General features: G+C 72.4%; 216 protein-coding genes and 2 pseudogenes (2 of these 218 running past the window's edge). 89 read left to right on the forward strand and 129 right to left on the reverse strand.

Annotated elements, in window-relative coordinates; genetic code table 11:
- On the forward strand, positions 1–388 hold the final stretch of the coding sequence (gene rfbD, locus O7635_RS31460) for a dTDP-4-dehydrorhamnose reductase (RefSeq protein WP_278084123.1). 476 nt of this gene lie to the left of the window's left edge; the window shows 388 of its 864 coding nt (coding positions 477–864); its start codon lies beyond the left edge, outside the window; it ends in the stop codon at positions 386–388.
- Positions 378–1,019: a GNAT family protein gene (locus O7635_RS31465; protein WP_278084124.1), complete on the forward strand. Its 642-nt coding sequence runs from the start codon at positions 378–380 to the stop codon at positions 1,017–1,019. Before rfbD ends, O7635_RS31465 begins: the two co-directional genes overlap by 11 nt.
- Positions 1,020–1,057: 38 nt before the next feature.
- On the opposite strand, the gene O7635_RS31470 is transcribed toward O7635_RS31465, so the two are convergent.
- Positions 1,058–1,642, reverse strand: a complete 585-nt coding sequence (locus tag O7635_RS31470; RefSeq protein WP_278084125.1) for a redoxin domain-containing protein — start codon at positions 1,640–1,642, stop codon at positions 1,058–1,060.
- A gap of 75 nt (positions 1,643–1,717) precedes the next feature.
- Between O7635_RS31470 and O7635_RS31475 the strand changes: the two genes are divergently transcribed.
- Positions 1,718–3,046: an NAD(P)/FAD-dependent oxidoreductase gene (locus O7635_RS31475; RefSeq protein WP_278084126.1), complete on the forward strand. Its 1,329-nt coding sequence runs from the start codon at positions 1,718–1,720 to the stop codon at positions 3,044–3,046.
- 1,879 nt (positions 3,047–4,925) lie between these two features.
- Here O7635_RS31475 and prcA read toward each other — a convergent pair.
- The 6 genes from prcA to arc all read right to left on the reverse strand — a co-directional run bounded on the left by prcA (position 4,926) and on the right by arc (position 11,436).
- A complete protein-coding gene (gene prcA, locus O7635_RS31480; protein ID WP_278084127.1) occupies positions 4,926–5,762 on the reverse strand; it encodes a proteasome subunit alpha in 837 nt (278 codons plus the stop codon).
- Positions 5,763–5,814: 52 nt separating this feature from the next.
- Positions 5,815–6,654, reverse strand: coding sequence for a proteasome subunit beta (prcB, locus tag O7635_RS31485; RefSeq protein ID WP_278084128.1), 840 nt, complete (start codon positions 6,652–6,654; stop codon positions 5,815–5,817).
- 158 nt (positions 6,655–6,812) lie between these two features.
- Positions 6,813–7,028, reverse strand: coding sequence for a ubiquitin-like protein Pup (locus tag O7635_RS31490; protein WP_278084129.1), 216 nt, complete (start codon positions 7,026–7,028; stop codon positions 6,813–6,815).
- Positions 7,029–7,191: 163 nt separating this feature from the next.
- Positions 7,192–8,709 carry a depupylase/deamidase Dop gene (gene dop / locus O7635_RS31495; protein WP_347405312.1) on the reverse strand — a complete coding sequence of 506 codons (1,518 nt, stop codon included), beginning with the start codon at positions 8,707–8,709 and terminating at the stop codon, positions 7,192–7,194.
- Between the two features lie 93 nt (positions 8,710–8,802).
- Complete coding sequence (locus O7635_RS31500) at positions 8,803–9,597, reverse strand: hypothetical protein (protein ID WP_278084130.1); 795 nt, start codon at positions 9,595–9,597, stop codon at positions 8,803–8,805.
- 57 nt (positions 9,598–9,654) lie between these two features.
- Positions 9,655–11,436, reverse strand: coding sequence for a proteasome ATPase (gene arc, locus O7635_RS31505; RefSeq protein ID WP_278084131.1), 1,782 nt, complete (start codon positions 11,434–11,436; stop codon positions 9,655–9,657).
- Positions 11,437–11,626: 190 nt separating this feature from the next.
- On the opposite strand from arc, the gene O7635_RS31510 reads away from it, so the two are divergent.
- Positions 11,627–11,926: a ferredoxin gene (locus O7635_RS31510; RefSeq protein WP_278084132.1), complete on the forward strand. Its 300-nt coding sequence runs from the start codon at positions 11,627–11,629 to the stop codon at positions 11,924–11,926.
- 13 nt (positions 11,927–11,939) lie between these two features.
- On the opposite strand, the gene O7635_RS31515 is transcribed toward O7635_RS31510, so the two are convergent.
- Genes O7635_RS31515 through O7635_RS31525 form a run of 3 tightly spaced genes read right to left on the reverse strand, consistent with a single transcriptional unit; the run spans position 11,940 to position 14,613 of the window.
- Complete coding sequence (locus tag O7635_RS31515; protein WP_278084133.1) at positions 11,940–12,515, reverse strand: hypothetical protein; 576 nt, start codon at positions 12,513–12,515, stop codon at positions 11,940–11,942.
- Positions 12,512–13,462: a tRNA (adenine-N1)-methyltransferase gene (locus tag O7635_RS31520; RefSeq protein WP_278084134.1), complete on the reverse strand. Its 951-nt coding sequence runs from the start codon at positions 13,460–13,462 to the stop codon at positions 12,512–12,514. The genes O7635_RS31515 and O7635_RS31520 overlap by 4 nt, the downstream gene beginning before the upstream one ends.
- Positions 13,459–14,613, reverse strand: coding sequence for a M50 family metallopeptidase (locus O7635_RS31525; RefSeq protein WP_278084135.1), 1,155 nt, complete (start codon positions 14,611–14,613; stop codon positions 13,459–13,461). Before O7635_RS31525 ends, O7635_RS31520 begins: the two co-directional genes overlap by 4 nt.
- Positions 14,614–14,680: 67 nt before the next feature.
- Between O7635_RS31525 and O7635_RS31530 the strand changes: the two genes are divergently transcribed.
- The 3 genes from O7635_RS31530 to O7635_RS31540 all read left to right on the forward strand — a co-directional run bounded on the left by O7635_RS31530 (position 14,681) and on the right by O7635_RS31540 (position 17,442).
- Positions 14,681–15,640 (forward strand): PD-(D/E)XK nuclease family protein, encoded by a 960-nt coding sequence (locus O7635_RS31530; protein ID WP_278084136.1) that lies wholly within the window; start codon positions 14,681–14,683, stop codon positions 15,638–15,640.
- 54 nt (positions 15,641–15,694) lie between these two features.
- A complete protein-coding gene (locus O7635_RS31535; protein WP_278084137.1) occupies positions 15,695–16,723 on the forward strand; it encodes a hypothetical protein in 1,029 nt (342 codons plus the stop codon).
- Positions 16,724–16,827: 104 nt separating this feature from the next.
- Positions 16,828–17,442: a TMEM175 family protein gene (locus O7635_RS31540; RefSeq protein WP_278084138.1), complete on the forward strand. Its 615-nt coding sequence runs from the start codon at positions 16,828–16,830 to the stop codon at positions 17,440–17,442.
- On the opposite strand, the gene O7635_RS31545 is transcribed toward O7635_RS31540, so the two are convergent.
- The 3 genes from O7635_RS31545 to O7635_RS31555 form a co-directional block, all read right to left on the reverse strand.
- Positions 17,375–17,950, reverse strand: a complete 576-nt coding sequence (locus O7635_RS31545; protein ID WP_278084139.1) for a GNAT family N-acetyltransferase — start codon at positions 17,948–17,950, stop codon at positions 17,375–17,377. The two genes, O7635_RS31540 and O7635_RS31545, sit on opposite strands and share 68 nt — an antisense overlap.
- Before the next feature lie 40 nt (positions 17,951–17,990).
- Complete coding sequence (locus O7635_RS31550; RefSeq protein WP_278084140.1) at positions 17,991–18,656, reverse strand: hypothetical protein; 666 nt, start codon at positions 18,654–18,656, stop codon at positions 17,991–17,993.
- A gap of 105 nt (positions 18,657–18,761) precedes the next feature.
- Positions 18,762–19,682 carry an NAD(P)H-binding protein gene (locus O7635_RS31555; RefSeq protein ID WP_278084141.1) on the reverse strand — a complete coding sequence of 307 codons (921 nt, stop codon included), beginning with the start codon at positions 19,680–19,682 and terminating at the stop codon, positions 18,762–18,764.
- A 105-nt stretch (positions 19,683–19,787) separates the two neighbouring features.
- On the opposite strand from O7635_RS31555, the gene O7635_RS31560 reads away from it, so the two are divergent.
- Genes O7635_RS31560 through O7635_RS31580 form a run of 5 tightly spaced genes read left to right on the forward strand, consistent with a single transcriptional unit; the run spans position 19,788 to position 23,992 of the window.
- On the forward strand, positions 19,788–20,762 hold the full coding sequence (locus tag O7635_RS31560; RefSeq protein WP_278084142.1) for an ABC transporter ATP-binding protein: 975 nt from the start codon (positions 19,788–19,790) through the stop codon (positions 20,760–20,762).
- Complete coding sequence (locus O7635_RS31565) at positions 20,759–21,532, forward strand: ABC transporter permease (RefSeq protein WP_278084143.1); 774 nt, start codon at positions 20,759–20,761, stop codon at positions 21,530–21,532. Before O7635_RS31560 ends, O7635_RS31565 begins: the two co-directional genes overlap by 4 nt.
- The gene (locus tag O7635_RS31570; RefSeq protein WP_278084144.1) at positions 21,532–22,317 is read left to right on the forward strand and encodes an ABC transporter permease; all 786 of its coding nucleotides are present in this window, start codon (positions 21,532–21,534) and stop codon (positions 22,315–22,317) included. Before O7635_RS31565 ends, O7635_RS31570 begins: the two co-directional genes overlap by 1 nt.
- 1 nt (position 22,318) lies before the next feature.
- Positions 22,319–22,855 carry a GNAT family N-acetyltransferase gene (locus tag O7635_RS31575; protein ID WP_278084145.1) on the forward strand — a complete coding sequence of 179 codons (537 nt, stop codon included), beginning with the start codon at positions 22,319–22,321 and terminating at the stop codon, positions 22,853–22,855.
- Positions 22,856–22,885: 30 nt separating this feature from the next.
- The gene (locus tag O7635_RS31580; RefSeq protein ID WP_278084146.1) at positions 22,886–23,992 is read left to right on the forward strand and encodes a beta-eliminating lyase-related protein; all 1,107 of its coding nucleotides are present in this window, start codon (positions 22,886–22,888) and stop codon (positions 23,990–23,992) included.
- A gap of 157 nt (positions 23,993–24,149) precedes the next feature.
- Here the strand turns inward: O7635_RS31580 and O7635_RS31585 are convergent, their stop codons facing one another.
- Positions 24,150–24,881 (reverse strand): HEAT repeat domain-containing protein, encoded by a 732-nt coding sequence (locus tag O7635_RS31585; RefSeq protein ID WP_278084147.1) that lies wholly within the window; start codon positions 24,879–24,881, stop codon positions 24,150–24,152.
- Positions 24,882–24,963: 82 nt separating this feature from the next.
- Here O7635_RS31585 and O7635_RS31590 point away from each other — a divergent pair, with 82 nt between their 5' ends.
- Positions 24,964–25,302 carry an MTH938/NDUFAF3 family protein gene (locus O7635_RS31590; RefSeq protein WP_278084148.1) on the forward strand — a complete coding sequence of 113 codons (339 nt, stop codon included), beginning with the start codon at positions 24,964–24,966 and terminating at the stop codon, positions 25,300–25,302.
- Between the two features lie 8 nt (positions 25,303–25,310).
- Positions 25,311–26,129 (forward strand): sugar nucleotide-binding protein, encoded by an 819-nt coding sequence (locus O7635_RS31595; protein ID WP_278084149.1) that lies wholly within the window; start codon positions 25,311–25,313, stop codon positions 26,127–26,129.
- Here O7635_RS31595 and O7635_RS31600 read toward each other — a convergent pair.
- Positions 26,122–26,580, reverse strand: a complete 459-nt coding sequence (locus O7635_RS31600; RefSeq protein WP_278084150.1) for a DUF1801 domain-containing protein — start codon at positions 26,578–26,580, stop codon at positions 26,122–26,124. The genes O7635_RS31595 and O7635_RS31600 overlap by 8 nt on opposite strands.
- Before the next feature lie 94 nt (positions 26,581–26,674).
- Positions 26,675–27,358, reverse strand: coding sequence for a response regulator transcription factor (locus O7635_RS31605; protein ID WP_278085617.1), 684 nt, complete (start codon positions 27,356–27,358; stop codon positions 26,675–26,677).
- Between the two features lie 140 nt (positions 27,359–27,498).
- Here O7635_RS31605 and O7635_RS31610 point away from each other — a divergent pair.
- The 7 genes and pseudogenes from O7635_RS31610 to O7635_RS31640 form a co-directional block, all read left to right on the forward strand.
- Positions 27,499–28,236: pseudogene (locus tag O7635_RS31610) on the forward strand (ABC transporter ATP-binding protein); the annotation flags it as partial.
- Between the two features lie 1,269 nt (positions 28,237–29,505).
- Entirely contained in the window at positions 29,506–32,058 is a 2,553-nt protein-coding gene (locus tag O7635_RS31615) for an ABC transporter permease (protein WP_278084151.1), read from the forward strand.
- Between the two features lie 165 nt (positions 32,059–32,223).
- Positions 32,224–32,979, forward strand: coding sequence for an ABC transporter ATP-binding protein (locus O7635_RS31620; protein ID WP_278084152.1), 756 nt, complete (start codon positions 32,224–32,226; stop codon positions 32,977–32,979).
- Positions 32,979–35,519 carry an ABC transporter permease gene (locus tag O7635_RS31625; protein WP_278084153.1) on the forward strand — a complete coding sequence of 847 codons (2,541 nt, stop codon included), beginning with the start codon at positions 32,979–32,981 and terminating at the stop codon, positions 35,517–35,519. The genes O7635_RS31620 and O7635_RS31625 overlap by 1 nt, the downstream gene beginning before the upstream one ends.
- A gap of 249 nt (positions 35,520–35,768) precedes the next feature.
- On the forward strand, positions 35,769–36,878 hold the full coding sequence (locus O7635_RS31630) for a DDE-type integrase/transposase/recombinase (protein ID WP_278084154.1): 1,110 nt from the start codon (positions 35,769–35,771) through the stop codon (positions 36,876–36,878).
- A gap of 62 nt (positions 36,879–36,940) precedes the next feature.
- Positions 36,941–38,109, forward strand: a protein-coding gene (locus O7635_RS31635) for an IS3 family transposase (RefSeq protein WP_278079640.1) whose coding sequence is annotated in 2 segments (ribosomal slippage) — positions 36,941–37,190 and positions 37,190–38,109 — 1,170 coding nt in all. Because the reading frame shifts where the segments join, the coding sequence is not laid out codon by codon here.
- 39 nt (positions 38,110–38,148) lie between these two features.
- On the forward strand, positions 38,149–38,781 hold the full coding sequence (locus O7635_RS31640; protein ID WP_278085618.1) for an IS3 family transposase: 633 nt from the start codon (positions 38,149–38,151) through the stop codon (positions 38,779–38,781).
- Positions 38,782–39,477: 696 nt separating this feature from the next.
- On the opposite strand, the gene O7635_RS31645 is transcribed toward O7635_RS31640, so the two are convergent.
- The 3 genes from O7635_RS31645 to O7635_RS31655 form a co-directional block, all read right to left on the reverse strand.
- Positions 39,478–40,374: an IS5 family transposase gene (locus O7635_RS31645; protein WP_278085619.1), complete on the reverse strand. Its 897-nt coding sequence runs from the start codon at positions 40,372–40,374 to the stop codon at positions 39,478–39,480.
- Positions 40,375–40,500: 126 nt separating this feature from the next.
- Entirely contained in the window at positions 40,501–41,499 is a 999-nt protein-coding gene (locus O7635_RS31650; protein ID WP_278084155.1) for a diacylglycerol kinase family protein, read from the reverse strand.
- 52 nt (positions 41,500–41,551) lie between these two features.
- Positions 41,552–42,205 carry an HAD family phosphatase gene (locus O7635_RS31655; protein WP_278085620.1) on the reverse strand — a complete coding sequence of 218 codons (654 nt, stop codon included), beginning with the start codon at positions 42,203–42,205 and terminating at the stop codon, positions 41,552–41,554.
- Between the two features lie 193 nt (positions 42,206–42,398).
- Between O7635_RS31655 and O7635_RS31660 the strand changes: the two genes are divergently transcribed.
- Positions 42,399–43,127, forward strand: coding sequence for a neutral zinc metallopeptidase (locus O7635_RS31660; protein WP_278084156.1), 729 nt, complete (start codon positions 42,399–42,401; stop codon positions 43,125–43,127).
- On the opposite strand, the gene O7635_RS31665 is transcribed toward O7635_RS31660, so the two are convergent.
- The 4 genes from O7635_RS31665 to O7635_RS31680 form a co-directional block, all read right to left on the reverse strand.
- A complete protein-coding gene (locus O7635_RS31665; protein ID WP_278084157.1) occupies positions 43,120–43,518 on the reverse strand; it encodes a VOC family protein in 399 nt (132 codons plus the stop codon). The two genes, O7635_RS31660 and O7635_RS31665, sit on opposite strands and share 8 nt — an antisense overlap.
- Positions 43,515–44,246: a hypothetical protein gene (locus O7635_RS31670; RefSeq protein ID WP_278084158.1), complete on the reverse strand. Its 732-nt coding sequence runs from the start codon at positions 44,244–44,246 to the stop codon at positions 43,515–43,517. The genes O7635_RS31665 and O7635_RS31670 overlap by 4 nt, the downstream gene beginning before the upstream one ends.
- Before the next feature lie 71 nt (positions 44,247–44,317).
- Positions 44,318–44,752, reverse strand: coding sequence for a hypothetical protein (locus O7635_RS31675; RefSeq protein ID WP_278084159.1), 435 nt, complete (start codon positions 44,750–44,752; stop codon positions 44,318–44,320).
- Positions 44,753–44,776: 24 nt separating this feature from the next.
- Positions 44,777–45,241, reverse strand: a complete 465-nt coding sequence (locus O7635_RS31680; RefSeq protein ID WP_278084160.1) for a nuclear transport factor 2 family protein — start codon at positions 45,239–45,241, stop codon at positions 44,777–44,779.
- Positions 45,242–45,405: 164 nt separating this feature from the next.
- On the opposite strand from O7635_RS31680, the gene sigJ reads away from it, so the two are divergent.
- Together sigJ and O7635_RS31690 are read left to right on the forward strand one after the other, a co-directional pair.
- Positions 45,406–46,275, forward strand: coding sequence for an RNA polymerase sigma factor SigJ (gene sigJ / locus O7635_RS31685; RefSeq protein WP_278084161.1), 870 nt, complete (start codon positions 45,406–45,408; stop codon positions 46,273–46,275).
- A 60-nt stretch (positions 46,276–46,335) separates the two neighbouring features.
- On the forward strand, positions 46,336–46,851 hold the full coding sequence (locus tag O7635_RS31690; RefSeq protein WP_278084162.1) for a hypothetical protein: 516 nt from the start codon (positions 46,336–46,338) through the stop codon (positions 46,849–46,851).
- Here the strand turns inward: O7635_RS31690 and metH are convergent.
- Complete coding sequence (gene metH / locus O7635_RS31695) at positions 46,838–50,350, reverse strand: methionine synthase (protein WP_278084163.1); 3,513 nt, start codon at positions 50,348–50,350, stop codon at positions 46,838–46,840. The two genes, O7635_RS31690 and metH, sit on opposite strands and share 14 nt — an antisense overlap.
- Positions 50,351–50,547: 197 nt before the next feature.
- On the opposite strand from metH, the gene O7635_RS31700 reads away from it, so the two are divergent.
- Together O7635_RS31700 and O7635_RS31705 are read left to right on the forward strand one after the other, a co-directional pair.
- Positions 50,548–51,417, forward strand: a complete 870-nt coding sequence (locus tag O7635_RS31700; RefSeq protein ID WP_278084164.1) for a PAC2 family protein — start codon at positions 50,548–50,550, stop codon at positions 51,415–51,417.
- Between the two features lie 73 nt (positions 51,418–51,490).
- Positions 51,491–52,285 carry a GntR family transcriptional regulator gene (locus O7635_RS31705; RefSeq protein WP_278084165.1) on the forward strand — a complete coding sequence of 265 codons (795 nt, stop codon included), beginning with the start codon at positions 51,491–51,493 and terminating at the stop codon, positions 52,283–52,285.
- Between the two features lie 123 nt (positions 52,286–52,408).
- Here O7635_RS31705 and O7635_RS31710 read toward each other — a convergent pair whose 3' ends face one another.
- Complete coding sequence (locus tag O7635_RS31710) at positions 52,409–52,783, reverse strand: cupin (protein ID WP_278084166.1); 375 nt, start codon at positions 52,781–52,783, stop codon at positions 52,409–52,411.
- A 61-nt stretch (positions 52,784–52,844) separates the two neighbouring features.
- On the opposite strand from O7635_RS31710, the gene O7635_RS31715 reads away from it, so the two are divergent.
- A complete protein-coding gene (locus O7635_RS31715) occupies positions 52,845–53,309 on the forward strand; it encodes a MarR family transcriptional regulator (RefSeq protein WP_278084167.1) in 465 nt (154 codons plus the stop codon).
- A gap of 83 nt (positions 53,310–53,392) precedes the next feature.
- Here O7635_RS31715 and O7635_RS31720 read toward each other — a convergent pair whose 3' ends face one another.
- Positions 53,393–54,364 carry an aldo/keto reductase gene (locus tag O7635_RS31720; RefSeq protein WP_278084168.1) on the reverse strand — a complete coding sequence of 324 codons (972 nt, stop codon included), beginning with the start codon at positions 54,362–54,364 and terminating at the stop codon, positions 53,393–53,395.
- 143 nt (positions 54,365–54,507) lie between these two features.
- On the opposite strand from O7635_RS31720, the gene O7635_RS31725 reads away from it, so the two are divergent.
- From O7635_RS31725 to O7635_RS31745, 5 genes are all read left to right on the forward strand, one after another.
- Positions 54,508–55,560, forward strand: coding sequence for an LLM class F420-dependent oxidoreductase (locus tag O7635_RS31725; RefSeq protein WP_278084169.1), 1,053 nt, complete (start codon positions 54,508–54,510; stop codon positions 55,558–55,560).
- Positions 55,557–56,390: an undecaprenyl-diphosphate phosphatase gene (locus O7635_RS31730; RefSeq protein ID WP_278084170.1), complete on the forward strand. Its 834-nt coding sequence runs from the start codon at positions 55,557–55,559 to the stop codon at positions 56,388–56,390. Before O7635_RS31725 ends, O7635_RS31730 begins: the two co-directional genes overlap by 4 nt.
- A 10-nt stretch (positions 56,391–56,400) precedes the next feature.
- A complete protein-coding gene (locus O7635_RS31735) occupies positions 56,401–57,102 on the forward strand; it encodes a histidine phosphatase family protein (protein ID WP_278084171.1) in 702 nt (233 codons plus the stop codon).
- 91 nt (positions 57,103–57,193) lie between these two features.
- Complete coding sequence (locus O7635_RS31740; protein ID WP_278084172.1) at positions 57,194–57,787, forward strand: DUF3090 domain-containing protein; 594 nt, start codon at positions 57,194–57,196, stop codon at positions 57,785–57,787.
- A gap of 13 nt (positions 57,788–57,800) precedes the next feature.
- On the forward strand, positions 57,801–58,613 hold the full coding sequence (locus tag O7635_RS31745; RefSeq protein ID WP_278084173.1) for an SCO1664 family protein: 813 nt from the start codon (positions 57,801–57,803) through the stop codon (positions 58,611–58,613).
- Positions 58,614–58,620: 7 nt separating this feature from the next.
- Here the strand turns inward: O7635_RS31745 and mshC are convergent, their stop codons facing one another.
- Positions 58,621–59,880 (reverse strand): cysteine--1-D-myo-inosityl 2-amino-2-deoxy-alpha-D-glucopyranoside ligase, encoded by a 1,260-nt coding sequence (mshC, locus tag O7635_RS31750; RefSeq protein ID WP_278084174.1) that lies wholly within the window; start codon positions 59,878–59,880, stop codon positions 58,621–58,623.
- A 629-nt stretch (positions 59,881–60,509) separates the two neighbouring features.
- Between mshC and O7635_RS31755 the strand changes: the two genes are divergently transcribed.
- A complete protein-coding gene (locus O7635_RS31755) occupies positions 60,510–60,701 on the forward strand; it encodes a DUF5703 family protein (RefSeq protein WP_278084175.1) in 192 nt (63 codons plus the stop codon).
- A 236-nt stretch (positions 60,702–60,937) separates the two neighbouring features.
- On the opposite strand, the gene O7635_RS31760 is transcribed toward O7635_RS31755, so the two are convergent.
- The 5 genes from O7635_RS31760 to O7635_RS31780 form a co-directional block, all read right to left on the reverse strand.
- The gene (locus tag O7635_RS31760; RefSeq protein WP_278084176.1) at positions 60,938–61,651 is read right to left on the reverse strand and encodes a hypothetical protein; all 714 of its coding nucleotides are present in this window, start codon (positions 61,649–61,651) and stop codon (positions 60,938–60,940) included.
- Between the two features lie 24 nt (positions 61,652–61,675).
- The gene (locus O7635_RS31765; protein ID WP_278084177.1) at positions 61,676–63,001 is read right to left on the reverse strand and encodes a M20/M25/M40 family metallo-hydrolase; all 1,326 of its coding nucleotides are present in this window, start codon (positions 62,999–63,001) and stop codon (positions 61,676–61,678) included.
- A gap of 62 nt (positions 63,002–63,063) precedes the next feature.
- Positions 63,064–64,287, reverse strand: a complete 1,224-nt coding sequence (locus tag O7635_RS31770; protein ID WP_347405313.1) for a DUF6596 domain-containing protein — start codon at positions 64,285–64,287, stop codon at positions 63,064–63,066.
- Between the two features lie 51 nt (positions 64,288–64,338).
- Entirely contained in the window at positions 64,339–64,710 is a 372-nt protein-coding gene (locus tag O7635_RS31775; protein WP_278084179.1) for a YciI family protein, read from the reverse strand.
- Positions 64,711–64,722: 12 nt separating this feature from the next.
- Complete coding sequence (locus O7635_RS31780) at positions 64,723–65,340, reverse strand: DUF998 domain-containing protein (RefSeq protein ID WP_278084180.1); 618 nt, start codon at positions 65,338–65,340, stop codon at positions 64,723–64,725.
- Positions 65,341–65,483: 143 nt separating this feature from the next.
- On the opposite strand from O7635_RS31780, the gene O7635_RS31785 reads away from it, so the two are divergent.
- The 6 genes from O7635_RS31785 to O7635_RS31810 all read left to right on the forward strand — a co-directional run bounded on the left by O7635_RS31785 (position 65,484) and on the right by O7635_RS31810 (position 70,019).
- Positions 65,484–66,464 carry a LysR family transcriptional regulator gene (locus tag O7635_RS31785; RefSeq protein ID WP_278084181.1) on the forward strand — a complete coding sequence of 327 codons (981 nt, stop codon included), beginning with the start codon at positions 65,484–65,486 and terminating at the stop codon, positions 66,462–66,464.
- 80 nt (positions 66,465–66,544) lie between these two features.
- Positions 66,545–68,026, forward strand: a complete 1,482-nt coding sequence (locus O7635_RS31790) for a S1 family peptidase (RefSeq protein WP_347405314.1) — start codon at positions 66,545–66,547, stop codon at positions 68,024–68,026.
- 65 nt (positions 68,027–68,091) lie between these two features.
- Positions 68,092–68,307: a hypothetical protein gene (locus tag O7635_RS31795; RefSeq protein WP_278084182.1), complete on the forward strand. Its 216-nt coding sequence runs from the start codon at positions 68,092–68,094 to the stop codon at positions 68,305–68,307.
- Positions 68,308–68,316: 9 nt separating this feature from the next.
- The gene (locus O7635_RS31800) at positions 68,317–68,697 is read left to right on the forward strand and encodes a hypothetical protein (protein ID WP_278084183.1); all 381 of its coding nucleotides are present in this window, start codon (positions 68,317–68,319) and stop codon (positions 68,695–68,697) included.
- A 10-nt stretch (positions 68,698–68,707) separates the two neighbouring features.
- A complete protein-coding gene (locus tag O7635_RS31805; RefSeq protein WP_278084184.1) occupies positions 68,708–69,628 on the forward strand; it encodes a ketopantoate reductase family protein in 921 nt (306 codons plus the stop codon).
- Between the two features lie 10 nt (positions 69,629–69,638).
- Complete coding sequence (locus O7635_RS31810; protein WP_278084185.1) at positions 69,639–70,019, forward strand: PPOX class F420-dependent oxidoreductase; 381 nt, start codon at positions 69,639–69,641, stop codon at positions 70,017–70,019.
- On the opposite strand, the gene O7635_RS31815 is transcribed toward O7635_RS31810, so the two are convergent.
- A complete protein-coding gene (locus tag O7635_RS31815) occupies positions 70,016–71,986 on the reverse strand; it encodes an AarF/UbiB family protein (protein WP_278084186.1) in 1,971 nt (656 codons plus the stop codon). The genes O7635_RS31810 and O7635_RS31815 overlap by 4 nt on opposite strands.
- Positions 71,987–72,035: 49 nt before the next feature.
- On the opposite strand from O7635_RS31815, the gene O7635_RS31820 reads away from it, so the two are divergent.
- Positions 72,036–72,836: an endonuclease/exonuclease/phosphatase family protein gene (locus tag O7635_RS31820; RefSeq protein ID WP_278084187.1), complete on the forward strand. Its 801-nt coding sequence runs from the start codon at positions 72,036–72,038 to the stop codon at positions 72,834–72,836.
- Here the strand turns inward: O7635_RS31820 and O7635_RS31825 are convergent.
- The gene (locus tag O7635_RS31825) at positions 72,829–73,470 is read right to left on the reverse strand and encodes a hypothetical protein (protein WP_278084188.1); all 642 of its coding nucleotides are present in this window, start codon (positions 73,468–73,470) and stop codon (positions 72,829–72,831) included. The two genes, O7635_RS31820 and O7635_RS31825, sit on opposite strands and share 8 nt — an antisense overlap.
- A gap of 67 nt (positions 73,471–73,537) precedes the next feature.
- Here O7635_RS31825 and O7635_RS31830 point away from each other — a divergent pair, with 67 nt between their 5' ends.
- Positions 73,538–74,251 (forward strand): dienelactone hydrolase family protein, encoded by a 714-nt coding sequence (locus O7635_RS31830; RefSeq protein WP_278084189.1) that lies wholly within the window; start codon positions 73,538–73,540, stop codon positions 74,249–74,251.
- Positions 74,252–74,259: 8 nt separating this feature from the next.
- Complete coding sequence (locus O7635_RS31835) at positions 74,260–75,078, forward strand: NAD(P)H-binding protein (protein WP_278084190.1); 819 nt, start codon at positions 74,260–74,262, stop codon at positions 75,076–75,078.
- A gap of 21 nt (positions 75,079–75,099) precedes the next feature.
- Here O7635_RS31835 and O7635_RS31840 read toward each other — a convergent pair whose 3' ends face one another.
- Complete coding sequence (locus O7635_RS31840; RefSeq protein ID WP_278084191.1) at positions 75,100–77,073, reverse strand: hypothetical protein; 1,974 nt, start codon at positions 77,071–77,073, stop codon at positions 75,100–75,102.
- 137 nt (positions 77,074–77,210) lie between these two features.
- On the opposite strand from O7635_RS31840, the gene O7635_RS31845 reads away from it, so the two are divergent.
- Positions 77,211–78,341 (forward strand): sialidase family protein, encoded by a 1,131-nt coding sequence (locus O7635_RS31845; RefSeq protein ID WP_278084192.1) that lies wholly within the window; start codon positions 77,211–77,213, stop codon positions 78,339–78,341.
- A 53-nt stretch (positions 78,342–78,394) separates the two neighbouring features.
- Here O7635_RS31845 and O7635_RS31850 read toward each other — a convergent pair whose 3' ends face one another.
- Together O7635_RS31850 and O7635_RS31855 are read right to left on the reverse strand one after the other, a co-directional pair.
- Entirely contained in the window at positions 78,395–79,066 is a 672-nt protein-coding gene (locus O7635_RS31850) for a response regulator transcription factor (protein WP_278084193.1), read from the reverse strand.
- Between the two features lie 28 nt (positions 79,067–79,094).
- The gene (locus O7635_RS31855) at positions 79,095–80,243 is read right to left on the reverse strand and encodes a histidine kinase (protein WP_278084194.1); all 1,149 of its coding nucleotides are present in this window, start codon (positions 80,241–80,243) and stop codon (positions 79,095–79,097) included.
- Between the two features lie 132 nt (positions 80,244–80,375).
- Between O7635_RS31855 and O7635_RS31860 the strand changes: the two genes are divergently transcribed.
- On the forward strand, positions 80,376–81,782 hold the full coding sequence (locus O7635_RS31860) for an alpha/beta hydrolase (protein WP_278084195.1): 1,407 nt from the start codon (positions 80,376–80,378) through the stop codon (positions 81,780–81,782).
- A gap of 11 nt (positions 81,783–81,793) precedes the next feature.
- On the opposite strand, the gene O7635_RS31865 is transcribed toward O7635_RS31860, so the two are convergent.
- A complete protein-coding gene (locus tag O7635_RS31865; RefSeq protein WP_278084196.1) occupies positions 81,794–82,426 on the reverse strand; it encodes an alpha/beta hydrolase in 633 nt (210 codons plus the stop codon).
- A 1,193-nt stretch (positions 82,427–83,619) separates the two neighbouring features.
- Here O7635_RS31865 and O7635_RS31870 point away from each other — a divergent pair.
- Together O7635_RS31870 and O7635_RS31875 are read left to right on the forward strand one after the other, a co-directional pair.
- Positions 83,620–84,261 carry a hypothetical protein gene (locus O7635_RS31870; RefSeq protein ID WP_278084197.1) on the forward strand — a complete coding sequence of 214 codons (642 nt, stop codon included), beginning with the start codon at positions 83,620–83,622 and terminating at the stop codon, positions 84,259–84,261.
- Positions 84,262–84,272: 11 nt separating this feature from the next.
- A complete protein-coding gene (locus O7635_RS31875; RefSeq protein WP_278084198.1) occupies positions 84,273–85,244 on the forward strand; it encodes a serine/threonine-protein kinase in 972 nt (323 codons plus the stop codon).
- A 3-nt stretch (positions 85,245–85,247) separates the two neighbouring features.
- Here O7635_RS31875 and O7635_RS31880 read toward each other — a convergent pair whose 3' ends face one another.
- Positions 85,248–86,087: a patatin-like phospholipase family protein gene (locus O7635_RS31880; protein ID WP_278084199.1), complete on the reverse strand. Its 840-nt coding sequence runs from the start codon at positions 86,085–86,087 to the stop codon at positions 85,248–85,250.
- Between the two features lie 147 nt (positions 86,088–86,234).
- Between O7635_RS31880 and O7635_RS31885 the strand changes: the two genes are divergently transcribed.
- On the forward strand, positions 86,235–87,359 hold the full coding sequence (locus O7635_RS31885) for an epoxide hydrolase N-terminal domain-containing protein (RefSeq protein ID WP_278084200.1): 1,125 nt from the start codon (positions 86,235–86,237) through the stop codon (positions 87,357–87,359).
- On the opposite strand, the gene O7635_RS31890 is transcribed toward O7635_RS31885, so the two are convergent.
- Both O7635_RS31890 and O7635_RS31895 read right to left on the reverse strand, forming a co-directional pair.
- Positions 87,356–88,606: a cupin domain-containing protein gene (locus tag O7635_RS31890; RefSeq protein WP_278084201.1), complete on the reverse strand. Its 1,251-nt coding sequence runs from the start codon at positions 88,604–88,606 to the stop codon at positions 87,356–87,358. The two genes, O7635_RS31885 and O7635_RS31890, sit on opposite strands and share 4 nt — an antisense overlap.
- Positions 88,599–88,916, reverse strand: coding sequence for a hypothetical protein (locus O7635_RS31895; protein WP_278084202.1), 318 nt, complete (start codon positions 88,914–88,916; stop codon positions 88,599–88,601). The genes O7635_RS31890 and O7635_RS31895 overlap by 8 nt, the downstream gene beginning before the upstream one ends.
- A 140-nt stretch (positions 88,917–89,056) precedes the next feature.
- On the opposite strand from O7635_RS31895, the gene O7635_RS31900 reads away from it, so the two are divergent.
- On the forward strand, positions 89,057–89,806 hold the full coding sequence (locus O7635_RS31900; RefSeq protein WP_278084203.1) for a DUF72 domain-containing protein: 750 nt from the start codon (positions 89,057–89,059) through the stop codon (positions 89,804–89,806).
- Positions 89,803–90,609, forward strand: a complete 807-nt coding sequence (locus tag O7635_RS31905; RefSeq protein WP_278084204.1) for a 5'/3'-nucleotidase SurE — start codon at positions 89,803–89,805, stop codon at positions 90,607–90,609. The genes O7635_RS31900 and O7635_RS31905 overlap by 4 nt, the downstream gene beginning before the upstream one ends.
- Here the strand turns inward: O7635_RS31905 and O7635_RS31910 are convergent.
- The 3 genes from O7635_RS31910 to O7635_RS31920 all read right to left on the reverse strand — a co-directional run bounded on the left by O7635_RS31910 (position 90,602) and on the right by O7635_RS31920 (position 92,698).
- Positions 90,602–91,057, reverse strand: coding sequence for a hypothetical protein (locus tag O7635_RS31910; protein WP_278084205.1), 456 nt, complete (start codon positions 91,055–91,057; stop codon positions 90,602–90,604). The two genes, O7635_RS31905 and O7635_RS31910, sit on opposite strands and share 8 nt — an antisense overlap.
- 10 nt (positions 91,058–91,067) lie before the next feature.
- Positions 91,068–91,700: a DinB family protein gene (locus tag O7635_RS31915; RefSeq protein ID WP_278084206.1), complete on the reverse strand. Its 633-nt coding sequence runs from the start codon at positions 91,698–91,700 to the stop codon at positions 91,068–91,070.
- A gap of 80 nt (positions 91,701–91,780) precedes the next feature.
- Complete coding sequence (locus tag O7635_RS31920; RefSeq protein ID WP_278084207.1) at positions 91,781–92,698, reverse strand: AEC family transporter; 918 nt, start codon at positions 92,696–92,698, stop codon at positions 91,781–91,783.
- Positions 92,699–92,735: 37 nt separating this feature from the next.
- Here O7635_RS31920 and O7635_RS31925 point away from each other — a divergent pair, with 37 nt between their 5' ends.
- The 3 genes from O7635_RS31925 (at position 92,736) to O7635_RS31935 (ending at position 94,748) form a co-directional block, all read left to right on the forward strand.
- Positions 92,736–93,389 (forward strand): uridine kinase, encoded by a 654-nt coding sequence (locus tag O7635_RS31925; RefSeq protein WP_278084208.1) that lies wholly within the window; start codon positions 92,736–92,738, stop codon positions 93,387–93,389.
- Positions 93,390–93,476: 87 nt separating this feature from the next.
- The gene (locus O7635_RS31930) at positions 93,477–93,854 is read left to right on the forward strand and encodes a TraR/DksA C4-type zinc finger protein (RefSeq protein ID WP_278084209.1); all 378 of its coding nucleotides are present in this window, start codon (positions 93,477–93,479) and stop codon (positions 93,852–93,854) included.
- 9 nt (positions 93,855–93,863) lie between these two features.
- Positions 93,864–94,748 carry a DUF72 domain-containing protein gene (locus tag O7635_RS31935; protein ID WP_278084210.1) on the forward strand — a complete coding sequence of 295 codons (885 nt, stop codon included), beginning with the start codon at positions 93,864–93,866 and terminating at the stop codon, positions 94,746–94,748.
- On the opposite strand, the gene O7635_RS31940 is transcribed toward O7635_RS31935, so the two are convergent.
- From O7635_RS31940 to O7635_RS31960, 5 genes and pseudogenes are all read right to left on the reverse strand, one after another.
- Complete coding sequence (locus tag O7635_RS31940; protein ID WP_278084211.1) at positions 94,745–95,233, reverse strand: GNAT family N-acetyltransferase; 489 nt, start codon at positions 95,231–95,233, stop codon at positions 94,745–94,747. The two genes, O7635_RS31935 and O7635_RS31940, sit on opposite strands and share 4 nt — an antisense overlap.
- Before the next feature lie 175 nt (positions 95,234–95,408).
- A pseudogene (locus O7635_RS31945) lies at positions 95,409–95,681 on the reverse strand (winged helix-turn-helix domain-containing protein); the annotation flags it as partial.
- Positions 95,682–95,779: 98 nt separating this feature from the next.
- Entirely contained in the window at positions 95,780–96,229 is a 450-nt protein-coding gene (locus O7635_RS31950; protein WP_347405315.1) for a rhodanese-like domain-containing protein, read from the reverse strand.
- Positions 96,226–96,678: a cysteine dioxygenase family protein gene (locus tag O7635_RS31955; RefSeq protein WP_278084212.1), complete on the reverse strand. Its 453-nt coding sequence runs from the start codon at positions 96,676–96,678 to the stop codon at positions 96,226–96,228. Before O7635_RS31955 ends, O7635_RS31950 begins: the two co-directional genes overlap by 4 nt.
- Positions 96,679–96,742: 64 nt before the next feature.
- Positions 96,743–96,958, reverse strand: coding sequence for a winged helix-turn-helix domain-containing protein (locus O7635_RS31960; protein ID WP_278084213.1), 216 nt, complete (start codon positions 96,956–96,958; stop codon positions 96,743–96,745).
- Positions 96,959–97,293: 335 nt separating this feature from the next.
- Here O7635_RS31960 and O7635_RS31965 point away from each other — a divergent pair, with 335 nt between their 5' ends.
- The gene (locus O7635_RS31965) at positions 97,294–98,607 is read left to right on the forward strand and encodes an MFS transporter (RefSeq protein WP_278084214.1); all 1,314 of its coding nucleotides are present in this window, start codon (positions 97,294–97,296) and stop codon (positions 98,605–98,607) included.
- Here O7635_RS31965 and O7635_RS31970 read toward each other — a convergent pair.
- Positions 98,597–100,003, reverse strand: a complete 1,407-nt coding sequence (locus O7635_RS31970) for a serine/threonine-protein kinase (RefSeq protein ID WP_278084215.1) — start codon at positions 100,001–100,003, stop codon at positions 98,597–98,599. The genes O7635_RS31965 and O7635_RS31970 overlap by 11 nt on opposite strands.
- Before the next feature lie 138 nt (positions 100,004–100,141).
- Positions 100,142–101,356 carry a formaldehyde dehydrogenase, glutathione-independent gene (gene fdhA / locus O7635_RS31975; protein ID WP_278084216.1) on the reverse strand — a complete coding sequence of 405 codons (1,215 nt, stop codon included), beginning with the start codon at positions 101,354–101,356 and terminating at the stop codon, positions 100,142–100,144.
- A 109-nt stretch (positions 101,357–101,465) separates the two neighbouring features.
- On the opposite strand from fdhA, the gene O7635_RS31980 reads away from it, so the two are divergent.
- Positions 101,466–102,425 carry an SDR family NAD(P)-dependent oxidoreductase gene (locus O7635_RS31980; RefSeq protein ID WP_278084217.1) on the forward strand — a complete coding sequence of 320 codons (960 nt, stop codon included), beginning with the start codon at positions 101,466–101,468 and terminating at the stop codon, positions 102,423–102,425.
- Here O7635_RS31980 and O7635_RS31985 read toward each other — a convergent pair.
- From O7635_RS31985 to O7635_RS32025, 9 genes are all read right to left on the reverse strand, one after another.
- The gene (locus tag O7635_RS31985; protein WP_278084218.1) at positions 102,406–103,536 is read right to left on the reverse strand and encodes an ABC transporter substrate-binding protein; all 1,131 of its coding nucleotides are present in this window, start codon (positions 103,534–103,536) and stop codon (positions 102,406–102,408) included. The genes O7635_RS31980 and O7635_RS31985 overlap by 20 nt on opposite strands.
- 16 nt (positions 103,537–103,552) lie before the next feature.
- Positions 103,553–104,377 carry an ABC transporter permease subunit gene (locus O7635_RS31990; protein ID WP_278084219.1) on the reverse strand — a complete coding sequence of 275 codons (825 nt, stop codon included), beginning with the start codon at positions 104,375–104,377 and terminating at the stop codon, positions 103,553–103,555.
- Entirely contained in the window at positions 104,374–105,159 is a 786-nt protein-coding gene (locus O7635_RS31995) for an ABC transporter ATP-binding protein (protein ID WP_278084220.1), read from the reverse strand. The genes O7635_RS31990 and O7635_RS31995 overlap by 4 nt, the downstream gene beginning before the upstream one ends.
- On the reverse strand, positions 105,156–106,013 hold the full coding sequence (locus tag O7635_RS32000) for an ABC transporter permease subunit (protein ID WP_278084221.1): 858 nt from the start codon (positions 106,011–106,013) through the stop codon (positions 105,156–105,158). The genes O7635_RS31995 and O7635_RS32000 overlap by 4 nt, the downstream gene beginning before the upstream one ends.
- A complete protein-coding gene (locus tag O7635_RS32005) occupies positions 106,010–107,023 on the reverse strand; it encodes a TIGR03842 family LLM class F420-dependent oxidoreductase (RefSeq protein WP_278084222.1) in 1,014 nt (337 codons plus the stop codon). Before O7635_RS32005 ends, O7635_RS32000 begins: the two co-directional genes overlap by 4 nt.
- 11 nt (positions 107,024–107,034) lie before the next feature.
- Positions 107,035–108,516, reverse strand: a complete 1,482-nt coding sequence (locus O7635_RS32010) for a CoA-acylating methylmalonate-semialdehyde dehydrogenase (protein WP_278084223.1) — start codon at positions 108,514–108,516, stop codon at positions 107,035–107,037.
- 10 nt (positions 108,517–108,526) lie between these two features.
- On the reverse strand, positions 108,527–109,933 hold the full coding sequence (hydA, locus tag O7635_RS32015) for a dihydropyrimidinase (RefSeq protein WP_278084224.1): 1,407 nt from the start codon (positions 109,931–109,933) through the stop codon (positions 108,527–108,529).
- A 13-nt stretch (positions 109,934–109,946) separates the two neighbouring features.
- Positions 109,947–110,786 (reverse strand): nitrilase-related carbon-nitrogen hydrolase, encoded by an 840-nt coding sequence (locus tag O7635_RS32020; RefSeq protein WP_278084225.1) that lies wholly within the window; start codon positions 110,784–110,786, stop codon positions 109,947–109,949.
- Between the two features lie 98 nt (positions 110,787–110,884).
- Complete coding sequence (locus O7635_RS32025) at positions 110,885–111,565, reverse strand: N-acyl homoserine lactonase family protein (protein WP_278084226.1); 681 nt, start codon at positions 111,563–111,565, stop codon at positions 110,885–110,887.
- A gap of 51 nt (positions 111,566–111,616) precedes the next feature.
- On the opposite strand from O7635_RS32025, the gene O7635_RS32030 reads away from it, so the two are divergent.
- The 4 genes from O7635_RS32030 to O7635_RS32045 all read left to right on the forward strand — a co-directional run bounded on the left by O7635_RS32030 (position 111,617) and on the right by O7635_RS32045 (position 114,190).
- A complete protein-coding gene (locus O7635_RS32030; protein WP_278084227.1) occupies positions 111,617–112,012 on the forward strand; it encodes an ankyrin repeat domain-containing protein in 396 nt (131 codons plus the stop codon).
- A gap of 17 nt (positions 112,013–112,029) precedes the next feature.
- Entirely contained in the window at positions 112,030–112,947 is a 918-nt protein-coding gene (locus O7635_RS32035) for a DUF3500 domain-containing protein (protein ID WP_278085623.1), read from the forward strand.
- Between the two features lie 105 nt (positions 112,948–113,052).
- Positions 113,053–113,448 (forward strand): hypothetical protein, encoded by a 396-nt coding sequence (locus O7635_RS32040; protein ID WP_278084228.1) that lies wholly within the window; start codon positions 113,053–113,055, stop codon positions 113,446–113,448.
- A gap of 16 nt (positions 113,449–113,464) precedes the next feature.
- Complete coding sequence (locus O7635_RS32045) at positions 113,465–114,190, forward strand: TIGR03089 family protein (protein WP_278084229.1); 726 nt, start codon at positions 113,465–113,467, stop codon at positions 114,188–114,190.
- Between the two features lie 304 nt (positions 114,191–114,494).
- On the opposite strand, the gene O7635_RS32050 is transcribed toward O7635_RS32045, so the two are convergent.
- From O7635_RS32050 to O7635_RS32070, 5 genes are all read right to left on the reverse strand, one after another.
- Positions 114,495–115,130 carry a DUF2231 domain-containing protein gene (locus tag O7635_RS32050; RefSeq protein WP_278084230.1) on the reverse strand — a complete coding sequence of 212 codons (636 nt, stop codon included), beginning with the start codon at positions 115,128–115,130 and terminating at the stop codon, positions 114,495–114,497.
- Positions 115,131–115,369: 239 nt separating this feature from the next.
- Positions 115,370–116,113 (reverse strand): GAF and ANTAR domain-containing protein, encoded by a 744-nt coding sequence (locus O7635_RS32055; protein WP_278084231.1) that lies wholly within the window; start codon positions 116,111–116,113, stop codon positions 115,370–115,372.
- A gap of 711 nt (positions 116,114–116,824) precedes the next feature.
- Positions 116,825–119,134 carry an accessory Sec system translocase SecA2 gene (secA2, locus tag O7635_RS32060; RefSeq protein ID WP_278084232.1) on the reverse strand — a complete coding sequence of 770 codons (2,310 nt, stop codon included), beginning with the start codon at positions 119,132–119,134 and terminating at the stop codon, positions 116,825–116,827.
- A 101-nt stretch (positions 119,135–119,235) separates the two neighbouring features.
- Complete coding sequence (locus O7635_RS32065) at positions 119,236–120,330, reverse strand: zinc-binding alcohol dehydrogenase (protein ID WP_278084233.1); 1,095 nt, start codon at positions 120,328–120,330, stop codon at positions 119,236–119,238.
- On the reverse strand, positions 120,323–121,930 hold the full coding sequence (locus O7635_RS32070) for a Gfo/Idh/MocA family oxidoreductase (protein ID WP_278084234.1): 1,608 nt from the start codon (positions 121,928–121,930) through the stop codon (positions 120,323–120,325). The genes O7635_RS32065 and O7635_RS32070 overlap by 8 nt, the downstream gene beginning before the upstream one ends.
- Positions 121,931–122,199: 269 nt before the next feature.
- On the opposite strand from O7635_RS32070, the gene O7635_RS32075 reads away from it, so the two are divergent.
- The 3 genes from O7635_RS32075 (at position 122,200) to O7635_RS32085 (ending at position 125,355) form a co-directional block, all read left to right on the forward strand.
- Positions 122,200–123,225 (forward strand): glucosyl-3-phosphoglycerate synthase, encoded by a 1,026-nt coding sequence (locus tag O7635_RS32075; RefSeq protein ID WP_278084235.1) that lies wholly within the window; start codon positions 122,200–122,202, stop codon positions 123,223–123,225.
- Between the two features lie 367 nt (positions 123,226–123,592).
- Complete coding sequence (locus tag O7635_RS32080; RefSeq protein ID WP_278084236.1) at positions 123,593–124,738, forward strand: glycosyltransferase; 1,146 nt, start codon at positions 123,593–123,595, stop codon at positions 124,736–124,738.
- Positions 124,739–124,824: 86 nt separating this feature from the next.
- Positions 124,825–125,355 carry a hypothetical protein gene (locus O7635_RS32085; protein WP_278084237.1) on the forward strand — a complete coding sequence of 177 codons (531 nt, stop codon included), beginning with the start codon at positions 124,825–124,827 and terminating at the stop codon, positions 125,353–125,355.
- Between the two features lie 34 nt (positions 125,356–125,389).
- Here O7635_RS32085 and O7635_RS32090 read toward each other — a convergent pair whose 3' ends face one another.
- Entirely contained in the window at positions 125,390–126,868 is a 1,479-nt protein-coding gene (locus O7635_RS32090) for a glutamate--cysteine ligase (protein ID WP_278084238.1), read from the reverse strand.
- Between the two features lie 154 nt (positions 126,869–127,022).
- Here O7635_RS32090 and O7635_RS32095 point away from each other — a divergent pair, with 154 nt between their 5' ends.
- A complete protein-coding gene (locus tag O7635_RS32095; protein WP_278085624.1) occupies positions 127,023–128,402 on the forward strand; it encodes an AMP-binding protein in 1,380 nt (459 codons plus the stop codon).
- Between the two features lie 53 nt (positions 128,403–128,455).
- Here the strand turns inward: O7635_RS32095 and O7635_RS32100 are convergent, their stop codons facing one another.
- The 7 genes from O7635_RS32100 to O7635_RS32130 form a co-directional block, all read right to left on the reverse strand.
- A complete protein-coding gene (locus O7635_RS32100) occupies positions 128,456–131,047 on the reverse strand; it encodes a DUF4118 domain-containing protein (RefSeq protein ID WP_278084239.1) in 2,592 nt (863 codons plus the stop codon).
- Positions 131,048–131,070: 23 nt separating this feature from the next.
- A complete protein-coding gene (locus O7635_RS32105; protein ID WP_278084240.1) occupies positions 131,071–131,973 on the reverse strand; it encodes a potassium-transporting ATPase subunit C in 903 nt (300 codons plus the stop codon).
- Positions 131,973–134,099 carry a potassium-transporting ATPase subunit KdpB gene (gene kdpB, locus O7635_RS32110; RefSeq protein ID WP_278084241.1) on the reverse strand — a complete coding sequence of 709 codons (2,127 nt, stop codon included), beginning with the start codon at positions 134,097–134,099 and terminating at the stop codon, positions 131,973–131,975. The genes O7635_RS32105 and kdpB overlap by 1 nt, the downstream gene beginning before the upstream one ends.
- Positions 134,100–134,125: 26 nt before the next feature.
- The gene (kdpA, locus tag O7635_RS32115) at positions 134,126–135,781 is read right to left on the reverse strand and encodes a potassium-transporting ATPase subunit KdpA (protein WP_278084242.1); all 1,656 of its coding nucleotides are present in this window, start codon (positions 135,779–135,781) and stop codon (positions 134,126–134,128) included.
- Positions 135,781–135,870, reverse strand: a complete 90-nt coding sequence (gene kdpF / locus O7635_RS32120; RefSeq protein WP_144022757.1) for a K(+)-transporting ATPase subunit F — start codon at positions 135,868–135,870, stop codon at positions 135,781–135,783. Before kdpF ends, kdpA begins: the two co-directional genes overlap by 1 nt.
- 332 nt (positions 135,871–136,202) lie before the next feature.
- Positions 136,203–137,060 carry a hypothetical protein gene (locus O7635_RS32125; protein ID WP_278084243.1) on the reverse strand — a complete coding sequence of 286 codons (858 nt, stop codon included), beginning with the start codon at positions 137,058–137,060 and terminating at the stop codon, positions 136,203–136,205.
- 34 nt (positions 137,061–137,094) lie between these two features.
- Positions 137,095–137,490, reverse strand: a complete 396-nt coding sequence (locus O7635_RS32130; protein WP_278084244.1) for a GNAT family N-acetyltransferase — start codon at positions 137,488–137,490, stop codon at positions 137,095–137,097.
- A 441-nt stretch (positions 137,491–137,931) separates the two neighbouring features.
- On the opposite strand from O7635_RS32130, the gene O7635_RS32135 reads away from it, so the two are divergent.
- Positions 137,932–138,531, forward strand: coding sequence for a G5 domain-containing protein (locus tag O7635_RS32135; protein WP_278084245.1), 600 nt, complete (start codon positions 137,932–137,934; stop codon positions 138,529–138,531).
- Position 138,532: 1 nt separating this feature from the next.
- Here O7635_RS32135 and treZ read toward each other — a convergent pair whose 3' ends face one another.
- The 7 genes from treZ to O7635_RS32170 form a co-directional block, all read right to left on the reverse strand.
- Complete coding sequence (treZ, locus tag O7635_RS32140) at positions 138,533–140,278, reverse strand: malto-oligosyltrehalose trehalohydrolase (RefSeq protein WP_278084246.1); 1,746 nt, start codon at positions 140,276–140,278, stop codon at positions 138,533–138,535.
- On the reverse strand, positions 140,275–142,587 hold the full coding sequence (treY, locus tag O7635_RS32145; RefSeq protein WP_278084247.1) for a malto-oligosyltrehalose synthase: 2,313 nt from the start codon (positions 142,585–142,587) through the stop codon (positions 140,275–140,277). The genes treZ and treY overlap by 4 nt, the downstream gene beginning before the upstream one ends.
- Before the next feature lie 10 nt (positions 142,588–142,597).
- Complete coding sequence (gene glgX / locus O7635_RS32150; RefSeq protein WP_278084248.1) at positions 142,598–144,715, reverse strand: glycogen debranching protein GlgX; 2,118 nt, start codon at positions 144,713–144,715, stop codon at positions 142,598–142,600.
- A gap of 149 nt (positions 144,716–144,864) precedes the next feature.
- Positions 144,865–146,148 (reverse strand): citrate synthase, encoded by a 1,284-nt coding sequence (locus O7635_RS32155; protein ID WP_278084249.1) that lies wholly within the window; start codon positions 146,146–146,148, stop codon positions 144,865–144,867.
- Positions 146,149–146,285: 137 nt separating this feature from the next.
- A complete protein-coding gene (locus O7635_RS32160; protein ID WP_278084250.1) occupies positions 146,286–148,343 on the reverse strand; it encodes a sulfatase-like hydrolase/transferase in 2,058 nt (685 codons plus the stop codon).
- A complete protein-coding gene (locus O7635_RS32165; RefSeq protein ID WP_278084251.1) occupies positions 148,336–149,754 on the reverse strand; it encodes a methyltransferase in 1,419 nt (472 codons plus the stop codon). The genes O7635_RS32160 and O7635_RS32165 overlap by 8 nt, the downstream gene beginning before the upstream one ends.
- Positions 149,755–149,761: 7 nt before the next feature.
- Entirely contained in the window at positions 149,762–149,971 is a 210-nt protein-coding gene (locus O7635_RS32170; RefSeq protein WP_278085689.1) for a hypothetical protein, read from the reverse strand.
- Between the two features lie 277 nt (positions 149,972–150,248).
- On the opposite strand from O7635_RS32170, the gene O7635_RS32175 reads away from it, so the two are divergent.
- On the forward strand, positions 150,249–150,638 hold the full coding sequence (locus tag O7635_RS32175) for a VOC family protein (RefSeq protein WP_278084252.1): 390 nt from the start codon (positions 150,249–150,251) through the stop codon (positions 150,636–150,638).
- Here the strand turns inward: O7635_RS32175 and O7635_RS32180 are convergent.
- The 5 genes from O7635_RS32180 to O7635_RS32200 form a co-directional block, all read right to left on the reverse strand.
- Positions 150,635–151,321, reverse strand: coding sequence for a helix-turn-helix domain-containing protein (locus O7635_RS32180; RefSeq protein WP_278084253.1), 687 nt, complete (start codon positions 151,319–151,321; stop codon positions 150,635–150,637). The genes O7635_RS32175 and O7635_RS32180 overlap by 4 nt on opposite strands.
- 30 nt (positions 151,322–151,351) lie before the next feature.
- Positions 151,352–151,534, reverse strand: coding sequence for a hypothetical protein (locus tag O7635_RS32185; RefSeq protein ID WP_278084254.1), 183 nt, complete (start codon positions 151,532–151,534; stop codon positions 151,352–151,354).
- 42 nt (positions 151,535–151,576) lie between these two features.
- Entirely contained in the window at positions 151,577–153,226 is a 1,650-nt protein-coding gene (locus tag O7635_RS32190) for a HAMP domain-containing sensor histidine kinase (protein WP_278084255.1), read from the reverse strand.
- Entirely contained in the window at positions 153,204–153,944 is a 741-nt protein-coding gene (locus O7635_RS32195; RefSeq protein ID WP_278084256.1) for a response regulator transcription factor, read from the reverse strand. Before O7635_RS32195 ends, O7635_RS32190 begins: the two co-directional genes overlap by 23 nt.
- Before the next feature lie 225 nt (positions 153,945–154,169).
- A complete protein-coding gene (locus O7635_RS32200) occupies positions 154,170–154,769 on the reverse strand; it encodes a TetR/AcrR family transcriptional regulator (RefSeq protein ID WP_278084257.1) in 600 nt (199 codons plus the stop codon).
- Positions 154,770–154,811: 42 nt separating this feature from the next.
- Here O7635_RS32200 and O7635_RS32205 point away from each other — a divergent pair, with 42 nt between their 5' ends.
- From O7635_RS32205 to O7635_RS32225, 5 genes are all read left to right on the forward strand, one after another.
- A complete protein-coding gene (locus O7635_RS32205) occupies positions 154,812–156,290 on the forward strand; it encodes an NAD(P)/FAD-dependent oxidoreductase (protein ID WP_278084258.1) in 1,479 nt (492 codons plus the stop codon).
- Positions 156,291–156,395: 105 nt separating this feature from the next.
- Positions 156,396–157,259 carry an SDR family oxidoreductase gene (locus tag O7635_RS32210; RefSeq protein WP_278084259.1) on the forward strand — a complete coding sequence of 288 codons (864 nt, stop codon included), beginning with the start codon at positions 156,396–156,398 and terminating at the stop codon, positions 157,257–157,259.
- A complete protein-coding gene (locus O7635_RS32215; RefSeq protein ID WP_278084260.1) occupies positions 157,256–158,062 on the forward strand; it encodes an alpha/beta fold hydrolase in 807 nt (268 codons plus the stop codon). The genes O7635_RS32210 and O7635_RS32215 overlap by 4 nt, the downstream gene beginning before the upstream one ends.
- A gap of 454 nt (positions 158,063–158,516) precedes the next feature.
- Complete coding sequence (locus O7635_RS32220; protein ID WP_278084261.1) at positions 158,517–159,707, forward strand: low temperature requirement protein A; 1,191 nt, start codon at positions 158,517–158,519, stop codon at positions 159,705–159,707.
- Between the two features lie 24 nt (positions 159,708–159,731).
- Positions 159,732–161,066, forward strand: coding sequence for a pentapeptide repeat-containing protein (locus O7635_RS32225; protein ID WP_278084262.1), 1,335 nt, complete (start codon positions 159,732–159,734; stop codon positions 161,064–161,066).
- Between the two features lie 232 nt (positions 161,067–161,298).
- Here O7635_RS32225 and O7635_RS32230 read toward each other — a convergent pair whose 3' ends face one another.
- On the reverse strand, positions 161,299–161,838 hold the full coding sequence (locus O7635_RS32230; RefSeq protein WP_278084263.1) for a hypothetical protein: 540 nt from the start codon (positions 161,836–161,838) through the stop codon (positions 161,299–161,301).
- A gap of 804 nt (positions 161,839–162,642) precedes the next feature.
- Between O7635_RS32230 and O7635_RS32235 the strand changes: the two genes are divergently transcribed.
- A complete protein-coding gene (locus tag O7635_RS32235; protein ID WP_278084264.1) occupies positions 162,643–163,389 on the forward strand; it encodes a hypothetical protein in 747 nt (248 codons plus the stop codon).
- A 60-nt stretch (positions 163,390–163,449) separates the two neighbouring features.
- Here O7635_RS32235 and O7635_RS32240 read toward each other — a convergent pair whose 3' ends face one another.
- The 7 genes from O7635_RS32240 to O7635_RS32275 form a co-directional block, all read right to left on the reverse strand.
- Positions 163,450–165,705: a hypothetical protein gene (locus O7635_RS32240; protein ID WP_278084265.1), complete on the reverse strand. Its 2,256-nt coding sequence runs from the start codon at positions 165,703–165,705 to the stop codon at positions 163,450–163,452.
- A gap of 110 nt (positions 165,706–165,815) precedes the next feature.
- A complete protein-coding gene (locus O7635_RS32245) occupies positions 165,816–166,157 on the reverse strand; it encodes an STAS domain-containing protein (protein WP_278084266.1) in 342 nt (113 codons plus the stop codon).
- Between the two features lie 283 nt (positions 166,158–166,440).
- The gene (gene ppgK, locus O7635_RS38170; RefSeq protein ID WP_347405316.1) at positions 166,441–168,354 is read right to left on the reverse strand and encodes a polyphosphate--glucose phosphotransferase; all 1,914 of its coding nucleotides are present in this window, start codon (positions 168,352–168,354) and stop codon (positions 166,441–166,443) included.
- Between the two features lie 71 nt (positions 168,355–168,425).
- Complete coding sequence (locus tag O7635_RS32260) at positions 168,426–170,573, reverse strand: hypothetical protein (protein ID WP_278084267.1); 2,148 nt, start codon at positions 170,571–170,573, stop codon at positions 168,426–168,428.
- Positions 170,574–170,610: 37 nt separating this feature from the next.
- Positions 170,611–171,297, reverse strand: a complete 687-nt coding sequence (locus O7635_RS32265) for a CPBP family intramembrane glutamic endopeptidase (protein WP_278084268.1) — start codon at positions 171,295–171,297, stop codon at positions 170,611–170,613.
- An 81-nt stretch (positions 171,298–171,378) separates the two neighbouring features.
- Entirely contained in the window at positions 171,379–171,846 is a 468-nt protein-coding gene (locus O7635_RS32270) for a hypothetical protein (protein WP_278084269.1), read from the reverse strand.
- A 104-nt stretch (positions 171,847–171,950) separates the two neighbouring features.
- Complete coding sequence (locus tag O7635_RS32275; RefSeq protein ID WP_278084270.1) at positions 171,951–173,825, reverse strand: M6 family metalloprotease domain-containing protein; 1,875 nt, start codon at positions 173,823–173,825, stop codon at positions 171,951–171,953.
- 226 nt (positions 173,826–174,051) lie between these two features.
- Between O7635_RS32275 and O7635_RS32280 the strand changes: the two genes are divergently transcribed.
- On the forward strand, positions 174,052–175,512 hold the full coding sequence (locus tag O7635_RS32280) for a protein kinase (protein ID WP_278084271.1): 1,461 nt from the start codon (positions 174,052–174,054) through the stop codon (positions 175,510–175,512).
- 156 nt (positions 175,513–175,668) lie between these two features.
- On the forward strand, positions 175,669–175,983 hold the full coding sequence (locus tag O7635_RS32285; protein ID WP_278084272.1) for a zinc ribbon domain-containing protein: 315 nt from the start codon (positions 175,669–175,671) through the stop codon (positions 175,981–175,983).
- A 1-nt stretch (position 175,984) separates the two neighbouring features.
- Here the strand turns inward: O7635_RS32285 and O7635_RS32290 are convergent, their stop codons facing one another.
- The 5 genes from O7635_RS32290 to O7635_RS32310 form a co-directional block, all read right to left on the reverse strand.
- Positions 175,985–176,194: a hypothetical protein gene (locus O7635_RS32290; protein WP_278084273.1), complete on the reverse strand. Its 210-nt coding sequence runs from the start codon at positions 176,192–176,194 to the stop codon at positions 175,985–175,987.
- Between the two features lie 118 nt (positions 176,195–176,312).
- Complete coding sequence (gene aceB, locus O7635_RS32295) at positions 176,313–177,887, reverse strand: malate synthase A (RefSeq protein WP_278084274.1); 1,575 nt, start codon at positions 177,885–177,887, stop codon at positions 176,313–176,315.
- Positions 177,884–179,161, reverse strand: a complete 1,278-nt coding sequence (locus O7635_RS32300; RefSeq protein WP_278084275.1) for a (Fe-S)-binding protein — start codon at positions 179,159–179,161, stop codon at positions 177,884–177,886. The genes aceB and O7635_RS32300 overlap by 4 nt, the downstream gene beginning before the upstream one ends.
- Entirely contained in the window at positions 179,161–180,318 is a 1,158-nt protein-coding gene (locus O7635_RS32305; protein ID WP_278084276.1) for an FAD-binding oxidoreductase, read from the reverse strand. The genes O7635_RS32300 and O7635_RS32305 overlap by 1 nt, the downstream gene beginning before the upstream one ends.
- A gap of 1 nt (position 180,319) precedes the next feature.
- Complete coding sequence (locus O7635_RS32310) at positions 180,320–181,771, reverse strand: FAD-linked oxidase C-terminal domain-containing protein (protein WP_278084277.1); 1,452 nt, start codon at positions 181,769–181,771, stop codon at positions 180,320–180,322.
- Between the two features lie 109 nt (positions 181,772–181,880).
- On the opposite strand from O7635_RS32310, the gene O7635_RS32315 reads away from it, so the two are divergent.
- Positions 181,881–183,395 carry an Nramp family divalent metal transporter gene (locus O7635_RS32315; RefSeq protein ID WP_278084278.1) on the forward strand — a complete coding sequence of 505 codons (1,515 nt, stop codon included), beginning with the start codon at positions 181,881–181,883 and terminating at the stop codon, positions 183,393–183,395.
- 339 nt (positions 183,396–183,734) lie between these two features.
- Positions 183,735–184,595, forward strand: coding sequence for an alpha/beta hydrolase fold domain-containing protein (locus O7635_RS32320; RefSeq protein ID WP_278084279.1), 861 nt, complete (start codon positions 183,735–183,737; stop codon positions 184,593–184,595).
- Between the two features lie 162 nt (positions 184,596–184,757).
- Here the strand turns inward: O7635_RS32320 and selB are convergent, their stop codons facing one another.
- Complete coding sequence (selB, locus tag O7635_RS32325) at positions 184,758–186,680, reverse strand: selenocysteine-specific translation elongation factor (RefSeq protein WP_278084280.1); 1,923 nt, start codon at positions 186,678–186,680, stop codon at positions 184,758–184,760.
- 36 nt (positions 186,681–186,716) lie between these two features.
- On the opposite strand from selB, the gene selD reads away from it, so the two are divergent.
- Positions 186,717–187,715 carry a selenide, water dikinase SelD gene (gene selD, locus O7635_RS32330; RefSeq protein WP_278084281.1) on the forward strand — a complete coding sequence of 333 codons (999 nt, stop codon included), beginning with the start codon at positions 186,717–186,719 and terminating at the stop codon, positions 187,713–187,715.
- Between the two features lie 55 nt (positions 187,716–187,770).
- On the opposite strand, the gene O7635_RS32335 is transcribed toward selD, so the two are convergent.
- Positions 187,771–188,724: a serine/threonine dehydratase gene (locus O7635_RS32335; RefSeq protein WP_278084282.1), complete on the reverse strand. Its 954-nt coding sequence runs from the start codon at positions 188,722–188,724 to the stop codon at positions 187,771–187,773.
- A gap of 32 nt (positions 188,725–188,756) precedes the next feature.
- Here O7635_RS32335 and O7635_RS32340 point away from each other — a divergent pair, with 32 nt between their 5' ends.
- Both O7635_RS32340 and O7635_RS32345 read left to right on the forward strand, forming a co-directional pair.
- A complete protein-coding gene (locus O7635_RS32340) occupies positions 188,757–189,929 on the forward strand; it encodes an ankyrin repeat domain-containing protein (RefSeq protein WP_278084283.1) in 1,173 nt (390 codons plus the stop codon).
- A gap of 52 nt (positions 189,930–189,981) precedes the next feature.
- Positions 189,982–190,827: an SAM-dependent methyltransferase gene (locus tag O7635_RS32345; RefSeq protein WP_278084284.1), complete on the forward strand. Its 846-nt coding sequence runs from the start codon at positions 189,982–189,984 to the stop codon at positions 190,825–190,827.
- Here O7635_RS32345 and O7635_RS32350 read toward each other — a convergent pair.
- Complete coding sequence (locus O7635_RS32350) at positions 190,820–191,176, reverse strand: helix-turn-helix domain-containing protein (RefSeq protein WP_278084285.1); 357 nt, start codon at positions 191,174–191,176, stop codon at positions 190,820–190,822. The two genes, O7635_RS32345 and O7635_RS32350, sit on opposite strands and share 8 nt — an antisense overlap.
- Before the next feature lie 61 nt (positions 191,177–191,237).
- Between O7635_RS32350 and O7635_RS32355 the strand changes: the two genes are divergently transcribed.
- Positions 191,238–191,843, forward strand: a complete 606-nt coding sequence (locus O7635_RS32355; protein WP_278084286.1) for an NAD(P)H-binding protein — start codon at positions 191,238–191,240, stop codon at positions 191,841–191,843.
- 4 nt (positions 191,844–191,847) lie between these two features.
- Here O7635_RS32355 and O7635_RS32360 read toward each other — a convergent pair whose 3' ends face one another.
- The 12 genes from O7635_RS32360 to O7635_RS32415 all read right to left on the reverse strand — a co-directional run bounded on the left by O7635_RS32360 (position 191,848) and on the right by O7635_RS32415 (position 204,131).
- The gene (locus O7635_RS32360; RefSeq protein ID WP_278084287.1) at positions 191,848–192,321 is read right to left on the reverse strand and encodes a hypothetical protein; all 474 of its coding nucleotides are present in this window, start codon (positions 192,319–192,321) and stop codon (positions 191,848–191,850) included.
- Positions 192,322–192,327: 6 nt separating this feature from the next.
- Complete coding sequence (locus O7635_RS32365) at positions 192,328–192,657, reverse strand: hypothetical protein (protein ID WP_278084288.1); 330 nt, start codon at positions 192,655–192,657, stop codon at positions 192,328–192,330.
- Positions 192,654–194,864 carry a tetratricopeptide repeat protein gene (locus O7635_RS32370; RefSeq protein ID WP_278084289.1) on the reverse strand — a complete coding sequence of 737 codons (2,211 nt, stop codon included), beginning with the start codon at positions 194,862–194,864 and terminating at the stop codon, positions 192,654–192,656. Before O7635_RS32370 ends, O7635_RS32365 begins: the two co-directional genes overlap by 4 nt.
- Positions 194,865–194,882: 18 nt before the next feature.
- Positions 194,883–196,133, reverse strand: coding sequence for a YibE/F family protein (locus tag O7635_RS32375; protein WP_278084290.1), 1,251 nt, complete (start codon positions 196,131–196,133; stop codon positions 194,883–194,885).
- Positions 196,133–197,074, reverse strand: a complete 942-nt coding sequence (nrfD, locus tag O7635_RS32380) for an NrfD/PsrC family molybdoenzyme membrane anchor subunit (protein WP_278085625.1) — start codon at positions 197,072–197,074, stop codon at positions 196,133–196,135. Before nrfD ends, O7635_RS32375 begins: the two co-directional genes overlap by 1 nt.
- A 56-nt stretch (positions 197,075–197,130) precedes the next feature.
- Positions 197,131–198,060 (reverse strand): 4Fe-4S dicluster domain-containing protein, encoded by a 930-nt coding sequence (locus tag O7635_RS32385; protein WP_278084291.1) that lies wholly within the window; start codon positions 198,058–198,060, stop codon positions 197,131–197,133.
- The gene (fdh, locus tag O7635_RS32390) at positions 198,060–201,317 is read right to left on the reverse strand and encodes a formate dehydrogenase (protein ID WP_278084292.1); all 3,258 of its coding nucleotides are present in this window, start codon (positions 201,315–201,317) and stop codon (positions 198,060–198,062) included. The genes O7635_RS32385 and fdh overlap by 1 nt, the downstream gene beginning before the upstream one ends.
- A gap of 314 nt (positions 201,318–201,631) precedes the next feature.
- A complete protein-coding gene (locus tag O7635_RS32395) occupies positions 201,632–201,838 on the reverse strand; it encodes a hypothetical protein (protein WP_278084293.1) in 207 nt (68 codons plus the stop codon).
- Positions 201,804–202,343 carry an SDR family NAD(P)-dependent oxidoreductase gene (locus O7635_RS32400; RefSeq protein ID WP_278084294.1) on the reverse strand — a complete coding sequence of 180 codons (540 nt, stop codon included), beginning with the start codon at positions 202,341–202,343 and terminating at the stop codon, positions 201,804–201,806. Before O7635_RS32400 ends, O7635_RS32395 begins: the two co-directional genes overlap by 35 nt.
- The gene (locus O7635_RS32405) at positions 202,340–202,471 is read right to left on the reverse strand and encodes a hypothetical protein (RefSeq protein ID WP_278084295.1); all 132 of its coding nucleotides are present in this window, start codon (positions 202,469–202,471) and stop codon (positions 202,340–202,342) included. Before O7635_RS32405 ends, O7635_RS32400 begins: the two co-directional genes overlap by 4 nt.
- Positions 202,472–202,507: 36 nt before the next feature.
- Positions 202,508–203,542: an aldo/keto reductase gene (locus tag O7635_RS32410; RefSeq protein WP_278084296.1), complete on the reverse strand. Its 1,035-nt coding sequence runs from the start codon at positions 203,540–203,542 to the stop codon at positions 202,508–202,510.
- Complete coding sequence (locus tag O7635_RS32415; protein ID WP_278084297.1) at positions 203,532–204,131, reverse strand: TetR/AcrR family transcriptional regulator; 600 nt, start codon at positions 204,129–204,131, stop codon at positions 203,532–203,534. The genes O7635_RS32410 and O7635_RS32415 overlap by 11 nt, the downstream gene beginning before the upstream one ends.
- A 77-nt stretch (positions 204,132–204,208) precedes the next feature.
- Between O7635_RS32415 and O7635_RS32420 the strand changes: the two genes are divergently transcribed.
- Both O7635_RS32420 and O7635_RS32425 read left to right on the forward strand, forming a co-directional pair.
- Complete coding sequence (locus O7635_RS32420; protein ID WP_278084298.1) at positions 204,209–205,009, forward strand: SDR family oxidoreductase; 801 nt, start codon at positions 204,209–204,211, stop codon at positions 205,007–205,009.
- A gap of 130 nt (positions 205,010–205,139) precedes the next feature.
- The gene (locus tag O7635_RS32425) at positions 205,140–206,039 is read left to right on the forward strand and encodes a phosphatase PAP2 family protein (RefSeq protein ID WP_278084299.1); all 900 of its coding nucleotides are present in this window, start codon (positions 205,140–205,142) and stop codon (positions 206,037–206,039) included.
- Here the strand turns inward: O7635_RS32425 and O7635_RS32430 are convergent.
- The 5 genes from O7635_RS32430 to O7635_RS32450 all read right to left on the reverse strand — a co-directional run bounded on the left by O7635_RS32430 (position 206,020) and on the right by O7635_RS32450 (position 211,335).
- Complete coding sequence (locus tag O7635_RS32430; protein WP_278084300.1) at positions 206,020–206,856, reverse strand: helix-turn-helix domain-containing protein; 837 nt, start codon at positions 206,854–206,856, stop codon at positions 206,020–206,022. The two genes, O7635_RS32425 and O7635_RS32430, sit on opposite strands and share 20 nt — an antisense overlap.
- Positions 206,831–207,598, reverse strand: a complete 768-nt coding sequence (locus O7635_RS32435) for an alpha/beta hydrolase (protein ID WP_278084301.1) — start codon at positions 207,596–207,598, stop codon at positions 206,831–206,833. The genes O7635_RS32430 and O7635_RS32435 overlap by 26 nt, the downstream gene beginning before the upstream one ends.
- Before the next feature lie 103 nt (positions 207,599–207,701).
- Positions 207,702–210,020: an endopeptidase La gene (lon, locus tag O7635_RS32440; RefSeq protein WP_278084302.1), complete on the reverse strand. Its 2,319-nt coding sequence runs from the start codon at positions 210,018–210,020 to the stop codon at positions 207,702–207,704.
- A gap of 89 nt (positions 210,021–210,109) precedes the next feature.
- Positions 210,110–210,514: a TIGR03668 family PPOX class F420-dependent oxidoreductase gene (locus tag O7635_RS32445; RefSeq protein ID WP_278084303.1), complete on the reverse strand. Its 405-nt coding sequence runs from the start codon at positions 210,512–210,514 to the stop codon at positions 210,110–210,112.
- Entirely contained in the window at positions 210,511–211,335 is an 825-nt protein-coding gene (locus O7635_RS32450; protein ID WP_278084304.1) for a TIGR03619 family F420-dependent LLM class oxidoreductase, read from the reverse strand. Before O7635_RS32450 ends, O7635_RS32445 begins: the two co-directional genes overlap by 4 nt.
- A gap of 135 nt (positions 211,336–211,470) precedes the next feature.
- On the opposite strand from O7635_RS32450, the gene O7635_RS32455 reads away from it, so the two are divergent.
- From O7635_RS32455 to O7635_RS32465, 3 genes are read left to right on the forward strand one after another with little or no spacing between them, the layout of a single operon-like run.
- Complete coding sequence (locus O7635_RS32455; RefSeq protein WP_278084305.1) at positions 211,471–211,665, forward strand: hypothetical protein; 195 nt, start codon at positions 211,471–211,473, stop codon at positions 211,663–211,665.
- Positions 211,665–212,630 carry an N-acetylmuramoyl-L-alanine amidase gene (locus O7635_RS32460; protein WP_278084306.1) on the forward strand — a complete coding sequence of 322 codons (966 nt, stop codon included), beginning with the start codon at positions 211,665–211,667 and terminating at the stop codon, positions 212,628–212,630. The genes O7635_RS32455 and O7635_RS32460 overlap by 1 nt, the downstream gene beginning before the upstream one ends.
- 17 nt (positions 212,631–212,647) lie before the next feature.
- On the forward strand, positions 212,648–213,130 hold the full coding sequence (locus O7635_RS32465; RefSeq protein ID WP_278084307.1) for a DUF1992 domain-containing protein: 483 nt from the start codon (positions 212,648–212,650) through the stop codon (positions 213,128–213,130).
- On the opposite strand, the gene O7635_RS32470 is transcribed toward O7635_RS32465, so the two are convergent.
- Together O7635_RS32470 and O7635_RS32475 are read right to left on the reverse strand one after the other, a co-directional pair.
- The gene (locus tag O7635_RS32470) at positions 213,107–214,123 is read right to left on the reverse strand and encodes a hypothetical protein (RefSeq protein WP_278084308.1); all 1,017 of its coding nucleotides are present in this window, start codon (positions 214,121–214,123) and stop codon (positions 213,107–213,109) included. The genes O7635_RS32465 and O7635_RS32470 overlap by 24 nt on opposite strands.
- On the reverse strand, positions 214,065–214,925 hold the full coding sequence (locus tag O7635_RS32475) for a hypothetical protein (protein WP_278084309.1): 861 nt from the start codon (positions 214,923–214,925) through the stop codon (positions 214,065–214,067). The genes O7635_RS32470 and O7635_RS32475 overlap by 59 nt, the downstream gene beginning before the upstream one ends.
- A 94-nt stretch (positions 214,926–215,019) precedes the next feature.
- Between O7635_RS32475 and O7635_RS32480 the strand changes: the two genes are divergently transcribed.
- Positions 215,020–215,709: a DUF1345 domain-containing protein gene (locus O7635_RS32480; protein WP_278084310.1), complete on the forward strand. Its 690-nt coding sequence runs from the start codon at positions 215,020–215,022 to the stop codon at positions 215,707–215,709.
- Here O7635_RS32480 and O7635_RS32485 read toward each other — a convergent pair.
- From O7635_RS32485 to O7635_RS32505, 5 genes are all read right to left on the reverse strand, one after another.
- Complete coding sequence (locus O7635_RS32485; RefSeq protein ID WP_278084311.1) at positions 215,602–216,555, reverse strand: Gfo/Idh/MocA family oxidoreductase; 954 nt, start codon at positions 216,553–216,555, stop codon at positions 215,602–215,604. The two genes, O7635_RS32480 and O7635_RS32485, sit on opposite strands and share 108 nt — an antisense overlap.
- Before the next feature lie 50 nt (positions 216,556–216,605).
- Entirely contained in the window at positions 216,606–217,304 is a 699-nt protein-coding gene (locus O7635_RS32490) for a hypothetical protein (RefSeq protein WP_278084312.1), read from the reverse strand.
- A gap of 4 nt (positions 217,305–217,308) precedes the next feature.
- Positions 217,309–217,986, reverse strand: coding sequence for a hypothetical protein (locus O7635_RS32495; RefSeq protein WP_278084313.1), 678 nt, complete (start codon positions 217,984–217,986; stop codon positions 217,309–217,311).
- Positions 217,987–218,048: 62 nt separating this feature from the next.
- Positions 218,049–218,663 carry a helix-turn-helix transcriptional regulator gene (locus O7635_RS32500; protein WP_278084314.1) on the reverse strand — a complete coding sequence of 205 codons (615 nt, stop codon included), beginning with the start codon at positions 218,661–218,663 and terminating at the stop codon, positions 218,049–218,051.
- Positions 218,664–218,695: 32 nt separating this feature from the next.
- Positions 218,696–218,857: a hypothetical protein gene (locus tag O7635_RS32505; protein ID WP_278084315.1), complete on the reverse strand. Its 162-nt coding sequence runs from the start codon at positions 218,855–218,857 to the stop codon at positions 218,696–218,698.
- 61 nt (positions 218,858–218,918) lie between these two features.
- Between O7635_RS32505 and O7635_RS32510 the strand changes: the two genes are divergently transcribed.
- A complete protein-coding gene (locus O7635_RS32510) occupies positions 218,919–219,782 on the forward strand; it encodes a hypothetical protein (RefSeq protein ID WP_278084316.1) in 864 nt (287 codons plus the stop codon).
- Here the strand turns inward: O7635_RS32510 and O7635_RS32515 are convergent.
- The 4 genes from O7635_RS32515 to O7635_RS32530 are packed head-to-tail and all read right to left on the reverse strand — an operon-like array spanning position 219,763 to position 224,243.
- A complete protein-coding gene (locus O7635_RS32515) occupies positions 219,763–221,016 on the reverse strand; it encodes an ROK family protein (RefSeq protein ID WP_278084317.1) in 1,254 nt (417 codons plus the stop codon). The genes O7635_RS32510 and O7635_RS32515 overlap by 20 nt on opposite strands.
- Positions 221,000–221,866 (reverse strand): carbohydrate ABC transporter permease, encoded by an 867-nt coding sequence (locus O7635_RS32520; protein WP_278084318.1) that lies wholly within the window; start codon positions 221,864–221,866, stop codon positions 221,000–221,002. Before O7635_RS32520 ends, O7635_RS32515 begins: the two co-directional genes overlap by 17 nt.
- On the reverse strand, positions 221,866–222,852 hold the full coding sequence (locus O7635_RS32525) for a sugar ABC transporter permease (protein ID WP_278084319.1): 987 nt from the start codon (positions 222,850–222,852) through the stop codon (positions 221,866–221,868). The genes O7635_RS32520 and O7635_RS32525 overlap by 1 nt, the downstream gene beginning before the upstream one ends.
- A complete protein-coding gene (locus tag O7635_RS32530) occupies positions 222,852–224,243 on the reverse strand; it encodes an extracellular solute-binding protein (protein WP_278084320.1) in 1,392 nt (463 codons plus the stop codon). The genes O7635_RS32525 and O7635_RS32530 overlap by 1 nt, the downstream gene beginning before the upstream one ends.
- 362 nt (positions 224,244–224,605) lie before the next feature.
- Here O7635_RS32530 and O7635_RS32535 point away from each other — a divergent pair, with 362 nt between their 5' ends.
- The 4 genes in view from O7635_RS32535 to O7635_RS32550 are tightly spaced (at most 14 nt apart) and all read left to right on the forward strand, a layout consistent with a single transcriptional unit that may run on beyond the window.
- Complete coding sequence (locus O7635_RS32535) at positions 224,606–225,592, forward strand: zinc-binding alcohol dehydrogenase (protein ID WP_278084321.1); 987 nt, start codon at positions 224,606–224,608, stop codon at positions 225,590–225,592.
- Positions 225,589–226,386, forward strand: a complete 798-nt coding sequence (locus O7635_RS32540) for a sugar phosphate isomerase/epimerase family protein (RefSeq protein WP_278084322.1) — start codon at positions 225,589–225,591, stop codon at positions 226,384–226,386. The genes O7635_RS32535 and O7635_RS32540 overlap by 4 nt, the downstream gene beginning before the upstream one ends.
- Positions 226,383–227,708, forward strand: a complete 1,326-nt coding sequence (locus O7635_RS32545) for a trehalase family glycosidase (protein WP_278084323.1) — start codon at positions 226,383–226,385, stop codon at positions 227,706–227,708. The genes O7635_RS32540 and O7635_RS32545 overlap by 4 nt, the downstream gene beginning before the upstream one ends.
- A 14-nt stretch (positions 227,709–227,722) precedes the next feature.
- Positions 227,723–228,828 carry the 5' portion of a glycogen debranching N-terminal domain-containing protein gene (locus tag O7635_RS32550; RefSeq protein ID WP_278084324.1) on the forward strand. It continues 715 nt past the right edge of the window, so 1,106 of the gene's 1,821 nt are visible here — the first part of the coding sequence; the start codon lies at positions 227,723–227,725; the stop codon falls past the right edge of the window.

The raw sequence follows: 228,828 nt of genomic DNA on the forward strand, positions 1-228,828 counted from the left end.
CGCGGCGACGATGCTGCGGCTGGCGGCGTCCCGGGAGACGGTCAACGTGGTCGACGACCAGCGGGGGCAGCCGACGTGGTCGCTGGAGCTGGCCCGGCAGCTGGTGGCGCTGGCGTTGGCGCCGGACGCGCCGGCGGGCGTCTATCACGGGACCGCCTCGGGTGAGACCACCTGGCACGGGTTCGCCCAGGCGATCTTCGAGCTGAACGGGCTCGACCCCGCGCGGGTGCGGCCCATTCCCAGCTCGGAGTTCCCGACGCCGGCGGCCCGGCCCGCATACAGCGTGCTGGGTCACGACCGCTGGGCCGTGGCCGGGCTCGCACCGATGGCGGAGTGGCGCACGGCGCTGGCCGCGGCGGTGGCGGCGGGTGCGGTCCGTGCTGGCTGACTACTGGCCGCTGGTCGACCTGCGCCTGCGGGTCGGCGCGATGGAGCTGCGGCCGCCGTCGGACGCGGACCTGGCCGGGCTGGCCGCGGTGGCGTTCGAGGGCGTGCAGAAGCCGGGCGCGCGTACGTTCCTGACGCCGTGGACCGACCTGCCGCCGCTGGAGCGGGCGCGCCACGTGGTCAAGGGCGTCTGGATGGACCGCGGCGACTGGACCCCGGACGACTGGGCCCTGCACCTGGGCGTGTTCGTCGACGGCGTGCCGGTCGGCCTGCAGGGCATGGCGGCGGCGTCGTTCGGCCGGCTGCGCGAGGTGCGCACCTGGTCGTGGCTGGGCCTGCCCCACCAGGGACGCGGGTTCGGCACGACGATGCGGCAGGCCGTGCTGCACCTGGCGTTCGCCGGCCTGTCGGCGGAGTGCGCGACGACGGGCTCGTTCGTCGACAACGCGGCGGCGCTCGGGGTGTCGCGCAAGGTCGGCTACGAGGACGACGGCATCACCCGGGACCTGCTGCACGACGAGGTGGTCGTCTCGCAGCGGCTGCGGCTGACCCTTTCGCGGTGGGCGGCGCTGCCGCGACCGGCGGTGTCGGTCACCGGCCTGGAGCCGTGCCTGGCGTTGTTCGGGGCTTGAGTCCGTGGCCGCTTCGGGGGCCGAAACCGCGGCTGACCTCAGCCGGCCGCGGCCGGCTTCCGGTCGTAGCCGTGGAACTTCGACATGTCCCCCGCGTCCCAGGCCTCGCGTAGCCCCGGGGCGCTCAGGTCCCAGTCGGGCCTGATCTCGGCGGTGGCCGCGCGCAGGTCGCGCCAGAGGTCGTCGGTGGAGGGCCGCCCCCAGAACCAGTAGCCGTTGTAGACACTGTGGACGATCAGGCCCGGCTTCAGCACCAGGGTGTGCGGCACCATCGGATCGTGTTCCGGGTCGGTGTATTCGGCGATGTCGAGGTCGCGCTGGATGACCCGGTCCACATCGGACAGGAACGGCCAGTGCGCGCCGACGGAGGCCCGGAACTCCTGCAGGGTGTGGTGCTCGTCCGTCGCGATGGTCACGATCTTCGTGTACGCCACCGCGATCTTGGGCTGGAGCGCCGCCAGCTCCAGGTGCTGCTGGTGCTCCTTGGGGCAGTAGTGACCACGGGCCAGCGTGAGGATCATCGGGTCGTCGCCCTGCAGCTCGCTCAGCTTCCGCATGGTGCCGGTGTGGTCGGGCAGCGCGTAGTCGGGAAACACCCCGCCGGGAACGATGTCGCTACGCATGACTCCACCCTACGCAGGCGGCCGCCGCGCGTTGCTGACTTCGTTCGGGCCCGCGGCGGCCGAGAATGGGTGGTCATGGGGGACTTTGACTTCGACGTCATCGTGGTCGGCGGCGGGGCGCCCGGCGAGCACTGCGTGGGCGCCCTGGCGGACGGGGGCCTGCGGGTAGCGGTGGTCGAGCGGCACCTGGTCGGCGGCGAATGCTCGTACTACGCCTGCATCCCGTCGAAGACCCTGCTGCGCCCGGGCGAGGCGGTGCACGCGGCCCGGGACGCGGCGGCGACGGCGGACGTGGACGTCCCCGCGGCGTTGGCGTGGCGGGACTTCATGGTCTCCGGGTACGCGGACGACGGCCAGCAGCGGTGGCTGGCCGACAAGGGCGTCACCCTGCTACGCGGCACGGGCCGGCTGGCCGGCACCGGCGCGGTCTCCGTCGCCGGGCGGGTCCACACCGCTGCCGACGTCGTGCTGGCCAACGGGGCCGACGCGGTGATCCCGCCCGTACCCGGCCTCGCGGACCTCGACGGCGTCTGGACCAACCGCGAGGTCACCGGCATGACGTCGGTCCCGCGCCGGATGCTGGTGCTCGGCGGCGGCCCGGTCGGCATCGAGATGGCCCAGGCGGTCCGCCGCCTGGGCGGCGAGGTGGTGCTGGTCTCCGGCCACCTGCTGGGCCGCGAGGCGCCGGCGCTCGGCTCGGCGGCCGCCGAACTGCTGCGCCGCGACGGCGTGGAGGTCGTCCTGGGCGCACACGCGGCCGCCGCGACCCGCGAGGGCGACGATTTCGTGCTGAGCCTGTCGGACGGCCGCTCGCTCCGGGGCGACCGCCTGCTCGTCGCGGCCGGCCGGCGCCCTCGGGTGGCCGACATCGGCCTCGACACCGTCGGCGTGACGGCGACCCCGCATGGTGTGCCGGTCGACGCCCGCCTACGGGTGGCCGAGCGCCTGTGGGCCATCGGCGACGTCACGGGCCTGTGGATGCTCACCCACGTAGGCAAATACCAGGGCGACGTGGTCGCCGCGAACCTCCTGGGCGAGCCACGCGAGGCGGACTACACGGCGGTGCCGCGGGTGGTCTACACGGACCCGGCCGTGGGCGCGGTAGGCGCGACGACGGCCGCGTTCTCTGGCACGGCGGCGCTGTCGGCCCTGCCGAAAACGGAGACCTACACCCGGGCGTACGCGGACTCGATCGGCTTCCTCACGCTCCTCAGCGACGGGCGTTCCCTGACCGGCGCCTATGCGGTCGGCCCGGAGGCGGGCGAGTGGCTGCAACAGGCCACGGTCGCGATCCGGGCCCGTATCCCGCTCACGGTCCTCCGCGACATCATCCAGCCGTTCCCGACGTTCTCAGAGATTTACGCGGCGGCCCTGGAGGACCTCCGCAAGCACATCACCGCCTGACCCTGCGATGGACCGCCAGGCCTCACACACGCGGGCCTGACCACCCAGTGCCTATCGCAGCGGCTTCCTCCTTGCCGCCGCGGCGGCACACCCTCTAGAGCATCCTAGGATGAAGCGTTGAGCCGACTTGCGCGGCGATCGCCGCTTAGCGGGATGCTGTCCGGCACGCTCCTCGCCGCCCCGTCACCACCCGCCGCCTCCCGCGCCGCCGCCGGCCGGCACGCCCTTCGCCGCCCCTTCACCGTCCGCCGCCTCCCGCGCCGCCGCTGGCCGGCGGTCCCTCGCCGCCCCTGCACGACCCGTTGCCCGCCGCGCCGCCGCCCGCCGCGCCGCCGCCCGCCGCGCCGCCGCCCGCCGCGCCGCCGCCCGCCGCGCCGCCGCCCGCCGCGCCGCCGCTCGGCACGCCGCCTCGCCGCCATCACCGTCCGCCGCCCCTCGCCGCCGCCCCCACCCCTTCACCGCCCCCAGCGCGCGCCGCCGGCCACCCCCTCGCCGCCACTCACCGCCCGCTACCTCGCGCGCCGCCGGCCACGCCCTCGCCGCCGTCACCACCCGCCGCTCCTCGCCGCCGCCCGCCACCCCCGTCACCGCCGCCGCCCGCGCGGCGCCCGCCGCGCCGGTCGCCACCCCTTCACCGCCCCAGCGCGCGCCGCCGGCCACGCCCTCGCCGCTGGGGCCTGCACGCGCTGCTACAGATTCGATGAAGGCGATAAGCGATATCCGGACCGAGGGACGGGACGATTCTCTCCTTCGCAAATTGGCCTTGCGGACTTCGCCACGGGGACAGACAGGTCAGTAAATGGCCGGGATAATAGAAGCATGCGGCAGTTGCAGTTGTTCACGAGGCATGAGATCGCTGCCATGCGCGACCGAACAAAGTCACGCCGCTATTCGCCGGAAGGGGAGGATTTCCGTAGCCGACACGTGCGCCACCGCGCGTGGGGATTGGCGCAGCGCCATGCCGAGAAACACCGTCGCCTCCGCGAGCGTGCTGCGCCGCGATCCGACGACTGGCCAACAGCGGCCATCCCCGCTAGCCGCCCCGCCGAGACTGATGTCATCGAGGCGGCGAAATCAGCCCCTCATGGCGTGGACAGACCAGCCTGCCGGCCTCCGGGCGAGCCAATCAACCGCAATACGACGGATAATTCGCCGAGATCCAACAGCCGATCAGGAAAATTCGACGATCAACTCGACCAGAAACCGAGGCACGATTATCCAGAGCGCTTGGGGTCAAGCGATGATGAAATAAGTCCAAGACCGCTAAGACCGAAGGTGGAGACGGTCCTCCACCGATCACGGAACGCGTTCCGCACTTTCGCGCCAGCGCTTCGCACTCGAAGGCAGCAGGACGCGGAGGCATTCCCGCAGCAGCCCTGGCAACCTTTGAAAGAAATCAGTGCGCCTTGCCCCGACAGTGCGGCTTTCGAGGTTCGGTTGAGCAACCGGGCGATCCGCGACGACGGCATCCAGCTAGCGTCCGAGCAGCGCCCGCATCGCCCTGCGGCCACCGCAAGGTCAACTTCACCGCGAGCCGGCACACGCACAACCGACCGCGAGCCGGCACGCCGCCGGCTCACAACCAACCGCCACGCCACCGACCAACCAACCGCGAGCCGGCACGTCGCCAACCCACAACCAACCGCCACGCCACCGACCAACCAACCGCGAGCCGGCACGCCGCCAACCCACAACCAACCGCCACGCCACCAACCGCGAGCCGGCACCCCGCCAACCCACAACCAGCCGCCATGCCACCTACCAGCCGCGAGCCGGCACGCCATCAACCAGGATCCGTGGGATGTAACAACCTGTTGCGCAGCGCGAAAACGCGCCGCCCGCGGCGATGGCGGGCGGCGCGTCCGAATCCGAGATCGGCCTACTCCAGGTCGGCGGAGCCCGCTGACGAGGTCGGCTTGTCCGGGCCCGGCGCCGGCGGCTTGGCGCCTTCCGCGTTCTCGGCGGCGGCCTTCTCCTCGCCGTTGCCCGATGCGGCCGGCTTCGCGGCGCCGCCACCGTTGCCGTCCAGCAGGTTGGTCAGAACCGACCCGGTCAGACGCCGGAAGGTCCGACCACGGCGGGCCCGGTCGAGGATGGCGACCTCGAGTTGGTTCGCGGCGATCGTGCGGGCCGCGCCGCCCTCGCCGCCCACGCTGCTCAGGGCCTTGACCGCCAGTTTGACCGCGTCCGCCAGTGACATGTCGCTCTTGTGCGCGCCCTTGAGGACGTTGGCGATGGCCTCCGCCGAGCCGCCCATGGCCATGAAGCCCGGCTCGTCGTTGACCGAGCCGTCGTAGGCCAGTCGGTAGATCTGGTCATCCGCAGGCGTGGGACCGACCTCGGCGACGCAGATCTCGACCTCGAACGGCTTCTGCTGGTCGCTGAAGATGGCGCCGAGGGTCTGGGCGTACGCGTTGGCCAGGGCCAGGCCCGTGACGTCGCGGCGGTCGTAGGACAGGCCGTTGAGGTCGGCCATCCGGACGCCCGCGCGGCGCAGATTCTCGAACTCGTTGTAGCGGCCGACGGCGGCGAAGCCGATGCGGTCGTAGATCTCGCTGATCTTGTGTAGCGAGGTCGACAGGTTCTCGGCCACGAAGAGCACGCCGCCCGTGTAGGTCAGGGTCACCGCGCTGCGGCCGCGGGAGATGCCCTTGCGGGCCAGCTCCGAGCGGTCCCGCATGATCTGGTCGATGTTGGTGTAGAACTGCATCGCCACGGCGGCGCTCCCTAGCGGTGGTAATCGAGGTCGGACACGGAAGCCAGCATCGTCAGCCGCCCGGGTTCTCCATGCGGCCCGAGACGACCCCGTTGGCGATGTCCGACGTCTCCTCGTCGGTCAGCCGGTGGGTGCCCTCGGCGGTCGCCGTCATCACGACCGGGAAGATCCGCCGGGTGAGGTCGGGGCCGCCGGTGGCGGTGTCGTCGTCGGCCGCGTCGTAGAGGGCCTCGACCGCGAGCCGGGTCGCGTCCTCGATCGACAGGCCGGCGCGGAACCGCTTCTTCAGCGCCGCGTTGGCGAAGATCGAGCCGGAGCCGATGGCGTCGTAGCCGCGCTCCTCGTAGGGGCCGCCCGTCACGTCGTAGCTGAAGATGCGGCCGGCGCGGGCCGGGTCGTTGGCCGACAGGTCGAAGCCGGCGAAGATCGGCACGGCCGCGAGGCCCTGCAGCGCCGCGCCGAGGTTGCCGCGGATCATCGCGGCGAGCCGGTTGGCCTTGCCGTCGAGCGAGAGCATCGCGCCCTCGATCTTCTCGTAGTGCTCGAGCTCCACCTGGAACAGCCGGATCATCTCGATGCCGATGCCGGCGGTGCCCGCCATGCCGACCAGGGAGTATTCGTCGGCCGGGTGGACCTTCTCGATGTCGCGGCTGGCGATCAGGTTGCCCATCGTCGCGCGCCGGTCGCCGGCCATGACCACGCCGCCGACGGCCGTGATCGCCACGATCGTGGTGGCGTGGGGGCCGACATCGCTGGAGACGCCGGGCGGAAGGGGCCGGCGGCCGGGCAGGAGCTCAGGCGCCGCCTGGCTCAGGAACTGCGTGAACGACGAGGTGCCCGCGTTGGTGAACACGTCGGGCAGGCGCCCGGAAGGATCGAATCCCGCTGCCACGTGGTCCCTTTCAGATGTAGGCGCCGATGATCCGGCGCTGGAGCAGACTATCTTGGGCGCGGCGCAGACGCGACGATGCGCGCCCATACGCCCCGGACCGCAATGGGTACGGCGCCGCAGGCACATACCCGCCGCGCCGCACCAGAACGGACAAAAGCCTACTGGCCGCCCTTTTGGACGTACCCCCTCACGAACTCCTCGGCGTTCTCTTCCAGAACCGAGTCGATCTCGTCAAGCAGGTCGTCGACGTCTTCGGTGATCTCCTGATGCCGTTCGGCCACCTCGGGGTTGGCCTCGGTGGTGACGTCCTCAACCTCTTCGTCGCGACGGGCCTTGCCCGACTGCGACTGGCCGCCGCTGTCCCGAGTTGCCATGCGTGCCCTCCCTCAACAGGCCTCAGATGTGCCTGCGAAAAACCTACCTCGCCGATACGACAATCCGGCCCGCCGCACGCGATGTTTCGCGCACGGCGGACGGTTCAGGGACAATGCCAGACCCCGATGGCGTACGCCCGACGGCGCGCCGTGTTCTGGCGCATCAGCCCCCGGTGATGGCCTCGAGGAGGTCCTTGGCGCTCGGGCACCGGTCGAAGAGGGCGCCGACGTGCTTCCTGGTGCCCCGCTCGGGCTCCATCATGGGCACGCGCACGAGCGACTCGCGCCCGACGTCGAAGATGACCGAGTCCCAGGACGCGGCGACCACCTCGGACGGATATTGCGCGAGGCAGCGACCGCGGAAGTAGGCGCGCGTGTCCTCCGGCGGCTCCACCATGGCCGAGCGGGTCTCCTCGTCGGTCAGCAGCGTCTTCATCGCGCCGCGGGCGACCAGGCGGTGGTAGAGGCCCTTCTCGGGGCGCACGTCGCTGTATTGCAGGTCGATCAGCTGCAGCTTCGGGGACGCCCAGGCCAGGTTCTCCCGGTCGCGGTAGCCCTCGAGCAGGCGCAGCTTGGCCACCCAGTCGAGTTCGTCCTGAGCGGACATCGGGTCGCGGCCGAGCTTGTCGAGAATGCCCTCCCACCGGTCGAGCACCTGCACGGTGTCGGCGTCGGCGTCGGTGCCGTAGCGGTCGTCGACAAAGGCCTTGGCCCGCTCGAAGTAGGCCCACTGCAGGTCGAGCGCGGTCAGCCGGCGCCCGTCGCGCAGCCGCATGCGGTGCGTCAGCGTGGTGTCGTGGCTGACCGACTTGAGCTCGGCCACCGGGTCGGCGATGCCCAGGTCCGGCGTGAGGACCTTTTCCTCGATCATCGTGAGTACGAGCGACGTCGTGCCCACCTTGAGGAAGGTCGAGATCTCCGACAGGTTGGCGTCGCCGATGATGACGTGGAGCCGGCGGTATTTGTCGGCGTCGGAGTGGGGCTCGTCGCGCGTGTTGATGATCGGGCGCTTGAGCGTGGTCTCCAGCCCGACCTCGACCTCGAAGAAGTCGGCGCGCTGGGTCAGCTGGTAGCCCGGCTGCGAACCGTCCTGCCCGATCCCGACCCGGCCGGCGCCGGTGAACACCTGGCGGGTCACGAAGAACGGGGTCAGGTAGGCGACGATGTCGGCGAACGGCGTCTGCCGGCGCATGAGGTAGTTCTCGTGCGCGCCGTAGCTGGCGCCCTTGTTGTCGGTGTTGTGCTTGTAGAGATGGATCGGGTGGGTGCCCGGGATCGTCGCCGCCCGGCGGGACGCCTCGGCCATCACCCGCTCCCCCGCCTTGTCCCAGCGGACGAGGTCCATCGGGTTGGTGACCTCGGGCGTGGAGTATTCGGGGTGCGCGTGGTCGACGTAGAGCCGGGCGCCGTTGGTCAGGATGACGTTGGCCAGCCCGAGGTCCTCGTCGGCCAGCGCCTCGGCCGGGTCGTAGGCGGCGCCGGAGTAGGTGAAGCCCCGCGCGTCCCGCAGCGGCGACTCCTCCTCGTAGTCCCAGCGCGCCCGACCGCCCCGGGTCAACTCGGGCCGGGCCCCGTAGGCGTTGACGACCTGCGACGACGTCACCATCGGGTTGGCTCCGGCCTGGCCCGGCACCGAGATCCCGTATTCGACTTCGGTGCCCATGATTCGCCGTACCGTCACGTCGCCACCTCGTTCCGCTGCCCCATGACGTCAAAGCGTAGTCCGAGCGGACCCCCGTCGGCCCCCGGCCCGCACGCGAATCTCCGTGCCGGGTCAGAGAACGGCGTATTGTTCCGCGGTCGCGTCCTTGACCTGGTCGGGTTCCGGCCGCTGCAGGGGAGCGGCCGCGCCGCGGTTGTTCATGCGGATGAGCGTCCTGACCCCGCCCTGCGCGGTCTCGATCTCATAGGCCAGGCTCGTCAGCCGGCCTTCGTCGTCGGCGATGAGTCGGAACGGGACCGCTTCGGCGTCACGAGCGAGGCGTAGGGTGGCCTCCATCGATTTCCGGGACTCCGGCGGCGCCGCGGCCACCGCCTTGCGCAGGTCGGCCGTCCCCTCGTAGATGCGGGTGCCGATCTTCTCCTCGACCTTGCGGGCCGCCACCACGCCGCCCAGGATGCCGGAGTGCTGGGTGAGGTCGAACGAGCCGCCGAGCGGGCTGCCGGGCCGCAGCTTGCCGACCTCCACCCGCACGAAGACGTCCTCGTCGGCGTTCTTGATGAAGATCTCGTCGCCGATCTTGAGGAGCTGCTGGTACTCATCGGTCATCATGGTCATCCGCAGCGCGTCGGCCTCGAGGTCGAGGCTCGCATCGATCTTGGCGACGTGTGTGCCACCCGCCGAGATCTCGACCGACATGCCGAACTTCCTGGCGGCGAAACTGCGGTCGAACGCTTCCTTGACGACAGTCAGGTCGTCGCGCGTGTCCGGCGCCGGAGCGGTGGGCGACGGCGCGGCGGCGCTCGCCGAGGGAGAGGTGGCGCTCGGGGCGGCCGAGTCGGCGGTGTCCGAACAGGCGGCCAGCAGAAGGGCCCCGGTCAGGAGCGGGACGGCCAGGAATCGACGCATGCCGGAACGGTAAGCGGGGCGACGCCGTCGGCGCCGCCCCGCTTGATGTCGCTCTGGTTACAGGTACTGACCGGTGTTGCTGGCCGTCTCGATGGAGCGGCCGGCCTCCGTGCCCTTGCCGCCGGAGACGAGCGTGCGGATGTAGACGATCCGCTCGCCCTTCTTGCCGGAGATGCGGGCCCAGTCGTCGGGGTTGGTGGTGTTGGGCAGGTCCTCGTTCTCGCGGAACTCGTCGACGCACGCGTCGAGCAGGTGCTGCAGGCGCATGCCCTTGCGGCCCGAGGCGAGGAACTCCTTGATGGCCATCTTCTTGCCCCGGTCGACGATGTTCTGGATCATCGCGCCGGAGTTGAAGTCCTTGAAGTAGAGGACCTCCTTGTCACCGTTGGCGTAGGTGACCTCGAGGAACCGGTTCTCTTCGGACTCCGAGTACATCCGCAGGACTACGGCCTCGATCATCGCTTCGACCGTGGCCTGGGTGTCGCCGCCGTGCTCGGCCAGGTCGTCGCCGTGCAGCGGCAGGCCGGCCAGGATGTACTTGCTGAAGATGTCCTTGGCCGCCTCGGCGTCCGGACGCTCGATCTTGATCTTCACGTCGAGTCGGCCGGGGCGCAGGATGGCGGGGTCGATCATGTCCTCGCGGTTGGACGCGCCGATCACGATGACGTTCTCGAGCCCCTCGACGCCGTCGATCTCCGACAGCAGCTGCGGCACGATCGTGTTTTCCACGTCGGACGAGACGCCGGAGCCGCGGGTGCGGAACACGGAGTCCATCTCGTCGAAGAAGACGATCACCGGGGTGCCCTCGCCAGCCTTCTCACGGGCCCGCTGGAACACCAGTCGGATGTGCCGCTCGGTCTCGCCGACGTATTTGTTGAGCAGCTCCGGACCCTTGATGTTGAGGAAGTAGCTGGTGTGCTTCTCCTCGCCACGCCGCTCGGCGATCTTCTTCGCCAACGAGTTGGCGACCGCCTTGGCGATCAGGGTCTTGCCGCAGCCGGGCGGACCGTAGAGCAGGATGCCCTTCGGCGGCCGCAGCTGGTGCTCGCGGAACAGGTCGGCGTGCAGGAACGGCAGCTCCACCGCGTCGCGGATCGCCTCGATCTGCGTGTGCAGGCCACCGATGTCCTCGTAGCCGACGTCGGGGACCTCCTCGAGGACGAGCTCCTCGACCTCGCTCTTCGGGATCCGCTCGTAGGCGTACGCCGAGCGGGGCTCGATCATGAGCGAGTCGCCACTGCGCAGGGCCGCCCCGATGAGCGACTCGGCCAGGTGGACGATGCGTTCCTCGTCGGCGTGCGAGATGACCAGGGCACGGTCGCCCGGGCCACCCGTCGGGTTCTCGAGCACCTCCTTGAGCATCACGACCTCGCCGACGCGCTCGTAGCCGAAGGCGTCGACCACGTTGAGCGCGTCGTTGAGCAGGACCTCCTGGCCGCGCTTGAGCTCCTCGGTCTCGATCGAGGGCGACACGGCCACGCGCAGCTTGCGACCGCCGGTGAAGACATCCACCGTGCCGTCGTCGTGGCGGGTCAGGAAGACGCCATAACCGCTCGGCGGCTGCGCCAGGCGGTCGATCTCTTCCTTGAGTGTGACGATCTGGGCCCGAGCCTCTTTGAGGGTCGTGACGAGCCGCTCGTTGTTTTCGGACACTCGGGCCAGCTGCGCCTGCGTTGCCGCGAGCCGCTCCTCGAGCTGACGGACGTGTCGGGGGCTCTCTGTGAGCCTGCGCCGCACCAGAGCGAGTTCCTCTTGAAGGAACGCGACCTGGGTGGAGAGATCGTGGGTCTCCTTCTCCCACCGTGCGGCGCGCGCATCCGCGTCGTCGCTGCGTGCCACGTCCCACCTCCCCGGGGGGCTAAAAACGTTCTGTCATAACACTAACCGCTCCGACGACGATTTAGACCCAGGCAACACCCTCGTCACCGGTTCTTGATCTCGTCCGGTTGGCGTTCGTCACTCACCAACGGGCCGGAAAACCTTCGTCAGGTACGGTCGGAGCGTACGAACGTAGCTCGCGGGAGGCGATGTGACGACTCAGACCGACACTGATCAGTTGCGTGTCTGGGTGGACCAGGACCTGTGCACGGGCGATGGACTGTGCGTGCAGTACGCGCCGGACGTCTTCGAGTTCGACATCGACGGCCTGGCGTACGTCAAGGACGGGTCCGGAGAGCTCCAGGTGTCACCTGGTGTCCGGGTTGACGTGCCCGCTCACCTGCGGTTGGACGTGCTGGACTCCGCCAAGGACTGCCCGGGCGAGTGCATCCACGTCATGCGCGGCGACTCCGACGACGAGGTCGCCGGCCCCAACGCCCCGGTCGAATGATGGTGCCGCCGTCTCACAAAGTGGGACGGCCGACCAGCGAGGCGACCAGCCGGGCGAAGTCTTCCAGCCGGGCGATCTGACCCGCGCCCCCGTCGTCGAGGGTCTTGCCGAAGCGCAGCGCGTCGTGCCGCGGCAGGTGCACACCCTCGTCGGCCGCGCCGGCCTCGTCCATCGAGCTGAGCAGCAGGTAGACGTCGATCGAGTCGGTGCGGGCCTGGCCGCTGGGCGAGCGCGACAGCCGCCGCCGGCAGCCGACCTCGGTGACCGTGGACAGCGGCACGACCCGCAGCGACGAGGTCATCGACCCGGCCGGGCCGTCGGTGGGCGGGACGTCCTCGCCGTGCCAGAGCACCAGCCGGCTGCCGTCGCAGACCACGACCTCCTGCCAGACGCCGTTGACCTCGTTGACGAACCGCTCGAGAGTGAAGCAGACCACAGTCGCGCCGTTGAGCACCCCGCCGAGGGCCTCCAGCGCCACGTCGGGGTCGCGCAGGTAGGCCCGGGCCGCGGAGTCCAGGTCGGGGTAGGGCGACCAGTCCGGGAAGACGGCGGGCAGGTCGTTGCCGCCGCCGAAGGAGGGCCGGCTCATCTCGGCTCACCCGGCTCGGGGGCCGCCCCGTCGACCGGTGGGGGTTGGGCGGCGGCCTTGCGGATCGCGTACGCCTCGGCGCCCTTGGAGGGCTTGCGCCGGCGCGGCGGTGCGATGACGCCCGGCGCGAGCTTGCGGGCCGAGACCAGGAACGCGGTGTGCGCGATCATGCGGTGGTCGGGGCGGACGGCCAGCCCCTCGGCGTGCCAGTCGCGGACCAGCGACTCCCAGGCGCGCGGCTCGGTGAAGCCGCCCTTCTCGCGCAGCGCCTCGACCAGGTCGGAGAGCTGCGTGGTGGTGGCGACGTAGCCGATGAAGACACCGCCCGGCACCAGCGCGCGGGAGATCAGGTCGACCGCGTCCCACGGCGCGAGCAGGTCGAGGATGATCCGGTCGAAGCCGGTCTCGGTCGTGCTAAGGACGTCGCCGGTGCGCAGGGTCCAGGCCGGGTGCGGGCCGCCGAAGAAGGCCTCGACGTTGCGGCGGGCGATGGCGGCGAAGTCCTCGCGCAGCTCGTAGGAGATCAGGTCGCCGGACGGGCCCACCGCGCGGAGCAGCCAGGTGGCCAGGGCGCCCGAGCCGGCGCCGGCCTCGAGGACCCGCGCCCCGGGAAAGACGTCGCCCATCGTGACGATCTGCCCGGCGTCCTTGGGATAGATCACCTGGGCGCCGCGGGGCATGGAGAGCACGTAGTCGGAGAGCAGCGGCCGCAGCGCCAGGTATTCGGTGCCGCCGGTGGAGCGGACGACCGAGCCGTCGGGCCGGCCGATGATCTCGTCGTGCGCGAGCGCGCCGCGGTGCGTGTGGAACTCGCGTCCGGCTTCGAGGACGACGGTGTGCATGCGACCCTTGGGGTCGGTGAGCTGGACCCGGTCGCCGATCCGGAACGGCCCCCGGTTGCGGGGGGTCGTGTCGGGCTCGGGCTGTGCGGTGGTGGTCGGGTTCACGTCCTCGTCTTTCCGTTGGGCTCCAGCAGCTGCGCCAGGTCGGCGAGGCGCAGCACACCGACCACATCTTCGCCCGAGGTGACGAGGTATTGCGAGCCCGGGTTGCGCTGGACCGTGCTGATCACCTGATCGCCGCTCGTGCCGACCGGAATGGTGGGCACGCCGTCGATGCCCCGGGCGACGGTGTCGACGGAGACCCAGGGACGGCGCTCCAGGGGTACGGCCTCCACGGCGGCCTTCTCGACCAGCCCGACCAGGCGCCCGGAGGAGTCGGCAGTGGCCAGCGCGTAGTCCTGGGCGCCGGAGGCCAGGGCCAGTCGCTGCGCCTCGGCCAGCGGGGTGCCGCTGCGCACCGGGAACACCGGTCGGGCCAGCCGGCGCAGGTCGATCAGCGGAAAGCGGCGGCTGATCCGGGCGAACCGGATGCTCTGGCCGGCGCCCTGCCACAGCGTCAGCGCGATCAGCAGCATGAACACCAGGCCGAAGAGCGACAGGACGTCGAAGTACGCCAGCGCGGCCACCGTGATCGCCACGGCGACGGCCAGGCCGCGACCGGTCCAGCCGGCGACCTCGGTGCCGACGTGGCGGTCCTTGGTGCCCCACCAGACCAGGGCGCGCAGGGCCCGGCCACCGTCGAGCGGCAGGCCGGGCAGCACGTTGAAGATGGCGACGACGACGTTGCTGAACGCGACCTGGAAGCTCAGCTCGTTCCAGAGCGTGCCGTCGGGCAGGGCCAGCGTCAGCCCGACGGCGGCGCCGCCGAGGACCAGCGAGACGGCCGGACCCGCCAGCGAGACCAGCAGGTCGACCCGGGGGTTGGGGGCGTCGCGGTCCATCTCGGTGTAGCCGCCGAGCAGCTCCAGTGTGATGCCCTTCACCCCGATGCCGTAGCGGCGGGCGGTGATCGCGTGGCCGAGCTCGTGCAGGAGCACCGAGACCAGCAGGCAGACCACGAAGCCGAAGCCGACCAGGTAGCCGGCGCCGGGGTGCAGGTCGAGCTGCTGCCGGACGAAGTTGCCGTAGAGCAGGGTGATCAGCCCCGCGAGCAGGAGGACCGAGGGATTGAGGTAGAGCGGGACACCCCAGAGGCGGCCGACCACCAGCCCGGGCCGCCGCTCGGTCCGTTCTTCGCCGCTCGCGTTGTCTGCCATCGTATCGATGCTATCGACACGACCCGCCCACGCGGATTCGTCGTACCCCTCGTTTAGCGTTCTGGGCATGACGACGCAGGCTGTGTCCCTCGAGCCGGGCGACGACGCGCCGGTTTACCCGTCGCTGTCGCCGTCCCGGGCGGCCGACTTCAAGACCTGCCCGCTGCTCTACCGGTTCCGCACGATCGACCGCCTACCGGAGACCCCGAGCCCCGACCAGGCCCGCGGCACGCTGGTGCACGCGGTGCTGGAGCGACTGTTCGACCTGCCGGCGGCCGAGCGCACCGCCGCCGCGGCCAGCGACCTCGTGGCGCCGGAGTGGGCCCGCATGGTCGACGAGGTGCCCGAGCTGGCCGACCTGTTCGACACCGACCCGCCGACGCTGATCGACGTGCGCGAGGTCACGGTCGCGCCGGCGGGGGCGACCCTGGGTCCCGACGCGGTCGAGGTGCGGCGGCCGTGGACGACCGACGAGTTCCTGGCGTCGGCGCGGGGGCTGCTGTCGGGCTACTTCTCGGTGGAGGACCCGCGGCGCCTGGAGCCGGCCGAGCGGGAGACCCTGATCAGCGCCGTCGTCGACGACCAGCTGCTGATCCGGGGCTACATCGACCGCCTCGACGTGTCGCCCGACGGCGCGCTGCGGGTCGTCGACTACAAGACCGGCGGCGCGCCCCGCGAGGCCTTCGAGGCGCGGGCGCTGTTCCAGCTGAAGTTCTACGCGCTGGTGCTGTGGCGCACCCGGGGCGTGGTCCCGCGGGTCCTGCGGCTGCTCTACCTCAAGGACCAGGAGGTCTGCGACTACTCCCCCGACGCCGAGGAGCTGGCGCGCTTCGAGCGCACGCTGGTCGCGCTGTGGCAGGCCATCGAGCGGGCCAAGGAGGCCAAGGAGTTCCGCCCCAAGCCGAGCCGACTATGCGGTTGGTGCGCGCACCAGGCGGTGTGCCCGGCGTTCGGCGGCACCCCGCCACCGTTCCCGGCCCCGCGCGAGCCCGTGGCCGAGGTGCTCACGCCGGGCGCCGACGAATAGCAGCGGGTGACCGGCCTGGACGTCCGCTCGCCGGGTCCGGAAGGATCGGTGGACATGACCGTGGACCGCGCGACAGGCAGTCTCTGGGCTCGCCTGCGGGCGACCCGAGCCCAACCTCGCGGGGCCGCAGCCACCGACCGGCACCGCCGCGCCGTCTACACGGCGGCGCTGGAGCAGGCGGAACAACTCTTCCGCGCGGCGGCGACAGTAGGCCCGGCCACCCGGCCGCTACTCGCGTTCTACGGGCTGAGCCAGGCCGGTCGGAGCATCGCGGCGGCTGCCAGCGCCGCGCCCGCCCCGGACGGCTGGCGCTTGTCCGGTCACGGGATCAAGGGCATCGACTGGACCCGGCCACTCGACGAGATCGAGGTGCACGGTGATGGTTCGGCCAGGGGCAGCTTCATGCGGCTGTCGGCGATCCTCGACTCACCGGCCTGGGACCGGTCGGGAACCGTGCGGCTGGGCGCGCTCTGGGACACCCTGCCGGAGAACGTCCGCTGGCCGCTGCGCGACGGTCCGCACCGGCGGCTCCCACTCGAAGTCACCTATTTCGAGAGCCGCGGCGACGATGACGCGATCAGCGCGACGCTGCACGGCCTACCGGAGTGGGTAGTCCGCTCTACCAGCCCGCGCGCCGATCTGGACAGCTACCTCGCCGCCTATCCCGAGGCCGTCGATTACCAGTACACACCGATCAACCAGCATCCCGACGCCGGGCCGCTGTTCGTCGTCGACGAGGTCAGTGGGACCGGGAGCATCCACCTGCGGTGGACGATGCCATCCGGGGCAGGTACCTCTCCGGCCGACCGCACGCGGCGGTTGGAGACGATCGCCCGGACGTACGGCCGCACCAGGTTGCTGTTTCCCGCCGTCGGGACCAACGTGGCCAGTCTGCACCCGTTGATGGCCTGGTGGTCGGTGTTGTACGCGCTGTCGATGTTGGCGCGCTACCAGCCGGCGGAGTGGGCACGGCACATCGACGTCAACGAGAGCGGCTACGCGGTGCCGATCGAAAGGCTGCTCGACAAGGCGGTCGTCGCCGTGCCGAGCTTGGTCTACCAGACACTGGACGAGGTCTGCTGACAGTTTCACCCGGTCGTGGCGTTAGGCCGCGTCGCGGCCGTCCGACCGCTGTCGGCGGCTAGCGTGGGTGGATCATGCTTCCCAGGCGGCCACGGTCCACGCGCATGGCGCGGTTGGAGCGCGGTCCGGGGCGGCTCGTGGCGTTCAGCGACGGGGTCTTCGCCATCGCCGTGACGCTGCTGGTGCTGGAGATCCAGCCGCCGGAGGACTTCACCCATCTCGCGCGCGGGTTGGGTGAGCTGTGGCCGTCCTACCTGGGCTACGCGCTGAGCTTCCTGCTCATCGGCCAGGTCTGGGTCAACCACCACGTGATGTTCGACCACATCCGCCACGTCGACCGGGAGGTGCTGTTCCTCAACACGGTGCTGCTCATGGTGATCGCGTTCCTGCCGTTCTCGACGTCGCTGCTCGCGGGCGCGCTGCGGGCCGACGCCGGCCTGCGCACCGCGGTCGTCGTCTACGGCAGCACGCTGTGGACGGCCGCGCTGCTGTTCAACATCATCTGGGCGCACCTGCGGCGGGCCGGCCTGCTGGAGGCGAGCCTCGACGTGCGCGCCGTGCGGTCGATCGGCCACCGTTTCGCGCTGGCGCTGCTCTGGATCGGCTCCGGCATCGTCGTCGGCGCCTTCGTGCCGGTCGCCGGCGTGGTCATCATCGCGGCCTTCCTGCCGGCCTATTACCTGCCGATCCGCGGCGAGTACGGTAGCGATCCCGGCTGATCGCGTGGACGGCCACGGGCTGGTCGTGGCCGGGCACGACCGTCTCGAACTCGGGTGTCAGGCCGAGCTTTGTCATCACCCGTTCCGAGCGGGCGTTGTCGACGTGGCGGATGCTGATGACGCGGTCGAGGCCGCGGTCGTCGAAACCGAAGCGCAGGGCGGCGGTGGCGGCCTCGGTGGCGTATCCCTGGCCCCAGGCGTCGCGGGCCAGCCGCCAGCCGATCTCCACGGCGGGCAGGACCTCGGGGAGGAACTCGGGCACGGCCAGGCCCGCCCAGCCGATCAGCCTGCCCGTCGCCCGCACCTCGACCGCGAACAGGCCGAAGCCGCGCTGGTCCCAGCCGTCCCGGATTCTCCGCAGGTCGGCTTCGGTGCGGCCGCGGTCGCGCACCGAGCCGTCCAAGATGTAGCGCATCACCTCGGGATCGGCGTTGACGGCCGCGAGCGGGTCGAGGTCGTCGTCCCGCCAGCCGCGGAGGAGCAGCCGCTCGGTCTCGATCGTCGTCACGGCCTCATTCTGGGCGCGCCGTCCAGGCCTTTTCGGCGCCCTACCCGAAGCTGGCCGCGACGATCGCCTCGAGGACGGACCGGCGGGCTCGCGGGTCACCGCCGTGGACGACCAGGTACTCCTCGCCGCCGGTCGGCCGCCAGGCGTGCAGGTGCGCCCGGCCGCCGGCCGCGTCGTCGGTGGCGAGCATGAGGGAGCCGTCTTGGACGAGGCCGACCGGCAGGTCGACCACCACGCCCGGCAGGCCGGCCGTGCCGGCCGGGTTGTGCAGCACGACCAGGCCGTCGACCGGGGCGCCGGCGCCGCCCGTGTAGTAGACCGTGCTCTCCGCCGGCGACAGCTGCCGCGACAGATCTCGCGGAATCGTGGTCTGCCTCAGAAACGTCGGCACACCGCGGATCATGCCGCGCGTCGCCGGCCGTTCGGGCGGGAGCGTCGCGGTCGGCGTGAGGTCGGCGGTGGGCGGTGCGGTCCCGGGCGGGGCGACCGCGATGGTCGGTGACCGTGAGCCGATAGGCGTGACGTCGGCGGTCGACGGCCCGCGCCCGGAAGTGGCGACCGCGGCGTCCGGTGGCCCGGAGCCGGCCATGGTGACGGCGGTCGGCAGAGCCAGCGCGGCCACGGCGGCGGCGACCGTCCAGCCGACCGCCCGCGCCCGCCGGCGGGCCCGGACGTCGGCGGGTGGGGCTTCCTCGATGTCACGCACGGGGCCGCGTCCCTTCGTCAGGTCACCCGAGAACCGCTTCGAGCTTTCCTGGACGAGGCACGAACCGGCAGGACGGTTCCCACCGGGCCGCCCGCCGCCCGCGCCTTATCGACCGCGCGGGATCGGCTCGGCGAAGGTCTCGCGGAGGGCCGGCTCGAGCGGGCGTCCCGTGGTCGGCTCGACGAACAGGTCGGTCAGGAGGAGGTCCGCGAGGTAGGACGGGTTGACGCCCGGCTCCTTGCGGCTCGACGCCAACACCGCCCCGCCGGCCCGCAGTGCGGCGCGCGCGACCGATGCCGGCAGGCGGCGGACCGGGCGTGGCCGACCGACCGCCGCCGCGATCCGGGTCAGCATCGCGGTCCACGTCAGGTTCTCGTCGGCCACCGGGATGTCGGCGCCGCTGCCCTGCTCGAGCGCGTCGGCGGCGACCTCCGCCACGCTGCGCGCCGACGCGCCGGCGGTGCCGCCGACCGGCAGCAGCAGCGGCGACCGGGACCGCGCCCACCGGTCCAGCGCGCCGGCCCAGTTCGGCACGCGCTCGCCCGCCCGACCGAACACGAACGGCAGCTCCAGCACCGCCACCGGTAACCCCGCCGCCGACCGGCCCGCGGCCGCCTGCTCCACCCGGCACCGGATGTAGGTGTGCCGCTCCGCCAGCCGCCACGCCGGGTTCAGGCGGTGGAAGTGGGTGTAGTAGGAGCCCATCACCACGCCGCGGGACAGGCCCGCCGCCCGGGCCGCCGTGAACAAGCGCTCCACCGGGGCGACCAGCGTCGCGCGGAAGGCGGGGTAGACCGGCTTCGGCAGAGGCCGCTGCTCGTCCGTACGCGTGGCGTAGACCACACCGTCGTGCCCGGACAGCACCGCCGCCCACGAATCGACCGACGCCTGCTCGACGTCGAGCACGTGGTCGACGCCCGCGCGGGCGGTGCGGGCCGCCGTGGTCACCACATGTCCCCGGCCGCGCAGCACGTCCACCACATGAGCGCCGATCAGACCACTGCCACCGACCACGAGGATTCGCACGGCTGCATCGTCCACGTTGGACCCCGGTGGCTGTCAAGGGGAAACGGGGTGGCGCCGACGCCGGCCATGTAGCACCGTAGCCGGGATCGCGAGGAGATGGTGCGCATGGCTCAACCGGTGATCGAGGTCGACGGGCTCGCCCGGAGCTTCCGAAGTCGAAAGGGTCTGCTGCGCCGGCCCGGCAAGGAGATCCAGGCCGTCCGTGGCGTCAGCTTCGCGGTGGAGCGCGGCGAGCTGTTCGGCCTGCTCGGGCCCAACGGCGCCGGCAAGACGACGACCATCAAGATGCTCATCACGCTGCTGCTGCCCAGCGCCGGCCACGCCCGCGTGCTCGGCCACGACGTGGTGCGGGACGCGCGCGACGTACGCCGGAAGGTCGGTTATGTCTTCGGTGGCGACCGCGGCCTCTATGAGCGACTGTCGGGTCTCGACAACCTGCGCTACTTCGCGGAGCTCTACGGCGTGCCGGCGCGCGAGTCCGCCGGCCGCGTCGCCGAGCTGCTCGAACTGGTCGGGCTGACCGGCCGCGAGAAGGAGCGGGTCGAGGGCTACTCGCGCGGCATGCGGCAACGGCTGCACATCGCCCGCGGCCTGCTGCACCGGCCCGAGGTGCTTTTCCTCGACGAGCCCAGCATCGGCATCGACCCCGTCGGCGCCCGCGAGCTGCGCACGACGGTCAAGGCCCTGGTCGAGACGGGTACGACGGTGCTGCTCACCACGCACTACATGTTCGAGGCCGACGAGCTGTGCGACCGGATCGGCGTGATCGCGCAGGGCCGGATCGTGGCCCTGGACACCCCGGCCGGCCTCAAGCGGCAGGTGACCACCGGCACCGTGCTCGAGATCGACGTCTTCGGGTTGCCGGACGGGGTCGTGGAGAAGGTCCGGGCCGAGCCCGACGTGCAGTCGGTGCTGGTGGAGGAGCAGGACCAGGCGCAGGTGCTGACCGTGCACGCCCGACCGGGCGCCGACGTGACGAGCGCGGTGATGGGGCACCTCGAGGGCAGCCGCTTCGGCCGCGTGATCACCCGGCAGCCGACGCTCGAGGACGCGTACGTCGAGCTGGTGAACGCCGCATGAGGCTGGCCCGCCTGGTCGCGGTCGCGTGGTGGCTGCAGCTCAAGATGCGCAGCCGGTCGGCCTTCGACGGCCTGCTGTCGCTGCTCTACCCCGGTTTCTTCGCGACCACCATCTTCATGATGTTCCGGCAGGGCGACGCGGCCGGCCCGGCGCTGCTGTCGGCCGCCGTCGGGTCGAGCGCGATGGGAATCTGGTCGGCGGTGAGCACGACGGCCGCGTTCGCGCTGCAGATGGAGCGCCGCCAGGGCACCCTCGAGCTGCTGGTGCTCGCGCCGCAGCCGTTCGCCCTGCTGCTGGTGCCGCTGACGCTGTCGATGGCCACGATCGGCGCGTACAGCATGGTCGCTACCCTGCTCTGGGGCCGGTTCGCGTTCGGCATCGACATCGCGATCGCCGACCCGGCCGCGTTCGTGGTGGCGGTGGTCGTCACCGTGTTCGCGATCGCGATGCTGGGGATGCTGATCGCCATCTCGTCGATCCGCTACCGGTCGGCGTGGGCGCTCGGCTCGGCGATCGAGATGCCGGTCTGGCTCATCTGCGGCTTCCTGGTGGCGATCAGCGACCTGCCGGCCTGGGTGCGGCCGATCTCGGCGCTGCTGGCTCCGACCTGGGGCGTGGCGGCGATGCGGGCCGCGGCCAACGGCGGCACGCCATGGGTCGACCTGGGCTGGTGCCTGCTCACCGCGGCCGCGTACGGCGTGATCGCCGCCGTGGTCTCCCGCTGGATGGTGCACTCGGCCCGCGCCAACGCGACCCTGGCGCTGAGCTGATGAACAGCCTGCGCATCTTCTTCGTCGGCGGCCTGACCAGCTACCGGGCGCTGTTCAACTGGCTCACGCCGTGGATCCTGGTCCCCACCTTCCTGCTGACACCGCTGTTCCAGATCTTCCTGTTCGTCTACATCGGACGCACGGCGGGCGTGAGCGACGACCGCTTCTTCCTGATCGGGAACGCGGTGGTCAACGCGGCGGTGCCGTGCCTGTTCGCGATGGGCAACACCATCGGCGGCGAGCGTACGGCCGGGACGTTGCCGCTCCTGATCGCCTCGCCGGCCCGGCGGGTGCCGCTGTTCCTGGGGCGCGCGCTGCCGGTGATCGTCAACGGCTTCCTGGTCGCCGTGTTCGCCCTCGTCGTCGGCGCCCTGCTGCTGCGGGTCGACCTGCCCCCGGCCACCTGGGGCGGCATCGCGGTCGCGGTCGCCACCTGCTCGGTCTCGTGCACGGCGCTGGGCCTGCTGGCCGCCGCGGTCGCCCTGCGGGTCCGCGAGACGGCCGTCATGTCGAACATCGTGCTCGGCATCCTGATCGTCTTCGCCGGGGTCAACGTCCCGATCGGCGCGATGCCGGGCTGGATGCAGGGCGTCGCCGCCTGGCTGCCGATGACCCACGGCATCGCCGCGACCCATGCGCTGGCGGCGGGCCGCGGCCTCGGCGACGTGGCCGGGACGCTGGGCACGGAGCTCGCCCTGGGCGCGTTCTACGCGGTCCTCGGCCTGGGGCTGCTGCGCTGGCTGGAGTGGGAGAGCCGGCGCCGGGCGACGTTGGACACGGCCTAGCATGGCGGATCTCGGACCTGTCCCCTGGCCGCCCGCACCGATCCGGACGAAGCGGCTCCTGCTGCGCGCGGCCGAGGCGCGGGACCGTCCGGCGTTCGTCGACCTGTACGCGTCGCCGGAGGTGCACACCTACCTCGGCGGCCCGCGGACCCGGGCCGACCTCGAGCGGGAGATGCCTGCCGTACCCGCGTCATGGCCCGGCAGTTTCGTCGTCGACCTCGACGGGACGATGATCGGCCAGATCCTGCTCAGGCGGGCGACCGACCACCGCAGCCCGGCCGCGCGGGGAAAGGCCGACCTCGGCTACCTGTTGCTGCCGCGAGCCTGGGGGTCCGGCTACGCGACCGAGGCGTGCGCGGCGGCCCTCGACTGGTTCGACGCGGTCCTGCCCGGCGAGCCGGTGGTGCTCACCACCCAGAGCGCCAACGCCGCCTCGATGCGCCTCGCGGCGAAGCTGGGCTTCACCGAGGTGGAACGGTTCCACGCCTGGGACGCCGAGCAGTGGCTGGGCCGGCGGCCCCCGCACGGCCGGCGCTGATCACCACCCGGACGGTGCGAGGATCGGCGGATGAGCGACGACACGAGGCAGCGTCGGGTTGCCGCGATGCGCGGGTGCGACCGGATCCTCTCCGGCGAGCGACCGCTGACCATGCGCGAGCGGCTGGCCGACCTCGGTGACGCGCTCGACGGCCAGCCCGACTTCTACGGCGACGGCCCGGTGACAGCGCTGGAGGAACGGGTCGCGGCCCTGCTGGGCACGGAGGCCGCCGTCTTCTTCCCGACCGGCACGATGGCCCAGCAGGTGGCGCTGCGCCACGGCGCCGACCGCACCGGCTGTCGCACGGTCGCCCTGCACCCGCTGGGCCATCAGGAGATGCACGAGCAGCACGCGTACGCCCAACTGAGCGGCCTCCACGCCGTCTGGCCCACGACCGCGCCGCGCAACCCGTCCGCGGCCGAGATCTCCGCCCTGGCGGAGCCCGTCGGGACGGTCGTGATCGAGCTTCCGCTGCGTGACGCGGGCTTCGTGCTGCCGACGTGGGAGGAGCTGTCGGACGCCGCCACCGCGGCCCGGTCCGCCGGGATCCGGGTCCACCTCGACGGCGCCCGCATCTGGGAGTCCACGCCGTTCCTCGGCCGGTCGCTCGGCACCGTCGCCGGGCTGGCGGACAGCACCTACGTCTCGTTCTACAAAACCGTCGGCGGCATCAGCGGCGGGGCGCTGGCGGGCTCCGCCGAGCTGGCCGCCTATGCCCGGGTCTGGCGGCACCGCTACGGCGGGCAGGTGTTCCAGCAGTGGCCGGCGGCGCTGACCGCGCTGGCCGGGCTGGACCGGGAGCTGCCGCGCATCCCGGAGTACGTGCGGCACGCGGAGACGGTCGCGGCGGCCCTGGCCACCCTGCCCGGGGCGAAGGTCCATCCGGCGCCGCCGCACACCCACCGGTTCCGGCTGTGGCTGCCCCATTCGGCGGAGGCCCTCAACGACGCGGCGCTGGCGCTGGCCGAGGAGGAGCGGGTGTGGTTCGCGGCCGGCTGGCGGGACGCGGAGGTGCCGGGGGTGGCGCTGGCCGAGATCACCGTCGCCGCGCCGGCCCTCGACTGGACCGCGGACCAGGTGGTCGACGCCGCGACGCGCTTCCTCCGCCGTGTCCGGGACGCGGCTGGGGCGGGGTAAGCCGGCCAGTTCCTGAACCGACGCCGACACAGCGGGCCGCCGCGCTCGCGCGATGCCCGAGCTGGCGGCCATCGGCGACCAGCGGCCGGCCCTGGTCACCCGGAAGCACCTGCAGCAACGGCCTCCTCGCCCTCATCGACGGACCTTCTATCCGGTTTTAGTCGGCCAGGACGATGTGCGACTGGAGTCGTTTCGCGCCGGGCCCGCGATAGACGCGCAGGACGCTGTGCAGCGCGTCGCGTACGTCCGGGTCGGGATGGTCGACCAGGTAGGCCAGCTCCTCGGCGCCACCGCGCCGCCGCCGGCCGAGCTCCCAGAGAACGTCGACGATCTCGTCCGCGGTGGTCGCCGCCCGCAGCCGCGCCATCAGCTCGCCCTTCGGCGCGCTCGGCGACTCCGGCTCGTCGAACCGGCGCCGCAGCCTGGCCACCTTGAACGTGCCGGGTCGCAGGCACACCGGGCACGGACACGGGCGGCGGCCGTGCGCTCCCGGCTGGTAGCGCCAGCCCATTCCCTGCGGCACGTCGCGGACCCGGCGCACCTCGGCGGAGGCGATCGCGCGGGGCACGAACACCTCGTGGCCCCGCGGGTCGCTCAACCCACGGACGGTCGCGACCGCCTGCGCCGCCGTCATCTCCACGGGCTCGGCGCCGTAGTGCCCGACCGTGACGCGCTCGTCATCCGGCACGCGCAGGTGCACCGCGGCCAGCACGCCCGGGTGCCACCGCCGCAGCTCCCGGACCCACTGGTGGGTGAGGGTGAACGACGGCAGGACCGGCATGCAGTAGACGCCGCGCCCGCCGGCCCGCCCGTGGCTGCGTGCCGCGATCCCGGTCCGGCGCATGCGCCGCGCCGGCCCGGCCCCCGTGATGTGCACGAAATCCGCCATCGGCGGAGGATACCGGTGGCGATGGCCGCCAGCGGCATGCCAAGCTGCGCGGGTGTCAGCGACGTCGCCGAAGGTGTTGTCCGTGGAGTGGGGGCGGATGACCGTCGAAGGGCTGCCGGCCGGCAAGGACTTCGTGCTCTATCCGGGCGGCGGCCACGAGTGGGACTGGGCCACGACCGGCACCCGCCACGAGCCGGGCATCCAGCCCGCCGACGTCGAGGAGCTGCTGAGCCGCGGCGCCACTGAGGTCGTGCTGTCCCGCGGTATGGACCTGCGGCTCCAGGTCGACCCGCGCACCGCCGCGTTGCTCGCGGAGCGGGGCGTCCCCGTGCATGTCGCCGAGACGACCGAGGCGGTACGCGTCTACAACGCGCTCGTGGAGAGCCGGCCCGTGGGCGGCCTGTTCCACTCGACGTGCTGAGGCCGACCGTGGATCTGCTCGTGGTCGGCGGCACCGGTCTCCTCGGCCGGGAGGTGACCCAGCAGGCGCTGGCCAAGGGCCTCGACGTCGCCGCCACGTTCTACAGTGGAACGCCGACGACCGCCGCCGCGCGTTGGCGGCGGCTCGACATCCGCCGACGCGACGAGGTCATGGCGCTCGTCGACGAGCTACGGCCCCGGGCCGTCGTCAACGCCGCCTACCAGCAGGCCGACTGGGTGACCACGGCCGACGGTGGCACGCACGTCGCGCTCGCCGCCGCGGCCGCCGGCGCCCGGCTCGTGCACGTCTCCAGCGACGCCGTCTTCTCCGGCGACGCGGAACGCTACGACGAGCGGGCCACGCCCGATCCGACCACGCCCTACGGCGCCGCCAAGGCCGCGGCCGAGACGGCGGTCAAGGCGATCGTGCCCGGCGCGGTCATCGCCCGGACCTCGTTGATCATCGGGTACGGCGACTCCCAGCACGAGCGGCACGTCCATGCCCTGACGACCGGCGCGGCCACCGGCGCGCTCTTCACCGACGACATCCGTTGCCCGGTGCACGTCGCCGACCTGGCGGCCGCGCTGCTGGAGCTCAGCGACGCAGGAAGCCACGGGATCCAGCACGTCGGCGGCGCCGAAGCGGTCAGCCGGCACGAGCTCGGTGTGCTGATCGCCCGCCGGGACGGCCTCGACCCCGGCCGGCTGCCGGCGGCGCTGCGGGCGGCGGCCGGCATACCCGGGCCCGTGGCGGTGCGGCTCGACGGCGCCGCCACGCGGGCCCGGCTGGGCACCCGGCTGCGCGGGGCCCGCGAGTTCCTCAGCTGAAGGCCTGCTTGACCAGGGCGCCGAGGCGCTTCTCGTCGGCGGCGGTCAGCTTGCTCAGGGCGAACGCGGTCGCCCACACGTTGCCCTCGTCGAGGTTGGCGTCCTCGTTGAAGCCCAGCGTCGAATACCGCGCCTTGAACTTCAGCGCCGGCTGGAAGAAGCAGATGATCTTTCCGTTCTTCGTGTACGCCGGCATGCCGTACCACGTCCGGAAGCCCGCGTCCGGGGCGTTCTTCTTGACCAGGTCGTGCACCTTCTCGGCCAGCGGACGGTCGGCGTCCGACATCTCGGCGATCTTCGCGAAGATCTCGCCCTCGGCGTCGGCCGCACTACCCTTCTTCGCGGCCCTCTTCATGTCGGCCGCGTGCTCCTTCATCGCGGCCTTCTCGTCCTCGGTGAAGCCGTCGTAGCCGGAGCCGGTGCTCTTCGTCGTCTTCTTGGCCGTCGCCATGGTGGTCGCTCCCCTGCGATTCGTCGATCGGAACGAAGCTAAGCCTAGGAACGCGCGGGTCGCGGACGCTTCTCAGAAACTGATCGCTTAGGCCCTATCCGCCGGGACGGACGAGCCCGCTTTCGTACGCGAGCACCACCGCCTGCACGCGGTCGCGGAGGCCGAGCTTGGTCAGGACGTGGCCGACGTGGGTCTTGATCGTCGTCTCGCTGACGGAGAGCTTGCGGGCGATCTCGGCGTTGGACAGGCCGCGGGCGACCTGGACGAGGACCTCGCGTTCGCGCTCGGTGAGCGTGGCCAGCGCCGGCGGCGTGGTCTCCTGCGGGTCGGGCAGCGCGGCGGCGAACCGGTCCAGCAGGCGCTTGAGGATCCGCGGCGCGACGACCGCCTCGCCCGCGGCGACGGTGCGGATCGCGGTCACCAGGTCGTCGGCGGGCACGTCCTTGGCGAGGAAGCCGCTGGCGCCGGCGCGCAGGGCGCCCACCACGTACTCGTCGAGGTCGAAGGTCGTCAGCACGAGCACCCGCACCGGCAGGCGGGCCTCGACGATCGCGCGGGTGGCGGCGACGCCGTCGAGGCGGGGCATCCGGACGTCCATCAGCACCACGTCGGGCAGCAGCCGGCGGGCGAGGTTGACCGCCTCGGCGCCGTCGCCGGCCTCACCGACCACGTCGATGTCGCCCTGGGCGCCGAGCACCATGCGGAAGCCGGTGCGCAGCAGCGGCTGGTCGTCGGCGAGCAGCACCCGGACCGGCCTATCGGCGGGCTCCGCCGTCATCGCCACCCCCATCGCGTACGCGTACCCGGCCATCTTTCCGCATCCGGTGCCGGGCAGCGTCGCGGCCGTCCGCAGGTTGACGGAGTCGTTAGGGCGTTTCACGCGCAAATGTCTGCTTCGCTGAGGCAAGATCGGATGGCGTGACCACGACTGCCGTGACGGGACCGGCCGCGCGGGCCGTCCAGGTGTGGAAGGTGTACGGATCCGGCGAGACGCAGGTCGTCGCGCTGCGGGACGTGAGCGTCGACCTGGAACGCGGGAAGTTCACCGCGATCATGGGGCCGTCCGGCTCCGGGAAGTCGACGCTCATGCACTGCCTGGCGGGGCTCGACTCGGTCAGCCGGGGCGAGGTGTACGTCGGCGACACCAAGGTGACCGGCCTCGGCGACGCGGGCCTGACCCGCCTGCGCCGCGACAAGATCGGATTCATCTTCCAGCAGTTCAACCTGCTGCCGACGCTGACGGCCGAGGAGAACATCCTGCTGCCCCTCTCGATCGCGGGGCGCAAGCCGGACCCGGCGTGGTACCGCACGGTGATCGACACCGTCCGCCTCGGCGACCGGCTCGGACACCGCCCGTCGCAGCTCTCCGGCGGCCAGCAGCAGCGGGTGGCGTGCGCCCGCGCGCTGGTGTCCCGCCCCGAGGTCATCTTCGCCGACGAGCCGACGGGCAACCTCGACTCGCGCTCAGGCGCGGACGTGCTCACCTTCCTCCGCGACTCGGTGACGACGCACGGCCAGACCATCGTGATGGTGACCCACGACCCGGTGGCCGCCTCGTACGCGGACCGCGTCCTCTTCCTCGCCGACGGCGCCGTGGTCGACGAGATCCTCGACCCGACCGCCGACGCGGTGCTGGACCGGATGCGCAGCATCGACACGCTCGCCGAGGGGCCGGGTGGCGCGGCGGCGGTGGGCCCGCCGCGGGAGAGCCGCGGCACCACGGACCCGACCGGCTCGACACCCCATCCCGGCCCGCACAACGCTCCACACCGGATCGACCGGGCGCCCGGTTCCGGCGGCGGTTCCGGGCCGCAGGGACCGGGCGAGCCGACCGCACGCGCCGGCGGCGCACCTGGTCCCGGTCCGGGCGGACCGATCGGGCGGGCCGGGCTCGCGCACGAGCACCCCGTCTCAGCCTCCGAAACGACGGCGACGGCGACCCTGACCTCGGCTGTGTCCGCGTTGGTGTCGGCGATCGCCCAGCAGTCGCGCGCCACTCCTCCGCCGCAGACCGGCGCGGCGGACGAGAAGCCGGCGTCCGACCAGGACGAGGTGGCCGAGCGGTCGGTCGCGACCGACGCGCCTGGTCAGGTCGGGAAGGCCGCGGAGGCCGGGCGGGCCGGGTCCGGCGCCGAGGCCGGGCGGGCCGGGTCCGGCGCTGAGTCGGGTGGGCGGCGGGCGCCGAGCAACGCGGGAGGTCCGGCCGGCCAGCGGCCGGCGGCGGGCCGTACGCACAAGCGCAAGCCGCGCGGCGTGGCGCCGGCCGACGCGCGCACCACGGAGGTCGCTCCGAGCGAGGCGGGCGAGGTCGCGGCCGCGCAAGGAGTCGGGTTAGGCGCGGAAAGCAACCTGACCGCCGCCAGCGACAACGCCATTGCCACCGACCCGGCGGCTGTCGCCACCGGCCGAACCGCCACCGTCGACGAGACCACAGCAATCGGCCCAACCGCCACCGACCGGACCGCCGCCGCGGCCAAGGCCGCAGCCACAGATCCGGCCACTGCGGACAAGGCCGCCGCCGCAGGCAAGCCGGCCACGGACAAGGCGACCGCCGCAGGCAAGCCGGCCACCGACAAGGCAACCGCCGCAGGCAAGCCGGCCACCGACAAGGCAACCGCCGCGGACCCGGCCGCCGCAGACCTGGCCACCGCGAACCCGGCCACCGCAGACCCAGCCACCGCAGACCCAGCCACCGCGAACCCGGCCACCGCAGACCCAGCCACCGCAGACCCGGCCGCCGCAGACCCGGCCGCCGCGGACAAGGCGGCCGGCGCCGCAGACCCGGCCACCGCGGACAAGGCGGCCGGCGCCGCAGGCCCGGCGCGGAAGGTCGCCAAGAAGAGCGCGCCGCGCAGACGCCCGATCACCGCGCCCAAGACGGACGACGCCACCGACCCCAAGACCGACGCCTGAGGGAGCGCGACCATGTTTCGGTCGATGTTGCGTGGGCTGCTCACGCACAAGTTGCGGCTCGCGCTCTCGGCGCTGGCGGTCGTGCTCGGCACCATGTTCATGAGTGGCGCGTTCGTGGCCGGTGACACCTTCTCGCAAGGGTTCACCGCGCTCTTCTCGACCGTCAACGAGAGCATCGACGTCGAGGTCACCGCCCGGGACAACACGCCGGGCGGCCAGGACGCGCAGTTCGGCACGCCGACCGCCCTGCTCGACCAGCAGGACGTCGACACCGTCCGCCAGGTGGACGGGGTCGCGAAGGTCACGCCGGGCGTCTACTCCGCGGGGGCCAGGCTGATCGGCAGCGACGGCAAGGTCGTCGGCGGCGCCGGGCCGCCGCAGCAGGGCATCGCGTGGCAGGACGACGACCCGCTGATCCAGCTGCGGCAGGGGCGGGCGCCTCAGGCCGCCGACGAGATCGCGATCAACCAGGGGCTCAGCACCGACAGCGGGTTCGGGCTCGGGCAGACGGCGGATGTGATCACTCTGCAGCCGCGTACGCCGTACAAGATCGTGGGGATCTTCGGTTTTCCCGGCAACCGGCCCTCGCTGGCCGGCGAGACCACCGTCGCGTTCACGTTGGCGCAGGCGCAGCGGGTGCTGCTCAACGCGCCCGGCAAGTTCACCAGCATCGACGCCACGGCCGCGAGCGGGGTCAGTGACGCCACGCTGCGGGACCGGATCGCGGCGGCGCTGCCGGACGACGACGTGCGGACCGGGGCCCAGGTGGCCGAAGAGCAGCAGAGCCAGACCTCCAGCTTCGTCAACATCCTGAAGACCGGCCTGGTCGTCTTCGCGCTGATCGGCATGTTCACCGGCGCGTTCCTGATCTTCAACACGTTCTCGATGCTGGTGGCGCAGCGGACCCGGGAGCTGGCGCTCTACCGCTCGTTCGGCGCGAGCCGCGGCCAGGTCAACCGGTCGGTGCTGTTCGAGTCGCTGCTGCTCGGCCTGGCCGCCAGCATCGTCGGTCTCGCGCTCGGCATCCTGGTCGGCTTCATCCTCAACAAGGCGCTGCAGGCCTTCATCGACGCGAGCCTGCCGGTCGGCGGTGTGGTGGTCCGGGCGTACGCCGTGTTCGCCACCCTGGCCACCGGCGTCGTCTTCACGGTCGTGGCCGCCCTCATCCCCGCGCTGCGGGCCAGCCGCGTCCCGCCGATCGCGGCCATGCGCGACGCGGTCACCCCGGACAAGCCGCTGACCCGGCTCACCATCGCCGGCGCGGTCGTGCTGGCCGCCGGCGGGATCCTGCTCGGCCTCGGCGTCGCGGACGTCGGCGACCTGCCGACCTGGGCCACCCTCGGCATCGGCGCCGGGCTGTGCTTCCTGGGCATGGCGATGCTCGCGCCGATCATCAGCCGCCCGCTGACCACGGCCGCCGGCAAGGCGTTCGCGTGGTCGGTGCCGGGCCGGCTCGGCGCCCGCAACACCGGCCGCAACCCGCGCCGGACCGCGGTGACCGCCGCCGCGCTGATGATCGGCGTGGCGCTGGCCACCGGTGCCGGCGTGTTCGCCCAGTCGGCGAAGGCGGGCATCACCAACGCGTTCGAGCGCGACGTCAACGCCCAGCTCGCCGTGACCACGAGCTTCAGCCAGGGTCCCGGCGCCAACGCGGGCTTCCCGCCGCAGCTCGAGCAGACCATGGCCGCGCTGCCGGGTGTGACCTCGGCGGTCGCGTTGCGCACCGACACGGTCAACCTCAACGGCAGCGACCGGTTCGTGCTGGCCGGCGACGCGCAGGCCGCCTCGACGATCTTCAACCTGAAGCAGGTGGCCGGCAACGTCCGCGAGCTGAACCCCGGCGAGGTGCTGCTCGACCAGGACACGGCCAACGCGCTGCGGCTGGGGGTCGGCAACCAGGTCACCATGCGTACGGCCCGCGGCGAGCCGGTCACCCTCGACGTCGTCGGCATCTTCGAGCCCAACCAGGCGATCTCCAGCTCGCTGATCAGCAGCGCCGACGCGGGCGGGTTCCGGTCGCCGTTCGCGCAGCAGGGCTTCGTGCAGGTCGCGAACGACAGCCAGGTGCCGCAGGTGCGGGCCGAGCTCGACCGGCTGTTCGCCGACAACCCCGAGGTCACCGTCAACGACCAGTCGCAGCTGATCGACCAGGCCAACAACTTCGTCGACATCCTGCTCGGCATCGTCAACACGCTGTTGGCCCTGACGATCATCGTGGCCGTGCTGGGCGTGGTGAACACGCTGCTGCTGTCGGTCTTCGAGCGGACCCGGGAGCTCGGCCTGATCCGGGCGGTCGGGATGAGCCGCGCCCAGATCGGCCGCATGGTGACGGTCGAGTCCGTGCTGATCTCGGTCTTCGGCGCGCTGCTCGGCATCGTGATCGGCGTCGGCCTGGGCGTGGCGATCGTCGTCGCGCTGGGAGACGAGTTCCTGTCGCTGACCGTACCGTGGGGTTATCTGCTGATCACTCTCGGTCTTGCCATCGTGGCCGGCGCCATCGCGGCGGTGCTCCCGGCCATCCGCGCGGCCAGGCTCAACGTGCTCCAGGCCATCGCCTACGAGTGACCGGTCAGGGACAAACCCTGAGGCCGGGTACGGGTAACCCGCACCGGAAAATCCGCCCTCCCTCCGTCGCGGGGCGGACGAGAAGGGTTGCCCGGCTCCCGCAGCATGGATGATGCCGGCCGGACCGTCCTGGTCCGGCCGGACCATGACACGAGGGGGAACCAGGTGACGGCCAGCGATCCGGTGGCGGCCCGCGCGGACGACGTGTGGAAGGTCTACGGCAGCGGCGAGGCGGAGGTGATCGCGCTCCGGGGGGTGAGCGTCACGTTCGCCCGCGGCGTGTTCACGGCGATCATGGGGCCCTCCGGCTCCGGCAAGTCCACGCTCATGCACTGCCTCGCCGGCCTGGACGCGGTCACCCGCGGTGAGGTGCGGATCGGCGAGACGAAGGTGACCGGGCTGGGTGACGCCGGGCTGACCAGGCTGCGCCGCGACAAGGTTGGCTTCATCTTCCAGCAGTTCAACCTGCTGCCCACGCTCTCGGCCAAGGAGAACATCCTGCTGCCGCTGTCGATCGCGGGCCGCAAGCCCGACGACGCCTGGTTCGACACGGTGATCAAGACGGTGGGGCTGCAGGACCGGCTCGACCACCGGCCGGCCCAGCTCTCCGGCGGCCAGCAGCAGCGGGTGGCGTGCGCACGCGCCCTGGTGGCCCGGCCCGAGGTGATCTTCGCCGACGAGCCGACGGGCAACCTCGACTCCCGCTCGGGCGCCGACGTGCTCGGCTTCCTGCGGGACTCCGTGCGGACCCACGGGCAGACGATCGTCATGGTCACCCACGACCCGGTGGCCGCGTCGTACGCCGACCGGGTCATCTTCCTGGCCGACGGCGCCGTGGTCGACGAGCTGCACGCCCCGACGCCCGACATGGTGCTCGACCGCATGAAGAAGCTCGACGCGCCGGCCGAGGTGGAGCGCTGATGCTGCGCGCCACCCTCAAGAGCCTGCTGGCCCGCAAGGTCCGCCTGCTGTTGTCCGGCCTCGCGGTCGTACTCGGCGTGATGTTCGTGGCCGGCTCCTTCGTGCTCACCGACACCCTGTCCCGCTCCTTCGACTCGATCTTCTCGGACGCGTACTCGCAGACCGACGTGACCATCGCCGGCAAGCCCAAGGTGGCGGTCGACGAGATGGACGGCGAGCAGGTCCCGGCCAACATCCCGGCCTCGGCGGTGTCCGCGGTCACCTCGGTGCCCGGCGTCGCCTCGGCCCGTGGCGTCGTCGCCGCCGACGGCGCGACGCTGATCGGCAGCAACGGCAAGGCGGTGGGCTCGTTCGGGCCGCCGCAGCTCGGCGAGAACTGGCTCGGCGAGAACGAGCTCACCCAGCTCCGCGAGGGTCGTGGTCCGACCGCCGACGACGAGATCGCGGTCAACGTGGCGCTGGCCACCGCCGGCAAGGTCAAGGTGGGCGACCGGGTCGGCGTGCTGACCCTCGACGCCAAGCAGCGGACGTTCACGATCGTCGGCACGTTCGGCTACAGCGGCGACCGGGACAGCCTCGGCGGCGTCAACGAGATCGCGTTCACCGACCCGGTGGCGCAGCAGTTGATGCTCGGCGAGAAGGGCGTGTTCAGCAGCATCGACGTGCAGGCGGCGGACGGCACCAGCCCCGCCGCGTTGAAGGACCAGGTCGCGGCCGCGTTGGGGGCCGACTACACCGTGCGTACGGGCGAGGAGGCCGCCGCCGACGACGCACAGGGGCTCAAGGACGGGCTCGGCTTCTTCAACAACATCCTGCTCGGCTTCGCGGGCATCGCGCTCTTCGTCGGCATCTTCCTGATCGTCAACACCTTCTCGATCGTGGTGGCGCAGCGGACGCGCGAGCTGGCCCTGCTGCGGGCGGTCGGCGCGGGCCGCCGGCAGGTGATCGGCTCGGTGCTGATCGAGGCGGTGATCGTCGGCATGGTCGCGTCGGTGATCGGCCTGGCGGCGGGCATCGGTGTGGGCGCGCTCCTCGCCTACCTGGCCGGTAAGTTCGCCGGCGGCCTGACCCTGGCCGGGCTGGGCGTGCCCCCGGTCGCCATCATCGCGTCGTTCGCGGTGGGCCTGGTGGTCACTGTGATCGCCGCGGTGATGCCGGCGCTGCGGGCGTCGCGGATCCCGCCGATCGCCGCGATGCAGGACGTCGCGACGCCGGACCGGCCGCTCACGAAGATCACGACGGTCGGCGCGGTCGTCACGGCGGCAGCCGGCGCCCTGCTCGGCGTCGGCCTCTACGCGGACGGCGGCCTGCTCCTCGTCGCCGGTGGCGTGCTGCTGGCGTTCGTCGGCATCGCGTTGCTGACCCCGGTGCTCAGCCGGCCCGTCGTCGGCCTGCTCGGCCGGATCTTCTCCTGGTCGGTGCCGGGCAAGCTCGGCCGGCTCAACTCGGGCCGCAACCCGCGCCGCACCGCGATCACCGCGGCCGCGCTGATGGTCGGCATCGCGCTGGTCACCGGCGTCGGCGTGGTGGCCTCGTCGGCGAAGACCAGCATCGCGGGGGCGGTCGAGGCGGTCGACGCACAGCTGATCATCCAGGGCAGCCAGAGCGGGCCGCGGCTCCCGACGTTCGACCTCGGCGTGGTCGACCAGGCCAAGGCGATCCCGGGCGTACGCGACGTGGTCGCCGTCGGCAACGACCTCGCGACGGTCAACGGGAAGCGGGAGTTCGTCACGTCCGTGACCGACGCCGCGCCGATCCCGAGCATCTACGGCAGCACGGCCGTGGCGGGCGACATCTCGCGACAGGGTCCGGACCAGGTCATCGTCAACGACGACGCGGCCAAGGAGCAGGGCTGGACGGTCGGCTCAGTGCTGACGGTGCAGCTCAGCCGGGGCGAGGAGCATCGCTACACGGTCAGCGGCATCGCGCCGACCGACAAGTCGATCGGCGAGATCATGCTGCCGGCGGAGGCGATGAAGGACTTCGCCCAGCCGTCACCGTTCATGGGACTGATCCGGCTCGACGAAGGCACGCCCGTGTCATCGGTCCAGCCGCAACTGGAGGCGCTGGTCGCCGGCAACCCGCTGGTCTCGGTGATCGACCAGGACGCGTTCACCCAGCAGCAGACGGACATGCTCGACCAGGTGCTGGTCATGATCCAGATCCTGCTGGCGCTGGCGATCCTGATCGCGGTGCTGGGCATCATCAACACGCTGGCCCTGTCGGTCATGGAGCGCACCCGTGAGCTGGGCCTGCTCCGCGCGATCGGCCTGAGCCGCGCGGCCACGATGCGGATGATCACCGTGGAGGCCGTGGTGATCTCGGTCTTCGGCGCGCTGCTGGGCGTGGTGGTCGGGTCCGGGTTGGGAGCCGCGGTCGTGCGGGCCCTGCGCGACCAGGGCTTCACGGACCTGACGCTCCCGTGGACGACGATGGGCCTCTACCTGGGCGTGGCCGCCCTGGTGGGCGTGGTGGCGGCGATCCTGCCGTCGATCCGCGCGGCCCGGCTCAACGTGCTCGGCGCGATCGCGCACGAGTGACCGGGGGAACGGGCCGGGCCGTGGGGGCCCGACCCGTCTCCGACGTGAGGAACGGTCCGTTCCAATCGGATTCCGATTGGAACGGACCGTTCCTCACTCGCGGCAGCAAGGCGTTTGAGATCTAGGTAAGCAAATGCTGCTATGGGAGCTCTTCAGTCCCATGACATCTGTCGCACTTGATGTCCCGGTAGATGTGTCACACCGGGTTGACTGCCAGGGATGGCGATACGGCGTCAAATGCTGAACGCGATGGACGCGGTCCTGGCCGCTGGCGTGAAGATCGACAATGTGGCGCGGTGGTGCCGTGAGAACGGCGTCACGACGCGGACGTTCTACCGACACAAAGCCCGCGTCGCCGCCGAAGGGGCGTGGCGAGAACAGTCCCGCCGCCCACACCACAGCCCGGGCATGGCCGGCCCGGACCTCGACGCGTGGATCCGCAAGTTACGTGCCGACCTCGCCCCGGACAACGGCGCGGACTACATCCGCGACGCCCTGACCCGGATCGCGGCCGATATCAGAGCACCATGGTCGGTGCCGTCGCGGTCCACGATCAACCGGGTCCTGTCCCGCCACGGCCTGCTCGACGCGAACCCCGCCAAACGGCCTCGCAGCTCGTGGCGGCGATTCGCGTTCGCCCAACCCCGCGACCGCTACCAGATCGACGCGACCGTCGTCGCCCTGACCGGTGGCCGCAACGCGGTCGTCTTCGACGTCCTCGACGACTGCACCCGGATGCTGGTCGCCTGCACCGCCGCCACCGGCGAGACCGCCGCCGCCGCGATCACCGCGATCACCGCCGCCGCCAACCAGCACGGACCACCCGCGATCGTGCTCTGCGACAACGGCGCCGCGTTCACCAACACCTGGTCCTCCGCCACCACCGCAGCGTCACAGTTCGCGTCCACGCTCAACGGCTGGGGCACCCGATTGATCCACTCAAGCCCCTACCACCCACAAACCTGCGGGAAGGTCGAGCGCCACCACCAAACCCTCAAGAAATGGCTCACCCACCACCGCATCCCGACCACCATCGCGCAGCTCCAACGCCTACCCGACGACTACCGCGACTACTACAACACCCGACGGGCCCACTGCGCCCTCGCCCGCCGCACCACCCCACACCACGCCTGGACCTCCGCGACCCGCCACGGCGGACCCGCCGCCCTGCCCATCCAGACCGACGCCACCGTCCACCGCTGCCGCGTCACCGACTACGGAAAAATCAACGCCGGCTCCCACCGCATCGGCGTCGGCATAGCCCGTCTCGGCCAAACCCTGACCGTCATCCGCCACAACGGCCACGCCACCATCTACGACCCCGACGGCCACCCCATCGGCACCGCCACCCTGACCTGAGCTTGACCCGCTTTCCCGGACACCTGATCTGAGGCGAGACTGTCGCCGAGGGAGGAGTTCGGATGCCTGCACCACACCCGCCGGAGTTCCGTGAGCGTGCGGTCGAGTTGGCCCGGTTGAGGGAGCAGCCGATCGCGCAGGTCGCGAAAGGCTTGGGGATCTCCGAGTCGTGCCTGCGTAACTGGTTGGCCCAGGCTGACCGGGACGCCGGCAGGCGTGAGGGGTTGACCAGCGAGGAACGCAAGGAGCTGGCCGCGCTGCGTAAGGAGAAGCGGCGTCTGGAGGTGGAGAACGAGATCCTGCGCCGGGCCGCGGCCTATTTCGCGCGGGAGAACGTCCTCCCAAAATGATCTACCCGGTCGTCGTAGAGCTCACCGCCGACGGCATACCGGTGGCGGTGTGCTGCCGGGTGCTGGGCGTGTCGAGGGCCGGGTTCCACCACTGGCGCCGGCGTGGGCCCAGCCGGCGGGCGATGGCCGATGAGGCGCTCACCCGCACGATCCGCGAGATCCATCAGATGTCCCGCGGTAGCTACGGCGCGCCGCGGGTCCATGCCGAGCTGCGCCTGGCGGCCGGGGTCCGATGCGGCCGTAAACGGGTCGCTCGGCTGATGCGCGCCGACGGCCTCGAAGGGGTGTATCGGCGGCGGCGAAGGGGTTGCACCGTCAGGGATCCGGCCGCCACACCCTCAGCGGATCTGGTCAACCGCCGGTTCGTCGCCAACCGTCCAGACGCGCTGTGGGTCACCGACATCACCCAACACCGCACCGGGCAGGGCTGGGTCTACTGCGCGGTCGTCCTGGACGTGTTCGCCCGCCGGGTCGTGGGCTGGTCGATCGCCGACCACCTACGCACCGAACTGGTCGTCGACGCCCTGGACATGGCCCGCTGGCGCCGCCGACCGGTGGCCGGACAGACCGTGGTCCACTCCGACCACGGCACCCAATACACCAGTTGGGCGTTCGGGCACCGGCTACGCACGGCCGGGCTGCTCGGCTCGATGGGCTCGATCGGTGACTGCTACGACAACAGCCTGGTCGAATCGTTCTTCGGCTCCATGCAGCTCGAGCTCCTCGACCGCCAACCTTGGGGCAACCGTCAGGAGCTGGCCAACGCCATCTTCGAGTGGATCGAGGCCTGGTACAACCCACGCCGACGGCACTCGGCCCTTGGCAACCTGTCCCCGATCGACTACGAACGACACCACACCGATCTAGCCACCGCGGCGTGATCACCACACCAGAAGTGTCCGGGAAACCGGGTCAAGCTCATCGCTCGGCTGATGCGCGCCGACGGCCTCGAAGGGGTGTATCGGCGGCGGCGAAGGGGTTGCACCGTCAGGGATCCGGCCGCCACACCCTCAGCGGATCTGGTCAACCGCCGGTTCGTCGCCAACCGTCCAGACGCGCTGTGGGTCACCGACATCACCCAACACCGCACCGGGCAGGGCTGGGTCTACTGCGCGGTCGTCCTGGACGTGTTCGCCCGCCGGGTCGTGGGCTGGTCGATCGCCGACCACCTACGCACGGAGCTGGTCGTCGACGCCCTGGACATGGCCCGCTGGCGCCGCCGACCGGTGGCCGGACAGACCGTGGTCCACTCCGACCACGGCACCCAATACACCAGTTGGGCGTTCGGGCACCGGCTACGCACGGCCGGGCTGCTCGGCTCGATGGGCTCGATCGGTGACTGCTACGACAACAGCCTGGTCGAATCGTTCTTCGGCTCCATGCAGCTCGAGCTCCTCGACCGCCAACCTTGGGGCAACCGTCAGGAGCTGGCCAACGCCATCTTCGAGTGGATCGAGGCCTGGTACAACCCACGCCGACGGCACTCGGCCCTTGGCAACCTGTCCCCGATCGACTACGAACGACACCACACCGATCTAGCCACCGCGGCGTGATCACCACACCAGAAGTGTCCGGGAAACCGGGTCAAGCTCAGACCCCCGGCAAAACCTACGTCCCCCTACAACCAACCCAACCAAGATCAAAACCGTGACACATCAACCGGGACACACCCTTGACACATCTCCCGGGACATGACACTGCCATAGCAGCATTCCTTTACCAAGATCTCGAGCGTTCGCCCGCGCGGCGGCGTGTCGCGCGCGACGCGCCGCGGTGCGGGAGGCGCCGTTCCAGAACGACGAGCCGAGCGGATCTCGACGCCAACAGATCTCCACGGTCAATGCCAGGGACGCGGGACAGGGGTAACGCCGGCGCGGGGCACCGGTGGCTGCCAGCGGCCTTGATCAGGTGTGCGGGAACGGGAAGTTCCGATCTCGGATGCAAGATCGTGTGCACGAGGTCTGCACGACACGCCCTCGGGATTCGCGTTCGCATGCACATGATCTTGACCACACCCGCCTCGATCCCAGATCCGGCGCACATGATCTTGGAGCGGTCGGAGAGGCCATCCGCATCGCTGGCAGGGTGAGAGATCACGAGCCGAAGGTCCGGGCGACAACGCCATGCATTCCGGCCGCGCGTCCAGGCCCGACCGTCGGCTCGGCCGGGACACCGGGAGAGCCGCCCCCGTCCGACCCTGAACCCCGCATGACCACCAACCTGAAATTGATTGGCTACAGGTAGGGGCCCTAGGCCGTGTTTCGTAGGGCTCGGAGCCATTGGTTGATGGCCGCGATGGTCAGGGTGGCTTCGTAGCGCACGGCGAGTTTGTCGTACCTGGTGGCCATGGCGCGGTGGTGTTTGAGCTGGTTGATGCCGCACTCGACGGCGTGACGCGCCCGGTAGAGGTTGGGGTCGAAGGCGGGCGGACGCCCGCCTCGGGAGCCCTTGGCCTTACGGTGTTCGTCTTGGTCGGTCTTGCTCGGGATGCAGGCTCGGATGCCGCGGCGGCGCAGGTGGGCGCGGTTGGCTGCGGAGGTGTACGCCTTGTCTGCCAGGACCGTGTCCGGGCGGGTCCGGGGCCGGCCGCCATCGGCGCGCGTGACACGCACTTTGGCCAGCACGGGGATGAACTGAGGGCTGTCGCCGCGTTGGCCGGCGGTGACTATCGCGGCCATTAGTTTGCGGCCCTGCTCGCAGGCCAGATGGGTCTTGGTGGTCCAGCCGCCCCGGGACCGGCCGAGCGCGTGATCTGCCGGCTCGCTCTGCGTTCCGCCGGGCGGCTCCTTCTGCCCGTCACCGTCGCGGCGGGCGCCCGCGGCGTGCTGATGGGCGCGGCTGATGGTCGAGTCCACGCTCACCGTCCAGCCGATCAACCCGGCCGCGTCCGCCCGGGCCTGCAACACCGCCAGAATCTGCGCCCAGACCCCGTCGCGCTGCCAACGGCGGAACCATCGATACAGCGTCTGCCACGGCGGATACACCGCCGGAACGTCTCGCCACGGCGAGCCGGTCCGGACCCGCCACCGGATCCCGTCGATGATCATCCTCATGGTCCATTTGCGGGGCTGATCACGACCGGTTCCCGCCGGCAGCAGCGGTTCGAGCACCGCCCACTGCACGTCGGTCAGGTCATGTCGCCTCACTGCCGCTACGCTCGGCACGAGGTCTCCGGTGTGAAGTTCTAGCTTGGTCGCTGAACCAACTACCGGAGACCTCTTCAGTTATCGATCACCGACACGCCGCAGCATCGACGCCCTACGAAACACGACCTAGTCCACCAGGTGTGCGCCGCGGCGGGCCGCCGCGTCGGCGTCCTCGGCGAGGTCGGCGTCTTCGGCCGGCTCCGGGACGCAGAGCCACACGGCCTCCGGGCAGACCTCCACGAGGAGCCGGTCGCCCGGAGCGATGACGTCCCCGTCGAGTTGGCGCGGTTGGGGCCGGTCGCTGACGACCTCGACGCGCGCGCCGCGCAGGACCCGCATCGACGGCACGCGGCGACGGCGGCGCACCACGGCGAGGCCGAGCGCGGCCCAGTGCCGCAGGGTGCGCGGGGTGAGCACGGCGACGTCGAGGAGCCCGTCGTCGGGCGCCGCGTCGATCAACAGCGGCACGCCACCCTGCAGGCGGCCGACGTTGGCGATCAGGACCGACCGGGCGCGGTGCCGCGCCGGGGCGCCGTCGTCCACCCGGATCGTCACGCGCATCGGTCGGTCTCTGAGGTGCTTGAGGGCGCCGAGGAGGTACGCCGGCCAGCCGATGCGCGCCTTCGCCGTGTCCGAGGTGGCGTCGAGCATGCGGGCGTCGAAGCCCATCCCGGCCATCACCGCGAAAAAGCCGTCCTCCACGGCGCCGACGTCGATGCGGCGCTGGCCACCCTCCAGCGCGACTTCGATGCCGGCTGCCAGGTCGCTGGCGATGCCGAGGTTGGCGGCGAGCAGGTTGCCCGTGCCGGCCGGCAGGATCGCCATCGCCGCGTCCGTGCCGACCAGGGCACCGAGCACCGACATGACGGTTCCGTCGCCGCCGCAGGCGAACACCACCGTTGCCCCGGCCTCGACCGCGGCGCGGGCCTGCTCGTAGCCCGGCGCGTCAGGGGTCGTCTCCAGCCACTGCGGGGCCGGCCAACCCGCCTTGCTCAGCGCGCCGTCCACGGTCTCCCGCAGGTGGTCGAGGTCGTCCACCTTCACCGGGTTGACGACGACCGCGGACCTCGGCGACCGGTCGACGCGGCGCTGATGCGATCGCGAGTCCTGCTGTGCGGCTGGCATGGGCGTCCCAGTGCCCGCATCAACCCACGCGAAACCCTTGCCTGCCGGCGGGTCAGGGGGTCGGGACCGGACGGTCCGTCAGGGCCGCGAGCAGCGGCAGGTCGACGGCGGTGAGGCTGTCCACGATGTGCACGCCGCGGCGCGGGGCGACCGCCGCGTCGTGTGGTACGGCGATCACCGCCGCTCCCGCCGCGAGAGCGCTCGTGACGCCCACCGGAGAGTCTTCGATCGCGACGCAGCGCGCGGCCGGCACGCCGAGCAGGCGGGCGGCCATCAGGTAGGGCTCCGGGTCCGGTTTGCTCGCCGCCACCTCGTCGCCGCAGACCACCGCGTCGAACCAGTGCCGGCCGATCACCTCGAGGGCGATGTCGACCAGCTCGCGGCCGGTGTTGGTGACCAGCGCGGTCGGGATGCCGGCGGCCCGGGTGGCGGTCAGCAGCTCGCGTGCGCCGGGCCGCCAGCGCAGCTCGGTGCGGTAGAGCTCGGCCATCCGGGCGATCAGCCAGACCGCGGAGGCGTCGGCGTCGCGCCACGGCTGCTCGATGTCGGCGTGCAGGATCGCCATCGAGGTGTCCATGCTGCCGCCGACCATCGCGAGCCGGGCGGCGTCGGACAGCTCTCCGCCGTACTCCCGGGCCAGTTCCTTGAGTCCGATGTCCCAGACCCGCTCGCTGTCGAGCAGCGTGCCGTCCATGTCGAACAGCACGGCCGCGGGCCGGTGCGCGTTCTCCACCGCATCCGTCATCAGGACGAGTATCGCCCGGATGCGGCCACGGCCCCGCATCGCGCCGCGCCTCGGTGGCGAGCGTCACGGTTGTCCGTACCCGGGACAATGTTGAGCGTGTGCGCGGTGTGGTCCGCGGGTAAATCCTGAGCCGACCGTGAGAGAGGACGTCGCGATGACCAGACCCGTTCTGACCCGGGTGCTCGCCCTGCTGGTGGCCGGGCTGGTCGCGGTGGCCTGCGGCATCGACACCGGCGGCGGGACACCGGAGGAGAACCCGCCGGCCGCGAGCGGTGACCCGGGCGGCCCGAGCGGCGACGACGATGACGGCACGATGACCGCCGACGAGTTCAAGAACGACATCCAGGACGCGGCGGAGTCGGCGGAGGCCTACTGGTCGGCCACGTTCAAGCAGTCCGGCGAGCGGTTCCAGCCGGTACGCCGGATCATCTCCTACACCCGCGACGGCGAGGTCGACTGCGGCGGCGAGCCGGTGCCCCGCAACAACGCGGTCTACTGCCCGGACGGCGACTTCATCGCGTACGACGTGAACTTCGCGGTCGCCGCCTTCCAGCAGGTCGGCGACGCGTTCCTCTACTACCTGCTGGGCCACGAGTACGCGCACGCCATCCAGCAGCGACTCGGCGTCCAGCACCGGCTGACGATCGACCACGAGCTGCAGGCCGACTGCATGGCGGGCGCCTACCTGGGCGACTCGGTCCGCGGCAAGGCGCTCCAGCTGGCCGAGGGCGACCTCGACGAGTTCCAGCGCGGCCTGCTCGCGGTCGGCGACGACCCGAGCGTGCCGTGGTTCACCCCGGGCGCGCACGGCACCGCGGAGCAGCGCACGGAGTCGTTCTTCCTTGGGTACGAGCGGTCGTTGGACGCCTGCGACCTCAGCTAGCCACGAGCTCCGCCTCGAAGCCGTCCTCGTTGGCGAGGTAGGCGGCGTAGGTGTCCGGTCCGCCGGCGTGCGGATGGCGGTCCGGGAAGAGCAGTGTCCAGCCCTGCGCGGGCGCGTCGTCGACCAGGGCGTCGAGCTCCGCGCGGGTGGCGACGTGGAAGGCCAGGTGGTTGAGGCCAGGTCGATGGCGATCATGCGTCGGGGCGGACATGGCCGGGGACTGCTCGACCACCACGTAGGTGGCACCCGAGCGCCAGCTGCGGCCCGCCGGCCAGCGCTGGAACTCCGCGTAGCCGAGCGCGGTCAGCAGCCAGCCCCAGCTTCGCGTGGCGCGGTCGAGGTCGGGCACCCAGAGTTCGACGTGGTGGAGGGCGCCGGTCGTCTCCGTCATCCCCCGGCCTCGGTCTTCGGTGCGTGGGCGGCCGGGTCGGGGCAGATGACGTACGTCGGGTACGGCATGGCGTAGGCCGGGCCGGGCCACGGCGGCGTGGGCGGCCGCGGTACGAAGTAGCGGTGCGCCGGCGGGACCACGACGAGCACCACGACGGCGATCACCAGCACGGCCTCGATCATCGACGCGACGGCGACGCTGCCGAAGAGGAGGTCCTGGTAGGCGGCGCCGTCCGAATAGAGCGTCTCGATGAAACGGGACTCGCTCCAGTCGGTCGGGAACCCCTCTGTCGGCGGCCCGTCCGCGGGCCCTTCGGGCAGGAAGAAGAACGGCAGGAACGCGACGCCGCCGACGCACGGCGCGAGGCAGAGCACCAGGTGCGCGCCGGCGCCGATGAACACGAGGATCCGCGCGACGTTGCTGCCCCGCCGCAGCGGCGCGGCGGTGGCCAGGAGCCACGCGGCCATCAGGAGAAACAGCGAGCCCATGATGGCCGACATCACCAGGTTGGTGGTGCGCTCCGCGCTGACCTCGGCGGGATCGGCGTCCGGCACCGCGGCGACGGCCCGGTCCACCAGCCCGTCGAACTGGACCGCGGAGACCACCACCGACCCGACCACCGCGAGCAGCACCGCAGCGGCCGCGAGCTGAAGCCAGAAGGCGACGGTCACCGAGCCGGGCCGTGGCGGCCGCTCGACCGGGGCCGGGTCGGCCATGATCATGGTCATGGCTCGCCAAGCTACGGCCTCCGGCGCGGACCCGACTCCCCCATCTGGACAGTCGGCGCCCGGCTAACGGATCACGGTGTGAGGCGGTGGACCATCACGAACTCTCCCCCGCCGCTCAGGCAATCCGGCGCCACGGCGGGCAGGTCCAGCTCACTGGTGGTTGGGTTCGCGTACCCGCCGCTGCCGGTGACGCGGCCGCCGAGCGCGATGGGATCCCGGTCGGGCACGCGCACGCCGGCCACGGCCCCGCCGCGCAGCCACACGGTCGTTCCGGGCGGCCACACGGCGACGTTGCGGACGCCACCCCCGCCGACCGCCTCCAGTACGAAGCAGTCGGCGCCCTCGAGATAGCGGACATACCCGTCCACCGCGGCGTCGTCGCCCCGGCCCCGCACGTCATGGACAAGCAACGTGGGCGAGGTCTGCGCCGCGGAGACGCTCCCGTCAGCCCCGCAGCCCACGCACGACACCGCCACGAGGAAGAGAATCGTCGATTTCTTCCGCACGCCTCACGGTAGCGCCACGCGGCGTCAGACGGAGGGGCGGGACGTCAGGTAGGCCGGGCCGGGTGTGCCGGACAGTGGGGTGCTGTCGTGGTAGCGGATCTCGTAGGTGCGCTCCGCGAACCGCCAGCCCTCGGGCGTACGGGCGTAGCGGTCGTGGTAGATCGCGTAGTTGACGTGTGAGCCGCCGTCGCGCATGCGGCCCAGTTCGTGCATGTGGGCCCGGCCCGTGGCCGTGTCGCCGGTCACCGTCAGCGCGCCCGCGTGCGTGTGCTGCAGGAAGAACTCCCAGAACTCCTGCAGGCGCTCGATGCCCGCCCGGATCGCGGCCCGGCCGACGAGCTCCACGCCCGCGTCCGGGATCCGCATCACACCGTCCGATGTGAACAGTTCCGCGAAGCGGTCGTAGTCGCGCAGCAGGCCCGCGTCCGTGTACTCGGCGCGCAACGCGTCGATCTCGACCTGGTCGGCGATCGTCCGGAAATCGGTCATGACTGAACTCCTCAACTGGTGAACGACTGCGGACCGAAGCGACCCCAGGCCACGGCGCCACAGGGCGATGTTCATGCCGGGTACGACGAGGCGGCGCCGTGGAATGTCAGGCTCACATCTCGGCGGGCCGTCTCGTCGGGCAAGGTAGGGAGAGGGAGACGACGATGGCGGACCTGAACGAGATCATGAGCGAGCGCCGGCAGCTGATCAACGTGGCGTACCGGCTGCTCGGCTCCCTGGCCGACGCCGAGGACGTGGTGCAGGAGACCTATGCGCGGTGGTACGCCATGTCCCGTGCGCAACAGGAGGCCGTCGAGTCACCCGGCGCGTGGCTGACCACGGTGGCCAGCCGGATCTGCCTCGACCAGCTCCGGTCGGCCCGCGCGCGGCGCGAGCGCTACGTCGGCGAGTGGGTGCCCGAGCCGCTCCCCGAGAACGCGACGGGCGTCACCGACCCAGCCGACCGCGTGACGCTCGACGAGTCGGTCAGCATGGCGTTCCTGGTGGTGCTCGACTCGATGACCCCGGCCGAGCGGGTCGCGTTCGTGCTGCACGACGTCTTCCGCTACCCGTTCGGGGAGGTGGCCGAGATCGTCGGGCGTACGCCGGCCGCCTGTCGCCAGCTCGCCTCCTCCGCCCGCAAGCGAATCGGCGACGCCCGCCCGTCGACGGCCCCGGACGCCCAGCGGGCCGGCCTGGTCCGCGACTTCAAGCGGGCCTGGGAGGCACAGGACATCGAGGGCCTGGTGGGCCTGCTCGACCCAGACGCGACCGCGGTCGGCGACGGCGGCGGCGTGGTCAACGCCGCGCCGCACCCCATCGTCGGCGGCCCCGATGTGGCGCGTTACATGGCCAACCTGGCGGTACGCGCCTCGGGCGTGACCCTGGTCGAGCGCACCGTCAACGGCGACCCCGGCCTGGTGGGCGTGCTGGACGGCACCACGGTGGTGGTGATGGCGTTCGACGTCGCCGGCGACCGGATCAGCCGCATCTGGGCGGTGCTCAACCCGGAGAAGCTGCGCCCCTGGGGCTAGCGATGCAGGGCCGCCGGTTCGGGGCAGCGGCCGGCGGACGCACGGCCCATCATGGCGGCTATGACACGCTTCCGGCGCGGCTATGCCGCCGCGATCGTGGTCGCCGCGGTGGGGATGCTCGCCGGCGGCCTGCTCTGGTTCGGCCTGCCCGTCGGCGGCGACCTGGGGCAGCGCTTCGACGCCGGCCGGCCCGTCACCGTCCATCTCGACGACGCCCGGCTCGCCATGATCTGGACCAGCGACGCGGCGGCCCAGCCCCGCTGCGACGTGGAACGCGTCGACGGGACGGGGCCCTCCGGCGTGGAGCTGATCTCGCAGCCCGACCAGGCGGTCGACCTCGACGCCGACGGGCGGACGTGGCGCGGGACCACGCTGGTCCGGGCCCAACCCGCCGGCGCCCATCGGCTGACGTGCGACACCGCCGGCGCGGTCGGTGAGCCGCCGTGGGGCTACGGGGCCAAAGCCCGCGCCCTTACGGCGATCACTGCCTTCTCCCTCGCCGTCGCGGGCGCGCTGGCCGGCGGCATCATCGCGCTCCGCACCGCCGCCCGCCGCGGGACGGCTACTTCGCGTTGAAGTAGTTGGCTTCCGGGTGGTGGACGATGATGGCGTCCGTGGCCTGTTCGGGGACCAGTTGGAACTCCTCCGACAGCGTCACGCCGATCCGGCCCGCCTCCAGGAGGTCGACCACCTTCGCGCGGTCTTCCAGGTCGGGGCAGGCCGGGTAGCCGAAGGCGTAGCGGCACCCGCGGTATTCCGTGCGCAGCAGGCCCGCCAACGTCGGCGGGTCCTCCGACGCGACCGTCTCACCCGACGGCAGCACCAGCTCCGAGCGGACCCGCTGGTGCCAGTACTCCGCCAGCGCCTCCGTCAGCTGCACCGACAGGCCGTGCACCTCCAGGTAGTCCCGGTACTCGTTGCGGGCGAACAGCTTCGCCGTGTATTCGCTGATCGGCTGGCCGACCGTGACCAGCTGCAGGGCCACCACGTCCGGTGCGGACGACGAGAAGAAGTCGGCCAGGCACAGCCGGCGCTCCTGGCGTTGGCGCGGGAACGAGAAGCGGGTCAGCTCCGCCGAGCCGTCCGGCGAGAGCACGATCAGGTCGTTGCCCGACGACCGGGCCGGGAAATAGCCATAGACCACCGACGCCTCGAGTACGTGGTCGGCGGCCAGGCGGTCCAGCCAGTACCGCAGCCGCGGGCGGCCCTCCGTCTCCACCAGCTCCTCGTAGGACGGTCCCCCGCCTCGGGCGCCGCGCAGGCCCCACTGGCCCAGGAACAGCGCCCGCTCGTCCAGCAACGCCGCGTACGAGGCCAGCGGCACGCCCTTGACCACCCGCGTCCCGAGGAACGGCGCGGTCGGGATGTCGACCGAGGAGGCGACGTCCGACCGGACCGAGTCGTCCGCCAACGACGGCAGGTTGTCCGTGACCTTTGAGCGCTGCCGCTCCCGCCGGGCCCGCCGCTCCGCCAGGGCCGCCTCCCGCGCGGGGTCCACCACCGGACCGCCGCCCCGCCGCGCCGTCATCACGCGGTCCATCAAGGACAGACCCTCGAACGCGTCGCGCGCGTAGTGGACCTCGCCATCGGAGTAGAGCGACCGCAGGTCGTCCTCCACATAGGACCGGGTCAGCGCCGCGCCGCCCAACAGCACCGGCCACCGGGACGCGACCCCGCGGGAGAGCATCTCCTGGAGGTTCTCCTTCATCACCACCGTGCTCTTCACCAGCAGGCCCGACATGCCGATCGCGTCGGCGTCGTGGGACTCGGCGGCCTCCAGGATCGACGCGATGGGCTGCTTGATGCCGATGTTGACGACCTCGTACCCGTTGTTGGACAGGATGATGTCGACCAGGTTCTTGCCGATGTCGTGCACGTCGCCCTTGACGGTGGCCAGCACGATCCGGCCCTTGCCCTGGTCGTCGTCGGCCCGCTCGATGTGCGGCTCCAGCCAGGCGACGGCGCTCTTCATCACCTCGGCCGACTGCAGCACGAACGGCAGCTGCATCTGGCCCGAGCCGAACAGCTCGCCGACGACCTTCATCCCGTCGAGCAGCGTGTCGTTGATGATGTCGAGGGCCGACCGCGACTCCAACGCCGAGTCCAGGTCGGCCTCCAGCCCCGACCGCTCCCCGTCGATGATCCGTCGCTTCAGGCGCTCGTCCAGCGGCAGCGCCGCGAGCTCGGCCGACCGCGACGCCCGCGCCGAGGCCACGTCGACGCCCTCGAACAGCGCGATGAACTCCTGCACGGGGTCGTAGTCGGGCCGCCGCCGGTCGTACACCAGGTCGAGCGCGACCGAGCGCTGCTCGTCGGGGATCCGCGACATCGGCAGGATCTTGCTCGCGTGCACGATCGCGCTGGTCAGGCCGGCGGACACGCATTCGTGCAGGAACACCGAGTTGAGCACCTGCCGCGCCGCCGGGTTGAGCCCGAACGAGATGTTCGAGATGCCGAGCGTGAAGTTGACGCCGGGATAGAGCCGCGCGATCTCGCGGATCGCCTCGATGGTCTCGATGCCGTCGCGGCGCGTCTCCTCCTGCCCCGTGGCGATCGGAAAGGTGAGCGCGTCGATGAGAATGTCCGAACGCGACAGTCCCCATCGGCCGGTGAGGTCGTCGATCAGCCGGCGGGCGACCCGGACCTTCCATTCCGCCGTACGCGCCTGGCCTTCCTCGTCGATCAGCAGCGCGACCACCGCGGCGCCGTGCTCGCGCACGATCGGCATCACCCGCGCGTACCGTGAGGCCGGCCCGTCCCCGTCCTCGAAGTTGACCGAGTTGACCACGCACCGCCCGCCGAGCATCTCCAGCCCTGCCTCGACCACGGCCGGCTCGGTCGAGTCGAGCATGATCGGGAGTGTGGACGCGGTGGCGAACCGGCCGGCCAGCTCCTTCATGTCGACCGCGCCGTCCCGGCCGACGTAGTCGACGCACAGGTCGAGCAGGTGCGAGCCGTCGCGGGCCTGCGAGCGGGCCATCTCGACGCACGCCTGCCAGTCGCCGGCCAGCATCGCCTCGCGGAACGCCTTGGAGCCGTTGGCGTTGGTCCGCTCGCCGACCATCAGCACGCCGGCGTCCTGCACGAACGGCACGTGGTGGTAGATCGAGGACACGCCCGGCTCGACGACGGCCTCGCGGGCCGCCCGCGGCGCGCCGGCGCCCAACGCCTCGGCCACCCGTTCGATGTGTGCCGGTGTGGTGCCGCAACACCCGCCCACCAGCGCGGCGCCGTAGTCCGAGACGAACTCGCCCAACGCCGCGGCCAGCTCGTCCGGCGTCAACGGATAGTGCGCGCCGTCCGCGGTCAGCTGCGGCAGCCCGGCGTTCGGCATGACCGACAGGGGTACGCGGGCGTGCTGCGCCAGATAACGCAGGTGCTCGCTCATCTCGGCCGGCCCGGTCGCGCAGTTCAGGCCGATCAGGTCGACGCCGAGCGGCTCGACAGCGGTCAGGGCCGCGCCGATCTCGCTGCCGAGCAGCATCGTCCCGGTGGTCTCGACCGTCACGTGGGCGATCACCGGCACCTCGCGCCCCGCGTCGGCCATCGCCCGGCGCGCCCCGGTCACCGCCGACTTGAGCTGCAGCAGGTCCTGGCAGGTCTCGATGATCAACGCGTCGACGCCGCCGGCGATCAGACCAAGGGCGTTCTCCTGGTACGCGTCGCGCAGGGTCCGATAGGCCGCATGGCCAAGCGTCGGCAGCTTGGTGCCGGGGCCCATGGAGCCGAGCACGAACCGCGGCCGCTCGGTGGTGGCGAACCGGTCCGCCGACGCGCGGGCGATCCGGGCACCGGCCTCGGCGAGCTCGCGGATCCGGGACTCGATGCCGTACTCCCCCAGGTTGCCGAGGTTGGCCCCGAAGGTGTTGGTCTCGACGCAGTCGGCGCCGGCCGCGAAGTAGGCGTCGTGCACCCCGCCGACCACCTCGGGCCGGGTCACGTTGAGCACCTCGTTGCAGCCCTCGTGGCCCTCGAAGTCGTCGAGCGTCAGGTCGGCGGCCTGCAGCATCGTGCCCATGGCGCCGTCGGCGATCAGAACCCGGCTGGCGAGCGCGTCCAGGAATGAGTTCGACACCCTCATAGGCTACGGCGTAGTCCGATTCGCGTAGGAAGCGATGATCCAACCCGTTCCCTCCCTGTGACCGGGGTCGCTCCCGGGCACCCACCCGCGTCGCGCCGCCGAGCCCTCGCTGGCGCCGCCACGTAGGCTGGCTGGGTGAACCTGTGGACCAGCAACGCGACGGCGACGACACGGTGGACGGAGGTGGCCGCATGACCGAGTTCGACGGCCTGCCGGAGCTGCGGCGCCCGGTCGCGATCGCGGCGTTCGAAGGGTGGAACGACGCCGCCGACGCCTCGACCGCGGCCGTCGAGCATCTCGAGCAGGTGTGGGGCGCCACCGAGATCGCCGCGCTCGACCCCGAGGACTTCTACGACTTCCAGGTCAGCCGACCCACGATCACGATGGCCGACGGCGAGACCCGGCGCATCGAGTGGCCGACGACCCGGTTCCTGCGGGCCAGTCCGGCAGGCACCGACCGCGACGTGGTGCTTATCCGCGGCATCGAGCCGAGCATGCGCTGGCGCACGTTCTGCGAGCAGGTGCTCGAACTGTGCCACAGCCTCGAGATCGACCGCGTGGTGCTGCTGGGCGCGCTGCTCGCCGACGTCCCGTACACCCGGCCCCTGCCCATCAGCGGCAGCGCGTCCGACAAGGACGCCGCGGAGCGCTACCAGCTCACCCCGACGCGGTACGACGGCCCGACCGGCATCGTCGGCGTCCTCCACGACGCCTGCCAGCGCGCCGAGGTCGAGGCGCTGTCGTTCTGGGTGCACGTGCCGCACTACGCCAACAACCCGCCGTGCCCCAAGGCCACGCTCGCCCTGCTGCACCGCGTCGAAGAGGTGCTCGACCTGCCGGTGCCGATGGCCGACCTGGCCGAGGAGGCGGCGGAGTGGGAGCAGCGGGTCCGGTCGGCGGCCGAGCAGGACGCCGAGCTGGGTGAATACGTGCGCGAGCTGGAGGAGCGGGCGGGCGACGCCGGCATCCAGCCGCTGAGCGGTGACGAGATCGCCCAGGAGTTCGAGAAGTACCTGCGGCGCCGCGGTGGCTCGGCGGGTCCGACCGCTGGTTCCTGGTAGACGCGTGTCGCGTCGGCATGGCCGCCCGCGGAATGGTGCATCCTAGGATCATCGTGCCGCGGGAGGTCATGCCATGCAGAGCAACCCGGGTGCGGCCGAGGTGCCGCACCGCCAGATAGCCGAGCAGATCAAGGCCCAGATCCGGCGGGGCGACTGGGCCGCGGGCGAGCGGCTGCCGTCGATCCCGGCGCTGGCGGAGACGTTCGGCGTGGCCAAGCAGACGCTGCAGCGCAGCATCGACCAGCTCCGGGTCGAAGGCGTTCTGATCACCAAACCCGGCTCGGGTACGTACGTCCGCGGCACCAAACGCCGCCTCAACCGCCTGTCCCGGGGCCGCTATGGCGGGCACCGCGGCTACCACGCCGACCTGGCGGCCCGCTATCGGCAGCACCTGACCGAGGTGGGCCGGGCGCCGGCGCCGCCGGAGGTCGCCGACGCGTTCGGCGTGCCGGACGGCACCGCGCTGCTGGTGCGCCGCCACCTGGTCCGCACGGACGACGTCCCGGTGGAGATCGGCGCGGCGTGGTTCCGGGTCGAGGATGCGGCGGGCACGAGCCTGGAACGGTTCGAGGGCTTCGGCCGGCCGTTGTACCAGGAGGCCGAAGAAGCCCTCGGCCGCCGCTACGCCACCGCCAAGGACGTCATCACGGCCCGCCAACCGGACCGCGACGAGGCGGAGATCCTGCAGATCCGTGGCGACACGCCGGTCCTGCATCTGCTCCATGTGGCGTTCGACGACAAGCACCGGGCGATCGAGGTCAGCCAGGCGACCTGGCCGGGGCCGATGACGACGCTGACGGAGAACTACAAGATCCCGGGTCCGGCCGAGGAACTGCCGGACGACGAGCCCGGGTTGGCGCTGGGCTGACCCGCGGCCCGGTCCGGCGCCTCACCGCGGCGGGCCGCTCCGATGCGGCGTCGCATCGCCCGGCGCGGTCTCAGACGGTCCAGGGCGGTTGCCGCCCGCAGTGGCCGTGCTCCCGGCGCGGTCTCAGACGGTCCAGGGCGGTCGCACGCGGTTGACGCCCGCGGTCGCCGTGCTGTTGGCGGCGCTGGTGACGATCGCGGTCAGGCCCTTGGTGGCGTCTGCCGTGAGCTGGCGTTCCACGTCCGGCGCCAGGATCAGCGTGTCGCCCGTGGCGATCCCGACCGGGTCGGCGGCGCCGAGGCGGACCGCCGCGCCGCCGGACAGGACCGTCCAGATCTGCTCCGTGTCGATCGTGTGCACCGGGCCCGCGCTGCCGGCCGGCATCTCGACCCGCCAGACCGGCCGCGTGGCGCCGCCGAGCGTCGGCGAAGCCAGGGTGGTCATCACTCCGGCCGGCGTCTCGGCGCGACGGGTCTGGTCATGACGGATGACATTCATGATTGCGCTCCCGTAAGATAGTCAACGTGGTTGTCCAAAACGTAAACCAGGTTGTCTAATCGTGTCAACCGAGGCCGGCTACCTGCTGCCGTTGCGGCTCTTCGTGGGCTTCCGGCAGCTCATCGACGGCGTGCACGCCGAACTGGCCCGCGAGGGGCATCCGGACCTGCGGCCGCTGCACGGCTTCGTCTTCCAGGCGATCGGCCTCGAAGGCACGACGGCGGTCGAGCTCGGCCGCCGGCTCGGCGTGTCGAAGCAGGCGGCCGGCAAGACGCTCGACGGCCTGGAACGCCAGGGCTACGTGCGGCGCGACACCGACCCCACCGACGCCCGCCGCAAACTGGTTCGCCTCACCGACCGCGGCGTCGAGGTGCTGACCCGATCGGCGGAGATCTTCGACGAGCTACGCACCGAGTGGGCGGTCCGCATCGGCCCGGACCGCCTCCGCCAGCTGGAAGCCGACCTCGTCACCGTCACCGGCGCCGAGGCCTTCCGCCTCGACGTCCCGGGCTGGTTCGGCTCCTGAGCCGAAGGAACGGCCCGTTCCTAACGCTTTCCGCATAGGAACGGGCCGTTCCTAACTTCCGGTGAGGATTTCCGGCGGGCCGGTCAGGAGTCGCGTTCCGGGTAGCCGATCGGGATCGCGCTCACGTCGTCCAGGGCCGTTTCGATCTCGGCCGGGAGGCTCATCTCCTCGACCTTCAGGGCGCCCAACAGCTGGCCGACGGTGCGGGCCCCGAGGACCGGCGCCACGACCCCCGGACGGTCGCGGACCCAGGCCAGCGCCACCTCCAACGGCGACACGCCGAGGCCCCCGGCCGCGGTGGCCACGGCCTCCACGATCGCCGAGGATCGCGAATCGAGATAAGTCGCGACAAACGGCCCGAAGTGCGGCGACGCCGCCCGCGAGTCGGCCGGCCGACCGTGGCGGTACTTCCCCGTCAGCACCCCACGCCCCAGCGGCGACCAGGCCAGCACCCCGAGACCAAGGGCAGCACACGCGGGCAGGACCTCCCGCTCGATCCCCCGCTCCAGCAGCGAGTACTCCACCTGCGTCGCCACCACCGGCGTCCGCCCCGGCAGGGCCTGCTGCCAGGCCGCGGCGCGCGCCGTCTGCCAGCCCGCGAAGTTCGAGACCCCCGCATAGCGCACCCGGCCGCTCAGCACCGCATAGTCCAGAGCGGCCAGGGTTTCCTCGAGCGGCGTCGTCTCGTCGTACCCGTGGACCTGCCAAAGATCGACATGGTCCGTGCCGAGCCGGCGCAGCGAGGCGTCCAGCGAGTTCAGCAGGTGCCCGCGCGACCCGTCGCGACGCCGTCCCGGCCCGGGTCGCAGGCCGCCCTTGGTCGCGATGATCAGGTCGTCGCGGGAGATCAACGTGCCCAGCAGCGAGCCGATGACGGCCTCGGCCTCGCCGTCGCCGTAGACGTCAGCCGTGTCGACGAGGTTGCCGCCCGCGTCGACGAAGCCCTTGAGCTGGGCCGCCGCGTCGTCGGTGTCGGTGTCGGCACCCCACGTCATGGTGCCGAGCGCGAGCCGGGAGACCGCGAGCCCGCTACGGCCTAGCGGTCGCTGCTGCATGGGTGCACCTTATGCCGCCGCGCCGCGCCCGGATAGCCGGCCGGTCGGTGCATGATGCACCTAGGGTTCACGCGAGACCGGGCACGGGGGTTTCGTACCCTAATCGCGCGTCGCCCCTCACGGCGGCATTGGGGAGGGGCACGGTGAAACTCGGACTCAACCTCGGCTACCAGACTGCCTGGAGCTCGCCGGCGACCGATCTGGCGATGGCGCAGGAGGCGGAGCGGCTGGGCTACACGGTCGTGTGGGCGGCGGAGGCGTACGGCTCCGACTCGCCCTCGACCCTCGCCTGGCTCGCCGGCCAGACGTCGACCATCGACCTCGGCGCGGCGGTCATGCAGATCCCCGCCCGCACGCCGGCCGCCACCGCGATGACGGCGACCACGATCGACAACCTGTCCGGCGGCCGCTTCCGGCTGGGCCTGGGCGTGTCGGGTCCGCAGGTCTCCGAGGGCTGGCACGGCGTCCGGTTCGGCAAGCCACTGGCCCGCACCCGGGAGTACGTCGACATCGTCAAGCTGGCCGTCGGCCGCAAGCCGGTCGAGTACGCCGGCGAGCACTACACCCTCCCGCTCCCCGACGGCCCGGGCAAGACGCTGCGCCTCGGCTTCCACCCGCCGCGCGAGCACATCCCGATCTACCTCGCCGCCGTCGGCCCCAAGAACCTCGAGCTGGCCGGCGAGATCGCCGACGGCTGGCTGGCCGTCTTCTACTCCCCCGAGTTCGCCGCCGAGCAGCACGCCAGCGTCAAGGCCGGCCGCGAGAAGGCCGGCCTGACGCCCGACGGCTTCGACATCGTGCCCAGCGTCCCGGTGGTCATCGGCGAGGACGTGGCCAACGCCGCCGAGCTCGTCCGCTGGTACGCGGCCCTCTACGTCGGCGGCATGGGCAGCCGCAAGCAGAACTTCTACAACGACCTCGCGATCCGCATGGGGTACGCCGACGCGGCCAGGACGGTGCAGGACCTCTACCTCGACAAGCGCCAGCGGGACGCGGCGGCCGCCGTACCCCTGGAGTTCATCGACCGCACCTCGCTGCTCGGCACGAAGGACCGGATCGCCGAGCGGATGCGGGCGTACGCCGAATCGGGTGTCACCACCCTGTCGGTGAACCCGTTCGTGGCGGACGCGGAAACGGGCGTGCGGACGTTGCGTACGGTGGCTGAGGCGCTGGACAAGTCGGGGGTCGGGGAATGACGTGGACCGAGGCGATCGTGCTCGGCATCGTGCAGGGGCTCACCGAGTTCCTGCCGATCAGCTCGTCCGGGCACATGCGGATCACCTCGGCGCTGTTCTTCGGTCAGGACGCCGGCGCCTCGTTCACCGCGGTCACGCAGCTGGGCACCGAGGCCGCCGTGCTTCTCTACTTCGCCAAGGACATCTGGCGAATATCCAAGACCTGGGTCGTCGGCATCTGGGACAAGTCGGCGCGCAAGGAGTTCGACTACAAGATGGCGTGGTACGTCATCATCGGCTCGATCCCGATCGGCATCATCGGCTTCGCGTTCAAGGACCAGATCCGCACCGCCGCCCGCAACCTCTGGCTGGTGTCGATCGTCCTCATCGCCTTCTCGTTCGTCCTCGCGTTCGCTGAGTACTTCGGACGGCAGGCCCGCAACCTCGAACGCTTCAAGATGCCCGACGCGGTGACGATGGGCCTGGCCCAGGCGCTGGCGTTGATCCCCGGCGTGTCCCGTTCGGGCGGCACCGCGAGCGCGGGCCTGTTCCTCGGCCTGACCCGCGAGGCGGCGCTGAGATTCTCGTTCCTCCTGGCCATTCCCGCCGTGGTGATGTCGGGCGTGTTCAGCCTCCCCGACGTGTTCGACAAGAGCGGCGGCGGTCTCGTGCCCTCCGGCGCCCAGATGATCGTCGCCACCATCATCGCGTTCGGCCTCGGCTACGCCTCGATCGCCTGGCTGCTCAAGTACGTGTCGGCACACACGTTCTACCCGTTCGTGCTCTACCGGGTCGCGGTCGGGTCGATCGTCCTCGCGCTGCTGATCAACGGCACCATCTCCGCGACGTAGAGTCGTCGGCGTGGCGACCCTTCTGCTCCTGCGGCACGGCCGCACGACCGCCAACGCCGACGGTGGGCTCGCCGGCCGGCAGCCCGTCGAGCTCGACGACACCGGTCGCGCCCAGGCGGTCGCGGTCGGCGCGCGGCTGCGCGGCCTGCCGCTCGCGATGGTGGTGAGCAGCCCGCTGATCCGCTGCCGGCAGACGCTGGAGCTCGCGCTGCCCGACACGGTGCCCAGCGTGGAGGACGGCCTCATCGAGTGCGGCTACGGCGAGTGGGAGGGCCAGCCGCTCAAGAAGCTGGCCAAGGATCCGCTGTGGCCGGTCGTCCAGCTGCACCCGTCGGCCGCGGTGTTCCCCGGCGGCGAGGCGATGGCGGCGATGTCGGCCCGGGCGGTCGGTGCGGTGCGCCGCTGGGACCGGGTCGTCAACGAGACACAGGGGCCGGACGCGCTGTGGCTCGCCTGCACGCACGGCGACATCATCAAGGCCATCGTGGCCGACGCGCTCGGCCTGCACCTCGACCAGTTCCAGCGGATCGTCGCCGACCCGGCGTCGGTGACCGTGATCCGTTACACACCCACCCGCCCGTTCCTGATGCGCCTCAACGACACCGGCGGCGAGCTGGCCTCGCTGGTGCCGCCGAAACGCCGCCGCCGGCCGCGCAAGAGCGCCGCGACCTCGTCGGACGCGGTCGTCGGCGGAGGCGCCGGGGCGGCGTGAGATTCGCTCTGGGCGAACGCGGCTGATCCGCTCCCCACATTCGAGGCAGTGCGCTACGCAGGCGTACGCGTGGGCGGATAGGGTTCTTCTTATGACCCACCAGGTGCACGCGTTCGAGCCGCCGGAGCGGTTCGTGGCTGGAACCGTGGGACCACCCGGCGAGCGCAGCTTCTTCCTGCAGGCGCGCGGTGGCGGCCGCGTGGTCAGCGTCGCGCTCGAGAAGGTGCAGGTCGCCCTCCTGGCCGAGAAGCTCGAGGAACTGCTCACCGAGGCGGCCCGCCGGTTCGGCGTCGACCTCGAGCTGCCGCCCGAGGAGCCGACCACCTCCAGCGACAACGAGCCGCTGGAGAGCCCCGTCGACGAGGAGTTCCGGGTCGGCACGCTGGGCCTGGCGTTCGACGTCGACACCGCGACCGTGGTGATAGAGGCGATCGCGGCCGGCGAAGGCGAGCTTGACGTCGAGGACGCCGAGGCCGAGGCCGTCGAGGAAGACGAAGACGACGATGACGAGCCCGACGACGACCTCGACCGGCTCCGCGTGCGGCTGACGCCACAGGCCACCCGCGAGTTCATCAGCCGCGCCCGGCGTGTGGTGGCCGCCGGCCGCCCGCCCTGCCCGCTCTGTGGCCAGCCGCTCGACCCCCGCGGGCATCTCTGCCCGCGCCACAATGGCTATCACCGGTGACGGCGCCACGCCGGTGGACGCTCCGACCCGGCTTCCCGAGCCAGACGCACTGACCCTGCTGCGCTCGGGCGAGCTCGAGCTCGAGGGCCGGCTGGTCGACGCCTCCAACACCACGCTGCGGGCGTTCGTGTCGCTCGACGGGGTCACCGCGCGCTGCGTCTACAAGCCGATCAGCGGCGAGCGGCCGCTGTGGGACTTCCCCGACGGCACGCTGGCCGGCCGGGAGGTCAGCGCCTACCTGGTGTCGGCGGCCACCGGCTGGGACCTGGTCCCGCCGACGCTGCTGCGCGACGAGGGGCCGCTGGGGCCGGGCATGTGCCAGCTCTGGATCGACGAGCCCGAGGGCGCGCAGCCGCTGGTCGACTTCGTGCCGGCCCGGCAGCTGCCGACCGGCTGGAAGCGGATCGCCTCGGCCCGCGACGAGGACGGCAACCCCTACTCGCTGGCCCACGCCGACGACCCGCGCCTGGCCCGCCTGGCGGTCCTGGACATAGTGATCAACAACGCGGACCGCAAGGGCGGCCACGTGCTGATCGGCCCCGACGACCGCGTCTACGGCGTCGACCACGGCGTGACGTTCAACGTCGAGCCCAAGCTGCGTACGGTGCTCTGGGGCTGGACCGGCGCCGTGCTGCCCGACGAGGCGGTCGACGTGCTGGGGCGACTGACGTCCGAGCTGCGCGGCGCGCTCGGCACCGCGCTGCGGGCGCACCTGACGGGCCACGAGGTCGGCCGGCTGCGGGGCCGGGTGCGCCGGCTGCTCGAGAACGCGAGCTTCCCGGAGCCGGGCACCGACTGGCCGTCGGTGCCCTGGCCTCCGATGTGACCGGCGCCTAGAGCGCGGTCGGCTTGAGGGTGATGCCGAGGAGGGCGTCGACCGTCTTGGCCATGAGCTTCGGGGCGTCCGGGTCGTCGCCGGCACCGGCGAGGGTGGCGTCGGCCCAGGCGTCGACCAGGGCCAGCGCGCCCGGGGTGTCGAGGTCGTCGGCGACGCGGCTGCGTACCCCCGCGAGCAGGTCAGCCCCCGACGGCCCGGCGGTGGCGGCGGCGGCCGCACGCCAGCGGGCCAGCCGGTCCTCGGCGGTCTTGAGCAGGTCGTCGGTCCAGGTGCGGTCGCCGCGGTAGTGGTCGGCGATCAGACCGAGGCGCAGGGCCATCGGGTCGACATGGTCGGCGCGCAGGCGGGAGACGAAGACCAGGTTGCCCCGCGACTTCGACATCTTCTCGCCGTCGAGCCCGATCATGCCGGCGTGCACGTAGTGGGCCCCGAACGGCGCCTTGCCCGTCAGCCGCTCGGCGTGCGCGGCGGAGCACTCGTGGTGCGGGAAGAGCAGGTCGTTGCCGCCGCCCTGCACGTCGATCGTGTCGCCGAGCAGGCCGAGCGCGATCACCGCGCACTCGATGTGCCAGCCGGGGCGCCCCGGCCCGAGCGGCCCACCAGGCCAGGCGGGCTCGCCGTCGCGGGCGCCGCGCCAGAGCAGGGGGTCGAGCGGGTCGCGCTTGCCTTTGCGCTCGGGGTCGCCGCCGCGCTCGGCCGCGAGCACGAGCATCTCGTCGCGGCTGAGGTTGGACTCGTACCCGAAGTTCGGCGTGGTCGAGATGTCGAAGTAGACGTCGCCGGTGCCGTCGTCGAGCGTGTAGGCCGCGCCGTCGTTGAGCAGCTCGACGACCCGGTCGACGATGGCGGGAATCGACTCGACGGCGCCGACGTAATGCGCCGGAGGAATCATCCGGAGGGCTTCCATGTCCTCGCGGAAGAGGGCGGTCTCCCGCATCGCGAGCACGACCCAGTCCTCGCCGTCGCGCTCGGCCCGCTCGAGGAGCGGATCGTCGATGTCGGTCACGTTCTGGACATATCGGACAGGAACGCCGGCGTCGAGCCAGGCCCGCTGCACCAGATCGAAGGTGATCATGGTGGCGGCGTGACCGAGGTGGGTGGCGTCGTAGGGGGTGATGCCGCAGACGTACATCGTGGCCCCGGTCTCCCGGTCCGGGTCCGTGGGATGGGCGCCCTGCCGCGCCGAGTCGAACAACACGAGAGGCTGACCGACACCCGGTAGCCGCGGCACATCGTGCCCGGTCCAAGACTGCATCCCGCCAGCCTAACCAGCACCCGAACAAGATCAAGCGGAGCTGCGCCGGGCGGGGTCCCGGGTGGCGGAGGTCTCCTCCGGGGGATGGTCGTCCGGAGCGGACATGCTTCGGCACGTACCCACATGCGAAACCATGTACGGACCCGGAGACCCTGCCTCCCCCGCCCGGGTGGAGGATGGCGCGGCCTGCCGACGGGTCACGGCGCGCCCGGTGATGACGGTCCGGCCGGGGCCAGAGCGGACCCCGTTGTCGCTGCTCGCGGCGCCCAATCGAACCGGCGCACCTGGCTGACGCTCGAACCGTGCCCGGCACGAACCTGTCGCCCATCCTGGCGGCACCTGGTCGGCCCGCCTCACTCGGGCTGCCGGCCGCGCACCCGTTGTCGACTGCTCGCGGGACGTGGTCCATGCGGCTCCTGGCTGCAAAGCCGCCGGCCTCCCCGGCCCACGGCCGCGAAGGGCTCCGCGGTTGATCAAGACGGGTTTCGATCTTGCTCCAGGTTGGATTCGGCCGCTGAGGGGTGGTTGTCCGGTTTCGGCTGGCGGGTCGGGCTGGGCCGTTGGCGGGTGGCCAGCTGGTTGGGGGAAGGGCTGGTGCCGGCCCACGGAGAGTGGGCAGGATAGGTGCCATGGACTACGAATACGCGCCCCTGCGGTTACCACCGAATGTCGACCGGTCGACCGCGGAGGCGCAGCTCGCGATCCAGGCGGAGTTCTCCGGCTGGGAGCTGGCCCGGGTGCGTTTGTTCCGGGACGGCACGCGGCAGGTCATGCTGCGGCGCCGCCTCGTCAACAAGACGCAGCCGGGCCTTAGCTATTAGCGGACCGGTCCGCCGGCCCCACCCGGCCGGCCCTGGGTGCGCCTAGCGAGCCAGGAGCAAGACCCACCGGACGGCGGCGTCCACCAGCCGCCCGGCGATAACGCGCCGCCCGCCCATCGCGGATTGCGACCGCAGCACCGGAGAGCAGCGGCTGGCCAGGTGATCAGGCTTTCGGGCACGTGAAAGCAGCGACCCCCGCTCCGCAGGGAGCAGGGGTCGCAGCGACTTTCGAATCGTCAGGCGTTGCGCGGGCCGTCTTCGTCCTTGTCGTCGTCTTCCTCGGCGTCCTCCGGCAGGGTGCCGTCGAGGTCGAGGTCGCCCGGCAGGAACGGGTGTTCGTCGAGGCGGCCCACCAGACGGTCCTGGCCGCTGTGGCTGAACGGGCCCGCGGCGTCGTGTTCCTCGTAGACCTCCAGGTCAAGCGCCGCCGTCACCTCGCTGACCATGACGACCCCGTCCAGCGGCTCGAGCTCCGGCACGTCGAGCGCGCTCAACGAACCGTCACCCGCCTGGAGGAGCTCCAGGACCGCCTCGCCGACCGTTTCGACCGGGCCGCCGGCCTCTTCCGGCCCTACCTCCGAGCGGGCCTCCTCGGCCCGGCGGACCAGGGCCACCACGCTCGGCACGCGGTAGTCGCGGCGCTGGCGGACCGAGATCACGTGCGGGTGGGCGTCGCGGGCCTCGTCGCCCTCCGCCAGGGTGGCGGCGCCCAGCTGGCCCTCGATCTCGTCCGGGTCGATCGACTCGACGTCCCAGGGCGTGACCTCGCCGAAGGCGTCGAGCAGCAGCTCGTCGTAGTGGTAGGACGCGTTGTTGAGCGCCACATATGCCTGCCAGACGTCGTCGTCGTCGACGCGGCCCTCGGCGGCCTTCACCGCGGTCAGGTGGGCGCGCGCGGCGGCGATGACCTCCTCCAGGGCGGCGTCGAGCGAAGCGTGGTCGTCGGTCATGGTCAAACCATCCCTAGAGAGAAGTCAGCAGGTACGCAGGAAGCGGTCGAGCACCCGCGCGCCGAAGCGTAGGCCCTCGACCGGCACCCGCTCGTCGATGCCGTGGAAAAGGTTGGCGAAGTTCAGGTCCGGTGGGAGCCGCAGCGGCGCGAAGCCGAAGCACCGGATGCCCAGTCGCTGCCACGCCTTGGCGTCGGTGCCGCCGGAGAGCATGTAGGGCACGGCCCGAGCGCCCGGGTCGAAAGCCCGCAGCGCCGCGGACATCGCCTCGACCAGGGCGCCGTCGAAGGTGGTCTCGACGGCCGGCTGGCGCTGCACGTGGGCGATCTCGATGTCGGGGCCGAGGATCTCCCGCAGCTCGGCGAGGAACGACTCGGACTGGCCCGGCAGCGTACGACAGTCGATCGTGGCCGTGGCCCGGCTGGGCACCACGTTTTCCTTGTAGCCGGCGTCGAGCCGGGTCGGGTTGGCCGTGTTGCGCACCGTGGCGCCGACGAACCCGGCGATCGGCCCGAGCTTGGCGATCGTCGCCTCGGGATCGGCGGGGTCGAACTCGATCCCCAGCAGCGCCGACACCTCGGCCAGGAAGGTGCGCGCCGTGTCGGTGAGGACCAGCGGGAACCGGTGCCGCCCGACCCGGGCCACCGCCTCGGCCAGCGCCGTGATCGCGTTGTCGTCGTGGATCATCGAGCCGTGCCCGGGCCGGCCGTGCGCCGTGACCCGCAGCCACTGGATGCCTTTCTCGGCCGTCTCGATCAGGTAGAGCCGCAGGTCCTCGGAGACCGTGAACGAGAAACCGCCGACCTCGCCGATCGCCTCGGTGCAGCCCTCGAGCAGGTCGGCGTGGTTGTCGACGAGGAAGTGGGCGCCGTAGTCGCCGCCGGCCTCCTCGTCGGCGGTGAACGCGAGCACGAGGTCGCGCGGCGGGCGCACGCCGGTGCGCTGCCAGTCGCGGATCACCGCGAGCACCATCGCGTCGAAGTCCTTCATGTCGACCGCGCCGCGGCCCCACAGGTAGCCGTCGCGGATCTCACCCCCGAACGGGTCGACGGACCACTCCCCCGGGTCGGCCGGCACCACGTCGAGGTGGCCGTGGACCAGCAACGCACCGCGGGACGGGTCGGTGCCCGGGATGCGCGCGATCAGGCTCGCCCGGCCCGGCGCCGACTCGCGGATCTCGCTGTCGACACCCACCTCGGCCAGCTTCTCCGCGACGTATTCGGCGGCCACCCGCTCGCCGGCCGAGGTCGCGTTGTCGCCGGTGTTGGTCGTGTCGATCCGGATCAGGTCACGGCACAGGTCGACGACCTCGTCGGCGCTGGCGGGGCTGGAGGGGCCGGGGCTGGTCATGCGCTCTTTCTTACCAGCAGACCCGACACGGAGCCCGACCGGGCGCGCACCCCTGTGGATAACTACAGCGCGTCGGCCCGGGCGGTGAACAACGACCGTTCCGCGTCGTTCCGCGTCAGCGACGCCGCCCGCAGAAAGCACGAACGCGCCTCGGCGGCGCGGCCGAGGCGGGCCAGCAGGTCACCGCGGACCGCCGGCAACTGTGGATAGTCCCGCAGCGACTTCTCCCCCGCAACCGCGTCGACCACGGCCAGCCCCCGCAGAGGATCACCGGCCAGCCCGTACGCGACGGCCTGGTTGACCCGCAGCACCGGCGACGGTCGCAGGTGGAACAGCACCTCGTAGAGCGCCGCGACCCGTTCCCAGTCGGTGGAGTCGTGGGACCGCGCCCGCGCGTGACACGCCGCGATCTCCGCCTCGACCGTGTAGACACCGCCGCCCAGGGACCCCGCCAACGACAGCGCCGCCAGCCCGCGCCGGATCAACAACCGGTCCCACCGCCGGCGGTCCTGGTCGGGCAGCAGCACCGGCGAACCGTCGTCAGCCACCCGGGCGGGCAACCGCGACGCCTGCAGCTCCATCAGGGCGGCCAGCCCGTGCACCTCCGGCTCACGCGGCAGCAACCCCTGCAACAGCCGACCCAGCCGCAACGCCTCGGAGGCCAGCTCGGGCCGCGCCCAGGACGGTCCACCCGTCGCCGCGTACCCCTCGTTGAAGATCAAGTAGACCGTGGCCAGGACGGACGCGACCCGCGGGCCCAGCTCGGCAGCCGGCGGCAAGCCGAAGGAGACGCCGGCCAGGGACTTCTTCGCCCGGGTCAGCCGGGCCGCCATGGTGGCCTCGGAGACCAGGAAGCCCCGGGCGATCTCCGCGGTCGTCAACCCGCCCAGCAGGCGCAGGGTCAGCCCCACCCGCGACTCGGCCGGCAACGAGGGATGGCAGACCGTGAAGATCAGCCGCAGCAGGTCGTCGCCGATCCGGCCCTCGTCGAGCACCGCGTCGTACCCGCCGTCGTCGATCTCGGAAACGTCCGACGCGACCAGTCGCAGCTTCCCCGCGTAGTTCTGCCGGCGGCGGATCTGGTCGATCGCCCGGCGCCGCGCGACGGCGAGCAACCACGGACCCGGATCATCGGGTACGCCGTCCCGCGGCCACTGCTCCAGCGCCACCACCAGGGCGTCCTGGGCGATCTCCTCCGCGAGCGAGACATCGCCGGTGAGCCGGGCGACCACCGCCACGATCCGGGCGGCCTCGATCCGCCACACCGACTCGACGGTGCGGCGCACAACGGCAGGATCGACGGCCCCCATCACCGCCGATCCTGCCACGTCGGTCGATCACGCCGGCGGCGCGAAGTCCTCCGGACCCATCACCTTGAGCACGCGGGACTCGCCCTCCCAGCCGGGCCACAGGTCCCGGTGGGCCCGCATGAAGCGCGACGTCCACTCGACGGCCTCGGCCTTGTCGCGCACGTCGTACACGGCGTAGCTGATCACTTCCTTCGCCTCGGCGAACGGCCCGTCGGTGACGGCGAGCTCGCCGCCGGAGACCCCGACCCGGGCGCCGAACGCGCTCGGCGAGAGTCCGGCCTGGTCGACCAGGACACCGGCATTGGTGGCGTCCTCGCCGAGCTTCATGATCGCCTCCATCAGCTCCGGCGGCGGCGGGGTGTCGGGGTAGGTGGCGGTGAGCAGAACGATGTAGCGCATGGCGATGCCTCCTCAGGCGACGGAACGGTAGAGACGGACGGAGACGGCGGCCAGCCAGGCGGAGACGGCCAGCACACCGGCGGTGAAGGTCAAGATTCCCCAGGGCGCGCCGCCGCTGGCGTTCATGGCCAGGAACGACCCGACGAAGAACACCCCGACCAGGCGGGACAGCAGCGGCATGCCGACCGGGCGGGCGAGCAGGAAGCAGGCGATCGCGAGCCCGACGAACCCCACCCCGGCCGCGCCCAGGTGCACCAGGCCGTGCCAGCTCACCGTGTCGCCGGCCGAGCCGGCCGGGAAGCCGGCCCCAGGGTCGGCCCGGAACAGCCCGGCCACGATCATCCCCACACCGTAGATTCCCAGCGGCACGGCGCCGCGCCCGACGGCCCGCCGCACACCGACGGCCGCGGCCACCACCATCAGCCCGGAGAGGATCAGGTTCGTCGTCTGGATCCAGCCGAGCGAGCCGTTCTGCAGCATGCTCCACGCGTGCCGGGTCGGATCGAAACCGTCCCGGGTGTACGCCTGGGCCAGCGAGACGGTGACGTACAGCGGTCCGGCCAGCACGCCGTACCCCAGCAGGCTCCTGGTCACCCGGTCCTCGAGCGCGGGCGTAGCGCAAACAGTCATGTCGATCTCCTTAAGGTCCCGTTTCGGGTCTGTCACCCCTAGCTCGAACGGGGTCCGCCGGATTCGACACATGGTCGGAGATTTTCTGAAAGACAGATATCAAGGTCTTCCGATGAATCGCCCCGGAGTCCTACCGTCACGCTATGAACCTGGAGCTGCGGCACCTGAGGGTGGTCACCGCCATCGCGGAGACCGGCAGCGTGACCAAGGCCGCCTCCATGCTCGGGCTCGCCCAGCCGGCGCTCACGGCCCAGCTCCAACGGATCGAGCGCGCCCTCGGCGGCCCCTTGTTCGAGCGTGACCGGCGCGGCGCCCGGCCGACCGCGCTCGGTGAGTTGGTGCTCGACCGGGCCCGGGTGCTGCTGCCGGCGATGAAGGGCCTCCAGGACGAGGCGGCCCGGATGGCCGGCGGCGACGCGCTGAGCCGCTACCGCCTGGGCGGGGTCAACAGCCCGTTGCTCGGCCGGCTCGTGCTGCGACTGACCGCCGACCAGCCCACGGCGCAGATCAGCACGTACGCGAGCTGGTCCGTCGACGAGCTGGCCCGGATGGTGCTGTCCGGCCGTCTCGACTACGCGCTCTGCGGGGTCTGCGGCGACGCCGTGCCCAGCGCCGAGCTCGGGCTGGCCTGGCGGGTGGTGGCCAACGACCCGGTCTGGCTGCTGCTGCCCGAGGACCACCCGCAGGCGGCCCGCGACGAGATCGACATGGCCGACCTGGCCGAGGAGCGCTGGGTGGCCGCGCCCGGCGACGGCTGCTTCGCCGACTGCTTCGCCGCCACCTGCGCCCGCTCCGGGTTCACGCCGAAGAAGGTCTACGAGACCGACCTCAAGGGCAGCATCGACCTGGTCGAGGCCGGCGAGGCGATCGCGCTCTGCCAGGCCACGTTCCGCCCGGTGCCGGGGCTGGTCGCCCGGCCGATCAAGGGCGCGCCGCTGCGCTGGCGGCTGCTGCTCGGCTGGCACGCCGAGGCGCAGGCCGCCGCGTTCGCCGACGTGATGGTCAAGCACACCGCCGGGGCGTACGCGGACATCATCGACCGCAACGCCGCCTACAAGAGCTGGCTGCGCACCCACCCCGGCTTCGGCGCCCAGGTCAACACGGAGTTCGAGCCGGCGGTATGAGCCAGCTGGTATATACCAGCGTCGATAGTTCGTCGCTACGTTGACGGTGCTTTTCCTTTTAACCCCCAAAAGGAGCGCCCGTGAACCGTATCCTCGCCGGCCTCGCCGCAGTGACCCTGCTGCCGGCCGGCATCACCGTCGCCGTGGCGGCACCCGCCATGGCCGCGCCGGCGCCCGCGCCGGCACCCGCGACCGCCGAGGCCGCATCGCCGGAGATGCTCGCCGCGATGCAGCGTGACCTCGGCCTGACCGCCGTCCAGGCCAAGGCCCGGATCGCCAAGGACGACGCGGCCAGCCGCACCGAGCTGCGCCTGCGCAAGACGCTGGGTGGCGCGTTCGGTGGCGCGTACATCAGCAAGGACGGGTCCTTCGTCGTCAACGTGACGTCCGCCGCGCGGGCCGCCGAGGTGACCGCCGCCGGCGCCACCGCCAGGGTGGTCGCGCGCAGCGAGGCGGCGCTCGACGCGGTCAAGGCCCGCCTCGACAAGGCAGCGGCTTCGGCCCCGGCGGCCAGCGTCCCCGGCTGGTACGTCGACGTCACCACCAACCGCGTCGTCGTGCTGGCCAAGGGCGGCACGGCCGCCGCGCACCGGTTCATCGCCGCGAGCCGCGCCGACGCCGGCGCCGTCACCGTCGTGGCCACGTCCGAGACCCCGCGACCCCTCTACGACGTACGCGGCGGCGACGCCTACTACATGGGCGGCGGCCGGTGCTCGGTCGGCCTGTCGGTCAACGGCGGCTTCGTCACCGCCGGCCACTGTGGCACCCGCGGGACCGCGACGCAGGGCTACAACCAGGTGTCGCAGGGGACGTTCCAGGGTTCCTCGTTCCCCGGCAACGACTACGCGTGGGTGTCGGTCAACAGCAACTGGACGCCGCAGCCGTGGGTCAACAACTACAGCGGCGGCAACGTGACGGTGGCCGGCTCCACCGAGGCCGCGGTCGGCGCGTCGATCTGCCGCTCCGGCTCCACCACCGGATGGCACTGCGGCACGATCTCCGCGAAGAACCAGACGGTCAACTACTCGCAGGGTTCGGTCAGCGGCCTGACCCGCACCAACGTCTGCGCCGAACCCGGCGACTCCGGCGGCGGCTGGCTGAGCGGCCAGCAGGGCCAGGGCGTGACCTCCGGTGGTTCCGGCAACTGCAGCAGCGGCGGCACGACCTACTACCAGCCCGTCAACGAGATCCTCTCGGCGTACGGCCTGACGCTGCGCACCTCCGGCGGGGGCAACCCGAACCCGCCGACCGGCTGCACCGGCTACGAGTTCACCGCCAGCGGTTCCCTGTCCTCCGGCGGCAGCGCGTACCAGCCGAACGGCAGCTACTACTACTCGTCGCTGTCCGGCACGCACCGCGCCTGCCTCGACGGCCCGACCGGCACGGACTTCGACCTGTACCTGCAGAAGTACAGCGGCTCGACCTGGGTGACCGTGGCCCAGGGCATCACGGAGGCCGCGGACGAGACGGTCTCCTACAGCGGGACCGCCGGCTACTACCGCTACCGGGTGCACGCCTACAGCGGCTCCGGCAGCTACTCGCTCGGCTACTCCAACCCGTAAAAGATCCTTGCGCGACCCGCCCCGTCCGCCGTGTCAGCCACGGCGGGCGGGGTAGGTTGCGGTTCATGACCGATCGTGAGAACGCGCGCCGCGCCGCCGCCGCGCACACCGAGGCGTCCCGCGAGCTGGAGGCGTTCCTGCGCCGGGTGCCCGAGGTGCCGGAACCGCAGCACATCGCCGAGTTCGCGACGCTGCTGGCCCGCGAGGAAGAGGTCCGGGCGGAGCGCCAGGACGCCCTGGACGCCTTCGGCCTGAGCGCGCCCAGCATCGACGAGCCCTGAGGCCGTCCGGTGGCCACGCCGCTGGTGGTGGTCGACGTCGCCAACGTGATCGGCGCACGCCCGGACGGCTGGTGGCGCGACCGGGCGGGAGCGGCCGCGCGGCTGCGGGACGAACTGGCGGCCACGGTCGCCGCCGGCCGGCCAATCGGCGACCTGCCGCCACCGGTCACGCTGACCCTGGTCGTCGAGGGCCGCGCCAGCGGCGTCGAGTCGGTGCCGGGCGTACCGGTGGTGGCGGCCCGCGGCTCGGGCGACGACGCGATCGTCGACCTGGTCCGCGACCACGCGACCGACGGCCCGATCGTTGTCGTCACCGCGGACCGCGAACTCCGCGCCCGCGTCTCCGCCCTCGGCGCCACGGTCCACGGCCCCCGCTGGCTCCGCCGCTAACCTGGGGATCATGCGCATTCTGGTGGTCGGGGCCGGTGCTACCGGTGGTTACTACGGGGGTCGGCTGGCTCAGGCCGGGCGTGACGTGACGTTTCTGGTGCGGCCGCGCCGGGCCGAGGTGCTGGCCGAGCGTGGGCTGCGCATCCGCCAAGGCGTCGACGGGCCCGCGGAACGGGTCGACGTCAGGACGGTCGTGCGGGAGCGGCTCGACGGGCCGTACGACGTCGTGATCCTGGCGGTGAAGGCCTTCGCGCTCGACGACGCCGTCCGGGACTTCGCGCCGGCGGTCGGGCCCGACACCGCCGTCGTGCCGTTCCTCAACGGCATCGCGCACCTCGACACACTGCGGGCGAGCTTCGGCCAGGCCAATGTGTACGGTGGCGTCTGCTACCTCGTGTCCACCCTGGCCGATGACGGCGACATCGTGCAGCTGCCGGGGCCGGAGCAGCTGCGCTACGGGAACCTGCACGACACGCAGCACGCCGAGCGGGTGCACCAGGCCCTGGCCGGCGCCGGCTTCCCGGCCGAGCTGTCCGACTCGATCGAGCTGGACATGTGGGAGAAGTGGGTGTTCCTCGCCTCCGTCACCGCGGTGACGTGTCTGATGCGCGGCACCGTCGGCGACGTCAACGCGGTCCCGGGCGGCACCGACCTCGCGACCGCGGTCGCCGAGGAGGCCGGTCGGGTCGCCGCCGCGGCCGGGTTCGCGTCGCGGCCCGACGCGGCCCAGCGCCTCGTCGCCACCCTGACCCAGGCCGGCTCGCCGCTGACCTCGTCGGTCTACCGCGACCTGCGCCAGGGCCGGCGCCTGGAGAACGAGGCCGTCATCGGCGACCTGGTCCGCCGCGCCCGCGACCTCGGCGTCGCCACTCCCCTGCTCGCCGCCACCGACGTCAACCTGGCCGTCCACGAACGGGCGCGCACCGCCTAGGCTTCCGGGCGTGAGCGCCATCGACGAGATCCGCCGCAGCAAGCACGTGAGCCTGGTGACCTACCGCCGTGACGGCGCCGGTGTCGCCACGCCCGTCTGGCACGTCGTGGACGGCGACCAGCTCTACGTGGTCTCCGAGGCCAAGGCGTGGAAGGTCAAGCGGGTCCGTAACACCGGGCGCGCCCAGGTCACCGTCTGCGACATCCGCGGCCGGGTCAAACCGGGCGCGGCCACCGCCGAGGGGCCGGCCCGGCTTCTCGACGAAACGGAGACGGCGGCGGTGCGCGCGCAACTGGCCCGCAAGTACGTGACGTCGCGGCTCGGCAACTGGTTCGCCCGCGTCCTCCACCTGCGGCGGCCAGAGCTGATCGCGATCGCCGTCTCGCTCTAGGTCCGCCGGAAGACGACGACCAGGACGCGCAGCACGAGGACCACGGCGACGATCAGCAGGCCGTAGCCCAGCAGCGGGAACAGGCCGACCGTGGCACTGACGCGTGGGCCCTCGCCCGCGCCGAGCAGGAGCACCGCGATCACGCCGGCCGCCGCACCCAGGAAGGCCAGCAGTCCCTGGTGGACCAGGCCGGTGAGCAGCCGGCGGTCCTGGTCGTCGGCGAACAGGCGCACGTTGACCCGCAGCCGCCCGTGTTCCAGCGCGTCGCCGAGGCGGTCGACGCGGCGCGGCAGCCGGCGCAGCACCGGGATCAGCGCCATCAGCTCGTCCTCCAACGTGCCCCGCAACCGTTCCGGGCCGAGCGCCTCCGCCACCCGCCGGCCCGTCGCCGCGCGGGCGTGGGCGACCAGGTCGAAGCCGGGGCGGACGAGGCCGAGCGTGCCCTCCAGCGTGGCGAACGCCCGGAAGACCGCGGCGACCGGCGGCGGCACCCGCAGGCCGTACGACGTGAAGGTCCGCAACAGCGCTGCCACCGCCGCGGCGCCGGGCGTGCTGCCGGGGGCGGCGTACCGGACGATCAGCGCGCCGATCGAGCGCTGCAGCTCGCGTTCGTCGATCTCCTCCGGCCGGTCGACGACCTCGAGCAGCGCGTCGCTCACGGCGACCGAGTCGCGCCGGGCCAGCGCGCCGAGGAGCTGGCCGATGGCCTCGCGGGTGGCGACGTCGAGGCGGCCGACCGAGCCCAGGTCGAGCAGCCCGAGCCGGCCGTCGTCGGTGACCAGGATGTTGCCGGGGTGCAGGTCGACGTGGAAGATGCCGTGGACCAGCACCTGGTCGAGCATCGTGTCGACGAGGCCGGCCGCGACCCGCTCCCGCCGCTCGTCGCCGAGCCGGTCGAGCACGGCGGCGGCCGCGCCCAGTGGCGTGCCGGCCAGGCGGCCCATCACCAGCAGGCGTTCGGAGCTGAGCGCGGTGTGCGGCACGGGCACCGCGACGCCCCGGTCCGGCGAGCTGGCCAGCGCCGCCGCCATCGCCTGCAGGTTGTCGCGCTCCACCGTGAAGTCGAGCTCCTCGCGCAACGCCGCCGCGAAGCCCTCGGCCAGGGCGCGAACCCCCAACCGCCGGCCCCACGACGTGCGCTCCTCCAGGGTCGCCGCCAGCCGCAGCAGGATGTCGATGTCGCGCTCGACCACCGCGGCGATGCCGGGCCGGCGCACCTTGACCACGACCGCGGTCCCGTCGGTGAGGTGCGCGGCGTGCACCTGGGCCACCGACGCCGCGGCCAGGGGCTCCGGCGAGACGCTGGCGAACGCCTCGTCGACCGGCCGGCCGAGGTCCGCGGCCAGGGCGTCGGCCACCTGCGACCACGGGACCGGCGCGACCCGGTCCTGCAACGCGGTCAGCTCGTCGACGATCTCGGCCGGCAGCAGGTCGCGCCGGGTCGACAGCAGCTGGCCCAGCTTGACGAACGTGACGCCGCCCTCGTCGAGCGCCGCCCGCAGCGACCGGCCCAACTGCCGGCGCGCGGCGGCCGACGACGGGCCGGGACCGGGCCGGCCGCGCAGGAACCGGCCGAGCCCGTGCCGCATGGCGATGCGCACGATGGTCGCGTACCGCCGGGTCCGGGAGATCCGCCGCCGCGTCGCCCGCCAGAGCTCCACCGGCCCCGGCATCGACCCGGTCGGCACCAGCACCTCGAGGATCACCAGCGCCGCCATGGCGACCACCGCCGACAGCACGACGGCCAGGAAGCCGTAGAGAACGATGTCGCCGCCGCTGACGTCGCGCGGATCGGGCGGCGCGAGCGCCTGCAGGATCGGCGTGGCCGCGAACAGGGCCAGCACGCCGGCCAGCAGCGTGCGCACCGGCCCGACCCGCACGCCCAACAACCGCCGGATGACCGCCGCGAACAGCAGGACGGTCACGACCATCGTGGGCACGAACAACAGCACACCGATCGTCTCCACGACGACCGACGATAGGCGTTGACCGGGCCGCGGTGGGTACCCACGCGCCATGACGGCACGGTTACGGGTGGCGACCCAGAACGTTTTCGGCGCGTACACCGACTGGCCCGCGCGGCGGGAAGCGCTGCGCAAGAGCTTCGAAACGCTCGATCCGGACTTCGCGACGTTCCAGGAGGCCATCGCCGGCGAGGCGACCGATCAGGCGGCCGAGATCCTCGGCGCCGGCTACCACTTCGCGCGGCAGACCGAGCGGGAGGACGACGGGCGCGGGCTCGCCACCGCCAGCCGGTGGCCGATCCGGTCGGTCCACGAGGTCGACCTCGACGTGACGCCGCGGACCGCGGACTTCGCCTGCGGCGCGCTGGTGGTCGAGGTCGACACGCCGCTCGGTGACGTGCTGCTGGTCAACTACTGCCCCAACCACCAGCCGGCGTACGAGCGGGAGCGCGAGCTCCAGGCCGTGGCCCTGGCCCGCTACCTGGAGTCCCGCGTCGACGCGGTCGACCACGTGCTGATCCTCGGCGACTTCGACGCGGACCCGGTCGCGGCCAGCGTCCGTTTCCTGACCGGCCGGCAGTCACTGGCCGACCTGAGCGTGTGCTACCGCGACGCCTGGGACAGCGCGCACCCCGGCGAGCCCGGCGGCACGTTCGTCCCGGAGAACCCGATCGTCGCGGACTGGGACTGGCCGTCGCGGCGCATCGACTACATCCTGGTGCGCTGCCTGGAGCACGGCGGACCGTCGCTGGCCATCGACTCGTGCGAGCGGCTCCACGACCAGCCGGTGGACGGCGTCTGGGCCAGCGACCACTTCGGACTGACCGCCGACCTCGTCGCCCCGCCTAGGTGAGCGCCAGCGTCCACGAGCCGTAGGCGGAGATCTCGAGGATCTCGGTGTCCGGTGGCAGCGCGGCCGTGGTGAACGGAATGCTCGGGGTGTCCAGCTGCCGCCACACCCCGTCGGTCGCGACCGCCCGTACCGTCACCTGGTCGCAGCCGTCGCAGTCGAACACCACCTGCTGCTTCCGCCGGGCCGCGGCGCTGAGGGTGACCACCGTCTCCTGCGTGCCGGAGGCGGTGCCGTCGATCATCGGGGCTTCGCTCGCCTCCCGGAAGACGACCTCCCACGAGCCCTGTGCGCTGACGTCGAGCTCCGCGGGCGGGTCCTCCGCGACGCCGAACAGGACACTGCCGTGGTACGGGCCGAGGTGCGAGACCGCGCCCCAGACCAGCGCGACGCCGTCGCGGCGCGGTGTCATCGAGAAGCCGCCGCCGGAGTGGGACACAGTCGCCACGTACGCCTTGCCGGCGTCGAGCTCGACCGGCACCAGCCCTGCGCCGTCGCCGCTGACTTTCACCTCGCCCCAGCCCAGCGCGCGCGGCCCGCCGGCCGCGACGACGAAGCCGGCGGCCGCGAGCAGCACCACGACGACGCCGCCGGCGATCCATGGCCAGACGCGGCGACGAACAGGGGTTCGGGTCACGGCGCGCAACGTTACGGCAGCCGGGGACTCATTGATCATCCGCCGTTCGGCGCGGTTGGATGGGCGGATGGCCTTCTCCGTACGCGGCGCGGCGGGCACGGTGCCGGCCGTGCTGTGGCGGCCGGATGTGTCCACCCCCCGCCCGCTCGTCCTGCTCGGCCACGGCGGCAGCGGCCACAAGCGGTCCGACCGCATCGTCGCGCTGGGCCGGTGGTTCGCGGAGCACGCCGGGTGTGCGGCCGTCGCGATCGACGGCCCCTTCCACGGCGACCGGTCCGCACCCGACTACCAGGCCAGGGTCGCCGCCGAGGGCATCGACCACGTGCTGGACCGGATGCGGGACGACTGGCTCGCCGCCGTCGACGCGGTCGTGGCCGACGGCGCCGCCGACCCGGGCGCGATCGGCTACGTCGGCCTGTCCATGGGCACCCGCTACGGGCTCGCGGTCACCGCCGCCCTGGGCGACCGGCTGCGGTGCGCGGTGCTCGGCAAGTTCGGCCTCCGGCAGGGTCCGGCGCTGGCCCCGGCGCTGGCCGCGCCCGAGCGGGCGGAGTGCGACGCCGCACGGACCACCGCGCCGGTCCTCTTCCACCTCCAGTGGCACGACGAAATCTTCCCCCGCGACGGCCAGCTCGCCCTCTTCGACGCCTTCCCGTCGACGGACAAACAGCTCATCGCGTACGCCGGCCCGCACGCCGACACCCGGCCCGAGGCGGTCGCGGCGTGGCGGGAGTTCGTCGCGGCGCGGCTTACCCGGCGGGACCGGGGCGAGGCTGTTTGACTGGGTGCATGAGCGAACGACCGATCCTGGTGCTCGGGGCCACCGGTACGACCGGTCGGCGGGTGGCCCGTCTCCTGCTCGCCCGCGGCGCGGAGGTACGCGGCGCGTCCCGTGGCGGCGACGTCCGGTTCGACTGGTCCGACCGGGACACGTGGGCGCCGGCCCTGGCCGGTGTCGAGCGCATGTATCTCATGGCGCCCCATGAGACCCCGGTCGACGAGGCGTTCGTCGGCCAGGCGGTCGAGCAGGGCGTACGCCGGATCGTGTTGCTGTCGAGCCGCGGCATCGAGGAGATGGGCGACCAGCGGCTGCTCGACGCCGAGCGGATCGTGCGGGACTCCGGGGCCGGCTGGACGATCCTGCGGCCCGACTGGTTCGACCAGAACTTCGACGAGGGCTTCCTGCGCCCGGCCGTGCTCGCCGGGGCGCTCGCGCTGCCCGTCGGTGACGCCCGGCAGGGCTTCGTCGACGCCGACGACATCGCTGCCGTGGCCGCGGTCGCGCTGACCGAGGACGGGCACGAGGGGCAGACCTACGAGCTGACCGGTCCGGCGACGCTGTCGTTCGCGGAGGCGCTCGCGGCGATCAGCCACGCGTCCGGGCGCGGCGTCGAGTTCCGCGGCGGCGACGACGACTACCTGGCCCAGCAGACGGCGCTCGGCTTCCCCGAGGAGCAGACCCGCGCGGAGATCGCCGCCTTCGCCGCGCTGCGGGAGCAGGGCGACGCCACCACCACCGACGCCGTGCCGCGGGTCACCGGGCGGGCGGCCACATCCTTCGAGGAGTACGCGGCCGAGGCCGCCGCCGGCCCGGCCTGGCGCGAGTGACGCCAGGCCGGGCCGCGCGCGTCAGCGCACCCAGTACGCGTAGAGGTCGGTGTCGACCAGCGTGAACCGCAGCTTGACCGGCTGACCGGCCAGGTCGGCCAGCGACCGGCCACCCGTCCACCGCACCTGGGTGTCGAGGTGGTCGCCCTTGACCGGCAGGGACGTGAGGAGCGGCTGGCCGGCCGCGTCGAGCACCTCGACCGTCAGCGAGCCCTTCGGGCGCACGTCCGCGTTGACGCGCAGGGCCTTGCCGTCGGTGACCAGTGGCTTGGTCGTGAGAGTGCCCGGATCGCCGACCCCGGGCAGTGAGGCGTTGGTCATCGAGACGAAACCGTCGCGGCGCCAGGTCGCCATGCCGACCCCGCTGGTGTACGTCGGCGCGCCCTCCGTGGTCGGCTGCCCGCCGTGGCCGGCGTTGAACGCGCCGTAGTACATCGTGACGGACCTGTCGTCGACGAGCACATTGGACGCCGTGTAGAGCGCGCCGTCGTCCCACGCTCCGGGCCGCCCCGGCTCGATGATCGGATCGCGCACCGGCCGGCTCCAGTCGACCAGGTCGCGCGAGGCGGCGATCTGCGGCAGCACCGGCCCGTCACCGGCCGACGCCTGGGAGCCGTGCGTGAAGTTGGTGATGAGCAACATCCACGGCACACCGACGTACGTGCTCTCGTAGGGCAGCACCGGCATGCCGTAGACCTGGCCCTCGAGGCCGTTGCGCGCCTGGGCCGCGCCGTCGTCGGCGTAGTCGCCGCTGACGCCGAGCACCGGCGTGCTCCAGTTGAGGAAGTCGGTGCTGGTCGAGACGAACGCCGAACGGTCGTACACACCCGGCGTACGCGAGGTGAACATGCGCTTCTTGATCGTGGCGATGTAGCGGCCGGTGCGGGCGTCCCAGGTGACGTTGGAGACGTCGCCGTCGAGGAGCGCCGGCTTGTCGCTCGCCTGTGTCCAGTGGTAGCCGTCCGGCGAGAAGTAGACGTAGTAGCCCAGCGTCTCGTTGACCACGCCGGTGTGGAACTGCATCAGCGCGAAGCGGCGGTCGGCCGGCGCTGTCGGGTTGTAGGCGACCGTGCCGCCGCCGGCGATGACCAGGTTGGTCCGCGACGCCGGGATGTCCTTGTAGCCCAAATTGCCGCGGCCCAGCGGCTTCGTCCACCGCACGCCGTCCCTGCTCTCGGCGTAGCAGAGGTAGTAGCCGGGGGCGACGTCGTTGTTGCAGTCGTACCACATGCGGTAGACGTTGCCGATCTTGAAGACCGAGCCGTAGATGTAGGCGTTCTGCTCCCACGGATAGGTCGCCCGGATCAGCGGCTCGGGCGCCTTGCGGGCCGGATGCACCACGCGGCCCACGTCCTGGCTCGACTCGACGCGGTAGTCGTCGAGGAACAGCTCACGCTCCGCGCCGAGCTTCGGGTCGTACGCGACCGGCGCGCGGTTGAGGCTGATCTGGTCCCAGTAGGACCAGCCCGCGTAGCTGCCGGCGATGCGGATCGTCACCTGGGCCGTGCCGGCCGGCGCGGTGCCGTTGACGGTGACGGTCTGCCATTCGCCGCTGAACGCGGTGTCCGCCGCGCTCACGCCGACCTCGGTGCGGTTGAAGTCGGCGAAGGCCATCGAGAGCACGGCGGGCTTGCCGGCGCGGCCCTTCACCCGGGCGGTCAGGGTGTATGCGACCCCCGGCGCGGCGACGATCCGGTCGCTGGAGACGGTGACCGGGTCGCCCTCGGGCACGTTGAGCTCCAACGAGCCCGGCCCGGCGGTGCGGTAGGCGGACAGGTTGACGACGTTGGCGGCCGCCTCGTTGCCCTCGACGCTCCAGCTGATGGGATGGCCGGCGCGGTCGCCGACGTCGAAGCCGCCGTTGGCGACCAGGTTGCCGTCCTGCGGCGCGCCGGTGTCCGCGGGTGTCTGCCCGCTCGCCGCCGTCGGCACCACGAGCGACGCCAGCGCCACCAGCGGCACCAGCACGCGCCTCCCCACTCTTCTCTCGACCATGCGGCCAGTCCATCTGGAACGTCGTTCCATGTCAATGTCAAAGATTCATTGACATGGAATGACGTTCCGAATAGCTTCGGGCCGACCGCCGAACCCCCGCCGAATGCCTGATGGGAGTGGATTTCGTGCGTCGTCTTATGCGTCGCCTACTGGTGATCGCGTCCGCCGCGACTCTTGCCGCCACCTCGACCACCGCCGCCGCCGCGGCCGCGTCGCCGTCCGGAACGCCGACCGACCCGGTCATCGTCGCGCCGGCCGAGAGCGGCAAACGCGCCTTCTTCGGCGACATGATCAAGCTCAAGGACGGGCGCCTCCTGGTCGCCTACCGGGAGTCCGTCGCACACATCAACCAGGACGGCCGCATCATGGTCGTGCAGAGCCTGGACCAGGGCCACACCTGGAGCACGCCGCGGGTCGCCATCGACACCCCGATCGACGACCGCGACCCGAAGCTCATGCAGATGAGCGACGGCACGGTGCTGATGAACTTCTTCCGCACCGACTGGGCCGGCTATCCCGGCCGGACGGTGACGCTGGTGGGCACGTTCGTCACGCGATCGACCGACCAGGGCGGCTCGTGGAGCACGCCCATCGAGGTCGGCACCGCGATGGAGGGACCGTCCGATGTGGTCGTCGGCGCTTACTACGCCGGCCACGCCGCCACCCACGGCCCGATCCTCCAACTGCGCAACGGCGACCTGCTGGTGCCGCTCTACGGCCGGCTGCCCGAGGGCGGCACCGGTCCGGCGACGGTGGTCCGCTCGACCGACGGCGGCCGCACCTGGCCGCGCGAGAACGAGTCCGTGATCGGCCGGGCCGCGACGTTCGACTTCCAGGAGCCCAACCTGAGCCTGCTCAAGGACGGCTCGCTGCTCTCGGTCATCCGGACGTCGATCAACATCGCGTACGTGTCACGGTCGTACGACGACGGTCACACCTGGACGACGCCGGAGTCGACGGGCCTGCCCGCGTCGTCACACCACCAGCTGGTGCTGCACAACGGCGACATCCTGTTCACCTACGGCGACCTGTCCGGCACCTTCGGGCCCGGTCGGCCGACGGTCGGCCGGCTGCTCAAGCACCCGGAGCGCGACATCGAGGCGAAGCGCGACATCCTCATATATGACGCGGCGATCAACGGCCCGGCCACCACGGACCAGGCCAACCCGTCGAGCGTCGAGCTGCGCCCGAACCGCTACTTCACCATCACCAGCGACCCGCACCTGGCCGCGATCGTCGGCGTCTACACCGAGCGTCACGACTACTGAGCTCGTGGCCCCGTCGCGGTCGCGCGGCGGGGCCTAGAGCAGTGCGGCGGGGCCTAGAGCAGTTCGGCGTCGTGGACGAGCAGCGCGACCTGGACGCGGTTGTTCAGGTCCAGCTTGGTGAGCAGGCGCGAGACATGGCCCTTGACCGTCGGCACGCTCATCCGCAGCTCGGCGGCGATCTCGGCGTTGGACCAGCCGCGGCCCAGGGCGACCGCCACCTCGCGTTCCCGGTCGGTGAGCGCCGCGGCCAACCGGGCGCGGGCCGTGGCGCGGCGCGGGCCGGCGGCCGGGTCGGCGACGTGGTCGATCAGCTGGCGGATCACCGCGGGCGACAGGGTGGCCGAGCCGGCCGCGACCGTCCGGACGGCCGCGATGATCTCCAGTGGCGGGGTGTCCTTGAGGAGGAAGCCGCTCGCTCCGGCCCGCAGGGCGTCCAGGACGTACTCGTCGTGGTGGAAAGTAGTCAGCACGATCACGTGCGGCGGTGCCGGGCGCGACCGCAGCCGTCGCGTCGCCACCAGACCATCCACTTTGGGCATCCGGATGTCCATCAGGACGACGTCGGGCCAGTGGGCGTCGGCCAGCGCGTCGACCTCCGTGCCGTCCTTGGCCTCGGCGACGACCACGATGTCCGGCGAACCGCCCATCAGGATCCGCAACCCGGCCAGGACCAGCGGGTCGTCGTCGACGATCGCGAGCCGGATGGGCCGGTCGGCGCCGGTCAACGCGTGGTCCCGGTGCGCCGGCCGATCGTCAAGCCGGCCATGGGAGCCGCGCCTCGAGCCGGAAGCCGTCCGTGGCCGGGCCGTGCTCCACCCGGCCCCCGACCAGCGCCACCCGCTCGGCGATGCCGACCAGGCCCATGCCCGCGCCGGGGACGGTGGCGGGCGCGACGCCGAGCGGGTTGGTGATCCGCACCAGCAGGTCACCGCCCGGCGCGCCGTCGAGCACCACGCGGACCGCGGCGCCGGGGGCGTGCTTCCCGGCGTTGGTGAGTCCCTCCTGGACAACCCGGTAGGCCGTGCGGCCCAGCACCACCGACGGCCCGGGCTCGGGGACCCGGCAGGTGTAGGTCACGGCCATCCCGGTCGCCCGGGCCCCGTCGACCAGGTCCGGCACGTCGGCGAAACCGGGCTGAGGTGGCTCCGGCCGGCCGGCGGCGCCTTCGCGGAGGACGCCGATGACCGTACGCAGCTCCTGCAGCGCGTCGTGCACGCTGCCGCGGATGGCGCCGGCGGCGATCGCGATCTCCTCCGGCCGGGCGTCGGTGCGCACCTCCAGCGCGCCGGCGTGCAGGCTCACCAGCGACATCCGGTGGGCGAGCACGTCGTGCATCTCCCGGGCGATGCGGGCCCGCTCGGTCAGCCGGGCCTGCTCGACCCGCAGGTGCTGCTCGGCCGTCATCCGCGCGGCCCGCTCCCGGAGCGCGCCCACGAACAGGCCCCAACCGATCGCGGCCGCCGCGGGGCCGGCCCGGGCGACGATGTCCATCCACAGTGGAAAGCTAGGCGAACCGTGGAGGAGGTGGTAGGCCGGACCGGCCGCGACGTACCCCGCGCAGAGCAACAACGGCACGCGGGCCCGGCGGCGGACCGCGACCGTGAACAGCGCGACGAGCGCGGCACCCGTCGCCAGCACCGACACCGCCGTGACGGGGATCAGCGCCGCGGCCAACGCGACCGGCCGGCGCCGCCGGGCCAGCAGGGCGAGCGCGCAGCCGGCACCGATCGCGGCGTCCACCGGCCAGGGCACGAGCGCGCCGGGCCGGGTGGCGTCGCCGATCGCCAGCATCAGTCCGCCATAGGCACAGGCGCCGCCGACGGCGATGGCGTCGGCGAGCCGGTCGCGGGTCGGCGCGCCGGGCGGCTCCGGCACGAGCAGCGCGAACAGCAGACCCGACACGCACCGAGCGTACGGGTCGGCGCGCGCGGCCGGCAGGGTCCTTGGTCCGGGGTGGACCCCTACCAAAGTCGTGGGCGCGAGCGGATCCATCGCCCGATGTGCGGCCGCGGCGGCGTACCCATGCTCGGTCCCATGACTCGACGTTGGATGGCCGTGCTCGCGCCGGTCGCATGGGGGCTCGGCGCCGGACTCTGGACGCCGCGGGGGCCGCTGACCGCCGCCGAGGCGCTGTGGTCGCTCGTGATCAGCGCGCTGGTCGGCGGCCTCGCCGGCTGGGCGGCCCGGTCACGGTGGGCGATGGCGTACGCGCCGGCCCTGTTCGTCGCCGCGTTCGAGATCGTGCGGATCCCGGTCGCCGGACCGTCGGTGGACGGCCCGCACGCGAGCCCGTTCGGCCTGGTGGCGCTGCTGAGCGGCCGCGGCGTGCACGGTGTGCTGGCGGTGCTGCCGATGGTGGTCGGTGCGGCGTACGGCGCGGCCGTCGGCCGGCCGGCGACCAGCTGGTGGCGACGGATCGGGACGGGGGCCGTCGCCGCCGCGCTGGTGGTCGTCGCCGTGGCCGTGGCGCTGCCGGCCCGGACCCCGCCGATCCCGGGCGGCGTCGCCGCGCTGGTCGGCGTCGACGCCGGCGGCTACCGCCTCGGCGTGCTGCTGCGCGGCCGGGACGTCGCCCGCCCGGTGCTGCTCGTCGTGCCGGGCGCGCCGGGCGGCATGGAGATCGGCTCGATGCGCCGCCTGCTGGCACCGCTCGAACAGCACTTCGTGGTCGCGACCCTGGACCGGCGTGGCGGCGGCGGTTCGTCGGCGGCGCTGGACGCCGACCCGCCGGTCAGCCTGGCGAGTGGCGTGGCGGACATTCTGGCGGTGGCCAACTACCTGCGGAACCGGTTCGGCCAGGACCGGATCTACCTGGTGGCGGCCTCGGGCGGCTCGCTGCTCGGCGCGCTGGCGGCGGCCCGCCATCCGGAGCTGTTCCGGGCGTACGTCGGCGTCGGCCAGGCCGTCCACCTCCCGACGACGGACCGGATCCTCTACTCCGATGTGCTGGCCTGGGCCCGACGCACGGGCGACGCGGCAGTCGAACGGCAGCTCGTCGCCCAGGGCCCGCCCCCGTACCCGGACTTCTGGTCCTACGAACCGATCATGACGCATCAGGCATCGGCGTACGCGTACGACCGCACCAGAAACGCCGAAGGCGAAGCCGGCGCGGTAGGGAATGTCAACGTCCCGGAGTACACGCTGCTGGAGAAACTGCACACCCTGAACGCGCTGATGGACTCGTGGCAGGCCCAGTACCCGGACATGCAGCAGGTCGACCTGCGCACCGAGGTGCCGCGCCTGACGGTCCCGGCGTACTTCGTGCAGGGCGCCCACGAGATGCGCGGGCTGGCGGAACCGTTCGCGGAATGGCAGACACTCCTCGACGCACCCCGCAAGCGAACGTTCGTCTTCGACACGTCAGGCCACCGCCCGATGTTCGAACAACCGACCCGCTTCATCGAAACCATGACGCAAATCGCCGCCGAAACCGGCGCTTGACCGCGGACTGCTCAGAGCGGCGTGGCCGGCAGCCCGGTCGCGAACCGTGCGACCGCTTCGCAGAACGGCTCGAGGTAGGGCGGGAACTCCGGGCGGGGCGGCTCCGGGCAGCCGGGAAGCTCCACCGCGTGGGGCAGGATCCGGAGCAACGCGTCGACGGTGCGGCGCTGGTGGGTGGGATTGTCCGGCACCGCCGGCAGCAGTGCGACCGGCATCCTGATCGTGGCTAGCTCGTGGTTGGTCACCCCGCGCAGCGTGGCGCCGCCCAGCAGCGCGTCGACGACCTGCGGCGCCGCCCCGAGGTCGGCCAGGCCAGCCCTGATGCGCGTGTCGACGCCGGGGTCGCCGGCGGTAGCCGGCCAGGCGAGCACCAACCGCTCGACCACACCGGGATGATCCAGCGCCAGTCGCACGGCGGGCGAGCACCCATTGGATCCGGCGACGACGGTCACCGGTCGCGCATCGGGCAGCACCGCGGCTAGGTGGTCGGCCTCGGCGGACCAGGAAACCGCCCGGACCAGCCGATCCGGCGCGCACACCGCCACACCTCGGCGCTGCAGGCGGGCCACGATCCCGGTCGCACGCCAGAACTCATCGGCGCCGATGTCGTCCCAAAGCCCCCCGTGAATCAGCAACATCGCCATCGCCCAAAGCCTACGCCGGACGGGGTTGCTAAACGCGTTAGCGTCCAGTGTGGCCTGAGGTATCTGTCAGGCCCCCCTTATCGAGTCCCGCGATTGATCTCTTCGGAGATTGGCACAGATGATTCTCCGCGCGGGCCAACAATGTCGCTGGAGGGTTGGATAATAGGAGCATGCGGCAGCTACAGCTATTCACCAAAAGCGAAGTGGCTGCCATGCGCGACCCCACGAGATCCCGCAACTATTCTCCCGAGGGTCACCAATTCCGTCAGCAACATGCGCGCCACCGGGTGTGGGGTCTGGCTCAGCGGCACGCCCAGAAAGAGCGCCGCCTCCGCGATCGTGCGGCGATGCCGTTGCCGGAGAAGTCGACTCTGCAGCGCGCCTGTGCGGTTGACGTCGCCGCGAAGGAACCGCCGGCCCCGTCCGAGTCGTGCGCCACGCCTGCACAGAACAGCCGCGCGGCGGCCCGAACTCACCCGGAGGAAAATCCATCAGCGTCGGATCGTCGCGACCGGACAGAAAAGTCCCGGGCAGATTCGCCGCAGGCTTTCCGGATGAGCGTCGGCTGCTGTGAACGCAATTCATTGGGGCTGGCCGCCGTCTCCGTTACAAGCCGCGCTGCCGCGCCTTCACGTCCGCCCGATGGCGGGATTTTGTGCCGGCTTCGGGCGGAGCAATGGCACGCAGAACGACGACGACTCCGAACCGCCGCACTCCCACTGGGCAAGCGCCCACCTGGCGCCGCAAGCGGCACCAACGCGAGCGGGGCGTCGGCAGCACAAGGTGAAGAACGACGAACTCGGCACGAGCCTGGCCGGAAGATCACGCCCATCCCAACAGCGGAGCCGACCTCGTCTCGCGACACGCGCGTGGGCGTGCTCCTGAATACCCACCACCTCACCGCGTCGACCACACAAGGCCCTCTTGGCGTGTTGCATGCCGGTGGTCGGCCCGACCGGCCGGCGGACACCGCGACGGCGGGCACGTGGCGCATCCAAGAATCCGCCACAGGCCCCGAACGACCGCAGCCACGTGGCCCCCCACCACCCTGGCCGCCTACACGACTGCCGGCAGATCGTGGACCGCGGTCTAACGCGCGTCAGGCCGACGACCGAACCACCCGACCGAGAAGCCACCCACGCGACCGCAGGCGACGGGCGGCGAACCGCGGGCAACCCGGCGGCGATGTCCTCGTGCCGGTCACCCTGGGCGGTGCCGCCGCGATCGGGCGGCAAGGTGGCGCCGTGGTGGACGGGTACTGCGAGCGCTCGGGGCCCGGCCTCTGGGGTGAGCCGCTCAACGCCCTGTCCAATGTGGCCTTTCTCCTCGCCTCCGCCATCCTGGTCGGGCTGCTCGTGCGTCGGCCGACGGCGCCGCCGCGCATAGCGTGGGTGTTGGCCGGGCTGCTCGGCGTGGTCGGCCTGTGCAGCCTGGCGTTCCACACCTTCGCCACCTCGGCCACCGGCGCCCTTGACACGCTGTCGATCCTCGTCTACCTGCTCGTCGTCGTCGGGTTGTTGCTGCGGTTCGGATTCGGGGTGCGCGCCGGGCGCGCCTGGGTCGCGGCGCCCGCGTTCCTCGTCCTCGCCGTCGGGGTCGACGTTGCTAGCGGCGGTGGGAGCCAGCCTCGGCGGTCACCTGGCGGCGCTGCTCGGGCTCGCCGCCTTCGCCGTCGGGCTGCGTTCGCGGCTGCTTGGCCTCGCGACGGGCGTGTTCGCCGCCTCGCTCGCCCTGCGTCCCCCGTCGTGCTCGCCCTGGTCGCTGTGCGTGTGCGGCGTGACGCGGAGCGCGTCCGCACGGGTGAAGGTGGGTTTCCCGTTTCGCCGGCTGGGTAGCCCTAGCTGCGATGGAAGGCACCCAGCGGCTCGACGGCCGCTACCGGCTGGAGCGGCGCATCGCGGTCGGCGGCGCGTCCGAGGTGTGGCGTGGGCACGACGAGACGCTCGGTCGGCCCGTCGCCGTCAAGGTGATCGTGTGCGCCGACGACGAGTCGGAGGTGTCGACCGACGAGCTCGTGTTGGCCGAGGCCCGGTCGGTGGCCGCGCTGGCCCATCCGAACATCGCCGAGGTGTTCGACATCGGCGTCTGGCGTACGCCCGAGGGCACCGCCCTGCGCTACATCGTCATGGAGTTCGCCGAGGGTGCCACGCTCGCCCAGCACCTGCGGGCCGGGCCACTCGACTGGCGGATCGCCGTGCGTGTCTGCGCCGAGGTGAGCGCCGCGCTGGCCGCCGCGCACCTGGCCGGGCTCGTCCACCGCGACGTCAAACCGGGCAACGTCATCCTCACGCCGTACGGTGCCAAGGTCCTCGATTTCGGCATCTCCATCATGGTCGGCAGCCACGACCGGCTCAGCGACGGCACGATCGTGGGCACGCCGGCGTTCATGCCGCCCGAACGCTTCCGCGGCCTGCCCGCCGCACCGGCCACCGACATGTACGCCCTCGGCGTGCTCCTCTACCTCTGCCTCGCCGGCCGGCTCCCGTTCCCGCCGCAGCTCCTGCCCGGCCGCCGGATCGCGCCGCCCGTGGTCGGGCCGGCCCGGCTGCCGGCGATACCCGACCTGCCCGTCGAGGTCGCCGAGGTGTGCCTGTCCTGTCTCGACCCAGACCCCGACCAGCGGCCCAGCAGCTTCGCCGCCGCGCTCCTACTGGCCGAGGCCGTCGACGCCCGGGTGCAGCTCCCGCCGCTCGCGCCGCCGCCACCGGTCGACGACTCGGCGCAGCGGCTCTCGCCGTGGACCCAGGAGGCGGCGGAGGCCAACACGGAGGTCGCCGACGAGAGCGAGCACGACGTCGTGGGCCGCCACCGCGCCTGAGGCTCAGCGTTGCCAGACGGCGGCGACCTCGTCGGCCATCCGGCGGCCCTGGGTCGTCGCCGCCTGGATCGCCGGCTCCCAGCGCGCCGGGTCGAGCACGTTGGGGCCGATGGTCTCCAGCACCGCGGCGTCCGGGGCCACGAGGGCGACCGCGGAGCGGGACCGCAGGGCCTCGATCTCCTCGGCCGGCGCGCCGCGCATCCGGATCGGCGCCAGCGGTGCCAGCACCACCACCCGCGCGGCGCCGGTGGCCAGGTCGGCGTTGGTGCCCGACCGGACGCCGCCGTCCATGTAGGGCTGGCCGTCGATCGTCACGGTCGGAAAGACGCAGGGCACCGCGCAGCTCGCCGCGACCGCGAGGTCCAGGGGCACACCGGAGCCCGCGTCCCAGACGACCGGCTCGCCGGAGGCCGCCGACACCGCGGTGATCAGCAGGCGCCGCTCCGGCGGCCACCCGGCCAGCGGCAGCCGGCGGCGCAACGACTCCACGTAGGGCTGCTCGGCCACGACCGCGGCCGCCCGCGCGAGCGCGCCCACGCGGGCCCGCACCTCGGCGGGATCGCGGCTGGAGTCGGAGAGCAGCGCGAACACCTCACTGCCGCGGGCCCAGTCGGGCCGGATCGGCGGGTCGTCGGCACCGAACCGCGCCTCGATCTTGGCAGCGTCGACGGGATCCATCCCGGACGCGATCAGCGATCCGGTGACCGACCCGGCCGAGGTGCCGACGATCAGGCCGGCGTCGGTGAGATCGACGCCCGCCTCCTTGAGTCCGATGAGGAGCCCGAGCTGCCAGGCGATCCCGGTAATACCACCGGCACCGAGTACGAGAGCGGTTTCGACCACGGCACCATCCGTATCACGTCTCCGTGAACGGCGCGGCACGGTCACACGGGGCACACGGCGCGTGACGGCGGCGGTATCGTGCCCTTGCACGTCCGGCTCCACGGTTTTCGCGCCCAAGCTGACGGTCCCTCACCAAGGAGCAGCGCGATGAGCGAAGACATCCGGCCGTTCCGCATCGAGATCTCCGACGACGAGCTCCACCACCTGCACGCGCGACTCGCCGATGCCCGCTGGCCCGACCGCACGCCGGGCGAGGGTTGGAGTCGCGGGGTGCCCGCCGAGCACCTGCGGGCGCTGGCCGATCACTGGCGCACCGGCTTCGACTGGCGGGCGCAGGAGGCCCGCCTCAACCGCTACCCGCAGTTCACCACCGAGATCGACGGCCAGCGCATCCACTTCCTGCACGTCCGGTCGCCGCACCTCGACGCCAAGCCGCTGCTGATCACGCACGGCTACCCCAGCTCGGTCGCCGAATTCCTGCTGATGATCGACCCGCTCGTCGACCCGGCCGACGGTCAGGCGTTCCACCTCGTCGTGCCGTCGCTGCCCGGCTACGCGTTCTCGACGCCGCTGTCCGACGCCGGGTGGGCGATGGGCCGCACCGCCAACGCCTGGGCCGAGCTGATGCGCCGGCTCGGCTACGAGCGCTACGGGCTGCACGGCGGCGACGTCGGCGGCGGCGTCTCCGGCATGGTCGCCACCCACGACGAGGCGCACGTGATCGGCGTCCACGTGGTGACCGACCCGCTGACCGCAGCCGCCGTCGCGACGTTCATGCCGGGCCTGGCCGACCACCTCGACCCCGACGACCCGGTCGACAAGCTGATCCGGCAACGGATGGACGCGTTCACCAACGACGGCTCCGGCTACCTCGCGATCCAGAACACCCGGCCGCAGACGATCGGCTACGGGCTGGTCGACTCGCCGCTGCTCCAGCTCGCCTGGATCGCCGAGAAGGTCCACGAGTGGACCGACCTGCCCGTCGACGACGACCTGCTGCTGACCAACGTGTCGATCTGGTGGTTCACCCGGTCCGGCATCAGCGCCGCGCACACGCTGTGGGAGCAGGCCCACTCGATGGACTGGGGCGCTCCGGCGTCGGTCCCGCAGGGTCTCGCGATCTTCGGGGCCGACGAGACCATGGGCAAGCTCATGCCCGTGCCGGAGGGCAGCCACCGTTCGGAGTTCGCGCGCGGCGGCCACTTCCCCGCACTCGAGGCCCCGCGCGAGCTGGTCGCCGACCTCCGGGCCTTCTTCGGGCCGCTGACTTAGGCAGCGGGCACCGCGACGGCCTCGCGGAGCAGGCGGCGGGCCAGCACCAGGCGCGACGCGTCGTCGTCCAGCCCCGGCAGGTCGCCGACGCGGGTGACGTCGCCGTCGAGGAACGTGCGCAACGCGTCCGCGCAGCCCGCCGGGAAGGTCACCGCGCGGTCGAAGAGGCGCAACCGGATCTGGTCGGCGCCGTCCGGCTCCAGGCGCCAGCGCAGCAACGGACGCGGCATGATGCGGTCGTCGGCGGTCAGCGTGCGGATCGCCGCGGCCTGGGCCAGCGGGCGCAGCGGGGCCGGGCGGGCGGCCGGCCACGCGCGGCGGCGCAGCCGTTCCGCCACCGCGGCCGGGGACGCCGTGTCCAACCAGGACCGCAGCGCCTCGATGGTCTCGGTCAGCTCCGGCTCGATCTGGTCGGGGTCGCTGACGTCCAGGGCGTACGGCAGGGTGGCCCGCAGGCGCTGGTCCTCGGCGGCCTCGGCCAGCAGCGCCTCGACGAGGGCGTACCGCGTGAGGGCCTTGATCCCGATGGTCAGGTGCAGTGAGGAGTCGTCCTGGGCGGCGGCGCTGTGCAGCCAGCCGCGCGGCAGGTAGAGCGCGTCGCCCGGGGTGAGCACCACGTCCAGCGCGGGCTCGCCGGCGGCGGTGGCGGTGACCTCGTCGGCCCGGCCGCCCCAGGTCTGCCGCTCCAGCGGGTCCGGGAGGACGGGCGGGTGGATCCGCCAGCGCTTGCGCCCGTCGACCTGCAGCACGAACACGTCGTGGGTGTCGTAGTGGGTGGAGAAGCCCTGGTTGCCGGGCGGCGTCAGGTAGGCGTTGACCTGCAGCGGCTGGCCGAGGGCGGCGCCGAGCTCGCCGGCGAACGCGATCAGCGGCGGCCAGGTCCGGTGCAGGCCCTGGAGGACCAGGGTCGCGCCGTCGGCGTACTGCTGGAGGATCTTCTCGTCGAGCACCTGGTCGTCGATCTCGGCGCCGGTGCCGCCGCCACCGGTGTAGCGGCCCGGGGCCACCAGCTTGCCGTCCTTGGCGAGGCGGATGAACGGGGTGCGCAGACCCCGCCGGCTCAACAGCTCGTCCGCGTCGGCCGGCGAGAGCAGGTCGAGGAAGCCGCCCGGGCCGTCGAGCTCGTCGGCCAGCGAGAGCAGCGGCGCCCGGCCCCAGTACGCGGTCGCGAACTTGGCCGGGTCGACGCTCACACAACGGGTGAGCGCCGGGCGGCGCGGGCCGCCCGGCGTGGTCCCGTCAAGCACCGCCGTCTGCGCCACCGTCGTGGCCGGCCGGGTTGGTCCCGCCGTCCGCGGGGCCCTCGCCGGCGCTGCCGTCGGCACCGCCGTCGTGACCCTGCGGGTTGGTGCCACCGTCGGCGACACCCTCGCCACCGGCGCCGCCGTCAGCGCCGCCGTCCTGGCCGCCGGCGTTGGTCCCGCCGTCCGCGGGGCCCTCGCCCGCGCCGCCGTCGGCGCCGCCGTCGTGACCGCCGGGGTTCGTGCCGCCGTCCGCCGGGCCTTCTCCGCCGCCACCAGAACCGGTCGTGGTCATGTCGTCGTCGTCGAGTGTCATCGAGTAGCCCCCTCGCGCTTTGCGCGCCCCGGCTCGAGGGGCGCTCCAGCAGGCCCTGTACCCGCCGAACGATCACCTGTAACCCAGAATGACCCGGACCGGCGGGCCTGCGGGGCCGAATCCGGGGTAAGTCTGGATCCGTGATTCTCGTCGGCACCTCCGGCTGGCAGTACAAGGACTGGCGCGGCCGCTTCTACCCCGAGAAGCTGCCTCAGAAGGCCTGGCTGGAGCACTATGCGGAGCGGTTCGCCACCGTGGAGATCAACAACGCGTTCTACCGGCTGCCGGATCGGGCGACCTTCGTGCAGTGGCGCGAGCGCACTCCGGACGACTTCTGCGTGGGGGTCAAGATGAGCCGCTACCTCACCCACATCAAGCGCCTCAAGGATCCCGCCGAGCCCGTGCAGCGCTTCCTGGACCACGCCGACGGGCTCGGCGACCGGCTCGGCCCCGTGCTGGTGCAGCTGCCACCCACCCTCAAGGCCGACGCCGGCGCCCTCGACGAAGTGCTCGCCCGCTTCCCCGACCACGTGCGGGTCGCGGTCGAGCCACGCCACGACAGCTGGTGGACCGACGAGACAAGAGCGGTGCTGGAGAAGCGGCGCGCCGCGCTGTCGTGGGCCGACCGCAAGGGTCGCCCGACCACGCCGTTGTGGCGCACCGCCGACTGGGGTTACCTGCGGTTCCACGAAGGACGGGCGACACCCTGGCCGCGGTACGGGCGCACGTCGCTGCGCACCTGGGCGGGCCGGCTCAAGGATGCCTTCGGGGTCGGCGGCGACGCCTACGTCTACTTCAACAACGACCCGGGCGGAGCTGCCGTGGTCGACGCGGAGGCGTTCGCGCGCCAGGCGTCGGCACTCGGTCTCCGGCCCACGCGTACGCCATGAGCCCGCGGGTCCTGGTCACCAACGACGACGGCATCGACGCCGTCGGCATCCGCGTGCTCGCGGCGGCCCTCGCGGCGCGCGGGCTGGACACCGTGGTCGCCGCGCCCCGCGTCGACTCCAGCGGCACGAGCGCGGCGCTGACCGCCACCGAGGACGACGGCCGGGTGCTGATCGACCGGCGGGACCTCGACGGCCTGACCGCGTACGCGATCGCCGGCTCCCCCGCCTACATCACGCTGCTGGGCCTGCACGGCGCGTTCGGACCGGCGCCGGATCTCGTCGTGTCCGGCATCAACCGGGGCGCGAACGCCGGGCGGGCCGTGCTGCACTCCGGCACGGTGGGAGCGGCGCTGACCGCGTCGGCCGCCGGTTGCCGGGCGATGGCCGTGTCACTGGACATCCTGTCCGCCTCGGCCGCGACCACGGCCAGCGGCGGCGCGGTGATGCGGATGTCGGAGGCCGACGAGGCCGCCCGCAACTGGCGCACGGCCGCCCGGGCCGCGGTCGACCTGGTCGACGGGCTGCTGGCGCTGCCGGCCGGGGTGGTGCTCAACGTCAACGCGCCCGACGTGCCGCCGGACCGGCTCCGCGGCGTGCGCCAGGCCTCGCTGGCCGCGTTCGGCCAGGTGCAGATGACCGTGGTGGAGTCCGGTGAGGGTTTCGTCCGCACCGCGCTCGAGCAGAACGGCGAGCGGCTGGTGCCCGGCACCGACCTCGCGGCGCTGGCCGACGGCTTCGCGTCGGTGACCGCCCTGCGGGCGCTGGGCGAACTGTCCGATGTGGAGATCGCCGGCGTCAGCTAGCGGCGGCCGCGGCCTGGGCGTCCCACATGGCGATGACGACGGCCAGCACGAAGATCTGCACCGCGACCGGCACGCCGGGCAGGTCGACCTCGACGTCGCGGCGCCAGGCGCTGGGCCGGTTGACCGTGCCGACCGGGCCGGCGTCGGTGTAAAGCTCCTGCCGGTTGCCCCAGACCGAGGCCCGGCGGAACTGGTAGGTGCGGCCGGCCGACGTCACGGTCCACCGCTTGCGGCCGATCCGCTCCGCCGTCGCGACCTCGCCGCCCATCTCGTCGAGCAACGTCGAGCGGTTGCCCCAGAAGCTGCCGCGCACCTCGTAGTGGCGGCCGTCGAGAGCGAACGCGCCGCCGTTCTTCCAGAACGAACCGTCGAACGTGGTCACCGGCGCGCCGTCGAGGGCCACGTCGTAGCGGTTGCGCCACGCGCTGGCCGGGTGTGCCGTCAGCATGGCGTCGAGCCTAGCCGCGCAGCGCCAGGGGGCGGCCGTCCCAGCGCCACGACTCCCGGCGCGGGTGGTCCGGCAGGGCGGCGCGGCCGGTCGCCCAGAGCAGCCGCTCCCACGGGTCCGGGTGGTCGGGCAGCCCAGGGAACAGGCGCGCGATGGCCCGGGCGCACAGGTCGGCGGGCGGCGTGAAGTCCAGGCGCAGGGCGGTGGCGACGTCGTTGGTGTGCACGAGGGTCTCCACCACACCCATCGCCGCGAAGCCCTCCGGGTCGCTGGCGCCGTAGACGTGATGCGACAGCCGCTCGGCGGGCGCGGCGGCCACGACACCGGCGAGCATCGCGCCGCAGGCCTCGGTCACCCGCATGAGGCCGAGCGTGCCGGCGGCCCGCTCGACGAAGATGGTTCCGCCGGGGCCGCCGTCGCGCTCGTGCCGCCAGCGGGCCGGCACGTGCGTGTCGGTCGGCGGGTCCGACGGGCCGATCTGCAGCGCGTAGGCGAACAGGTCGTCGGCCGTGTGCTCGACGGTCTCCCAGCAGGTCCAGGTCAGGGTGCCGGCGGGCACGTCCCAGGCGTCGTCGGGCACGTCGCGCAGGGTGGCCCGGAGCAGCGCGACCGCGGTCGTCACGTCGGCAGGGGTAACCGTCACGGCCGGCACCGTAGCAAAGTCTTCCAAGGTCCTCAGCCGTCACGCTGCTGGCGCAGCGCGACGCCTTCCGGTCACGTCGTTCACGTGAGCAGCGCGGCGATCAACACGAGGGCGGGCACGGCCGCGAGGGTGGAGAGCACGATCGCGTCGCGGGCGAGGCCGGTGGCGCGGTCGTAGCGGGTGGCGTACACGAAGAGGTTCTGTGCGCTCGGCAGCGCGGCCAGCACGACCGCCGCGAGCAGGGCGTGGCCGTCGAGGTGGAAGACGAAGTGGCCGATCGCCCACGCCACCGCCGGCTGCACGGCGACCTTCAGCGCGACCGCGAGATAGCGCTGGGCGGCGTCGGGGCCGGGCGCGAACGGGCGGCTGCCGCGCAGCGCCAGGCCGAGCGCGAGCAGCGCCAACGGGACGGCCGCGCCGCCGACGAGCTCGAACGGGCGCAGCGCCTCCGGCGGCAGCCGCCAGCCGGCCGCGGCCACCACGAGGCCGCAGAGGCAGGCGACGCTGATCGGGTTGCGCAACGGGGCGGACAGCAGCCGCAGCGGCGCCGGTCGGTTGCCGGCCGCCGTCACGTCGAGCACGGCCAGGCCGGTCGGCGTCGCGATCAGGAGCTGGAAGAGCAGCACCGGTACGACCAGGGAGGCGTCGCCGAGCACGTACGCCGCGATGGGCAGGCCGAGGTTGCCGGCGTTGACGTAGGACGCGCAGAGGGCGCCGATGGTGACGTCCGCGGCCGGCCGGCGACGCAGCGTGACCGCCACGTAGAGGGCGGCGACCACCAGCGTGCTGAGCACGAACACCGCGAGCGCGGGCGTGAACACCTTGTCGAGGCTCGACGTGGCCAGCGTCGCGAACAGCAGCGCCGGCGCCGCCAGGTAGAAGACCAACCGGGCGAGCAGCGTGGTCGCGTCGGGCCCGAGGACGCCGAACCGGCCCGCCAGGTAGCCGGCCAGCGTCACCAGCCAGATCCCGGCGAACCCGGTGAGCACCGCCCGCATGCCGGACATCCTGCCGGTGCCGGGGCATCATGGGCGGGTGCGTGTGCGGCCGATCACTCCGGAACTGTTCGTCGAGGACCTCGCGGAGCGAATCGTCCGGGAGTCGCCGGAGACCCGGCTGCGGGTGGCGCTGGACGGGCCGCCCCCGGCCGACGGGGCCACCGGCCCGCTGGCCGGTCCCGACCTTCTCGCCGCCGCGCTGGTCGAGGAGCTGCGGTTGCGCGGGCGCCCGGCGCACGTCGTGCCCGCCGGCGGTTTCCTGCGCGCCGCGTCGCTGCGCTTCGAGCAGGGCCGGACCAACCCGGACGCGTTCTACACCGACTGGCTCGACGAGGCGGGGCTGCGCCGAGAGGTGCTCGATCCCGCCGGCCCGGACGGCAGTGGGCGCATCCTGCCGTCGCTCTGGGACCCGGCCACCGACCGCGCCAGCCGGGCCGCGTACCGGACGCTGGAGTCGACCGCCGCCGTGCTGGTCACCGGCGGTTTCCTGCTGGGCGGCGGGTTGGCCTTCGACCTCACCGTGCACCTCGCGGTGTCGCCGGCCGCGCTGGCCCGGCGGACCCCGGCGGAGTGGGCGTGGACACTGCCGGCCTGGGAGCGGTACGCCGACGAGGTCGACCCGGCCGGCTGGGCCGACGTGGTGGTGCGGACCGACGATCCGCGGCATCCGGCCCTCGTGCGGCGCGAGTGAACAGGAATGAAGTGAGGTGACCGGTTTGGTGACTGGGACGCTTGGGTAATCGCCCGCACCTCCGAACGTCCTGGAAAGGCGGCCGCCATGCTCCTCGAGGAACCGACCCGGACCGACCAGATCCGGCTCACCTTGCAGGCCCGCTACGACGAGCTGACCGCTGAATACGAGGCGGAGCGCGACCGCGGCCACCTGCTGCGGCTGGTGGAGGCGAGTGACACCGCCGGCGACGACCAGGCCGACAGCGGCACCAAGGCCGCCGAGCGCGACGCGTTCCGCTCGGTGCTGGGCGTCATCCTCGACCGCCGGGCCCAGTACGAGCACGCGCTGTCCCGCCTCGCCGCCGGCAGCTACGGCCACTGCGAGGGCTGCTCGGCCCCGATCCCGGTCGAGCGCCTCGAGATCTTCCCGGCCGCGACAAGCTGCGTCGCCTGCAAGCAGACGCGGGAGCGGAGAGCCGCCTAAGGTTTGCGTGTGGGCGACATCAAGGTCGGCACCGCGTCGTGGACCGACAAGACGCTGCTCGAGTCGGGGTGGTACCCGCCGGGTGAGGACACGCCGGAGAAGCGGCTGGCCTACTACGCCAGCCGCTTTCCGCTGGTCGAGGTCGACTCGACCTACTACGGGCCGCCGTCGGAGCAGACCGCGGCGTTGTGGGCGGCCCGCACGCCGCCGGGGTTCACGTTCAACATCAAGGCCTACAGCCTGCTGACCGGGCACCCGACCCGGGTCAGCTCGATCTACAAGGACCTGCGGCCCGAGACCGACAAGACCAACGTCTACCCCAAGGACCTCCCGGACCAGACCTACGAGGAGATCTGGACGCGGTTCCTCTCGGCCCTCGACCCGCTGGTGTCCGCCGGCAAACTGGGTGCGCTGCTGTTCCAGTTCCCGCCGTGGTTCGGCATCCGGCGGTCCAACAAGAGCTTCCTGCTCGAGGTGCGCGACCGGGTCAAGCCGCTGCGGCCGGTGTTCGAGTTCCGCAACGCGTCGTGGTTCGAGGGCGACAACCGGGTGGAGACGCTCGAGTTCCTGCGGCAGCACCACCTGCCGTACGTCGTGGTCGACATGCCCCAGGGCCACCGCTCGTCGATCCCGCCGATCCTGGAGGCCACCGCGGAGCTGTCGGTGGTGCGCTTCCACGGGCACAGTCTCAAGTGGACGAGCAAGAACATCTACGAGAAGTTCGGGTACGAGTACTCGCAGCGGGAGCTGGCCCAGTGGGCGCCGAAGCTGCGCAAGCTGTCGGACTCGGCGGACGAGACGCACGTACTCATGAACAACTGCTACTCCGACTACGCGCAGCGCAACGCGCAGGGCCTGCTGGACCTGTTCGGCGCGGACTCCGACGACGACTAGCTTCGGCGGACCATGCGGATCTCGCGTACGCCCTGGTCGATCTGGGTCGTGCCGTCGGGTTCGAAGCCGTGCCTGCGATAGAACGCCTGGGCGCGCGGGTTGGGGTCGGCCACCCACAACGCGGCTGACTGGTCGGGGGCCACGACCGCGTGCAGCAGGGCGGGGCCCGCGCCGGTGCCGTGGTGGGCGGCGAGCACGTAGAGCACGTAGAGCTGGCGGGACCAGGCGGGCTCGGCGTCCAGGGGCGGCCCGGACATGGCGACGCCGATCAGCGCGCCGTCGTGCTCGGCGACGGCGGTCACGTTGTCGCGGTAGCGGTCGTCGGTCAGCGCCGCGGTCCAGAACCGCTCGCGGGCGGGCACGAAACCCGGGTCGTCGAGGACCGCGTCCGGCATGAGCCCGCGGTAGGTCTCCTGCCAGCAGCGGACGATGACGCGCGCCAGCTGCGGCACGTCGTCGACGCGCGCGGGACGAACGGTGACCACCGTCGGATGCTAGGGGGTGTCTCGTGGATCAGGGTGGTGCCCCGGCGAGGTCCAGGCGGCGTCCGGGCGTGCGCGGAGGTGGGTCGGATACCGGTGTTGTATCCGGCCCGGCTCCGCGTGCGGTCGGACGTCGTCTGGGCCCGGCGGGGTGCCGGCATGATCCACGAGACACCCCCTAGTCCTCCAGGAGCGTGATGGCGGCCTCGTCGGCGAGGCGGTAGCCGACGCCGTAGACCGTGCGGATCACGGGCGCGTCGAGCTTGCCCCGCAACCGTCTGATGTGGACGTCCACGGTGCGCGGGCCGGCGATCGCGTAACCCCAGACGGTGCGGAGCAGGTGGTCGCGGGTGAAGACGCGGCGCGGGTGGCGGGCGAGGAAGAGCAGGAGGTCGAACTCGAGGCGGGTCAGCGGGACCTCGCGGCCGGCGCGGAGCACCTGGCGGGCGGCCACGTCGATCAGGACGTCGGTCGTCGTCCCTGTTGTCGGGAACGCGAGGAGGGTGGTGTGGGCGGGCTGGGCGGTGTGCCTTGGCTGGGCGGTGATCGTCACGGGTCCTCCCGGGGTGCGGGGTGTGCGCCGACGAGCTGGGACTCCAACCGGGCCGGTCCGGCCGGCTGGAGGACGGGCAGGCCGGCCGCGCGCCAGGCGACGAAACCGCCGGCGAGGTCGGTCGCCCGGTGCAGGCCGAGGTCCTGCAGCGAGGCGGCGGCCAGCGAGGACGAGTAGCCCTGCTGGCAGAAGAGGATGTAGTGCGTGTCGTAGGAGTCGGCGATCGGCAGCCGGGCCTCGCACCGCGGGTCGAGCCGCCACTCGAGGACGTTGCGGTCGATGATCAGCGCGCCCGGGATGGTGCCGGTGGCCTCGCGCTGGCCGACGGGCCGGGTGTCGACGAGCACGCTGCCGCTGGTGCGGGCCGCCACATGCGCGGCCTCGGGCTCGAGCCGGTTCAGGCGTACGCGTGCCGCTTCCAGGATCTCGTCGATCGAGCGAGTCACCAGGCCACCCCCGCGCGGGCCACGTCGGCGACCCGGAGGACGCCGTCGGTCAGGTCATATCGGGTCATGCTACGCAGTTCCGGCGCGTAGCAGTGGACGCTGATCGCCGGGTCGGGGCCGTGGTTGCTGACGCGGTGGACGTAACGCGGGCCGAACCGGCGACCGTCGCCGGGGTGCAGCGGGCGTGCCCGCAGCGCGCCCGCGCGGGAGACGGTCTCCTCGGTCAGCGTGCCGGAGACGACGGTGAAGCCGCCGCTGGCGCCGCCGTGGTCGTGCAGGTCGGTGTGCTGGCCGGGCAGCCAGGTGAGCAGCCAGACCTCGTGCTCGGGCGTGGCGGCGATCCGGTGGTACCACCGCTCGACCGGGTCGAACCGCGGTGCGACCGGCCAGCCGGCCGGGTCGCCGGCGAACCGCCGAGCGACGCTGAGCAGGTCATCAGGGAGGAACATGGGTCCGAGCATAGCCCACTATTCCTACTGAGTTAGTAGGTTGTCCCGCGTGTTGGGAACCGGCTCAGGACCGGACGTACCGCCCCTTCCCCGGCACGCCCCGGATCAGGCCGCGGTCCTCGAGCGTCGTGGTGACGCGGTGGATGGTCGAGACGCTGACGCCGTAGTCGGCCGCCAGCCGGACGGTCGAGGGCAGCTTCTCGCCTGGCTTGAGCTCACCGCCCTCGATCCGGCGAACGAGGTCGTCGAGCACACGGCGATATTCGGTGGTGGGTTCCACGATGGAGCTCGCTTTCGAGTTGGCCACCGCGAGTCCACCACAGACGTGCTTGTCATGTCACCTTGTTGGAACAAGTTGAGATTGCACATTGACCAGATGCAACCAGTTGGAATAGGTTGGGTCCCGGAACGCGACGGGTCACTTCCGGGTTGGCGCCTTCGGTGACACGCCGCGTCCGAGCGGGGGCCGGCTGGGCAGCGCGGCCCCCGCCTCCTGCCGGCCGGCGATCCCCCATCACCGGCCGGCAGGATCGCTTCCGGCCGCGGTAGAAATCCGGGGTCTGCCGTTCGTCGTCTGTGTGGCGCCCATCGTGGGTGGCCGGACGGAGGACGGGCATGGGTGGGCGAGCGCGGTGGGCGATCACGGCGGTGTTCGCGGTGAACGGGATGTTGATCGCGACCATGGCGGCCCGGGCGCCGTCGGTCAAGGTGGACCTCGGGTTGTCGACCGGCCAGCTCGGGCTGACCACCGCGGCGTTCGGGGTGGCCGCGGTGATGGCGATGCAGTGGGCCGGCGGGCTCGTCGCGCGGTACGGCAGCCGGTCGGTCGTGCGCCTCGCGGTAAGCGTGCTGCCGGCGCTGCTGGTCGCCACCGCGGCGCCGGACGGGCTGGTCGGGCTCGCGGCGGTGTTCCTCGTCTTCGGCGCCGTGCACGGCGTGCTCGACGTCGCGATGAACGCCCACGCGGTCGCGGTCGAGCGGGAGCTCGGCCGGCCGATCCTCAACGGCTGCCACGCCGCCTGGAGCATCGGCGCGGTCGGCGGGTCACTGCTCGCCTCCGGAGCGGCACAGCTCGGATTGAGCCGGGCCGTCCACTTCGGCGTGGTGGCCGCGGTGCTCACGCCGCTGATCGCGGTCTGGACCCGCGCCCTGCTGCCCGCCGCCGTCGACGCCGCAGCGCCCGCACGCCAGGCCGAGCCGGCCGCCCACCGGGCCTCGACCGCCGACCATCCCGCGACCGCCGGCCAACCGGCCGCCCCCGCCCACCCCGCAACCGCCGGCCAACCCGCGGCCCCCGCCCAACCCGCGACCGCCGGCCAGGCCGGCGGGGAGCCGGCGCCGCGCAGGCCGCGCGTGCCGTGGAGCAGGCCGCTGGTGGTGCTCGGCGCCATGGGCGCGACCGTGCTCACCGTCGAGGCCGCGGTGGCCAACTGGAGCGGGATCCTCCTGCACGACCGGCTGGCCGCGCCGCTGGGGATGGCGGCGCTCGGGTACGTCGCGTTCACCGCCTCCCAGACCGCCGGCCGGCTCGTCGGCGACCGCCTGCTCGCCCGCCGCGCGCCGCACGACCTGCTGCGGGTCGGCACCCTGACAGCGGCCGCCGGGCTGGCGCTCGTCCTGGTCAGCCCTTGGCCCGCGCTGGCCATAGCCGGGTTCGCCGTCGTCGGGATCGGGCTGGCCACTCCCCTTCCCGTGCTGTTCGGCGCCGCCGGTCATCTCGGCGCCGCGGCGGGCGGGGCGGCCGGGGCCGTCGCGCGGTTCACCACGATGACCTACAGCGGCATCCTGCTGGCTCCGGCGGTGATCGGCGCGGTGGCCGATCTGGTCGGGCTGACCTGGACGTTGGCCGCCCTCGTGCCAATGCTGGCCGCGGTCGCGGCCGTCGACCTGCGGGCGCTGACCACGACGCCGGCGCCCGTCACGCCCTAGCGGCGGCGAGGGCGTCGACCCCGCGGACCAGGTCGTTGGGGCCCGCCAGCGTCAGTTTGCCCTGGCCGTGCAGGTCGGCGAGCTTCGTCCGCAGCTCGCGGATCCGCTTGGCCACCCCCTCGTCGTCGCCCTCCTCCTGGTGGCGGGCGATGTCGTCCACGCGCTTGTGGAGGTCTTCGGCGGTCTTCGCCGGCAGCTCGGCCTGGGCGTCGATGGTCCGGTGCAGGTGGACGACCGGATCGACGGGCGGCCTGGGCGGCCGGGACGTGCCGGGCGTGGTGGACTCCGGCGCCGGCCTGGTCCGCGACGGCGACGGCGACCGCGTCGAAGGCGAAGGCGAAGGCGGTGCAGGGAGCGCGGGCGCGGTCGTGGCGGTCGCCGGTGACCTGGTGGCGACCGGCACCACGGCGGCCGGCGACGCCGAGCCCACCGCCGACGGCGCGGCGGCCACCGACCCGGGACCATCGTCCCGGGTGGCGGCCAGCAACGAGACCACGGCCGCGGCAGCAGTCGCGGCCGCGACGCCCCAGACCAACCTCCGCCGTCCACGCCGCGCCGGAACGTCCGGCGGCGCGGTGACCTCAAGAGCGGCCAGCCGGCCCACGACCGCCGCGGCGTCGGCCGGGCGGTCGGCCGGCGACTTGGCCAGCAGCTCCCGCACCAACCGGGCCAACGCCTCCGGCGCCTCGGGCCGTGCGTCCCGCACCTCCGGCGGCGCGGCCGTGACCTGCTGGTGCACGACGGACAGCGGCGTCGCGCCGACGAACGGCGGGCGGCCGGCGAGCATCGCGTAGAGGGCGCAACCGAGCCCGTAGAGATCCGTCCGCTCGTCGACCGGCTCGTCGTTGATCTGCTCCGGCGCCATGTAGCTGGTCGATCCCATCGCGATCGCGTCGCCGGTCAGCCGGGCCTCGCCGGCCGACTGCCGCAGGTGGGCGATCCCGAAGTCGCAGATCTTCACGACGCCGGCCGGGGTGCGGATCAGGTTGGCCGGCTTGACGTCGCGGTGCACGACGCCGGCCGCGTGCGCGGCGGTCAGGCCGGCGCACACCTGGGCGGCGACCGAGACGGCGTCGGCGACAGGCAGTGGGCCGTCGGCCAGGGCCGCCGCGATGCTGCGCCCCGAGACCAGCTCCATCACCAGGTACGAGTCGCCGCCGTCGGAGCCGAAGTCGTACACCGCGACGATGTTGGGGTGGTTGAGCCGGGCGACGGCGCGCGCCTCGCGGTCGAACCGGGCGGCGAGGGTCGGATCGTCGAGCGCGTCCCCGGCCACCAGCTTGACGGCCACGGGCCGGTCGAGGCGCAGGTCACGCCCCCGCCAGACGACGCCCATGCCGCCGCGGGCCAGGACGTCCTCGAGCTCGTACCGGTCGGCGAGCCGCCGCCCCGCCATGCGCCAACCTCCCGAGCCCGCCGCCGCGACTGATTGCAACCTCGCAACCATAGTTCACCGGCGTCGATGCCGCCCGGGGCCGGTCAGCAGCGCGCCCGCCGGGCGGCCGCGGCCACCGGCGAGCGCGATGTGGATCCGCTAGACGAGCATGCCGTGCGGGTCCAGGACGTACTTCCGGGCCGCGCCCTGGTCGAACTCCTGGTAGCCCTCCGGTCCCCGGTCGAGCGGGATGGGTGTCGCGTTGACGTTCTTGGCGATCGACACCCGGTCGTTGAGGATCGCCATCATCAGCTGGCGGTTGTAGCGCATCACCGGGCACTGTCCGGTGACGAACGACAGCGACTTGGCCCAGCCGAGCCCGAGCCGGATCGACAGCGAACCCTCCTTGGCCGCTTCGTCGCTGGCGCCCGGGTCGCCGGTCACGTAGAGGCCCGGGATGCCCAGCCCGCCGCCGGCCCGGGTGAGGTCCATCAGCGAGTTCAGCACCGTCGCTGGATGTTCGGTCTCCGCGTCGTCGCCGTGACCGCGGGCCTCGAAGCCGACCGCGTCGACACCGCAGTCGACCTCGGGCGTACCCAGGATCTGCTCGATCTGCTCCTTGGGCTCGCCCGCCGACACGTCGACGGTCTCGCAGCCGAAGCTGCGGGCCTGGGCCAGCCGGTCCTCCTGCAGGTCGCCGACGATCACCGTGGCCGCGCCCAGCAGCTGGGCCGAGGTCGCCGCCGCCAGACCCACGGGTCCCGCGCCGGCGACGTAGACGGTCGACCCGGTGGTGACACCGGCGCTGACGCACCCGTGGTAGCCGGTCGGGAAGATGTCCGACAGCATGGCCAGGTCGAGGATCTTCTCCATCGCCTGCTGCTTGTCGGGGAACACCAGCATGTTCCAGTCGGCGTACGGCACGAGCGCGTACTCGGCCTGCCCACCGACCCAACCACCCATGTCGACGTAGCCGTACGCGGAGCCCGGCCGGTCGGGGTTGACGTTGAGACACACGCCGGTCTTGCCGGCCTTGCAGTTGATGCACCGTCCACACGAGATGTTGAACGGCACCGAGACGAGATCACCGACCTGGACGTACTCGACGTCCGGGCCCTTGTCGACGACCTCGCCGGTGATCTCGTGGCCCAGGATCAGCCCGGGCGGCGCGGTCGTGCGGCCGCGGACCATGTGCTGGTCGCTGCCGCAGATGTTGGTGGCGACACACTTGACGATCGCCGCGTGCGGGAGTGGGCGGCCGACGTTGTCGGGATGGACGCCGGGCCCGTCCTGGAGTTCGAACGTCGGGTAGTCGATCTCGTGGACCTCGACCTGACCCGGCTTGACATAGGCGACGCCTTTGTTGCCTGGCATGACGTACTCCCGGTGGTTCCGATGCGCGGCCGCATCACCACCAGCGACGCCACCGCGCGCACCTCTTTCTGAGGAGTTACCCCCATTTCTCACGGGGTACCCGGCAGCCATGCTGGATCCTCGCGTGGTTGTCGTGACCGGTGCGTCCAGTGGGATCGGACGGGCCACCGCGCTCGCGTTCGCCCGCCGTGGCGACCGCCTGGTGCTGTCGTCCCGCTCTCCCGAGGCGCTGGGGCGGATCGCCGACGAGTGCCGGGCGCTCGGGGCCGTGGTGCGGGTCGAGCCGGTCGACATCAACGACGCGGCGGCCGTGCGGGCCCTGTCGGACACGGCGGCAACGGTGTTCGGCCGGGTCGACGTCTGGGTGAACACGGCGGCGGTCATGGCGTACGGCACGTTCGAGGAGCTGCCGGCGGAGGTGTTCGACCAGGTGGTGCGCACCGACCTGCTGGGCGGGGCGACCGTGGCCCGGGTGGCGTTGGCCCGCTTCCGCGCTCAGGGGGCGGGCGTGCTGGTGCTCGGCGGTTCCCTGCTGAGCGTGGCCACCGCGCCGTACATGAGCGCGTACATCACCAGCAAGTGGGGCCTGCGCGGGCTGGCCCGCACCCTGCAGCAGGAGACCCGCGACGCCCCCGACATCCACGTCTGCCTGGTCGACCCGGGCGGCGTGGACACGCCGATCTACCGCACGGCCGCCAACTACACGGGCCGGATCGGGCGGCCGCCACCGCCGGTCGACCGGCCGGAGAAGGTGGCGAACGCGATCGTCAAGTTGGCCGAACGACCGCGGCGGGCACGCTCGGTGGGCCTGGCCAACCGCTTCGTCCGGCTCGGCTTCGCCACCATGCCCCCGGTGTACGACGTGCTGGTGGGCCCACTGATGCGGCTGGGCGGGCTGTCCCGCGACCCGGTGGACGCCAACACGGGCAACGTCTTCGCGCCCCTGGCCGCGATCGAGGACACGGCCGCCCGCTGGGGCCGCCACTGGCTCCGCCCCGCCGGCGCCGCCGCCGCGATCCTGGCGGCGACGGCGGCCGCGGGCGTCGTCGCTAGGCGCCGCCCTCGTTGAGGGTCACCGTCTTGGGCGTGAAGCCGGCGCCGTTGACGTCGATGTTCTGCGACTTCAACGTGTCCAGGGCCCTGCGGACGTAGTCGTTGGTGTAGGCGAGGCCCTCCGGCGCCTTGCTCAGGACGGTCTGGCCGTCGGCGTTCTTCGTGGTCATCGACAGGTCGACGGTGGCCTTCCAGGCGGCCTCGTCGATCACGCCGGCACCGGCCGGGGCGGGCCAGACCAGCTTGTTGACCTCGTTGACCTGCCAGAGCTGGTGGCTCGCGCCGAGCTTCGAGCCGCGCTTGACGACCAGGTCGCGGCAGGCCTCGGCATTGTCCCGGCAGTACGCCCAGCCCTTGATCGAGGCGGCCAGGAACTTGACCGCGGTGTCCTGGTAGGCCTGGTCGGACTCCAGCTTGGCCGTGTTGGCCCAGACCGCGTCCTGCAGCATCGCCGTGCCGACCTGGTTCCAGTCGAGCACCGTGAACGCCGACGGCTCGTAGAGCTTGCCGGTGTCCGGGTCCTTGGCCTCCAGCAGCTGCGCGTACTCGTTGTAGCTCATCGCCTGGGCCGCGTCGATGTCCTTGCGCAGCAGGCCTTGCATGTCGAACTGCTGCTGCACCAGCGTCACGTCCTTGCCCGGGTCGAGCCCGGCCTTGGTCATCGCGGCGAACAGCTCGAACTCGTTGCCGAAGCCCCAGTTGCCGACCTTCTTGCCCTTGAGGTCAGCCGGCGACTTGATGTTGGCCGAGGCGAACGAGACCTGGTAGGTCCCGGACCGCTGGAAGATCTGGCCGATGTTGGTGATCCCCGCGCCCTGCTCGCGCGAGGCCAGCGCCTTGGGCACCCAGGCGATCGCGAAGTCGGCCTGGCCCTGGGCCAGCACGGTCTGCGGGACGATGTCGACGCCGCCTTCGAGGATCTCGACGTCGAGCCCCTGCTCCTGGTAGAAACCCTGGTCGGCGGCCGCGATGTAGCCGGCGAACTGGCCCTGCACGAACCACTGCAGCTGCAGCTTGACCTTCGTGGTGCCGCCGCTGCCGGTCGACGTCGACGGCTCGTCGGCGGTGCCGCAGGCGGCGAGCAGCACAGTGGACAGTGCGAGGACCGCGAGAATTCTCGTACGCATCATGGTGGTCCTTTCTTCAGACCCTCCGCCACGGCATGGCGAGCCGTTCGAGGAGGAGGGCCGCCAGATAGAAGACGAGACCGAGCACGCACGCGCCGACCACGAAGGCCCAGGCACGGGGGTACGCGGTGTTGGCCGCCGCCGAGGTGATCCGGGAGCCGAGGCCGTTCTGCAGACCGCCGAAGTACTCCGCGACCACCGCCGCGATCACCGCCAGGGAGGACGCCTGGCGCAGACCGGTGAAGACGAACGGCAGGGCGGCGGGGAGGCGGACCAGCCGGGTGAACGTCCAGCCGCGCGCCGCGTAGCTGGCCATCAGGTCCCGGTGGATCGGGTCGACCTCGCGCAGCCCGCGCAGCGCGTTGACGAACACGGGAAAGAAGACCACGATCGCGACGACCAGCCGGCGGGGGACGTTGCTGGTCGACTCGAACATGTTGTTGAGGATGGGGGCCAGCGCGATGATCGGCAGCGCGTTGAGCGCGGCCGCCACCGGGATCGAGACTTCGCCGAGGTACGCGAACCGGGCCGCGACCATCGCCCCGAGCAGCGCGACGACCGCGCCGAGGAGCAGCCCGATCAGCGCGTTGGTGCCGCTGGCCAGGCCGGTGCGCCAGACCACGTCGCGGTTCTGCCAGAGCTGCTCGCCGATGGCCGACGGGGCGGGCAGCACGTAGGGGGCGACCCGCCCGACCCGCACCGTGACCTCCCACAGCAGCAGGCCGGCGATGCCGACGACCAGCGGCGGGAGCAGCGCCAGCAACGGGCGGCCGCGGCGCCGGCGCGTGACGACGGGCGCCGTGGGGTCGGCCGCGACCACCGGGTCGACGGCCGTGGTCATGGCGTCGCCGCGGCGGGCACGGGGCCTTCGCGCAGGGCGCGCCGCACCTTGGTGATGCCGGCGAAGAAGCCGGCCGACTGGCGGGTGGCCTCGGTGCGCGGGCCGAGGTCGACGGTGACGATCTCGGTGATCCGGCCCGGCCGCGCGGACATCACGACCACGCGGTCCGACAGGTAGACGGCCTCCGGGATCGAGTGGGTGACGAAGATCGTGCTGGTGCCGGTGCTGGCGCAGATCCGCAGCAGCTCGTCCTGGAGCCGTTCGCGGGTCATCTCGTCGAGCGCCCCGAACGGCTCGTCCATCAGCAGCAGCGGCGGGTGCACGGCCAGCGCCCGGGCGATCGCGACCCGCTGCTGCATGCCGCCGGAGAGCTGGGCCGGGTAGTGCCCGGCGAACTCGGCCAGCCCGACCAGCTCGAGCATCTCGCGCGCCCGGTCCTGTCGCTCGCGTTTCGCGGTGCCGCGCAGCTCCAGGGGCAGCTCGACGTTGCGCTGCACCGTGCGCCAGTCGAAGAGGCCGGCCTGCTGGAACGCGATGCCGTACTCCTGGTCGTCGCGGGCCTGTCGCGCCGACTTGCCGGCCACGGTGACCGTCCCGGCCGTCGGCTTGATCAGGTCGCCGACCAGCCTGAGCAACGTGGACTTGCCGCACCCCGACGGGCCGATCAGCGAGACGAACTCGCCGCTGGCGACCGTCAGGTCGACGGCGGTCAGCGCGGTCACCTCGTCGGTCCGCCCCGCGTTGAACACCTTGGAGACTGCTTCGAGCACCACCGCGGTCATGACGGGACCCTTCGCCGGCGGACCAGGAACTCGCCGAGACCGACGACCGCGGCGACCGCCAGCCCCAGGACGGCCGCGCCGATCATCGCCGTGAACACCTTGGCGGGATCGGTGGTGGCCTCCCGCGAGTATTCGATCACCAATCGACCGACTCCACCACGGGTCCCGGTGGAAATCTCGCCGACGACCGCGCCGACCACGGCCGCGGCGGCCGCCAGCCGCAGGGCCGGGAACAGGTAGGGAGTTGACGCCGGGAGCCGGAGCTTGACCAGCGTCTTCCACCAGCCGGCGGCGTAGCTGCGCATCAGCTCCTCGGCGATGGGCGCCGGCGACTGGAGCCCGCGCAGCATGCCGACGGCGACCGGGAAGAACGCGAGGTACATCGCGATCACGGTGACGGACATCCAGGGCTGCCACGGGTACGCGCCGATGGACAGCCGCCCGCCCCAGCCCGCGATCACCGGGGCCAGCGCGATCAGCGGGACGGTCTGCGACAGGATCACGTAGGGCAGCAGGCCCCGCTCGACGATCCGCAGCCGCTGCATCAGCACCGCGAGCAGCAGCCCGACCAGGCCGCCGGCGACGAACCCGATGGCCACGCTGCGCAGCGTGAAGAGGCTGGCCTGGAGCACGACGAGCCAGATCGGGTCACCGCCGGCCAGCTCGGGCTCGCCCAGCCGGGACAGCACCGTCCACACGTGCGGCATCGCGGCGTCGTCGGTGCGCGGCAGCACCCGCGTGCCGAACAGCACCGTGCCGTCGGGGTCACCGACCGCCTTGTAGCCCTCCCAGAGCAGCACACCCACGACCACGGCGCCGAGCGCGCCGAGGACCAGCCGGCCGCGGCGGCTCATCGCGGTGGCGGTGCCGTGGCCAGGGCGGGGATGACCTTCTCCCCGTACGCCTGGAGGGTGTGCTCCTTGTCGTCGTGCTGCAGATAGAGGGCGAACTGGTCGACGCCCAGCTCACGCAGCTCACGCAGCCGCTCGATGTGCGCCTCGACCGGCCCCAGCACGCAGAACCGGTCGACGATCTCGTCGGGCACGAAGTCGGTGTGGGTGTTGCCCGCCCGGCCGTGCTCGGCGTAGTCGTAGCCGTGCCGGCCGTGGATGTAGTCGGTGAGCGCCTGCGGCACCGCGCCGGACTCGCCGTAGCGGGACACGATGTCGGCGACGTGGTTGCCGACCATGCCGCCGAACCAGCGGGTCTGCTCGCGCTGGTGGGCCAGGTCGTCGCCGACGTAGGCCGGCGCCGCGACGCAGAAGGTGATCGAGGCCGGGTCCCGTCCGGCGCGCTCGGCCGCCGCCCGCACCGACTTGATCATCCATGCGGCGATGTCGGGGTCGGCGAGCTGCAGGATGTAGCCGTCGCCCACCTCCCCCGCCAGCGCCAGCGCCTTGGGCCCGTAGGCGGCGATCCACATCTCGAGCTCGCCGTCACGTACCCAGGGGAAGTGCACTGGGCGGCCCTTGTAGTCGGCCTCCCGCCCGTGGGCCAGGTCGCGGATGACCGTGACGCACTGCTTCAGCTCGGCGATCGTCGTCGGCTTGTAGCCCAGCGTCCGCAGGGCCGAGTCACCGCGACCGATGCCGCAGACCGTCCGGTTGCCGAACATCTCGTTGAGCGTGGCGAACAGCGACGCCGTCACCGTCCAGTCGCGGGTCCCGGGATTCGTGACCATCGGCCCGACCTTCACCCGCGACGTCTGGGCGAGGATCTGGCTGTAGATGACGAACGGCTCCTCCCATAGCAGATGGGAGTCGAACGTCCACACGTGACTGAAGCCGAGCGTCTCCGCCTGCTGGGCGAGGCGGACGACCTCGCTGGCGGGCGGATCGCACTGGAAGACGACGCCGATGTCCATCCATGCTCCTTTCAGCGGACCTTGGGGAAGCCGAGGTCGACCTCACTGGTGGCCGGGTCGGGCCAGCGCGAGGTGACGACCTTGGTGCGGGTGTAGAAGCGCAGGCCGTCCGGCCCGTACATGTGCAGGTCGCCGAAGAGGGACGCCTTCCAGCCGCCGAAGCTGTAGTAGGCGACGGGGACGGGGATCGGCACGTTGACACCGACCATGCCGCAGTCGACGTCATATTGGAAGCGCCGGGCGGCGCCGCCGTCGCGGGTGAAGATGGCGGTGCCGTTGCCCCAGGGGTTGTCGTTGACGAGCTTGACGGCCTCGTCATAGGTGTCGACGCGGACCACCGACAGCACCGGGCCGAAGATCTCGTCGGTGTAGTAGGCGGAGTCGGTCTCGACCTTGTCCACAAGGGACGGGGCGAGGAAGAAGCCGGGGCTGTTGGAGATGTCGGCCGCGCGGCCGTCGACGACGACCTCGCCGCCGGCACCGTCCAGGTAGGACCGCACCTTGTCGCGGTGCGGCCCGCTGATCAGCGGCCCCATCTCGGCGTCGGGGTCGCTGGCCGCGCCGACCCGGATCCGGCCGATGCGGGTGGCGATCTCCTCGACCAGCGTGTCGCCGACGGCGCCGACCGCGACCACGACCGAGACGGCCATGCACCGCTCCCCCGCCGAGCCGAAGCCGGCCGAGACCGCGGCGTCCGCGGCGGCGGGCACGTCGGCGTCCGGCAGCACCACCATGTGGTTCTTGGCGCCGCCCAGGGCCTGCACGCGCTTGCCGTTGCGCGTGCCGGTCTCGTAGATCGACTGGGCCACCGGCGTCGAGCCGACGAAGCTGATCGCCTTGACGTCGGGGTCGACCAGCAGCGCGTCGACCGCCTCCTTGTCGCCCTGGATCACGTTGAACACGCCGTCGGGCAGGCCGGCCCGGCGCAACAGGTCGGCCAGGAGCAACGAGACCGAGGGGTCCTTCTCGCTGGGCTTGAGCACGAACCCGTTGCCGGCGACCAGCGCGTTGCAGAACATCCACATCGGCACCATGGCCGGGAAGTTGAACGGCGTGATGCCGGCGACGACGCCGAGCGGCTGCTGGATCGAGTAGACGTCGACGCCGCCGGCCGCCTGCTCGCTGTAGCCGCCCTTGAGCAGGTGCGGGGCGCCGGCCGCGAACTCCGCGTTTTCCAGGCCCCGGGCCACCTCGCCGGACGCGTCGGCGACCGTCTTGCCGTGCTCCGAGGACAGCAGGGAGGCGATCTCCTTGCGGTGCCCGTCGACCAGGTCGCGGAACCTAAACATCACCTCGGCGCGGCGGGACAGGCTGGCCGCCCGCCAGGCCGGTTGCGCGGCGAGCGCGGTCTGCACCGCCGTGCGTACCTCCTCGGCGGTGGCGGCGAGGACCTCGGCCTGGATCTCGCCGGTGGCCGGGTCGAACACCGGCAGCCGGCGCGTGCCCGTGCCGGCGACCTCGCGGCCGTTGATCCAGTGTGGAATCTGACGCATCCTGCTCACCTCAGCGTAGGTAGGAGGACAGGCCGCGCTTGAGGTAACGCCCGCGACCCTTCCGCCCGTGGTAGTTGCCGTCGCGGTCGACCAGGACCTCGCCGCGGGAGATGACGGTGTCGACCTTGCCGGCGATCTCCACGCCCTCCCACGCGGAGTAGTCCAGGTTCATGTGGTGGGTCGCGGCGCTGATCGTCGTGCGCCCGTCGGGGTCGTAGAGCACGATGTCGGCGTCGGAGCCCGGCGCGATCACGCCCTTGCGGGGGTAGAGGCCGAACATCCGCGCCGGCGTGGTCGCGATCGTCTCGACCCAGCGCTCGACCGACAGCTTGCCCTCGGCGACGCCCTGATAGACGAGGTCGACCCGGTGCTCGACGGTGCCGATGCCGTTGGGGATCTTGGAGAAGTCGCCGAGCCCGAGCTCCTTCTGGTCCTTCATGCAGAAGGGGCAGTGGTCGGTCGAGACGATCGCCAGGTCGTTGGTGCGCAGGCCGCGCCAGAGGTCGTCGCGGTGCGACTCGTTCCTCGGCCGCAGCGGCGGCGAGGCGACCCACTTGGCGCCCTCGAAGCCGGGCGCGCCGAGCTGGTCCTCCAGCGTGAGGTAGAGGTATTGCGGGCAGGTCTCGGCGAACACGTTGCGGCCGGCGTCACGGGCCGCGGCCACCTCGGCCAGGGCCTCGCTCGCGGACAGGTGCACGAAGTAGAGCGGCGTGTCCTGGGCGACCTGCGCGAGGGCGATGGCGCGGTGGGTGGCCTCGCCCTCCAGGATCGAGGGGCGGGTGATGCCGTGGTAGACCGGGTCGGTCTGGCCCTTGGCGAGCGCCTGGGCGACCAGCACGTCGATCGCGATGCCGTTCTCGGCGTGCATCATGATCGTCGCGCCGTTCTCCCGGGCAGTCTGCATCGCCCGCAGGATCTTGCCGTCGTCGGAGTAGAAGACGCCGGGATAGGCCATGAACAGCTTGAAGCTGGTCACGCCCTCGTCGGCGACGAGCTGATCCATGGCCTTGAGCGCGTCGTCGTCGACCCCACCGATGATCATGTGGAAGCCGTAGTCGATGTGCGCGTTGCCGTCGGCCAGCGCGTGCCAGGCGGCCAGGCCGTCCTGGACGACCTCGCCGGTGCGCTGCACGGCGAAGTCGACGATCGTGGTGGTGCCGCCGAAGGCGGCCGCCCTGGTGCCGGTGTCGAAGTCGTCGGAGGCGAACGTGCCGCCGAACGGCAGCTTCATGTGCGTGTGCACGTCGATGCCACCGGGGATGACCAGCTTGCCGGTCGCGTCGATGGTCTTCTCGGGCTGCCCCGTCCAGGTGCCCGGCGCGAGGAGTGCGCTGATCGTCTCGCCGTCGACCAGCACGTCGGCGGCGAAGCGGCCGGTCGGGCCGACCACCTCGCCACCGGTGATGAGGAGGGTCATGGGGGTGGCTCCCTTACGGCTTGACGAGCTGGTCGTAGGCGTCCGGGCGGCGGTCGCGGTAGAACTGCCAGCGGTCGCGGACCTCTTCGAGCAGCTCCATGTCGAGGTCGCGGACGATCAGCTCGGGCTCGTGCGCGTCGCCTGTCTCGCCGACGAACTTGCCTTCGGGGTCGACGAAGTAGGACGTGCCGTAGAAGTCGTTCTCGCCGAGCGGCTCGATGCCGGTGCGGTTGATCGCGCCGATGAAGTACTCGTTGGCGACGGCTGACGCCGGCTGCTCCAGCTTCCACAGGTAGCTGGACAGGCCGCGGTGGGTGGCGCTCGGGTTGAAGACGATGCGCGCGCCGGCCAGGCCCAGGGCCCGCCAACCCTCGGGGAAGTGCCGGTCGTAGCAGATGTAGACGCCGATGCGGCCGACCGCCGTGTCGAACGTCGGGTAGCCGAGGTTGCCGGGCCGGAAGTAGAACTTCTCCCAGAAGCCCTTCACCTGCGGGATGTGCGTCTTGCGGTACTTGCCCAGATAGGAGCCGTCGGCGTCGACCACGGCCGCCGTGTTGTAGAGGACGCCCGGCTGCTCCTGCTCGTACATCGGCAGGATCATGACCATGCCCAGCTCTTTCGCCAGGGCTTGGAAGCGCTCGGTGGTCGGGCCGGGGATGCTCTCGGCGTAGGAGTAGTACTGCTTGTCCTGCACCTGGCAGAAGTAGGGCCCGTAGAACAGCTCCTGGAAGCAGATGACCTTCGCGCCCTGTGCGGCGGCCTGGCGGGCGTACTCCTCGTGCGCCTTGATCATCGACTCTTTGTCGCCGGTCCAGCTCGTCTGCACCAGCGCCGCGCGGATGTTGTCCGCCATCGGAACCTCCTCGTCCCAGGCCAGCGTGAATCCGTTCAGCCTATGACCGAGGGCGGCCTTCCGACAGGTTCTCAGAGCCCCAGCGTGGCGGGGTCCGGCTAGTCTCTCCGTTCGCCGGGCATCCAGACCGCGGCGTCGTGGGCGAAGACGACGGCCCGGGGGTCGAGCTCTTTCAACCTGTCGATCCATCGCGGGTACGGAATGCCCGGCTCGGCGCCGGCCAGCACGTCCCGCCCGTAGGTGGTGGCGTCGTCGCGGGCCTGGCCGGCGAGGATGACCGTGCCGTCGGGGCCGCGGACGGCCACGGACTGGTGCCCGTCGGTGTGGCCCGGGGTCGGGATGATCCAGACGCCGGGCCACAGCTCGGTCTCGCCGCTGGTCTCGACGTAGTGGACGCCGGCGAAGTCGACCAGCTCCGGCAGCGTGTAGTCGGTGGTGCTCCGGGCCGTGGCCAGCTCGTCGCGCTGCACGACGATCGGGGTCCGCGGGAAGGTCGGGTTGCCGCCGCAGTGGTCGAAGTGCAGGTGGCAGTTGACGATCATGGTGATGTCGTCGTGGGTGACACCGGCGGTTCGCAGGGCGTCGGCGAGGGGCCGGCGCGTCGGGCGGTAGTGGGCGTCGGTGTCCGGATGCGCGCCCATGCCCGTGTCGAACAGGAGCAGACCCTCGGGACGGCGCACGAGGTACGCGTACAGCGGCTCGACCCTGGGGTGGGAGGCGCCGGCCTCGTCCGCGGGGCGGACGAAGTGACCGAGGTCGAGCCGGCGGACGTCTCCCACGTTCTTGATCCTTGCACGGTGTGTGTGGGCGCGGTGTGTTTGGCTTGTCGGGTGACGGACGGACTCGACGACGCGACGCTGGCGTTCGCCCACCGGATGTTCGACCTGGCGCGGGCCGGTTCGACCGACGAGCTCGTGGCGCAGGTCGACGCGGGGCTCCCGGTGGACCTGACCAACGACAAGGGCGACACGCTGCTGATCCTGGCGGCCTACCACAACCATCCTTCGACGGTGGCGGGGTTGCTGGCGCGGGGTGCCGACCCGGACCGGGCCAACGACCGTGGTCAGACGGCGCTGGCGGCCGCCGTGTTCCGGCAGAACGCGGTGTCGGTGCGGGCGCTGCTGTCGGCGGGGGCGTCACCGGCGGCGGGTGGTCCGTCGGCGCTGGACACGGCCGCGTTCTTCAAGCTGCCGGAGATGGCTTCGTTCCTGCGGGGTGAGTCGTGAGCGATCTCGCGACGTCGATGGTGGCGGCGGCTGCGGAGCTCGTGTCGCTGGTCGGCGCGCCGCTGCCGTACCCGTTCGACGACTCCGGGCGGCGGTGGATCGAGTACCGGCCGCGCACCCGGCCCGGGGTCGCGCTGGCGACGCTGGACGTGCCGGCCCGCAAGGCGGCCTACCGGCTGCTGGCGACGGGGTTGAGCCCGCACGCGTACGCCCAGGCGTTGGCGATCGTGTCGCTGGAGGAGGTGCTGGACCGGGCCGAGGGGTTCGTCCGGGGGCGGCATCTGGAGGACTACTGGGTGTCGGTGTTCGGGACGCCGTCCTCCTCGGCGCCCTGGTCGTGGCGGTTCGAGGGGCATCACCTGTCGGTGTCGATGACGGTGGTCGGGTCTGCGGTTTCGCCGGCGCCGGTGTTCTTCGGTGCCAACCCGGCGCGGGTCGGCTACGGCGCGCACACCGTGTCGCGGCCGCTGGCGCCGGAGGAGGACGTGGCGTTCGCGCTGCTGGCGGCGCTGTCGCCGACGGAGCGGTCGCTGGCCGTGGTGGCCGACGAGCCGCCGGCGGACATCGCGAGCGGCACGTCGCCCTCCGCCGGCTTCCTCGAGCCGGCCGGGGTTTCGGCGACGTCGCTGAACCCGGCGGCGGGGGCGCTGCTCGCGTCGCTGGTGGAGGTCTACCTCGACCGGTTGCCGTCGTCGCTGGCCGAGTCGTTGAGCCCGTCGCTGGAGTCGTTGCGGTTCGCGTGGGCGGGGCCGGAGCGGGTGGGGGTGCCGGTCTACTACCGGGTGCAGGCGTCGGACCTGTTGATCGAGTACGACAACACGGCCGGGGGCAACCACGCGCACACGGTGCTGCGGCGGCCGTCGGCCGACTTCGGCGCCGATCTGCTGGCCGAGCATCGGCGGGCGTACCACCTCGGGGTTAACCCGGGCGGCTGAGTCCGGGCGTCGATCGTGTGGTTATGTCGTCTCCGCGCCGCGTGGGCGCTTTGGTTGTGTTCAATGGCTTAGTCCCGCTGGTGTCGCGCGTGACGGAGCTGCCCCATGCCTACTACGCAGACCTCCCCTGTGCCCGAATGGCAGTTGACCCCGCGTGCCCGCACGACCTTCATCGGCGTGATCGTCGGCGCGGTGGTGGTGATCGTGCTGGGCAGCATCTGGATGGCGTACGACGTGCAGGTCCGGCAGGATCCCGGGCTGCGCGCCTGCGGGTCCTTCGCCCGGCGGGCGTCGGTCGAGCTGAGCGAACGCGAGTACCAGGAGCTGCGCTCGATGTTCGCGCGCTCGACGAAAACGGCACTGCGCGAACACGGCGTACGCGCGATCGAAGCCGGCGTCGTGACCCGCGGCCCGGTGCTGGTCGCGGTGGTCCACCCGACGGAGTCGGAGGCCGCGGCCCTGCGAGCGGCCTGCGTGCGCGAGGGGGCGCTGCCCCGCTGACGGTAGGGTGACCGCCGTGGACGTGGTGTCGTATGCGGATCCGCTGCTGAGCTTCTACGACGACGCGACCGGCGAGCATGTGGCGCTGTCGGCGGTCGAGCTGGGCTCGTGGGCGGCCCGCTCGGCGGCGCTGCTGACCTCGGGCTGCGGCCTGGGCCCGGGCAGCACGGCGGCGTTCGTCCTGCCGCCGCACTGGCAGACCGCCGCGGCCCTGTTGGGCGCCTGGTCGGCGGGCGTCTCGGTGTCGTTCCGCCTGGGCGCGACGGCCGGGTTGCCGGTGCTCGCCGTCGATTCCGGGGAGCCGCTGTCGGCGGTCTTCGTGTCGCGGGGGCAGCTGGACGACTGGCTCGTGGACGTGCCGGCGGCGACCCACCGCTTCCTGCTTGACGTGGGCGACGAACGGCGCCCGGTGGCGACGCCGCCGGACTACCGCGAGTTCCTGACGGCGCTGTCGACGCACACGTCGTCCCCGGACCCGGAGGTGTCACTGCGGGCGACGGATCCGGCGAGCGTGGACGGGACGACGTATGCGCAGTGGGGAGCTCTCGCGGCGGAGATCGCCTCGCGGGCGTCTCTGTCGCCCGGGGACCGTCTGCTGGTCGACGCGTCGGAACACGAGCATCCAGTGAAGTGGTTGCTGGCGCCGCTGTCAGCCGGCGCTTCGGTGGTGCTGTGTGCGAACCTGGACCGCTCGCGGCTGGACAGCCGCATGGCCGCAGAACGCGTCACCCACGTCCTGTAGGTCGCGGTCGGCGCGGTGGGGCTGTAGGTCGCGGTCGGCGCGGTGGGGCTGTAGGTCGCGGTCGGCGCGGTGCGGCTCTAGATCGCGGTCGGCGCGGTGCGGCTCTAGATCGCGATCGGCGCGGTGCGGCTCTAGATCGCGATCGGCGCGGTGCGACTCTAGATCACGATCGGCGCGGTGCGACTCTAGATCGCGATCGGCGCGGTGCGACTCTAGATCGCGATCGGCGCGGTGCGACTCTTGATCGCGGTCGGCGCGGCGGGGCTATAGGTCGCGGTCGGCGCGGTGCGGCTCTAGGTCGCGATCAGGCCCGGCTGGGGCCGTCGGCGCCCAGGCCGCCGAGGCCCGCGAGGCCCGGGCGGATTTCGGCGGTCAGGTCCATGTCGGCGGGCTCGGGCTGACGGAAGTTCATGCCGGCCCGCTGGGCGGCGCGGTTGGTCGCGTACACGGTGCCTGATCCGTCGGCCGCAGGTGTCGCGACCAGGCGGCGTCCGGCGGGGCCGGAGCGGTCGCCGGCCATCGTCCCGAAGCGGCGCATCAGGCCCGCGCCGAGGCGAATGCCGAGCACCCCGACACCGAGCGCCAGGATCTCCATGATCACCATCGGTACGCTGGCCAGCGGATGACCACTGCCCGCCCGCATCAGGCAGACAACCAGGAAGATGCCGGCCATCGCGGCGTTGACCGCGTTGAACGTGATCACGTCGCGACGCACCGGCCCGGCCGGCACGTCCCACAGGTCGATCATCCCGGCGACCATGGTCAGCGCGGTCGCCACCAGTCCGGCGACGGCCGTCCAGTAGCCAACCTCGCCGACGATCGACGGCGCGCCGACGAGCCGCCCGACGTCGAAGACGACGGCGCACACGAACAGTCCGACGGGAAAGGTCATCAGCACCGGCTGGATCGGATGGCCGGAGATCCGAAGGCGGGTATCCACGAGCTCCTCCACCCCATTTGGTCGAGGTCAGGGTGCCACGCGGCATTACCCGAAACGCCCGGACGAAAACCCACGTCGCCCGATTCACCCGATCGATACGGCTTGAGCAGTGTTAGCGCCATCCGTTCGGGCTCGCCACTTCAGCCAGCCGTGTCGTCCACTGCCGACGGTCGCCGTCCGCCGTCCGGCGCGGGCGGCGGTCAGCTGGCGCGAGCGGCGGTCAGCTGGCGCGAGCGGCGTCAGCTCGCGCGGGCGCGGTCCTCGGCCGAGCGGACCAGGCGGCGGGCGACGTCCTCGACCGGGATGGAGAGGGCCGTCGACGCGCCGCGCAGGACGTCGAGGGCCTCGGCCGGCGGGCAGCGGCGCTGCATCATGACGACGCCGATCGCCTGGCCGATCACCTCGCCGGAGGCGAGCGTGTCGGCGAGGTCGCTGGGCACGGAGTCACGCCGGTCCCGCTCGCGTACCGCCGCCAGCAACAACCCCGCGTGCTCGGCGAGGAGCATGGCGGTCAGCTGGGCGCCTTGGCCGAGGATGTCGGGCTGGCACGCGTACAAGCTGATCGACCCGAGCACCTGGTCGTCGACGTCGACCGGGGCGGCCAGCACGGCGCACGCGCCGTAGGTCACCGCCCGCGGCGTCCACTCGGCCCAGCGCGTCTCGGTGGTCAGATCGTCGGCGAGGATGACCTCACGCTGCCGGATGGCGCTCATGGCCGGCCCGTCCGCCGCGTACTGCAGTGAGTCCAACCGCCGCGCCCGCCGGTCCGAGGCGGCGACGCTGGCCGGCTCCCCCGCCCGCAGCAGGGTGACGCTCGACCACGACACGCCCGGCAGCGCGTGCCGGCTGGTCTTGGCGAGGTGGTCCAACGCCTCCTCGAGGTCGTTGCTGGCCAACAGCCCAGCGGTCAGTTCCCGGAGCAGGGCCGCGGTCTCCACGGCCACCAGACTGATCGGATCCCCGCCCGTACCCGGACCCGCCATATCGGTTGTCCTCCCCCCGCACCGCGAGCCCGAAGGGCCCCCGTTGCGCGTCGCGCGCGCCCGGCGAATACCCGGGTCACGCACCTCCACGCCATCCTGCCCGCCCCGAGATCCAGGCGGGCAGCTTCCAGGGCGCTCTGCGCCCAACATCACCAACTCACCCCGCAACGTAGTCCACGCCCGAACGTCCGAATCCGGTCTCACGCCCTCGCCCGCCGCGGCCCAGGCGCGCAGCGGCTGAAGGTCCGTTATCCATCGCGCGAGGCCGCGCGCGGCGGCAGCCTCGGGTCCATTGGGCATCGCCCTGCGGCGCATGCGGCGGCCTCGGCAACGCCGAGCACCGCCCCGCGGCACACGCGGCAGCCTCGGCAACGCCGAGCACCGCCCCGCGGCACACGCGGCAGCCTCGGCAACGCCGAGCACCGCCCCACGGCGCACCCGGCGGCCTCGGAAACGCCGAGCATCGCCCCGCGGCACACGCGGCAGCCTCGGGGCAACGCCGAGCATCGCCCCGCGGCACACGCGGCAGCACGGCGACGCTCAGCATCGCCGCGCGGCTCGCCTCAGCAAGCTGAGCCCCGCAACCAGACCTGGCGCCAGGCCGGCGGGCGGGAACGCACAGACCAACCAGCCATCGGCTTGTCCCGCGCCCCGCACCGCTCCAGCGGTCAGCGCGAACGAGCCTGTCGCCGGCGTCGTCGCTCCCCCGGCCTAGCCGCCGTTGGCGCCGGAGCTGAGGCGGCGGCCGACGGCGGCGATGAGGCGGTCGAGCTCCGAGCCGAACGGGTTGTCGTGCACCAGGTAGGTCCACGTCGCGCTCGGCCGCACCAGCGTCTTGTCGTCGGGCGCCCAGTCCTTGTCGAACTCGTTCTCCTCGAACGTCTCGACCGTGCGCTCCTCGATCCGCGGGATCAGGGCGTTGAACGCCGGCACCGCGGCCCGGTGGAACTCGTCGAGCGGGTCGAGGCGGCCGAGGGCGCGTAGGTGGACGCCCTCGCGTACCTCGGACAGCTCCGCCAGGTGCTCGGCCCACAACCGGTCGATGTGGTAGAGCGCGATCGACCGCGCCACCCGCGGCAGCAGCTCCTCGTCGAGCTCGACCAGCTCCTCGGCCTTCTCGGGGCTGCGCTTCTTGAGCATGTCGGCGGTCACGTCGGTGGTCAGCACCCGCTCGCGGCGCTCGGAGAGCGCCTTGCGCTGCTGCTCGATCACCACGCTGTATCGCCAGGTGTTGCGGTGGATCTCGTGCTGCACGCCCTCGGAGACCCGCTGCGCGTGCTCGACCGCGTAGTCGACCTGCTCGTCGGTGACGAGGCCGTCGAAGTTCATCCGCGGCGAGGCCGGGATCGCGTCGGGCGCGTTGCGCTGGATCAGGTCGTCTTCGAGGCTGACGAAGAAGGCCGAGGCGCCCGGGTCGCCCTGCCGGCCGGCGCGACCACGCAGCTGGTCGTCAACCCGCCGGCTGTGGTGCCGACCGCCGCCGAGCACGTAGAGGCCGCCCAGCTCGGCGACCCGCTCGCGGTCGGACTGGTCGCTGCCACCCAGCCGGATGTCGACACCGCGGCCGGCCATCTGGGTCGACACGGTCACGGCGCCGAACTTGCCGGCCTCCGCGATGATCGCGGCTTCCTCGTCGTCGTTCTTCGCGTTGAGCACGTTGCACGGGATGCCGGCCGCCTCGAGCGCCTTGGCCAGGCTCTCCGACTCCTTGACGTCGAGCGTACCGACCAGGACCGGACGGCCCTTCTCGTGGCTGAGCGCGATCTCGGCGACGAGGGCGTCTTCCTTCTCCTGCCGCGTCGCGTAGATCCGGTCGGACTCGTCGACCCGGATGCAGGGCGTGTTGGGCGGGATGACCGCGACCTCGAGCTCGAAGTATTCGCGGAGCTGCTCGCCCACCAGCACGGCCGTCGCGGTCATGCCGCAGACCGTCGGGTAGAGGGCGATGTAGGCCTGCACCGTGATCGTGCCGAGAACCTCGCCCTCGGCGGTGGCGTCGAGGCCTTCTTTGGCCTCCACCGCGGCCTGCAGGCCGTCGGGCCAGCGGCGGCGCTGCGCGACGCGACCGCGCATCTCGTCGACCAGCTCGACCGCGCCGTTGCGCACGATGTAGTCGACGTCGCGGTGCAGCAGCGCGTGCGCGTGCAGCGCGACGTTGACGGCCGAGAGCTGCTCGACGTGCTCGTCGTCGTAGAGGTCGATGCCGCCGAGCTTGCGCTCGACCACCGCCAGGCCGGTGCTCGTGAAGGCGACGCTGCGCCCGTCGTCGGCGATCTCGTAGTGGCGCCCGGCCCGCAGGCCCTTGACCACTCCGGCGGCGACGTGCACCGGGTCCTGCTCGCCCGGCACCGCGCCGGCGAGCACCATGGGCACCCGCGCCTCGTCGATCAGGATGGAGTCGGCCTCGTCGACGATGGCCGTCGCGAGCGCGGTCTGCACCCGGTCGTCGATGTCGACGACCAACTGGTCGCGTAGGTAGTCGAAGCCGGCCTCGCTCACCGACGCGTAGGTGACGTCGCTCGCGTAGGCGGCGCGTCGCTCCTCGGGCGTCGAGGACTCGGTGACCCAGCCGGCCGAGAGGCCGAGGAGCTTGTAGACGGGAGCCATCCACTCGGCGTCACGGCGGGCGAGGTAGTCGTTGACGGTGAGCACGTGGACCGGGCCGTTGTTGCTGCGCACATGCCCGTACGCCGCGATCGCCGCGGTCAGGGTCTTGCCCTCACCGGTGGCCATCTCGGCGACGCTGCCGCCGAGCATCGCCAGCACGCCGAGGAGCTGGACGTCGTAGGGCCGCTCGTCGAGGGCGCGACGCGCCGCCTCACGGCCGATCGCGCAGATCTCGGCGGGCTGGGTGGCCTCGCCGGCGCGCTCGGTCAGGGCCGCGTCGTCGAGCTCCTTGAGCTCGTCTTCGAGCGCCTCGATGTCGGGCAGCACCTTCTGCAGCGGCGCGAGGTCGACCGTCGTGCCGGGCCGCTGGAGGAACCGCTGCGCCCTGTTCTTCAACCGCTGCATGACTCCCATGGACGCAAACGGTACCCGGAGGATGCCTCGATGCGGAGCCCCGGCACGGGCCTGTGGACAACTGTTCGAAACTGCCTGTGGACAACCGACCTGATCTTGGTTCAGACGCGCAGAATCACCTGCAGCTCCTGGCGTCTGCGGTCGGCGAGATCGACGAGCAGGTCAGCCGCCGACTCGAAGGGCACGACCGCCGACACCAGGTGCTGACGGATCAGCGCGCCCCAGTCAGAACGGAGCAGGTCGATGGTTTCAGCGGAGAGGCGGTCCCGGTCCCAGGCATGGGCGAGGCCGCGCGGCACCCGTCCGATCTGCGCACAGCGCAACGAAAGTCCGTTGTGATGGAACTCCTCGCCGAGCCGCACCGCGTCCGCGCCCGCCTGGTAGAAGGCGAGGTCGACGACGGTGCCCTGCGGACGCAGCAGACGCAGCGCGAGCTGCAGCGCGAACGCCTGACCACGGCACTGGAAGACGACGTCGGCGCCACGGTCGGCGGCGGCGTGTCGCCAGCGGGTCTTCAGCACCACCGCGGGGTCCTCATCGCCGTCCGGGTCCAGCACGTCGAAGCCCAGCGCGGCCGCGACGGCCCGGCGCTCCGGGGTCGGGTCGATCACCACCACCGAGGCGGCGCCGTGATGACGGGCGAGGGCGGCGGTGAGCAGGGCGACCACGCCGGCACCGAGCACCGCGATCCGCCGGCCGCGCACCCCGTCGCCCAGGTCCCGCACGTCGCCGTTGGTCAGGTCGGCCGCCGCGTGCAACAGGCCGTTGGCGCAGATCGGCCCCATGTGGGCGGCATAGACGCCGAGCATCGGATCGAGGTCGTCCGGGAGCGGCACGACCCGATCGACGAGCGGATCACCGAGGTACGCCGTGCGGTGCCCATAGGTCATCGCCACCAGCGCGCCCTCGGCGACGGCCGGGGTCCGACTGGTCGCGACCCGCCCGACCTCCATGTAGCCGAGGCGCTCCACCGGGTACGGCGAGGCCGAGTCGCCCGGCTCGAACAGGCCCAGTTCGGCGTTCCAGGTTGATCCGAGATAGGGGTTGGTGCCTTTGACGTAGCTCAGCTCGGTGCCGGCCGACACACCGGTGAAGACGGTCTCGACGCGGAACGTGCCGGGTCGCACCGGCTCGGCCGCGACGTCCCGGACGTCCACCTTTCCCGGCCCGGTCACCACCACCACGCGGTCACTCATCGGCCGATCCACCGTCTCCGGTCGACGGGTTGGTGGCTGCCGCCGGCGCGCCCTGCGCGTCGCTGGCGGGACTCGCCTCCGTTCGAGTTGCCGGGATGGGCGGCGCCGGCGCGCTCTGGGCGTCGCTGGCGGGGCTCGCCGCTGTTCGGGGCGCCGGGATGGGCGGCGTCGCCGGCCGGCCCGGCTCCGGGGGCGCCGTTGATCCTGCCGGCGCTGGTGCCCAAGGTGCTGCCGGTGGGGCCTGCGGTGCCGGCGGCGCCGATGGCATCGGCGCGACCGGCGGCATGCTCGGCATCGGTGGCATGGCCGGCATGGGCGGCATCGCCGGCATCGGCGGCAGCGCGGATGCGGGCGAGGACGCTGGCGACGCTGCTGAGGCCGGCGACGCGATCGTTGCCGGCGAAGCACCTGAGGCCGGCTGGGTGAGCGTGGGCGTCGCGGGAGTCGCAGGTCTCCCGGCGTACACGGCGGGCGCGGCGGACCCGGCGGGCGCGGCGGACCCGGCGGGCACGGCGGCCGGCGAGGCGGCGGGCACGGCGGCCGGCGAGGCGGTGGGCGAGGCGGCGGGCGAGGCGGCCGGCGAGGCGGCGGGCGCGGCGAGGGTCACGACCTGGCCGGTGCGGGCCGACTCGGCGATGGCGCAGGTGACGCGGTGGGTCTCGAGGGCCTCGGCGTACGGGACGCGGATGTCATCGCCGATGCCGCGGACCGCATCGACGAAGGCGCGGTCGACCGCTACCCGGGCCGCGTCCGGATCGCCCGGGATGCGGCGTTCCTGTCCGGTGCTGTCCCGGACGACCAGCTCGTCCTCGCCCACGAAGAGGGCCAAGCCCTCGGCCAGGATCTCGAGACCGGCCCGCTGCTTCCAGCCGAGCACGCAGGTCGAGCTCACCGTGCCGACGGCGCCGCTGGCGAAGATCAACGTGGCGGCGGTGGCGGCGTCCACGTCGGCGTCGGGCACGGGGGGCGGCGTGCCGGTGCCGGCGGCGTACACGGCGCGCACGTCGCCGACCAGCGCGCGGGCCAGGTCGACCACGTGCGCCGCCTGCTCCACCACCGGCCCGCCGGACCGGTCGGACCGCACCCACCACGCGACGGGAGGCACCTTGTCCCACCAGACGCCGTTGACGAGCCGCACGGGGCGGTCGGCCAACAGCTCCGCGGCGCTGCGTACGACATCGAGGTATCGCCAGTGATGACCGACCGCGGTCAGCGTGCCACGTCGGGCGATGTCCGCAGCCAGGGCGGTCGGCACGGTGAGGTCGACCCCGATCGGCTTCTCGACGAACAGGGCCGCGCCGGAAGCCAGGACCGCCTCTTCGGCATGGCCGTGGGCGAATGGGGGAACACACACGTACACGGCATCGGGTTCGAGCGAGAGGAGACCTGCGGCATCGGGGAACGCCGGCGCACCGAGCGTCGTGGCCAGGGCTTCGGCCGCGGGCGCCACGACATCGGTCACACCGACGATCTCCACATCGGCGAAACCGGACAAGACGCGCGCATGCCGCTGAGCCACATTGCCCGCACCGATCATCCCGATCCGGCACTTTTCGCTGAACGCCATAAACCGACCTTTCATCTCGAATGTCTGCGCCACACCGGTTACTTTTGCCACTGGCGTATGCGGATCAAACATCTGATATGTGGCGGACATCGGGAACCATCGACACTTCCTGCGTCATCAAACGTTCACACAGATGAGTGGGCAAGGCGCAATTCGATGATCAGTATGTGTAAAAGCGGGCGTGGTTTGGTTCGGGCAAACCGGGGAAATGGAACGCGCTTGCCGCGGCGCAACGAAGCACGACGGAGCGCAAGGGCACAGCAGAACTGAAGGCACAGCGGATCGCGTCTGGGGGTGTGCCTGTGTGGCACTCGCGAACAACCGTCTCACCAGTGGTCGAGGCCTGGTCGACCTATCGCACCGGCTCGGCGGGGCAATGGACGCCGCGCCAACTCGTGGCCGCCAAACGCGGCACGACAGTCAGCGTGGTCATTCCCGCGCGTAACGAAGAAGCGACAATCGGTGCGATTGTCGCCACCATCCGACAGCAGCTGGTCGAACGGGTGCATCTGGTCGACGAGCTCATCGTGGTCGACTCCCGGTCGTCCGACGCGACCGCCCGGGTGGCGGCCGCGGCCGGCGCCCACGTGGTCAGCCAGGACCAGATGACCCGCGGCCTGCCGCGGCTCGAGGGCAAGGGCGACGCGCTCTTCGCCGGTCTGGTGGCGGCCAGCGGCGACGTCGTCGCGTTCGTCGACGGTGACCTCGAGGACTTCGACGCCCGGTTCGTCACCGGGCTGGTCGGGCCACTGCTGACCGACCAGAGCGTCGGCTACGTCAAGGGCTTCTACCACCGCGGCCTGCACCACTCGGCCGGCGTGGTCGAGGCCGACGGCGGCGGCCGGGTCACCGAGCTGACCGCGCGGCCGCTGCTCAACCTGTTCTGGCCGGAGCTGTCCGGGTTCGTGCAGCCGCTCGCGGGCGAGTACGCGGGCCGCCGCAAGCTGCTGGAGCAGCTGCCGTTCGTCTCGGGCTACGGCGTCGAGATCGCGATGCTGATCGACCTGCTCGAGCTGGTCGGCCTCGACGCGCTCGCCCAGGTCGACCTCGGCGAGCGGCGCCACCGGCACCAGAGCACCGAGGCGCTCGGCCGGATGTCGGCGCAGATCATGCACACCGTCTGGGTACGCCTCCAGCGCCAGGGCTGGGTCACCGCCGACACGCAGCCCTCGCCACTGCTCACGCAGTTCCGCCGCGGCGGCACCGACGCGCTCCCCAACCTCGACCGGGAGATCGTCGTCAACGACGTCTCGGTCCAGGAGCGCCCGCCGCTACGCGAGATGGCCGACCTGGCCTCCCGCCGACGGCGCAGCCGGGTGGCGGCATGAGCGGGACAGCCGCACACCGCGGCCGCCACGCCACGCCGCATGGCGGCACTAGCCGGCTCCGCCGCGCCCGCGCCCCACGCGGCGCCAGCGGGATAGCCGGACCGCACGGCCGCCACACCATGCCGCACGGCGGCACGAGCCAACTCCGCCGCGCCCGACGCGGCGCCAGCGGTAGAGCCGCACAGGCCGGCCGCCACACCATGCCGCACGGCGGCACGAGCCAACTCCGCCGCGCCCGACGCGGCGCCAGCGGTAGAGCCGCACAGGCCGGCCGCCACACCATGCCGCATGGCGGCACGAGCCGGCTCCGCCGAGCCAGCGGGATAGCCGGCCGGCCGCAAGCCGTCAGCCTCAGCGGGGTGCCGGCATGACCTTCACCGTGCTGGTCAACGCCGGCCCATGGCTCCCCGTCCCACCGAAGGGCTACGGCGGCATCGAGAACATCGTGGCGACGCTCGTGCCGGAGCTGCGCCGGCTCGGCGTCACCGTCGTGCTCGCCTCGGTCGGCAGCAGCACCGAGCCGGTCGACGAGCTGCTGGCGCCGTACCCGGACGGGCAGTTCGGTTGGCTTCAACGCCCCTACAACCAGGCCAACGGAGTGGCCACCGCGCATCAGGCGGCGGTCGTCCGGACCGTGCGGGAGCGGGACGACATCGACCTGGTGCACGACCATGTCGAGGCGATCGGGCTGGCGATGCTGGCCGCGATGGAACCGACCGCCACGCCCGTCCTGCACACGCTCCACTGGGACCTGGGCAAGCATCCCGAGCTCTACGGCGAGTTCGACGGCGGCGGCCGGGTCAGTGTCAACGGCGTCAGCGCCGCACAGCTGAGGAGGGCGCCGCGCGCACTTCGCGCGCACGCCATAGGCCACGTCCACCTGGCCACTCCCCTCGCCGTCGACGCCGAGAAACGACCTCTCCCCGACCGCGCCGAGCACGTCGTGATGCTCGGCCGCATCACCCCCGGAAAAGGCCAGGACCTGGGCGTACGCCTCGCGCACGAAGCCGGTTTCGACCTCGTGCTGGCCGGCCCGGTCGGCCCGCACAAGCAACCCGACGACCTCGCCGAGGCCCTGCGCGACCCCGCCGCGGCGAGCAACCCCGACGTCCGGTTCTGGTGCGAGCAGGTGGCGCCGTACGTCGACGGCAGCCGGGTCCGTTGGGTCGGCACGCTGTCCGGCGCCGACCGCGACAACCTGGTCGCCGAGGCCCGCGCCATGCTCGCCCCGCTGCGGTGGGAGGAGCCCGGCGGCACGTTCGTGGTCGAGTCGCTGGCCCTCGGCACCCCAGTGGTCGCCACGGCCCGCGGCTGCCTGCCCGAGCTGATCGAGCACGGCCGCACCGGCCTGCTCACCAACTCCGAAGAGGAACTGGCCGACCTCGTGCTCGCCGCCGGCAAGCTCGACCCGGCCGAATGCCGCCAGGAAGCCGCGCGCCGCTTCACGCCGCGGGTGATGGCGGAGCGCTACGTCGAGCTCTACGAGGAGGTGGCCGGTCGCCCGGTCGGGTGATCTTCACGGCGATTCATTCACGGGCGATCATCAGCGCTGATCAATACACTGGGTGAACACGGCCTGACGCAAAGTGGTGGTCAGCGATGAGCGACACGGTCTTCTATCACTCCGGACCAATCGTGACGGGCCGCGTCGTGCGGCTGATGCCGGGGTACGCCCGCGAGATGAAGGTAGGCCAGCCGGCCCTCGTCGTGGTCCTCGCGGCCGCGACCGTGGGCCGGCTCATCGGCCGCGCGATCCTCTCGGTCCTCCAGGCCGGCACCCGCGGGGGCGCGCCCCGGCGCTGGCGAGAGCTGCGCAAGGCCCCCGAGTTCCTGGTGACCCCGCTGCGCCTGCGCGACGGCGCCGGCCGCCTCTGCGAGGTCGAGATCCACGGCCATCTGCCGCAGAGCGCCCTGGAACCGTCCGACCACATCCAGATCACGGTCACGCGCCAGAAGGACCGCACGATGCCGCCCAAGGTGGAACGCATCGTCAACATCACGACGGGCCAGCTGCTGCGCCCCCGCATCCCCACCCTGTGGTCCCACATCGGCCCGGCCCTGCTCCTGCAGGCGTTCCTCGGCCTGTCCCTGTTCGGCGTGGTGGCCGCCGCCTACGCCACCACCCGCTGACCGCCACGAACGCCGCCGAGCGCGATGCCGAGGGCTACGGGAGCGGCCACTCGTGGACCGGCTCGTTGCTGTGCATCAGGGGGACGTAGCGCCGCACCACCTCGCGGAGGGCCTCGCGGCGGTCCAGGTTGCCTTCGACCTCGAGGTGGTGGAGGGTGTCGACCTGCCAGCTCGCGCCGTTGCGGCCCAGCAGGCACCGCTGCTCGATGATGCCCAGCAGGCGGTCGCGCTCCTCGGACGCCAGGCCCCAGCGGTCCAGCCCCTCGGACGCCAGCGGCAGCAGGCGGCGCAGGACGAGCTCGGTCACCGGCAGGTAGCCGAGCCCCGGCCAGAAGACCTGGGCGGCGATCCCGTTGCGGGCGCAGTTGTGGAAGTTCTCCTCCGCCGCGCTGAAGGACATCTGCGACCACAAAGGACGGTCGGACTCGGCCAGCGTGCGTACGACTCCGAAGTAGAACGCCGCGTTGGCGATCGTGTCGATGACCGTCGGGCCCGCCGGCAGGACCCGGTTCTCGACGCGCAGGTGGGGGCGGTTGCGCACCACGTCGTAGATCGGGCGGTTCCACCGGTAGATGGTGCCGTTGTGCAGGCGCAGCTCGGCCAGCGTGGGCGTGTCGCCGTTGGCCAGCGCCTCCGCCGGATCCTCCGGGTCGCAGATCGGCAGCAGCGCCGGGAAGTAGCGGACGTTCTCCTCGAACAGGTCGAACACCGAGGTGATCCAGCGTTCGCCGAACCAGACCCGCGGGCGTACGCCCTGCGCCTTGATCTCTTCCGAACGGGTGTCGGTGGCCTGCTCGAACAGCGGGATCCGGGTCTCGCGCCACAGCTCCTTGCCGTAGAGGAACGGCGAGTTCGCGCCCAGCGCGACCTGGACGCCGGCGATGGTCTGTGCGGCATTCCAGTAGGACGCGAACTGCGCGGGCGACACCTGCAGGTGGAACTGGGTCGACGTGCAGGCCGCCTCGGGCGCGACCGTGTCGGCGGTCGTGTTGAGCCGCTCCACGCCGTCGATCCGGATCGTCAGGTCCTCGCCGCGGGCCGCGAAGATCTGCTCGTTGATCAGCGCGTAGCGCGGGTTCGCCGACAACGACTCGACCGTCAGGTGGCTCTGCCGCAGCGTCGGCAGGATGCCGACCATGACCATGTGCGCGCCGACCGCGCGCGCCTTGTCCTCCGCGGCGTTCAGCGAAGCCCGGATGTCGGTCTCGAACTCGGCCGAGCCGCGCGCCCCGAGCCGCCGCGGCGACACGTTGATCTCCACGTTGAACTGGCCGAGCTCCGTCTGGAACGCCGGGTCGGCGACGGCGGCGAGCACGTCGGCGTTGCGCATCGCCGGGTCCGCCGAGTCGTCGATGAGGTTGAGCTCGATCTCCATGCCGGTCAGCGGCCGCTCGAAATCGAAGCGTGCCTCGCGCAGCATCTCCGCGAACACGTCGAGACAGCGGCGCACCTTCTGCCGGTAGCGCGCCCGGTCTTCGCGGGTGAACTCCCGCTGGTCGACCTCTTCGCCCATCAGTCACCGCCCGTAGGAGAGGGATCACCCCCATGTACCCACAAAGCTCCCACGACACGCGGTCCACTGGAAGGGTTACGGGCGGTTGTCCTCGAACTACGGCCCGGCGCGGACGGCCCGGCGCCCGTGTGGCAGCGTTGACCGGGTGTCCCTCCTGCCCGCCCTGACCGGCACCGGAGCCGCCGGAACCGACCGACCCGACGCGGTCCGGTTCGGTGACGAGGCCGTCTCCTTCGCCGACCTGGCCGGCCGCGCCGGCGCCGTCGCCCGCCGCGTCGCCGGCGCCCGGGCCGCCGCCGTCCTCGCCACCTCCACCGTGGACACCGTCGCCGCGGTCCTCGGCGGCCTCGCGGCGGGCGTGCCCATCGTCCCCGTCCCACCCGACGCCGGGCCGGGCGAGCGCGACCACATCCTCCGCGACTCCGGCGCCGACCTCCTCCTCAACGCCGACGCCGCGCCGCCGGGCATCGAGGCGGTCCCGGCCCCGCGGGACAGCGCGCCCTGGCCCGACCCCGAGGCGACCGACCGCACCGCGCTCGTCCTCTACACCAGCGGCACGACGGGCAAGCCCAAGGGCGTCCCGATCACCGGCACCGCGATCGCCGCCTGCCTCGACGGCCTGGCCGACGCCTGGGACTGGACGCCGGACGACCGTCTGGTGCACGCGCTGCCGCTCTACCACGTACACGGCCTGGTCCTCGGCGTCCTGGGCCCGCTGCGCACGGGCAGCCGCCTGCACCACACCGGCCGGCCCCGCCCGGACCTGCTCGCCGCGGCCGGCGGCAGCCTCTACTTCGCCGTGCCCACGATCTGGCACCGCGTGGTCGCCGACCCGGACGCCGCGCGCGCCTTGCGGGGCGCGCGCCTCCTGGTCTCCGGCAGCGCCGCCCTCCCCGCCGGCGTCTTCGCGAAGCTGCGTGAACTGACCGGCCAGGCCCCGGTCGAGCGCTACGGCATGACGGAAACGCTCATCACGGTCGCCACCCGCGCCGACGGTCGCCGAGCGCCGGGCGCGGTCGGCATCCCGGTCAAGGGAGTCGAGACCCGCCTGGTCGACGAGGCCGGCCACCCGATCGCGCACGACGGCACGACGCCGGGCGCGCTGGAGATCCGCGGGAGCACGGTCTTCGCCGGCTACCTGGACCGGCCGGACGCGAACCGGGCCGCGTTCACGGCCGACGGCTGGTTCCGCACCGGCGACGTCGCCACGATCGACGGCGAGGGCGTCCACCGCATCGTCGGCCGCGCCTCGACGGATCTCATCAAGACGGGCGGCTACCGGGTCGGCGCCGGCGAGATCGAGGACGCCCTGCTCACCCACCCGGCCGTGCGCGAGGCCGCGGTGGTCGGCCGGCCCGACGACGACCTGGGCCAGCGCGTCGTCGCGTACGTAGTGGCCGACGCCGTGGCCCCGGACGTGCTGGTCCAGCATGTGGCCGCCACGCTGTCGGCACACAAGCGCCCCCGCGAGGTGGTCTTCGTCGACGCCCTCCCCCGCAACGCCCTCGGCAAGGTCCAGAAGCACCGCCTCTGACCCCGCAGGCAACACCCGTCAGCCCCCCGGCCGGTCACGGCTCCGGCGGCGCATCATCGCCGGTGTCGGCGTTCCCGGACGGCCCGCTCGACCGCCTCGGTGGCGGCGCCGTCGCCGGGTGACACCGCGGCGGGGAGCGCGAGCACCATGGTCAGGCCGCCGCCGTTGGTGGTCTCCGGCACGAGCGTGCCGCCCATCGCCTCCGCGAGGCCGCGGGACAGCGCCAGCCCGAGGCCGACGCCGTTGTGGTTGTCGCGATCGCCCATCCGCTGGAAGGGGACGAACACCTTGTCGCGGTCCGGCTCCGGGATGCCCGGGCCGTGGTCGACCACCCGCAGCTCGACCCGGTCGTCCTGGTAGCGGGCCGTGACCTGGGGCGGCCGGCCGGGCGGGCTGAACCGCAGCGCGTTGGCGATCAGGTTGACCAGGATCCGCTCGAGCAGGCCCGGGTCCGCGGCGACGGCCGGCAGGTCGGCGGTGAGGTCGGACCGCACCACCAGGCCGTTCGGGCCGAGCTCGTCCAGCGCCCGGGGCACCGCGTCCTCCAGGCCGATCTCCGCGAGGGTCACGCCGAGCGCGCCCGCCTGGAGCCGGCTCAGGTCGAGCAGGTTGTCGACGAGGCGGCCGAGCCGCACGAGCGACTCGTTGGCGGCGGCGAGCAGTTCGTCGCGGTCCTCGTCGGAGAACGCCACCTCCTCGCCGAGCAGGCTGTCGACGGCGGCCTTGGCGGAGGCCAGGGGTGTACGCAGGTCGTGGCTGACCGCCGCCAGCAGGGCGGTCCGCATCCGGTCGGCCTCGGCCAGCGGGCGTGCCTGGGCCGCCTGCTCGGCGAGCCGCTCGTGCCGCAGGGCGACGGCGGCCTGCGCCGCGAACGCCTCGATCAGCCGGCGGTCGGCGGCCGCCGGGGTCCGCCCGCGCAGCGCGAGCACGAGGCTGTCGTCGACGGCGACCTCGGTCTGCGCTTCGCCGGGCGCGCAGCACGGCGGTCCGCCGACGCTGGCGGCGACGTCCCAGGACTGCGGGCTGCGTTGCCGGTCCGGGCGCTCGCCGGCGCCGGTGCGGCGCTCCAGCAGCGTCACCGTCTCGAGCCCGAACGTCTCCCGCAACCGCTCCAGCAGTGCGGTGAGCGGCCCGGTGCCGCGCAGCACGCTGCCGGCCACCGTGGAAAGGGTCTGCGCCTCGGCGCTGGCCTGCGCGGCCTCGCGGGTGCGGCGGGCCGCCACGTCGACGATCCACGACACGGCGGCCGCGATGGCCACGAAGACGGCCAGCGCCAGGATGTTCTCGCGCTCGGCGATCGTCCACTGGTTGGTCGGCGGGGTGAAGAAGTAGTTGAGCAGGAGGGACGCCCCCACCGCGGCGAGCAGCGCGGGCCAGATGCCGCCGACGAGGGCGATGCCGACGACCGCGGCCAGGAACAGCAGCATCTCGCTCGGCAGCGAGAGGTCGGGACGCAGCGGGAGCAGCGCGCCGGCGAGCGCGGGCAGGCCGGCGAGCACGAGCGCGAAGCCGATCAGGCGGCGCCGGGGCGAGAGCGCGGGTGCCGGCACCGCGAGGCGGCCGCGGCCGACCTCGGGGTGCGGCACCAGGTGCACGTCGATCGCGTCCGAGCGGGCCGACGTGGTGACGCCGACGCCCGCGGTGACCAGCTGGGCGAACCGCCCGCGCCGGCTGACGCCTAGGACGAGCTGGGTGGCGTTGACGCCGCGGGCGAAATCGAGCAGGGCGCGCGGGATGTCGCCGCCGACCACCTGGTGGAAGCTGCCGCCCAGGCTCTCCACGAGGAGGCGCTGCTTGGCCAGCAGGGCGGGGTCGGCGCCGGTCAGCCCGTCGGAGTTGGCGACGTGCACCGCCATCAGGTCCGTGCCCTTGCCGCGGGCCGCGATCCGGGCGGCGCGCCGGATCAGCGTGTCGCCCTCGGGACCGCCGGTCACGGCGACGACGACGCGTTCCCTGGTCTCCCAGGTCTTGCCGATCCCGTGCGCGTCCCGGTAACGCTCGAGCTGCTGGTCGACCTTGTCGGCGAGCCAGAGCAGGGCCAGCTCGCGCAGCGCGGTCAGGTTGCCGACCCGGAAGTAGTTGCCGAGCGCGGCGTCGATCTTGTCCTTGTGGTAGATGTTCCCGTGCGCCATCCGCCGGCGCAGCGCCTCCGGTGTCATGTCGACCAGCTCGACCTGGTCGGCGGCGCGCACGACGCTGTCGGGCACGGTCTCCCGTTGGACGATCCCGGTGATCTGCTCGACCACGTCGTTGAGCGACTCGAGGTGCTGGACGTTCACCGTGGACAGCACGGTGATGCCCGCGTCGAGCAGCTCCTGGACGTCCTGCCAGCGCTTCTCGTTGCGCGATCCGGGCACGTTGGTGTGCGCGAGCTCGTCGACGAGCGCGACCTCCGGCCGCCGGGCCAGGACGGCGTCGACGTCGAGCTCGGTGAAGGAGGCGCCGCGGTACTCCGCCGTGCGGCGCGGCACCACCTCCAGGTCACCGATCATCCGGGCGGTGAAGGCCCGGCCGTGCGTCTCGACGAGGCCGACGACCACGTCGGTGCCACGCTCGATCCGGCGTCGCGCCTCGTCGAGCATGGCCACCGTCTTGCCGACTCCCGGGGCGGCCCCGAGATAGATGCGCAGTTCTCCGCGTGCCATGTCCCGGAACCGCCCCGCCTCCGTCAGCGACCCGAAAGCTCGCGGTCGAGTGCCATGTTGAGTCGGAGCACGTTCACCGCGGGCTCACCCATGAAGCCCAGCGCCCGGCCCGTGGTGTTCTCCTCGACCAGCTCGCGCACCGCCGCCGGGTCCACGCCGCGCTCACGCGCGACCCGGGCCACCTGGAGCTGCGCGTACTCCTCGCTGATCTGCGGGTCGAGACCGGAGGCGCTCGCGGTCACCGCGTCCGCGGGCACGGCCGGCTTCGCCGGAGCGTCGCCGCGGATCGGGACGAGCACGCCACCCGAGTAGTCCTCGCCGGGCTTGGCGGCCTCGACCGTGACGCCCTGGTAGGTGGCGATGAACGGCGTCGCGGGTGCGGCCTGGTTGACGCTGACGGCCCGGGTCACGGTGCCGGTCAGGCCCTCCGAGTAGTAGACGCGCAGGACCGCGCCGACGCCGTCCGCGGTGCAGAACGGGCGGGCGCCGGAGACGCCCTCGCGCTCGCCGACCTCGACGCTGCGCGCGCAGACCTGCGTGAGCAGGCTCTGCGAGCCCTCGTCCGGGTTGCCCTCCTCGTCCACCGCGCCGGGGACCGGCAGGGTGTCCTCGATGCTCTCCGGACCCAGGTTCGACGCGGACGTCGAGGTCGGGTCGTAGCCGTCACCCGCGGCGGACGGACGTGACTGGAAGTACGTCAGGACCGCGTTGCCGTCGGCGTCGGTGAACGACTGGCCGATCAGCGAGCTGCCGACGTCCTTGCCGTCGGCACCCTGCACGATCGAGCCGTTCGCGTTGTCGCGCAGGCCGGGGAGCTGGGCGACGCCGAACACCACGAAGGGGTACGCGAGGCCCAGGATGACGGTGAACACCAGGACGGCGCGCAACGCCGCCAGATGCTGTGAGATCCAGGAAGGAAGGCGCATCAGAAGATCCCTTGGACGATCAGGTCGATGATCTTGATGCCCACGAACGGGACGACGATCCCGCCGAGGCCGTAGATCCATAGGTTGCGGGTCAGCAGCTTGGACGCGCTGCTGGGCCGGTAGCGCACACCGCGCAGGGCCAGCGGGATCAGCGCGATGATGACCAGCGCGTTGAAGACCACCGCCGACAGGATCGCCGACTCCGGACTGCTCAGCTTCATGATGTTGAGCGCGTCCAGGCTCGGGTAGATTCCCGCGAACATGGCCGGGATGATCGCGAAGTACTTCGCGATGTCGTTGGCGATCGAGAACGTCGTCAGCGCGCCCCGGGTGATCAACAGCTGCTTGCCGATCTCGACGATCTCGATCAGCTTCGTCGGGTCCGAGTCGAGGTCGACCATGTTGCCGGCCTCCTTCGCGGCCGACGTGCCGGTGTTCATCGCGACGCCGACGTCGGCCTGCGCGAGCGCGGGCGCGTCGTTGGTGCCGTCACCGGTCATGGCGACCAGGCGGCCGCCCTCCTGCTCCTTCTTGATCAGCGCCATCTTGTCTTCGGGCTTGGCCTCGGCGAGGAAGTCGTCGACGCCGGCCTCGTCCGCGATGGCCTTCGCGGTGCGCGGGTTGTCACCCGTGATCATGACGGTACGGATGCCCATGCGGCGCATCTCGTCGAACCGCTCCCGCATGCCGGCCTTGACGACGTCCTTGAGGTGGACGACGCCCAGGGCGCGGGCCGCCTGGCCCTCGACGTGTTCGGCCACGACCAGCGGGGTGCCACCGGAGCCGGAGATCGCGTCCACGGTGTCGCCGACCTGCTCGGTCGGGTGGCCGCCGTTCTCGCGTACCCACTTCATCACCGCGGACGCGGCGCCCTTGCGAATCCGCCGGTCCGTGAGGTCCACACCGGACATCCGCGTCTCGGCGCTGAACGGCACGAACTGGGCGTGCGGCACCAGGCCTTCCTCGCGGGCCCGCAGGCCGTAGTCCTGCTTGGCCAGCACGACGATCGAGCGGCCCTCGGGCGTCTCGTCGGCGAGGCTGGACAGCTGGGCCGCGTCCGCGAGGGTCTCCGGTGTGACGCCCGCGACGGGCAGGAACTCCGACGCCTGCCGGTTGCCGAGGGTGATCGTTCCGGTCTTGTCGAGCAGCAGCGTGTTGACGTCGCCCGCGGCCTCGACGGCACGGCCCGACATGGCCAGCACGTTGCGCTGGACGAGGCGGTCCATGCCGGCGATGCCGATCGCGGACAGCAGGGCCCCGATCGTGGTCGGGATCAGGCAGACCAGCAGCGAGACGAGCACGATGCCGGAGATGCCGTTCGCGTTCAGCGCCAGCGTGTCCGGCGCCGCGCCCTGGAAGGCCTTGGCGAAGATCGCCATCGGCTGGAGCGTGACCGTCGCGAACAGGAAGATGACGGTCAGCGCGGCCAGCAGGATGTTGAGCGCGATCTCGTTGGGGGTCTTCTGGCGGGAGGCACCTTCGACCAGGGCGATCATGCGGTCGATGAAGCTCTCGCCCGGCTTCTGGGTGATCTTGACGACGATCCGGTCGGACAGCACCTTGGTGCCGCCGGTGACCGCGCTGCGGTCGCCGCCCGACTCCCGGATGACCGGTGCCGACTCACCGGTGATCGCCGACTCGTCGACGCTGGCGATGCCCTCGACGACGTCACCGTCGCCGGGGATCGTCTGGCCGGCTTCGACGTAGACGATGTCGCCCAGCCGGAGCGCGGAGGCCGCGACGGACTCCTCGCGGTAGCGGGTGCGGTCCTGACCCGGCGTCCATTCGACGAGCCGCAGCGCGATGGTGTCGCGCTTGGCCGCCCGCAGCGTGGCCGCCTGGGCCTTTCCGCGGCCTTCGGCGACCGCCTCCGCGAGGTTCGCGAAGACCACGGTGAGCCAGAGCCAGACGGTGATCAGCCAGGCGAACAGCGACGGGTCGCCGATGGCCAGCACGGTCGTGAACACCGCGCCGATCTCGACGATGAACATGACGGGGTTGCGCCACAGGGTGCGCGGATCGAGCTTGGCAAGCGCGTCGGGCAACGACTTCCAGAGCTGTTGGGGGTCGAGCAGGCCGCCGCCGATCCGGCGCGGCGCGCCGGCCGGTGTGGTCGTGACAGTCATCTCCATTATCCTTTGTGGACGGCGGCTCAGAGGCCTTCGGCCAGCGGGCCGAGAGCGAGGGCGGGCAGGAAGGTCAGCGCGACCAGGATCACGGTGACGCCGACGAGCATCGCGACGAACAGCGGCTTGTGCGTCGGCAACGTGCCCTTGGACTCCGGCACCGGCTGCTGGCTGGCCAGGGATCCGGCCAGGCCGAGCACCATGATGATCGGCAGGAACCGGCCGAACAGCATCGCGAGACCGAGCGCGGTGTCCCACCAGCCCGTGTTGACGGTGATGCCGGCGAACGCGGAGCCGTTGTTGTTGGCCGCCGACGTGAACGCGTACAACACCTCGGAGAAACCGTGTGGCCCGACGTTCAGCATCGTCATGTGGTTGTCCGTCGCCATCGCCGCGGCCACGCCGGACAGCACCAGCAGCGGCGTGATCAGGAAGTAGATCGACGCGAACTTGATCTCGCGAGCACCGATCTTCTTGCCCAGGTACTCCGGAGTCCGGCCGACCATCAGGCCGGCGACGAAGACGGTGATCACGGCGAGCACGAGCATGCCGTAGAGACCCGCGCCGACACCGCCCGGCGCCACCTCACCGAGCATCATGTTGAACATCGGCATCATGCCGCCGAGCGCGGTGTAGGAGTCGTGGAACGAGTTGACCGCACCGGTCGACGTCAGTGTGGTTATCGAGGCGAAGGTCGCGGAGTTCGAGACGCCGAACCGCATGTCCTTGCCCTCGAGCGCGGCGCCGACCGCGTGCGGGACCGTCCCGGCGCCACCGATCTCGAACACGTTGGTCAGGGCGATGCTGGCGATGGCCAGGATGCCCATCACGGCGATGATGGCGTAGCCCTGCCGGTTCTGGCCGACCATCCGCCCGAACACCCGGGGCAGCGACACCGGGATCAGCAGGATGAGGAACAGCTCGATCCAGTTGGTCCAGCTCGTCGGGTTCTCGAACGGGTGCGCGCTGTTGACGTTCATGTAGCCGCCACCGTTGGTGCCGAGCTCCTTGATGACCTCCTGGCTGGCCACCGGCCCGCCGGTGATCGTCTGGGTGCCGCCGGTCAACGTGGTCACGTCGTGGCCGCCGGAGAAGTTCTGCACCGCTCCGCCGATGATCAGCACGATCGCGCCGAGGACGGCGACCGGCAGCAGGACGCGCAGCGTGATCCGGGTCAGGTCGACCCAGAAGTTGCCGAGCTCGTTGGTCCGACGGCGGGCGAAACCGCGGACGAAGGCCACGGCCACCGCGATGCCCACGCCGGCGGAGACGAAGTTCTGCACCGCCAGGCCGGCCATCTGCGACAGGTGGGTCATGGTCGACTCACCCGAGTACGCCTGCCAGTTCGTGTTGGTCACGAAGGAGACGGCGGTGTTCCAGGCGATGTGGTTGGTGACGCCGGGGAAGTCCGGGTTCGGCCACAGCACGTTCTGGAGGCGGAGCAGCCCGTAGAGGAACAGGAGCGAGATCGCGGAGAAGGCGAGCAGGCTGCCCGCGTACGCCTTCCAGCTCTGCTCGCCCTCGGGGTTGACGCGGAGCACTTTGTAGATGCCCCGCTCGGCCACCGAGTGACGGCTGCCGACGACCACGCGGTACATGTAGTCGCCGAAGTACCTGTAGGCGACCGCCAGAACAGCGACCAGCGAGAGGATGAACACCACGCCCGCGGCAGTCATGCTCATCAGAAGCGCTCCGGGAACAGCAGGGCGGCGAACAGGAAGACCGCCAGCGCGGCCGAAACGATCAGGCCGATCAGGTTGACGGCGCTCACAGCTTCGACACCCCCCGCACGACCAGTCCGAGGATGGCGAAGCACGCCACCGTCACGAGTACCAGCAGCACGTCAATCACGTGCGTAACTCCTATTCATCGAATCGAGGGCAGCCTGGACGTCGGACAGGCGCCAGAAGGATGAAATCCGCTCTGATTCGGTCGCGGAACGGGTCGCGACGACTTCCATACGCGGCCCGACGCTTTCTTGACGCGTTCGCTACGCGGCGGTGACCGGCACCACGCGCGGAGCGAGCACGCCGGGCGGCTGGCGTACGGGTTCCGGCGCGCGGATGAAGTCCGGCACGGTGATGGGTTGCGGCCGGCGGGACGTCAGACCTCGGCGAGCCCGCGGGCGCCGAAGGTCTCGATCCGCTCGCGGACGAGCTCGCCGCGGGTGTTCAGGTCGCGGACATAACGCACCACGCACTCGAATCCCGAGGGAAACCTGCGGTGGTACGCCGCCATCTCCTCGAGGTTGTCGAACGCGGCTCGGGCCGTGGCCAGCGTGCCGAGCCCGTGGGCGCCGGCAAACACGAGGAACGAGATCAGTTGCCCGGTCGGCTGTCGCCGGTCGGCCCGGACGACGATGCCGTGCTCGACGGTCGTCGAGCCACTCGGCACCTCGGGCCGGAGGTCGCGGATGCCGTGGTACTCGTCGAGACGCGAGTCCCACACGGTGTTGCGGCCGCCGCGCGTCACGTGGCGGTAGCTGCAGCCCAGCCGCTCGGTGAGCGCCCGGGTACGCGGGTTGACGTCGTCGCCGCCGATCAGCACGAGGTTGCGCCCTTCGGCTGCGCCGCTGCCGGCATCGATGACCGAGAGGACGTGCGGCATGCCGGCCTCGTCCAGCCGGCGGTTGATGTACATCAACGCCTGCAGGTCGCCCAGCCCGATCAGACCGGAATTCTCCTGTGCGTCGAGGTGGTTCGTCAGGCGTTCGCCCAGTTTCCGACGGTCGTCCGGGCTGAGGACGTCACGGAAGAGCTCGTCAACGGCTTCCGCATCGAGCAGCACATCGGCCTGGAGGCGGCCGACCGCGAAGGAGCATCGGTCGCCCGAGAAGGGCTGCCAGAAACGGCGCGGGCCGCGGAACCGGTAGCGCCGGGCCGCCGCCTGCCACGCCAGGCCGACGAGAAAGCCGATGAACGCGGCGACCAGGTTGATCGCCACGTCGAACCACGCGTCCACTCGGCGCTCCTCCCCAGCGTCGGATGGGTCCTGGCTACGTCAGTCGGTGTGCGAACTCCTGCTCGTGCCGGCCGTCGGGAAGCGGACCCTCCCGCCCCGTCGGCGCGTAGCCGTGCGACTCGTAGAGGCGCAGCGCGGCGTCGTTGCCGCGGACGACCCAGAGGCCGAGGGTGGTCTCGCCGCAGCCGCGGGCATAGGCCTCGGCGTAAGCCAGCAGGTCCTTGCCGATGCCCTGCTTGCGACTGGGCGGGTCCACCCACATCGCCTCCAGATGGAGGCGGGGAGACTCGTCCGGGTAGTTCGCGACCCGTCCCAGCCCGACCGCGACGTCGCCGGTCCAGGCGATGAACCAGTGTGACCGCTCGCAGGCCGCCATCCAGTGCGCCCGCGACCAGGACGCTGGCTCGCCGGGCTCGGAGAGAAACGCCATGGGCGACTCGTTGAGCGCGCGGATCCGAATGTCCCGCAGGTCGCGCCAACTCTGCGGGGGCACCGGTGTGACGGCGGGTCGCGCTGGTGTGCTGCTCAAACCTCGTCTCCGCTCAGTAGGGCTGCCAAACAAACGCCGCCCAGGACCGCCGGATACGGCTCGGCCGGCGAATGCACACGGACTGTGCACACCACCCCACTGAGAGCGATCGATTCATGGCCACCATTAGAAACCTTGGAGCGCTCTCCGTCCAGACCCGCCGTCGCACACCGTGTGCGGTCCGCGCAAGGCCGCGACGCCTCAACCGGATGGGTTGTCAGCCGGTCGCTCTTCGAATGACCGCCTTCGCGTCGATCGGGTGGGGTGGAGACGCTTGTCGGGGGTCACGGTCCGTACGAGAGTGCGTGGTGGCCGGCATCGGTCCGGCGACAGACTGCGACGATGACGAATCGAGGCGTGGTGGCGCGGATGGTGGCCGTCGGCGCGGCGGTGGTGCTGGTCGCCGGGTGTGGCAGCGCGACACCGACCAGGCCCGTCGACGCCGCCCTGCCCGTGCCGACCGGGATCGCGGCCGTCGAGCAGACGCCGGAGGCGGTCGAGCCGAGCGCGACCGAAGCGGCGCCGGCCGCGCCCGTTGTCGAGACGAAGATGGTCAAGGAGACCAAGCGGATCGCGTACGCGACCCGGACCGTCAAGGACGCGACGCTGGCGTCCGGCACGAAGAAGGTGCGCACCAAGGGTGTCGCCGGGCAGCGGACGCTGACCTACGAGGTGACGCTGACCGACGGGAGGCAGACCGCCAAGAAGCTGGTGAGCGACGTCGTCACCCGCAAGCCCGTCACCCAGGTGGTCGCCGTCGGGACGAGGACCGCGACCCGCGAGTGCGACCCCAACTACAGCGGCTGCGTGCCGATCGCGTCCGATGTGGACTGTGCCGGCGGGAGCGGCAACGGGCCCGCCTACGTCAGCGGGCCGGTCAAGGTCATCGGCGACGACATCTACGGCCTGGACAACGACGACGACGGCTACGGCTGCGACTGACTCAGGCGAGAGCGACGATCACCGCGGACTCGGCCGGGAGCTGCACCCCGTCGCGCATGACCGTCGCGCCCGTTTCCGTGGCCAGCAGGACCGAGCGGATGAAGCCCGGCAGGGTGATGCGTTGCGGCTTTCCGGCCAGGTTGGCCGCGACCGCCACCCCGCCGCGGTGCATGACCAGCCACTGGTCGCCGTGCGTTACCTCGATCTTGTCGAGGCGCGGGTCGGACAGGTCCGGGTGCGACTTCCGCAGCGCGATCAGGCGGGTGTAGAAGGCCAGCAGCTCCGCGTGCTCCGGCTTGTCGATCTCGGCCCAGTCCAGGCGCGACCGCAGGTAGGTGGCCGGGTCCTGCGGGTCCGGCACGTCGCCCTCAGGCCAGCCGTGCGCGGCGAACTCGCGGCGCCGGCCCGTGACGACCGCGGCCGCGAGCTCCGGCTCCGGGTGGCTGGTGAAGAACTGCCACGGCGTCGTGGCGCCCCACTCCTCGCCCATGAACAGCATCGGGGTGAACGGCGCCGTGAACAGCAGCACCGCGCCCACGCGGAGCAGGCCCGGCGACAGCGACGCCGTCAGCCGGTCGCCGACCGCGCGGTTGCCGATCTGGTCGTGGTTCTGGAGGTACGCGACGAAGCGGTGACCCGGCACGCGGGAGCGGTCGACCGGCCGCCCGTGCACCCGCTGGCGGAACGACGACCACGTGCCCGCGTGGAAGAACGCCCCGGTCAGCACGTCCGACAGCGTCTGCAGCGACCCGAAGTCGGCGTAGTAGCCCTGCCGCTCCCCCGTCAGCAGCGTGTGCAGCGCGTGGTGGGCGTCGTCGTTCCACTGCCCGGTCAGGCCGTAGCCGCCACCCTCGCGCGCGGTGATCAGCTTCGGGTCGTTGAGGTCGGACTCGGCGACCAGCGACAGCGGCCGGCCCAGGTGGGTCGAGAGCGTGTCGACGGCGACCGCCAACTCCTCCAGCAGGTGGGTGGCGCCGCGGTCGACCAGCGCGTGCACGGCGTCGAGCCGCAGCCCGTCGACGTGATAGTCGCGCAGCCAGGACACCACGCTGTCGACGATGTAGGAGCGGACCTCGCCCGACAGCGGCCCGTCGAGGTTGACGGAGGCGCCCCAACTGTTGCCGGGGCCCTCGGACAGGTAGGGGCCGAACATCGGCGCGTAGGCCCCCGAAGGGCCGAAATGGTTGTAGACGACGTCGAGGACCACCCCCAGCCCACGCTGGTGGCAGGCGTCGACGAAACGCTTGAGGCCGTCGGGCCCGCCGTAGGACTCCTGCGGCGCGAACCAGCAGACCCCGTCGTAGCCCCAGTTGTGGTCGCCGTTGAACGCGCCGACCGGCAGCAGCTCGACCAGGTCGACGCCGAGGCGGACCAGGTGATCGAGGCGCTCGATCGCCGCGTCGAACGTGCCCTCGGGCGTGAACGTGCCGACGTGCAGCTCGTAGAGCACGCTGCCGGGCAGTTGCCGACCGGTCCAGCCGCCGTCCGACCAGGCGTAGGCCGACTGGTCGTAGACCCGGCTGAAACCGTGCACGCCGGCCGGCTGCCACGCCGACCGCGGGTCGGGCAGCGCCTGCTCGTTGTCGTCCAGCACGAACGCGTAGTCGGTGCCGGGCCCGGCGGACGGCACGTCGAGCGTCCACCAACCGGCCCGCGCCGGGTCCCGCGAGAGATCGAGGTCATCGCCGGCCGAGAGGCGCAGCCGCACCCGGGACACGTCCGGGGCCCACACGGAGAACACAGTCACGGCGCCACCACGGGTTCGGCGGGGGTCAGCAGGGCGACCGGATAGCGGCCCAGCAGGTCCGCCATTGGCACCCGACGACCACTGTAGACCTCTCCCGTGAACGAATCAGTAAAACGCCGCGAAGACGCGGAGTCATCGGGAACGGACGGAAGGCTCAGGTACGTGTCGCCCCAGCCGCCCCGCAGCGACAGCCCGACCGGCAGCCGGGTGGCCACCGCGATCGCGCCGCCCCGGTCGAACGCGACGACGTGGTCCGCCGCCGGCCCGAACGCCGGCACCTGCCGGTACGACGAGAACAGCGACGGCTGGTCGCGGCGCAGCCGCAGCGTCCGCGAGACCACCAGCAGTTTGGCCGCCCCGGTCTCGTCGATCGGCGGCAGCCACCCCTCGTCGAGCCGGCCCAGCAGCGCCGCCCGCTCGCCGAAGTCCACCGGCCGCCGGTTGTCGGGGTCGACCAGCGAGTTGTCCCACAGCTCCGTGCCCTGGTAGACGTCGGGCGCCCCCGGCATGGTCAGCTGCACCAGCTTCTGGCCGAGCGCGTTGGACCAGCCCGCCGGCGTGATCTCACCGGCGAAGGTCGACACCGACGACGCCAGCGCCGGGTCGTCGTAGATCGCGTCGACCACCGCGTGCAGGGCCGTTTCGAACGAGGCGGACGGCGACGCCCAGCTCGTCGACACCGACGCCTCCCGGGCCGCCTTCTCCACGTACGCGTGGAGCCGTTCCCTGGAAATCGGCCAGGCGCCGGCGACCGTCTGCCAGAGCAGGTGCGCGAAGGCCGGGTCCGGCAGCGGCGCCGCGGCCATCCACTGGCTCAGCGCCCGTTCCCACCGGTCCGGCACCTCGGAGAGCACCGCCAGCCGGGCCCGCACGTCCTCGCCGCGCTTGGTGTCGTGCGTCGACAGCGACGTCATCCCGCGCGGCCAGGAGCGCTGACGGCGCGCGGCGGCCCCGTGGAACTCGCCCAGCCCGACCCCGAACCGTTCCGGCGCCCCGCCGACCTCGTTGAGGGCGACGAACCGGGTCCACCGGTAGTAGGCCGTGTCCTCCACGCCCTTGGCCATCACCGCACCGGTCAGCTGGCTGAACCGCTGGCCCAGCTCGTCGGCCGGGTCGCGCAGCCGGGCGGTGAGCGCGTCCAGCGTCGGGATCAGGTCGGGTCGCCGCCGACCGGCCTCGGAGCGGGCGCGGGCGAGGTGGCGCAGCCCGTCGGACCCGTAGGACCGGTAGACCGGGAAGTTGGCCGCCAGCTCGGCGAGCCCGGCCGCGGCGTCCGGCAGCTCCGGGGTCAGCGCTGAGAGCCGGCGCAGCTCGGCCGGGAAGAGCCGGTGCGCGGCCTCGAGCTTGCAGGCGTGGGTGAGCTCGGGCCACGACACGGTGACCCCGGTCAGCGACGTGTCCAGGGCGGTGAAGGCCCGTTCGCCGGCCGGGTCGACGAACAGGCCGCAGACCTCGCGCAGGGCGTCGTACCCCGTGGTCCCGTCGACCGGCCAGGCCGGGGGCAGCTCCTCGCCATATTCGAGGATCTTCTCGACGACCAGCCACGCGTCCGGGGCGGCGGAGCGCAGCCGGGCGAGGTAGCCCACCGGGTCGCGGAGCCCGTCGGGGTGGTCGACCCGGAGGCCGTCGACGTCGCCGGCCGTGACCCAGCGCAGCACCTCGGCGTGCGTCGCGTCGAACACCGCCGGGTCCTCGACCCGCAGGCCGGCCAGGTCGCTGATCGCGAAGAACCGGCGGTAGTTGAGCTCGCTGTCGCCGCGCCGCCAGCCGACCAGCTCGTAGTGCTGCCGGGCGTGCACCTCCCGCGCGGTCCCGGCGCCGGTGCCGGGCGCGATCGGGTAGCGGTGCTCGTAGTAGTGCAGCTCCCCGTCCTCGACCTTGAGCGCGTCGAGGTCGCCGTCGTGGCCGAGCACCGGGACCAGGATCCGGTCGCGGGACCAGTCGATGTCGAACCAGTCGGCGTACGCGGAGTCCCGCCCGTGCTCGAGCACGTCCCACCAGGCCGGGTTGGCCGCGGGCACCGCGATACCGGCGTGGTTGGGCACGATGTCGACGACGAAGCCGAGCCGGGCCAGGCGCAGCGCGGCCACCAGCCGTCGCCGGCCCGCCTCGCCGCCGAGCTGCGGATTGGCCTCCCGGTGGTCGACCACGTCGTAGTTGTGCGCCGAGCCGGGCGCCGCCGTCAGCAGCGGCGCGCTGTAGAGGTGGCTGGCGCCCAGGTCGGCGAGGTAGCCGGCGATGGCCGCCGTGTCGTCGAAGGTGAAGTCGGGGCGGATCTGGACGCGGTAGGTCGCGGTCGGCGTCGCCATCCCCGGCTCCCTAGATCGTGCGGTCGAGGACGACGAGGGACCGGTCGGGCACCACGATCGACGCGCCGGCCTCCACCACCTGCTGTCCCTCCTGCGGATACTCCGCCGTGCTGATCACGGACTCCCATTTCTGTCCGTACTCGTGGCTCGGCACGGTGAACCGCAGGTCACCGTCGTGGGCGTTGAAGCACAGCAGGAACGAGTCGTCGAGGTGCCGCTGCCCGAACTGGCCGCGCTCGCGGATGCCCTCGCCGTTGACGAAGAGCATCACCGCCCGGCCGAAGTGGTTGCCCCAGTCCTCGTTGGTCATCTCCCGACCTTCGGGGGTGAACCAGGCGAGGTCCGGCAGCGGCGCGCCGGCGCTGCGGGTCTGCACCGGCAAGCCGCTGAAGAACCGCCGCCGGCGGAACACCCGGTGCCGGGCCCGGAACGCGGTCAGCTTGCGGACGAACGCCAGCAGGTTCTCGTCGACGTGCTCCCAGTCGACCCAGCTGAGGTCGTTGTCCTGGCAGTACGCGTTGTTGTTGCCGCGCTGGGTGCGGCCGAGCTCGTCGCCGTGGCCGATCATCGGCACGCCCTGCGAGAGCAGCAGCGTCGCGAGGAAGTTGCGCCGCTGCCGGGCCCGCAGCGCGAGCACGCCCGGGTTGTCGGTCGGGCCCTCCACGCCGCAGTTCCAGGACCGGTTGTGGCCCTCGCCGTCACGGTTGTCCTCGCCGTTGGCCTCGTTGTGCTTGTCGTTGTAGGACACGAGGTCGTTGAGCGTGAACCCGTCGTGGCAGGTGACGAAGTTGATGCTGTGGAACGGCCGGCGGCCGTCGTCCTGGTAGAGGTCGGCCGAGCCGGAGATCCGCGACGCGAACTCGGCCAGTGTCGCGGGCTCGCCGCGCCAGAAGTCGCGTACGGTGTCGCGGTATTTGCCGTTCCACTCGGTCCACACCGGCGGGAAGTTGCCGACCTGGTAGCCGCCGGGCCCGATGTCCCACGGCTCGGCGATCAGCTTGACCTGGCTCACCACCGGGTCCTGCTGGACGACCTCGAAGAACGTCGAGAGCCGGTCGACCTCGTAGAACTCGCGGGCCAGCGTGGCCGCGAGGTCGAAGCGGAAGCCGTCGACGTGCATCTCCTGCACCCAGTAGCGCAGCGAATCCATGATCAGCTGGAGGGAGTGCGGGCTGCGCATGTTGAGGCTGTTGCCGGTGCCGGTGTAGTCGACGTAGTACTTCCGGTCCTGCTCGGAGAGCCGGTAGTAGCTGGGGTTGTCGATGCCCTTGAAGCCCAGCGTCGGGCCCAGGTGGTTGCCCTCGGCGGTGTGGTTGTAGACGACGTCGAGGATCACCTCGATGCCGGCCGCGTGCAGGGTCTTCACCATGCCGCGGAACTCCTGGACCTGCTGGCCGAGCCGGCCCATCGCCGAGTAGCCGTGGTAGGGCGCGAAGAAGCCGATGGTGTTGTAGCCCCAGTAGTTGCGCATGCCGAGGTCGACCAGCCGGTTGTCGTGCACGAACTGGTGCACCGGCATGAGCTCGATCGCCGTCACGCCCATCGTCTTGAGGTGCTCGACGATCGCCGGATGACCGATCCCGGCGTACGTGCCGCGCAGCTCCTCCGGGACGCCGGGGTGCCGGCGGGTCAGGCCCCGGACGTGCGCCTCGTAGATGACCGACTCGTGGTAGGGAATCCGCGGCGGGCGGTCGTTGCCCCAGTCGAAGTAGGGGTTGACCACCACGGCCTTCGGCACGAACGGCGCCGAGTCGGTGGTCGACATCCGGTCGGGATCGTCGAAGTCGTAGTCGTAGACCGCCGGGTCCCAGCGGACGTCGTCGTCGATCGCCTTCGCGTAGGGGTCGAGCAGGAGCTTGTTGGGGTTGCAACGGAGGCCGGCGCTCGGGTCGAACCGGCCGTGCACCCGGTAGCCGTAACGCTGGCCGGGCTCGACGCCGGGCAGGTAGGCGTGCCAGACGTAGGCGTCGACCTCCTGCATGGTGACCCGGCGTTCGTTGCCCAGCCCCCACTCGTCGAACAGGCACAGCTCGACACCCTCCGCGACCTCCGAGAAGAGGGCGAAGTTGGTGCCGGTGCCGTCGTAGGTGGCCCCGAGGGGATAACGCTGGCCGGGCCAGACCTGCATGTGACGCGAGCCTCCTGTGGTGTACGAGCGGCACCGGCCGGGTCCCGGCCGGTGCCGCCTATTGCCCCACCGACGGTAGCGTCAATCCTGCGAAGGCGTCCGGTGACGACCTTCACCGCGCAATTTGCCGGATCTTGTGCAGATTACCGTCAGCGCTGCTCGATGTTGACGTAGTCGCGCTTCGGAGCGCCGGTGTAGAGCTGGCGCGGGCGACCGATCTTGGTGGCCGGATCGGTGATCATCTCCCGCCACTGCGCGATCCACCCGGGCAGGCGGCCCAGGGCGAACAGCACGGTGAACATCCGGGTCGGGAAGCCCATCGCCTTGTAGATCAGGCCGGTGTAGAAGTCGACGTTCGGGTAGAGCTTGCGGGACACGAAGAAGTCGTCGCCGAGCGCGATCTCCTCGAGCTGCATGGCCAGGTCGAGCAGCGGGTCCGGCTTGCTCATCCGGGACAGCACGTCCTGCGCCGACTTCTTGACGATCGCGGCGCGCGGGTCGTAGTTCTTGTAGACCCGGTGCCCGAAGCCCATCAGCTTGACGCCGGCCTCGCGGTTCTTGACCTTGTTGACGAACGCCTTGACGTCGCCGCCGTCGGCCTGGATCTGGCCGAGCATCTCCAGCACGGCCTGGTTGGCGCCACCGTGCAGCGGACCCATCAGCGCGTTGACGCCGGCCGCGACCGACACGAACATGTTGGCGTTGGCCGAGCCGACCAGCCGCACGGTCGAGGTGGAGCAGTTCTGCTCGTGGTCGGCGTGCAGGATGAACAGCATGTCGAGGGCCTTGGCCATGACCGGGTCGACCTCGTATTTGGTCGCCGGCACGCCGAAGGTCATCCGCAGGAAGTCCTCGACGTAGCCGAGGGAGTTGTCCGGGTAGAGCAGCGGCTGGCCGATCGACTTCTTGTAGGCGTACGACGCGATCGTCGGCACCTTGGCCAGCATGCGGATCGTGGAGATCTCGACCTGGTCGCGGTCGAACGGGTCGAGGCTGTCCTGGTAGAAGGTCGACAGCGCGCTGACCGCGGAGGAGAGCACCGGCATCGGGTGCGCGTCGCGGGGGAAGCCGTCGAAGAAGCCGCGGAAGTCCTCGTGCAGGAGGGTGTGCATGCGGATCTTGTCGGTGAACTCGGCCAGCTGGTCCGAGGTCGGCAGCTCGCCGTAGATCAGCAGGTAGGTCACCTCGAGGAAGCTCGAACGCTCGGCCAGCTGCTCGATCGGGTATCCGCGGTAGCGGAGGATCCCCTCGTCACCGTCGATGTAGGTGATCTCGGACGAGGTCGCGGCGGTGTTGACGAAACCGGGGTCGTAGGTGACGTAGCCGGTCTCCTTCAGCAGCGCGCCGACGTCGAGGCCCGCGGGGCCCTCTACGGCCGGGCGTACCGCCATCGAGAGCTGTCCGGCCGGGTGGTCTAGCTTGACATCGGTCATCAGGTCCTCGCTTTTGACGGGTGGGGGGATGTCGCATCGTTGTTACGCCTCAGTACAACGGTAATCGTTTAGCATGATCGGCCGGAATCACGCCCTGGTCCCCGTTGGCGAGGGATTTACCACACCCTGGAACGCCATTATGCGTTCGGCAGTCGCCGCAACCCGTCGCCGGTGACCTCGTAGACTGCCACGTCGTTGCTCCCGGGCCGGAAGAGACCCTCGTCGGGGACCAGCGCCGCGAACCGCCGGCCCTGCTTGTCGGCCCAGGTCGCCTGGGTGACGGCGCCGATCCGGCCGTTGATCGCGATCGCCAGGGGCGTGCCGTCGCGCACCGCGCCGGGCAGCTCACCGTAGACCAGCGCGGGGAGCACGCCGGTGTCCGGCGCGACGTCGGCGAACGCGGAGGCATTGTCGATTTTCACCCGCGGGCCGGTGGTTTCGCTGACCCTGTGCGCGTCGACGGGCTGTCCGATCAGTTCCGGGTGGATCCGGGGCGCCATGTGCGGACCGGCCCGGCCGGTGATGATCTTCTGGAATGTTCCGGTATCGGAGACGTTAACCGGTTTGCCGGGGACGTCGCTGTAGGTGTGGTCCGGGGTGTTCCGCGGCGAGGCGGACGCCGGGCGCCCGTCGACCTCCCACGGCACCGAGACGCCGGCGAGCTCGGCCACCGTCGGCAGCAGGTCGACGTGCTGCCAGTTGCGGTCGTCGACCGCGCCGGCCGCCTGCGCCGGGGTCCGGACGAACAGCGGCACCCAGAGCACCTCCTCGGGCGAGGCGTCGACGGCGCCCATCCCCCGGCCCTGGTGGTTCATCGTGAACGAGACGCCGTGGTCGGCCGTCACGATCAGCGCGGCCCGGTCCCACAGCCCGGTCTGCTTCATCCGGTCGATCATCTTGCCGACCAGCCGGTCCGTGTAGCCGACCTGGGCCAGGTGGCGGTCGCGGGCCGTCTCGACCCAGCCGGGCCCGTCGAGCGGGAAGTCCTCCGGCGCCTCGTACCGCGTGCCGGACGGCAGGTAGTTCCACGGCGTGTGCGGCATCAGCAGGTGCAGGAAGTGCAGCTTCGGGCGCGGCGTCGGGGTCAGCCCGTCGAGGAACGAGGTGAACCGGGACGGCTGGTTGTCGTCGAGGCTGTCCCAGCGGAACTTGGGGTCGCCGGGCGCCACGCCGGAGCGCGCCTCGGCGAGGGTGTCCTCGCGGTAGGACGCCTCGGGATCGCTGGCCGGCTCGTCGCGCGGCGAGGCGATCTGGCGGAACAGGCCGGCCACCTCGCGCAGCAGCGCCGGCAGCCCGCCGGGCCGGTCCCGCCGCTCTTGGGCGTCACACTCGGCCGGCGGGCACAGCTCGGTGATCGTCTCCTGCACGTCGGTGTCGTAGGTTCCGCCGAGCAGGGTGAACAGGTTGTCGGGGTAGGCCGCGTAGTGCGGCGCGACCTCCTTGGCCGGGTGGCGGCCGGTGAGCATGGCCGGCATCGCGTAGGGGGTCCAGCCGCTGACACCGGTCGCGTTGCGGTACCAGGTGGAGCTGTCGGCCAGCGCCGCGATGTTCGGGTACTTCGCCTTGTCGATCCGCCCGTCCGGGCCCAGCAGGCTGACCAGCGGGAACTCGTCGAGCATCAGCATGACGACCGGCGGGTGGCTGTCCCTGGTCTGCGTGACGTCGGCCCGGGCCTTGAGCGCGGCCGAGGGCAGCACGACGGCCGAGGTCGGCGACGCGAACGCGAACAGGGCCACGAACACCAGCGGGCCGATCGCCGCGATCCGCATCAGCTGGCCCGGGACGCGCCAACGCCAATAGGCGTACGCGATGCCGGCGCCGACCGCGACGCCGAGCGCGGCCAGCGGTAGGCCGCGCATGGGCAGGAGCTGCTTGCCGAACTGCACGGCGATCGCGGCCACCAGCAGGCCGACCGTGGTCGCGTGGGTGATCCGGCGGGTGCGCGCGCCGACCAGCCCGGTGAGCGCACCGAGTGCCCAGAGCGCCAGCGGCGGCACGACCGTGACCAGGGCGACGAGCAGCAGGATCTCGCCCCGGCCGGCGCCGTAGAACAGGAAGAAGTCGGGACTCTGGCCGGTGACGTCGAGCAGGGGCTGGGCGATGGCCAGGCCGCACAGGGCCAGGATCTCCAGCAGCGGGGCGATCTCGCTCTTGGCCCAGGTCCGTACCCGTTTGCGGGGCTTCTCGTCAGTCACGCCGGACGCCCGCGATCAGGGTGCGGCTGCCACCGGGCAGCGTCTCCCTTTGCGCGATGTCGAAGCGCTCGCCGAGCAGCCGGACGAACGTGTCCACGTGGTAGTCGGGGAAGAGCCCGTCGGGCTTGTTGGCCAGCAGGCGCCGGGCCATCGGGTCCTCGGCGTGCACGAACTCGACGACGACCGTGCGGCCCATGCCGGTCAGCCAGTCGACGATGCCCGGCAGCGGCACGTTGCGGCCGATCGCCAGGTGGTGCACGAGGGCCAGGGCGAGCGTGACGTCGGCCCGGGCCGCCCGGGCCGCGAAGCCGGCCCGCTCGACGCCGCCCCAGCCGCCGCCCGGCGACGGGTCGGCGAGGTCCATCACGATCGGCAGGATCCGCTTGTCGCCCTCGGCGCGCAGCTGGCGGTAGAGCGTGTCGACCACGGCGGGGTCGGCCTCGACGGCGACCACGTGCTCCGCCTTGGCCGCGGCCTGGCGGGAGAAGATGCCGTCGTTGGCGCCGAGGTCGAGCACCAGGCGCGTCGTCGCCGCGGCGGACAGGGCCTGGTCGACGAACCGCTGCTTGGCCGCCCGGTCGTCGTCGGAGTAGCTGCAGGTCTCGCGGTAGCCGCCCCAGTGCGTGGCCGGCGGGGCCCAGTCGAGCTTGTCGACGAGCTTGGTCATCGCGCGGACGGCGGCCAGCACCAGCTCGCTGTTGAAGCCGGCGTCGCGCAGCTGCTCGCGGACGGCCCCCGTGCTCCGGTCGGCGTTGCGCGACTGGACGCTGTCGTGCAGGTGGACGTGCTTGAGCACGCCGGCCGCCAGCCGCTTGGTGCCACCGAGCAGGCGGCGCATCTGGGCGGGCTCGATGCCGTCGATCTGGGCCCGCAGCAGCGGCCGCGGGTCGAGGTCGAGGTGGGCCTGCAGCATCAGCGGGTAGAGCAGCGTCTGGCAGAACTGGCGGTAGCCGGCCCACGGCTCGCCGGGCTTCGCGGGCTCGAACGAGCCGACGTCGATGAACTCCGGCGCGGCGCCCCGCCACTGCAGGTTGTAGGCCGAGCCGTCCTTCATCGTGAAGCCGGCCTTGAGCGCTTCCTGGAGGAGCTCGAGGTGGAGCCGGGCGGCGTCCTGCCGCATCGCGTGCGACCACTCGTAGGGATAGCTCACGAACGGCAGCGGCGCGTGCCGCAGCGTGGCGCTCCAGGTGCCGGGCGCGCCGGGCAGCTCGCGGTCGACCTCGTCGGTCGCGGTGACCGTGCCGTCGGCCTGGGTGCGGGCGAAGAAGTCGCTGGCACGCAGCGCCTTCCAGTCCTGGGCGGCCTGCGCCCCCAGCCCGCGCAGCACCTCGCCGTCGGCGTGGAACACACGGGTCTGGGGGTCGCGGAAGGAACCCGGCTCCGCGTGCGGCCGGGTGTGTTCTGGTGTCACCGAACGCTCAGTCCTTGTCGGCCGTCGCCGGCGTGGTGGTCTCCGCCGCCGGCGCGCTCGTGGCACTGGACTCAGCTGGCGTCTTGCGGCGGAAAACGCTGGTCAGCCGCCGCCAGTAGAGCTTCGCGGCGACCACGACGCCGGCCGTGCCGGCCACCACCGCCTGCACGATCAAGCTGCCCGACCCAGCGTCCAGGTAGGCCAGATGAGGCTCCATCCGCCCGTCTCCTCCCTCGTCGCACCCACGCGTCATCAACCGCCCCCGCGGTCGCGCGCGGTGTTTGTCTGCCCCGGTCCTCCCCGGCACCGCGTCATCGCGAAGACCACGCCTGTTTCCCACCGTGACAGGAGTTAGTCATGTGCCGTGCCCCGACCCTACGCTTGAGATCGGATTAGCGCAGCGTCCGCAGCGTACCGTCTGATGTGTTTTGTCCGGCATGTGCGGGTCCGATTCGTTCAAGACCTGAGGCCGCGGCCGGGCCTACGGTGCGGTCATGACATTGCGAATCGATCTTTTCGGGCTGGTCGTGGCCGATATGGCGCGGTCGTTGGCGTTCTACCGTGCCCTCGGGTTGGCGATTCCGGCGTCCGCCGACAAAGAGCCGCACGCCGAGGTCGCGCTGCCCGGCGGGCTGCGGCTCGCCTTCGACACGGTGGAGACGATCCGGTCGTTCGACCCGAAATGGCAGGCGCCGACCGGCTCGGCGCGGACCGCGATCGCGTTCCGGTGCGACTCACCGGCCGAGGTCGACGAGGTCTACGCGCGGATGACGGCGGACGGCTGGGACGGCGGCGTCGAGCCCTTCGACGCGTTCTGGGGTCAGCGCTACGCGACGCTGCACGACCCGGACGGCAACGGCGTCGACCTGTTCGCGGCGCCCTAGTCGACGAGGTCGCTCAGTGTGACACCGGCCAGGGCGCGCACGTCGCGGGACAGGTGCGGCTGGTCGGCGTAGCCGGCGTCGGCGGCCGCCGTGGCCTTCGGCGCACCGGCGCGGAGCAGGGCCAGCGCCCGGCGCAGCCGCAGGATGCGGGCCAGGGTCTTGGGGCCGTAGCCGAACAGGTCGCGGCTGGCCCGGTGCAGGTGGCGCTCGGTGAGACCGAGGCCGGCGGCGGTCTCCCCCACGGTGCGGCCGGCGGCCAGCGCCGCCGTGATCGCCCCGGCTCGCCGGTCGGGACCGCCGACGGCGGCCAGGCGCGCGGCCGCGACCCGGTCGAGCAGGTCACCGGGGTCGTCGCCGCCCATCCGCTCCTCGATCTCGCGCACGGTCGCCGCCGGCCAGACGGCGTCGAGCCGGACCCGCTGGTCGGTGAGCGCGGCGGCCGGGACGCCGTAGACCGCGGGGCCGGTGCCGGGTGGGAAGCGCAGGCCGACGATGCGCTCGCCGGCGGTCAGGGTGGCCAGCGCGGCGGTGGTGTCGGGGCCGGCGATGACCAGGCCGGTGCGGCTCGACCAGATCAGGTCGGTGCAGCCGTCGGGCAGGATGCGGGCCTGGCGCGCGGCGGGCACGGTGCGCCGCCAGATGACTCCGCCGGTGCGCGGGGCGCGGGACTCGTGCGGGCTCATGGTGGGGATGCTCGCATCCGGGTACGACAGTCAGTCGTCCTCGCGGGCGCGGTTGTCCCCGTTGTTCCTGCCGGCGCCGAGAGCGATGCCGATCGCCAGGCCGATGCCGATTCCCGCGCCGATGCCGATGGCGATGTTGTCGAACACCGTCAGGCCGAGCACGATGCCGATGGCCAGGCCGATCGCGATGCCGGATCCCATGGTGCGGGCCATGTCTGTTTCGTACCCGGTGGACCCGTTTCACAAACGCGGCCATCAATCAGGGCGGGCAGCGTCCGGATTAGCGGCATCCGCGAACAGCGGCAGGCGTACGGTGAAGGCCGTCCGGCCCGGCTCGCTGGCGACCGTGACCTCGCCGCGGTGGGCGCCCACGACGGCGGACACGATGGCCAGGCCGAGGCCGGTGCTGCCGGCGCCCGCCCGCGACCGGGACGAGTCCCCGCGGGCGAACCGGTCGAAGACCTCCCCCTGCAGCTCCGGCGGGATGCCCGGACCGTCGTCGGTGACCGTCAGCAGGGCGCTTCCGTCGTCGGTGGTCAGTCCGGTGACGACGGTGGTGCCGGGCGGAGTGTGCACACGGGCGTTGGCGAGCAGGTTGGCGAGCACCTGGTGCAGGCGTGGGCCGTCGCCGCGGACGAGGATCTCCTCGGTCGGCAGATCCAGGCGCCAGTGGTGGGCGGGACCGGCCACGTGGGCGTCGCCGACGACGTCGAGGACGGTGGCGGTCAGGTCGACGGCGTCGGCCTCCAGCGGGCGGCCGGCGTCAAGTCGCGCGAGCAGCAGCAGGTCGTCGACGAGGCTGGTCATCCGGGCGCTCTCCGACTCGACGCGGCGGATGGCGTGGGCGACGTCGGCGGGCACGGGGCCGGGGTTGCGGCGGGTCAGCTCGGCGTACCCGCGGATGGCGGCCAGCGGGGTGCGCAGCTCGTGGCTGGCGTCGGCGACGAACTGGCGTACGCGGGTCTCGCTGGCCTGGCGCGCCTCGAGCGCGTCGCCGACGTGGGTGAGCATCCGGTTGAGGGCGGCGCCGACCCGGCCGACCTCGGTGTCGGGGTCGGTGTCCTGCTCGGGCACCCGCATCGGGAGCGCGACCTCGCCCCGGTCCAGCGGCAGGGCGGTGACCTGGGCGGCGGTGGCCGCGACGCGTTCCAGCGGGCGCAGCTCACGGCGGACGACGAGGGCACCGGCGCCGCCCGCGAGCAGCAGGGCAGCGAGGGCGATGGCGGCCTCGATCAGGACGAGGTCGCGGACCGTGTCGTCGACGGCGTCGAGCGGGAGTCCGATCACGACGGTGCGGCCGCTGTCGTCGCGCGCGGCCAGCCGGTACTCGCCGAGGGTAGCCAGGTCGCGGGTGTGGGCGCGACCGTCGGCGGGGACGCTGGCCAGGGCGGCGTGGGCCGCTGCGGGCACGGCGAGGATCTCGGTGGTGGAGTCGGGGTCGCGGCGGCCGGACAGCGCGACGGCGCCGTCGTTGACGACGGCGGCGAGGGTGTCCGGGGGTTGGCCGTTGATGGCGGGGCCGACATCGACCCAGTCGTACGGCGGGGGTGGCGGGTCCGGCGGTCCGCCGCGGCGGGGCGGGGGTGGGCCGTTGCCTTGGCCGTCCGGTGGCCGGTCGCCGTCGGGGGGCGGTCGGTCGCCGTCGGGTGGCCGGTCCGGGCGCACGCCGGCCGGGGGCAGGCCGGCCCGCTGCGCAGTGGCGGTGAGCTGGCGGTCGACCTGGCCGATCAGGGATTCGCGCAGGGCGATCGTGGTGATCGTGCCGGCGGTGAGCAGGACGATCGCCAGCAGGGCGATCAGGACGACGAGCAGCCGGGCGCGCAGGGTGCGCCGGCGTCTGCCACGAGGCGCCGGAGGCGCCGGGGAGGGCGCCTCCGGCGGCTCAGTCGGCGGGCTTGAGGACATACCCGGCGCCGCGCAACGTGTGGATCATCGGTGCGCGCCCGGCGTCGATCTTCTTCCGCAGGTACGAGATGTAGAGCTCCACGACGTTTGCCTGCCCGCCGAAGTCGTAGTTCCACACCCGGTCGAGGATCTGGGCCTTGCTGAGCACCCGCCGCGGGTTGCGCATCAGGAACCTCAGCAGCTCGAACTCCGTGGCGGTCAGTGCGACCAGGCTACCGGCGCGGCGCACCTCGTGGGAGTCCTCGTCGAGGGTGAGGTCCCCGACGGTGAGCACGGCCTCCTCGCGCGCGCTGACCCCGACGCCGGCGCGCCGCAGCAACGCCCGCAGCCGCGCCACCACCTCCTCGAGGCTGAACGGCTTGGTCACGTAGTCGTCCCCTCCGGCGGTCAACCCGGCGACCCGGTCCTCGACGGCGTCCCGCGCGGTCAGGAAGAGCACCGGAACGTTGGGCGCGTGCACCCGCAGCCGCCGCATCACCTCGAGCCCGTCGAAGTCGGGCAGCATCACGTCGAGCACCACGACGTCGGGCGTGAACGCCTTGGCGGCGTTGACGGCCTCGGTGCCCGAGCCGGCGGCCCGCACCTCCCAGCCCTCGTAGCGGAGCGCCAGCTGCAGGAGGTCGGTCAAGGTCGGCTCGTCGTCGACGACGAGCACCCTGATGGGCGCGCCGTCGAGCCGCCGAAAGTCCGCCAGCCGCCCATCCCCGATCGTGACCATGCGCCCCATCGTCCCGACCTTCCCTGTGCCTCCCTTAGCCGTTCCCTGTGTACCACCTGTGCGCCCGCTAAGCGCACCCACCAATGGGGACAGTTGGTCGCCCGCACGCCGCCACCCCCGCCGAGCCGCCGAGCGTTGGGCTTGTCGCGCGGGCATGGCTTGATGCGTCAGCGAATTTGTCCGGCGGGAGCGACGGTCCGGACCACCGCGGGCCCGGGCCCTGGTTCATGGGTGTTCCGGGACGACGGCGGTGAAGAGGGCGACGACGGAGTCGCGGAGGCCGGCGAAGGAGCCGCCGGGTTCGCCGCTGGGGCCGACCACGTCGAGCATGAGCTCGTTGATGCCGCCGACGAGGGCGAGCGCCATCGGTGGGGTGAGGGGCGCGATCCGGGGGTTGGTGGTGCGGGCGGTGTCGACCAGGTCGACGAGGGTCTGGGCGAACTCGCGTTGCATGCGCTGGCGCATCCGGTAGGCACGGACGCCGGCGGCCTGCATCTCGACGACCACGGCGCGGTTGACGGGGAGCAGCGCGTCGAGGGTGCCGAGGTAGGCGTCGGTGAGGGCGCGGACGCGGTCGGGCCAGGGCTGGTCGACGGCGCCGGCGCTGCGGAGGGTGGCCATGATCCGTGTGCAGGCGTCGCCGTAGAGGGCCATCAGGCACTCCTCCTTGTCGGCGAAGTGCTCGTAGAAGGTGCGTTTCGAGACGCGCGCGTTGGCGACGATGTCCGCGATGGTGGTCGCGGCGTAGCCTTTCTCGGCGACGGCGTTGGCGAGGGCGAGCTCGAGGCTCGCGCGGATGTCGGCTGCGGTGCGCGGGGCGGTCATGGGTGTCGCCTCCGTCGGAGTGCTCGTGGAGGTGAGCCGATCATGGACGCCGACGCTGACGCCGCGCCCGCATCGTCCCGGCACACCCGGATCGCCGTCGTCGGCGCGGGCTTCGGCGGGATCGCGGCAGGCCTGCGGTTGCGCCGGGCCGGGCACACCGACTTCCTGATCTTCGATCGCGGGGCGGAGGTGGGCGGCACGTGGCGCGACAACACGTACCCGGGTTGTGCCTGCGACGTGCCGTCCCACATGTATTCATTGTCGTTCATGCCGAACCCCGGGTGGAGCCGCAGTTTCTCGGGGCAGGCGGAGATCTGGGCGTACCTGCGGGGCTGCGCGGCCGAGCTGCGCCCCCGGTTGCGGCTGCGGCACGAGGTCCGGGGCGCAGCGTGGGTCGGCGATCGGTGGGTCATCGACACCTCTTCGGGTCAGTACACGGCGGAGTTCCTGGTCGCCGCCGGCGGGCCGCTGTCGGAGCCGGTGGTGCCCGCCCTTCCTGGTTTGAGCGCGTTCGCGGGCACGACGTTCCATTCGGCCCGCTGGCGCCACGATCTGGACCTGCGCGGCCGGCAGGTGGCGGTGATCGGCACGGGCGCGTCGGCGGTGCAGTTCGTGCCCCGGATCGCGCCGTCCGTGGGCGGCCTGGCGTTGTTCCAGCGCACCGCGCCGTGGGTGATGCCCCGCCGCGACCGTGACCTCACCGCGCGCGAACGCCTGGCCTTCGCCCGCGTGCCGGCGCTGCGGCGCCTCGCCCGGGCGGGCGTCTACTGGGGACGCGAGCTGGCGGCGTTGGGTTTCCTGCATCCGCCGCTGGTCGGCCTGGCCGAGCGGGCGGCCCGGCGCCACCTCGCGGCGTCGATCACCGACCCGGCGCTGCGGCGGGCGCTGACGCCGTCGTACCGGTTGGGCTGCAAACGCGTGCTCCTCTCGGACGACTTCTATCCCGCGCTCAACCGGCCGAATGTCACGCTGGTCACCTCGCCGATCACCGGCGTGACCCGCGACGCGCTCGTCACCGCGGACGGTGTCGCTCATGCCGCTGACACGATCATCTTCGGGACCGGGTTCCAGGTGACCGATCCGCCGTTGGCTTCCGTTATCCGCGGTGTTGACGGCCGCACGCTGGCTCAGGCGTGGGACGGGAGCATGCGCGCGTACCTCGGGTCGTCGGTCACCGGCTTTCCCAACCTGTTCCTGTTGCTCGGCCCGAACACCGGCCTGGGCCATACGTCGGTCGTGTTCATGATCGAGTGCCAGCTCGACCACCTGTTGGGCTTGCTGCGGCATGTTGGGCGCTCGGGTGGCGGGGCGTGGGAGCCGACGCCGGCGGCCCAGGCCCGCTATGTCGACTTCGTCGACCGCCGGATGGCGGGGACGGTGTGGCAGTCGGGCGGGTGCCACAGCTGGTACCAGGACCGCACCGGCCGTGTTTCCGCCCTCTGGCCTGGGCACACGTGGTCGTACTGGCTCCGGACTCGGCGCTTCGACGTTGACGCCTATCGCCGGGTCGCGGTTTCGTGAGCGCTGATCGCGGCGGGCGCGTCGCGGCTTCGGCTGGCGAGGCCGTCTGTCGCGGCGGCGGAGGCCGGGCATGCGTCGTAGGCTCCCCCTCACCGAGGTGATCGCATGAAAGACAGCGTCCTGTTCATCACCGGCGCCGCCCGCGGCATCGGCGCGCACACCGCGCGGCTGGCCGTGGCGCGCGGCGCCCGCGTGGCCCTGGTCGGCCTCGAGCCAGACCTGCTCGCCGACCTGGCCGCGTCGTTGGGCGACGCCGCGCGCTGGTTCGAAGCCGACGTGACCGACCAGGCGGCGCTCGACGCCGCGGTCCGCGGCACGGTCGAGGCGTTCGGCGGCATCGACACCGTCGTCGCGAACGCCGGCATCGCCAACCGCGGCACGATCGCGGTCGGCGACCTCGAGGCGCTCGTCCGCACCATCGACGTCAACCTGATCGGCACCGTCCGCACGGTCGGCGCCACGGTCGCGGCGGTGTCCGCCCGCCGCGGGTACTACCTCCTCGTCTCCTCCGCCGCCGCCTTCGCGGCGTTGCCTGGCATGTCCGGTTACTGCGCGGCCAAGGCCGGCGTCGAGCACTTCGGCAACGCCATCCGCCTCGAGCTCGCCCACCGCGGCGTCGCGGTCGGCACCGCCCACATGACCTGGGTCGACACCGACATGGTCCGGGACGTCAAGGACGACCTGCCCTCCTTCCGCGCCGCCCTCGACCGCATGCCGGGCCCGTTCGGCCGCAGCGTGCCGGTCGAACGCTGCGCGGCCGCGTTCGTCGATGCGATCGCCCGCCGCCGGCGCCGCGTCTACGTGCCGCGCTCGATCGTCCTGGCCGCCGCCGCCCGTACGGTCGCCAACGGCCCCCTCGGTGGCTGGGTCAGCCGCCGCGCGGCCGCCACGTCGGTGCCGGAGCTGGAGGAGCAGCTGCACGCCCTCGGCCGCGGCTACGGCCGCAACACGGCGCCCCAGACGAGATGACCGCGGTCGACCTCGTCCACGAACGCCGCGGCTCGGGGCCGCCCCTGGTGCTCCTGCACGGCATCGGGCACCACTGGCGCGCCTGGGAGCCCGTGCTCGACCTCCTGGCCGCACACCACGACGTGATCGCCGTGGACCTCCCCGGCTTCGGCCGCTCCCCCGTGCCCGCGGCCGGCGTCACCGGCATGCCAGGTCTGGTGAATGCCTTGGCATCGTTCATCACCTCCCTCGGTCTGGCCCGCGAAACCCTGCCGCACGTGGCCGGCAACAGCCTGGGCGGCGCGATCGCGCTCGAGCTCGCCGCCGCCGGCCACGTCGCCTCCGCCACCGCGCTGTCCCCGGCCGGCTTCGCCAGCGCCGGCCAGCTCCGCTACGCGGTGGCCGTGCTCACCGCCCACCGTCTGGTCTCCCGCCTACCCACCCCTCTCGTACGCGCCGTGCTCCGCTCCCCTCGCCTACGCGCCGCCGCGTTCGGCATGCTCCTGTCGCGCCCGGGCCAGATCACGGTCGAGCGCGCCGTCGCCGACTCGCTGGCCCTGCGGCACGGGCCGGCGTTCCGGTCGGTCGCCCGCGCCAGCCGCGGCTACGCCTTCACCGGCGCGCCGACGGTGCCGGTCACCATCGCGTGGGGCACGCGGGACCTGATCCTGCGGCCCCGCCAGGCCGCCGTCGCCCGGCGCGGACTGCCCAACGCCACCCACGTCGACCTGCCCGGTTGCGGCCACGTCCCGATGAGCGACGACCCAGACCTCGTGGCCGACCTGATCCTCACCACCACCGGCGCCAAACAACCCCCTTCCTGAAACCTCACGTCCGCCGGACCCGCGACCCCGGTCGTGGGCCCGCACCGGCGACGCTGCCGCCCCGACGCAGGTCGGGCCGACCCGACGCGGCCGAGCGACCCCGACGCGGCCGAGCGACCCCGACGCGGCCGAGCGACCCGACGCGGCCGAGCGACCCGACGCGGCCGAGCGACCCGACGCGGCCAGGCGACCGGGCGCGGCCGAGCGACCGGGCGCGGCCAGGCGACCGGGCGCGGCCGAGCGACCGGGCGCGGCCAGCTCGGGCGGGCGCGGCCAGCTCGGGCGGGCGCGGCCAGCTCGGGCGGGCGCGGCCAGCTCGGGCGGGCGCGGCCAGCTCGGGCGGGCGCGGCCAGCTCGGGCGGGCGCGGCCAGCTCGGGCCGGCGTGGCCGACACACGGCGTGACCCGCCGCGTGCGCGTACCCTCGCCGCTTCCGCCTGTGAAAAGGTGCCTGCGTGACGACTGCCTCAGGCCGCCGCTGGTACCGGCCCATGCGAGCCAGGTCTTCGACCGAGGCGCATCGTGCCTCGACGCCGTTGGAGCTGTTCTTCGACCTGTGTTTCGTGGTGGCGGTCGCGCAGGCGGCGGTGTTGATCGAGCACGCGGTCGAGGAGCACCACTTCGGCCATGGGATCCGCTCCTACGCCATGGTGTTCTTCGCCATCTGGTGGGCCTGGATGAACTTCACCTGGTTCTCCTCGGCCTATGACTCCGACGACGACGTCTTCCGCCTCACGGTGCTGGTGGCGATCGTCGGCGCGCTGATCATCGCGGCCGGCATCCCGCGGGCCTTCGACAACGACGACTTCCTGATCGTCGCGATCGGATATTCGGTGATGCGGTTCGCCAACGTCGGCCAATGGATCCGGGCTGCGGTCTCGGATCCGCAGCACCGCCGCACCGCCACGCGCTATGCCATCGGGATCGTCGTCGTCCAGGTCGGCTGGTGGCTGCTCCTGTTGGTGCACGGGAGCGGCTTCTACTGGCTGTTCCTCGGCCTGGTCGTGGCGGAGCTGCTGATCCCCGTGTGGGCCGAGCGAACGGGCATGACCGAATGGCACCCGGGTCACATCGCCGAACGCTACGGCCTGTTCACCCTGATCGTGCTCGGCGAGGCGGTGCTGGCCGCGTCGCTCGCCTTCGAGAGCGGACTCGGATCGGGCGCCGACGCCGAGCTGATCTGGCTCGCGGCGGCCGGGATCATCATCGTCTTCGCGATGTGGTGGCTTTACTTCGACCGCGAGAGCATGCCGAAGCCACGGTGGAGCTTTCTGTGGGGGTACGGCCACTACCTGATCTTCAGCTCGGCCGCGGCGGTCGGCGCCGGCGTCGCTGTCAACGTCGTTCACCGGACCGGCGAGGCGCACATCTCCGACCTGGCGGCGGGCTACGCGATCGCGATCCCGGTCGCGGTCTACACCGTGTGCGTGTGGGGCCTGCACTTCCTGCCGCATGAGCGTGGCCTCCTTCTCCTGACGCCGCCGGTGGGGGTGGTGCTGATCCTGTTGGCGCCGCTCGTGCCCGCCACACCGCAGGTGATCGCGGTGCTGCTGGCACTCGTGGTGGCGGTAACCGTAGTCCTCACAAGACGCGCCCTCGCGTTATCCACAGATGAGAGTTATCCACAGGCCGAAAGCTCCGATTGACCGATCGATGGGATGCTGTCCGCCGTGGCAGATCCCAAGCGCACCGACGACCTTCGTGTGATGCCGTGGTGGTACGTGCTCGTCGGCGTGCTCCTCGCCATCGCCCTCGGCTGGCTGGTCATCGACTGGCTGCTCGGCGAGGCCAACCGCGCGAGCGGCGTCGACGCCCGCGCCACGCTGCGCGTCGACGCCATCCGCACCGGCCTCACCGTCGTCGCCGGCACCGGCGGCGGCCTGGCCCTGCTGCTCGCCGCGCGCCGCCAGTGGCTGAGCGAGCGGGCGCAACGCCACCAGGAGTTCACCGGCGCCCGCGACCACACCCACCGCGAGCGCGTCCAGGCCCACACCGAGAAAGCGCAGGAGGAGCAGACCCGCCTCACGGAGTACGACGCGACGGAGCGCCGGGTCACCGACCTGTTCACCAAGGCGGTCGAGCTGTTGGGCAGCGACAAGCCGGCGGTCCGGCTCGGCGGCCTCTACGCGCTGGAGCGCCTCGCCCAGGACAACACCGGCCAACGGCAGACGGTGGTCGCGGTGGTCTGCGCCTACCTACGCATGGGCCATGACGGCGACCACGAGGACGAGGTACGCCGCAGCGCTCAGCGTCTGCTCACCCGCCACCTGCACGCCGACGTCCCGGACAGCCACTGGCCGGAGGTACGGCTCGACCTGGCGGAGACGCGGCTGGTCGACTTCGACGCGAGCGGCTGCACCCTCGTCGAAGCCGACTTCACCGGTGCCCGCCTCACCGGCACCACCCGCTTCGTCGACGCCAAGGCCCAGGGCCGGTTGACGTTCGCCCGCGCCACGTTCGACACGGTCACGTTCCAGGGCCTGCACGCGTCGGGCGACCTGATCCTCGACGACGTGACCGTCGAGGGCGAGGCGACCTTCGACCGCGCCGAGTTCGGTGGTGAGGTCTCCGCCCGGCGGGCTCGTTTCGGGTCCGCGTCGTTCGTGGAGGCGGTGTTCGACAAGACGGTGAACCTCGACCACGCCGGGTTCGAAGAGGCGACGTCGTTCCGGTCCGCGACGTTCCACAGTGGCCTCTCGATCGAGCGGGGCACGTTCGAGGCTGACGCCAGCTTCCGGTCCACGACCTTCGAGGACATGGCGTTCTTCCGCTGGACCGCCTTCCACGGCGACGCCTACTTCGACAACGCCGACTTCCAGGGCGCTGTCAACCTCGCCCGGTCCGAGTTCCACGGACGCGCCCGCTTCGACAACACGGCGATGCGGCGCCGTCCCAACATCGACCACGTCCGGGCCGCCGCCGACCAGAACCACATCTGGCCGACGGGCACGGAAACCGAGAAGGAGAGCGACAACTGGATAGTGCTGATCGATCGACGCGCCTAGGCGCAACCGCGGAATGCCCGCATCAGATGATGCGCCGCGCGGCGGACACACCGCGGCGCGCGCGACCGGCCGGTGAGCAGCGCCCGGCCACTACGGGCGAGCCGGCCCCAGCGCGGGTTGCCGACCAGCACCGGGTCGGCGACCGCACGCTGAGACCACAGACGCGGATCGCGCGGTCCGCGCACGCCGAACCGCACGCCGTGCGCCCCCGCCGCACGCCGCGACAGCGGCGTCAGGTTCGGAGGCGGGAACGCGGCCCGAACCGTCGTGCGAGGGCGAAGCCTCCACCGGCGACAGCGGTCACGATGCCCAGCGCCGACAGCAGCGCGAGCGCCGTGCGACCGCCTCCGGACTCCGCAGGCTGTGCCGCGGCGGCAACACCGACCACCAGCGTCGCGTCACCGGCCCGCCCGTCGTCACACTCGGCCACCACGTCGTAGCTGCCGGGCGCAGCGTCGGCCGGGATCTGATAGGCGACACGGAAGGCACCCGGTCCCCCAGCCGGATGCGGCGCCAGCGGGAGCTCGGGCGGCCCACCGAACGGCGTGACGTTGACACTGGCCGACGTCGCGCGGGCCCCGCACCAGACGTCGATCGTCGTCTTCCGACCGGGCACCGACTTCGGCGCGAACACGGTGGCGTCGGCCGGCGCCTCGCGAGCGGCAGCCCGGTCCGCCGCCGCGGCCGGCACGGCCCGCCCGACCAGGCCGGAAGCCGCCAGCGCCGCGCTGGCCAGCATGACGAGAGACGCCAGCGGCACACCGACACGCACGCGGTCGAGCCTCCCACCCGAGCCACCCCGGCCGCCCAGACTTCGCCGCATGACGCCATCCACCCCCAGCGCGTACCCGCTAGCCCCAGGAGATCAGAAATTCCGCATCAGCCGCCCTTTTCGGGCATTCCGGCGCCTCGCCGAGACGCTCCAGTTAGGATCATCAGCCCGTGACCACGCCAGCACCGAGAGCGGACGCCGACGATCGGCAAATGCGGCACAAGCTATATACCCGGCTCATCGTCCAGACGGGACGATATGGCCGCACCAGCGCCATGAACGCCAGGCCACCAACAGGCGACCGATAGACGCCAGGCCCACCCCCGCCTCGTACACCCGGCGACCGCTACTCCCCCATTCGACCGACCCAGCGGCATGGGCCCCGATTGAGGGTGGACGCTTCCGAACTGCCAGGCTTGTCCGCGTGTGCATGGATTAAACGGACAAGCCGGTATGGCACCTTGCCGGCCCGAGCCCTCCCACGGTCGTCCCGCCTGCCCACCTGACCGACGACCAGATGTGGCGCAGACCACAAAAGTGGCAGGTCAAAGTGGTGCGAGCCCTGTCTAACCTCTTCGGGTGCCGCGCAAGGAAATAGGAAAACATCGACATGACGGAAATCGCCCCACTACCCGTTCGGTTGAGGTCACCCCAGGCGGACAGCCGATCGGACGTCACAGGAGAGAGCTCGAGTCGAGTGAGCTGAGCAAGCTCCGTACCCGGCTCCAACCGATATTCGCGACCCCCACCGCGCGTATCGGTCTCGTCGCAGGACTCGCGTGCTGCCTCGGCCTCGCGGCCGCGGTGGAGACCCGCGACGCGAACGAGCCGGCCCGGGCCGTCACCTCGGTGGCGGCGGCGGAGCAGGCGGCGGCGCGAGCCGCGGCCGAACGGTCACTGGCCGAGACGCAGCAACGCGCGTCCCGGTCCAACGCCCGCGAAGCCCTCACCCCCGCACAGTCCCCCACGTCCACCCCCACCCCGACGCCGACGGCCACTACCCCCAAGGCCCCGGCGCCCACCAAGACCAAGACCCCCACCCGCAAGCCAACCCCCCGCACCACCACGACGAAGAAGGCCAGCACCGCGACGGCCACCAAGGCGAAGGCCGCCGTCGTCGCGCCGGTCGCCGGCCTGACGCAAGCCCAGATGAACAACGCGGCGACGATCGTCAAGACCGGCGTCAGCATGGGCATCCCGGAGCGCGGCCTGATCGTCGCGATCGCCACCGCGATGCAGGAGAGCACGCTGCGCAACCTGGCCAACACCGGGCTGCCGGAGTCGCTCAACTACGCCAACGAGGGCACGGGCTACGACCACGACTCGGTCGGGCTCTTCCAGCAGCGCACCAGCACCGGCTGGGGCACGGTCCAGGAGCTCATGACGCCCTCGATCGCGGCGTCGAAGTTCTTCGCCGCACTGCAGCAGGTGTACGGCTGGCAGAACATGTCCATCGCCGGCGCCGCCCAGGCGGTGCAGGTGTCCGCGTTCCCGGACGCGTACGCCCAGCACGAGTCGGCCGCCACCACGGTGGTCGAGGCGTTGATCTGACCCGAGCACGCATGACGACCCGGGCGGCCCACTGGTCGCCCGGGTCGTTCCGTCGCAGGGTCAGCGAATCACCGAGGTGCGCCGCCCCCGAAGCCGCGGCCACTTGCCCTTGCCCTGCTTGCCGTCGTCCGCCGCTTCCTCATCACCGGGTACGGCCGACCGGGGCGCCTTCGGATCCACCGGCGCCGCGGGCGGGGCCTCCCGCCCGTCGCCACCGTCGGGCGCGCCGGGCCGCAGCGACGGCAACCCCCCGGTCCCCGCCGTCTCGCCGACCGCGGAGCTCAGCCCGTTGTCGCCCACATCGGCCTTGGCCGACAACCCACTCGGACCCGGCGGTACGCCCTGCGCGTCACCGTCACCGGCCGCGCCCCCGCTCGACCCGCTTCCGCGCCGCTTCCCGCCCTTCGCCGCCCCTGGGGCGCCGGTATGACCAGATGGGCTGCTGTCGGCGTTCTCAGCCGCCTTGCCGTCGCCGGACCGCTTCCCGCGGCCGCCCTCGGCCGAACCGCTGTCGCCGGCCGCCTGGCCGCCGCCCTGCCGCGCGCCGTTGTCACCGGGACGCCCACCACCGGGAGAACGCCCGGCCGCGTTACCCGACCGCCCAGCCGGCGCAGCCTTGGGCGCCGGCCCGTTGCCACCGTTGGTCGTCGGCGCCGGCGCCCGCCCGGTGATCGGCACCCCGGTACGTCCGCTCTGCCCCGCCCGCGCAGCGCTCCCGTTGCCGGGCGTGGCCACCCGACCCGCGGCCGGTCCGGCCCCGTTCCTGTCGGCCGCCGCCCCGCCTGGCTGAGCGCCTGTCCCATCGCCGCGCTGGCCGGAAGCCGCGCCGCCTGGCTGACCGCCGGTCCCATCGCAGCTCTGGCCCGCACCGTTCGCGGACTTCCCCACGAAGCCGTTCGAACCCGCCTGCCCGCTGGAGGTGGCCGCGGCCGACCCGGCCGCCGGCGCCTTGCCCGCACCCGGCTCGTTCGCCTGGCCATTGCCACGGCTCGAATCGGCCTGGCCCTTGCCCGCACCACCGGCGGCCGGGCCTGATGCCGATGAGCCCGCAGCGCGCGGCTTGCCGCCGTCGCCCTGGGTGCGCCCAGGAGCCGCACCCGCCGAGGCGGGACCAGCCGCAGGAGACTTCGCCGCGCCGGGAGCGCCCGCCGCCGAGGACTGACTACCGTTGGCACCCGCCGAGCCAGCAGGACCCTGCCCACCCGAGGCCCCCGTCGAACCACCAGCCGGCGACTTCGCCGCGCCAGAAGCGCCCGCCGCTGAAGGCTGGCTGCCATTGGGGCCCGCTGGACCCCGCGCACCCGACGTACCAGCGGCCGACTTCGCCGCGCCGGGCGCGCCCGAGCCCCGCGGGCCGGCGCCGTTGCCGGCGTCCGACCCTGCCGGCGACTTCGCGGCCGGCTTGCCTCCGGTCGCGGTGGGTGGCTTGCTGGTGCTGCCGGGCACGCCGGCGCGCCCCGTCGCCTTCTGCGCGGCACCGCCGCCGCCGGACGCCGGGCCGGCGTGGCTGCCCTTCGCAGGAGAGACGTCCTTGGCCGACCCGCCCTTGCCGCGCCCCTTGCCCAGCAACCCGCCCTTGCCGAACAGGCCGCCGGCCTTGCCCTCCTTCGAGTGCGACGACTCCGGCGCCGCAGCGCTCGGAGCCGACCCGCTGATCGGCGCGGCGTTGTGCACCGGTGCCACCTCGCCGTTGACGGGGGTGGGCGCCGGGCGACCGGCCGCAGCAGCGTCGTGCCGTGCCGCCGCCGCGTTGCCCTGCACTGCGGGCTTGCTCGCGTCGTGGTGGCCGCCGCCGTCGTTGCGCTGGGTGCCCGCACCCGCGCGAGACCCCGCCGCGGAGGAGGCTCCGGCATTCGAGGGGGCTTTGGCCGGGGAAGCGGGGGCCGCGGCGGGCTCGAACGTGATCGTGGAGAGGACCTGGTCCGCGTTCTCCTCGCGGCGGCGACGGGCGGCCAGGGCGAGCTCGAAGTCGCGGCGGGCGTTCACCGCGTCGTGGTAGGCCTCCGCGCGGATCCGCTGGGCGTCCTCGCGGGCCTTGGCCACCACCTCCCGCGCCTCGGCGATGATCTCGGCCGCCTCTTCCTCGGCCAGCATGACCATCTGCTGTACGCGGGCCGTGTTCCGGTATACCGCGGGGCGCGAGCGCAGCATCTCGTGCAGGCGTTCGGCTTCGGCGCGGACCATGCCCAGTTCGACCCGCATCGTGGCGGCGCTCTCAGCCTGCGCGGTGGCGCTCGCGAGCTGCTCGCCCAGGTCCAGAAGGCAACTGTCGACCTCGTCGCGGTCGTAGCCGGATTCGACGATGGAGAAGTCCATTAGCTCGCCCCCAGGTAGCCAGTCGTATCCCCTCCCGGCCATCCTCCCGAGGCATTACCCCGTTTCGGGCCGTTTCGCGGAATTAAATCCACATTGGCCCGCGGGGGCGGCTACGTGTCGATGTCGTCGCTCAACAGCGTGTCCAGCCCACTGATCTTGAGTACGCGCGCCACGACTCCCCGCGCGCCGGTCAGCCGCAGGGAGCCCCCGGCAGCCGAGCTGAGGTGATGACCGCGGATGAAGGCCGACATTCCGGTTGAGTCACAGAACGTCACAGCCCGAAGATCGATAACGATCAGGGTACGGCCGTCGCCGAGCACCTCGTCGATGCGCTCACCAAGGTACGGCGCGGTGCTCAGGTCGAGCTCGCCGGCCAACCGCAGCACCACCACATCGGGCCGGTCGTCCCGGCTGACCGTCAATGTGACGGGGGCGTCGTCAATCGTTGCCACCTAGCAAGGATATAGCTCAGCAGGCCGCGCCGCGCCCCGGGTACGACCACCAGATTACGCACCCACCGAGGACCGGACCCCGGTAACCGACCAACCACTTCGGACCAGGCACGAAACCCGCCGCCCACACCCCGATAGCGGACGCGAGGCGACCGGATTCCCCGTCTCGCGGCACCCAAACGTCCAACCAAGACGCGGTCCCCACGGCCAGCCACAGAGAGCGACCATCAGCGACGGGCGACGGACAAAGCCTCGACGTGCGACACCGCGGCATCGAGATCAATCAGGTGGACCGCTTCGCGGCCTTGCGCGTCGCCGTCTTGCGCACCGGGCTCGTCGCCCTGGCCGACGACGGCGTCCGGCGCGCCGCGCTGGTCGTCTTGCGCGCGGCGCTCGTGGACTTGCGGCCCGAGGTGGACTTGCGCGCGCCTGCGGACTTGCGCCCCGCGCCGCCGCGGGCGGTGCTGGCCTTGCGGGCCGTGCCGGACCGGCGGGCCGGCCCGGTGGACGCCTTGCGCGGCGCGGTCGACTTCCGGGCGGTCGTCGACGTGCGGGTCGCCGGCGCCTTGCGAGCCGCCGACTTGCGTGGCGTCGACGCCTTACGGCCGCTCGACTTCCGCGCCGACGTCGACTTGCTCGCCGTCGACTTCCGAGGCGCGGCCGACGCGCCGGCCGTCGACTTCCGGGCCGAGGTGGACCTGCTCGCCGTCGACTTCCGAGCCGACGTCGACTTACTCGCCGCCGACTTCCGAGCCGACGTCGACCTGCCCACCGTCGACTTACTCGGCGTGCCAGCCTTACTCGCCGTCGACTTGCGCGGCGCGGCCGCCTCGCTCGCCGTCGACTTCCGCGGTATACCGGCCCTACTCGCCGTCGACTTCTGCGGTGTACTGGCCCTGCTCGCCGTCGACTTGCGCTGCGTGCCAGCCCTACTCGCCGCCGACTTCCGCGCGGACGTCGACTTGCGCACCGTCGACTTACTCGGCGTGCCAGCCTTACTCACCGCCGATTTGCGCGCCGACGTGGACCTGCTTCCCGCCGACTTGCGTGGCGTGGCCGCCTTGGTCGCCGTCGACCTGCTCGCCGACGCGGACTTGCTCGCGGACGTGGACTTCCGCGCCCCAGTCGACTTCCGCGCCCCAGTCGACTTCCGCGCCCCGGCCGACTTGCTCGCGCCAGCCGACCTGCTCGCGCCACCCGACTTGCTCGCCGTCGAAGCCTTGCTCGCCGACGAAGCCCTGCGCGGCGACGTCGACTTCCCCGCCGAAGCCTTGCTCGGCGATGTCGACTTCCCGGCCGCCGTGGCCTTGCGACCACTCGAAGCCTTCCGCGGCGTCATCGACGTGGCCGCCGCGCGGCCGGGGCCCGAAGCCGCCTTGCGGGCCGTGGAAGCCTTGCGCGGCGCCGACTTGCGGGCCTCCCCACCGCCCGCCGCCCCGTCGCCGACCATGCGCCCGTCGCGCGCCTGCGGCGTCGCCAGCGCCGCGCCGATGATCCCGGCGTTGTTGAGCAGCATCGCCGGCACGACGGGGGTCTCGATGTCGAGGCGGGACAGGAAGTTGTCGGACTTGCGGCTCACGCCACCACCCACGATGAACAGGTCAGGGCTGAGCAGCTGCTCGAGGTGCTGCAGATACTTGCGTACCCGCTTGGACCAGGCGCCCCAGCCGAGGTCCTCCTCCTGGCGCACGCGGGCGGCCGCACGCTTCTCGGCGTCGACGCCGTGCATCTTGATGTGACCGAACTCGGTGTTGGGCACGAGCTTGCCGTCGATGAAGACGGCGCTGCCGATGCCGGTGCCGAACGTCAGCATCACCACCTTGCCCTGGTGGCCCTTGCCGGCGCCGAACGCCATCTCGGCCAGGCCGGCCGCGTCGGCATCGTTGATCAGCGCGACCGGGCTGCCGATCTCCTGCGAGAAGAGTTTGGCGCCCTCGGTGTTCATCCACGACTTGTCGACGTTGGCCGCGGTGCGCACAACGCCGTTCTGGATCACGCCAGGGAACGTGATCCCGACCCGCTCGGGGCTGGAGCCGAAGTGGCGGACCACCTCACCGACGGCCGATACGACGCTCTTCACGTTGGAAGGCTGCGGCGTGTCCACCCGGAAGCGTTCGCCGACGAGCTCGCCGCGCTTGATGTCGACCAGCGCGCCCTTGATGCCCGAGCCGCCGATGTCGATGCCGATAAACGCCATGAATTCACGTTACGCCCGGTACGGGCGTTGCGCAGGGATTCCTCACGGACCACTCAGCGCTCCGGTCCAGCTCAGGACAGGGGTGGCGGCGTCAGTTTGCGCTTATCCACAGTGGATTCGGAAGTGCGGCTGTAGCGCCGCTCGCCGGCATTCGCCCGCCGGCTGCCGACCCAGGTCGCGGCCGGTGGCTGCCCGCCGACGTCCCGCGGCGCCCGGGTGCCCGCGTCGGCCGAGGGAGGCGGGACCGACGCATCGTCGTGCGGCGGCACCGTGTCATGGTCCCCGGCGCGCGACTCGTCGAGCACCTCGCCGACGATCTCGGTGGCATCCTCGCCGGAGGACTCGGTCGTCGCGACCTCCGCACCGTGCGCCGCCGCGCTCTGCGTCGACACCCCTGCCACCAGCCCACCGGCCACGGCGCCGCACCCGACCGCGGTGGCGCCGCCGATCACGCCGGCATGCGAGTGGCATCCACCGGTAAAGGCAGCACGGACCCGAGCCCCCAACCCCGGCGCACCCGCTCCAGCCGCACCCGCGCCAACGGCACCTGCACCAGCGGCACCCGCGCCGACCGCCCCGGCACCAGCCGCACCCGCTCCAGCCGCACCCCCGCCTGCCGCACCCGCGGCCGGCCGAGGCCCGGCGCCGAGCAGATGACCGTAAGCCCCGACCGGCAGGCTCGCGAAGGTAGGCGCCACGCCGTCCCCGGACCCATGCCCGGCGCCAAGTAGGTGGCCATAAGCCCCGACCGGCAAGCTCGCGAAGTAGGGAGCAGGACCGCCACCCGTCTCCGGCAGCACCACCGGCGCCGACCCGGGCCCGCCCAGCGGAGGCGGCCCCGCCGACAGCGGCCGACCGCCGGGCGCCGGCTCCATCAGCCGCCGCGACGGCGGACCCAACGGCGGCGACGGCGTCGCGAACTCCGGCGCCGCCCCGGCCGCCGTGATCGGTCCGGGATACCCACCGGGCCCGACATCCGCCGCACCCGACGGCACAGCCACCCCACCGTCCATCGAAGCCATCGCCGGCGACGCACCTCGCCGCGGCAAAGACGGAGCGGCCGAGCTGCCAGCGGACCCCGAGGACAGCGCCGGGACCGCCACACCAAGGCCAGGACCAACACCAACACCCACCGGCGACCGACGCCCGGCCTCCTCCGCCTCGGCCGAGCCCTCGTCCGCCGCCGCCTCCTCACGCACGGCGTTGCGGATCGCGAACTCCAGCGCCGCCAACAGCAGCAGGTCGATCAGCAGCGCCGGGATGGCGGCGAACTGGTACACCGCGAACTCGAACACGCGGGTCAGCAGCAGGTCGATCAGCACGGCCCGCTGCAGCCACCGGTACCCCGTCACCCGTCGCTTCTGCCGCAGCCGCACCAGGCCCCAGACCACGCACGCGGCCGAGACCAGCGCGGACGCGCCGCCGACCGCGGTCGGCACGGGGTCGGTGAACCGGAGCACGACGTCGGCCCCGGCCTCCCGGGCCAGCAGCGCCGCGACGATCAGCAGGGAGATCGCCAGCGTCACCACCGTCTGGATCAGCAGCACCACGATCGTCGCGATCATCGCCGGCCGGGTACGCAGCGCCCGCGCGATCCGGGCGGCCACGCGCGTGCCCATCTGGCTCACGTCGTACTTCTCGGCCCGGCCCTTCGGGATCTGGTGCACGAGGGCGGTCGCCGCGTCGGTGCCCGGCAGGCCGCCGGCCGCGTGCAACCGGCGCAGCGCCATCTCCCGCGAGTGGTCGGTCATGCCGTTGGTGACGCCGGCGGCGGCCGTGGTCAGCGCGGCCGCGTAGAGCTCACGGTCGCTGAGCGGGCGCCGCCCGTGCAGGGCGTGGATCCCGAGGACCAGCAGGACGATCACCACGTACATGATCGCGATGCTGGGGGTGAAGAAGTAGTCGTTGTCGGTGGTCAGGAACTTGCCGACCTCGTCGATGAACAGGCCGAACCCGACGCCGGCCAGGAACGACCCCAGGGGTCTGATCACCCGCCCGTTGAACGACAGCAGTCCCATCACGCCGACGGCCATCAGCAGGCCACCCCAGAGGACGTGCGCGATGTGCAGCCCGTCGCCGCCGAGGCGCGGATAGCCGGTGATGAACAGGGCGAACCGGATGGCCAGCACCGTCGCCACGGCGACGACGATGAACTCCATCAGCAGGGGCACGGCATTGGCGGCTCGCGGGAGCCCCCAGCGCACCAGGCGATCGCCCACGATTTCTTCGTACCAAATGCGAGTGAGATTCGCGGCATTAACCCGAAATGGTCCAGAGCACCGCACCCAGCACGTACGCGAGGCCGTTCGTCGCCCAGTGCAGCCCGATCGGCGCGAGCAGACTCCCCGACCGCCACCGCAGCACCGCCAGCACCAGCCCCGCCAGCACGGTGACCACCACCGCCGAGACGGTCACCGCGAACGCCGCCGAACCGTAGACCTCGCCGACCACCCGGTTGTTGCCGCCGAGCCCGAGCGACGGCAGCACGTGCCACAACCCGAACAGCACGGACGAGACCCAACAGGCCCACCACGGCCCGCGCAGCCGGGCGACCATGCCCCAGACCACGCCGCGGAAGGCGACCTCTTCCAGCAGCACGGTCCCGACCGGCACGCCGACCAGCGCGGCGAACAACGCGCCGCCCACGCCCAACCGGGCCCGCTGGTCGAGAAAGGCGTCGCGTCCGGCAGGCACCGCCAGGGCCAGCAGGTAGACCACCAGCACGAGCACCGCGGCGACCAGCGCCCACCGCGCTCCACGCCGCCACGAAGCCCGCGCCAGACCAAGATCAGCAAGCGACAGTCCGGCCGCCCGGGCCAGCCCGAGGAGCACCAGGACCTCCACCACCGAGATCCACGGGTACGCCCACGCGAGCGCGACATTGTTGAGGTAGTTCGCGACGCCGAGCACCGCGACCACCGCCACCAACCACCGAACCCGCACGCAGACCAGTGTCGGGGGGTTGGCACAGGTCGCGCGCGGGTTCGGCGTCCCTGAAGTCAGGGTGTCAGCGCGGCAGGACGGTCACTTCCAGTCGTGGCCACCACGAGGGCCGTGACCGCCGCCCCAGCCGGCGCCACCGCCCGGGAACACGCCCTTCTCGGCGGCGGCGATGATCGCGTCGGCCTGGGCCTGGGTCAGCTTGCCGTCCTTGACCGCCTCGGCGAGCCTATCCTTCAGCTGGTCGGCCCGCTGCGTCTTCGCGTCGGCCGCGACCTCCTTCTGGGCCTTGGCCAGCGCGTCGGCGACCTTGTCCTGGTCGATGCCGAGCTCCTTGGCCAACGCGGCCGCCAGCTTCTCCTGGCGGTCCTCGCGCGCCTGCTTCGCCTTCTCCTGCCAGTCCTTGCCCTGGTCGGCGGAGGCGGACGACGACGAGGACGGCGCCGGTGACGGGCTGTCGTCGCCGGCCGCGAAGGCCGGCACGCTGATCCCGATCGCCAGAACGCCGGCGGCGCCGGCACCCACCAGCGCGATCTTCCTGGGTACTCGCATGAATCCAACTCCAGATCGTTGAGGGGACCCGGAGCACTCTGCGTCACGTCGCTGGGGGAAACATTGGTCCTAGCTAGCAGTTTCCTGACAATCTCGACAGCGACCTATGTGCCGACGGTGATCTCGATCCGCCAGCGGTCCAGCGTCCCGGCGTCGTCCTGTGACGCGTCGGTGACCCGGAGCAGCCAGGTGCCCGCGACCGGCTGCCCGACCATGGGTGCGAGCGCCGACGGCGGCTCGGTGTCGAGCTCGAGGTGCAGGTTCCGGCCGGTACGCACCCGGTCGTGCAGCACGGCCCGCCGGCCCGTCGGCGAGAGCAGCACGATCCGCAGGTCACCGGCGAACGGATGGGTGATGTCGGCCTCGAAGGTCATCGACCGGACCGTGCCCGGCGAGTCGAACGTGATCGTGTCGGCCACGCCGCCGGAGCCGCCGTCGGGGATCGACACCCGGGGCTCGGACTTGCCGACCACCGTGGCGCCGGCGTCGCCGACCTCGCCCACGTTGAAGCCGATCACCGTGCCGGGCGCGCTCACGTCGGAGATGGTCAGCCCCGACTCCGTGCCGTCCCAGCGGCGGGTCGCCGGCCGGGTGCCGTGCGAGGCCGCGGTGCCCTCGACCCGGCCGAACAGGTCGCCGCCGTCGCCCTGGTTGACGTTGGCCTCGAGGTCGAGGTGCCCGTCGGCCTGCAGCAACGCGCACTGGTAGTGCTGCTCCCGGGTGCCCTGCTGGAACTCGTTGGAGCCGCGGGTGTCGCAGTGGTAGACGGCCAGCCCGCTCGACGGCAGGTGCTGGTCGAACCCGGCGCGGGACCGGTTCTCCACCAGGAAGTACTCGTTGTCGAGCCCCGTCGACCACTTCAGCACGGTGTCGTAGTCGCCCTGCTTCGCCTCGAACCGGCCTCCGACGTTGAGGTCGACCTCGGTGCCGGCCCAACCCACGAGCTGCCGCAGGTACGCGCTGACGGGCGCGGGCGTCTTGCCCCGGTCGAGGTGGTTGCCGGCGCCCATCACGCAGTACATGCCGACCCCGGCGCTCTTGAAGTCGTCGCCCTCCCGCTCCGCCAGCCCGTAGTCGTAGAGGTCCGGGAAGCGGCAGAGCATGTGGCCGGCCTCGTGGCAGAACGTGCCGATGCTGAGGTCCTCGGCCCGCCGGCCCGCGCTGGTGACGATGTAGAGCTCGGTGCGGACACCGTTGTATTCCTTGCGGTGCACGAAGTTGTGCGGCCAGAGGTCGCCTTTGTATTCGGTCTGGCCCGCGTACATGATGCACAGCGAGTCGACGATGCCCTCGTCACACGAGTCGAAGCGGGACAGGTCGACGCCGGCGTCGAGGGCGAGCTGGATCGCCTCGGGCACCAGCAGCCCGTCGGTGTTGGCGTAGGCCAGCCGGGGCCGGCTCATCCGGAACGGCCCGACGACGACGTTGCTGAAGTCGAGGCGCCCGGTCGACATGGTGCGGAAGTAGCCACGGACCGAACCGGCATTGCCCCCACCGGCGTACGCGTCGGCGTTGAGCAGCCCGTCGACCTCGGCGGCGCCCACCGCGGCCGGGGTGTCCGGGAAGTCGACGAGGATGGTCAGCCCGGTGACGGCGCCCGAGCTGAGCCGCCGCCCGGGCAGCAGGCCGCCGCTCGGGCCGAAGGTCAGGAACTTCTCGCGCCCGCCGGCCGCCTCGCCCGGCGGCACCATCGCCTCGTGCCGGGCCTTGACCCGGTTGTTGCGGACCTCCGTGGCCTCGTGCAGGTGCCGCTGGACCCCGGCGGGCGGCGGGCCGGCGTCGATCCGCCGCCCGGTCGAGGCGAACGAGCCCCCGTCGACGTCGGCGTAGCAGTAGGCCCCGGCCTCGTGGTCGTAGACGGCGGTGTAGCCGTCCGGCGTCTCGTACCGCGCGTACATCTCGTCGCCGAGCACCACCAGGGCGACGTCGTCGCCGTCCCGCTGCTGGAACCGTAGGGTCTCGCCGAAGATCGCGCTCACCGGACACCGCCTTCACCTGTGGACGGCCCGACGCTAGACCGGCGGGAGCGTGACGGCAGTCACGGATCGGACATCGACGGTGACACCACCCCGGCGGACGGCGCTGACCGTTTCGAGCGACCCCGCGCCACAGTGCGGTTCGGACCGGGCCGCTAAGGTTGCCCGGGGGGAGGGCACGGTCTTGCCCTGGCGGGGCGTACCACCTCGCAACACGGGGTACGGAGGCATGATGCTCAATCCGGGCGACGCGCTTGGCGGGCGCTACCGGCTCGAGGAGCCCATCGCCAGCGGCGGCATGGGCGAGGTCTGGCGCGCCATCGACGAGATCCTCGGTCGGACCGTCGCCGCCAAGGTGCTCCACCCCCGAGCGGTCGGCGACCCGGGCTTCAGCGCGCGCTTCCGCGGCGAGGCCCGCACCATGGCGACCCTGCGCCACCCCGGCGTGGTCGACGTCTACGACTTCGGCGAGGACACCGACGGCGACGGCAAGCCCGTCGTCTACCTGGTCATGGCGTTCGTCGACGGCGAGCCCCTGTCGCAGCGGATCAAGACGGCCGAGCGGCTCAGCGCGGGCGAGACGATGGCGATCGTGGCCCAGACCGCCCACGCGCTGCAGGCCGCCCACGAGGCCGGCGTGGTGCACCGCGACGTCAAGCCCGGCAACCTGATCGTCCGCCCCGACGGCCAGGTCGTCCTGGTCGACTTCGGCGTCGCCCGCTCCGCCGAGGCGGCCAGCCTGACCGGCGTCAACGAGCTCGTCGGCACGGCGCTCTACATGGCGCCCGAGCAGGTGGCCAAGCGGCAGATCACGCCGGCCACCGACATCTACGCGCTCGGCGCGGTCGCGTACCACTGCCTGGCCGGTCATCCGCCTTTCATGGGCGACAACGCGCTGACCATCGCGCTCTCGCACCTCGACGAGGAGCCGCCTCCGCTGCCGGAGGAGGTGCCGCCGGCGGTCCGCACGGTGGTCGCGACCGCGATGGCCAAGGAGCCCGCCGATCGCTTCAAGAACGCCGCGGCCATGGCGCAGATCGCCGAGGCCGCGATCGGGCCGCGGAACTCCGACACCGCGACGGCGCTGACCCGCGCGGGCACGACGGCGCTGCTCGCCGGCGGGCCCGTGGCGACCCGACCGCGACCGGGGTACGCGCCCGGCGCGGCCGCCGTCGGCCGGGGCCCCGGTGACACCTTCGCCGGCAGCGACCCCCGGTTGACCGGCACGGGCACGGTTCCGGTCGGCGCGCCCGGGCGGGTCGGCCCGCCCACTCCCCCGCCGCCCGGGCGGCGCAAGGGGCTCAACCCGACCAAGAAGGCGGGCATCATCGCGGCGGCCCTGATCGGCGTCGCGGCGGTGGTGATGGCGATCGCGCTGAACACCCTCGGCGGCAACAACTCGAACGGCGACACCCCCGTGCCGTCGCAGCCGGCCGAGGCGAGCGTCGAGTCGGCCGACACGGCGCCCACCGCGTCCACCGGGCCGACGCCGAACTCGCCCACGCCGCGCCGCAACACCAACTCGCCGCGCAACAACCCGCCGCCGCCGACGCGCGGACCGACCGGGCAGCCGACGCCGACGAAGAACAACGAGCCGACGCAGAACCCGACGCAGGCGCCGACGACGCCCCCGGCCACGCAGGAGCCGACGGTCGATCCGACGGACCCGCCCGCGGGCGGGCAGAACTAGCGGCAATCCCAATCTGCAAGTTGCCTGGTCAGCACCCGTTCGGGATCGTTTGATCGGCGTTTTCGGCCGGCCGTGCGTACGCGATGGGACGACGGACTGGCATCCGTGCGGTGACCTACTGTGATGGTGAACGCCGGATGAATAGCCTGGTGTCCGATGGGAACCGAATCAGCGCAGGAGCCCGCGGTCGCCCGCGGGCTCCTGAATGGCCTTGTCCATTGCGGCACCTGCGGCGCCGACATGACCGTCGAGACGATCCGGGGGATCCGGCGGTACATCTGCCGGTGCAGCCGGGTCGTGCCCGCCGACGAGTTGGACGTGCTGGTGCTGGGCCGGCTCTACGACCGGAGACGGTCGACGGGCCGGGCCGATCCGGTGCGCCTCTGCGACGAGGCGCACCTGGTCGACACCTACCTGGCCGGCGTCACGATCGGCGCGGACTGGACGCGCCCCTCGATCCGCTGGGCCTGACTCAGCTCGACGGCTGCGGAACCTCGGGGCAGTCGACCTTCGGGTTGACGCCGAAGTAGTTGAGCGGGCCCGCGATGATCGTGACGATGGTGCTGCTGGCCTCGGCGCAGTTCGTGTCGTCGTTGCTGAAGTAGCCGCGCTGTCCCGCCGCGATCGCGCCGATGATCAGCCAGATCACGACTATCAAGCCACCGATCCCTGTGGTGCGCACAGTTCCTCCCAGGTCCACTGTTCCCGCGTTGCGCGGGTGTGGCCTGATACCCGATCTATGCCCCTCGGCAAACCCGAAGGGGTGTCGCACGGGTCAGGGTGGTGCGCGGGCGACTCCCCTACAGAAGCTCGTATGCCTTCAGGGTGAGGAAGGTAGGCATCTCGTCGCCGAGGGTGACCTCGGTGAAGACCGCTTTCGTGTCGTCCGGGCGGCCCTTGTGCCAGACGTCCTCGCCGACCTCGGCGCGGATCTTCGCCATCTCCTCGTCGAGCACCTGGGCGACGAGGTCGCGGGTCACGGTGCGGCCGTCGTCGAGGGTCGCGCCGTGCCGGATCCACTGCCACAGCTGGGCGCGGGCGATCTCGGCGGTGGCCGCGTCCTCCATCATGTTGTTGATGCCGGCCGCGCCCCGCCCGGAGAGCCAGAACGAGATGTAGCGGAAGCCGACGTTGACGTCGTTGCGCAGCCCGGCTTCGGTGATCGCGCCCGGTGTCGCGCCCGCGTCGAGCAGCTCGCCGGCCTTGACCGCGACGTCGTCGCGCCGGCGGTCGATCTGGTTGGGGCGGTCGCCGAGCACGGCGTCGAACTCGGCGGTCGCGACCGGCACGAGGTCGGGGTGGGCGACCCAGGTGCCGTCGAAGCCGGCGCCGGCCTCCCGCCGCTTGTCGGCCCGAACCGCGTCGATCGCCCGCTCGTTGGCCGCCGCGTCGGTGCGCGAGGGGATCAGGGCGGCCATGCCACCCATCGCGAACGCGCCGCGCCGGTGGCAGGTGGCCACGAGCAGCTCGGTGTACGCGCGCATGAACGGCGCCGTCATCGTCACCGAGGTGCGGTCGGGCAGGACGAACGCCGGGTTGTCGCGATAGGACTTGATCATCGAGAAGATGTAGTCCCAGCGGCCGGCGTTCAGGCCGTACGAGTGGTCGCGCAGCTCGAAGAGGATCTCCTCCATCTGGAACGCGGCGGGCAGCGTCTCGATCAGCACGGTGGCGCGGAACGTGCCGTGCGGCAGGCCCAGCGCCTCCTGCGTGAACACGAACACGTCGTTCCACAGCCGGGCCTCGAGACGGTGCTCCATCTTGGGCAGGTAGAGGTAGGGCGCCTTGCCGCGGTCGAGCAGCGCCTGCGCGTTGTGGAAGGCGAACAGGCCGAAGTCGACGAGCGACCCGGAGGCCGGTGCGCCGTCGTCGCCGACCAGGTGCTTCTCGGGCAGGTGCCAGCCGCGCGGGCGGACCAGCAGCGTCGCCGTCTCGTCACGCAGGGCGTAGTGGCGGCCGTCGGAGGCGTCGTAGGAGATCGTTCCGCGGACGGCGTCGACCAGGTTGGCCTGCCCGTCGACCTGGTTGCTCCAGGTCGGGCTGTTGGCGTCCTCGAAGTCGGCCATGAACCCCTTGGCGCCCGAGTTGAGCGCGTTGATCACCAGCTTGCGGTCGGTCGGCCCGGTGATCTCCACCCGTCGGTCGGCGTAGTCGGGCCGCGGCGGCGCCACCCGCCAGTCCCCGCCGCGCACGTCGCCCGTCTCCGGCAGGAAGTCGGCCGGCGCCGACCGCTCCCGACGGGCCGCGACCAGCTCCCGGCGGCGCGCGTCGAACCGGTCGTGCAGCTCGCCGAGGTAGGCCAGCGCCTCCGGCGAGAGGATCTCGGCGCGACCGCGCTCGCTCAGGTCGGGGTGGTCGACGGGGCGGAGTGTCACGGCGCGACTCCTCGTATCGAAGCGTCCAGCAGGGTCATCGGATGGTAGATCGGGACGGCCCGGTCGGGGCCGAGGTGGGCGGTGATCTGCAGCGCGCAGCCGGGGTTGGCGGCGGCGATCGCGTCGGCGCCGGTGGCGGCGAGGTTGTCGGCCTTGCGCTGCCCGAGCTTGGTCGCCGCCTCCGGCTGGAGCAGGTTGTAGATGCCGGCCGAGCCGCAGCACAGCTCCCACTCCCGCGGCTCGACCAGCGTGACGCCGGGAATGCCGCGCAGCAGCGCCCGCGGCGGGATCCGGACGCCCTGGGCGTGGGCGAGGTGGCAGGCGTCGTGGTAGGCCAGCTTCAGCTCCAGCGGGTGCCGGGTGGCCTGCGCCGGATGCGCGTCGAGCAGCTCGTGCACGTCGCGCACCTTGGCCGAGAACGCGGCCGCGCGGTCGGCCCAGTCGGCGTCGTCGGCCAGCAGATGCCCGTAGTCCTTCATCGCCGAGCCGCAGCCGGCCACGTTGACGGCGATCGCGTCGAAGCCCTCGTAGGCGGCGATGGTCTTCCGCGCCAGTCGCAGCGCCTCGGGCTCGAGCCCGGAGTGCAGCTGGAGCGCGCCACAGCAGCGGGGCTGACGGGGGGCGTGCACCTCCCAGCCCTCGGCAGCGAGCACCCGGACGGTCGCCGCGTTGACGTCGCCGTAGAAGACCCGCTGCACGCAGCCCTGCATGAACGCGACCCGGCCGCGCGGCTCGACGCCCTCGGCCGCCGGCGTTCTAATCGGGAGCTGGCGGGTGGCCGCGGCCAGCGGCACCTCGGGGGCGAGGGAGAGCATGGCCCCGATCCGGGTACGCAGGGCGCGGTCCCCGAACAGCCTCGACAGCCGCAGCCGGCCCTGGGCCGCGATCGCCGGCACCATCGCCCGCAGCCGGGCCGGGTGGGTGAACAGGGCGAAGATGGCGGCCCGCTGGAGCCGCTCGCGTCGCGTGCGCAAAGGGCTGCGTTCGAGCTGCGGCCGCACCTGTTCGATCAGCTTGTCATATTGGACGCCGGACGGGCACGCGGTGACGCAGGCCATGCAGCCCAGGCAGCGGTCGAAGTGCTCCACCATGGACGATGACAGCGGGTCCTCGTGGCCCACCCGCATGAGCAGGATCCGGCCGCGCGGCGAGTCCATCTCGTTCTCGAACACCGCGTAGCTCGGGCAGGTGGGCAGGCAGAACCCACAGTGGACACAGTCCTTGATGAGTTCCGGGTCCGGTGGCCGGCGGGCGTCCCAGGCCGTGTCGGTCATCAGAGGCCTCCCACGTAGGTGCCGGGGCGGAACGTGCCGGTCGGGTCGAAGCGGGCCTTGACCCGGCCCATCAGCGCGCGCAGGCCCGGGTCGGGCGCCGGCCAGGGCGCGACGACGAGGCGGGCGCCATCGAGGACGGTGGCCGGACGGGGGCGCAGGGCGGTGCGGGCCGCCTCGACGCGGGTGGCCAGGTCGTCGCCGTCGGGGAAGGAGAGCCAGGAGACGCCGAGGGCAGCCCGGGTGGTCACCGTGGCGCCGCCGGCCGCGGCGAGCACCGCGGGCAGGTCGGTCGGCAGGTGGGAGACCTTGACCACCGCGGGGCCGCGCTGGGCGGCCCGTTGCGCCGCCCAGATCGACTCGTCGTCGAGGACCACGTCGACGTCGACGGCGGGCAGCAGCTTCGCGGTGGCGTCGGCGCGTTCGGGGGCGGTGACACCGCCGAAGCGGATCAGGAGGCGGCCGCTGCCGTCGCGCCAGGCGGTGTCGAGGGCCATCGCCTCCAGGGGGCGGCGGGACATGGCGAGCACGGCGGCGGTGAGCGCGGCCGGGTCGTCGGTGGCGGCCACGACCGTGGCGGTGCGGGCCGGGAGCGGGTGGAGCCGGACGGCGACCTGGGTGACGAGGCCCAGCGTGCCGTAGGAGCCGGCGAACAGCTTGCCGAGGTCGTACCCGGCGACGTTCTTGATGACCGTGCCGCCGGAGCGGGCGACCGAGCCGTCGGCCAGCACGACGGTGATGCCGATGACGAGGTCGCGGACCCCGCCGTAGCGGTGCCGGGCCGGGCCCGAGTCGGCGGTCGCGACCAGGCCGCCGACGGTGCCGCCGCGGTCGGGCGGGTCGAGGGCCAGCCACTGTCCTTCGCGGGCCAGGTGCCGTTGCAGCTCGGCCAGCGGGACGCCCGCCTCGACGATCGCGGTGAAGTCGCCGGCGTTGTGGGCGACGATCCGGTCCAACCCTCCGGTGTGGACGGTCACGGTGTCGGCCCCGTCGCCGCCACCCCACTCGGCGCGACTGCCGGCGCCGACCGGTCGTACCGCTGCGCCCTGGTGTGACAGCTCGGCGAGCGCGGCCGCCGCCTCGTCGCTCGAGGTCGGCCGCACCGCGGACGCCGTCGTCGTTGCCTGCTCCGCAGGCGTCGGAACGCGAGGCTGCGTCATCTCAGAATCGCTCCGCGATTCCAGCGGCTTCCAGCGGGTGCTGCCGGTAGACCCCAGGGACCTCGCCGCAGAGTCGGGGCGTCGGCATCACCTTGCCCGGGTTGGCCCGCCCGTCGGGGTCGAACGCGCAGCGCAGGCGCTGGAACGCCGCGAGGTCGTCCTCGGCGAACATCTTGGCCATGTGCTTGCGCTTGTCGACGCCGACGCCGTGCTCGCCGGTGATCGAGCCGCCCGCTTCGAGGCAGACGTCGAGGATTCGGCCGGCCAGCTCCTCGGCCCGGGCGGCCTGGCCCTCGACGGCGGCGTCGAAGCAGACCAGCGGGTGCAGGTTGCCGTCGCCGGCGTGGAAGACGTTGGCCACGACCAGCCCGTATTCCGCGGCGAGCTCGTCGATGCGGACCAGCACGTCGGGCAGCGTGGTGCGGGGCACGACGCCGTCCTGCACGAAGTAGTTGGGCGAGATCCGGCCCATCGCCGGGAACGCCGCCTTGCGGGTCTTCCAGAACAGCGCGCGCTCCGCCTCGTCGCGGCTGACCCGCACGTCGTCCGAACCCTGCTCGGCGCAGATCGCGGTCACCTGGGCGAACTGGGCCTCGCACTCGGCCTCGGCCCCGTCGAGCTCGACGAGCAGGGCGGCGCCGCGACCGACCGGGTAGCCGGCGTGCGCCATCTCCTCGGTCGCCCGGATCGTGGTCGCGTCCATCATCTCGATCGCGCCGGGCACGATGCCCGCCTGCACGATCTCCGAGACCGCCTCGCCGGCCTGTCGGGTGGAGTCGAAGAACGCGACGAGGGTACGGGTGGCCTCCGGCACGGGCACCACGCGCAGCCAGATCTTCGTGGCGACCCCGAGCGTGCCCTCGGAGCCGACGAACGCGCCGAGCAGGTCGTACCCCGGGGTGTCCAGCTCCTTGCCCCCGATCGTCACCAGCTCGCCGTCGGGCAGCACCACCTCGAGCCCGGTCACGTAGTTGGTGGTGAAGCCGTATTTGAAGCAGTGCGCGCCGCCCGAGTTCTCCGCGACGTTGCCGCCGATCGTGCAGACGATCTGGCTGGACGGGTCGGGCGGGTAGAAGAAGTCCGGCGCGACGGCGGCGGAGACGGCCGCGTTGGTGACGCCCGGCTCGACGCAGACCCGGCCGTTGTCGAGGTCGATCTCGAGGATGCGGTTGAGCCGGGACAGCACGATCAGCACGCCGTCCTTGATCGGCAGGGCGCCACCGGAGAGGCCGGAGCCGGCGCCGCGGGCGACCCAGGGAACGCCGGCCCCGGCGCAGGCGGCGACGCACTCGCGGACCTCGTCGCCGGTGCCGGGCAGCACGGCCAGGCGCGGCACCTGGCGGTACTGGAGGAGCCCGTCGGACTCGTAGGTCCGCAGATCGTGCTCGTCGCGCAGCAGCCAACGCTCGCCGACCACCCGGCGGAGCCGCTCGACCAACTCGTGCCCGTCCATCCCCACTGACCTTACGCCCGCACGCCGGTGATCGCGCCTGTTGCCATGACCACCTTCCATGCACGACTATGGATCTCTGCCCGGGGGCTCTTCCACGCGAGGAGGCGCCATGGATCAAACGTTCGACGTCCGTTCCGATTCACCCGGATCCACCCAGCTCGGCGTCAGCCGGCCACCGCTCGCCGTCGCCGACCTGCCCGAGCCCGAGGAGGTGTTCGGGGTCCGCAAGATCGGGCCCAAGGAGCTGTTCCAGTACGCGGTAGGGCCCAGCCTGATCGCGCTCGGCATCTCGATCGGCAGCGGCGAGTGGCTGCTCGGGCCGCAGGCGGTCGGCCAGTTCGGCTTCGTCGGTGTCGGCTGGGTCATCCTCGTCTCGGCCGTGCTGCAGACCTTCTACAACGTCGAGTGCTCGCGCTACGTGCTGGCGACCGGCGAGGCGCCGGTGGTCGGCTGGGGCCGCGTACCGCCCGGGTTCAAGCTCTGGGTGCCGCTGTCCGTGTTCGTCGTCATCTTCGCGTTCATCGCCGGCGGTTGGGCGGCCTCGGCCGGCCAGGGCGTCTACGCGCTGGTGCACGGCGCCGTGCCGCCCGCGGGGGCCGAGGAGCCACGGATCTGGGCCATCGCCCTGCTGCTGCTCGTCTTCCTCATCACGGTGGCGGCCAAGCGGATCAGCCGCGCGCTGGAGCTGGCCAACTGGGTCATGGTCAGCTCGATCCTCCTCGGTCTGCTGCTGATCGACCTGTTCGTCGTGCCGTTCGACCTCTGGTGGGAGGGCATCCGCGGCTTCTTCACGCCGGCCGCCCCGCCCGAGGGCATCACCGCGACGCAACTCGGCGGCCTGGCCGGCTTCACGGCGCTGGCCTCCGGCCTCAACTGGTACGTGATGGGACACTACCGCGACAAGGGCTACGGAATGGGTTTCCGCACGGGCTACATCTCCGGCCTGCGCGGTGACCGCAAGGAGATGCTGGCCAGCGGCGTCACGTTCCCTGACGACGCGGCCAACACTGCCCGCTGGAAGCGCTGGTACCGGCTGCTGCTCACGGACATGTGGGGCGTCTTCTTCATCGGCGCGATGCTCGGCATGCTGCTGCCGACCATCCTGATGGCGCACGCGGTGAACATCTCCGGCGAGAGGCCCACGGCGTCGACCGTCCCGACGTTCGTGGCGTCGGCCCTGGACGCCGAGTACGGCCGGTGGATGTTCTATCTCGCGCTGGTCCTCGGCGTGCTGGTGCTGTTCAGCACGCAGCTCGGCATCTTCGAGGGCATGGTCCGGGTGACGACCGACGCGGCGCACGCGACGAGCCCGCGCCTGCGCCGCCTGCTGGAGGGCGACCCGCGCCGGTTCTACTACCCGTTCATGCTGCTGCTCCTGGTCATCATCGGGGTGGTCCTGCACCTGGCGGTGCCGGTCAACCTGGTGCAGTGGTCGGCCAACATGTCGAACCTGGGCGCGCTCATCTACCCGTTCATGCTCATGTACCTCAACGCCCGGCTACCCAGGGCCGCCCGACCCCGGCCCTGGCACTACGTGCTGCTGGGCATCAACGTCCTCTTCTTCGGCTTCTTCTTCATCAACTTCATCGCCGACTTCTTCGGCGATCCGCTCGTGGTCTTCTGACCCGTCTCCACCCCCGGCAGAGTCCGCCGGCCACCCGGCCGGCGGACGGCCGGAAGGCGGCCGGCCCGGAACGCGGGCGCCCCAGAAGGCACGCGGCCCGGAAGGCAGGCGGCCCGCAAGGCAGGCGGCCCGCAAGGCAGGCGGCCCGGAAGGCGGCTGGCCCGGAAGGCGGCTGGCCGGGAGGCGGACGGGCCCGGAAGGCGGCTGGCCGGGAGGCGGAGGTTGCGGGTTCGGCACACGAGGCCGCGTTGACCCGTCGGCTTCGGAGGCAGACGGCCGCGGAGACCGGCGTTGCCGGTTCGGCTGCGAGCGGCGCGTCGGCCGACCGACGATGGGACCGTGCCGGTATCCCCGCAGGCCCTCGCCTTCTGGGCGGCGATGCGCGCCGCTGATCGTCAGGTCGACCTGCCGGTCGCCGCCCGCCGGGCGGCCGGCGAGCATGCTGAGGACGCCACGTCGGTCGCCGCCGGGGTGCGGGAGACGCCCTGGCCCGCGGGCGACGGCCTGCGCGTGACGGCGGCCTCACCCCGATCACGGGTCCTGTACTTGTTCGGCGGCGGCTATGTCCTCGGGTCGCCCGCCTCCCGGCGCCGCACCGCCGGGCATCTCGCGGTCGCCGCGGACGCGGAGGTGTTCCTATCGGGCTACCGGCTGGCGCCGGAACATCCCCATCCGGCCGCTTTGGAGGACGTGCTGACCGCCTATGCCCGGCTCGATCCGCCGGCGTTCGTGGCCGGCGACTCCTCGGGCGGCGGCCTCGCGCTCGCGCTGGCCCTCGCGGCGCCGTCCGCCGGTCTCCCACCGCCCACCGGAGTGGTGTGCCTCTCGCCCTGGGCGGACCTGACCTGCTCGGGAAGCACCATGGACAGTCACGTGGACCGCGACATCGAGTGCACGCGGGCGAGCCTGCTGGAGATGGCCGGCTGGTACGGCGGCGACCACGACCCCCGCGACCCCCTCGTCTCCCCTGCCTTCGCCGACTTCGCGGGCTTCCCGCCCGTGCTGGTGCTTGTCGGCAGCGAGGAGGTCCTGCTGTCCGACGCCCTGGCCGTGGCGGGTGGCGTCGGCGCGGCCGGCGGCGACGCGACGCTGCGGATCGCGGCGGGAATGCAACACACCTACCCGATCTGGTGCGGCGCCTTCCCGGAGGCCGACGCCGCGATGCGCGAGGCGGGCGACTGGATCAGGGCGCGGTCCTGATCAACCCGCCGGTCCGGCGGGCAGATGAACGCGAACCGCACGAGACGAAGGCTTGATGCCTGCCGGTCCGGCGGGCTGAGGAACGCGAACCGCACTGGAGCGAGTGTGATGAGCCTGCCGGTCCGGCGGGCCGCGCTCCTGATTGGCGAGGGGTGCGGGCCCTCAACCGACTCGGCGGCGATCGTCGGGTTCGCGGGTCGTCGCGCCGCGGCGGTCTAGTAGTTCCAGCAGCGGTACGGCCACCCGCCGCGTGGTGTCGAGGGCCTGCCGGGCCTGGCTGAGGGTGAACGGCTGCGGGATCTGCCGCAGCACCTCGACCGCTCGATCGACCGAAGCGGGCGGCAGCACGATGCCGTCGGCGATCTTGACCAGGGCGCCGGCCCGGACGGCGGCGGCCAGCTCGCGGGGGCCGAGACCGAGCGTGCGCAGCCGGTCGGCGTCAGGTGCGTGGAACGGCCGCTCGCGTAGGTCCCCGTCGAGGTGATCCAGCGCCTGCTGGATGGCCGCCGGCACCTGCGGGCCCCCGGGCCGGCTCACCCGGCCGTCGCGAGCGATCAACGGCGGGGTGACTAGCGCCTCGACCAGCGCGCGATCGGGCAACCCCAGCGCGCGGCGCAGCGCTTCGACCGGCATGCCCGGCTCGAGCGGATGGGCCGCCGCGTGGCGGTCGACCGCTTCCACGAGCCCTTCGCGGAGCCGAGCCCAGAGGGCCGGGTCCGCGAACCAGTCACCAGCAACCGGCTGCGCACCGGCGGAGGCGGCACCCGGCATGCCCGGATCGCCACCCGTGCCACCGCGAGAGGTAGCAGCACCCCGCTCGCCCGTCGTGCCGCCGCCGGAAGGCGCCGCACCAGCCATACCCCGCTCGCCGACCGCACGGCCCGCGGATGGCGCCGCACCGCCCACGCCTCGCTCGCCGCCCGCGGGAGGTGCCGCGCCCAGCATGCGCAGTTGGGCGCCGGTCATCAGGCCGCGGCGGCGTAGTTCGTCGGCGGCGTCCGGGTGGCCGTCCATGGTGGTCAGTTCGGTCGCCCGGGCCGCCGCGGCGCCGCGGCGGCGGAGTGGCGGTGGTAGCGGGTCCAGCACGGTGACGCCGCCCGCTACGTGGTGGCGGCCCGGGTCGCGGAGCAGTGCGCGGTCGCCGATGCGCAGCGGCAGCGGCGTCCGCAGGCGTAGCCGCGCTGTGTCCTTGCCGAGCGGGCGCACACCCACCGCGACCGCGGCCGACCCCACGTGGAGCACCAGCGTCGCCGGCAGGTCGCTCGTGGGGTCGCCGTGGACCCGCACGTCGACCAGCTCCGTCAGGCGGAACGCGCCCGGTGTCAGCAGCGCGTCGCCGCGGCCCACCGCGTCTTTGGGCACGTGGCGCAGGTTGACCGCGACCCGGGCCACCGCCTCGACGGAGGCGGCCGGGCGGCCGAGTGACTGCAACCCCTTGACCCGCACGCGGCGGTCGCCGAGCGCGAGCTCGTCACCCGCCCGCAGCGTGCCCGCGCCGAGCGTGCCGGTGACCACCGTGCCGCTGCCCTGGATCGTGAACGCCCGGTCGACCCACAGCCGGACCGGTGCGGCCGGGTCGGCCGGCGGCAGGCCGGCGACCAGCCGGTCGAGCGCCGACCGCAGGTCGGCGAGGCCCGCGCCGGTCGCGCCGCTGACGGCGACCGCCTCGACGGCGCCCAGGGAGGTCGCCGCGATCTCGTCGAGCGCCCGCCGGGTGGCCGGGCCCGGGTCGGCGAGGTCGGCGCGGGTGACCACCAGCAGGCCGTGGGTGACGCCGAGCGCGTCGAGGGCCGCCAGGTGTTCGGCGGACTGGGGCATCCAGCCCTCGTCGGCGCCCACGACCAGCATGGCGGCCGGGACCGGGCCGACGCCGGCCAGCATGTTGGGCACGAAGCGCTCGTGGCCGGGCACGTCGACGAACGCGAGCGTGGCGCCCGACGGCAGGTCGGTCCACGCGTAGCCGAGGTCGATGGTCATGCCGCGGCGCCGCTCCTCGGCCCAACGGTCGGGCTCCATGCCGGTGAGCGCGCGGACCAGCGTCGACTTGCCGTGGTCGACGTGACCCGCCGTGGCGACGACGTGCACCCCGCAACTCTGCCACCGCGAGGCAGGATTGTCGGCATGACCTACCGGCTGACCCAGTACGCGCACGGCGGTGGCTGTGCCTGCAAGATCCCGCCCGGTGAGCTCGAGAGCGTCGTCGCGGGCCTGGTCGGTGCCACTCCCCCGGTCGGGCCGGGCGAGCTGCTGGTCGGGCTCGACGACGGTGACGACGCGGCGGTGGTGCGGATCGCCGGTGAGACCGCGGTGGTCGCCACGGCCGACTTCTTCACGCCCGTGCTCGACGACCCCTATGACTGGGGTCGGGTCGCGGCCGCCAACGCCCTCTCCGACGTCTATGCGATGGGCGGCACGCCGGTGGTCGCGGTCAACCTGCTCGGCTGGCCGCGGGACGTGCTGCCGATGGAGCTGGCCGCGCGGGCGCTGGCCGGCGGTCTGGACGTGGCCCGCGAGGCCGGCTGCCACGTCGCCGGTGGGCACAGCGTCGACGACCCGGAGCCGAAATATGGCATGGCGGTGACCGGCATCGCCGACCCGGCCAAGCTTCTGCGCAACGACGCCGGCAGCGAAGGTGTGCCGCTGACGCTGACCAAGCCGCTCGGCATCGGGGTGCTCAACAGCCGGCACAAGCAGACCGGGGAAGTCTTTCCGGAAGCGGTGGCGGCGATGACCACGCTCAACCGGGCCGCCTCGGAGGCGGCGCTCAAGGCCGGCGCCGTCTGCGCGACCGACGTGACCGGCTTCGGCCTGCTAGGCCACCTGCACAAGCTGGCCCGCGCCAGCGGCGTCACCGCCCGCCTGTCGGCGGCGGCCGTGCCCTATCTGGACGGCGCCCGGGACGCGCTGGCCGCCGGCTATGTCAGCGGCGGCAGCAAGCGCAACCTCGACTGGGTCCGCCCGCACCTCGACCCCGGCGCCGCCGCCGAGGACGAGCTCCTCCTGCTCGCCGACGCCCAGACCTCGGGCGGCCTGCTGGTGGCCGGCGAGCTGCCGGGCTATCCGGTGGTCGGCGAGCTGGTCCCGGCCAGAACGGACGGCGTGACGCTGGAGGTCCGCTGAACCGGATGTCGGTTGGCTGCTCACGACGATGAGTACCGCGCGGGCGGCCGAAGGTTCACGGCGAAGAGCTGAAATCGACCGCCGTGGTGTTGGCGCCGCTCAGCACGAACACCGGGACCTCGTCCGGCGCCGGCGCGTAACGGCCGCTGAGCAGCGAGGCGAACGCCGTCGCGCCGCCGGGCTCGACCACCACCCGCAGCGTCTCCCACAGCGCCCGCTGGGCCGCGCGGATCTCGTCGTCCGAGACCAGCAGCACGTCGTGCACACCCGCGGCGATCACCGGGTACGTGTTGACGCCCACCCGCAACGGCGCCAGCGAGTCGATCGCCACGCTGCCGACGGCGGCGTCCACGGGCGAGCCGGCGTCCAGCGCCCGCCGCACCGTCGGCGCCCCCGTCGGCTCGACGCCGATCACCGGACCGGGGTGCCCGGCCACCAGGCCGCCCAGCAGCCCACCGCCACCGACCGCCGCCAGCAGGGTCGTCGGCCCGGGAACCTGGCGGGCCACCTCGACCGCGATCGACCCCGTGCCCAGCATCGTCTCGATCTCGTCGAACGCGTGCAGGCGCAGCGCGCCCGACGTCGCCCGGAACGCCTCGCTGGCCGCCAGCGCGTCGTTGTAGCTGTCCCCGACGACGACGAGCGAGGCCCCGTACCCCCGGATCCGTTGGATCTTGGCCGGTGACGACACGGTCGGCACGAACACGTGCGCCGGCACGCCCATGGCCCGCGCCGCGTAGGCCGCCGCCGCGCCGTGGTTGCCGCCCGACGCCGCCACGACCCCGGCCGCCGGCACCGGGCGCAACAGCAGGTTGGCGAACGCCCCGCGGGCCTTGAACGACCCCGAATGCTGCAGGAACTCGAGCTTGAAGGCGAGCGGCCCGGGCGCCAGACCGAAGTCGGCCCGGTCGGCAAGAAGCACCGGGGTCGCGCGGACGTACGGCTTGATCAGGTCGGCGACCCGGGCGATCTCCGCACCGGTCACCAACTCAGGGGCTGTGCTGGTCACGCTGCCGACCCTAGACCGACTACGGTGGTGGTGTGCGGGCGCCCGTGGTTGCCTATCTCGAACTGGCCTGCCTCTCGTACGCCGAGGACGACGACGAGGCACCCAGGCGAGCCGCGGCGGCCGCCCAGCTGCTGGCGGAACATCCGGTCATCGCCCGCACCGACCCACACGTCGCGGCGGCGGCGTCCGATGTGGACTCATTGGCCCGGCAGCTGGCCGACGATCCCGAGGCGGTCAACCGCGCGGGCGGCCCCCACGACTGGCCGCCGCTGCTCTACCTCTGCTATGCCCGCCACGACCGGTCCCTCGACGAGGCCGCCGTGCTCGCGACGGCGCGCCTGCTGCTGGAGTCCGGCGCCGACCCCGACGCCCGGTTCCACTGGCAGGGCCTCGACCCGCCGTTCACGGCCCTGACCGGCGCGTTCGGCGGTGGCGAGCGCGGTCAGCCGCCACACCCGCACGCGATCGCGCTGGCCCGGGTGCTGCTCGACGCGGGCGCCGACCCCAACGACGGCCAGACGCTCTACAACCGCCAGTTCACGCCGGACGACAGCCATCTCGAGCTGCTCTTCGCCTACGGACTGGGCCGCGGCGAGGCCGGCGCCGCGCTGCTCCGCGACCAGCTGCGCTGGGCGATCACGCACGGCATGACCGATCGCGCGCGCCTGCTCGCCGCCCACGGGGTCGACGTCGAGACGCCGTTCCCGTCGGGGCCGACCCCGGCGGCGCTGGCCCTCACCTCCGGCTATCCGGAAATGGTGGCCGCCCTCGGCGTCCCGGCGCCGACCCTGACCCCGCCGGACGCGTTGACAGCGGCCGCGCTGACCGCCGACCGGGCGACCTGGGACGCGCTCCGCGCCGAGCATCCCGACGAGATCGAGTCGCTCCGGGCGCAGCGGCCCGGCCTGACGGTGTGGGCCGCTTCCCACGGCCGCCCCGGCGCGGTCGGGATCCTGCTCGACGCCGGCTGGCCGGTCGACGCGATGGGCCGCACCGACGTCCCGCGCGACGACCCGTGGCAGACCGCGCTGCACGCGGCCGCGCAGGCCGGCGACGTCGCGCTGGCCCGCGACCTGCTCGCCCGCGGGGCCGACCCGACGATCCGCGACGCCCAGTTCGGCGGTACGCCCGGCGACTGGGCGCGCTTCTTCCAGCACCCCGAGGTGGCCGCCCTGCTGACCCCGACCGACCCGGACGGGCCTTGAAATAGATTCCGTTTTATGCTATGATGTCCGGGTTGGTGGTTAGCCTCGGAGCGTGCAGACCTCCGTTCCCAGCCAGACCGCCTTCCTCGCCGCCGCCGCCCGGGCCGCCCACCGGCTCGTCGACGGCCAGCCGCGCATCCTCGACGACCACCTGGCCGAGCCCCTGCTCGGCGACCGGGCCGACGAGCTGCTCGCCTATCACCGCCAGCACGGGGACCACCCGATCCTGGCCGGCGCCCGGGCGCAGACCGTGCTCCGCAGCGCCTACACCGAGCGCGCCCTGCGTACGTTCGTCCACCGTGGACCGAGCCAGTACGTCCTCCTCGGCGCCGGCCTGGACACCTCCCCGTACCGGCTGGACCTGGCCGGCACGCCGGTCTTCGAGCTCGACCACCCGACGACGTCGGCGGCCAAGCGGGCTGCGCTGACCGCGGCGCAGGTGCCCACCGACGGTGTCACCTTCGTCCCGGTCGACCTGGCCGGCGCCTCCCTGACCGAGGCGCTCGAAACCCTCGACCCGACGAGGCCGACCTTCGTCGCCTGGCTCGGCGTGGTGATGTACCTGTCCCCCGACGAGGTGGCCCGCACGACCGCCGCCCTGGCGGCGGCCCTCGCCCCCGGGTCGGAGCTGATCTTCGACCACCTGCTCCCGCCGGAGCTGCGCGACGCGGCCGGCGACGACTACGCGCGACAGGTCAGCGCGGTCGCGGCAGCGGACGGCGAACCCTGGCGTTCCAGCTTCGTCCCGGCTGCCGTCGCCGGCCTCCTGACGACGACCGGCTGGACGACGCTGGCCCAACCCGAGGCCCGCGCCGCCGTGCCACCATCCACATGGGACCGACACGACGCCCTGCGCCCGATGGGCATCTCCGCCCTGGCCCACGCGCACCTCAGCTGACCGCGGCGCGGGCCTCGTTCAGCGCCGGCTGGTGGGCCGCGCTCCAGGCGCAGATGGCGGCGAGCGGCTCGAGGAGGGTGCGGCCGAGCGGCGTCAGCGCGTATTCGACCCGGGGCGGATTCTCCGCGTACGCCGTGCGGGTGATCAACCCGTCGCGTTCCATCGCCCGCAGCGACTCGGTCAGGACCTTGGGGGTGATGCCGCGCAGCGGCCGCAGCAGCTCGCCGAACCGGCGCGGACCGTCGCGGAGGCAGACGACCAGCTTCGTCGTCCACTTGTCGCCGATGCGGATGAGCGGCCGGGTGTCGGCGCAGGCGGCGAACAGGTCCGGGTCGAGTGGTCGCGTCACGCCACCCACCGTAGCCAGTTTCGTTGCGGTAACCGGCCCACCGGGGGCTACCGTCCGCCGCATGCCGCACATCATCGTCTTCGGCGCCGGCGGCCGGGCCGGTCGGCGCATCGTCGCCGAGGCCCGCCGCCGGCGCCACGCCGTCACCGCCGTGGTCCGCGACCCGGCCCGCCACCCCGACCTCGACGCGACCGCCGGCGACGTCACCGACCCCGCCCGCGTCGCCACCCTCGCCAAGGGGCACGACGCGGCGGTCAACGCGGCCGCCGGTTTCGACGCCGGCTTCTTCCCCGCCGCCGCCCACGCCCTGATCGCCGCCGACGTGCCACGCCTGGTCGCGATCGGCATCGGGACCACGCTGGAGGTGGCGCCCGGCGTGCCGATCCACGACACGCCCGACTTCCCGGCCGAGCACCGCGCCTTCTCGCTCGGCCACGCGGCGCAGATCGACGTGCTGCGCGGGGCCGACCTCGACTGGGTGCTGCTCGTGCCACCGCCGACCCTGCTGGACGACACGACGGACGGCACGGGCCACTACACCACGGGCGCCACGACGGTGCTGCCGACGCGGCAGACCCTCTTCCCGTACGCCGACCTCGCCCGCGCCGTCGTCGACGAGATCGACCACCCGCGCCACCACCGGGCGGTGGTCGCCGTCGGCCCGTGACCTCTCAGAAGTCCTCGGGGAGGCGGAACATCTCGGTGGTGACCGGATGGTCGGGGGCGGTCACCACGACGGCCCAGATGGTGGTCTCGCGGCGGAGCTTGCGGCCCGCCTCGTCGTTCCAACCGGTCGAGTGCAGGCAGCCCGCGACATCGAAGCTCTCGTCGCTCCACGACTCGGGCTGGCAGAGCATCGAACTGTCCACAGTGGCGCAGTCGATCGGGCCGGTGCTCAGGTTCCCGAAGGCGATCGAGCGGAACTCGACCGCGGCGCTGCTGACGGCGTCGATCTCCATGTAGGCGGACCGACGCGCGCCGCAGAAACCGATCAGACCCGACACCGAGGCGTCCGTCTCCGCCTCGAACTCGGCGATCGTCTTCCCGATCGCGGCGGGCCAGCGAGCTAGCGGCCCCGGCCGGAACCGCGCGTCGCGCGCGATGACCGCGATCGCGTCGGTGTCGCCGCGGCGGTCGACGAACACGTGCAACTATTCCCACTCGCGGGCGAACTGCGCGACGAACCCCGCCCTGGTCTCGACCGTCCGGTCGGGCTCGGCGCCGCCCAGCTGCTGCCTGATCCGGTCGTAGCGCGTCCCGGGATCCAGGCTTCCGACGAGTCGCTCCTCCGCTTCCCGGCGCGCGTTGGGGTCGGAGGTCGTCTGGGTGACCGCGACAACGGCCGCGACGGCCGTCACGGCCCCGATGGCCACCACCGCCCGCCGCGTGGTCAGCCATCTCGGGTGGCGCAACGCGTTGACCATCCAGCTCACGACGGCCGCGCAGGCGCCGGCCACGAGGGCGAGCACCAGGGCCGTCACGTGGCGCGCAGGTCGTCGCGCAGGGACGCTTCGAGCACAGCGTCGCCGAGACCGTCCACCACCGCCGCCGCGCGGGTCAGCCGGTCGACCGCCGCCGCCCGGTCGCCGCGGGCCAGCGCGCAGCGGGCCAGACCCTGCAGCGCGCGGGCCTGGCCGCGGCGGTCGCCGATCCGCTCGGTCAGCGCCAGACTGCGGCCGTACGCGTCGGCGGCCGCGGCCAGATCGCCGCTCCCGCGGTGCACGTCGCCGAGGTTGCGCCAGGTGTAGGCCTCGGCGCGCAGGTCGCCCAGCTCGCGGAAGGCGTCGCCGGCGTGGGCCAGCCGGTCCAGTGCCTCCGCCACCCGGCCCTGCTCGCACAGCACGATGCCGAGCGAGCGGGCCGCCTGCGCGGCCAGGCGGCGGTCGCCCGCCGCGGTCAGCAGGTCGGCGGCCCGGACCAGTCGGCGCTCGGCCTGGTGCCAGCGCGCCTCGTTGCGATAGACCATGCCGAGGCCGAGCAGCGCGCTGCCCTCGCCGTGCCGGGACCGCGCCGCGCGGTAGAGGTCCAGCGACCGCCGGTAGTGCCGCAGCGCGCCGGCCGCGTCGCCGCGGTCGCGGTGCAGGGCGGCCAGGTCGAAGAGGATCGCCGCCTCGCCGAGCGTGGAGCGGGCCGCCCGGGCGGCGACCAGGGCCCGGTCGTCGACGGCCCGCCAGTCGTCCCAGTGGGCCCGCAGCTCCAGGAAGCCCTGCAGCGTGTGCGCGAGCTCCCAGGTCGACGACCACAGGCTCTCCGCGTACGCCGCTTCGACCATCGCGACCAGTGACGGCTGCTCGGCGGCGTACCAGGCGACGGGGTCGGTCACCTCTGCCGCCGCGAAGTCGGCGCCGCCCCAGCGCGGCGCCTCGCCGCGGATCTGCACCTCGCCGTGCTCGAACCGGCCCTTCGCCGCGACGGCCAGCTCGAGGTGGGCGCCGGCCAGCCGGGCGACCGCCGCGGCGCGCTCCTCGGCGGGCAGCTCAGCGGCCAGGTTGACGGCGAACGCGTGCACCAGGTCGTGCAGCCGATAGCGCGGGCGCCCCAGCGCGTCGCGCCCGCGCGCGTCGACCAGCTGCGCGTCGACCATCCGCTCGACCAGGTCGGCCGACGTGCCGGCGGCGTCGTCGCGCAGCGCCGCGACGTGCCAGACGCCGAACTCGCGCGCCGGCAGCAGTCCGAGCAGCCGGAACGCGGCCTGGTCGGTCGGGGCGAGCCCGGCGTACGAGAGCCGCAGCGTCGCGTCGACGTCGAGGTCGCCGAGGCGCAGCTCGACCAGCAGGTGCCGCTCGTCGCGCATCCGGTCGACCACCTCGGCCAGCGTCCAGTGCGGCTTGGCGACCAACCGGCCGGCGACGATCCGCACCGCCAGCGGCAGCCGGCCGCACAGGTCGACCAGCTCGATCGCGGCGGCCCGCTCGGCGTCGACCCGGCGCTGGCCGACGACCTGGGCGAGCAGGGACAGCGCCTGCGCCCGGTCCAGCTCCGGGAGGGCGACGTGCTGCGCCCCGCTCAGCGCGCTCAACGGCTTGCGGCTCGTGATGATCACCCCACACGTCTCGGCGCCCGGCAGCAGCGGGCGCACCTGCGTCTCGTCGGCCGCGTTGTCGAGGAACACCAGCAGCCGGCGACCCTGCACCTGTGAGCGTAGAAGGGCCGCGCGATCCGCCAGGCTGTCCGGCACCACGCTGCCCTCGACGCCGAGCGCGCGCAGGAACTCGGCGAGCACCAGCCGGGGGTGGCGCGGCTCGGCCTCGGCGCCGCGCAGGTCGACGTAGAGCTGGCCGTCGGGGTAGCGGGCGACCAGGCGGTGGGCGACCCGCACCGCGGCCGTGGTCTTGCCGACGCCGCCCTTGCCCCACAGCGCCCAGACCGGGGTGGCCGGGCCGGTCGCGGCGAAGAACTCCGCGGCGCCGGCCAGCACCTCGTCGCGACCGGTGAAGTCGGCGATGTCGGCGGGCAGCTGCGCGACCGGCGGCCGCCGCGGCGAGGGGGCGGGCTCGACCAGTCGATGGTTGCGGTACTCCATCACCCCGTTGGCGGTCGCCAGCACCGCGACGGTGATCCACAGGGTCACGGTCAACGGGTGCGGCTGCTCGTTGCCGGACAGCTCGGCCGCCGCGGCCGCCACACCGGCGGCACCGACCACGATGGACGCGCCGACCCCCGCCCGGCTCCGCGGCGCGCTCCCCATGGCGCGGAAGCGTACCGGTCAGGCGTCCTTGTCGTCGGCCGCCAATGCGGCGAGCACCTCGGAGCGGTCGGTGCGCGGCTTGGGCGCACGCGGGGCGCGGGCCGGCCGGTGGGCCGCGGTCGCCACGAACGCGGCCAGGGCCGTGGTGATCGGCACGGCGGCGATCAGGCCGAGCGTGCCGACGACGCTGCGGACGATCTCCTGGGCGATGAACTCGGCGGTCAGCACCTCGCCGACCCCGCGCCCGCCGGCCACCACGAGCAGGAGGACAGGCAGGGACGCGCCGGCGTACGCCAGGACGATGGTGTTGACCGTCGAGGCGATGTGGGCCCGGCCCACCCGGGTCCCGCCCCGGTAGAGCTCGCGCCGGCTGAGCGACGGGTTGGCCCGGGCCAGCTCGCCGACCGTGGCCGCCTGGGTGACCGTGACGTCGTCGAGCACGCCGAGGGAACCGATGATGATGCCGGCCAGCAGCAGGCCGTGCAGGTCCACGTCGCCGTGCAGCAGGGAGAGGGTGATCGCGTTCTCGTCGCCGTACCCCGTCAGGTGGGTCAGCGCGATCGCCAGCGTGCCGATGCCACCGGCGAGCACGAGGCTGGCCAGGGTGCCGAGCACCGCGACGGAGGTCTGCGCGCTGATGCCGTGGGTCAGGTAGAGGACGACGAACATGATCAACGCGGCGCCGGTGACCGCGATCAGCAGCGGCGGGCCGCCGCCGAGGATGGCGGGCAGCACGAAGCCGAGCAGCACGGCGAAGCTGACCGCGAGCCCGGCGAGAGCAGCCAGCCCGCGCCAGCGGCCGAACGCGACGATCGCGGCGGCGAACGCGACCACCAGCCAGAGCAGCGGCGATCCGCGCTGGTGGTCGGCGATCGTGTAGACGGTCGCGGTCGGGTCCTCGGCGTCGGTGAGCGGGGTGACGATCACCGCGTCGCCGGGCTCGATCCGCGGCGAACCGGGGCCGGACGGCAGGTCGGTCTCCCGCGTCTGGCCCTGGTCGGCGCCGGAGTCGAGCCGCACCGTCGCGACGCCGCAGGGTCCCGGGTCGGTCGTCCCCTCGGGCGTCGGCGGGCAGGCCTCGCTGACGACCTTGGTGACGGTGGCGTGGAAGCGCGGGACGGGATCGGCCTCGTCGGCCTTGGGCACGTCGCCCGGCCAGAGCAGGGCGGTGGCGATCCCGGTGACCAGGAACGCGGGCACGAGGATCGCGGCGAGGATGATCCGCAGACGGCGGGGCGCCCGCGGCGCGGGCTGGTGGTCGTGACCCATCAGGCTGGCGCGTCTCCGCGGGCCGCGAGGCGTTCGCGCTGGGGCACCACCGTGTATTTCGGGTCGACCGCCGACGCCTTGCCGGCCTCGAAAACGCCGAACCGGGTGGCCGCCGAGCCGGCCAGCAGCGCCACGCCGGCCAGGGCCGAGGCGACCCGGCTGCGCGCGCCGAGCAAGGCCCCGACGGCGCCGGTCGCGGTCAGCAGCCGGGCCGCGCGCAGGTAACGGCCGGCCTTGCCGGTGCGGTAGGGCTCGCTGAGCAGACCCATCCGGTGCTCGACGCCGTGCGTGGCGGTCAGCTCGAGGGCGGCGCCGGCGACCGCGAGGGTCCGGGCCGGGCCGGCCTCGTGGACCGGCGCGCCGATCAGCCCGGCGGCGCCGCCGCTGGCCAGCGCGCTGCCGGCGAAGACGAAGGGCAGCCGCGGGTACGCCTCGTGCCAGGACGGTGTCGCGGTGTCGGCGAGCAGCACGGCGGTGTAGGTGGCCAGGGCGGGCGCGGTGGCCGCGGCGGCCAGCCCGCCGACCCGGCCCGCGGCCGGCAGGGCGCGGGCGGCCAGCCCGACCACGCCGTCGCGGGGCATCCAGGGCGCGGCCTCGGCGACCGCCGCCACCCCCGCGGCCGCGCCGAACGCGCTGAGGATCCAGGTGCCCATCGACATCGGCGAGGTCGGCTTGGCGACGCGGAGCATGTTGAGGAAGCGCGCCGGCCGCCCGAGGTCCTTCACGAGGAGGTAGCCGCTGGCCCCCACGGCGGCCAGGGCGGTGACCCGGCCGGTGGCGCGCAGCGCGGGCCGCCCGGTGAGGTCGGCGCCGGCGGCGACCAGGGCAGCGCCGGCGGCCAGGCCGCCGGTGAAGAGGTAGGCGGAAATGTCGTGGGTCCAGACGGGCGGCTTGACCACGGGCCGGCCGTAGTAGGACTGGAAGTCGGCGGGCGGCACCATGACCCGCTCGCCGCGGACCTTCTTGCCGCTGGTGTGCGCGGCGTGGTCGGCCCTGGTCACGGTCGGCGACCCAGGAACGCGACGACGGCCGCGGCCGCCATGCTCAACGCTGCCACGCCCGCATGCTTCCACATGCTCGGCAGGTCGCGCGTGGTGACCACCGGATCGGGCGGCAGGCCGTAGACCTCGGGCTCGTCGAGGAGCAGGAAGAAGGCGCCGTCGCCGCCGACGCCGTCGGCCGGGTCGTGGCCGTAGAGGCGGGCCTCGCCGACGCCCCGCTGGTGCAGCACCTCGACCCGCTTGGCGGCCCGGTCGCGCAGCTCGTCCAGCTCGCCGTACTGGATCGACTCGGTCGGGCAGGCCTGGGCGCAGGCCGGGGTCATGCCCTCGCCGATGCGGTCGTAGCAGAGCGTGCACTTCCAGGCCCGGCCGTCGCCCTCGCGCCGGTCGATCACGCCGTAGGGGCACGCCGAGACGCAGTAGCCACAGCCGTTGCAGATGTCCTCCTGCACCACAACGGTCCCGAACTCGGTGCGGAACAACGAACCGGTCGGGCACACGTCGAGGCAGGCGGCGTGCGTGCAGTGCTTGCAGACGTTCGACATCATCAGCCAGCGCAGGTCGCGGTCCTCCCGGCCGTCGGCGCCCGGCAGCGTGGTCGACGGCATGCCGAGGAACTGTGTCGACGCCGTCCGCTCCGCCTCGCGCAGCACGTCCATCGACGCTTCGCTCTTCGGAGCCTGCTCGACGAACGCCACGTGCCGCCAGGTGTTGGCCGACAGCTGGCCCGTGTTGTCGTAGGACATGCCGAGCAGGTCGAAGCCGTCGTCGGGTACGGCGTTCCACTCCTTGCAGGCCACCTCGCAGGCCTTGCAGCCGATGCAGACGCTGGTGTCGGTGAAGAAGCCCATCCGCGGCGGCGCGTCGACGTAGCCCGCGTCGGGCGCCGGGTCGATCGGGCCGTAGAAGCTGTTGGGTCCGGCCATCACTCCCCCGCTCCGGGCGTTTCCAGTGGCGCGTAGTGCGAGGCGTCCAGCCCCGCCCGACGCAGGTAGTCGGCGACGTAGTCGAGCAGCGCCGGCCCGGTCGGGCGCCGGCCGGGGCGGATGTCGCAGGTGCCGACCTTGCTCTCCTGGATCAGCACGTTGGGGTCGAGGGTGATGCCGAACAGGTCGTTGGCCGAGTCACCGGTGACCAGACCCGAACCGCCCCAGTGGTACGGCAGCCAGATCTGGTGGATGACGCGCCCGTCGAGCCGCAGCGGGCGCAGCCGGGCGGTCACCATGACCCGCGCCTCGACGGCGGCCCGGCCGGTGACGACGTGGGCCCAGCCCAGGTGCTCGAGCCCACGCTCCTCGGCCAGGTCCGGCGAGACCTCGACGAACATCGCCGGCTGGAGCTCGGAGAGATAGGCCAGCTGCCGGCTCATCCCGCCGGCGGTGTGGTGCTCGGTGAGCCGGCTGGTGGTGAAGACGTAGGGGAAGACCTCGCTGTGCGGCTCCGGCGGGGCGGGGTTGAGCTGGTTGTCGGGGCGGTCGTAGACCTTGCGGGTCGGGTTGGCCTGCTGCGCGTAGAGCGGGTTGCGCAGCGGCGACTCGGCGGGCTCGTAATGGGTCGGCAGCGGACCGTCGATGAGGCCGCTCGGCGCGTAGAGCCAACCCTTGCCGTCGCCCTGCATGATGAACGCGTCGTCGCCCGCGATCGCGGCCACGCCGGATGCGTCGTGGGGCGGCCGGTAGGACGGGTCCTTGGTCTTCTCGAAGTCGGGCACGTCGTGACCCGTCCACTCGCCCTTGTCGGCGTCCCACCAGACGTAGGCCTTCTTGTCGCTCCACGGGCGGCCCTGTGGGTCGGCGGAGGCGCGGTTGTAGAGGATGCGGCGGTTCGATGGCCAGGCCCAGCCCCACTCGGGCGCGACCCAGCTCTGCTCGCTGCCGGGCTTGCGGCGGGCGGCCTGGTTGACGCCGTCGGCGAACACTCCACTGTAGATCCAGCAGCCACAGGCGGTGGAGCCGTCGTCCTTGAGGGCGGTGAAGTTGTTCACCGGCGTGCCGGTGGCGGTCTCGTAGCCGTTGATCTCCTTGAGGACCGCCTCCGCGCTGGGCTCGTCGTGCGCGCCCGCGGTCGGGTAATGCCAGGCGAGGTGTTGGACCGCCCGGTCACGCTCCAGTGTGGACGTGGCGAGGCGTTCGCGGACCAGGCGGCCCAGGTGGTAGAAGAACCAGAGTTCCGAGCGGCAGTCCTGCGGCGGGTCGAGGGCCTTCTCGCGCCACTGCAGCATGCGCTGGGTCTGGGTGAACGTGCCCTCCTTCTCCACATGGGACGCCGCCGGGAGGAAGAAGACCTCGGTGCGGCACTCCTCCGGCACGATCTCGCCGGTCGCGATCTCGGGCGAGTCCTTCCAGAACGTCGCGCTCTCGATCATGTAGAGGTCGCGGACGACGAGCCAGTCGAGGTTGGCCATGCCGAGCCGCTGCGCCCGCCCGTGGGCCGAGCCGACCGCCGGGTTCTGGCCGAGCAGGAAGTAGCCCTTCACCTTCCCGTCGATCATGTTGAGCACCTGCTGGTAGGTGCCGTGGTCGCCGGTCAGGCGGGGCAGGTAGCCGTAGCCCCAGTCGTTGTCGGCCGTCGCGTGCGCGCCGTAGTAGGCCTTGAGCATGCTGACCGCGTACGACCTGGCGTTGGCCCAGAAGCCCTTCTGTCCTGGATGCCTTATCGCGTCGACCCACTGGTCGAAGGTCTGGTGCTGCTGGAAGTGCGGCATCGGCAGGTAGCCGGGGAGCAGGTTGAACAGCGTCGGGATGTCGGTGGAGCCCTGGATGCTGGCGTGGCCGCGCAGGGCCATGATGCCGCCGCCGGGGCGGCCCATGTTGCCCAGCAGGAGCTGGATGATGGCGCCGGTGCGGATGTATTGGACGCCGACGCTGTGCTGGGTCCAGCCGACGGAGTAGACCAGCGCGGTGGTGCGCTCGCGGCCGGAGTTGCGGGTCCACGCCTCGCAGACCTTGGCGAACTGGTCCTGGCTCACGCCGCAGACCTGCTCGACCAGCTCCGGGGTGTAACGGGCGTAGTGGCGCTTGAGGATCTGGTAGACACAGCGCGGGTGCTGGAGGGTCTCGTCGCGCTGGGTCTCGCTCGGGATGGGCGGGCCGTGCGACTCCTGCTCGAGGCCGGCGCCGGTCTCCCGGGCGGCGTGCGTGTCACCCTCGTCGGGCGACTGCTCCTCGTGGCCCTGGTATTGCCAGCTGACCGGGTCGTAGGTGCCCGTCTCCTCGTTGTAGCCGGAGAACAGGCCGCCCAGGTCCTCGGTGTCCTGGAAGTCCTCGCTGACGATGGTGGCCGCGTTGGTGTAGGCGAGCACGTAGTCCCGGAAGTCCAGGTCGTTGCGCAGGATGTAGTTGATCACCCCGCCCAGGAACGCGATGTCGGAGCCGACCCGCAGCGCGACGTACTCGTCGGCGACCGCGCTGGTCCGGGTGAACCGGGGGTCGACGTGGATGACCGTCGCGCCGCGCTTCTTCGCCTCCATCACCCACTGGAACCCGACCGGGTGCGCCTCGGCCATGTTGGACCCTTGGATGACGATGCAGTCAGCGTTGGCCAGGTCCTGCTGGAACCCGGTGGCCCCGCCACGGCCGAAGCTGGTCCCCAGACCGGGGACGGTGGAGGAGTGTCAAATACGGGCCTGGTTCTCGATCTGGATCGCGCCCATCGCCGTGAAGAGCTTCTTGATCAGGTAGTTCTCTTCGTTGTCGAGCGTGGCGCCGCCCAGGCTCGAGATGCCCAGGGTGCGGTTGAGCGGCCGGCCCTCGTCGTCCTTGTCCTCCCAGGTCTCCTCGCGGACCTTGACCACCCGGTCGGCGATCATCTCCATCGCGGTGGGAAGGTCGAGCTCTTCCCAGTCGGTGCCGTAGGGCCTGCGGTAGAGCACCGTCCTGATCCGGCGGTCGCTGGTGACCAGGCTCTTGGAGGCGGAGCCCTTGGGGCAGAGGCGGCCGCGCGAGACGGGGCTGTCCGGGTCGCCCTCGATCTGGGTGACCTTGCCGTCCTCGACGAAGACGCGCTGGCCGCAGCCGACGGCACAATAGGGACAGACGGACCGCGCCATCGAGTCGGCGCTCTTGGTGCGCGGCTCGAGCGCGTCGGTGCGCGCGGAACGGGCGGCGTGCCCGCGTCCCAGCGGGTCAGTGCCGGTGAGCTGCCGGTAAACCGGCCACCCCTCGATCCACGTCCGGACCCCCACGGACCCACCCTAGATCAGCGCTGCTGGCGCCGCACCCGCTCTACCCCTCCCACCCACCCACCCCTCTGCAGATCTTGGTAAGTCACTGTCGCCATAGCTGTGCCATAGCTGCATTTTTACCTAGATCTGTCGGTGGAGGCCGCGGGAGCGGAGCGCGCGGAGGAGTTGGGTCGCGGCGGGCATCGCCATCGCACCATGAGAGGGCACGGCGTGTCCGGTCGCTGCCCCGGTGCCGAAAGGGCGGTCCTCGGGGACAGCATCCGGCCGTGCGGTGGCCCTACGCCGTCGCCGGTGCGGTTCACCTCGGCGCGTCGTCAATTCGCATACGCGACGGACTCGCTGACCGTCCGCCACTTGGCGTCGGAGGCGGCGAGGGTTTCGGCGGCCGTCAGGGCGGCGGCGACGGCGTCGGAGCCGAGCAACAGCCGCACGGGCGGGTCGGCTGCTTCGGTGACGTCGATGATGACATCGGCGATGCGGGCCGGGTCACCGGGCTGGTTGCCGTTGGCCGCACGCCGCACGCTGGCGGGTCACGGTCGCTCCGATAACGGCCTGATAGGGCTCGGTGATGGGCAGCGTTCGCATCGACGATCCGGCCCAGTCGGTGCGCATGCCGCCGGGTTCGGCGACGGTGACTCTGATGCCCAGCGGAGCGACCTCTTTGGCGAGGACCTCGGAGAAGCCGGTGACGGCCCACTTCGCCGCCTGGTAGGCACCCAGGCCCGGGCCGCCGACACGTCCGCCCACCGACGAGATCTGCACGATGTGTCCGCCGCCGTGCGCGCGGAGCACGGGCAGGGCGGCGCGGGTGACGTTGACGGTTCCGAAGAAGTTCGCGTCGATCTGGGCACGGAAGTCGTCGTCGGGCATGTCCTCGATCGAGGCGACGTCGGCGTATCCGGCGTTGTTGACCACGACGTCCAGGCCGCCGAAGGCGTCGACCGCGGCCTGGACCGCGGCCCGGGCCGCGTCCGGGTCGGTCACGTCCAAGGCGACGGCCCGGACGCGCCCGCCGTGCGCGGTCACGAGATCGTCAAGCTGTTCCGGGGGTAGCGGGCGGTGGCGACCAGGTTGTCGCCCCGGGCCAGCACGGCCTCGGCCAAGCTGCGGCCGAGACCGCGGGAGCATCCGGTGACCAGCCAGGTCCTACTCATATCTGTCGCCTCCTATGTGCACAGTTGGTGGTGCGGTTACCCGGTCAGATCCGGGCGTTGGTGGCGGGGCCCGTAGCGGCCGCCTTTGACCGCCTCGCGGTCGAAGACACGGGCGAGGCAGGCGACGTCGGCGGCGCAAAGCGACGTGTCGGCGGCCGCGACGTTCTCCCTGACGTGCGTCGTGCGTTTGGCCCCAGGGATGGGTACGACGGGATACGGCTGCGCCAGCAACCAGGCCAGCGCGGCCTGTCCCGGCGTGAGCCCGCGGGCAGCGCTGAAGGCCCGCAGCTGGTCGACCAGCCGCAGGTTGGTGGCGAAGTCCTGGCCTTGAAAGCGGGGCAGGGTCGAGCGGAAGTCGTCCTGGTCGAACGTCGACCCGCGGCCGAATCGGCCGGTCAGCATTCCGCGACCGAGCGGGCTGTAGGGCACCAGCGTGATACCAAGCCGACGGCAGTGCGGCAACACGGCCTCCTCCACGCCGCGCTCCCACAGCGAATACTCGCTCTGCAGGGCGGCGATCGGATGCACCGCGTGCGCCCGCCCCAGGATCTCCGGGTCGACCTCGCTCAGACCCAGGGCCCCGACCTTGCCCGCCGCGACGAGTTCGCCCATGGCCCCGACGGTGTCCTCGATCGGCACAGCGGGGTCCAACCGGTGGTAGTAGTAGAGGTCGATGCGGTCCGTGCCGAGGCGGCGGAGGCTCGCGTCGCAGGCCGCCTTGACGTACTCCGGACGCCCGTCGAAGACGCTGCCGCCCTGCGGCGTCGGCCGCGCCGAGAACTTCGTCGCGATCACCACCCGGTCGCGCCGCCCGGCCAGTGCTCGGCCGAGCAGGCGCTCGTTGTGTCCGAACCCGGCGACTGGCGCGCCCAGGGTCGCGCTGCTCGCGCCGTAGAAATCCGACGTGTCGAAAAGCTCCACCCCGAGGTCGATCGCGGCCCGGATGGTGGCGACAGACGAGTCGTCGTCCGCGGGTCCGTAGAACTGCGACATGCCCATCAGGCCCAGCCCGATCGGCGTCACCGACAACCCGGACCGGCCCAGGGCCACCCGTGCGCTCTCACGTTCCATTCGATCGGTCCTCCTCCTCGACGATGGCGGCGAGCACGCGCGCGAGCCGGTCCGTCAACACGTCGGGGTCGGCGTCCCGCAGGGCCGGTGTACCGATGACGGTGCGCATCAGCCACGTCCCCGCCAGCAGCGCCAGGCCGAGATCCGCCCGCTGCGACGCGTCCGGACCGGCGAGCGCGGCGGTGAGACGGGCACCCACGTGCTTCGCGATGCCCGCGCGGATGATCTCGGCGGCTCTGGGGTTGGCGGCGGACTTGAGCATCAGCTCGAACGGACTCAGATGATCGGCCGCCGGATCCGTCCTCGCGACCAGCGACCGCGCCGTCTCGAGCGCCAGGTCGCCGGGAGCGGCGGGGTCGGCCGGGACCATCGTCGGCGGGGTGAACGACACGTCGACAACCTCGACGAAGAGCCCTTCCTTCGAGCCGAAATAGCGATTGACCAGCATCGCCGTCACCCCGGCCGCCGCCGCGATGTCGCGCACGCCGACACCGTCGTACCCGTGCCGGGTGAACGCCGTCACCGCCGCGTCGAGGATCGCCTGACGCGTGGAGGCAGCGTTTCGAGCTCGGGAAGTGGGCTGCGTCATGCCAACAAGTCTACACACGTAGACTGACCGTATGTAGTCTACGTGTGTAGACATCCGCAGATCGAAAGGAGTTCGTCATGGATCTGCAGGTCAAGGGGCGCCGCGCGCTCGTCACCGGGTCGACGTCAGGCCTCGGCGAGGCGACGGCGCGCCTGCTGGCCAAGGAGGGCGCCGAGGTCGTCATCCACGGCCGCGACCCAGGACGGGCACGCAAGATCGCCGACTCGATCATCAAGGACGGCGGATCGGCGTCGATCGCCGTCGGCGACCTGGCCACCGACGCCGGCGCCGACCGTGTCGCGCAGGAGGCGTTGGCCGGCGGCCTCGTCGACATCCTGGTCAACAACGCCGGCGCGTACGAACACCTCAACTGGGCCGACGCGACGCCCGAGATCTGGGTCCAGACCTACGAGGTCAACGTCATCTCGGGTGTACGAATGATCCAACGCCTCGTGCCGGCGATGCGGGAGCGGGGCTGGGGCCGCGTCGTCACCATCGGTGGCGGACTTGCCTCGCAACCGTTCGGCAGTCACCCGCATTACAACGCTTCGCTCGCCGCCCGGCACAACCTGGCGGTCTCACTGGCCCGCGACCTCGCCGGCACCGGCGTCACGTCCAACGTGGTCTCGCCCGGCGCGATCCTGGTCCCCGCGGTCCAGGACTTCCTGGTCAAGCTCTCACCCGGACGCGGCTGGGGCGACACGTGGGAAGAGATCGAGCTCAACTCGGTCCGCGAGATCGTGCCCAACGACCGCGACCGGTATGGCCGGGCCGAAGAGATCGCCGGAGCGGTCGCCTACCTGTGCGGCCACCACGCGGACTACATCAGCGGCGCCACGGTCCGCGTCGACGGCGGCTCGGTCAAGAGCGCGTTCTGACACCTGACGCGCCGGCGGGTCGCGGCGACGCCCTCGCCGCGACCCCGCCGACCGACCCGCGGACAGGTTGTGACAGAACCAAGACATGTTCCGGACGAGTTGCGGATGCCGGGACGCCAGGATCGTCCACGTGAACCCGCGACTGTCCAACGCCAGCCGGCCGCTCGCCCTCGCCGTCGCCGCCGCGGTCGCCTTCGGGCTGGCCTGGTTGCTGTTCGTGCGCACCGCTCCGGGGCAATGGCTCGACGGGGAGCTGTTGCCGCCGATGCGCTGGGGCGGGCGCTACATGCAGGGCACGACCCTGCTCGGCCCGGCCGAACTGGTGCTCAAGCGGTTCGGCAACCCGCTGCTCCTCGGCCTGGTCGTCGTGGCGACGGCGGTGGTCGGCCTGCTGCGTCGGCGCGCCTGGTCCGCCGTCGCCGCGGCCGCGGTGTTCGTCTGCTCCGTCGGCGCCGCCGGCTTGATCAAGGAGATGCTGGAGCGACCGGAGCTGGGCGTCGAGACGTCCACCACGCACAACAGCTTCCCCAGCGGTCACGTCGCCGGTGCGGCGGCGCTGCTGATGGGCTTCCTGCTGGTCGCCCCGCCGCGGTTGCGCTGGTGGATCGCGGTGCCCGGCACCACGGGGGTGTCGGTCATCGGGGCCGCGACGATGATCCTGGGTTGGCACCGCTTCAGCGACGTGGTCGGCAGCCTGCTCCTGGTCGCCACGGTCTTCTGCCTGGCGGCGGCCGCGCTGACCCGGGCACCGGACCGCACGCCGGCCGCGCACGACGAGGAGAACGACGCGGTCACCGGCACCCTCCTCCAGGCGATCGCCCTGACCTTGCTGATCATGCTGGTCCTCGCCTTGGCCCCGGACGCCGGGATCCGTCTCATGCTGGCGACAGCGGCCGTGGGCGTCCTGACCCTGCTGGTCGTCACCGGCAGCGTCTGGCTGCTCAACCCCCCGTCCCCACCGGACGACGAAGTGGCCACCACTCGGTCAGCCGCCGCCTCGGCCGGAAGCCCTACGGGCGGACGACCGTGACCGCTGGCCAGGCGACGTCGTCGATGGCCAGCCAGGGAGCGCTTGCCACGGCTGTCGGGGTGAGACCGCAGATGGATCTGGCCTCTCGGTTCAGGTGTGGCTGGTCGACGTATCCGGCCGCCGCCGCGACCGTGGCCGGGCTGTGGCTCCCGGCCAGCAGATGCGCCGCGTGGTCGAAGCGCACCAACTGGGCCGCCCGCTTCGGGCTGATGCCGACCTGCGACCGAAACCTGGCCCACAGCCGCTTGCGGCTCCAGCCCACCTCGTCCGCCAGGCCCTCCACCCGCCGGCGGCCGCGGCTCGCGAGTGTCAGCCGCCAGGCGTGCGCCACTTCCGGGTCCACGACGGCACGATCGGCCATGCGACGGCCAACGACCTCGGTCACGATCGCGAAGCGGGCCTCCCACGACGGCGCCGCCCGGAGCCGGTGCTCGAACAGCTCGGCGCCACGCCCGAAGACATCGCCGAAGTCCACCAGCTGACCGCTGAGCGCGGCCGCCCCGCCGAGCACCGCGGCCGCGGCGGCAGGCGCCAACCGGATCTGCAGGCAGGCGCCGGCGCCCTGGCCGCCGACGCGGAGGTCCGGCGTCAGGAGCCCGGCCACGACGCTGCCGTGTGACCGACGCCCATGCGACTCGCAGACCAACCCGGCCGAGAGGTCGACGAGCACCGTGACCGACGGATGCGCGACCATTCCGATGTGGACGGCAGCGGGCACGCGCTGGCGGAAGCCGGCCATGCTGACGCCGGGCAACCGCGCGGTCGGGATCGCGACCTCGACGGAGGCCCAGTCAGGTGGCGTCCCGCTGGACAGCACCCGACCATTCTAGGAGCAGCGCCGCGGTCGCCTCGGGCGCTTCGAGCATCGGGATGTGACCCACACCCGGCAGCCGCTCGACGCGGGCGGTCGGGACCGACTCGTAGCGGGCGGCGGAAACGGCGGGATCCCACCGCGGATCCGCGGCGCCGAAGACCACGAGCACCGGGGCGGACAGGGCACGCAGGCGGTCGGGCACGCTCCGCGCGGTGATGTAGTCGCCGTTGCGGCGCAGCACCGTCCGCATCGCCCGGTACGGCACCCCACGCACGGTGCTCACCAGCGAGGACGGTATCGACACCGGGCGGGCGCACGTCACGCTGATCCCTCTGCGGATCATCGCGTCCGACCGCAGCGGCCAGAGGATCGGGCCGATCGGCGGGGCCAACAGCGCCCGCAACAGCCAGGGTTGCGGCAGCAGGGTGTCGAGGCTCGGCCCCGTGCTGACCAACGCCAGCGAACGCACCAGCTCCGGCCGTTGCTCGGCCAGCGCGGTCGCGACGTACCCGCCGCTGGAGTGGCCGGCCACCGGCACCCCGCGCAGGCCCAGACCGTCGAGCACGGCGGCGGCCTCGGCCGCGGCGGTGGGCACGTCGCCACCCACCCGGTCGACCCGGATGACGTGGTGGTGGGCGGCCAGCTCCGGCACCACCGCATCGAAGGAGGCCCCGGAGAAACCGGATCCATGGAGCAACAGCAGCGGCGGCGCGTCGCGCGGACCGTCGTGAACCACAAGCGGCATACCGACCATGCTGGCCGGAAGCCACAAAGCTGTCTTGGACGAATGTCCGCGCGCGCAGAAGCCGCCCAGGGCGTACACCCTGGGCGGCTTCTCGGTGGTGAACTTATGCCGCGGCGAGGAGCTCGCGCTCGTCGGCCGGGCGCAGGGCCAGGGCCAGCACGTCGCTGACGTCACCCAGCACGTGGATGGTCAGGGCGTCCCGCACCTCCTGCGGCAGGTCGTCCAGGTCCGGCTCGTTGCGGGCCGGGATGATGACCTCCGTCAGGCCGGCCCGGTGGGCGGCCAGCAGCTTCTGCTTGACACCACCGATCGGGAGTACGCGGCCGGAGAGGGTGACCTCGCCGGTCATGCCGAACTCCGGGCGGACGGGGCGACCGGTCGCCAGCGACGCCAGAGCGGTGACCATCGTGATGCCCGCGGACGGGCCGTCCTTCGGCACCGCGCCGGCCGGCACGTGCAGGTGGATCCGCTTGGCCGCCAGGGCGTTGGGGTCGATGCCCAGCCGCTTGCCGTTGGACCGCAGGTAGGAGAGCGCGATGTGCGCCGACTCCTTCATGACGTCACCCAGCTGGCCGGTCAGGGTCAGGCCGGGCTCGCCCTCCATCGAGGTGGCCTCGATGAACAGCACGTCACCACCCGCGCCCGTGACCGCCAGGCCGGTGGCCACACCGGGCGTCGCCGTGCGCTCCGCCGACTCCGGCGTGAACCGGGGGCGGCCGAGGTAGCGGACGAGGTCCGTCTCGTCGACCCGGATCGGGGCCGACTCGGACGCCAGCGCCACCGCGACCTTGCGGAGCACCTTGGCCAGCGCGCGCTCGAGCTGCCGTACGCCCGCCTCACGGGTGTACTCACCGGCGATCGCGCCGAGCGCCGCATCGGTGATCGACACCTCGTCGGCGGCGAGACCGGCCCGCTCGACCTGCCGCGGCCACAGGTGGTCGCGGCCGATGGCCACCTTCTCCTCCTCGGTGTAGCCGTCGAGCGTCACGAGCTCCATCCGGTCCAGCAGCGGGCCCGGGATGTTCTCGACGACGTTGGCGGTCGCGAGGAACAGCACGTCCGAGAGGTCGAGGTCGACCTCCAGGTAGTGGTCGCGGAAGGTGTGGTTCTGGGCCGGGTCGAGCACCTCGAGCAGGGCCGCGGCCGGGTCGCCGGAGTAGCCGACGGCCAGCTTGTCGACCTCGTCGAGCAGCACGACCGGGTTCATGGAGCCCGCCTCGCGCAGCGCCCGGACGATCCGACCCGGTGCCGAGCCGACATAGGTGCGGCGGTGGCCACGGATCTCGGCCTCGTCACGCACGCCGCCGAGGCTGACCCGGACGAACTTCCGCCCGAGGGCCCGGGCGACGGACTCGCCGAGGCTGGTCTTGCCGACACCGGGCGGCCCACCGAGGGCCAGCACCGCGCCGGAGCCACGGCCGCCGACGACCTGCAGGTTGCGCTCGGCACGCCGGTTGCGGACCGCGAGGTATTCGAGGATGCGGTCCTTCACGTCGGCCAGGCCGGCGTGGTCGGCGTCGAGCACCTCGCGCGCCGCCTTGAGGTCGGTGTTGTCGTCGGTGCGGGTCGACCACGGCATCTCGAGCACGGTGTCGAGCCAGGTCCGGATCCACGAGGTCTCGGGCGACTGGTCGCTCGCGCGCTCCAGCTTGCCGACCTCGCGCATCGCCGCCTCGCGCACCTTCTCGGGCAGGTCGGCGGCCTCCACGCGGGAGCGGTAGTCGGCCGAGCCGTCGGGCTCGTCCTCGCCCAGCTCCTTGCGGATGGCGGCGAGCTGCTGCCGCAGCAGGAACTCGCGCTGCGACTTCTCGAGGCCCTCGCGGACGTCGTTGGTGATCCGCTCGGTGACCTCCTGCTCGGCCAGGTAGTCGCGCACCCAGCCGACCAGCAGCTCGAGCCGGGCCGTCACGTCGGGCGCGCCGAGCAGCTCGATCTTCTGCTCGAGGGTGAGCCACGGCGCGTAGCCGGCCGAGTCGGCCAGCTCCGACAGGTCGGTCATCCGCTCGACGGCGTCGATGACCTGCCAGGCGCCGCGCTGCTGGAGCACGGACTTGACCAGGGCCTTGTATTCGCTCGCCAGCTCACGGGCCTTGCCCGCGGGCGGGGTCTCGGTCAGTTCGGTGGCCTCGACCCAGAGGGCGGCGCCGGGGCCGGGCACGCCGGACCCGATCCGCGCCCGGGACAGGCCACGGATGACGGCGGCGGGCTCGCCACTGGGCAGGCGGCCCACCTTCTCGATCAGCGCCTCGACGCCGATCGACCCGTACTCGCCGTCAACACGAGGCACGGCGAGCACGCGGTTGTCGCCGGCGGCGCGCGCGGCGTCGACGGCGGCCTGGGTGTTGTTGTCGAGAGTGACCGGGATGGTCATGCCAGGCAGCAGGACGGCATCGGTCAACGGCAGGACGGGAAGAGTTGCCATGTACGTACTCAAGTTACAAAGCATCTACTCTGTTCCCGCGCTGCGGAGTGACCCAGGCCACAGGAGAACCGTCCATTTACGTCCCGTTTTCAGGCGGCCGACCAGCCCGACCAACGCGCCACGTCGACCGCCAGCACCGGACCCCGCGCCACGAAAGCCGGATAGCGCTCCCCCAGTAACACGGCCGCCCGCGCGGCCTCCGGGTCCGCGAGCGGCAGGACCCGGGCGGTCCCGTCCGCCCGGGCCCACCACAGCCGCGACCAGTCCTCGTCGTACTCGTCGACCAGCAGCGACACCCGCGGCTCGGCCGCGATGTTGGCCAGCCGCTTCAGCGCCGTCGTGCGCTTCGGCTTCGCGTCGACGGCGCTGTAGACCGTGTCGCCGGCGACCGCGAACGTGACCGGCACGAGGTGCGGCTGGCCGGTCCCCGACACGGTCGCCAGGCGGGCGACCCGGGCCGCGGCGAACCGGGCCCGGGCCTGGGCCGGGGTCACTCCGGGTTGTACTCCGTGATGGCCGCCTCCCACTCGTCGAACGCCCGCTCAACCCGCGACCGGGAGCCCGACGGCAGCCAGCGCGCCACCCGGCGTACGCCCGCGTCGTGCAGTTGCTCGAAGATCTTGGGGTCGGCGGGGACGCTCATCACCTGCACCTCGACGTCGCGCCCGGCCCGCGAGCGCAGCTCGGCGATCCGCTCGACCAGCCCGTCGTGGTAGTTGGGGAACCAGGCGTCGCCGAAGGCCAGCACCCGGTCGAGCACGGTTGGGCCGGCCCCGCCGACCAGGACCGGCGGGTGCGGCTTCTGGGCCGGCTTCGGGTAGGACCGGACGCCCTCGAACGAGACGTAGCGGCCGGAATAGCTCGCCTCGTGCTGGGTCCAGATGGCCTTCATCGCCTCGACGCGCTCCTGGAGCACGCGCATGCGTACGCGCGGATCCGTGCCGTGATGGCGCATCTCGGTGCGGTTCCACCCGGCGCCGACCCCGAACTCGAGGCGGCCGCCGGAGAGATGGTCGACGCTGGCGACGGCCTTGGCGGTGTGGATGGGGTCGCGCTCGATGACCAGGCAGATGCCACTGGCCACGCGCAGCCGGCTGGTCGCCGCGGCGGCCGCGGTCAGGGCGACGAACAGGTCGTACGTCTTCCAGTACTTGCTGGGCACCGGCTGGCCCGGGAAGCGGTCCGTCTCGGCCGCGGGGATGTGCGAGTGCTCGGCGAAGTAGATCGCGTCCGCGCCCCGCTCCTCGGCGAGACGCGCGACCTCACCGGGCTTCATGCCGTCGTACGTGGGGAAGTAACCGACTCCGAACTCCATCTGAATGGTCTACCACGACCACCGTGAAAGTAACTTTCAGGTTTGATCGATGAATCGGCAACTATCGACATAGACGGGCTTCACGGTATAGCGTGCGCCTCACCTGCCACACCCAGCGTCCTCCGAAGGAGTGCCGTGACCGTCTTCCCACCGCGCCGGCTCGGCCGGCGGGCTGTGCTCGGCCTGCCCGCCCTGGCCGCCGCAGCCGTGACCGTCGCCGCCAAGCCGTCCGCCGCCGCGGCGGCGCCCACCGCGGCCCCCAGGGCCGCCAAGGTCGAGTGCGTCGCCGACCTGATCACCGCCGAACCCAGCCTGGCGCGAGGTGCCTGATGCCCAACGTGCCCTGGTTGCTCGACGTCCTGCGCGGCGCCGGCGTGTCGGTGGTCGTCGAAGGTGACTGGCTCAACCGCTACCGGCCCGGCTCGTTCGACCCGATCGGCGTGCTCTGGCACCACACCGCCGCCACCTCCAGCGCCAGCAACCCCCACCCGGCGCTGAACGTCTGCATCAACGGCCGGCCCGACCTGGCGGGGCCGCTGTGCCAGGCGCTGGTCGACTACCACGGCGTGTTCCACCTGATCTCCGCCGGCCGCTGCAACCACGCGGGCGCCAGCCGCGGCAGCGGGCCCATCCCGGCCGGCGACGGCAACACGCTCATGATCGGCTGGGAGATCGACTACAACGGCGTCAACCAGCAGATGACCACCGCGCAGTACAACGCGTCGATCGCCGCCACCGCCGCCGTGCTGACCCGGCTCGGCAAGGACTCCTCGTACGCCCGCGGGCACCGGGAGACCAGCACCACCGGCAAGATCGACCCGTCGTTCATCGACCTCAACGTGATGCGGGCCGACGTGGCCGCCCGGATGAGCGGTGGCGGCGGCACCTGGTCGCAGATCGTCGACAACACCACCGCCGGCCGGTTCACCGCCAGCGCCAACTGGGGCACGTCGTCCTACTCGGCGCAGCGCTACGGCACCGACTACCGGTTCGCCGACCCGGTCGCGGCCAGCGACCCCGCCTGGTACAAGTTCGCCGTGCCGACGGCGGGCACCTACCGGGTCGACGTCTGGTACGCGGCCAACGCCGGCTACAACACGGCGGCGCCCTACATCGTCGCCACCTCGGCGGGCAACCAGACCGTCAACGTCGACCAGCGCTCGGGCGGCGGCGGCTGGCGTTCGATCGGCACGTTCAACCTGCCGGCCGGCGACGCCAACCGGGTCGCGGTCAGCCGCTGGACGTCCGGCACCGGCCTGGTGATCGCCGACGCGATCCGGCTCACCCGCCTCTGACCCGTTACATTTGGCCGATGAGCGACCGGATCGAGTCCCTCATCGAAGCGCGGATCCGTGCCGCCCGGGAGAACGGCGAGTTCGACGATCTCCCGGGCGCCGGCAAGCCGCTGCCCGGCCACTCCGAGCCCTACGACGAGCAGTGGTGGCTCAAGGAGTTCGCCCGCCGCGAGGGCATCTCCGGCGGGGCCATGCTGCCACCGTCGATCCAGCTGGCCCGCCAGGTCGAACGGCTGCCCGACGAGGTGCGGCGGCTGCCCTCGGAGCAGCGGGTCCGCGAGACGGTCGCCGCGCTCAACCGCGAGATCCTCGACTACCAGCTCCGCCCGTCGCAGCCGTTCGTCCCGGTCCGCCGGGTCGACGCCGACGCGATGGTGGCGCTGTGGCGCGAGGCGCTGGAGGCCCGGTTCGCGGCGGCCCGCCGGCCGGCGCCGGAACAACCGCGGCCGCGACCCCGGCGGCGCTGGTTCCGGCGCTCAGAACCCCCAGACGACGCGTAGCCACTCCTGGAACGCCGGGCTGGTCGGCGGCCAGGTGACCACCTGCGCCCACTGGATCAGCGCCACGGTGGCCAGGAACGTGCTGAGCCGGCGGCTCGGCGCGCGTGGCACGGCGATCAGCGCGACCGCGGTCAGGAGCAGATAACCCGTGACCGGCGAGTACGCGAGCCCGGCGAGCAGTGCGACGAACACGGCGGCGACCGGGGTCAGGTAGCCGATCAGCGCCCGCGGCCGGCGCACCGCGTAGACCACCGCGACCGCGGCGTAGAGCGGGGTGTGCACGACCGCCAGCAGCGCCTCGCCGGCGGCCCGCACCGGCCCGGCCGGGTCCAGGCCGACCCAGACCTGGCCGGTCAGCCGCCAGTCGAGCAGCAACGCGATCGTGAACGCGGTCAGCGCCGGGCAGAGCAGCACGGCCCAGGTGGCGGGCGGGGTGGGTTCGGCCCGGCGGCGGGCGGCGGCGACGAACGGCGCGGCACCGGCGAACGCGGCCGCGTAGAGGATGGCGACCGGGTCGCAGAGGGCGGCGCCGGCCAGCGCCAGCCCGGCCCGGACCGCGCCGTCGGGGCGCCCCGCGACCGCGAAGTGGACGAAACCCTCGACCGCCAGCGCGAGGAGGACCAGCGTGAGCACGGCGGCCAGATCCTGCGATCCGGCGTACGCCAGGGCGGGCACCAGGGCCAGCGGCACGGTGACCCGCAGCGGCACCTCCCAGCGGACGAGCCGCTCCCCCAACGCCGCGAGCGCCACGCCGGTCAGCAGGGCGGTGGCCAGGCCGGCGATCATCGGACCGCCGGGGACGAGGGCGACCACCGGCGGGACCGCGGGCGGCGTGAAGCCCCGGCCGGTGGAGTAGAGCGCGAGGGCCGCGAACGGCAGCGCCAGCAGGAGGCGCAGCGACCACCGGGTGACCGCGCCGCGGGGCCGCCGCTCGTCAGCCGGGCTCCACCGTTGCCACCGCGGGATCACCACGTCGTTCGGCGCGATTGCCATGCTTCTCCCTCGTGAGCAGGTTCCGGTAGGCGGCCACGCAGTCCTGCAGCCAACGGATGGGGCTGCGCAGGGCCGGACCGGCGGGCTCGCCACGGCGGAAGGCGTCGAGCAGTTCGGCATGGACCAGGGCGGCCTGACCGACCAGGGGGCTGGCCAGCACGACGCCGAGCGCCCACGCCGGCACCACCCGCTGCGCCGGCAGGACCAGGGCGGCGACGAACAGGGCGTACGCCGGTGGGGTGAGCAGCAGGGCGACCGACGGCCCGACAGCCGCCCGCCCCCGCGCCGACGCCAGGCCGAAGTGGATCGCGAGCGTGGCGGCCACACCGGCCAGGTGCCCGCCGGAGACGAGCAGGGCGACCGTCACCACGGTCGGGCCGGTCGCGAACGTCAGCGCCAGCACCAGCCCGGCGAGCGCCGCGCCGACGCCGAGCCACCGGCCCGCGGCGGGCCGGCGGCGAGCCGCGGGCGGCCGCGCGAAGGCGCGGCGGATGGCCTCCTCGACGTCCCAGTCGCTGCCGACCGCCACGCAGACCGGCCCACCGACCGCCTGCTCCATCATGGCCACCCGCTCCGGCGTGGGCTCGACGGCGGTGACGACCAGCACGTAGCCCTCGTCGTCGTGGTGCAGCGGCAGCCAGCCGTCGCGGGCGAGGACCTCCGGGTCACGGCCGGCCAGCAGGTCGCTGTCGATCCACTCGCTCTCGACGTCGAGGTAGCCGCAGTTCCACTCGGCCGCGAGAACCTGGTAGCGCTCGCGCCGGTCCAGGATCTCGTCGACAAGCGATTCCGGATGCGCCATGCTGTCGATGCTGCCGTTATCAGACCGATTTGTCCGGTTACCCGGATCCGGCGTGTCTGGATCAACGCGCCGCATCCCTGCCAGACTCTCCTATGTGTCCACCACGCCCTCGCCCCCGCGGACACAGCGCATCCTGGGCTGGCACGGCCCGGCGATCCGCCGGGCCTGGGTGGTGGTCGTGCTGTGGGCGGTCGTCGCGACGGGGCTCGCCGTGAGCCCGGTCGGCTGGGAGCTCGCGGTGATCGCGGGCTGGGACGCCGCCTCCCTGGCGTTCCTCGGTTCGGTCTGGCCGATCTTCATGACCGCCAACGGGGCCAAGACGGAGAAGCTGGCCAGCCGCGAGGACCAGACGCACGGCTCGGCGACCGCCCTGCTGGCGGCGGCGAGCGTCGTCAGCCTGCTGGGCGTCGGGTTCGCGCTCGGCGAGGCCGCCAACGAGCACGGCACCTACCGCGGCGTGCTGATCGGCATCGCGGTGCTGACGGTGGCCTCGGCCTGGGTAACCATGAACACGGTCTACACGCTGCGGTACGCGAAGCTCGACTACCAGAGCCACGGTGTCCGCATCGACTTCGGCCAGCCGGTCTCGGAGCACAAGCCGACCTACCGCGACTTCGCCTACCTGGCGTTCACGATCGGCATGACCTACCAGGTCTCCGACACGACACTGCGCAGCTCACCGGTCCGCCGGACGGCCCTGGGCCACGCGCTGCTCTCGTACGTCTTCGGCGTCGCGATCGTCGCCGGGGCGATCAACCTGCTGGCCGGGCTGGTCAACAACTAACAGGTGTTGCAGGCGGAGTCCGTGGTCGGCGTCCAGGGGGTGCGGTGTGCCGGTGCGCACGGCGTGGGCGAACTCGGACCGCAGCACCGGCCAGCACTCGGCGTGGTCGATGGTCGCGAAATCGATCTCGAGTACGCCGGACCGCCCGTACAGCTCGACCCCCGCGCGCGACCGCGGCAGCCGCACCGAGCCCGACAGCGAGAGCTGGCTGACCGCCCCGCCGCGGTGGGCGCAGGTCAACTCCAGCCAGCCCGTCGACGCGCCGTGCCCGGTGACCGTCTCGATCCGGCCGACCGCGGCCTCGACGAGGTCGAGCAGGTGCGGGCCGAGGTCGACCAGGGCGCCGTGGTCGAGCCGCCAGCCCGTGGCGAACGGGCCGTCGAGGAAACCGCCGTGCAGGTAGCGAGCCCGGGCCCCGATGGTCTCGAACTCCGCCGCGGCGGCCAGGAACGCCCGGGTGGCGGGGTGGTAGCGCTTGGTGAGCACGAGCTGGCTCACCACGCCGTTGTCGCGGACGGCCTTGGCGACCCGTTCGGCGTCGGCGACGGTGAGGGCGACGGGCTTCTCCAGCAGCACGTGGCGGCCGGCCTCGGCGGCGCGGACGGCCAGGTCGGCCTGGACGTCCGGCGGCACCGCGAAGGCGACCGCCGCACACCGGTCGAGCAGGGCGTCGAAGTCGTCGGCCGCCGTGGTGCCGAGCTGGGCGGCGAGGCGGCGGGCGGCGTCGGGACGGCGGGCCCACACCCCGGTCAGCGTGGTCTCCGGCCCGGCGGCCAGGGTCGGGCCGTGCATCACCTCGGCCCAGTGGCCGGCGCCGACGAGCCCGACCCGGATCGGTGTGTCCACGGTCCACATTGAATCGCCGCCCGGCCGGCGGCGGCGGACACCACGCCGGTTCAGGCGCGCTCGCCGTGGGCCCGCAGGATCGGGTCGTCGTCGATCGGCAGGGTCGGCGTACGCCCGGCGACCACGGCCTCGGCCATCCAGCAGTACCAGGCGGCGGTGCTGCGGTAGGGGCGGAACGGCTCGCCGAGCGGCTCGAGCTCCTTCTCGGTGGGGGTCGGCACGCCGTAGGCCACGCCGTACCCCCGGCGGATGCCGAGGTCGCCAACCGGCCAGACGTCGGGGCGGCGGAGCTGGAAGACCATGAAGAGCTGCGCCGACCAGGGCCCGATGCCCTTGACCGTCGACAGCCGGCGGATGATCTCGTCGTCGTCGAGGTGGCCGAGCCGGCGGTTGTCGAGCACGACCGTGCCGTCGCGGACCTTCGTGGCCAGGTCGCGCAGTGAGATCACCTTGCGGGCCGAGAGCCCGACCTTGCGCAGCACGGCGTCCGAGAGCGGCAGCACGGTGTCGGGCGTCAGCTCGCCGTCGACGGCGTCGACCAGCCGGCCCAGGATGGCGACGGCGGCCGGCCGGGCGAGCTGCTGGAAGACGATCCCGCGTACGAGCGACTCGAAGTTGGTCTCCTTCCACAGCGGGATCCGCGGCGCCGGCGCGTTCGCGACCAGCCGTGCCATCACCGGGTCACGCCCGGCCAGCAGGTGTGCGGCCTGGCGGAACGTGACCCGGCTTCCCCAGGTGGGCGTCTCCACGCACCTAGCCTGCCGCTGCCGGGGCTTTCCGCGCGGCGAAACGGGGGACGTGGGCGGCGGCGAGGAAGATCCCGAAGACGGCCAGGTTGAGCACCCAGCGGGGGTCGTTCAAATGGAGCTGGTCGACGTAGTCCGCGCGTTCGGCCGCCGTCAGCGGTGTGGTGGACCGCTCCGCCGCGGCGAAGTCCAGGCGGCCGGAGACGAACACCAGGTAGCTCCACACGCGGATCACCAGATAGAGGCCGGCGGCGGCGAGGATCAGGATCCGGCGTACGCCCGGGCGCCAGCCCAGGATCAGCAGCCCGGGCACGACCAGGAGCTCGGTCGGGACGTTGCCGGCGATGGCGACCGGGATGCTCGGGAGGAACATCGCCACGAGGGTCTCGCCGGTCAGCGAGTCGCTGTCCATCGCCCCGTTGAGGAGCAGGAGCCCGGCGAAGCCGCCGAAGGCGAACAGGCCCATCGCGACCGTGCCGAGCACGACCAGGCCGTTCTCGGTCCGGGCGGCGGCGGTGGGACGCCGGGCGATCCAACGGGCGGCCGCGACGACGGCGACACCCCAGGCGGCGCCGGCGAGGTAGGCGAGGGGCGCGGGCATGAACTCCGCCAGCGACAGCCCTTCGACGACGGTGGTGAAGGCGACCGCCAGGGCGGCCGGCACGAGGTGGTTGGGTGTGGTCACGCCGCGGGACGCTAGGGAGCGCAGGGGCCGGCCGGCGTCTGCCGAACGGCCACCAACCCGGTTTATTTGTCGAGCAGCCCGGCATCCCGCGCCCGGGCGACGGCCTGCAGCCGGGTCGTGGCGCCGAGTTTGCGGAAGATGTGGTTGAGGTGGGCCTTGACGGTCCCCTGCGCCAGGTGCAGGGCGGCGGCGATCTCCCGGTTGGACCGGCCGGCCGCCAGGTGCCCGAGCACCTCGTGCTCGCGCGGGCTCAACTGCTCGACCGGCACGGCCGACGAAGCAGCACCACCCGCACCGGGCGACACCGTCATCTCGGCACCGCCTGCCACGGGCGGCGACACCGTCATCGTGGCGCCGCTCGCAACGGGCGCTGACGCAGCGATGGCGCTGACGTACGCAGGCGGCTCCGACGCCGGGATCGCGGTCCCAACCGGCGGTGCGGTCGCCGCCGCGTCGGCGGTGGCCTCGGTCGGTCGCGCCGCCGGGGATCCGCGGCGGAACGCGCCGGTGACGGCGACCGCGACGACCAGCACGACGGCGCCGAACACGAACACCAGCCACCACTGCTCGGCGCCCCGCTCGACGAACGCGAACGCCAGCCCCATGATGATCATCGCCCACAGGAAGCAGCCCACCAGCGCCGCCGTGAGGGCAAGGCGCCGACGCACGGCGGGCATTCGCAAAAGATGCGCGATCACAGCCAAGCAGCCTAGGCGGTGCCGACCGCGAGCAGGTGGGCGCTGGCGGCGACCAGGCCGGCCTCAGTGCCATAGAGGCGGGCCAGCTCGAGGGCGCCGGCGAACACGGTGTCGGCCAGCGGGCCGTAGGCGTGCGTGTAGTGCGCGACGATGTCCCTCGAGTGCTGGTCCACCCGCGAGATCATCCCGATCGGCGTGGCGGGCCGGCAACGCGGTCCACGAGAAGGGTCAGGGATGCCGGACGACGCCGCCGAGTGGGCCGCCGCTCAGGTCGACGCGGTCCGGGACGACCCGCGGCAGCGGATCGCGCTCCTCGCCCGCACCTACCGCGGCCCGTTCGGCGAGGCGCCCCGGCACCTGCCGTTCCGCCGGGCGGCGCTGTCGTTCATGCGCTGGCAGGCCACCCGCGGCGTGCTCAACCCGTTGACCGCGGACCCGCCCGGCAGCCGCTGGTGGCGGGCCGTCAACGAGGGGCTGCTGCGCGACGGCTGCGAGGCCATGGCCCGCTCGGGTGGGATGGGCGGCGCGGTCTCGTCGCCGGCGGTCGCGCTGTGGGACGCCTTCATCGCCGATCCGACGGCCCGCACCTGGTACCGGGCGCACAACGCCAGCATCGTCGCCGGCTACCTGGAGCACCGGGACCTCGCCGAACCCGAGACGGGACCCGAGCGCTTCTTCCTCAACGTCGTGCTGCTCCGCGTGCTCTACACGCACGCGCTGGTGGCCGCGCCGCGGCTGGCGTTAGGCCCGCTGTCGGTGCTCGGCGCCGTCCTGGGCGATCCCCGCCTCGGCGCGGCCGGTGTGTTCCTCTCGCTCCGGCGGGTCCTCCCGGACCGCTATCCGCCGCCGGGCGAGCTGCGCGGCTACCTCGACCGGGAGAACCGGCTGAGCCGCCTGGTCGACTACGGCGTGATCCAGCCCCGTCTCCAGCGGCTCTACGACTGGTCGGCCCGCGAGCTCGACCAGCCCGGCCTGTGCGACCTGGTGCGCGACGGCAACCCGACCTACGCGTGGTCCTACACCGACCGCCACGTCTGGTCGCCGCCGGCCGGCCCGCTGCCCCGGCTGCTGACGAGGCTCACCGCGCCACGGGGCTAGCCGTCGGGGTGGCGGCGAGCTCGGCGTCGACCGCGCTCGGGGAGTAGATCTCGTCGACCACCATCGCGTGGGCGCCGGTCACCGCCGACTGCGGCCCGAGCCGGCTGGTGGTGACCTCGAGGTGCCGGGTCGCGCGGGGCAGGGCGTACGTGTAGAGCATCTCGCGTACCCCGGTCACGAAATGGGTCTCGGCCAGGTCGCCGGCGATCACCAGCACGCCGGGGTTGATGACGCAGACGACCGTGGCCAGGACCTCGCCGACCAGGCGGCCGGCCTCGCGGGCCAGGTGGACCGCCTCGCCGTGGCCGTCCCTGATGCGCTCGATCAGTTCCGGGCCTGACTGCGTCGGCGTGCCGCCGCTGGTCAGCCGCTGCGCCAGGGCCAGGCCGCTGGCCACCGCCGACAGGCACCCGTAAAGGCCGCACTCGCAGCGCGCGTCGGGGAAGGACGACAGCCGGACGTGGCCGATGTCGCCGGCGCCGCCGTCGATCCCCCGGTAGACCCGGCCGTCGACGACGATCCCCGCGCCGATCCCGGTCGCCACCTTGACCAGGAGCAGGGCCGGGGTGTCCGGGAAGTACGCGACCTGCTCGCCGAGCGCCATCAGGTTGGCGTCGTTGTCGACGAAGACCGGGCAGCCCCAGGTCGCCCGGAGGCGGTCGGCGATCGGGATCCCGTCCCAGCCGGGCATGATCGGCGGCTCGGTGACCACGCCGGCGTCGTATTCGACCGGGCCGGGCACCCCGACGCCGATCCCCCGGACCCGGTCGCGCGACTGCCCCGCGGCGCCCAGGAGCCGGCCGAACGCCGCGTCGACCCAGTCCAGCACGAACGCCGGACCCTCGCCGATCTTGATGTGTTCGTGTTCCTCGCGGAGCAGCGTGCCGCCCGCGTCGAGCACCGCCGCCCGGGCGTGGTTGGCGCCCAGGTCGGCGACCAGCACCACGCCGTGGTCGGTGTCGAACTCGAGCAGCTCGGCCGGCCGGCCCCCGGTCGACTCCTCCACACCGGAGCGGCGCAGGAAGCCCGCCGCCCGGAGCGCGTCGATCCGGGCCACCAGCGTCGACCGGGACAGCCCGGTATAGGCCTGGAGCTCCGACCGGGTGCGGGCCCGGCCGGTGCGGACCAGCCAGAGCAGGTGCCCGGCCGAGTTCTGGTTGCCGGCCGCACCGCGGACGACGACCGGCGAACCTGGCGGACCGCCCTGGGCCGGCGGCCTATCCCTTGTCGGCACCGGCGGTCAGCCCCTCCGTCAGCAGCCGCTCGGTGGCAAAGAAGATGATCACGATGGGCAGGGTAAGCACCACCGAGCCGGCCATCAAAACCGTCTTGCTCACTTCGATGCCTCCGGACAGCTGGGCCAGTCCGAGCGAGACCGTCCAGTTGTCACGGTTCTCGACCAGGAACAACAAGGCGAACAGGTACTCGTTCCACGCGATCATGAAAACGTAGAGTGCGTTCGCCATCACGGCCGGTGCCGCGAGCGGCAAGATTACCTTACGCAGGGTTTGTAACCGTGTGTAACCGTCGACCGCGGCGGCCTCTTCGAGACTTTCCGGGATCGTGGTCAGGTAGTTGCGCAGCATGTAGACCGAGACCGGGATCGTCTGCGCGATGTAGACGAAGATCAGACCGGCCAGCGAGCCGCGCAGCCCGAGCCGGGTGAACACCGTGAACAGCGGGATGGCCAGCAGGATCGCCGGGAAGAGATAGACCGCCAGGAACAGGAAGTGCACCTGCCGGCGACCGACGAACTGCAGACGGCTCACGGCGTACGAGCCGGGCAGCGAGATGAGCAGCGTCAGCACCGTGGCGGCGGTGGCCACCAGCAGCGTGTTGCCGATCAGCCGCAGGAACCCCTGGCCGCCGGACCCGGTCGAGCCGAGCACCTCCCGGTAGGTCGACAGCGTCCACTCCGCCGGCCCCGCCCACAGGCCGCCCGGATCGCCCAGCACCGCCTCGATCGGCCGGATCGACAGCAGCACCATGTAGTAGAAGGGGAACAGCGTGACCACGATCAGGATCGCGATCACCACCCAGCGCAGCACGCCGAACAGCCGGGTCTCGAAGGTCGCGCGGTCCATCAGGACTCCCCCTCCACCCGCGGCGCGAAGAACTTGAGATAGAGCACCAGCAGGAGCACCAGGGCGGCGGCGAGCACGAGGCCTTGCGCGGCGGCCGCGCCGACGTCGAGCCGGGCGGTGAGGAACTCGTAGACCCGGACGCTGGTCACCTGGGTGCCCGCCCCACCGCCGGTGAGCAGCCAGACGTCGTCGAACTTGTTGAACGTCATGATGAACCGCAGCACCGACAGCAACGCGATCACGGCGCCGAGCTGCGGCAGCAGGATGTGCCGGAAGAGCTGGGTCGGCGCGGCGCCGTCGACGACGGCCGCCTCCTCCAGGTCCTTGGGCACCGCCTGGAGCCGGGCCAGGATGAACAGGAACGCGAACGGGAAGTAGCGCCAGGCCTCGAACACGATCACCGTGATCAGCGCGAGCGGGATGTCGACGCCCCAGAGGCTGTATTCGCGCTGGCTGAGGAACGCGATCGGCCGGTCCCAGCCGAGGAACCGGGTGCCCCAGTTGTTGGCGACGCCGAACTGCGGGCTGAGCATGATCTCCCAGACGAACGTCACCGCGACCACGGGCGCCACGTAGGGCAGCAGCACGCTGGCCCGCACGAAGGTGCGCCCCGGGAACCGCTTGCGCAGCGCCAGCGCGGCGATCAGCCCGAAGATGATCGAGAACGCGGTGCCGCCGATCGTGTAGACCAGCGTCGTCCAGAGCGAGCTCCAGAAGCCGGGCGAGGTGAACACGTACTCGAAGTTGCGGAGCGTGAACTCGCCGAACAGGCCGGTGCGCCGGATGTTGATCAGCCGGAGCCGCTGGAAGGCCAGCAGGATCGTCCAGAGGATCGGCACGACGACCACGACCAGCACGACCAGGAACGTCGGCGACAGGTAGACCAGGCCGGCCCGGTTCTCCCGCTGCGCGCGGGTCAGTGGCCGGCGCGCCGGCCGGCGGCGCTGCTCGGGCGCCGCCGGCCGGTCCTCGCGGGTCGCGACCATCAGTCGAGCGACTTCTGGATCGCCCGCACCTCGTCCGCCGCGCGTTTGGCCGCGCCGGCGGCATCGACCTCGCCGCCGGTCAGGGCGTTGACGGCCTTGGGCACCGGAAGCTCGCCGAGCGTGGCGCCGAGGAGCGCGCCCTGCTTCTGCGGCAGGCCCCAGCGCTTGAACGTGTCGGGGCTGGCCCGCAGCGCCTCCAGCACGTCGGCCGGATAGCTGTCGGACAGCGGCTTGCGGGTGTCGACGCCGGCCGGCAGCGTGTTCCAGGCGTTGGCGAACTTGGCGGGGTCGGACGAGTCGCCCTTGCGCACCGGGAACTTGCCCTCGGGCGCGATGCCGAGCCACTTGGTGTAGCCCTCGTTCATCATGTACGCCACGAACTTGCGGGCCTGCTCGGTGTTGGGCCCTTCCTTGGTGATCGCCCAGCTGGTGATCTCGCCGAACTGGGCGGGCTGCCCGTTGGGCCCGGCCACCGCGGTCACGATGCCGCTGTTCTTGGCCAGGAACGCCGGGTCGGACCTGCACTCGGGGCAGGTCGGCAGGGCGTCGTTGCGCAGCCCGGCCATCTCGTCCAGCAGGAACGACGACCAGACCACCATGGCGGCCTTGCCGGCGAAATATGTCGCCCGGGTCGTGTCGACGTCCTGGGCGCCCGGCACCGAGTAGTTCTTGAACAGGTCCTCGTAGAGCTGGAACGTCGCCACGCACTGCGGGGTGTCGAGCTGCACGTTCTTCTGGTCGTCGACCAGCTCGCAGCCGTTGCCGAGGGCGAAGTTCTCGAACGTCTGTTCCGTGAAGGCGTCGTTGGGGACGTTGGCCATCGTGATGCCGGCGACCCCGCCGGTGTTCAGCTTCTGCGCCGCCGAGCGGATCTTGTCAAAGGTGTCCGGCGCCTCCAGGCCGGCCTTCTCGAACAGGTCCTTGCGGTAGAAGAGGAGCTGGGCCCAGCCGTCGCTGGGCACGGCGAGCTGGTTGCCGTCCTGGCCGGTGAGCTCAAGGGCCCGCGGCGAGAACGTGTCGCGGCCGAGCTCGTCGACGACGGCCTTGGCGGCGTCGGTGTCGACCAGGTCGTTGGTGGCCATCTGGGCCACCGCCGCCAGCGGCAGGGCGCCGATCACGTCGGGCAGCTGGCCGGCCGCCGCGGCCGAGGTGATCAGGCTGGTGAACTGGTTCTCGTCGGTCGCCACGATCTTGACCTGGATGCCGGTCTGGGCGGTGAACTCGTCGGCGATCTTCTGGGTGGCCTGGACCCGGTCGGTCTGGTTCTCCAGGCTCCACACGGTGATCGACCCGGTGGCGTCGTCCGCCGGGTCGTCGCCTCCGCAGGCGCTCAGTGTGGCGGCCGCCAGGACCGCCGCGGTAGCGGCGGTGAGCAGGCTTCTCGCGTTCACGCGGGTCGCTCCTTCGTCCGGTGTATCGATCTCTCCCTTTGTCCACGATCTACGGACGAATCACACCAAGGTCTTATACGCGAAGGCAAGACATATGTACGTAACGTTCGGCCACTCGGTCGGGTAACGGACGATCTTGCCCGCGACGCCATCCCGGCCTGCCAGGCTTTGTCCACATTTGACACGAGAGATGGCGATGCGGACTTATACTTGATTGCCAGACATAAGTGCGTAACATCTCGGCGGAACATGCCGTCGTTATGTCGCGCGCTTCTCTCTTCGATCATGGGCGGAAGGCCGTCGTGCCGCAGATAGTCCAGTTCACCTCTCCGCGCCACGTGGAGGTCGTCGACCAACCCCACGTGGACCTGCGACCGGGCCAGGTGCGCGTCCGCACCAGCTACTCCGGGATCTCGGCGGGCACCGAGCTGACCGCCTACCGGGGCACGAACCCCTACCTCAACCGCGACTGGGACCCGGAGCTGCGGCTGTTCGTCGCCGGCACGAGCGGGCTGCGCTATCCCGTGGCCGGGCTCGGCTACAGCGAGGTCGGCGAGGTGGTCGAGGTGCTGGCCGAGGAGCCGCACCCCGACGACCCGCGCCCCGGCCAGCAGGTGTGGGGCATCTGGGGGCACCGCGGCGAGGCCGTACTCCCGATCGAGAAGGTCCGCGGCTGTGTCGTGCCGGCCGGCCTCGACCCCGTCGCGGCCACCTTCGCCCGGGTCGGCGCCGTCGCGCTCAACGGGGTGCTGGCCGCCGACATCCACCTCTCCGAAGTGGTCGCCGTCTTCGGGCAGGGCGTGCTCGGCCTGCTCGCCACCCGGCTGGCCCAGCTCTCCGGCGCGACCGTGGTCGGCGTCGACGCGCTGCCGGCCCGGCTCGACAAGGCCAAGGAGTACGGCGCGGCCCACACCGTCGACGCCACCACCACCGACGTCGCGCTCGCCCTGCGGGAGCTGACCGACGGCCGGGGCGCGGACGTGGCGATCGAGATCAGCGGCCAGTACGCGGCCCTGCACGACGCGATCCGCGCGGTCGCGGTCGACGGGCGGGTCGTGGCCTCAGGGTTCTACCAGGGCGACGGCGTCGGGCTGCGGCTCGGCGACGAGTTCCACCACAACCGGGTCCGGATCGTCTCCTCCCAGATCGGGGGCGTGCCGCCGGAGCTCGCCGGGCGCTGGAACCAGGCCCGCCTCAACCAGGCGTTCCTGGCTCTCGCCCAGCAGGGCGCGGTCGACCCCGTCGGCCTCGTCTCGCACGTCATCGCGGTGGAAGAGGCGGCGGAGGCGTTCGCCATGCTCGACCACCGTCCGCAGGAAGCACTCCAGGTGGTGTTGAAGTTCTCATGATCAAGATCTCCTGCCAGGAGCAGCTGCTCCCCGGCGAGAGCCTCCAGGCGAAGTGGGACTTCGCCGCCCGCGCCGGCTACGACGGGATCGAGCTGCGGGCCAAGGGCGACTTCGCGTTCCGCGACCGGCTGCCCGAGCTGCGCCAAGCCGTCCGCGACGGGGTTCCGATGCCGTCGGTCTGCGTCGACATGCTGCACTTCATCGGCGCGTTCGACGCCGACCTGCGCCGCGACGCGATCGCCCAGCTCCGCTCGCAGCTCTCGGTGCTCGCCGAGATCGGCGGGGCGGTGGCCTGCACGCCGGCGTCCTACGGCATGTTCTCCCGACGGCTCCCACCGTTCGAGCCGCCGCGCTCCCCCGACGCGGACCGCGCCGTGCTGCTGGCCGCGCTGAGCGAGCTCGGCGAGCACGCCGCCGCCGAGGGCGTCGCCCTCGTGCTGGAGCCGCTGAACCGCTACGAGGACCACATGGTCAACCGGCTCGACGAGGCGGTCTCGCTGGTCGACGAGGTCGGGCTGCGGTCGGTGCGCGTGCTGGCCGACACGTACCACATGAACATCGAGGAGGACGAGCCGACGAGCGCGCTGGTGAAGGCGGCCGAGCACGTCGGGCACGTGCAGGTCAGCGACTCCAACCGGTTCCAGCCCGGCGCCGGGCACATCGACTGGGGCGCGCTGCTCGGCACGCTCGACGCGATCGGCTACGACGGGCACCTGGCCGTCGAATGCCGGCTGCGCGGCGAGCCCACGGCCGCGGTCGCCGCCATACCGGGGTTCCTGCGGCGGTGGTCATGACCCTCACCGCCGCGCCGCCCGTCCGCACCGCCGTCATCTCGCCGTCCGCGTCGCTCGACCGGGCGGCGCGCCGGGTCCTGGCCGCCAACTGGCGCCGCGGGGCCACCGTGCCCGCCGGCGGCCTCTACCCGCACCAGTGGAGCTGGGACTCCGCGTTCATCGCGCTCGGCCTGCGGCACTTCTCGCCGGTGCGGGCCCAGCGGGAGCTCGAGTCGCTGTTCGGCGCGCAGTGGGCCGACGGGCGCGTGCCGCACATCGTGTTCGACCCGCTCGTGCCGGCCGACGCGTACTTCCCCGGTCCCGCGTTCTGGCGGTCCGGCGAGTGCGCGGGCGCGCCGAGCGTGCCGACGTCGGGCATCGTGCAGCCGCCGGCGCACGCGCTGGCCGCCTGGGAGACGTTCCGGGCGGCGCCGCGGGTGGCCCGCTCGCGCCGCTTCCTCGAACGCCTCTACCCGCGCCTGGTCGCCTGGCACGACTGGCTGCTCTCCGCACGCGACCTGCGCGGGCGCGGGCTGGTCTCCGTGGTGCACCCGTGGGAGTCCGGGATGGACAACAGCCCCGCCTGGGACACGCCGCTGTCCCGGGTGGTGCCGCTGCCGCCGACCGAGCTCGCCCGGCGGGACCTGGCCCACGCGGCCGCGTCCGAGCGGCCCACGGACACCGACTACGGCCGCTACATCCGGCTGGCCCGCGACTACCGCGACTCCGGTTACCGCGAGACGCCCGGGTTCGCGGTCGAGGACCCGCTCTGCAACGGGCTGCTGGCCGCCGGCGAGCACGCGCTGGCCGCGATCGCCGCCGAGATCGGCCTCGACCCGGCCCGGCACCTGGCACGGGCGCAGCAGGTCACCGACGCCATGGTGGCCGAGTTGTGGGACCAGGCGGCGGGCACCTTCTTCGCCTACGACGTGCGCGGCGGCGCGGTGCTCCGGTCGTACTCGATCGCGGGCCTGCTGCCCCTGGTCGTGCCGGACCTGCCGGTCGCGACGGACCTGGTGAAGACCGCGCTCGGCGACCGGTTCCGGCTGGCCGACGCCTGCCCGCTGCCGAGCTACGACCTGACCGCGGCCGACCACGAGCCCGGCCGGTACTGGCGCGGCCCCGGTTGGATCAACACCAGCTGGCTGTTCTGGTACGGGCTGCGCCTGCACGGCGAGACCGCGCTCGCGGACGACCTGCGCGACCGGTTGCTGGCCCGGGTGCGGACGTGCGGTTTCCGGGAGTACGTGGACCCGCTGACCGGGGCCGGCTACGGCACCGACGACTTCAGCTGGACCGCGGCGCTGACGCTCGACCTGCTTCGCACCGCCCCGCGCCGGTGAGTCGTTAGGCGGATATGCGCACTCTCGTGTCCGGCGTGACCTGCCTGCTGACCGACGCCGGCGGCAACGTCACCGACGCCGGTGGCTTCTTCGTCGCGGACACCCGGCACCTGTCGCGCTGGGTGCTGACCGTGCACGGTCGCGCCCTGCGCGCGCTGGCGTCGTCGGCGGCCGAGGTGGTGCTGGCCCCGCCGACGGTCCGCAACGAGAACCCGCCGTTCGTGCTGCGGCGCATACAGCGCCTCGGCTCCGGGCTGCTGGTCGAGGAGCTGACGCTGACCAGCTTCGTGTCGTCGCCGCAGACGGTGCGGGTCGCGCTGTCGGCCGAGGCCGACTTCACCGACCAGTTCGAGCTGCGGTCCAGCCGCGTGTTCGACAAGTCCGACGCGACCCGCGAGGTCTCGGCCACGGACGGCGAGGTGGTCTTCGGGTACGCGCGGCGCGGCTTCCGCCGGCAGACCCGGATCACCGCGTCGCCGCCCGCCCGCCTGTCCGGCGACGGCGCACAGTGGACGGTGACGCTGCCGCCCGGCGGCACGGTCACGCTCCAGGCCAGGATCAGCGCCGGCGACGCCGCCGACGAGGTGCCGGCCCTCGTGGCGGCCGTGTCGAACCGCGGCGACGACCTCGACCGCTGTGTGGCGCGCGGGCTCGCCGACCTCGACAGCCTGCGGGTGCCGGCCGCCGACCTCCCGCCCATGGCCGACGTCGACCTCCCGCCCGGCGCGGTGGTGCCGGCCGCGGGCGCACCCTGGTTCCTCACCCTGTTCGGCCGCGACAGCCTGCTGACGTCGCTGTTCGCGCTGCCGTACCGCCCGGAGCTGGCCGAGGGCACGCTGCGCCTGCTCGCCGCGACCCAGGGCCGCGAGCACGACGTCTCCCGCGTCGAGGAACCGGGCAAGATCCTGCACGAGCTGCGCCAGGGTGAGCTCGCCACGCTCGGCGAGGTCCCGTACGCCCGCTACTACGGCACGATCGACGCCACGCCGCTGTTCCTCGTGCTGCTCGCCGAGCACCACGCGCTGACCGGCGACGACATCCTGGCCAAGGACCTGGAGCCGGCCGCCCGGGCCGCGGTCGGCTGGATGCTCGACGACGGCGGCATGCAGGCGACCGGATA

This window comes from Asanoa sp. WMMD1127, from assembly GCF_029626225.1.
Classification (GTDB): domain Bacteria; phylum Actinomycetota; class Actinomycetes; order Mycobacteriales; family Micromonosporaceae; genus Asanoa.

Coding starts and splice junctions, on each gene's coding strand:
- O7635_RS32285 (WP_278084272.1), top strand. CDS start 175,669: ATGGGAACCGAATCAGCGCAGGAGCCCGCGGTCGCCCGCGGGCTCCTG.
- fdhA (WP_278084216.1), bottom strand. CDS start 101,356: ATGCCAGGCAACAAAGGCGTCGCCTATGTCAAGCCGGGTCAGGTCGAG.
- O7635_RS31995 (WP_278084220.1), bottom strand. CDS start 105,159: ATGACCGCGGTGGTGCTCGAAGCAGTCTCCAAGGTGTTCAACGCGGGG.
- O7635_RS32525 (WP_278084319.1), bottom strand. CDS start 222,852: ATGGTCGCGACCCGCGAGGACCGGCCGGCGGCGCCCGAGCAGCGCCGC.
- O7635_RS31630 (WP_278084154.1), top strand. CDS start 35,769: ATGGACGCGGTCCTGGCCGCTGGCGTGAAGATCGACAATGTGGCGCGG.
- selD (WP_278084281.1), top strand. CDS start 186,717: ATGACCTACCGGCTGACCCAGTACGCGCACGGCGGTGGCTGTGCCTGC.
- O7635_RS32080 (WP_278084236.1), top strand. CDS start 123,593: ATGACCTTCACCGTGCTGGTCAACGCCGGCCCATGGCTCCCCGTCCCA.
- O7635_RS32305 (WP_278084276.1), bottom strand. CDS start 180,318: ATGACGCAGCCTCGCGTTCCGACGCCTGCGGAGCAGGCAACGACGACG.
- O7635_RS32135 (WP_278084245.1), top strand. CDS start 137,932: ATGACGAATCGAGGCGTGGTGGCGCGGATGGTGGCCGTCGGCGCGGCG.
- secA2 (WP_278084232.1), bottom strand. CDS start 119,134: ATGGGAGTCATGCAGCGGTTGAAGAACAGGGCGCAGCGGTTCCTCCAG.
- O7635_RS31565 (WP_278084143.1), top strand. CDS start 20,759: ATGAGGCTGGCCCGCCTGGTCGCGGTCGCGTGGTGGCTGCAGCTCAAG.
- O7635_RS32210 (WP_278084259.1), top strand. CDS start 156,396: ATGAAAGACAGCGTCCTGTTCATCACCGGCGCCGCCCGCGGCATCGGC.
- O7635_RS31780 (WP_278084180.1), bottom strand. CDS start 65,340: ATGACTGTTTGCGCTACGCCCGCGCTCGAGGACCGGGTGACCAGGAGC.
- O7635_RS31680 (WP_278084160.1), bottom strand. CDS start 45,241: ATGACCGATTTCCGGACGATCGCCGACCAGGTCGAGATCGACGCGTTG.
- O7635_RS31650 (WP_278084155.1), bottom strand. CDS start 41,499: ATGCCAGCCGCACAGCAGGACTCGCGATCGCATCAGCGCCGCGTCGAC.
- O7635_RS32460 (WP_278084306.1), top strand. CDS start 211,665: ATGCCCAACGTGCCCTGGTTGCTCGACGTCCTGCGCGGCGCCGGCGTG.
- O7635_RS31585 (WP_278084147.1), bottom strand. CDS start 24,881: ATGGCGGATTTCGTGCACATCACGGGGGCCGGGCCGGCGCGGCGCATG.
- O7635_RS32105 (WP_278084240.1), bottom strand. CDS start 131,973: ATGCGCCTTCCTTCCTGGATCTCACAGCATCTGGCGGCGTTGCGCGCC.
- O7635_RS32055 (WP_278084231.1), bottom strand. CDS start 116,113: ATGGCGGGTCCGGGTACGGGCGGGGATCCGATCAGTCTGGTGGCCGTG.
- O7635_RS31930 (WP_278084209.1), top strand. CDS start 93,477: ATGCTCCTCGAGGAACCGACCCGGACCGACCAGATCCGGCTCACCTTG.
- O7635_RS32010 (WP_278084223.1), bottom strand. CDS start 108,516: ATGCGTCAGATTCCACACTGGATCAACGGCCGCGAGGTCGCCGGCACG.
- O7635_RS32040 (WP_278084228.1), top strand. CDS start 113,053: ATGCCTACTACGCAGACCTCCCCTGTGCCCGAATGGCAGTTGACCCCG.
- O7635_RS32200 (WP_278084257.1), bottom strand. CDS start 154,769: ATGACCGCCCCGCGCACCGCAGCCGACATCCGCGCGAGCCTCGAGCTC.
- O7635_RS31905 (WP_278084204.1), top strand. CDS start 89,803: ATGAGCCCGCGGGTCCTGGTCACCAACGACGACGGCATCGACGCCGTC.
- O7635_RS31785 (WP_278084181.1), top strand. CDS start 65,484: ATGAACCTGGAGCTGCGGCACCTGAGGGTGGTCACCGCCATCGCGGAG.
- O7635_RS31670 (WP_278084158.1), bottom strand. CDS start 44,246: ATGACCATGATCATGGCCGACCCGGCCCCGGTCGAGCGGCCGCCACGG.
- O7635_RS31795 (WP_278084182.1), top strand. CDS start 68,092: ATGACCGATCGTGAGAACGCGCGCCGCGCCGCCGCCGCGCACACCGAG.
- O7635_RS31690 (WP_278084162.1), top strand. CDS start 46,336: ATGACACGCTTCCGGCGCGGCTATGCCGCCGCGATCGTGGTCGCCGCG.
- O7635_RS31625 (WP_278084153.1), top strand. CDS start 32,979: ATGCTGCGCGCCACCCTCAAGAGCCTGCTGGCCCGCAAGGTCCGCCTG.
- O7635_RS32100 (WP_278084239.1), bottom strand. CDS start 131,047: ATGGCACGCGGAGAACTGCGCATCTATCTCGGGGCCGCCCCGGGAGTC.
- kdpA (WP_278084242.1), bottom strand. CDS start 135,781: ATGAGCATGACTGCCGCGGGCGTGGTGTTCATCCTCTCGCTGGTCGCT.
- O7635_RS32020 (WP_278084225.1), bottom strand. CDS start 110,786: ATGGCGGACAACATCCGCGCGGCGCTGGTGCAGACGAGCTGGACCGGC.
- O7635_RS31820 (WP_278084187.1), top strand. CDS start 72,036: ATGACGGCACGGTTACGGGTGGCGACCCAGAACGTTTTCGGCGCGTAC.
- O7635_RS32370 (WP_278084289.1), bottom strand. CDS start 194,864: ATGGGGAGCGCGCCGCGGAGCCGGGCGGGGGTCGGCGCGTCCATCGTG.
- O7635_RS32180 (WP_278084253.1), bottom strand. CDS start 151,321: ATGAGCCCGCACGAGTCCCGCGCCCCGCGCACCGGCGGAGTCATCTGG.
- O7635_RS31535 (WP_278084137.1), top strand. CDS start 15,695: ATGACCGTGGACCGCGCGACAGGCAGTCTCTGGGCTCGCCTGCGGGCG.
- O7635_RS31540 (WP_278084138.1), top strand. CDS start 16,828: ATGGCGCGGTTGGAGCGCGGTCCGGGGCGGCTCGTGGCGTTCAGCGAC.
- O7635_RS32510 (WP_278084316.1), top strand. CDS start 218,919: ATGCCGGACGACGCCGCCGAGTGGGCCGCCGCTCAGGTCGACGCGGTC.
- O7635_RS32085 (WP_278084237.1), top strand. CDS start 124,825: ATGAGCGACACGGTCTTCTATCACTCCGGACCAATCGTGACGGGCCGC.
- O7635_RS32375 (WP_278084290.1), bottom strand. CDS start 196,133: ATGGGTCACGACCACCAGCCCGCGCCGCGGGCGCCCCGCCGTCTGCGG.
- O7635_RS31760 (WP_278084176.1), bottom strand. CDS start 61,651: ATGACCGACGACCACGCTTCGCTCGACGCCGCCCTGGAGGAGGTCATC.
- O7635_RS32470 (WP_278084308.1), bottom strand. CDS start 214,123: ATGGCAATCGCGCCGAACGACGTGGTGATCCCGCGGTGGCAACGGTGG.
- O7635_RS31740 (WP_278084172.1), top strand. CDS start 57,194: ATGACCCACCAGGTGCACGCGTTCGAGCCGCCGGAGCGGTTCGTGGCT.
- O7635_RS32065 (WP_278084233.1), bottom strand. CDS start 120,330: ATGAGTGACCGCGTGGTGGTGGTGACCGGGCCGGGAAAGGTGGACGTC.
- O7635_RS32310 (WP_278084277.1), bottom strand. CDS start 181,771: ATGGACGGGCACGAGTTGGTCGAGCGGCTCCGCCGGGTGGTCGGCGAG.
- O7635_RS32000 (WP_278084221.1), bottom strand. CDS start 106,013: ATGAGCCGCCGCGGCCGGCTGGTCCTCGGCGCGCTCGGCGCCGTGGTC.
- O7635_RS32195 (WP_278084256.1), bottom strand. CDS start 153,944: ATGGTCACGATCGGGGATGGGCGGCTGGCGGACTTTCGGCGGCTCGAC.
- O7635_RS32035 (WP_278085623.1), top strand. CDS start 112,030: ATGGTGGCGGCGGCTGCGGAGCTCGTGTCGCTGGTCGGCGCGCCGCTG.
- O7635_RS31660 (WP_278084156.1), top strand. CDS start 42,399: ATGACCAGACCCGTTCTGACCCGGGTGCTCGCCCTGCTGGTGGCCGGG.
- O7635_RS31575 (WP_278084145.1), top strand. CDS start 22,319: ATGGCGGATCTCGGACCTGTCCCCTGGCCGCCCGCACCGATCCGGACG.
- O7635_RS31920 (WP_278084207.1), bottom strand. CDS start 92,698: ATGCGGGCGGTGCTCACCGGGTTCGCCGGGATCTGGCTGGTGACGCTG.
- O7635_RS31765 (WP_278084177.1), bottom strand. CDS start 63,001: ATGACCAGCCCCGGCCCCTCCAGCCCCGCCAGCGCCGACGAGGTCGTC.
- O7635_RS31700 (WP_278084164.1), top strand. CDS start 50,548: ATGACCGAGTTCGACGGCCTGCCGGAGCTGCGGCGCCCGGTCGCGATC.
- O7635_RS31665 (WP_278084157.1), bottom strand. CDS start 43,518: ATGACGGAGACGACCGGCGCCCTCCACCACGTCGAACTCTGGGTGCCC.
- O7635_RS31730 (WP_278084170.1), top strand. CDS start 55,557: ATGACGTGGACCGAGGCGATCGTGCTCGGCATCGTGCAGGGGCTCACC.
- O7635_RS32465 (WP_278084307.1), top strand. CDS start 212,648: ATGAGCGACCGGATCGAGTCCCTCATCGAAGCGCGGATCCGTGCCGCC.
- O7635_RS31580 (WP_278084146.1), top strand. CDS start 22,886: ATGAGCGACGACACGAGGCAGCGTCGGGTTGCCGCGATGCGCGGGTGC.
- O7635_RS31710 (WP_278084166.1), bottom strand. CDS start 52,783: ATGAATGTCATCCGTCATGACCAGACCCGTCGCGCCGAGACGCCGGCC.
- O7635_RS32155 (WP_278084249.1), bottom strand. CDS start 146,148: ATGACCGATGTCAAGCTAGACCACCCGGCCGGACAGCTCTCGATGGCG.
- O7635_RS32005 (WP_278084222.1), bottom strand. CDS start 107,023: ATGGACATCGGCGTCGTCTTCCAGTGCGATCCGCCCGCCAGCGAGGTC.
- sigJ (WP_278084161.1), top strand. CDS start 45,406: ATGGCGGACCTGAACGAGATCATGAGCGAGCGCCGGCAGCTGATCAAC.
- O7635_RS31705 (WP_278084165.1), top strand. CDS start 51,491: ATGCAGAGCAACCCGGGTGCGGCCGAGGTGCCGCACCGCCAGATAGCC.
- O7635_RS32540 (WP_278084322.1), top strand. CDS start 225,589: ATGATCAAGATCTCCTGCCAGGAGCAGCTGCTCCCCGGCGAGAGCCTC.
- O7635_RS31720 (WP_278084168.1), bottom strand. CDS start 54,364: ATGCAGCAGCGACCGCTAGGCCGTAGCGGGCTCGCGGTCTCCCGGCTC.
- O7635_RS31875 (WP_278084198.1), top strand. CDS start 84,273: ATGGAAGGCACCCAGCGGCTCGACGGCCGCTACCGGCTGGAGCGGCGC.
- O7635_RS31490 (WP_278084129.1), bottom strand. CDS start 7,028: ATGGCAACTCGGGACAGCGGCGGCCAGTCGCAGTCGGGCAAGGCCCGT.
- treY (WP_278084247.1), bottom strand. CDS start 142,587: ATGGCGACGCCGACCGCGACCTACCGCGTCCAGATCCGCCCCGACTTC.
- O7635_RS31990 (WP_278084219.1), bottom strand. CDS start 104,377: ATGACCACGGCCGTCGACCCGGTGGTCGCGGCCGACCCCACGGCGCCC.
- O7635_RS31955 (WP_278084212.1), bottom strand. CDS start 96,678: ATGTTCCTCCCTGATGACCTGCTCAGCGTCGCTCGGCGGTTCGCCGGC.
- ppgK (WP_347405316.1), bottom strand. CDS start 168,354: ATGGCGTTTATCGGCATCGACATCGGCGGCTCGGGCATCAAGGGCGCG.
- O7635_RS31560 (WP_278084142.1), top strand. CDS start 19,788: ATGGCTCAACCGGTGATCGAGGTCGACGGGCTCGCCCGGAGCTTCCGA.
- O7635_RS32090 (WP_278084238.1), bottom strand. CDS start 126,868: ATGGGCGAAGAGGTCGACCAGCGGGAGTTCACCCGCGAAGACCGGGCG.
- O7635_RS32300 (WP_278084275.1), bottom strand. CDS start 179,161: ATGACCGACACGGCCTGGGACGCCCGCCGGCCACCGGACCCGGAACTC.
- O7635_RS31910 (WP_278084205.1), bottom strand. CDS start 91,057: ATGCTGACGGCACACCCGGCCAGCGCGTGGCGCAACCGCTACGACGTG.
- O7635_RS32410 (WP_278084296.1), bottom strand. CDS start 203,542: ATGGAACGTGAGAGCGCACGGGTGGCCCTGGGCCGGTCCGGGTTGTCG.
- O7635_RS31515 (WP_278084133.1), bottom strand. CDS start 12,515: ATGAGCCGGCCCTCCTTCGGCGGCGGCAACGACCTGCCCGCCGTCTTC.
- glgX (WP_278084248.1), bottom strand. CDS start 144,715: ATGCAGGTCTGGCCCGGCCAGCGTTATCCCCTCGGGGCCACCTACGAC.
- O7635_RS32520 (WP_278084318.1), bottom strand. CDS start 221,866: ATGGACCGCGCGACCTTCGAGACCCGGCTGTTCGGCGTGCTGCGCTGG.
- O7635_RS32405 (WP_278084295.1), bottom strand. CDS start 202,471: ATGAGTAGGACCTGGCTGGTCACCGGATGCTCCCGCGGTCTCGGCCGC.
- O7635_RS31530 (WP_278084136.1), top strand. CDS start 14,681: ATGACGACGCAGGCTGTGTCCCTCGAGCCGGGCGACGACGCGCCGGTT.
- O7635_RS31805 (WP_278084184.1), top strand. CDS start 68,708: ATGCGCATTCTGGTGGTCGGGGCCGGTGCTACCGGTGGTTACTACGGG.
- O7635_RS32190 (WP_278084255.1), bottom strand. CDS start 153,226: ATGTCCTCAAGCCCGCCGACTGAGCCGCCGGAGGCGCCCTCCCCGGCG.
- hydA (WP_278084224.1), bottom strand. CDS start 109,933: ATGACCCTCCTCATCACCGGTGGCGAGGTGGTCGGCCCGACCGGCCGC.
- O7635_RS31980 (WP_278084217.1), top strand. CDS start 101,466: ATGCTGGATCCTCGCGTGGTTGTCGTGACCGGTGCGTCCAGTGGGATC.
- mshC (WP_278084174.1), bottom strand. CDS start 59,880: ATGCAGTCTTGGACCGGGCACGATGTGCCGCGGCTACCGGGTGTCGGT.
- O7635_RS32175 (WP_278084252.1), top strand. CDS start 150,249: ATGACATTGCGAATCGATCTTTTCGGGCTGGTCGTGGCCGATATGGCG.
- O7635_RS31885 (WP_278084200.1), top strand. CDS start 86,235: ATGAGCGAAGACATCCGGCCGTTCCGCATCGAGATCTCCGACGACGAG.
- O7635_RS32215 (WP_278084260.1), top strand. CDS start 157,256: ATGACCGCGGTCGACCTCGTCCACGAACGCCGCGGCTCGGGGCCGCCC.
- O7635_RS31500 (WP_278084130.1), bottom strand. CDS start 9,597: ATGCGTCGATTCCTGGCCGTCCCGCTCCTGACCGGGGCCCTTCTGCTG.
- O7635_RS31865 (WP_278084196.1), bottom strand. CDS start 82,426: ATGGCGATGTTGCTGATTCACGGGGGGCTTTGGGACGACATCGGCGCC.
- O7635_RS31835 (WP_278084190.1), top strand. CDS start 74,260: ATGAGCGAACGACCGATCCTGGTGCTCGGGGCCACCGGTACGACCGGT.
- O7635_RS32355 (WP_278084286.1), top strand. CDS start 191,238: ATGCCGCACATCATCGTCTTCGGCGCCGGCGGCCGGGCCGGTCGGCGC.
- O7635_RS31860 (WP_278084195.1), top strand. CDS start 80,376: ATGACTCGACGTTGGATGGCCGTGCTCGCGCCGGTCGCATGGGGGCTC.
- O7635_RS31605 (WP_278085617.1), bottom strand. CDS start 27,358: ATGACGGCGGAGCCCGCCGATAGGCCGGTCCGGGTGCTGCTCGCCGAC.
- O7635_RS32415 (WP_278084297.1), bottom strand. CDS start 204,131: ATGACGCAGCCCACTTCCCGAGCTCGAAACGCTGCCTCCACGCGTCAG.
- O7635_RS31570 (WP_278084144.1), top strand. CDS start 21,532: ATGAACAGCCTGCGCATCTTCTTCGTCGGCGGCCTGACCAGCTACCGG.
- nrfD (WP_278085625.1), bottom strand. CDS start 197,074: ATGGTGCCGCCCGCCGACTTCCAGTCCTACTACGGCCGGCCCGTGGTC.
- O7635_RS31845 (WP_278084192.1), top strand. CDS start 77,211: ATGCGTCGCCTACTGGTGATCGCGTCCGCCGCGACTCTTGCCGCCACC.
- O7635_RS31840 (WP_278084191.1), bottom strand. CDS start 77,073: ATGGTCGAGAGAAGAGTGGGGAGGCGCGTGCTGGTGCCGCTGGTGGCG.
- O7635_RS31830 (WP_278084189.1), top strand. CDS start 73,538: ATGGCCTTCTCCGTACGCGGCGCGGCGGGCACGGTGCCGGCCGTGCTG.
- O7635_RS31525 (WP_278084135.1), bottom strand. CDS start 14,613: ATGGCAGACAACGCGAGCGGCGAAGAACGGACCGAGCGGCGGCCCGGG.
- lon (WP_278084302.1), bottom strand. CDS start 210,020: ATGGCAACTCTTCCCGTCCTGCCGTTGACCGATGCCGTCCTGCTGCCT.
- O7635_RS32240 (WP_278084265.1), bottom strand. CDS start 165,705: ATGGACTTCTCCATCGTCGAATCCGGCTACGACCGCGACGAGGTCGAC.
- O7635_RS31615 (WP_278084151.1), top strand. CDS start 29,506: ATGTTTCGGTCGATGTTGCGTGGGCTGCTCACGCACAAGTTGCGGCTC.
- O7635_RS32170 (WP_278085689.1), bottom strand. CDS start 149,971: ATGGAGCCTCATCTGGCCTACCTGGACGCTGGGTCGGGCAGCTTGATC.
- O7635_RS31775 (WP_278084179.1), bottom strand. CDS start 64,710: ATGCGCTACATCGTTCTGCTCACCGCCACCTACCCCGACACCCCGCCG.
- O7635_RS32545 (WP_278084323.1), top strand. CDS start 226,383: ATGACCCTCACCGCCGCGCCGCCCGTCCGCACCGCCGTCATCTCGCCG.
- O7635_RS32435 (WP_278084301.1), bottom strand. CDS start 207,598: ATGCCGCTTGTGGTTCACGACGGTCCGCGCGACGCGCCGCCGCTGCTG.
- O7635_RS31600 (WP_278084150.1), bottom strand. CDS start 26,580: ATGGCGACGGCCAAGAAGACGACGAAGAGCACCGGCTCCGGCTACGAC.
- O7635_RS31895 (WP_278084202.1), bottom strand. CDS start 88,916: ATGACACTCGACGACGACGACATGACCACGACCGGTTCTGGTGGCGGC.
- O7635_RS31970 (WP_278084215.1), bottom strand. CDS start 100,003: ATGGCGGGGCGGCGGCTCGCCGACCGGTACGAGCTCGAGGACGTCCTG.
- O7635_RS32270 (WP_278084269.1), bottom strand. CDS start 171,846: ATGCGAGTACCCAGGAAGATCGCGCTGGTGGGTGCCGGCGCCGCCGGC.
- O7635_RS31985 (WP_278084218.1), bottom strand. CDS start 103,536: ATGCGTACGAGAATTCTCGCGGTCCTCGCACTGTCCACTGTGCTGCTC.
- O7635_RS32205 (WP_278084258.1), top strand. CDS start 154,812: ATGGACGCCGACGCTGACGCCGCGCCCGCATCGTCCCGGCACACCCGG.
- O7635_RS32385 (WP_278084291.1), bottom strand. CDS start 198,060: ATGGCCGGACCCAACAGCTTCTACGGCCCGATCGACCCGGCGCCCGAC.
- O7635_RS32420 (WP_278084298.1), top strand. CDS start 204,209: ATGGATCTGCAGGTCAAGGGGCGCCGCGCGCTCGTCACCGGGTCGACG.
- kdpB (WP_278084241.1), bottom strand. CDS start 134,099: ATGACTGTCACGACCACACCGGCCGGCGCGCCGCGCCGGATCGGCGGC.
- O7635_RS32280 (WP_278084271.1), top strand. CDS start 174,052: ATGATGCTCAATCCGGGCGACGCGCTTGGCGGGCGCTACCGGCTCGAG.
- O7635_RS32450 (WP_278084304.1), bottom strand. CDS start 211,335: ATGGAGTTCGGAGTCGGTTACTTCCCCACGTACGACGGCATGAAGCCC.
- O7635_RS32185 (WP_278084254.1), bottom strand. CDS start 151,534: ATGGCCCGCACCATGGGATCCGGCATCGCGATCGGCCTGGCCATCGGC.
- O7635_RS32500 (WP_278084314.1), bottom strand. CDS start 218,663: ATGCCCGCCGTGCGTCGGCGCCTTGCCCTCACGGCGGCGCTGGTGGGC.
- O7635_RS32130 (WP_278084244.1), bottom strand. CDS start 137,490: ATGGCGTTTCTCTCCGAGCCCGGCGAGCCAGCGTCCTGGTCGCGGGCG.
- O7635_RS31755 (WP_278084175.1), top strand. CDS start 60,510: ATGGACTACGAATACGCGCCCCTGCGGTTACCACCGAATGTCGACCGG.
- O7635_RS31965 (WP_278084214.1), top strand. CDS start 97,294: ATGGGTGGGCGAGCGCGGTGGGCGATCACGGCGGTGTTCGCGGTGAAC.
- O7635_RS31475 (WP_278084126.1), top strand. CDS start 1,718: ATGGGGGACTTTGACTTCGACGTCATCGTGGTCGGCGGCGGGGCGCCC.
- O7635_RS31470 (WP_278084125.1), bottom strand. CDS start 1,642: ATGCGTAGCGACATCGTTCCCGGCGGGGTGTTTCCCGACTACGCGCTG.
- O7635_RS32475 (WP_278084309.1), bottom strand. CDS start 214,925: ATGGCGCATCCGGAATCGCTTGTCGACGAGATCCTGGACCGGCGCGAG.
- O7635_RS32315 (WP_278084278.1), top strand. CDS start 181,881: ATGGATCAAACGTTCGACGTCCGTTCCGATTCACCCGGATCCACCCAG.